Genomic DNA, 230686 nt, shown 5'->3' on the forward strand with positions numbered 1-230686 from the left:
GCTACGACACTAACGTTGGAGATAATGGAAAAATTAAAGTAGCTTTAATTGGAAATTTTAATGATTTAGAAGTTAAGCGTATTAATAATGGTAATTTAAATGAATTTACATTCTTTGGTCCATTTTCGCAAGCGTATTTAAAAGCGGCTGCTCCAGATTATAAATTTGGGTTAAATCTTGGGTATTCATGTAAAAAATTCGATACCACAGTTTCTTTAACCCAATTTAGTGAGGTAACACTCCAAGATTTTCAATGGGTAGATTCTCCAGCTACTACACAAGCAGAAGCAGATGCTCTTTTTCCTGTAGCAACTGATATATATAAATCGGCTCTAGTAGTTGATCTTAGTTTAGGGTATCAACTTTCTGAAAAAGTTAAATTTAGCTTAGGCGCAAATAACTTATTTAACAAATACCCAACACCACAGTTTGACGGATGGACAGACCAAGGTGGATTAGCAGATTCTGTACAAATGGGTTCAGACGGAACGTATGTCTTTGGAAGATTGAATTTTAGTTTATAGAAAAACTAAAGTATTATAAAAAAACCGAGCTAATGCTCGGTTTTTTTACACTATAATTTATTTAGTCAAATGAACTACCCCGAGGCAAAGCCATCGAGGTATCAAAACAATGTTAGTTGATTTGGATGCACTTTTTATATTCTTTTTACATTCCTTGATTTTTAACATATTACCTAATCACTTCTTCGTTTGAGTATTATCCAACTGTATTTACATAAAAACTACTAGTCCAAAACTTACCTCCCCATAGTTTTTCCTTAATCTCTGGAAATCTCTGAAACAATTGTTTTGCAGTAATACTTTTTAACATTCTAATCATTTTTGAAACCGAATAATTTGGAACACTTTGAACTAAAAAATGTACGTGATTAGATTCATAACCTATCTCTATAAAATGTACCTCATAACGTTCTGAAATTTCCAAACAAATACTTTTTAACCCCTCGCCTATTTCTTCTGTTATGACTGATTTTCTATATTTCAATGGAAAAACTAAATGATAAAGTAACAAGCTTTTATTATGCCTTTTTAAAATATGTTCACTCATTTCTCGAAAGTACACTTTTTTAAAGTGTTTTGAAAAACTCTCCGTTTTTCAAACTTTTCAGCTAAACCCCGAGGCAGAGCCTCGAGGAATTCTTTAGATTAAAATAATAAAAATTAACAATATATCAAACTAAAACTAATCTATTCAGCTTAAAATTAATCTTTTTTCTACTATTTTAATACTAAAAACAAAAAACCCCAAGTTTTCACTTAGGATTCATTAAATTTATAATTAAAATCGATTATCGACTACCCCTCAGGATGCATAAAGCGTTGTTTCGCTAACAACTCTTCTTCGGTTTCAACTACATCTTCATCTGGCACACAACAATCTACAGGACAAACCGCAGCACATTGTGGCTCATCATGAAATCCTTTACACTCCGTACATTTATCTGGTACAATGTAATAAATCTCATCACTTACCGGCTCTTGCGCTTCGTCCGCATCAACTTCATTACCATTAGTTAAAACCACGGTTCCATTTAAACTTGTTCCATCTTTATAGCGCCAATCGTCCGCGCCTTCATATATTGCTGTATTTGGGCATTCTGGTTCACAAGCACCACAATTTATACATTCGTCTGTTATTATAATTGCCATAGCGTTTTTTCTCTTGAGTTTGCTTAAATTTGCAGACGCAAAAATAAAGCCAAAACCATTCATAACCAAATATAGTAATGAATTTACAACAAAGAATTAACGCTTTTGTAAAATTAGGAGATTTTATAAGTCAATTTTCTAATGAAGCTATCCAAAAAAAGGATAATGTGAAACATAACGATACATTCTTTGATGGTTTTAAACATCAATTAAGGTTAGCCAAAGAACATAATGGTTGGTTTACAGAAGAGAATATAGCATTTGCATTAAATGGTTGGTCAAACTCCCTAACTCTTGAAAACTTAACGAAGTGGTTACAACCTTATAATTTAGATGCTATTAGCCCTAAAAAAATCGCCATTATTATGGCAGGAAATATTCCGTTAGTTGGCTTTCATGATTTCTTATCGGTTTTAATCTCTGGTCATAATATATTGGTTAAACAATCATCAAACGATAAACACCTGCTACCCTACTTAGCTAAGTATTTAGAATATGTTGAAAATGATTTTAAAGGTAAAATTGAATTTACCGAAGAAAAATTAACAGATTTTGATGCCGTAATAGCTACAGGAAGCAACAATACAGCACGCTATTTCGAATATTATTTTAAAGGCAAACCTTCAATTATTAGAAATAGTAGGAATTCAATTGCAGTTTTAAATGGAAAAGAATCTACTGAAAATTTAAAAAACCTATCTGAAGATATTTTTAGATATTATGGCTTAGGTTGCAGAAATGTATCTAAAATTTTTGTGCCAAAAAATTATAAATTCGACACCTTCTTTCAAGCCATATATCATTGGCACACAATAATTGACAAAGCTAAATACGCCAATAATTACGACTATAATAAAGCCGTATATTTAATGAGCGAATTTGACATGCTAGAAAACGGTTTTTTTATGATTAAAGAAGATGAAAGCTACGCATCACCAATAGCAACTTTATTTTATGAATATTATGATGATACAGAACAATTAAAAGAAAAAATAAAAACTGATTCTAATAAAATTCAATGTGTTGTTTCAAGCGGATTTATAAACAATGAAATTGCTTTTGGTAAAACACAAAAACCTCAGCTTTGGGATTATGCAGATGATGTAGATACTATTGCATTTTTATTAGAAATATAAGCTAAAAATTATTGATTATATAACACAAAATCTCATATTAATTAAGACCTTTGTATCATAAATTTCACTATAAAATGAAAAAACACAACTTTAGCGCAGGACCATGTATTTTACCTCAAGAAGTCTTACTAAAAGCATCTGAGGCAGTCATAGATTTTGATAACAGCGGCTTATCATTAATCGAAATTTCACACAGAAGCAAAGCTTTTGTTGACGTGATGGAAAAAGCCAGAGCTTTAGCTTTAGAATTACTTGGTTTAGAAGGTAAAGGTTACAAAGCATTATTTTTACAAGGTGGAGCAAGCACACAGTTTTTAATGGTTGCTTTAAATCTTTTAGAAAAAAGAGCAGGTTATTTAAACTCTGGAACTTGGGCAGATAAAGCCATAAAAGAAGCCAAAATTTATGATGATATTTATGAAGTTGGCTCCTCAAAAGATGCCAACTATAACTATATCCCTAAAGGCTACGATATTCCTTCAGATTACGACTATTTCCATTGCACATCAAACAACACCATCTTCGGAACGCAAATGAAATCATTTCCAAAGTGTGATATCCCTATGGTTTGCGATATGAGTAGTGATATATTTTCACGTTCGTTAGATTTTACTCAATTCGATTTAATATACGCCGGAGCACAAAAAAATATGGGTCCAGCAGGAACAACTCTTGTAGTTATTAAAGAAGATATTCTTGGTAAAGTATCGCGTAAAATTCCATCAATGATGGATTACAAAACGCATATAAGCAAAGGTAGTATGTTTAACACTCCTCCTGTTTTTGCTGTTTACACATCAATGCTAACTTTAGAATGGCTAAAAAATCTTGGTGGCATTTCTGCTATTGAAAAAGAAAACGAAAAGAAAGCACGCTTAATGTATTCTGAGATTGATTTGAATCCATTATTTAAAGGTTTTGCAACCAAAGAAGACCGTTCAAATATGAATGCAACATTCACTTTAGAAAATGAAAACCTGAAAGAAACCTTTGAAACCATGTTAAAAGAAGGTGGTATTAATGGTTTAAATGGTCACAGAAGTGTTGGCGGCTACAGAGCATCTATGTATAATGCATTACCCCTAGACAGTGTTAAAGCATTAGTAGAAATAATGAGCGAATTAGAAAGTAAAGCGTAATAGATTAGCATTTGTCATTCCCACGAAGAAGGGAGTCTCATGAAGCTAACTAAAATATAATTATTAAGATTCCCACATTCGTGGGAATGACAAAAATAGAAATTCAATGAAAGTATTAGCAAACGATGGCATTTCTCAAAGCGGTATTGATGCCTTAGAAAAAGGTGGTTACCAAGTAATTACTACCACTGTAGCACAAGAGCAATTAGAGAATTACATCAACGAAAAAGAAATAAGTGTTTTATTGGTACGTAGTGCAACTACCGTACGTAAAGATTTAATCGATGCCTGCCCAAGTCTAAAAATTATTGGACGTGGTGGTGTTGGTATGGATAATATTGATGTAGAATACGCTAGAGAAAAAGGGTTAAAAGTAATTAACACTCCTGCAGCCTCATCTCATTCTGTTGCAGAATTAGTATTTGGTCACCTTTACGGATTAGCACGTTACTTACATAACTCAAACAGGGATATGCCATTAGAAGGTGATAGTAACTTTAAAGGTTTAAAGAAAGCGTATGCTAAAGGCACCGAATTAAAAGGAAAAACGTTAGGTGTTTTAGGGTTTGGTCGTATTGGTCAAGCTACTGCTAAAGTCGCTCTTGGAGCTGGTATGAAAGTAGTTGCTTTCGACCCGTTTTTAGATAAAGTAAATTTAGAGTTAGATTTTTTTGACGGACAAACTTTAAGTTTTGAAATTGAAACTATTTCTAAAGAAGACGTTTTAAAACAATCAGATTTTATTACTTTACATGTTCCAGCACAAAAAGATTACGTTATTGATGAAGCTGAATTTAACATGATGAAAGATGGTGTAATTATAGCTAATGCAGCTCGTGGTGGTGTAGTAAACGAAGTAGCACTTGTAAAAGCTATTGAAAATGGGAAAGTAGCTAGAGCAGCTTTAGATGTTTTTGAAAAAGAGCCTAAACCAGAAATTCAATTATTAATGAATCCTGCATTATCACTAACACCGCATACTGGAGCAGCAACTAACGAAGCGCAAGATAGAATTGGCACAGAATTAGCATCCCAAATAATAAGTATTATGGGATAAAAGAATTCTTTTAAAATAAAATGTGACCGAAACGGTACAATTGAGTCCTAACTATATGTTGGGACTTTTTTTGTACCTTGAACTTCCAATTTATTAATTTTTAAAAAACAAAATATAAATCATGTCAGGAATTTTAGACTTATTAAACAGTGATCTAGGAAAAACTATTATAAGTGGTGTTTCTAATCAAACCAATCAACCGCAAAATAAAACACAAGATGTTTTAACTATGGCTTTGCCAGTATTAATGCAAGCCATGAGACGAAACGCAGCAACACCACAAGGAGCAGAAGGATTACTTGGTGCTTTAAGCAGCAAACACGATGGTAGTATCTTAGATAATTTAGGAGGGCTATTTAGCGGTGGCGTTGATAATAATGTTGTAAATGACGGAGAAAAAATTCTTGGACATGTTTTAGGTGGAAAACAAAGACATGTTGAAAACGCTTTAAGTCAAAAATCTGGAATGGATGCTGGCTCAATTGCTCAAATACTTAAAGTTGCTGCTCCTATTTTAATGGGTGTATTAGGTAAACAAAGTAAACAACAACAAGTAAATAGTCCAAGTGGTATTGAAGGTTTATTAGGTGGATTATTAAAAGGAAACTCTCCACAGCAAGAGCAAAGCTTTTTAGAATCTATTCTTGATGCTGATGGCGATGGTAGTGTAATTGATGATGTTGCAGGAATGGTGTTAGGTGGTGATAAAAAGAAAGGCGGACTTGGTGGATTATTAGGTGGCCTTTTTGGAAGTAAGTAAAATGTAATACTTTTTATAAATGCAAAATGCTAAACGATACAGTTTGGCATTTTTTGTTAAAATCATATAAAAATCAAATGATTAAGGAATGATTTTTGTACCTTTAAATTAAAAAAGTTATGAGAACGTATATTTATCTAATCCTAGTATTAGGTTTTCTTATTAGTTGCAACACTTCAAAAAGAATCCCTACAAAAAGTAAAGAAGAAGCTAACAAAATAACAGCAAACGATACTGTAACAATTGCCAATGATGAATTGGAGTACGAAATTATCATTATTGAACCTGGCTTTAATTTTTGGCTAGCTAGCAGAGCAAGACCAGAAGGTTATTATTCTCAACAATTTTTAGAAAACAGAAATTATCAGTATGTAGTGGAATGGAATCAAAGAGTATTACAGCCTAATCGCTATAATCCAGACCTTTACGAAATGCAAATTGACTACCAACGTGGAATAGATTATGGATACGATGTGAATTATAAGTTATATAATTATTTTATTTATTTTCAATTAACTTACAAACAACAATTAGCTGGCTTTACACCTAGAATTTAAAACTCTTTTAACTATTTTTGCATTCAAATTTTTATTGTGAAAAAGTTTAAAGAACATTGGGATATACATCAGAATTGGCAACTTATTCTTCCTTTTTTAGGATTAGTAGCTTTAGGTTATTCATCTTTTAAATTATCAAATGTATTTCTAAAAGATGATAATATCATTTTAACTTTGTTATTAAGTGGCGTTATCTTTTTTTTACTTTTAAAATTAACCCTTTTTATTTTTAATAAATTAGAAAAAAAATGGAATGTAACTTATAAGTGGGAAATGATTAGCATCTTTTTGGTGTTTGCCACTACAGGTTCTTCATCGTTATTTGTTAGTAGACCGCTAATAAAATTAATGGGTATAAACAAAGATAACCTTCCAGGTTTTGCATATTGGATATTGTATATTATTATAGGGTTTATTTTTTACCAAATACTGCTTGTTTTAATAGGATGGTTTTTTGGGCAATACAAGTTTTTTTGGGGGTTTGAAAAAAAGATGCTTCGTAGAATTGGTTTTAAACGCTTTTTAGATTAGTGCAACTCGTTAAAGAACATATCGTTTTTAGAGTAATTACAATATTTATTGCTCTTGTATTTTTAGTGCCATCGGCTGTAAAATTTGCGCATATATTTACACACCACACGCACGAAGTTTGTAACGATTACTCAACAACACATATACACAAAGTAGATATTGATTGTGATTTTTATAAGTTTAAACTCAATAAAAATTTCACTTATGCCTTTTTTAATGTTCATTTATTTTTAGAAAAAAATGAGCCTCAGCAAATTGCATCACAATACTATTTTTTAAGTAAATATCAACGTTTACAAACTTCTCTTCGTGGCCCGCCATCTTTAATTTAATAATACAAAAAGTCTGCTGATTTTTTTCAGCTTAAATAATTATTAAATTAAAAATACAAATATGAAGTTATTTCTTAATATGTTGCTATTGCTAGCAATATCAAATTTATATTCACAAAACAAAATAGAAGGCACTGTAACCGAAGCTAACACAAATTTTAGATTAGCTTATGCAAATGTTTATATTCCTCATTTAGAAAAAGGAACAATTACTAATGAAAATGGCATTTTTACATTAGATAATTTACCAACAGGTAGATACACTATTCTATTCTCAATTATTGGGTACGAAACACAATCGTTAAGTCTTACTATTCCATCAAACAATCCCATTTCAGTAGAATTAACACCATCTGCAATAGAAATGGAAAGTATTATTATTTCAACACCATTTCATAAATTACAGCGTGATAATGTTATGAAGGTTGAACACAAAAATATAACAGATTTAAAAGCAAATGGAGCCACATCTTTAGCTGACGGCATTACCAATATTGCAGGTGTCGAAAGCGTTACAACTGGTTTAGGCATAGGAAAACCTGTTATTAGAGGACTGAGTTCTAACCGCGTATTGGTATACACACAAGGTATTCGTTTAGAAAATCAGCAATTTGGTAGCGAACATGGTTTAGGCGTTAACGACGCTGGTATTGAAAGTGTTGAGATTATAAAAGGTCCTGCATCGCTACTTTATGGTAGTGATGCCTTAGGTGGAGTACTTTACCTAAATCCTGAAAAATTTGCAAATAACAATACAGCTTCGGGTGATTTTGGTGCTAATTATTACAGCAGTACCAATGGCTTTAATACCAATGCTGGTTATAAATCTTCGGCTAATAATTTTAAATTTTTATTTAGAGGAAGCCTTACTGAACATTCTGATTATAAAACAAAAGCGTATCGAGTTACCAATACACGTTATAGAGAACAAGATTTTAAAGCAGGTTTAGGCTATCAAAACCATAAGTTCAAATCTGAGTTTAGATATAATCTTAATAATTCTAAATTAGGAATTCCTGAAGAAATTGGAGAGCAATCAACTAGTAGAACACCTTTACTTCCTTTTCAAAACATTACAAACCATGTGTTTAGCTCAAAATCAACGCTATTTTTAAATGAATCGAAATTAGACATCAATTTAGGATTTATTTATAATGATAGAAAAGAATTTGAAGAACATCATCATGAAAGCGAAGAAGAGGAACATGAAGATGACGAAATATTAGAAGCGGCTCTTCGCATGAAACTAAAAACATTTAATTACGATGTAAAATACCATTTACCAAAATTGGGCAAATTTGAAACTATTGTTGGTGTTCAAGGGATGAATCAAACTAATTCAAATTATGGCGAAGAACAATTAATTCCAGATGCAACAACTAACGATTTTGGACTGTTAGCAACGTCTCATATTCATTTTGAAAAGCTAGACATTCAGCTAGGTGCACGTTTTGATAACCGAAACATAAATGTTGCTTCAGGCGTAAAAAAAGACTTCAACAGTTTTAATGGTGCTTTTGGTATTAAAAAGACTGTTCTTAATAACTTAACTGCAAGACTAAACTTTGCAACGGGTTTTAGAGCACCAAATTTATCTGAACTCACATCTGACGGCACTCACGAAGGCACAAACCGATACGAAATAGGAAACATCAATTTAAAAAGTGAGCAAAATTTTCAAACAGATATTGCTTTAGAGTTTAAAAATGAGCATTTGGAAATTTTTGTTAATGGTTTTTACAACAGTATAAACAATTATATTTTCCTTTCTCCTAATGGAAATCAAATTGACGATACACCAGTTTATCTATATTTACAAAATAACGCTAAGCTTTATGGTGGAGAATTTGGATTACATCTACATCCACACCCTTTAGATTGGTTACATTTTGAGGCGAGTTTTGAAACCGTTACTGGAAAGCTGAAAAATGACACGTATTTACCGCTTATTCCAGCAAATTCTATAAGCAATATTATAAGAATTGAATTTGAAGATAACTGGATTAAAAAGGGCTATACTTTTGTTAAATTAAAATCTACATTTAAACAAAACAATGTAGGTGATTTTGAAACAAATACAAACGGATACAATCTTTTAAGTGCTGGTTTTGGTGGTAGCTTTTCAGTTTTTAAAAATGAATTAAATGTAACGTTATCTGGAAACAATTTAACCAATAAAACGTATATGAATCATTTGTCACGCTTAAAACCTGATGGCATTTTCAACATCGGTAGGACTATTAATTTAGGATTTACTTATAGTTTATAACTAAAAAATGCCTTTCAAATTTGAAAGGCATTTTTTTTGTGTTTATTATGATATTATTTATTGTCAGCTTCAACCTCAACCACAATAGGTTTTTCTTCTTTATTAAAAACATAGGTTAAAAACCACATGATTGTAAATGTTGGAATAATGTCAAATCCTGGTATGGCTTCTTCAATAAACGATACTACACCAGCTATTTTTCCTTTAGTGCCTTTGTACATTTTACTCATTAAATAAGCTGATGCTGGTGCCCAAATTATATCTAAAAGGGTTAGCATACCAACTATATCAAATAATATGCTTAATGCTAATTTTTTATTTTTACTTAAATTTTCTAATTTCATAGGTGTTTGTTTTTAAACTATATAACGCAAGAAACATACCAAAAATTACTTTCCAATAAGTTTTAAAAACTCATTTCTAGTTTCAATTTTCTCAAATTGTCCTCTAAACCCAGAAGTTGTTGTTATTGAGTTTTGCTTTTGTACACCTCGCATCATCATACACATGTGCGAAGCTTCAATAACCACGGCAACCCCTTGTGGCTTTAGGGTGTCATTTATACAATCTAATACTTGTTCTGTTAACCGTTCTTGTACTTGTAATCGTCTTGCAAATACATCAATAATCCTAGGCAATTTGCTCAACCCAACTATATGTCCGTTTGGTATATATGCAATATGCGCTTTTCCAAAAAAAGGTAAAATATGGTGTTCGCAAAGCGAATATAATTCGATGTCTTTTACAATAACCATTTCGTTATAAGATTCTTTAAACATAGCGCTTTTAAGAATTTCAACAGGGTCTTGATGGTAACCTTGAGTTAAAAACTGCATTGCTTTTGCAGCGCGTTCGGGTGTTTTTAACAAACCATCCCTATCGGTATCTTCACCTAAGTCCTCAATAATATTTTTGTATCTATCCTTAACATCATCAGTTACTTGCATATTATACTCTTCAAATTTTTTATATGGCATGTTATGTTTTATTAAGATTCCTTCCTTATTGTCAAAATGGCAACTTAAACTGAAATTTCTTATTTGAATAAAAATAGTCAAAAAATATTAACAATTACTTTAGTTTTTTAACGTTTACTTAAGATTAATGCATTTTTAACAAAACTACATTTGTTAAAAATGTAACATGTATTACTAAAAACCATCTTTTAATCATCAAACAAAAAAACAAACCAACTTTAATGAGGCAACTCATCTCGTTCTGCTTTATTTTATTTTGCTCTTTTTTAGCCAATACACAAGGTAAAAAAACATTAAATATTGTAAGAACAACTACTGCTCCAAAAATTGACGGTGTTTTAAATGACCATGCGTGGAAAAATGCAGATAGCGCCAAAAACTTTACACAGTTTAGACCAGAAATGGGTGTTCCAGAAAAAGCACATCAAAAAACTATTGTTAAAATAACTTATGACGACAATGCTATTTATGTTGCTGCCTATTTAAAAGATAAGCCCAAAGATATTCAAAAACAATTTACTAGTCGCGATAATTTTGGACAATCAGATTTTTTCACATTAGTACTAAATCCTAATAACGATGCTCAAAACGATACTGAATTTTTTGTATTTAGTTCTGGAACACAAGCCGATGCCATCGCTTCCCCAAGTATTGATGATGGCGAAGATTTTGGATGGAATGCCGTTTGGGATAGTGCCGTAAAAATTGTTGATGATGGTTGGATTGTTGAAATGAAAATACCTTATAGAACACTACGTTTTTCAAATGATGATGTTCAAACTTGGGGACTACAATTTCATAGACGTTTTAGAATTGATAACTCGCAATATTCGTGGAATCCTATAGATAGAACCAAAGGTAATATTGGTTTATATCACGGCGAATTATTGGGTATTAAAAACATTAAACCCCCAACACGATTAAGTTTTTATCCGTTTGTATCTGGAATATCAACATCTTTTGATGGTGAACATGAAACCGATTTTAATGTTGGTTTAGATGTAAAATACGGTATCACCGAAAATTTTACTTTAGACGCTACTTTGATACCTGATTTCAGTCAAGCTGCTTTTGACAATGTAAGATTGAATTTAGGCCCTTTTGAACAAACGTTTAACGAACAGCGTCAATTTTTTAAAGAAGGTGTCGATTTATTTAATAAAGGTGATTTATTTTTTTCAAGGCGCATTGGAAATTCGCCAACAGAACGAGGAGCTATCGAAGAAGAGCTAATAAGTAACGACAACATAAATGAAGAAATTATAGATAACCCAAATATAGTTAAAACATTAAATGCTGTTAAAGTCTCTGGGCGTACTAAAAAAGGTTTGGGCATTGGTTTTTTTAATGCTATAACTGAAAAAACAGAAGTCAAAATAAAAACAACTGAATACATTAGAGACCAAAACACACAAGTCATAACAGATAGCGTTATCTCTTATAGAAATAGAGTTACAGAACCTCTTGCAAATTATAACATTTTGGTTCTCGACCAACAGTTTAATGGTAATTCATCTGTAAGTCTTATAAACACAAATGTTACTAGAGATGGCGGTTATCGAGACGGAAACGTTACTGGACTTTTAGCCGATATTTCGAATAAAAGAAACACCTATAATATTCGTGGTCAAGTAAAGATGAGTAATGTAAATTTAGATGACGGTATGAGCACAGGTTTAAGTTCGTTTTTTATGATTAGAAAATCGCATGGTAAGTTTCGTTATAGTTTCGATCACAGTTTTGCAGATGAGGAATACGATATTAACGATCTTGGTTTAAACAATAGAAACAATTTTAGCAATTTTGGTGTTGATGCGTCATATCAAATATTCGAACCCACAAAAAAGTTGAATGATTTTAGAGTTAATACCTGGATAAATTATCGTCGTTTATATAATCCAAATACATACACAGGAACAAATTTTGGTTTACGGTTTAATGCACAAACAAAAAAACTTATGTGGTTTGGAGCTAGAATTAATTTTCAACCAGGAAAGCAATACGACTATTTTGAACCTCGCGATTTTGAAAACAAACGTTTTTTTATTTATAAAAACTTTGGATCAACAGGTGTTTGGTTTGAAACTAATTCCAACAAAATGTTCTCTATAGAAGTCAACCTAGGGTCGTTTACCATGTTTGATAACGAAAGAGATTTTTTTGGGTATGAGTTTGAAATTGAACCTACTTTTAGGTTTAATGATAAGTTTAGAATGTCTTACGAATTAGAATATCAAAATAACAATGGAAGTCGCGGTTTTGTAGATAATATAAATGATGATATTATTTTTGGTGAACGCAATGTAGTTTCTATTGAAAATGGAGTTTCTGGAGCTTATAATTTTAATCCTCTAAATGCTTTAAGCATCACTTTTAGAAACTTTTGGAGTACCGTAAATTATGATTACGACTTATTTGTACTTGAAAACGACGGCACTTTATCTACAACCAATGGTTACAATACAAATAGTTTAGAAGATAATCCAAACATCAATTTTAATACTTGGAATTTAGATTTACGCTACTCGTGGCAATTTGCTCCAGGTAGCCAACTAACCGCTTTATACAGAAACTCACTTTTCAATTCCGATACCGCCTCTAAAGATACTTATTTTAATAGCTTAAATACTCTATTCGATCAACCTATAAAGCATGTGTTTTCATTAAAACTTCAATATTTTATTGATTATTCAAATCTTAAAAATGTTTTTAAAAGGAAAAGTAACAGTTAATCGTTGCTTATAAATCTATAAAGCAGTACTTTCATTCCCTAATTATTTTTTATGATTAAAGCGCATAATGTTCATAAATACTACGGCGATTTACACGTCCTTAAAGGTGTAGATATTCATGTAAAAAAAAGTGAAATTGTATCTATTGTTGGTGCTTCAGGTGCCGGAAAAACAACGTTGTTACAACTTTTAGGGACTTTAGATAAAGCTTCTGCTAAAGAAGATTTTAATATTACCATAAACAATACCAATATTAATACACTAAACGATAAAGCTTTGGCTAAGTTTAGAAACGAGCATATTGGTTTTATCTTTCAGTTTCATCAATTATTACCTGAATTTACAGCTTTAGAAAACGTGTGCTTGCCAGCATTTATAAAAGGCACAAAAAAAGCAGATGCCGAAAAACGCGCCAAAGAACTTTTAGATTTTCTAGGATTATCACATCGTTATAATCATAAACCCAACGAGCTTTCCGGTGGCGAACAACAACGTGTTGCTGTTGCGAGAGCTTTAATAAATAATCCGGATTTAATTTTTGCTGACGAACCTTCTGGAAATCTGGATAGTGAATCTGCCGAAACCTTACACAGTCTGTTTTTTAAACTTCGTGAAGAGTTTGGGCAAACCTTTGTAATTGTTACTCACAACGAAGAACTGGCAAATTTAGCCGATAGAAAATTAACGATGGTTGATGGGAAAATTGTGAATTAATTTATATCACTTTTTTGGTTACGCTTATTTATATGTTGCTAATTTATTGTTCATCTTTCTTCTTAGCTTCCGTATCATTTGATTTTACATGTAAATCCATCTGAGGAAAAGGTATAGCAATATTATTTTTAGCAAATTCTCGACTAATATTTCTACGTATATCGCTTTTCACTTTACTTATCCGAAATATATTTTGACTAAAAAACAAAACTTGAAAATCTAATGACGAACTTCCAAAATTTACTAATCGTGCTTCAGTCGATTCGCGGTCAGATATATCAGGATGTTGAAATGCACTTTCTTCTAAAATTTTTATAACTAAATCAATATCACTCCCATAAGCAACACCAACATCAATTCTAAAGCGCGTCTTCATGGTTTGATGGCTCCAGTTTATAACTTTATTAGTTGTAATTAATGAATTTGGAATTATAATAGAAACGTCATCTGTATTTAAGGCCTTAGACGTTCGCAATCCAATACTTTGAATCTTAACGATATCACCATCAATGTCTAAGACATCATCTATTTTTATAGATTGTTCTGAAAGTAAAATTATTCCAGATATAACATCGTTAAATGTTTGCTGTAATCCTAAGCCTATTCCAACAAGTAAAGCAGCAGAACCAGCTAATAATACAGTAACTTTAACACCAATAGTTTCTAAAATAAGCCCAACTGCAATGACCCAAACTACATATCTAATGATTTGAAGTAATGCATAAACACTCCCTCTGCTAAGTTTTTTAAATCTACGTTTACGAAAAAGGGCTTTCTTAATTAACCATAATATAAATTTGGTTACAAGAAATATCATTAAAACTTTCACTAATGTAAAAACTTGCACACTATTTTCTCCTACACTAATAAGCTCAAATTCCAAAAAATTCCTAATTGTTTCCATGTTGTTTTTTTAATGACACATAACGATTAGTATGTGGTTTAATAATTTATATATGTCGCTAAGCGAAGTTAGTTTTTTAAAATTGTAATTTCAAAACCTCTTAAGAATACTTACTTTTACCATCAAAATTTACTTTTTGAAACAAGCAGAACTCAATGGATTTCTAGACACTAAAGTTGCTCGATACAATAACTCAAAAACGGTCAAAGCTAATAAAAACTATTCTGCTTCGCCAGCTATATATAAAATGTTAGCAATAGAATATATTTATAATTATTCTTAGTAGAAGTGTTTTTTTAGCTTAAGAAACTGTTTTTCAAAAATATGATAAGAAGCTGAACTGATAATAATAGTAATCAATAAAGTTACTACTGCTAATACTGCCCAACTAAGATTAACATTAAAATAATTTGAAAACTGTATAAAGAATAATATTACTATTGAGTGATACAAATATAAACCATAAGTATAAGCACCTAGTTTGCTAACCCAAAAGTCATCCTTAATATGAATAGAGTTTGCGCCTAGGGTAAATAATAGGGTAATAGAAAAAAGTATGCCTAATATTGATGGTGAAAAATAATTTAAAGTAGAAGAACTGAGATTTGGAATTGTAAAAACTACCGCAATGGTTATAAAAAAGGCAGTATATTTTAGATAAAGTGGAAACTTTCCTAGACGGTTTATAAGCCCCTCTTTATACAAAAAGATATACGCTGGAATAGCTCCGAATGCAAAATAATCAATGTTAGAAAACACATCAAGACTTGCAATATCAAAGTAGGAATAAACTAGTCTAGTTATGTTTGCTATAACAATGCTACAGATGATGAGGTAAGGTATTTTTTTAACTGATATTAAGTAAAGAGAAATCCCCCACAGTATATAAAAATGTTCTTCTACACATAAAGACCACATTACCCGTAGTGGAGCACCATCAGGAAAAGTACCAGATAGCATCATTTTATAATTTTCACCAAATAGCATGGACACTAACAAGTTAGGGTCATAGCCTTCATTGTTATGCGGAATATTAAAAGCATCTATGACATACTGACTCGCGAATGCAAAAAATATCATAGCATAAAACAATGGCCATATTCTCAAAATTCGACGAGCAAAGAAGTTTTTAAGAGAAACTCTATTTGTATTTCCTTTTTCGTAAAGAATTATATATGTAATCAAAAAACCACTCAACACGAAAAAGAATGAAACTCCTATACCTCCACTTTTTAAAAAGAAGTCTATATATGGATTGCCAGTTTTTGGTAAATGCAGTAAAAAAACCAATAAAAACGAGAAGAATCTTAATGCATCAAATGTGTGAAAGTGTTTCCTTAGCATATTGTATATTCTTTCTTAATCCCTATAGTTTGCAGCTCAAAACCAACGTTTTGGGCATGAATACGTTTTAATAATTATCCACCGATACTGAAACAAGTTCAGCACAAGCAAGCGAAGTTAGTTTTTTAAAATTATAATAGCTAACTATTTATTTTATTACTAAACTTATTAAGAATACTTACTTTTACCATCAAAATTTACTTTTTGAAACAAGCAGAACTCAAAGGATTTCTAGACACTAAAGTTGCTCAATACAATAGCCTCAAGTTTATTGAAAGCGACCCTATTCAAATACCACATCAATTCCATAAAAAAGAAGACATTGAAATTGCTGGTTTTTTAACCGCGACTATTGCTTGGGGAAACCGTAAAAGCATTATTACTAATGCAAAACGTTTAATGGATTTATTGGATAATGCGCCTTACGATTTTGTTTTGAATCACCACGAAAGCGATTTAGAAAAACTACTTCATTTTGTGCACCGCACCTTTAATGGCAGCGATTGTGCACAGTTCATAAAGTGTCTAAGACACATTTATTTAAATCATTCTGGTTTGGAATCTTTATTCTCTAAACATGCCGAAACCGATTCACTACAAAAATCTATTTCAAATTTTAAGTCCGTTTTTTTTGAAATTGATCACTTACAACGCACTCAAAAACATGTGAGTGACCCATTAAAAAATTCAGCAGCAAAACGAATAAATATGTTTTTACGTTGGATGGTTAGAAACGACAATGCTGGTGTAGATTTTGGGATTTGGAAAAGCCTCTCCCCTAGCCTGTTATCTTGCCCTTTAGATGTGCATTCTGGTAATGTAGCTAGAAAATTAGGACTTTTAAAACGCAAGCAAAATGATGCTAAAGCGCTACTTGAATTAGATACGGCGTTACGTAAACTGGATGCTAAAGACCCTGTGAAATACGATTTTGCCTTGTTTGGTTTGGGTGTTTTTGAAGGGTTCTGATTTGCGTTAGCGATTGAAACGGCATCCTTTTGTTTTTACAAAAGATACAGTGTAAAGCGCAACCCCTTTGGGAAACGCCATTGAAAAAAAAAAAAAAAAACGATTGACAAGCTAATAGCTCATCAATCGTTTTTTTTAAATCATTGTCCCGTCCTGAAATAGCGATACACTAAAACTTTAGTGTAATGAAAACATCAGAAAACACAGGTTACGTTAAGCGTACCCAAAAAGATTACTCCCTTTCTTTTAAACTAGAAGTTGTCCAAGAAATAGAGCAAGGATTTCTAACTAGAAGCCAAGCACGTGACAAATATGGCATTCAAGCTGGTTCGACCATTACCAGATGGTTAAAAAAATATGGTAACTTTGACTGGCAAGAACAAATCTCCACCAGTATGTCTACAACTCCCGAGCAACGTATTTTAGAATTAGAACAGCAAGTAAAACTATTAGAAAAGCAGAAAGCAAGAGCTGAATATCTAGCAGAACGCGCAGATAAAAAAGTGATTCTTTTTGATATGATGGTTGATATGGTCGAAAAGGAATATAATATTGATGTTAGAAAAAATTACAATCCCGAGTTATTGACCGCTTCAAAGAAGCCCACAAAGAAACAGTAGTTTCTACCTGTTATTTACTCGGGATTGATAGACAGGTTTACTATAGGTCGATACAATCCAAAAGACAAAAACAAAGTGTTGCCCAAAAAGTAATAGCACTAGTGCAATCCGTTCGCATATCCATGCCAAATCTTGGAACTCGAAAGCTTTATCATATACTGAAAACACAATTAACAGCTTTAAATATTGGTAGAGATAAACTCTTTAGAATACTAAGAGCAAACCATTTACTTATAAAACCAAAACGAAGTTATCATGTTACAACAGACTCACATCATCGTTTTAGAAAACACAAAAACTTAATAAGTACTTTAGAAATTAAAAAACCAGAACAAGTTTGGGTTAGTGATATCACATACACAGGAAACAGAAAAAATCCATCTTATCTCGCTTTGGTTACAGATGCTTATTCTAAGAAGATTGTAGGGTATAATGTATCTAACAGTTTAAATGCATCTGGTTCTATATTAGCTTTGGAAATGGCTATTAAAAACAGAAAATATAAACAAAAAGGTTTGATTCATCATTCTGATAGAGGTTTACAATACTGTTCTGATGACTATCAAGAAAAACTAAAAGATAACTTTATAAAACCAAGTATGACTGAACAATATGATCCTTATGAAAATGCTATCGCAGAACGTATAAATGGTATTTTAAAACAAGAATTTGGTATAGCGAAACACAATGTGGATTTAAAGCTAAGGATCATTTTAATTAAAAATGCAATAAAAATTTACAATAAAAAAAGACCGCATTGGTCTAACAACATGTTAACTCCAATACAAATGCATCAACAAAACACTTTAAAACCAAAACGATATAAATCAAAAAACCTGAACAATAGTAATATTGTTCAGGTTTAATTTATAAATTTAATCCTTTATTAATCTGTATCGATTATTTAGGACTAGACACATAGTTTTATTAGATTTCGACTGCGCTCAACCTGACAATAAATAGTACTAGCCTTTTAACCAAGCTTCTCGAAGTGATTTTTGAGCATCTGTAGCTTCTTCTTTTGGCAAAATACCTTTTCCTATAGTATAAGTTTTAGTTGTTTTTGTTTTTATAACAACATCTTCTCCTGCTCTGTTTAGCACTACTTCAATATCTTTTCCTGGTTTCCAAGAAAACACGTCTTGTAAAACAGTATTAGCATTTTGCAATGTTAGAGCAGTTTCGTTAATAGACTTTATAACGTCGTTTGGTTTTGCACCGTTGTCTGCCCAAAAACTGTTTTCTAAAACCATATCTGTAAAAAAGATGGTGCCTGTTTGTCCGTCGCCACTAACTATTGGCGCGCCATTCATTAATATATAATTAGTTTCTACTTTGCCTTCTCCAATTTCTAATCCTACTTTTTCTAAAAAAGCATTATAATTAATTGGAATATCGCCTATAACATGATCATTAAAAAATGATTGTAATGAAGGGTAAGTCATCGCTACAATTTCATCAATCAATTTATCATCTTCAAAAGGTTTGTTCTTTCCGTATTTATTCGATAATTCTTTCATTAAAGATAAAATACCTCTGTTACCTTTACTTTCTTCTCTCATTAAAATATCTATACACATACCTATTAAAGCGCCTTTTTGGTACACGTTTAAATATTGATCTTTATATGGGGCTTTTAAAACATTTTCGCTCATTATAGTAAAACTCATAGCATCATTCATTTGAGAAGCCATTTGAATTTTATCCATCATTTTATTGTAAAAAGAAGTCTCATCAATTAAACCTTCACTAATTTGAAACAACGATGCAAAATATTCGGTGACACCTTCGTACATCCATAAATGTTTTGAAAATGTTGGATTGTTATAATCGAAATAATGTATATCTTCAGAATGCACATTTAACGGCGTAACAATATGAAAAAACTCGTGAGACACTAAATCAATCATACTTTCTTCAAGAGCATCTTTAGGCATAGCCTCTGGCATAACAGCCACAGTAGATGTATGATGCTCCAATGCTCCAAAACCTTTTGGAGAGGTTTCTTCACCATCAGATAAATACAAGTAAATATCGTAACGTGGTGTAGTATTAATATCTCCTAAGTAAGCTTTTTGTGCTTTCATCATCTTATATATCGTTTCTTTTAATGACTTAGCCGAATGTACTTTGTTTGGAGAATACACACTCAAAACAATTTTAATATTGCCAACTATAAACTCTTCAACATCCATATTACCATACATCATTGGGTTATCGGTAATATCAAAATATCGTGATGCAAAATAACTTGTAGTTCTGTTTTTGCCATCTTCACTTAATTTAGAACCCATATTTTGTAAAGCTGAAGTTCGAGACAAACCCGTTGAAGCGGTTACATCCAATTTATATTGATTATTTTTCAATGAATCAAAATATCCAATAAAGCCATGTAAATTCAATACATAATTTTCGGGCTCAATATTGGTTCCTGATGGCGAAAAGGGCACTTCTTTTCCAATACCGCCTTCAGCTTCAATATCAAAAGTATCATTAACTAAATAAGTAATTTTATCTAATTGTTTGGCATTATTAATCGTCCAAGAATTGGCATCAGTTTTAGTAACTACCATTTCATTTCCTTTATAATCAAAGGCTTTAAAATCATCAATATAACTTCCAAAATCACTTACCGAATAAGTCCCTTGTACAACTTTTGGTAATCGATATGTTACAGTTTCAGTAGTAAAACGTCCTGGATCAATGGTGACTGGTGCTTTATCGTTTACAACTTTATCTAAATGTATTGAAGTTTCAATTGGTAAACTAGTTGCTAAATCGTTAGCCGTATTTTTTGTGGAGCTACAACTAGCTAGTAAGATTCCTGCAAATAATGCAGTTAGTGTTCTATTTTTCATTTATATAAATATATGTTCAGTTTATTCACGCCGAAAATACTATTATGTTATGATGTCCATTCTTAAGATTCTGTTAAAAAAAGCCGAATTATTCTTATTTTCGCAACATGCATAATCCCCTAATAAGTATACTAACACCTTTTAAGAATACTGAAGCTTTTTTAGAACCCTGCATAAATTCTATTTTAAAACAAACTTACACCCATTGGGAATTATTAATTATTGATGACTCCTCTACTGATTCTAGTTATAACATTGTTGAAACATTTGCTAAAAAAGATAGTAGAATTAAGCTTTTAAAAAATTCGGGGATCGGTATTATTGATGCATTAAAACTCGCTTTTAGTAATAGTAAAGGTAAATTGATTACCAGAATGGATAGCGACGATGTCATGCAACCAAACAAATTAGAAACATTGGTAAACAACCTTTTAACACATGGAGAACAGCATGTTGCCATTGGATTGGTCAATTATTTTTCTGAAGATGGCATAAAAGACGGTTATAAAAATTACGAAACTTGGTTAAACAACTTAACTAAAACTGGTAAAAATTATTCTGAAATTTATAAAGAATGTGTTATTCCGTCACCTTGTTGGATGGTTTACAGAAGTGATTTAATAGCTTGTGATGCCTTTAATCCAAACACCTATCCTGAAGATTACGATTTAGCGTTTAGGTTTTACAAACACCATTACAAATGTATTCCTTGTGATGAAGTAATACATAATTGGCGCGATTACAGTTCACGAACTTCAAGAACGCATGTGCATTATGCCGAAAATCATTTTATCGATTTAAAGCTGAACTATTTTTTAGAGTTGGATTACAATCTAAACAAAAAACTTGTGGTTTGGGGTGCAGGTAACAAAGGGAAAACTATCGCAAAAACATTGATTAAAAAAAATATCCCGTTTGAGTGGATTTGCGATAACCCAAACAAAATTGGTCGTGATATATACGGAAAATTTTTACATCCTTTTAGTTATTTAAAATCAATTGAAAACGCACAAAGCATCATTACTGTTGCTAATAAAAATGCTCAAAAAGAAATAAATGCATATTTAAAATCAATACACATAACTAACAAGAAAGATTACTTCTTTTTTTGCTAACAAATTCTTATATTCACTCGCTTAAAAATCATCATTATGAATCTAAAATCAATTATCGTATTATTTCTTTTTTCTTTGTTTTTTTCAAATCAGACCATTACAGCACAGAAAAAGATCTCACTCTTTAATGGAAAAGACCTTAGTGGTTGGACTATTTACGGCACCGAAAAATGGTACGTTGAAGATGGATTATTAATATCTGAAAGTGGTCCTGATAAAGAATATGGCTATTTAGCTACTGAAGAACATTATAAAAATTTTGAATTAACTATGCAATTCAAACAAGAAACAGATAACGGAAATAGTGGTGTTTTTATTCGCTCAACTATTGAAGGTACTAAAGTTAGTGGTTGGCAAGTAGAGGTTGCTCCTCCAAACTTACACACAGGTGGTATTTATGAGTCTTATGGTCGTGGTTGGCTTATTAAACCAACTCCAGAAAAAGAATCTGTTTTAAAAACGGGAAAATGGAATACATTAAAAATAAGAGCTATTGATGGCAAAATAACCTCGTGGTTAAATGGTGTGCAGATGGTTACTATTGATGACGAAAAAATTGGTGCTGGAGAAGGAAGCATTGCATTACAAATACATAGTGGTGGAGGTATTTTAATTAAATGGCGAAAATTACATCTTAAAAAACTATAAATAAAAAAGAATATTTGTTCTTTTCTATTTTACTTTTACTAAAAAAATTATGTAGGTTTGACAAATCTAAAAAGGAATGCAGTTTAAACACCCCGAACTTCTTTACGCATTATTCTTACTGCTTATTCCAATAATTGTTCATTTATTTCAACTCCGGAAATTTAAAAAAGTAGCTTTTACTAATGTCGCATTTTTAAAAGAAGCGACACTTAAAACACGTAAAAGTTCACAAATAAAAAAATGGTTAATCCTTTGCACCAGATTATTATTATTGGCTGTCATTGTTTTTGCTTTTGCTCAACCATTTACTTCTAAAGTTGATGCTTTAAATACTAAAAAAGAAACTATTATTTATTTAGATAATTCTTTTAGCATGCAAGCTAAAGGTAATAATGGCGAACTTTTAAAACGCGCCGTTCAAGATCTGATAAACAATGTGCCGGAGAACGAAAACATCTCGTTATTTACAAACAACGTAGTTTATAAAAACACAACCATTAAAGCTATAAAAAACGATTTGCTGCAACTCGATTATACTGCAAGTAATTTAACTACCGAAGCTATAATACTAAAAAGTAATACGTTTTTTAACAATAAAACTAACACTTTAAAAAATACAATTTTAATATCTGATTTTCAATACAATACGAACGAAATAAATATAGAAAAAGATTCACTCAACAATTTATATTTTGTTAAATTATTACCTGTAAATTCAAACAATGTTTCTGTTGATAGTGCTTATGTTTCTAACACATCGCCAACCCAAATCGAACTTACTGTACAGTTAAAACAAAGTGGAAATAGCATTGAAAACGTACCCGTATCTTTATTTAATAATGATAATTTAATTGCTAAAACTTCAGTTGAAATTAATGATGAAGCTAGCACAACATTCACACTTCCTGTAAATGAAATTATTAATGGAAAACTAACTATTAACGATACACATTTACAGTTCGACAACAGCTTGTTTTTTAATATAAATAATGCATCAAAAATTAATGTATTATCGATAAATGAAAGTGACGATTCGTTTTTAAAACGCATTTATAATGCTACTGAATTTAATTACACTTCAACTTCAATCAACCAATTAAATTACAATCTTTTAGATAGTCAACATCTTATTATTTTAAACGAATTAAACACCATTCCTAACGCATTAATTTCTGCTATAAAAGCATTTACAGACCAAGGTGGTTCGCTGATTGTAATTCCTTCAAAAGACATCACAAAAACGTCATATAACGCACTTCTTTTAAACCACGCTATTTATTTTAATGATGTAATTACAACTGAAAAACGCATTACAACCATAAACTATTCGCATCCTTTATATAGCAATGGGGTGTTTGAAAAACAGGTACGCAATTTTCAATACCCGAAAGCAAATAGCTTTTACAATGTGACTTCAAATGTGGCTTCAAAAGTTTTGAGTTTTGAGGATAACAAAGCCTTTTTGTATCAAAATCAAAATACATTTATATTTACTTCGGCTTTAAATAGCGCTAATTCAAACTTTAAAAATTCGCCTTTAATTGTTCCCACGCTTTATAATATTGCGAAATTCAGCTTTAAAATTCCACAATTGTATTACACTATTGGCGAAGAAAACAGGTTTGATGTTGATATAAAATTACAACAAGATGACATTTTATCGTTGGTAAATGATGATATAAATATGATTCCGAAACAGCAATACTTCAACAATAAAGTCGCCATTAATACGTCTGAAAACCCATTGATTTCTGGTACATACTCCATAAAAAATAGAGCTAAAACCATTGCAAATGTTAGCTATAATTATAATAGAAATGAAAGTGATTTAGTTTACAGCAATCTTTCAAATTTAGAGGGTGCAACTGTAAGCAATTCTATTACAGAAATTTTCGATACTTTAAAAAGTGACTCAAAAATTAATGCGCTGTGGAAATGGTTTGTTATTTTTGCGCTAGCATTATTGCTTATTGAAATGCTCATCTTAAAATATTTTAAATGAACATACTTATAAAGTCTGCTACAATTATTGATTCCAAAAGCGAGTTTCATAACACAACTCAAGATGTATTAATTGAAAAAGGTGTGATTTCAAAAATTGGAAACCACTTAAAAAACCCAAAAAATTATCAAGAGATTACATTAGACAACTTGCATATATCTCAAGGTTGGTTTGATAGTAGCGTGTGTTTTGGAGAACCTGGTTTTGAAGAACGCGAAACGATTACGAACGGACTTAAAACCGCAGCTGCCTCTGGTTTTACGGCAGTCGCGATGCATGCCAATACAAATCCTGTAATCGACACCAATTCTGATATTACGTTTGTAAACTCAAAATCGGCAAACAATGCTGTTACTTTACTGCCCATTGGCGCGCTTACCGTGAATAGTAAAGGTGAAGGTTTAGCGGAATTGTTTGATATGAAAAGTGCTGGCTCAGTAGCTTTTTACGACTATAAAAAATCAATCTCTAATCCAAACCTTATGAAAATTGCGCTGCAATATGCAAGTAATTTTGATGGTTTAGTGTGCTCGTTTCCGCAAGAAAATAAAATTTCTGGACACGGTGTTATGAACGAAAATATAACAAGCACCACTTTAGGCTTAAAAGGAAACCCAGCTTTAGCTGAAGAATTACAAATAGCACGTGATTTATTTTTATTAGAATACACAGGTGGTAAACTACATATTCCAACCATTTCAACAGCAAAATCGGTAGATTTAATTAGAGCTGCTAAAAAAAAGAAATTAGATGTGAGTTGTAGTGTCGCTATTCATAATCTGTATTTTACTGATGACACTTTAAATGATTTTAACACACACTTTAAAGTATTGCCACCACTAAGAACCCAGCATGATGTTGAGGCACTAATTGAAGGCATTAAAGATGGCACAATTGATATGGTTACAAGCGACCACAACCCTATAGACATTGAACAAAAAAAGATAGAATTCGATCATGCCGATTACGGCACTATCGGGCTTGAATCTGCTTTTGGAGCTTTACAAAACATTTTTACAACTAAAAAAACGATAGATATTTTAACCAAAGGAAAAGCGAGATTTGGATTAGAAAACACTCCAATACATATTGGTAACACACTCAATATTGCACTTTTTAACCCCGATTTAAAATATACATTTACAAGAAAGAATATTATTTCGAAATCTAAAAATGCCATTTTTGAAAACGAAACTTTAAAAGGAAAAGTTTATGGTATTATTTCGAACAACAAAGTTTCTTTAAACTCATAATCATGACACAGCAAGATATTGAAGAAGGCAAAGGTTTAGCCATAATAAGTTATTTAACTATTATAGGAACTATTATTGCGTATTTTATGAATAACGATAAAAAGAATGTGTTTACTAGTTTTCATGTTAGACAATCGTTAGGCTTATGGCTAACCTATTTTGTACTGGCATGGGTTGTTAGTGCTGTAAATAGTTGGTTTGCCACTTTAGGTTTTTGGGCATTTTTTGGAATACTTTTTATTTATGCATTTATAAATGCTGTAGGTGGAAAAGCTTTAGAAATACCACTTGTTGGCGCTTTTTATCAAAAAATATTTTCAAATTTAGGTCGATAGATGATTAACACACAACTTTCCTTACAACATATAATTCGAGAATCTACTTTAACAGAACAAGCACCATTATTAATTATGATGCACGGTTATGGTAGTGATGAAAACGATTTATTTTCGTTCGCTAACGAATTACCAGAAGAACTTTTTATTATCTCTGTAAAAGCTCCTTATCCATTACAACCTTATGGCAATGCGTGGTATGCTATTAACTTTGATGCCGATAAAGGCAAATGGAACGATAACGAACAAGCTAAAGAATCATTGAATTTAATTGCCAATTTTATTGACGAAGCCGTAAATAATTATCCTGTAAACAAAAATAATGTGTCGCTTTTAGGATTTAGTCAAGGTACTATTTTAAGCTATGCTGTTGCGCTAACTTATCCTGAAAAAGTAAAAAACATTATAGCCTTAAGCGGCTATATTAATCAAGATATTTTACCTGAAGCTATTAAACAGAAAAACTACGCTCATTTAGATTTTTACTGTTCACACGGTATTGTCGATCAAGTTATTCCTGTAGATTGGGCGCGACAAACTTCACCTTTTTTAAATGCGCTCAACATTAAGTATGTGTATTCTGAATTCCCTGTAGGACACGGTGTTGCACCGCAGAATTTTTTTGAGCTTAAAGATTGGTTGAGTAAACGCATTTAAGCTTCACGTGTTTATTTTTTTTAATATTTCTGTAAGAAAAATTAATTATCTTTACAGGATAACAGTAACAAAAAACTTACTATATCCTGACTTATTTACGGGATATCGGTAATAAAAGTTACTATATAACGAGTTGGCAAACATTTAAAACAAAAAATATGATAATAAAAATTATTCTTGGAATTGTAATATTAATTGTTCTAATGAATTTATTCCTCAAAGGAAAACGAAAAAAATTCATCAAAACTATAAAAACAGGAATATTAGGTACTAACTTGACAGAAATTAAAAATCAACTCAAAAAATACGAGAATATTTCTGACATTATTAATATAGAAAACAAAAAATACTTAATTGTAAAAACTCTTCAAATGAGAACATTTAAAGTATTTGAATTTGAAAATGATATTTGTACTGGTTTTTACATTAAAAGTACTGATATGGCTTATTCTTTACCAACTGACTTTAAGTACGATTTAGAATTTGATATTATTGAAGACGATAATTTTTTCACTCAAGGAATTGATACTTCCGAGCCGTTTAAAACGACTATTCCTAAATATTTAACTAACGGTTTATTAATTAGAACAAATAATAGATTTGGTAAATTTTTCAAGTCAATTCCTAGAAATGAAACTAAATATAGACCATTATCGATTTTTATATTAAATAAATCGGAATTAGGATTAAATCAATTTATTAAGACTATTGAAAATGATCTTGCAAAAGAATTAATGGATTTTAATACTGATAAAATGGAAACAAGATTTTACTAAAAAACGATTTGCCAACAACGTATATAATCCATTGCTAGTGAAAGCTTACTTACGAAAATCCTCGCGGATTTTCTATTCGGTTTTTATTTGCTAAATTACGTGCTAAACCACGCAACGTATCATATACAAAACCGTTGTAAGTAATGCCGAAAAAACATTGTGCTTGAATGAAAAACATAGTTCTAATTTCTTGTGTCAGTAAAAAACTGGACAGAAAGGCCACAGCGGAAAAGATTTATACAAGTTCTCTTTTCAAAAAGAATTTGACCTATGCAAAGTCATTAAATCCAAACGGAATTTTTATACTTTCTGCAAAACACGGACTTCTAAAATTGACAGACGAAATCGAACCTTATGACAAAACGCTGAATAAAATGAATGTCAGCGAAAGAAAGGAATGGTCAAAAATGGTTGTTAATCAGCTAAATTCTGTAGCGGATTTGAAAAATGACCAGTTCACTTTTTTAGCAGGAGACAAATACCGAAAGTACTTGTTGCCAGAATTAGAACACATAAAAATTCCAATGCAAGGATTAAAAATTGGAGAACAACTTCAATGGCTTACTAAACAAAACAAATAATGAGCAAAATTTGTAACGAAATACACGAAATTTTTAATGAATTAAAAGAACACTCATTTCCTTTCAACAATAAAGAAATACCGAAAAATGGAATTTATATTCTGTTTGAAAAGGGAGAGAAATTTAATGGACTGAAAAGAATTGTAAGAATTGGAACTCATACAGGAGATAACCAACTTCAATCAAGATTAAAACAACATTTTGTTAAAGAAAATAAAGACCGTAGTATTTTTAGGAAAAATATTGGTAGAGCAATACTGAATTTAGAAAATGACAGTTTTTTAGAGCAATGGGAATTAGATTTGACAACAAGGGCTAATAAAGAAAAATATTTGGAGCAAATAGACTTTGAAAGACAACAAAGAATTGAGAAAAAGGTAACTGAATATATTCAAAACAATTTTTCATTTGCAGTTTTTGAGGTTTTGGAAAAAGAACAAAGGTTAAGGATTGAGTCAAGAATAATTTCTACAGTTTCAAATTGCACGAATTGTAAACCGAGTAAAAATTGGTTAGGATTATCCTCACCAAAGCAGAAAATAAAAGATAGTGGATTATGGTTAGTAAATGAATTATGGAAACAATCTTTATCAGAAAATGAACTGACCGAATTAAAAGAAATAGTAAAAAGCACTACTTACAACAATGGCTATAAGTAATTGCTTGTTCTCGCCTACTTCTGAAAATCCTCGCGGATTTTCAGTTTGGTGTGTACTTGCAAAGTTAAGTGCTAACCCGCGCAACTACTCATAGCCGAGACCGTTAGCATACATTACGGAAAACCGCAATATCCATTCAAAATTTTGAAATAGATTTACAGCCATTAGAAACCATCAACAGAATGAAAATAAAACTACTTGCACTTACTTTTGGAATATTAACAATATTAGGTTGTTCAGACGGAGAAACCAAAAAGCAGTTATCTGAATTAAAAACTGAACTTAAACAAACAAAAGCTGAATTGAATAACTGTTCGGCTGAATTGACTGAAATCAAGAATACAGCAGAAAATAGATTTATTCGAGCAAGAAAATTTCTTTCCGAAAATAACTTGAGTGAAGCAAAAATCGAGTTTCAAGGAATTGTAGAAAACTTTAAAGGAACTAATAACGCAAAAACTGCTTCCAAAGAAATTTCTAAAATTGACACTACAGTTAAACAACAAAGAATAGATGCAGAAAGAAAAAAAGCACTTGGTTATAAAATTTTAAAACCTACGACAAGAGTAAAATATGGTGATTTATCATTAAAATTTGACAAAATATGGAAAGGAAAACGTTGGTCTTTTGATGATTATGGTCATAAATATTTTTTGCGAGATGCTGAAAGAGGAAATAGTCACATAATGACAAGAGTTTCTGTAACTTCAGAAAACAATAATCCAACCTTACCACCAATTTTAGTTTACCAAATGAATAACGGTGAATTAAAATATTTGGGGACACAAGGTTATAAATTTAGAAGATGGAAAGATTATGGTTCTTATCTTGGAAACTACGCTGATTATGGAAACGATTTTTCTCACTCAAAAACAATTCCTTTCAATTGTGGAGTTGAATTATCGAATGACGATTTGAAAAGCGGAACAATTTATGTCGTTCTCAAAAAACAAGGATGTTTTAACCGAACTAAATCTGACTATGGGAACCCAGAAATTACTTATAAAGAAAGTTCTTGTAGTCCGAAAAGAATCCTAAAAGTGGCGGATTTTGATAATGATTATATATTACTAAAAAAACTATAAATAACGTATGCTAACAACGTGTATAATTCATTGCTAGTTCTAGCCTACTTGGAAATTCCTTCGGAATTTCCTCTGGTTCGTTTTTGTTTACTAAATTAGTTGCTGAAACACGCAACGAAATCATACACGAACACGTTGGCAGTAATATAAAATATGAACGAAAAAGAAACATTCGAACTTATAACAAACAGAATTTTATCCATTCAAAAAAACAAAGAAAAACCAATTCGAATAGCAATTAACGGAATTGAAGGAACTGGAAAAACTGTTATGGCTGAAAAATTGACTGAATATCTAAATTCAGAAAATATAAAGGCTATACAAGTCTCAATTGATGGATTTCATTTCAACAAAGAAGTACGATATAAACAAGGTCGTGATTCTGCAAAAGGATATTATGAAGATTCATATGACGAAATAGCATTTGTGGAAAAAGTATTAAAATCATCTCAAACTGAATTTCCGAATTATACAATTGCCACACACGATTTAGAAACTGACGAATATTTAAATTTAGAACCAATAGAATTGGAAAAGAACACAGTTTTAGTAACTGATGGAGCATATTTGTTTAAACCAAATTATAGAACCCATTGGGATTTGAAAATTTATCTAAAAACAAGTTTTGAAATTGCAATGAAAAGAGGAATTGAAAGAGATAAAAATTCACTCGGAGGAATTGACTTAACGAAAGAAAAGTACGAAAAGCGTTATCACAAATCTTCGAGAATGTATTTGAACGAAAACGAACCTGAAAAAATTGCTGATATTATAATTGACAACTCTGATTTAATAATTTGAAAATAATTAAAAATACTACTGCCAACACCGTATAAAATTAATTGCTGGTTTTAGCCTATTTACGAAAGTCCTCGCGGACTTTCTATCTGTGATTTATTTGCTAAATTAGGTGCTTAAAACACGCAACTAATCTTATACAACAACGTTGTAAGCAATTATGACCCGTCCTGAATAAAGGCTACATAATTTTAAACATTATGTATAAAAATGACAAAGTAATTAGACGGTATTCAGAACCTTTTAAACTGAAAATTCTTGACGAACTTAGTAAAGGTAAGCACACAAAGAGCGAACTTTGTAAACTCTACTCTATTGCACCTACAACGGTCAATGAGTGGATTAAAAAGTACAATCGTAAAGACTTAATGAACACCAGAGTAAAAGTGGAAACTAAAGACGAAATATCTAGAATTAAAGCACTGCAAAAAGAGATTGAACAGCTTAAAAAACTACTGTATAAAAAGGATCTAGATGCTTTGGTATTAGATTCATATCTGGAAGTTGCTGCTGAAGATCTAGGTTACAAATCTGTTGCTGAGCTAAAAAAAAAGCTAAGCATAAAGCCTTAATCAAAGCTAAACAGAAATCTAAGGGATTTGCTTCTTTAAAAACTATAACTCATTGTTTTGGTCTTAAACGTGATGCGTATTATAAATACAAATCTAGAGCTGATAGGCGTTTAAAACTAGAACAACAGATTATAAACATAGTCAGTAAAAAACGTAAATCCCTTCCTAGAGAAGGCGTGCGTAAACTCAAAAAATCATTAGATAATGAATTTACTAAAGCCAACTTAAAAGTCGGTAGAGACACCCTATTTAACGTTCTTAGAAAACACAATATGCTTACACTTAGAAAGAAAACTAGCGCCAGAACAACAAATTCTTATCATCGTTTTTATAAGTATAATAACATGATAAAGGATATGAAAGTCACTAGATCAAATCAAGTTTGGGTATCTGATATTACATACATCAGAACAGTAAAAGGTTTTTGTTATCTGGCTTTAATTACAGACATGCATTCCAGAAAAATTGTTGGTTATGACCTTAGTGATAGCTTAGAACTTAAAGGATGTGTAAGAGCCCTTAATAAGGCCATTTATCAAGCTAAAAACATTAAACAGCTTGTTCATCATTCGGACAGAGGAATACAGTATTGTAGTAATGTATACACTCAAATACTTAAAAGAAAAAAGATAGGTATTAGTATGACTGAAGAAAATCATTGCTATGAAAACGCAATGGCAGAGCGTGTAAATGGAATCTTAAAAGACGAATTTTATCTCGACCAAACCTTTGATAACGTGACTCACGCTAAAAGAACCGCAAAAAATGCAATTAATTTATACAATGAAATAAGATTACATTTATCTTTAGACTATAAAACACCTAATATGGTATACAAATTATCAGCCTAAATTAAATTTTAACCTGTAGCCATATTTCAGGACAAGACATTTGTCCAAACGAACAAAATTCGAGAAATATTGCAACTTTATGACATTTAATATTAAAGGGATTCTAATTTAAAAAGTGTAACTAATCTTTATGTTTGTGCACTAGTATTATATGAAACTACTAACACAAGAATATAAAGAACAATGGAGCAACTCAAGCAAAGTACTTTTTAGATTAGTGTTCACTTACTTTGTTCTTTACATTATACTAGCTATTATAAGTCCATTATTTGAAACACTTTACAGGTGGATTGGCAAGGTTGTATTTGGAATAAATTACGAATATGAAGTTAGCGGAAATGGAAGCGGAGACCACACATTTGCTTATCTAACTTTATTTGTAAATGCAGTTTTAACCTTTATAATATTTATTTTTTGGAACATTCTAGACAGAAAACGTAAAAGTTACAATAAACTACTTTACTGGTTTTTGGTATTTCTTCGCATTGTCATAGTAGCTGCAATGCTTCTTTACGGATCTGTAAAAGTCTTTAAACTTCAATTTCCATCAGCTTCTTTGACACATTTGCTTGACCCTTTAGGCGATTTTTCGCCAATGGGATTAGCCTGGACATATATGGGATTTTCAAAAGGGTTTAACGTATTCGTAGGTTTATTAGAAGTGCTTGGTGGTGTGCTTTTAATTCCTAGACGTACACAAACACTTGGCTCATTTATAGTAATTGGTGTAATGACTCAGGTAGCAGTAATGAATTTCTGTTATGATATTCCTGTCAAATTATTTTCAGTCCATTTAGTCTTAATGGCTTTAGTAATTTTTATAACTGACAACAGGTTTTTAAATGTATTCATAAAAAATAAAGCTGTAGAAAAATACAATTTTTATCATCCTATTAAAAACGCCAAATATCATAAAGTTATATTTTGGATTAAAACTATTGGCTTAACTATTCTTATTAGTTTTATCTCTTTCAACTTTTATACAACAGAAAGTCATCGAGATAATAACAGAAAAAAACCACTACTTTATGGAATTTGGGAGGCTACGCATTTTATTAAAAATGGAGACACAGTACAACCCTTGATTACTGATGATTTTAGATGGCGTTATCTAATAGTTGATTTAAAAGACGAAGCAACTGTAAAAACAATGGATGATGTAAAATACCAATATAAATTTATAGTAGATTCAACCTCTAAAAAAATTATGTTTCATAAGCAAGGTTTGGAATCTGAAGATTATAATTTTGACTATACAAATCCAAATTCAGAATTTCTTGAACTCGATGGAATTATGGAATCTGATACATTACATATCATATTTTCGAGAAAAGACCACGAAAAATTTAATTTGAACTCTCGTGGTTTTAATTGGATTAATGAACGTCCTTACAACAGATAAAAATATGTATAACGACAATATTCAGAGCGGAATAAATAACTAGCTGAATAAAAACGTGTTACAACAAGCGGGTATAACAAATAAAAAAGAGTAAATCCTTATATAAAAACTCAGAACTTTCAACCACATTGAACAACGCACAAAATCTTTTTTATTAATTTAAAACTTTATGTGTCTGGTTCAAGTAAGCCATTCGAATTTACATGTTAGGAATTTTAGCCCTTCTACTATGCTCAAGATAAACACATTCTTTTTTAAGAGAAAAATTACAACTTTGTTTTTGAACTAAAATTTAACAGATAGCCACGTCCTTCGTCCTCGGCATAATGTTTAAAAAAAAATCCAGTTACATTTCACTACGCTAAATGATTTGCTGGATTTTTTAATATCATAAAAATTAGAATGCTTTAACTATTAACTACTAACCTAAAACCTTCACCATGAATATTAAGGATTTCTACCTTATCGTCTAGTTTTAAATACTTACGCAGTTTAGCAATGTAAACATCCATACTACGCGAGGTAAAGTAATTATCGTCGCGCCAAATTTTTGTTAGTGCTAATTCCCGTGGCATTAAATCATTTTCATGTAAGGCTAACAAACGTAATAATTCGTTTTCTTTTGGCGATAATTTTATAGAATCTCCTCCATTATAACGTAAAAAACGTAGTTTAGAGTTTAAATCGAAACCTCCAATTTTAAATTCAAATTGTTTACTATCAGAAATAGTTTCGGTAGCCTTACGTTGCATTATGGCTTTAATTTTCATTAAAAGCACTTCGCTATCAAAAGGTTTATTTAAATAGTCGTCTGCTCCTACTTTATAACCTTTTAAAACATCTTCTTTCATCGCTTTTGCAGTTAAGAATACAATAGGGACATCGGTATTTTTTTCGCGGATTTCTTTAGCTAATGTAAAGCCATCTTTATAAGGCATCATAACATCAAGAATGCATAAATCGAAATCGTCTTTTTTAAACTTCTCAAATCCTTCCATACCGTTTTTGGCATGAATAACATCATAATCATTCATTATTAAATAATCCTTAAGAACCGTTCCGAAGTTAGGATCGTCTTCAACTAGTAAAATTCTCTTTTTTTGCTCTTCCATGTTTATGTTATTATAGGTAGCTTTATTATAAATGTGCTTCCTTTACCTTTTTCACTTTCAACCGTTACATGACCTTGGTGGTCATCTACTATACGTTTTACATAAGCTAAGCCCAATCCGTGGCCTTTAACGTTATGTATGTTTCCTGTGTGTTCTCTATAAAATTTTTCGAACACTCTTTTTAAGGCAGCTTTACTCATTCCGCTACCATAATCTTTTATTTTTAATAAAATATTGGTTCCAATATTTTCTGTAAAAACTTCAATTTTTAATGCATCTGGAGAATACTTAATGGCATTATCTAATACATTTACTATAACATTGGTTAAGTGCATTTCGCTTGCTAAAACAGATGATTTCTCTGCATTAAAATACGTTTCAATTGTTCCGTTTCTATCTTCAATTAAAAGTTGTACGTGCGTTATAGCATCTTCTACTAAGTCGTGCAACTCTACTCTATCCTTACTAATATTAAGTTCGTTTTTTTCTAGTTTAGATATCCTTAAAACGTTTTCAACTTGTGCATGCATACGTTTATTTTCTTCTTTTATCATATTAAGATAACGTATAACTTTTTCTTTATCATTTATAATTTTAGGGTTCTTTATAGAGTCTAAAGCTAAATTAATAGTCGCTATGGGCGTTTTAAACTCATGCGTCATATTATTAATAAAATCTGTTTTAATTTCAGATATTTTACGCTGTTTTACTAATTGATATAAAGCACTTGAATAAGCTAATATGATAATAGATGTAAATATTATAGACAACAAAATCATACCCATTATAGATGATAAAATAAACTTTTTATCATCTGGAAAATTAACTAATAGTTTATAACTGCTTTGGTTGTTTTCGTCATAAAAAATAGGCACGCTAAACGTTGATGTTTCGTCTCTTTCAAATTCATCACTATGAACTTTTGTTGCTAAACCATTACTGTATATAGCGAATTCGTAACCAATATCAATAGCTTCTGTTTTAAGTTTATCTGATAATAAGCCTTCAATCTCTTCCTTTGATACGCGCTTATGTACAGGTATTGTTTTTCTAGCAGCTTTAAAATTTTTATCAAAATAATTTTTCTCAGCTTCTTTTAAGCGACCACTATTAATGATATTTAAGATTGGGCTTTTGGAAATATCTTTATCTGAAAACTCGGTTTCATTATAAACTTCAATTCTTGAGCTACCAATAATATTCTTAATATTAATACTATCTAAACCAATGTCAAAGAGCGATGAAGACAATTTATAGTTCTCTTCTAAAACTCCACTTCTATAAATAAGTGTTTCTTTTGTATTATTATTTTGTTGATAGATAAATAGTTGAGAAACTGCTGCCGAATCACTTCTTTTCTCTTTATCTAACTTTTGATATTTTTCAAAATATGAGTCTAGCTCATTCTTCTCTATCTTATTAGAAACTGCATATAATGCATCTGTAACACTAGATTTAAAACGCTTTTCTTCGTTATCTACAGAATCCTTTATATAATAAGCTTGTACGAATATAATACCTATTAGAGATAAACTCATTAAAAGTACCAATAGGATGAATATTCTTTTGCTCATCATTCAAAATTAACATTTTAACATTTAGCGAGCTTACCATTTAACCTTACATTAACAAAAATGTTAAAATTTACAGGTTAACTCCATTTTTTAAGATTTGTTTATGTATTTCTGCAACTTGCTTTTTAGTATTTTCTAGTGTAGTATTATTAATAACAAAATCAGATAGTTTTATTTTATCGTCATCACTCCACTGATTCTTCATGATGGCTTTAATTTTTCGTTTTGTTGTTTGGTCGCGTTTAAGTAAACGCTCAAACCGTAATTCTATTGGCGCAGTAACTGTAATTACGTAATCGCAGTATTTATGTCCACCATTTTCAAATAGGATAGCCACCTCTTTTATAACATATAGTGTTGTTTGCTTTAGCATCCATTTTTTAAAATGTTTAGCAACTCTAGGATGAATAATAGCGTTCATTTTCTTTAAATAACTACTATCATTAAAAATAATATCAGCTACAAAAGGCTTGTTCAATGCGCCATCGACATAAGCTTCATCACCAAAAAGCTGAATAAGTTTTCGCTTAATAATTTTAGACTTCAACATCAACTTTTTAGCTTCTTCATCAGCAATATAAACAGGCACTCCTAAAGCCAGAAACTCTTTAGCCACTGTAGTTTTACCACTTCCTATACCTCCTGTAAGTCCAACTATTGTCATTCTACTATAATAAATTCAATGTGTTGCTGATTAATTTTTACATGTTTCACAGTTGCAGGAGATTTTACTAATTCTGGCAACAAAAAAGATTGATTACTAGTGGTTTTACTGAAATCGCATTCTACCCTAAAATCTTTCGCGCTAATTGTTTTAAAATTATTCAAACTCGTATAATAAGTAACATTAACAAATTTTGGAAAATATTTTAATGTCTTGTTATTAGGGATGTTTTTTATACTTACTGGTACTTTTAATCTGCCTTCTGTAAACTTTTCAACGGTTGCAGTTAGATTTACCGTTTTATTAGAAAATTTTAAATCTTTACTGTTTTTTGGCAAGTTTAACTGAATTACTTTTTTTATATCAGATTTAACATCGGTTATTTCAATAAATTCTGTTTCAATACGATTTATTTGAGACGCTAAAACATTTGGACCTATAACTTCTATAGAATCTGGTGTAATATCATAAGGTTCTGCAATATCAAACCCTTGGGTATACTTTATATCAGCATTTAAAATTACAGGTACTTTTTTAACCAAATTAACGTCAAACCTAAACACTAATGTGTCTGGAGAAATATTTAACAACTCTACTTGCTTACCAAATTGGGTGCTAGCTAATAAGTATGCTTTAGATTTACTCCAAACAAATGTTGAATCTATTTTATCGACATCTTTAACAAAATCTATCGAAATTTTTGGCTTATTAAAATAATACGTTAGCCACTTAAACCCGTGGGTTTTAAGCGTTATATTTAAAATAGCATTCGAATCGTTTAGAATTATATTCTCTTGCGGCACATTAATTTTATTAATATTAAAAGTAACAGTATTAGTGTATTCTTTTGATAATTTTGTGAAGATTAAAATGATAAACGCAAAAAACAGAAACAAAAAAAAGACATTTATCTTTTTGTTTTTAATTGAAGTAACAATATCTGATTTTAACTTTTTTATCATTTTGATTTAAAAAATAATTGTGGAAAAAACGTCTCTGGATTCTTTTTTAAAACGCTAATTGCAAAGGTCGATTTTAAAAACCCATACCCATATCCAAAAAACTGAACACAAATAGCAATTAAAGATAATACTGAAACAATAATACTCCTAGTTGCTATTAAAGCTGTTAAAAACGCAATTACAAAATACAACATATAGGCTGTTATTCCCCATTTTATATTAAGAAAAAGTAACGCAGCAGCAATTAAAAATCCAATACAAAAAACCGTTGGAAACCAATACGTGATTTTTTTAGTTGAAGGATGCCATACATTTAAAATAGGACGAACCAATCCGAATTTATGAACTTGCTTATAAAATTTATGCCAAGAAATACGACGTTTATGATACACAAAAGCTTCTGGTATTAATCTGGTTTTAAACCCTAAATGCCATAATCTTATTGATAAATCTGGGTCTTCTCCTGGGTGAATACGTCCAAAACCTTTTGAAGTTATAAATGCCTCTTTTGAAACCCCCATATTGAAGCTACGCGGTTGAAATGTGTCGACGCTGTTTTTATTACCTCGAATACCTCCCGTTGTTATAACCGAAGTCATTGAAAAATTAATAGCTTTTTGAAGGTTTGTAAACGAATCGTGCGCCGCATCTGGACCACCAAAACAATCTACGTAATTTGCTGTTAAGCTTTTTTCGACTGCATTCAAATAATTATTTGGTAAAATACAATCGGAATCTAAAATGATAAAATAATTGCCTTTAGCATGCTGCATTCCAAAATTTCGCGAATCTCCAGGTCCGGAATTTTCTTTAAAGAAATAAGAAATATTAAGTTTCTTTTTGTACGTTTCAACAACAGCTTTTGATGCTATAGTTGAGCCGTCTTCAACAATTACTATTTCATATTCAGTACTAGTATCTAAACCAACAAAACTTTGTAAAAGCTCTTCTATTTCGTCGGGGCGATTATAAACAGGAATGATGAATGAGAACTGTAATTGCATAACACAAATGTAATTAATCCTATTACAATAATTAGTAAACTTACGGCAGCTTTTAGGTTAATCACTACTTTTGGCGGATAAGTGCAGGAGCGATAGAAGCCCTTCGACTGCGCTCAGGATAAATTTATAGCTTTTGTAAAACTTCCATTTAAGGTTTTACAAAACTAGTAACGGATAGCGCGGTCTTTAAATAGTTCTAAACTACCTAACAACCAGTGGCTGTTCTCCTTTTAATTTCAAATTTAAAAACCCGCCCAAAAAACATAAAAAGAAGCCATCTAAAAAGGAAACTCAATGTGACAAAGAGGTATAAAGATTTTTTAGACAGCCTCGAATTATTAGTATAAAATATTATTCTTTAGTAAAAGTTTCCATAACGGCATCGCTAACGCCCATGTTGCTGAAACCGCCATCGTTGTAAAGGTTTTGCAAGGTAACGCGCTTGGTTAAATCGCTGAATAACGATACAGTGTAGTTTGCGCAATCTAAAGCCGTGGCGTTACCAAGTGGCGACATTTTATCGGCGTAGGCTATAAACCCGTCGAACCCTTTTACACCGCTACCAGCCGTTGTTGGCGTTGGCGACTGCGAAATGGTATTAACACGTACTTTTTTATCGCGACCAAAAAAGTAGCCAAAACTACGTGCTACACTTTCTAAATAGGCTTTATTATCTGCCATATCGTTGTAATCTGGGAACACGCGTTGCGCAGCCATATAAGTTAAAGCCACGATACTTCCCCATTCGTTCATAGCATCGGCTTTGTAAAGGGTTTGCATGACTTTATGAAAAGACATTGCCGAAACATCGGTTCCTTTTTGAGTCCATGCATAGTTTTGATCTGTGTAATGTTTTCCTTTTCTAACGTTGATTGACATACCAATAGAGTGTAAAACAAAATCGATTTTACCACCAAGAATTTCCATGGATTGCTCTACTAAATTTTGTAAATCCTCTTCTGAAGTGGCATCGGCTGGAATAATTTGAGAGCCTGTTTTTTCGGCTAACTCGTTAATTTGCCCCATTCGCATCGCCACTGGCGCGTTGGTTAACACAAATTGTCCACCTTCTTCATGAACGCGTTCTGCTGTTTTCCAAGCAATTGAATTTGCATCTAATGCACCGAAAATGATTCCTTTTTTTCCTTTTAATAAATTGTATGACATATTTCTGTTTATATGTTGATTTGTTTATAAAAATACTGAACTTTTAGCTTTTTTAATTAAGTAATTCTTTAGCATGTGCGATTGCTGATGATGACATTTCTACACCACCTAACATTTGAGCAATTTCAACAATACGCTCATCATGATTTAGCCTTACTAAATTGGTTTGCGTAACCTCGTTAACATCTTCTTTAAAAACTTTAAAATGCGAATGTCCTTTGGCTGCAATTTGTGGTAAATGTGTAATAGAAAACACTTGCATGGTTTTGCTCATTTGCAACATAATATCGCCCATTTTGTTTGATATTTCGCCAGAAACCCCTGTGTCAATCTCATCAAACATAATGGTTGGTAATTGAATATAATTTGATAGCACCGATTTTATAGCGAGCATAATTCTTGATAATTCTCCACCTGAAGCAGCCTTTTTTAGTTCGTTAAAGCTCCCCCCTTTATTTGCTAAAAATAGAAACGACAATTCATCTTGTCCGCTTGCAAAGAATTGCTCACAGAATAAAATCTCAATTTTAAATTGCGCATTAGGCATACCTAAATTTACCAAAATCGTTTCTAATTGTTCTTTTAATTGCGGAACAACTTCTGAACGTTTTTTGCTTATTTTTCTTGAAATAATTTTAAGCTGGTTTGTTTTAGTTTCAATTTCAGATTGTTTTTTAGCTATAGTCTTATCTAAACTTTCTGTAACTGCAACTTTATCATCTAATTCGTTTTTAATTTTGATTAATTCTGAAACATCGCTAGCAATATGTTTCTGCATTAAATTATGCAAGATTTTTAATTTTGAATCAACTTCTTCTAGCCTACTCGGATCTGCTTCCAAACCATCTTGTAACACATCAATTTCGTTAAAAACATCGTCTAAATCTATTAAACTACTATTAACCCTATTGAATAAATCTTCATATTTTGAAGAGAATGCTGCAATATTTTTAAGATTGTTTTTTATGGTGGTAAGCGAGGTTAAAATCCCTATTTGTTCGTCACTTAATAATTGGTAGGACACTGAGAGTTTTTCCTTTATGCCTTCAATATTATTTAAGGTTTCATATTCTTCCTCAAGCGCTTGTTGCTCACCTTCTATTAAATTCGCTTCAACCAATTCATTTAATAAAAAGGTGTTATAATCGTGTTCTTTAATAGCTTCATCTTGAAAATTGAGCAACTCTTGCAATTCCTTTTGTAATTTTTTATAAGCTTTTAACTCTAAAGCATAACTCTGTAACAACTCATTATTATTTGCCAAAGCATCAATAACCTGAAACTGAAAATCGTTACTTATTAATTGTAGGGTTTGATGTTGCGAATGAATATCGATTAATCGTTCGCCTAATAGCTGTAAACTATTCAGATTTACAGGAGAATCATTGACAAATGCTCTCGATTTTCCAGAAGGCAAGATTTCTCGTCGGATAATAGTTTGAGCTTCATAATCGAAATCTTCAGCTTCAAAAAGCGTCTTTAAATTATAATTTGACACATCGAAAACCGCTTCAATAACACACTTTTGAGTGGTGTCTTTTAAACTACTTAAATCTGCTCGTTTACCTAAAATCAAAGATAATCCACCTAATAAAATAGATTTACCAGCACCAGTTTCTCCAGTAATAATAGATAATCCGTTATTGAAATCGACTTGAAGATTATCAATTAAAGCGTAATTTTTTATTGAAAGTGAGGTTAGCATGTTTTTAGTATACAGTGTTCAGTCGCAGTATTCAGTAAAGTGTATACTACTAATATAAACTATTAAAACTTAATATTTCGCCATTTACTTGACTGTGTAGGTGCTATTTTTTGAAGCGTTTCTTTAAGATTAGAAATATCTACATTTGGGCCATCTGAGAAAATTTGAGCAATTTCGTCGGCTTTGGCATCAAAAAAAGTACGCAATAAGAAAGAATTTGGTCTGCGACTATTCATAGCTTTAAATTTTATTAAAGCATCGGCAATTTCCTCTTTTCCACCTTTCGCATCATCACTCATAATATCTAAACCTTCAATATGGTAACTATACATAACAGCTCTGTACTCTTTAAAAGTTGGAGACAGCACATTATCTATTAATGCAAACCTGCTTTGTAAACCATCTTCAACCTTCCAACCTTTAAAATTTTCTTGCTGAGAATAATTGGTAATGGTTTGCGCTTGTGCATAATACGAATCGCCTCCTTTTTCTGAAAAAGAATCTGCATCTAAAGCTAAAACCATATAAATATGAAATGCTAATACCGATATTAAATTAGATTCGAATTGATTAGGATTAAACGTTAAGTTCTGAAATTCTAAATATCTGAATGTGAAATCCTTATCGTTAAAACTGTAAATTGGTGTGCTGTAAGAAGACCCAAAAACTGGACGAGATGATTGTACTTGTAAAGTACCTTGAAATGCTTCGCCGCTGAAATCGGTAATACTAATAACCATACTGCAATTAATCCGCTCTTGATTGGCAAAACTTTTGTTAGTCCATTTTGTGTTATTAACAAACTCGTTTAATTGTTTTTCAAGGGTTTTAAAAATTTGTAAATTCTCATTACCTGTTTGCAAAGCGTTAACAACAACGTTGCAATTTAACTCCTGCGAAAAACCTTTAATACCAAGACATACTAATAAAATTATCACAATACTACGCATCAATTTGTTTTATAATTTCGGTTAATAAATCTTTAGCAACATCGGCTTTAGATTTTAATTGATATTTGGTTATCGTTTCGTTTTCGTCAATAAATGTTACTTTATTAGTTTCTGTTTTAAAACCAGCACCTTTATCGTTTAACGAATTTAAAACAATTAAATTTAAATTCTTTCTTTTTAGTTTTCCAATTGCATTTTCAAGCTCATTGTTAGTTTCTAATGCAAAGCCAACCAAATATTGCTGCTTTTTAATTTGCCCTAAAGACTCTAAAATATCATTTGTTTTTTCTAACTCTAAAGTTAACGTTGATGACTTCTTTTTTATTTTCTGAGATGCAATTTCTTTAGGTTTAAAATCGGCAACTGCTGCAGCTAATATAGCTACATCTACATCTGCAAAATATTTGTGGGCTTCGTTATACATATCCTGTGCACTTACAACAGGGAGTATATTTATTAACGAATGATTTATCTTTTGGTGTGTTGGACCTGTAATTAAAATAACTTCGGCACCAAGATTCGCTGATGTTTTAGCAATTTCGAACCCCATTTTACCACTTGAATGATTGCCAATAAAGCGAACAGGATCAATAGCTTCGTAAGTTGGTCCTGCAGTAATTAATACTTTTTTTCCGCGAAGCGGCAATTTATTTAAAATATCGTTTTCTATAAATGTAATAATATCTTCAGGTTCTGCCATGCGCCCTTCTCCAACTAAACCGCTTGCTAATTCACCACTAGTTGCAGGAATCATAATATTTCCAAAGTCTTCTAGTTTTTCAAAAGATTTTAATGTTGATGGATGCTTATACATATCTAAATCCATTGCTGGTGCAAAATACACAGGACATTTTGCTGATAGGTAAGTTGCTAAAAGTAAATTATCGCAAACACCATTAGCCATTTTAGATAAGGTATTCGCCGTAGCTGGAGCAATTATAAATATATCTGCCCAAAGTCCCAAATCGACATGGTTATTCCAAACTGCATTATCATCTTCTTCATTAGTAAAAGAGGAATATACTGGGTGTTTTGAAAGTGTTGATAAGGTTAAAGGTGTAATAAAATCTTTAGCAGATGGCGTCATTACAACCTTTACGTTTGCGCCAGATTTTACAAATAATCTTACTAGTGAAGCTGTTTTATAAGCGGCAATACCACCACTAATTCCTAATAGTATGTTCTTGCCGCTTAGAATACTCATAAAGATTTTATTCCTGAGAATCTTCCTCAGTATTTCTATGGTAAATTTTATCTGTTAACCATTCCTGAACTGCTAAAGCATGTGGTTTTGGTAACTTTTCATAAAATTTAGAAACCTCGATTTGCTCTTTATTTTCAAAAATTTCTTCAAGACTATCATTGTAAGTAGCAAATTCTTCTAACTTATCAATAAGCTCTTTTTTAATTTCTGAATTAATTTGTTCAGCGCGTCTTGCAATTATAGAAATTGATTCGTAAATGTTCTCTGTTGGCTCATCTATTTGATTTCTATCGTAAGTTACAGTATTAACTGGAGCATTGGTTTTCTTTAAGTCCATTGACATAATTATTTAACTTTTAGTGCTGTAATTTTTTAATGATTCATCCATCTCTAAAGCCATACTATCTATAGTTTCAATATGTTGTGAGTTTGGATATTTCTTTTTAAACGCCTCGTAATAGGCTTTAGCTGTTTTTAATCTATCTTGTTTTTTATACTCTACACTATTAATAGCTAATTTATAAGCAGAATCTAATCTGTAATATAAAGCATCTTCTCGTAATGTAGACCCTGGAAAATCGAAGATAAAATTGTCGAACGATTTAATAGCAGCCTCAAGTTCTGTAGACGTGTAGGCTATTTTATTATACTGCTTTGCTATTTCAAAGGCTTTCTTTTCTAATTTATAATCTAACTCTTTAACTAACGTATTAGCTTCAGTACTATACTCAGAATCAGGATATAAGTTAATAAAAGCTTGTAGTTTCTCGATAGCTTCAATTGTTTCCTTTTGATCTTTAGAATATACAGGCGATAACATGTAGTAACTTTTTGCACTTAAAAACGATGCTTCTTCTACTTTTTCGCTTTTAGGATAACTCGACGCAAAACGTTCAAACTGATAACCAGCTACATAATAATCTTTTGTTTTGTAAAACGTGTTAGAGTACAAGTACATAAGCTTTTCAGCTTGTGGCTTCCCTCTATAGTTTGGTACAATTTGCGCAAAAAGCTTATTAGCTTTAGAGTATTTCCCTTCGTTATACAAAGCCTCTCCCATTTTAAATTTAGGAGCTATCTCTTCGTTTTTTAAAACTTTTTGATACTCGCTACAAGCGCTAAAAAGGGTTAGTGTAATTATAATATAAAAAAACTTTTTCATTTGATGTCGTTCATTGCTTTTTAAAAGACAAATGTAATTCGCATATAAAACATCTTGCTTGGTCTCAAGATTTTAATTATGCTCATTTCATAGATTTTAAAACAGGATGCAAAATTAAGTTATTATTATGGATTTTAAAAATATAATTTCTCTGCTAAAATAAATGTTGAATTACAGTAACTGTAAGGTTTAAGTAATATTTAACATTACTTAAATACTTTTAGAAATACAGCAATTTTTTCTTTTAACTGATTTGAAGCTGGAACTAAGGGTAATCTAACAGTATCTTGACATAAATTTAAGGCTTCAAAAACCGCTTTTATTCCTGCTGGATTATTCTCTTCAAAAATATGATTAATAACATCCATTAATTTAAAATGAATAGTATAAGCAGCTTTAGCTTCACCTTTTAATCCTAAACGAATCATCTCAGAAAATGCTTTAGGGAATGCTTGCCCAATAACCGAAATTACTCCCGAACCACCTGCTAAAACAATACTTAGAGCTAAATCGTCATCACCAGAAATCACTAAAAAATCTTCTGGTTTATTTTTTAATAATTGTAAATATTGCGAAACATTATTTCCTGCTTCTTTAACGGCTATAATATTTTTAAAATCTTTAGCTAATCTTAAAGTAGTTTCTGGTTCCATGTTTTTTGAAGTACGCCCAGGAACGTTGTATAAAATAATGTCTATTGGACATGCTTCAGACACAGCTTTAAAATGCTGGTAAACACCTTCTTGCGTTGGTTTACTGTAATACGGAGATACCGATAAAATGGCATCTATATTACGCAAGTCTGTTTCTTTTATTTCTTCAATAACTGATGCCGTATTATTACCACCAATTCCTAAAACCATTGGCAAACGACCATTATTAGCTTTAGAAATGGTTTTAATTACAGCTTGCTTTTCCTCCTTAGTAATAGTTACACTTTCGCCAGTTGTACCACAAATTACAAGGTAGTCTGTACCATTTTCTATATTGAAATTAACAATATTTGCCAAGGCCTCGTGGTCTACACTTAAGTCAGATTTAAATGGTGTAACCAATGCAACTCCTGTACCTAAAAACTTACTGCTCATTTTTTAATTTTATTTAATATGGTTAAGTATTTATGCAGTTCTGCTTTAAACACATCGAATTCTTTTAAACTTGTTTTTATTATTAAATCATTTAATCGGGCATCGGTTTGCAAAATGCCAATTTTAAACTGTGCCTTAGATTTTGCCGTAAGTAACTTTAATTCTAAAACATCATTAGCATAATAACTAATTAAAGCATCAAACTTTGTGCTTAAAAACGACTGCAATTCAATATTTTTAATAGTACCTTTCCAACCAAAGTCCTTGGGGTTAAAACAATCATCCCATGTACTTAGATTCTCTTTTTTGCTAGCTGAATACGCAATAATTTTCAGCCTATTAGGGCGTACATTTATATTATTTGCCAAGACTCTAAATAACTCAAAATCATCAACTTCATCAATATTTAAGATAACGCCTAAACTTTCAATCTTACTATCAGCAACACTTACCTTGTGCTGTGACAACAATTTATTTAGGTGCTTTTTATTAGATTTTTCTTTAAAACCTTTTAAAATCATTTATCTTTATGCTTTCCACAAAGGTAGCAAAAGTACATTCAAAAAATTCGTTTAATATATGAGGTTCACACATTTTATTTTTTTGTTATATATTTTTATTTTTTTTGGATGTAAGCAAGAAAAAATGCATTTAACTAAAGTTGAAGGCAAACAAATACAGATTACAGACAGCCTATCACCTAGCGCTGAAATTGAATCGTATATCAAGCCTTATAGAGATAATATCCAAAAAGATTTAGATAGTGTTTTAGCCTATTCCGTAAATACATATTCTAAAGCTGATGGCGATTTAAACACTGCCATTGGTAATTTTATGGCAGATGCTGTTTACAGTGAATCTAACCCCATTTTTAATAGTAGAACTGGTAAAAATATTGATATGGTTTTACTAAACCATGGAGGTATTCGATCCGTTTTATCAAAAGGGTATGTAACTAAAAGAACTGCTTTTCAATTAATGCCTTTTGAAAACAGTATTGTTGTATTAGCTATGAAAGGTACTCAGATTAATAGTATTGTTGAATATTTAAAAACTAAGAAAAGACCACATCCCATTTCTAAATTAAAACTTGTTCTTGATAAAGATTATAATGTATTTGAAGCTTTGATTAATGGAGAAAAAATAGACAAAAACAAAACGTACTATGTAGCTACTAACGACTACTTATACAATGGCGGGGATAATATGACGTTTTTTAAAACAAACGATAGTTTATATGTTTTAAACTATAAAATAAGGAATGCTTTAATAGATAAATTCAAAAAGTTAGACACAATAAATCCTGTGATTGACGATAGGTTTATACAAATAAAATAATTCAATTAATCCATGAAACGCAGAGATTTTATACAACAAGCCACTGCAGGTACCGCATTAGTATCACTTGGTAGTTTTGGTTTGCAGTCCTTTAGTTTGTCGATAAAAACATCAAAGATTACTATTTTACACACCAACGATGTACATAGCCATATTGATGCTTTTGGACCTGAAGATGGTAGGAATGCGAACAAAGGTGGAGTAGCCAGAAGAGCTAGTTTAATTGAATCTATTAGAAAAGAAAATCCTAATACTTTATTACTAGATGCTGGCGATATTTTTCAAGGCACACCTTACTTTAACTACTATGGAGGTGAGCTTGAATTTAAGTTAATGAGTAAGCTTAAATATGATGCCGCAACGATTGGTAACCATGATTTTGATAATGGTATTGATGGGCTTTATGCACAATTACCACATGCCAAGTTTGAATTTATATCAGCCAATTACGATTTTTCAAATACTATAATGGACACACATGTAAAACCATATAAAACATTCAAAAAAGGACATATTAAAATTGGTGTTTTTGGCTTAGGAATTGAGCTTGATGGATTAGTAGACCCATCTATGTTTAAAGAAACTAAATATTTAGATCCTATTGAAATTTCTCAAGACATGACTAGGATTCTTAAAGAAGAAGAGCAATGCGATTTAATAATTTGTTTGTCGCATTTAGGTTATAATTACAGAAACAGCGAAACAAAAATTGGCGATTTAAACCTTGCGACTGCAACAAAAAACATCGACTTAATTATAGGAGGACATACCCATACCTTTTTAAGAAAACCAACCATTGTAAAAAACTTAGAAAACAAGAATGTGCTAGTAAATCAAGTTGGATGTTACGGTATTAATCTTGGTAAAATTGATTTTTATTTTGATGCTAACCAAAATAAAGCTGCCAATGGCACATCTATAATTGTTTAAGCAAAAATATTATCAGAATTGTAACTATCTTGAGTTTTATTATTGGTAATTGCACTTTTATTTTCCTCTATAACATAATTTAAAAGCAGATAAATACCAATCGCATAAATTACTCTTTCAAGCATTACAAAACTCCAATTATATACATAATATAGGCTAACATAGTTTAGAATTGTAGAAAAAACTAAACACAATGCTACCATTAAAAAAAGGATTGAAGGTTTTGTATCGTTTGCCAAATACTTTCCAAAGGCTAAAAATATTAATAGTATTAAAGAAATATTTTTTACGCCAAATAAAAACACTTCTAAACTATCTGGTACAATGGCTTTTAAAACACCATAAAAAGTGTATAAAAAGTAAGCGTTTATTAAAAAAACCACAATTAAATAAGTACCAACAACTTTATCTATTTCAAAAAACTTAAACTTAGAAATTGCAATACCAATTAAACACATATAACTCAAAAAATAGAAAACACTTGATGCTTTAATGTAAATGAAATTTTCATTAAACGCTAACGAAACATCACCCAAAAATGAAAATAGAAAAAACGAAATAAGAGGAAGACTTAATGCTTTATTCTTTATAAAAAACAAGATTAATAGAGCGGGTATAAATAATGCTTTTGTAGTTTGTAAAAACAATACATCTTCACTGTAAGAGCCTAAAATATTAATAGCAACTAAAAGCAATAATACGCCAAAAAAAACCTTATTAAAGCTAAGTAGGATTGAATCTTTCATGGTATTTTTATAAGTAGGTTGAAAACAAATATAAAAATTAAAATCAATTACAGCGATAAAATCATACTTTTATCGATTATCCTGTTAGTATTTAGTGTTTCAACGATAAAAAAAATGCATTTATAAAAAGTGTTTACATTAAATATATTAATTTTTTATCGTTAAAACCGCAACTATGAAAAAGCATATTCCATTAGTATTAAAGGTTATTGTAGCAATTATTTTGACACAAACCCTTCGTTTTAAATTCACAGCAAATCCTATTAGTGTGTACATTTTTAAAACTGTTGGATTAGAACCTTTGGGGTAGAATTGCCATAGGAATTTTAGAACTTATTGCTGGTGTTTTAATTCTTATTCAAAAAACAGCCTGGATTGGCGCAATTTTAACTACTGGAATTATTGGAGGTGCAATAATGACACATTTAACAAAGCTTGGAATTGAAGTAAATAATGATGGAGGTATTTTGTTTTTTACAGCAATTATTACATTTATACTAGCATCTATAATTCTTTATCTGTACCAAAAAGATATTCCTATAGCTAATAAGAAGATATGATTATTATTTAATTGCTAATTCTTCATCTACTTCATCTTCAAGTTTAGATTGTTGGTACAAGAAGTAAAACGCTAAAAGAAACAAAGAAACTAGCATAAAATTAAGCGCATTTTCGTTAGCAATATATAAATAAGCAACATTAATTACTTCGCTAAAAACTATACATAAAACACCTAGAAACAAGAATAATGATTTTTTATCATCTTTATAAAAATAATTTAAAAGCGAAATTGATAAAACTAAGAGAATCAAAATATTGTATGTAATTTCTAAAAAATATTCCATTGATATTCTTAAAAAAGGAGAAATAATTTTAAATAAAACATAACCCATATACAAACTTAAAAAAGAGAGTACTATTACTTGTGTTTTAAACCTTTTTAAAACCTCTTTAAAATTTATAGATTTATAGATTTCTATCAATAAAAATACATAAGCTAATACAGATAATGTATTACAAAGATAATAGTACGTTTCATAGGCAACTTCATCTTTTATAAATAATATTAATTCGGGAATGGAGTAACATATCAAAAACAGACTAAAAAATAGTGTTTTCTTCTCAACAGAAATAAAATAAAGCAACGCTACAAGGGGTATAATTAATACACTTATTTGTAATGCAACAGAATCGTCTCCAAAAAATTCAAAACCGACAAATAAGATATAAATTAAACTTATAAAACCAATTAAGGCTTTTGAAAAGATCATAAACAATAATTGTAAAAATTACCATACAAACTTAGTGAAAATATCTTATTAAAAGTATCATAATCTAGCAAATAAATGCTCAGTAAATTATTTTAGATTGAAGTTTAAAGTTACCCCTAATTAAGTTACCCCAATTGATAACTAATTAACATTTGTAGATATTTCAATTTCTTCTACTTTTAAATTCTCCAACTTAGACTGTTGGTATAAAAAATAAAATGCTAAAAGAAATAAAGAAACTGAAATAAAATTTAGTGCATTTTGGTGAGCAACATATAAATAAGCAACATTAATTACCTCACTGAAAACAATACATAAAGCTCCGAAAAAGTAGAATAAAGATTTTTTGTTACCTTTATAAAAATAGTTTAAAAGTGATACTGATAATAATAAAAGCATAGTAACATTATATGTAATTTCTATAATGTATTCATTTGTTAATTCCAAATAAGGACTTATGGCTTCTTGTAAAATATATGCTATATAGATGTTTAAACCAGTTAGCACTAAAACATGTATTTTGTAATTTTTTAAGACATGAAAACCACAAACAGACTTACATATTTCAAATAAAAGAAAAGCATAAGACAACATACTTAAAATATTACCTATGTAATAAAAGTATAAATATGGTATAAAATCTATAGCAAAAAATAGCAACTCGGACAAAGCATAAAATATCAAAAACAAACTAAAAAATACAGTTTTTGGTTTTACAGAAACAAAATAAAGCAAACCAATTAAAGGAAATGTTATTGAACTAAAACTTGATGCCATTACCTCATCCCCGCTAAATTGAAAAACAACAAAGAGAATGTAAGCAAATACAATTAAACCAATCAAGACTTTCGACTTGTACATAACAGCAATTTACGATTAAAGTACAAATATATAATTTTTTTACAATTAAGCGATAAAAATTACATTTAATCGATAAAATAATTATTTTAATTTAATTTTTGTAAGAATTCATGTTCGTTTATTATGCTGATATTTAAGTTTTCTGCCTTGTCTTTTTTACTAGGTCCCATATTTGCTCCAGCAATAATATAACTTGTTTTCGAAGAAATAGAACTACTTATCTTACCCCCATTGTCTTCGATTAGTTTTTTTAAATCATTTCTACTTATCGATTCAAAAACACCAGTTACAACAATAGATTGTCCTTTTAAAATATTAGTTTGACCGATAAGTTGATTGGCAGATATTTCTAACTGAACTCCAAATTGTTTTAATCTATTTAAAATTAAAACATTTTTCTCATCTTTAAAAAACGCTGTAACACTTTGTGCAATTTTAATACCTATTTCATCTACATTTACCAAATCTTCTTCTGAAGCAATAGCAATGGCATCAATGCTTTTATAATGCTTTGCTAATTTTTTAGCTACAGTTTCACCAACAAACCGAATACCCAAAGCAAACAACACGCGCTCAAAAGGAATTTGTTTTGAAGCTTCAATACCTGCTACTAAGTTTTCAGCACTTTTTTCTGCCATTCGTTCTAAAGGCATTACTTGTTCTTTTGTTAATTCATATAAATCAGAATAGTTATTAATTAAACCTTCATTAACTAGAAGCGCTACGGTTTCGCCACCTAAACCATCAATATCCATGGCTTTTCTAGAAATATAATGCTGAATACGTCCAATAATTTGCGGGTTACAACCATTGTAATTTGGACAAAAATGTTTAGCTTCGCCTTCTAATCGCTCTAATAATGTGTTACATTCTGGGCAATGCGTAATATATTGTGTTGGTCCAGCATCTGGTTTACGCTTCGTAAAATCTACAGCAATAATTTTCGGGATAATCTCGCCGCCTTTTTCAACAAACACCTCATCACCTACCCTAATATCTAATTTTTCTATTTGATCTGCATTATGTAAAGACGCACGTTTTACTGTTGTGCCAGCCAACTCTACAGGTTCTAAATTAGCAACAGGTGTTATCGCTCCAGTTCTACCAACTTGATAAGTAATACTATTTAATTGAGTTGAAACTTGTTCTGCTTTAAACTTATATGCCATTGCCCATCGCGGTGCTTTTGCCGTATGACCCAATTCTTCTTGCTGTTGTAAATTATTTACTTTAACCACAACACCATCGGTTTCATAAGGCAAATCGTGTCGATGCACATTCCAATAATTTATAAATTCAAAAACTTCATCAATGGAACTTGCAAGTTTTGCTGTATCTGGGACTTTAAATCCCCATTCTCTTGCTTTTACTAAACTTTCAAATTGGGTTTGAATTCCTAAATTAGACCCCGTTAAATTGTATAACAAACATTCTAATGGTCGCTTTGCAACTTCTGCACTATCTTGTAATTTTAAACTCCCCGATGCAGTATTTCGTGGATTTCTGTATGGTTCTTCTCCTAATTCAATACGCTCTTCGTTCATTTTATTAAACCCATCAAAAGGTAAAACGATTTCACCTCGAATATCAAATTTTGGTGGATAATCACCTTTTAGTTGCAGTGGTACCGATTTTATGGTTTTTACATTTGCTGTAACATTATCACCTTGAAATCCGTCACCTCGGGTTACTGCTTTAACTAATAGTCCGTTTTCGTAAGTTAAACTTATGGATGCACCATCATATTTTAGCTCGCAAGTATATTGAATACCACCATCTACTAACTTTTTAATTCGGATTTCCCAATCTTGTAAGTCTTCTTTTGAATACGAATTATCCAACGAATACATACGATGCTCGTGCGCAATAGTTTCAAAATTTTTGGTCACTTCCCCCCCAACGCGTTGGGTTGGTGAATTGGCATCGAAAAATTCCGGATATTTAGCTTCGAGTTCTTGAAGTTCTTTTAGTTTTATATCGAAATCGTAATCTGAAATTGCTGGATTATCAAGCACATAGTAATTGTAGTTGTGTTCGCGTAATTCGTTACGTAGATTTTGTATATGTTGTTTTATATTCATTTTTTTTGCCACTAATTCACTAATATTTTTTTAACTGCTTACTGAAACTGAAAACTGCAAACTAAATTTTACCACCTTTTATCATCCTATCTTTTTTAAAGATGTCTTGTTTTAACTCTATATTTTTAAACTGCTTCTCTTTTAATAATCGAATCATATCGTTGCCAAGGTATTCATTAATTTCAAAAAACAATCTTCCTTTATCATTCAATTTATGAGTTGCAAAATCTGAAATAGCGTTGTAAAATAATAACGGATTTTCATCTTTTACAAACAATGCCAAATGTGGTTCGTTATTTAAAACATTACTTTTTATTTGCCTCTTTTCTTGCTCACGAACATATGGAGGATTAGACACAATAATGTCAAACTTGTGAGATGCTGAAACAAGTTCAGCATCACAGCACGTTAATATATCTGCTTCAATACATTCAATTTTCACATTATTTAATTCAGCATTTTGCTTTGCAATTTGTAATGCTTTTTTACTAACATCCAAAGCATAAACTTTAGCGTTTGGTAAGCTTTTAGCTAACGAAATAGCAATACAACCACTGCCTGTGCCAATGTCTAAAATATTTATTTCTGTACTTCGACTGCGCTCAGTGTGACAAATTTGAACTTCGTTTTTAAACTCATTAATAACCCATTCCACTAACTCTTCAGTTTCTGGTCGTGGTATTAAAACATCTTTATCTACTTTAAAAGGCAATCCGTAAAATTCGGTTTCACCTATAATATATTGTATGGGCTCTTCTTTTTTTAAAACTTTTAAAGCATTCAAAATTGCTTCCTTATTTTCAATTTCAAAATTAGGCTCTATGGCCAATTTTAATCTTGAAATTTTATAAAACGAATCAATCAACATAAAAAAGAAACTATCTACTTCTTCTTTTCCATAAATAGCATCTAATTCTAAATGAAACGTTTTTTGTATATCTTTTAATTTCAAATTAATCTCTTATTTTATTGAATACTGCTACTGCAAACTGAATATTAAAAATCAAATATCTTTAATCATCCATACACCACAAGAATAGTGTCCTGTGTTACCTAAAGCACCTTTTAAATGTTTAAATCCATTGGTTTCGTATATATGTATTGCCGTTTTAAGTTGCGACGCCGATTCTAAATAACACTGCTTATAACCAAACGCTTTAGCCGCTTGCATACACCTTTCAAACATTAATTTACCGTAACCTTTTCCACGTACTTTTGGCGAAAAATACATTTTTTGAATTTCACAAACATCAGCTTCAAAACCCTTTAAAGGTTTAATACCTCCACCACCTAATATAGTGCCATTATCATCAATAACATAGTAAACGTCGTTGGAATTTTGATACGATTCATACATCCTTGGTGTTTCATTATCTGCAAATGCTGTGCCTTCTAACGGGATTTTAAATTCATGGAAACAAGCTCTTATAATAGCTTCAATTTGCGCGTTATCTTCTGGCTTAATTTCTCGAATAACTATAGTATCTTTACTCACTTTAAAACAGTAATTTTATGCATGTGAAGATACTTAAATATAAAAATAACCGAATGAAACCTTTGATTATTTTATCAACAATATTTTCTGTTTTTTTAAGCTGTTCGGTTAAAGAAAAGCCTCTATTTTTAAATGTTGAAAATATAGAGGTTATAGAATCGACTTCTAAATATATCACATTTACTGCTGATGCTTTATTTTTAAACCCGAATGATATTGGAGGTGAATTAAAAACAGATGAAATAAAAGTATTTGTGAATGATAATGAAATGGCAACCGTTTCAACCGAAAGCTTTAAAGTTCCTGCCAAAAAAGAATTCTCTATTCCTTTAAAAGCCAATATTCCTACCGATAGTATTTTTAGCAATAAAAACCTTGGCGGATTAATAGGTAGCTTGTTTAGTAAGAAACTTAAAGTGCAATATAAAGGTGATTTAATATATAAAGTTTTAGGATTTTCATACACTTATAATATTGATAAAACTGAAAATGTAAATATTAAATTATAACATTGACAAACCACGGAATATACATAAAACGCTGTTTAGAAATTGCTAAAAACGGATTAGGAACAACCAGACCAAACCCCATGGTTGGTAGTGTTATTGTACATAATAACAATGTTATTGGCGAAGGTTACACCAGCAAATATGGCGGAAATCATGCCGAAGTTAATGCCATAAACTCTGTTGTTAATAAATCCCTTTTAAAAGAAGCTACACTTTATGTGACTTTAGAACCTTGTTCGCATTTTGGTAAAACACCACCTTGTAGCGATTTAATTATTAAACATCAAATCCCTAATGTGGTTATTGGTTGTGTTGATGACAATGAAAAGGTAGCAGGAAAAGGTATCGAAAAACTTAAAAACGCTGGCTGCAATGTTACGGTTGGTGTTTTAGAAAACGAATGTAAAAATCACCATAAACGCTTTTTTACGTTTCACAACAAAAAACGCCCTTATATTATTTTAAAATGGGCAGAAACCGCCGATGGTTTTATAGCACCAAAAACAAAAAACGAACAAAAACCTGTTTGGATTACTAATGCCTATTCTAGGCAACTAGTACACAAATGGCGCGCCGAAGAACAGGCTATTTTAGTGGGAACAAATACCGTTACTCAAGATAATCCGAGTTTAACTACAAGAGATTGGATTGGGCAAAACCCAATAAGAGTTATTATTGACAAAGATAATAAGCTATCAAAAGATTATGTGGCTTTTAATAATGAAGCTGAAACGATAGTTGTTAACATAAGTACTATTGATTTTTTAAAAAACGTAGCTAAGCAAATTTGCGATGTCTTGTTTCAAAAAAACATAAACTCAATAATTATTGAAGGCGGCTCCAAAACACTGCAAACTTTTATAGATGAAAATATTTGGGATGAAGCACGCGTATTTATTGGAACTGTTCAATTTAAAAATGGGATTAAATCACCTACATTCTCAGGTAAATTAATTTCAGAAGAAGCTATAATTAACGACACACTTAAAACATATAAAAATGGTTAAAACCATCATCTTCGATTTTGGCAACGTATTCATTAATTTAGATATAGAAGATGCTTTACAACACGCCCTTGAAACATTTAATATTGAATCACTTTCAGATGAGATGACAGCTTTTAATAGTTTATATGAACAAGGATTAATTTCAACCGATGAATTTCTTGAATTTTACACTGAAAATTTTCCGAAACTTTCAAAAGAAGATTTAATTGAAGTTTGGAATTTTATGTTAAAAGATTTTCCGAAACATCGTTTAGAATTCCTTCAAAATCTAAAAAAAGAAAACAAATACAAACTCATTCTTTTAAGTAACACAAACGCGCTTCATATAAATTGGATTAAAGAAAACATATCGTTTTACGAAGCTTTTAAAAACTATTTTGATGCTTATTATCTATCACATGAAGTTCATCTTGTAAAACCGAATAATAATATTTTTGAATTTGTTTTAAACGAAAACAACTTAAAAGCCAACGCATGTTTGTTTATTGATGACAATAAAGACAATATAAACACTGCTAAATATTTAGGCTTTAAAACATGGCATATCGATCCAAATACCGAAGATGTAGTAAATCTTTTCAATACTAAAAACCATTTATTTGACTGAAAAAGATACTTACAAAACTATTAAAACGTCCACTAATGCTATTTTATTTAAAGATAAAAATAGTAAGTTTTTTGGTTATGCCTACCCCATTACTACAGAGGATGATGTAAAACTTCATATAAATAAATTAAAAAAAGAACACCATGCTGCAAGACATTGGTGCTACGCTTACCAAATTGGAACAGAAAATATAAGCTATCGGGCAAACGACGATGGCGAACCCAATAATTCGGCAGGTATGCCCATTTACGGGCAAATACAATCCTTTGATGTTACCAATATTTTAATTGTAGTGGTGCGCTATTTTGGTGGTGTTAAATTGGGCGTTGGCGGTTTAATTAATGCTTACAAAACCACCGCACAATTAACCTTGGAGGCTTCTAAAATTTTAGAAAAAACAATTAATATAGATTACCTTATTACATTCGATTATAAAAACATGAATACCGTAATGCGTATTATTAAAGAGAAAAACTTAAATATTACCAATCAAAAATTAGAAATGAATTGCCAAATCACAATATCGGTAAGAAAAAAAGAAGCTAACCAAATTTTTGAAATTTTCGATCGCTTATTCGAAATTGTCGTAAAACAACTTTAAATTACAGCTTAATTGCCTCCAAGATATACTCTGGAGCTCTAATTGGTCTATTCGTTTTCGTATCAATAAACACTAAAGTTGTTTCAGCAGTAGTTAAAATTTCGTCTTTTTCATTAGTAATTTCATACTCAAATTCAATTTTTGCAGTTGGCTTCTTTTTTAGTTGAGTTTTTACATTAATTACATCATCATAACAGGCTGATTTTTTATAGTTTATACTTAAAGAAACTACTGGCAACATAATCCCGTTTTCTTCCATAATCTTATATGAAACTCCTAGTTTACGCAACCACTCAATACGTCCCATTTCAAGATATAACGCATAATTGCCATGATATACCACTCCCATTTGGTCTGTTTCACCATATCTCACTCTTATTTGTATTTTGTCGAATTTCATAGGGATTATTAAATATTTTTTTGTAGTTTCGGCTAGAGCTTAAACATGGGGAAAAATTTCTGAAAATTCAATAGTAATTCATTTTTTTTTTAAGAATTTTGTTCACATATTTGCCAAACCAAGAGGGAAATGAAAATATCAATTTTTCATTTAACAGCTAACTAACAAAAACTACAAAATTTAAAAATGAGTATAACTGCGCAATCGGTATGGAATAATTGTCTTGAATTCATAAAGGATAACATCCAACCGCAAGCTTACAAAACTTGGTTTGAACCAATAAAAGCAGTTAAACTTACTGATAATGCTTTAAGCATTCAAGTGCCTAGTAAATTCTTTTACGAATGGCTTGAAGAACATTATGTGAAAATTCTAAAAGTATCATTAACAAAAGAATTAGGCGAAAAAGCCAAACTTGTTTACATAATTAAAATGGAAAACACGTATGGTAATAAACAGCCTTTTACCGAAAGAATACCAAGTGCTAACAGAAGCTCGGTCAAAGCTCAAGATGTTGATATTCCTTTAAACAATAAGAGTCCAGAATTACGCAACCCGTTTGTAATTCCTGGAATTAGAAATGTAAAAATAGAATCTCAACTTAATCCTAACTATAGTTTTGAAAACTTTTTAGAAGGTGATTCTAATCGTTTAGCAAGAAGCGCAGGATTAGCAGTTGCTGCAAAACCAGGTGGTACTTCTTTTAATCCTTTACTTATTTTTGGTGGTGTTGGGTTAGGTAAAACACATTTAGCACATGCTATTGGTGTTGATATTAAAGACAAATATCCAGAAAAAACAGTTTTATATATTTCTGCTGAAAAGTTTACGCAACAATATATAGACTCTGTAAAGAAAAATAATAGAAATGATTTTATTCATTTTTATCAAATTATAGATGTTTTAATTATTGACGATGTCCAATTCTTGTCTGGGAAGTCTGGAACTCAAGATGTATTCTTCCATATATTTAATCATTTACATCAAAACGGAAAACAAGTTATATTAACAAGTGATAAAGCACCTGTTGATATGCAGGATATTGAACAACGCTTATTATCTCGTTTTAAATGGGGGCTTTCTGCTGAATTACAAAATCCAGATTTTGAAACTAGAGTTTCTATACTAAAAAACAAACTCTATAGAGATGGTGTTGAAATGCCAGATGATATTATTGAGTATGTTGCAAAAAATATTAAAACAAACGTTAGAGAATTAGAAGGTGCCATTATTTCTTTAATTGCACAATCTTCATTCAATAAAAAAGAAATTACTATTGAGCTTGCAAAACAAATTGTCGAGAAATTTGTTAAGAATACAAAACGCGAAGTGTCAATTGATTATATACAGAAAATTGTGTCAGATTATTTCCAAATGGATGTTGACACACTTCAATCGAAAACCAGAAAACGCCATATTGTGCAAGCAAGACAACTCGCTATGTTTTTTGCTAAAAAATTCACAAAAGCTTCTTTAGCTAGCATTGGTTCTCAAATAGGAAAACGCGATCATGCTACAGTATTACATGCTTGTAAAACAGTAGACAACTTATCTTCAACTGATAAACAATTCAGAAAATATGTTGAAGACATTACAAAAAAACTTTCGGTTTAATTTAAAAATTAACGCTTTCGCGGAACATTATATATGACTAAAATCCTCATGGTTTGTCTAGGCAATATTTGTCGTTCTCCTTTGGCTGAAGGCATTATGCGTTCTAAACTTCCTAATGATACATTTTTAGTAGATTCTGCGGGAACTGCAAATTATCATATTGGTAATGCGCCAGATTCACGCTCTATAGCTGTCGCAAAAAAGTATGGCTTAAATATTTCTGGTTTAAAAGGACGCCAATTTAGTGTATTAGATTTTGATGCTTTTGATTTGATTTATGTTATGGATGAATCTAACTTTAAAAATGTAATTGCTCTAGCTAGAGACGATAAAGATATTGCTAAAGTTAAGTTTATTTTAAATGAAGTTTATCCAAATCAAGACTACAATGTTCCAGATCCTTATTACGGTGGTGACGAAGGTTTTGAAAATGTATACAAAATGCTCGATGAAGCCTGTGATAGAATTGCAGAAAAATTAAGTTAACTCCAGCTATAATATTTAGTATTTTTATACACTAATTATTTTCGAAAACAATTTATGAATTCTTCAATTGGCAATTTATACCTTATACCAACAACATTAGGAGACAATGCTCCTTTAGAGGTACTCCCTATATCTGTTAAAAAAGTAGTTGAAGAAGTTAATACCTACATTGTTGAAAACGAGAAAACAGCACGGCGATTTATAAAAAAGATTAGTTCTGGAAAATCACAAGCTACTTTAAAAATGTTTCATTTAAACAAGTTTACAGATTTAAGTGAGCTTCCTGAATTTTTAGAACCTTGTTTTAATGGTGTAAATGTTGGCCTTTTATCTGAAGCTGGTTGCCCAGGTGTTGCTGATCCAGGAGCAGATATTGTAAAATTGGCACATCAAAAAAACATAAAAGTAATTCCTTTAGTTGGACCATCATCTATTTTAATGGCTATGATGAGCTCTGGTATGAATGGCCAAAATTTTACTTTTAACGGTTATTTACCCATTGATAAAGATGAAAGAAAAAAGGAAATAAAACGCTTAGAACGTTTATCTTTTGAGCATAACCAGTCACAAATTTTTATTGAGACACCATATAGAAACAATAAAATGATTGAAGATTTAAGTAGTGTATTAGAAAATAATACCGATGTATGTGTGGCTTGCGATATAACTTTACCTACCGAGTTTATTAAAACACAAACAGCAAATAAATGGAAAAAAAATATGGTTGACTTACATAAAAGACCAACCATATTTATTATTCATAAAAGCTAATAATAACTATATTGCCTTAGCTTTTCTATTTGGTTTCACAAAAGAAGTGTCGTATCCAGAAAAACGTTTCATATAATACTCTATTGTTGTTCCGTAACCATCAGCAAAATTATCTAGACCGTAACTTCTTAAATATTTTTTAACGCTACCTGGTCCAGCCAAATGTGCAGCAGCTAAAATACCAGATTCCGTCACCACAATACCATTAATGTGTTTTCCAACAAAATTTTTTATATCACGGCGCAAAATCCATTTGTTACGCGCTGCATTAGCTACAAACGCTTTTTCTTGAAGTGCTGGATTTTTTAAAAAATTTGTGGGATTATTAATTCCAATCATTTTTAATGTAGAAGCACCAAATTGATATTTACCTAAATACCCAAATGTGTTTACAGAAAAGTAATCGCCTCCAGATTCTTTAAAAGCTAAAGCTTCTTTAAAACCAACAAATGATTTTCCTAAATAAGGAGAAAATGATTTGTTTGCATCAGTTAAAGCTAAAAGATCATCTTTGATATTAGTATCTAAACCTACGGTGTAGTCTAAAACTAAACCTTCAGTTGAATACTTGCCTAAATCAATCGTCTCATCAGATGAAAACGAACTATACAATAGAATACATATTGTAAGTGTTAGGGTTAAGTAACTTGCAATACTTTTTCTCATAATTTTTAAATTTCTTCAGTGTATTTTTATTTAAACTACACTTGAAAATTTGAGCGTGCAAAATTAGGCTTTTTTTTAATTAATTCAAAATTACTCGTTTATGTGTTATTTTTAGTAGTACAATAGATGAAACACACAGCCATTTTTATTGAATTCTATAGCTGGAAATGGCACCTTAATGACATTAAAAATATTAAAAACAGATTTCAAAAAACGTGAGTTTGTCCTAATTTTACTCAAATTTACATCAAAACTTAAATAGAATTGACGCTGTCTGTTTTTATTTGTTAACAAGCTATTGTCAACATCTTTAATGCCTTGCAACATCCCATCAGCACTATAACCTAAGGCTATATTTAGCCATTTAGGGATTTTATTCTCTTTAAAAAAAGCATGTAAATTAGCACTAAGCCAATAGCTTTGTCCGTTATAATCCTTTAAAACTTGCTCTAAAAAATGTTCACCTAACTTATCTGGTGATTGCAAAGCGTATTTTGTTTGATGAAAAGAAAATTTTAAATGGATGCGTTGCTCGTTCCAAAGTAATTCTTGTCCAACATATAAACCTGTACCAACAGCATTTGAGGCAATATCACCCCAAGAAAAACCCCATTCTTGCGAAAATCCATCTAAAATTTCGACAGTTGTTAGAAATCCAAATCCTAAAGTTGCGCCATAAATTAATTGATTTTTTTTACTAACGCCACTCCAATTTAAAACCTGTGCTCCAAACTTACCAACTTGGTACGATGTAAATACATGCCCCATTTTATCCATTTGCAACCACTCATTATTATCATTGATGGTATGAAATTTAGAACGTTTATAATCTGAGTACCATAATTGATTTAATCCAATTAATGTAACACTAGCCAAAGAAGCTTCGATAATAACTGCAGCGTTTCTTCTGGATTTATTTAATGTATCGCTTGGTGCTAAAAAAGAATCGAATTTAGTTTGCGAAAAAGAAAATGATGATATTAGAACAAGAATAGATAGGTATTTGAGTTGTTTAAACACCACTATCTTCTTATACCTTTATTATTTATCCAACGAATATACTCTTGTTTATTTCGGTTATGCTGCGCTAGAGTTTTTGCGAATTTATGATAGCCAAAATTTTCAACATTTACTACAAAATAATAGTAGTTGTGCTTTTCATAGTTTAAAACCGCATCAATTGATGATACATCTGGCATTGCAATTAACCCTGGTGGTAAACCTGCATATTTGTATGTATTGTATGGTGAATCTATTTCTAAATCTTTATATAGCACACGTTTGATAACTTGCTCAAAGTCTCCTGTTTTTTTCTTTAACGCATAAATAACTGTAGGGTCTGCTTGCAAAGGCATCCTCTTTTTTAATCTGTTGACATAAACACCGGCTACACGCGGTCTTTCATCAACTTTTGCAGTTTCTTTTTGCACAATTGATGCTAGAGCAATAACTTCATCTTCAGATAAATTAATAACTTTTGCTTTTGCTTTTCTTGAATCGTTCCAAAAACGGTTATACTCTTTTAACATGCGATTGGTAAACTTTTCAGCCGAAGTATTCCAGAAAAACTCATAACTATTGGGAATGTACATACCTAAAGCAGTTTCTTCTTTAAAATTATTTTCATTTAAAAAATTCTTGTTTTTCATTGCATTTAAAAGCGAGATACTATCCGCTTCAATTTGCGAAGCCACACGACCTGCTAATTTTTCAAGCGTTTCTTGATTATTAAAAGAGACTTTTATAGGTAAGTTATTACTTCGAATAGAATTAATAATATCGTTATTACTCATATCCTTTTCAATAGCATAACGACCTGCTTTAATATTACTGACGTATTTTTTTTGTTCAGCCAAAGCATCAAACTTATCTATATCCTTAAGAAGTGGCATTAGTTGTTCGCGTACATCATTATAAGTATCGGTAGATTTCACATAAACATAAGCCGTATCGTTATTAAATGCTGTATTTGGACTAAACATAGTGCTATACACATAGTAAGCGAAGAAAGCAGCAACAGCTAATCCAATAAGTACAATAGCTAAGAGAATTTTTTTGATATACATTTAATTGTTTATAAGCTGAAATAAATATTCGTTTTTATAAGAACCATTTACGTGGTTCCACTCTTTTTTTAATCCCACTTTTTCAAACCCTTGTGTTTTGAAAAGTTTGATACTAGTTTCGTTTTCTTCAGAAATATTGCAATATAATTGGTGCAATCCTAAATGTGTGAAACTATATTTTATTAATAATTGTAAAGCCTCACTGCCGTAACCTTTTTTTCTATCGGTTTCAGCTTTAATTAGAATACCCACTCCAGCTCTACTGTTTTTAAAATCGAAATCGAAAACATCTATCAAACCTAAAGGTTCTTCTTTATAACTCGAAATAACTAAACGCAATTGTTTGACTTCAAAAATATCTTTCTGAGAATGTTCTAAATATTGCTTTATTAAAAATTTTGAATATGGTGTTTGTGTATTACTAATTTCCCAAACCAATTCGTCGTTTTCTATAGCATGAATAAACTCTAAATCTTCAGGTTCTAAAGCACGTAAGTATGTATTTTTACCTTTTAGAGTTATCATATATTTCCTTGATAAACTAATTTCGCAGGTCCAATTAACCAAACGTTACTATAAATACCGCTTTCAATATTAAAACTTACTTGCAAATCGCCTCCTTGAGTTTGTAAAGTAATCAAGCTTTTTTCTGTTTCTCCTATATAATGCATCGCTAAAGCAACTGCTGTAACACCAGTTCCGCAAGATAAGGTTTCATCTTCTACGCCTCGCTCGTAAGTTCTTACTTTAAAAACTGCATCAGAAAGTTTTTTAACAAAATTTACATTACTTCCAGCTTCATGGTAAGGTGCGTCGTAACGTATTTTAGCGCCTTTAGTTTCAATATCAAAATTTTCTAAATTTTCTTCAAATTGAACATGATGTGGAGATCCTGTATTTAAAAAAACATGGTTCTCATGTTTTTGAACAGTATCCACATTTTGCATTTGTAGTTTTACAATGCCATTGTTAATGCTAGCATAATGCTTACCGTCAATAGCCAGAAAAGTTGTATCACCATCAATAATCCCCAATTGTTTTGCAAAAGCAACTGCGCACCGTCCTCCATTACCACAAAAACTTTGACTTCCATCTGCATTAAAATAAATCATTTCAAAGTCTAAAGCATCATGATTCTCTAACAGAATAAGTCCGTCTGAACCTATGCCAAAACGTCTGTCGCATAAAAAAGTAATGCGTTTGGTATTGTTTTTGTCGAATGTTTGCTGACGATTATCAATCATCACAAAATCGTTTCCTGTTCCTTGATATTTGTAAAAAGCTTGTTGCATAATTTAAGAAACAAATATATAAATATTAAATCGGTTTTTTGATTGTTAAATAGCCGTTAAAACACACGTTAAAAATCGTTAAAATTGATTTAAACATTTAATAAATATTTAATTTTAATCGTTAATAAATAAAACTTAAAACTGAAGAACATGAAAAAGATTTTAACACTAGTATTAGTTTCGGCATTAGGTGGCATTTTAACCCTTAGTGCTTACAAACTATTTTTAGAACCAGAACAAAATGTTGTTGTGGCTTCAAGCAATACCACACCAACATTTTTACCAACCAGTAATGCAAGTAATTTATATAATGCAGAAGAATCTGCTAATTTTGTCACAGCTGCTGAAAATACTGTAAATGCGGTTGTGCACGTAAAAAATGTTTCAATTAGTAGCGGTCAAATGACTATGCAAGATTTGTTTTTTGGAAGAAACCCTCAACATAAACAATTAGGCACAGGTTCTGGTGTTATTATTAATGCTGATGGTTATATTATTACCAACAATCATGTAATTAAAAATGCACATGAATTATCAGTCACTTTAAACAATAATAAAACTTATGAAGCTGAATTGATTGGAACTGACCCAAAAACAGATATTGCTCTTTTAAAGATTGATGCTGATGAAGATTTACCATTTGTAACTTTTGGCGATTCAGACCAAGCAAAAATTGGCGAGTGGGTTTTAGCCGTTGGAAATCCTTTTAATTTAACATCTACAGTTACTGCTGGTATTATTAGTGCAAAATCTAGAGATTTAACAGGTGGACAATCTTTCATTCAAACTGATGCTGCAGTAAATCCAGGTAACTCTGGTGGTGCACTTGTAAATACTAACGGTGAGCTTGTTGGCATTAACACCGCTATTTCTTCTCAAACGGGTTCTTATATTGGGTATTCATTTGCTGTACCAAGTAATATTGCTCGTAAAGTAGTTGAGGATATTATGGAATATGGTAATGTACAAAATGGTATTCTTGGTATAAAAGGCGGAACTTTAAATAGTAAATTCTCTGAAGAACTCGGTATTAATGACACCGAAGGTATATACATTGATAGTGTAGTTGAAGACTCGGGAGCAGATATAGCTGGTCTTAAAAAAGGAGATATTATTAAAGAAATTGATAACATAAAGATTTCTAAATTCTCAGATTTAACTGGTCACATAGGCACTAAACGTCCTGAAGACGTTGTAAACCTTACCATTTATAGAAACGGAACGTTAGAAACAGTTCCTGTAACTTTATTTAAAAATGAAACTTACACATTACCCCTTGTTGGTGAGATTAAAAATGCTAAACCAAAAGATTTAAAAAAGTTTAAAGTTTCTAATGGTGTTAAAATAATTTCATTAGATAATAAATATGCAGATTATTGGAATAATAATGGTGTTGAAGCTGGAAATATTATTACAGCTATTAACGATATTAAAGTAAACTCTGTTGAAGATGTTCAAAATATTCTGAAAACTCAGTCACGTTCTGAATATTTAAGAATAGAACTTATAAACGCGAAAGGCGAAAAAGAACGTTATAATTTTAGATAAACATAGTAAAAACTCTAGTGTAATTTATATACCTCTTTAAGTAAAATTAAAGAGGTATATTTTTTTGCACCAATACGCTACGAAAACGTTTGAAATATAGTACTTTTGCCAAAATTTTAAATAACAAACTAAACATTTTAAGCAATGCCTTTTAGTAAAACTTATGAGAAAGAATTAGCTTTTCAAGCAGATCGCCGAAGAGCAACCGTAGAGTTTATCAAAATTGTTAGCGACCTTTGGTACGACAAGTCTATCGAATTGGTAATTTTTAGAAATCAATTAATTGATAGAAATGTAAGTCAGATTTTAAACCTTCATGAATATGCTGGTAAATTTGTGCAAAAACCGATTTCAATTTTTGATTCGGTAGAAATCGCGCAAGCCATTAAAGCACTTGATATCCCACCTGCAAAGCTTGACCTTGGTAAGTTAACCTATGAGTTTCATTTAGATGATAATAAGCATAGCAATGCCACTGCCTTTGTTGCTAGTAAATTAAAAGATGCTAGCAAGAATGGCGATATTACACCTAAAGATGTAGTTCTTTATGGCTTTGGTCGCATTGGTCGTTTAGTTGCTCGTGAGCTAATGACGCGTACTGGAAAAGGAAGTCAATTACGTCTAAGGGCTATAGTTACTCGTGGTAAAATTGATGAAACTATCTTAGAAAAAAGAGCTTCTTTATTACGCAACGATTCAGTTCACGGTGATTTTCCAGGGACCGTTTCTATTGATGCTAAAAAGAATGCTTTAATAATTAATGGAACTACTGTAAATATTATTTCGGCAAATGCTCCAGAAGACATTGATTATACTAAATATGGCATTAACAATGCTTTAGTAATCGATAATACTGGTGCTTTTAGAGACAAAGAAGCTTTAAGCAGACATTTAAAATCTAAAGGCGCAGATAAAGTATTACTTACCGCACCAGGAAAAGGCGTACCAAATATAGTTTATGGTGTTAATCATTTAGAAAACGACCCCGATAAAGTCAATATTTTTTCAGCAGCGTCCTGTACAACAAATGCCATTACGCCTATTTTAAAAGCTATGGAAGATTCTTTTGGTGTTTTAAGTGGTCATTTAGAAACCATTCATGCCTATACTAACGATCAGAATTTAGTTGATAATTTTCATAGCAAATACCGTCGTGGTCGTGCAGCAGGTTTGAACATGGTTATTACAGAAACTGGTGCCGGAAGTGCCGTAGCAAAAGCATTACCAAGTTTAGAAGGTAAATTAACATCAAACGCTATTCGTGTTCCTGTTCCAAATGGTTCATTAGCTATTTTAAATTTAGAAATAAAAAATGCAACTTCTTTAAACGGTATTAATACTATTTTAAAGAAATATGCTTTAGAAGGTGATTTAGTTGAGCAAATTAAATACGAATTAAGTGATGAACTTGTTTCTAGTGATATTATTGGTAGCTCTGCGCCTTCAATTTATGATAGCAAAGCTACTATTGTACGTACCGATGGTAAAAATGTAGTGCTATATGTGTGGTACGATAACGAGTATGGTTACAGCCATCAAGTTATACGATTAGCAAAATATATTGCCAAAGTTAGACGTTATACATATTATTAATGAAATAGTATTTTGCCTTAGCAAAATGTGTGATTGAATTAATCTCCTTGAAAAGGAGATCTAAAATTTAATTTTTGAATGAAAATCTAAATTAAAATTTCAATCGTATATAAATCAGCCTCACTTTGTGAGGCTTTTTCTTAAATATAACTGTATTAGTAAACAATATTTTATAACTTCGTAAATCCAAATACAACCATTTTAAACCAATTGTAAATGAATTCTATTAAGCAAGCTTCCCTTATCATCTTTTTTTTAATAAGTTCAATAACCAGCTTTTCTCAAACCAATCCAGAAGACAATTTATCTTTAAATGATGGCACTATTGATAATCAGTTTGAGTATGTTCTTAAAAAATCTGGTAATTTTAAAGGTACAAACGGACAAGCATACGAAGCCGTTAAACGCAGTATGATTCTAACTTTAAGAGCACACACTATTGATTCTTTAAACACACTAAAGACAAAATTAGATAACTCAAAAAACACTGTTGAAGCTCAGCAAAAAGAAATTAATGATTTAAAAATTAAATTAGACAGCACAAAATCTACACTAGATTCTACAAATTTAGAAAAGGACAGTATGTCGCTACTAGGTATGCAGATGAGTAAAGCAAGTTATAATGTACTTATGTGGACTATTATTGCTGGTTTATTAGCTTTACTAATTTTGTTCATTTACAAATTTAAAAACAGTAATGCTATAACGCGTGATGCTAAAAAGGGACTTGAAGAAATTGAAGAAGAGTTTGACGAGCACCGAAGAACAGCTTTAGAACGTGAGCAAAAGGTAAGACGACAATTGCAAGATGAAATTAATAAACAAAAAGGAATATAATTGATTCTTTTAAAACTAAAAAATCTGTAATTTCACATTACAGATTTTTTTTTGATATGAATATTACACAAGCCACTTTAAAACACCTTGACGATTTAGTCCCTCTTTTTGATGCATACCGTGTTTTTTATAGACAAAAATCTAATAAAGAAGCTGTGAAAATATTTCTAAAAGATCGCCTTACCAAACAAGATTCTGTAATTTATATAGCATATATTGATGATGTTGCAGTAGGTTTTACACAATTATATGTTTTACTTTCATCTGTATCAATGAAACCCATGTATGTATTAAATGATTTATATATTGATGCAAACTATCGAAGTAAAAGTATTGGCACTGCTTTAATTAATAAAGCCAAAGTACTTTGTAAAGAGAAACAGTATAAAGGTCTAATCATTCAAACCGAAAACACCAATCCTGCACAACATTTGTACCAACGCGAAGGTTTTATAAAGGACATGGATTTGATGTTTTTTTGGACGAATGCTTAAAATATCTGACAATTACTCTCTTTACTTTATCAGAAAAAAATTATAGTTTCGTTTTACCATCTGAAATAACACATTAAAAACGATTTCATATTAAGTCGTTAAACGAACCTCCAAAAAAGCATTTATTCTATTTTAAATACGTCAAAACATTCCTTTCAATACGCTCTTGAATATTCGACACATCTGCTTTTACAAAGGTTTCGTTCGTAATGTTTTCATACAATTCAATATATCGTGCGCTAACGGTTTCAATATACTCATCACTCATTTCAGGTACGGTTTGACCTTCTAAACCTTGAAAATTATTGGCTATTAACCATTGGCGTACAAATTCTTTTGAGAGTTGTTTTTGCGCTTCTCCTCTATCTTGACGTTCTTGATAACCATCAGCATAAAAATAACGTGAGGAATCTGGTGTGTGTATTTCGTCAATTAAAACAATTTGTCCGTCTTTTGTTTTTCCGAATTCGTATTTGGTATCCACTAAAATTAAACCTCTCGACGCCGCAATTTCACTTCCTCTTTTAAATAATTTATGCGTGTAATCTTCTAAAACCAAATAATCTTCTTCTGAAACAATATCACGTTTTAAAATATCCTCGCGAGAGATATCTTCATCATGGTCTCCCATTTCTGCTTTGGTAGCAGGTGTAATTATTGGTTCTGGAAATGCATCGTTTTCTTTTATACCTTCTGGCATAGGCACACCACAAAGCATACGCTTACCAGCTTTATACTCGCGTGCTGCATGACCAGACATATAACCACGAATTACCATCTCCACTTTAAAAGGGTCGCATAAATGCCCCACAGCTACATTAGGGTCAGGTGTGGCGGTTAACCAATTGGGTACTAAATCTTCTGTAGCCACCATCATTTTGGTCGCGATTTGATTTAATATTTGCCCTTTGAATGGAATACCTTTTGGCATCACGACATCAAACGCTGATAGTCTGTCGGTAGCAACCATTACTAATTGTTCGTCGTTTATATTATATACTTCTCTTACTTTTCCTTTGTAAACACTTTTTTGATTTGGAAAGTTGAAATTGGTGTCGGTTATGGTGTTACTCATTATTGCTTATTCGTTTATGAGTTAATTTGTTTTTTGTTATGAGACACTTCGACTGCGCTCAGTGTGACATTTAGTTTCTATTATTGTTATGCATCATTACGAGGAGTTTTTTGCGACGTGGTAATCTCATTTTTTTTAGATTGCCATATCCCACAAAAAATATGATTCGCAATGACCTTCATCTTTATGTTTAGCCCCGATTGATGCGGCATCCTTTTTTGTTATTAAAAGCAAAAAAGATATAGCGGAAAGCGGGAATAGCTTCAAATTATTTTTATTTTTTAATACGTTTAGACTGCGTTCAGTGTGTCATTTAGTTTTGATTTGACTGCAAACTGCAAACTAACTATTCTCTATTCTCAATACTTTTATAGGCTTCTATTACTTTTTTAACTAATTTATGACGAATTACATCTTTATCGTCTAAAAATATCATACCTACGCCCTCTACATTTTTTAAAATTAACAAAGCTTCTTTTAAACCAGAAATGGTTCTGCGTGGTAAATCTATTTGACCAGGATCGCCTGTTAATAAAAATTTAGCGTGCTTTCCCATACGGGTTAAAAACATTTTCATTTGTGCGTGCGTGGTGTTTTGCCCTTCGTCTAAAATTACAAAGGCATGATCTAAAGTACGTCCACGCATAAATGCCAATGGCGCTATTTGAATGGTACCGTTTTCAATATAATGTGCTAGCTTTTCTGGCGCAATCATATCACGCAATGCATCATATAATGGCTGCATATAAGGGTCTAATTTTTCTTTTAAATCGCCTGGTAAAAATCCTAAATTCTCGCCAGCTTCAACCGCAGGTCGTGTTAAAATAATACGCTTAACTTCTTTGTTTTTTAAAGCTTGAACCGCCAATGCCACTCCTGTATACGTTTTACCTGTTCCGGCTGGACCAATAGCGAAAACCATATCGTTTTTTCGCATGCTTTCAACCAGTTTACGTTGGTTAGCAGTTTGTGCTTTTATAAGCTTGCCACCAACACCGTGTACAATAACTTCTCCACTTTGCTTTGAAGTTGTATAATCATCGCTACTTTGGCTTGTTAAAACACGCTCAATAACATTTTCATCTAGCTTATTATATTTAGCAAAATGTTTTAAGAGCATAGTAATTCTACGGTCAAACTCTTCTAACAATTCCTCATCGCCAAAAGCTTTAACCTTATTACCTCGAGCAACAATTTTAAGTTTTGGAAAATATTTTTTTAGGAGTTCAATATTGGCATTTTGTGCTCCAAAAAATTCTTTTGGAGTAATGTCTTCAAGTTCGATTACAATTTCGTTCAAAGGCGTATGTTTAATGTTATAATTTTCATTTAAAATATAAAAACGAAAACGAAAATTTATGTAGGTTTGTAAAACACATTCATAAAGCTCAAAAATACATAAATTTGAGTGATCAAACATTAAAAACATATCAACAATTTTGCCAATGGCGATAATAACTTTAACTACAGATTTTGGAGAAAAAGATCACTTTGCTGGCGCAACAAAAGGTGCTATTTACAGTGAGTTACCTGATGTTAAGATTGTTGATATCTCACACTCTGTATCGCCTTTTAGTATTCCAGAAGCGGCATACATCATTCAAAATGCTTACAATAGTTTTCCTAAAGGCACGATTCATATTATTGGAATTGATTCTGAAATAAATCCTGAAAACAAGCATATTGCTTTAAAATTAGACGATCATTTTTTTATTTGTGCCAACAATGGAATTATGAGTATGATTTGTTCTGAAATTGCACCAGAAAAAATTGTTGAAATTAATATTCATGATAGAATACAAACTAGTTTCCCTGTTTTAGATGTGTTTGTAAAAGTAGCTTGCCATATTGCACGCGGAGGTACACTTGATGTTATTGGAAAAACTATTAGCAACATAAAGCCTATTAAAAATATTGTGCCGTATGTTAACGAAGATAAAACTCAAATTATAGGCAGTGTTATTTACATTGATAATTACGGAAATGTGGTTACCAACATAAAACGTGATTTTTTTGAAGCCATTCAAAAAGGTCGCACTTTTGAGATTTCGGCACGAAATTATAAGTTTAAAACCATTTTATCAAAATATAGCGATATTGTAAACTTTGAGATTCCTGAAGAAAAAAGACATGACGAAGGTAGAGGTTTAGTCGTTTTTAATTCTGGTGGTTTTTTAGAAATTGCGCTTTATAAAAGTAATACCACGACGGTTGGTAGTGCATCATCCTTGATGGGATTAGGTGTTATGGATGCTGTAAGTATTAATTTTTTGAGAATAGAGAAATTTAACTGAGTATATGTTTGTAAGAATTGTAAAGATGAGTTTTAATGAGAATGTTATTGATTTGTTTCTTGAAAACTTTGATGCCAATAAACATAAAATTAGAGGTTTTGAAGGGTGTCAATTTTTAGAATTATATAGAGATAAAAACGATACTAGTATATTTTTTACTTACAGCTATTGGGACTCTGAAACAGATTTAGAAGCATACAGACAATCTGATTTATTTAAAAACGTTTGGAGTAAAACCAAACCCCTTTTTAATGCAAAACCAGAAGCTTGGAGTGTTGATAAAGTCACTTCTCTCAAGTAAGCAGTTGCAGTATTCAGTCAACAGTAAAAAAAATTATATATTCGTGAATTCGTGGCAAAATAACCAACTCATAATCAACAAGAATGTTCGCCATACTTAAAAAAGAAATAAACTCGTTTTTCGCATCGCCAATTGGGTATTTGGTAATTGCCATATTCCTTTTGTTAAATGGATTGTTTTTATGGCTATTTATAGGCGAATTTAATATTTTAGATTATGGGTTTGCCGATTTATCATCGTTCTTTTTATTAGCACCTTGGATTTTAATTTTCTTGATTCCTGCCGTAACCATGCGCAGTTTTTCTGATGAAAAAAAACAAGGCACTTTAGAGCTTTTATTAACAAAACCAATCTCACATACCAACATTGTTTTAGGTAAATATTTTGGTGCTTTTGTTCTAATTTTAATCGCGATTTTACCAACGTTACTTTACGTTTACACCGTTTATCGATTAGGAAATCCTGTTGGGAATTTAGATGTTGGCAGCACATTGGGGTCTTACTTTGGGCTATTATTTTTAATAGCATCGTACACCGCTATTGGCGTATTTTGCTCCACATTATCCGACAACCAAATTGTAGCTTTTATTAGCGCTGTTTTTCTGTGTTTCTTGTTTTATATTGGTTTTGAAGGGGTTTCAGATTTCACTTCAAACTTATTTATTGAGCAATTAGGAATGAGCTATCATTTTAAAAGTATGAGTCGTGGTGTGCTTGATACGCAGAATATTTTATACTTTTTAAGTATCACTATTTTCTTTATCGTACTAACCGCTAGAGGCATAAAAACAAAACCTTTTTCTAAGAAGGAATTATTACCACTTTTAGCTTTGCCAATTGGGTTGTTGCTTTTAAATATATTATCTGCTTCAGCTCATAAACGTTTCGATTTAACTGAAGATAATCGTTACACGTTAAGCGAAGCTTCAAAACAAATTATAGATGCTGTTGAATCACCTATTTTTGTTGATGTGTTTTTAAACGGTGATGATTTTCCATCAGAATTTAAACGCCTTCAAAGAGAAACTAAACAATTACTTGAAGAATTTTCAGCAGAAAACAACAACATCAATTTCAACTTTATAAATCCTTTAGAAGATGAAGCGACTCGTAAGCGTAACATCCAGCAACTGACACAACGCGGATTAACGCCTATGCAATTAAACGTGCAAGAAAGCGGCAAGTCGTCGCAAGCCATAATTTTTCCGTGGGCATTGGCAAGTTATAACGATGTAACGATTACCATTCCTTTAGTAAAAAATAAAATTGGTGCATCGCAACAAGACTTAGTAACCAATTCTGTACAACATTTAGAGTATGCATTTGCAGATGGTTTTAGTAAATTAACAAAACCAAAACAGAAGAAAATTGCGGTTTTAAAAGGTAATAATCAATTAGAAGATAAATACATCGCAGATTTTATTAAAAAAATTAACGAGTATTATTTTATTGCGCCTTTTACTTTAGACAGTGTTTCGAAAAATGCTCAAAAAACACTTAACGATTTGAATAAATTTGATTTAATTATTTCTGCAAAACCTACTGAAGCTTTTACTGAAAACGAAAAATTAGTTTTAGACCAATTTACCATGAATGGCGGAAAAAGTCTTTGGCTTATTGATAATGTTGCTATGGAAAAAGACAGTTTATTCAACGCTTCGGGAACTAATTTAGCAGTTTCAAGAGATTTGAATTTAAACGATTTCTTTTTTAAATATGGGGTTCGTATCAATCCTGTAATGGTAAGCACGCTCTACTCCGCTCCTATTACGCTAGCGATTGGTGAAGGTAGCGATTCGCAGTTTCAAAATTTAAGATGGCCGTATTCGCCTTTAGCATCATCAAATAGTAAACACCCTATTGTTAATAATTTAAATCTGGTAAGATTCGATTTTGCGAATCAAATTGACACCTTAAAAAACAATATCAATAAAACTATTCTTTTAGAAAGTGCGCCACTTACAAAATTAGAAGGCACACCAAAAGAAATAAGTATAGATGTTGTTACCCAAGAGCAAAATCCTAAATTATTCAACAAAGGCAATCAAACATTAGCCGTTTTATTAGAAGGTGAATTTACAAGTGTTTACAATAACCGTATAAAACCTTTTAAGCTTTCAGAAGAAAAAAACAAAAGCATTCCAACAAAAATGATTGTTATTGCCGATGGTGACGTGATAAAAAATGAGGTGATAAAAAATGTACCACAAGAATTAGGATTTGATAGATGGACCGGACAAACCTATGGCAACAAAGAATTTTTACTCAATGCCGTTAATTATTTGTTAGACGATAACGGACTTATAAACATTCGGTCAAAAGAAATTGCTGTGGCATTTTTAGATCAGCAAAAAATAGCAACTCAAAAAACAAAATGGCAACTCATAAATATTGCGTTACCATTGGGGTTATTAGCATTATTTGGTTTTACTTTTAACTACTTTAGAAAGAAAAAATATGCTACCTAAATGTTAATAAGTTTGTTTCTTATATTAATCCGTATGGAATATATTTGTAAGTAGCATTTATTCAAAATTAAATACATTATAAATACATGAAATTTATAGTATCAAGTACCTATTTATTAAAACAATTACAGGTTTTAGGTGGCGTAATTAACAGCTCGAACACCTTACCAATTTTAGATAATTTTTTATTTGAATTGGACCACACAAAACTAACGGTTTCAGCTAGTGATTTAGAAACTACTATGGCTTCTAGCTTAGACGTTGAAAGCGATAGCAAAGGTAGTGTTGCAATTCCTGCGCGTTTGTTACTCGATACTTTAAAAACATTCCCAGAGCAACCCTTAACCTTTGTTGTTGAAGAAAACAATACGGTTGAAATTAGTTCAAATCACGGTAAATACGCTTTGGCTTACGCCGATGGAAACGAATTTCCAAAAGCAGTTGCTTTAGAAGACCCAAGTAAAACTATTGTTACAGGCGATGTATTGGCTACGGCTATTAGTAAAACTATTTTTGCTGCTGGAAACGACGATTTGCGCCCGGTAATGAGTGGCGTGTTTTTTCAGTTTTCAACCGAAGGTTTAACCTTTGTGGCTACTGATGCTCATAAATTAGTAAAATATACACGAGAAGATATAAAAGCAAACCAAGTAGCAGAATTTATTATGCCTAAAAAACCTTTAAATCTTTTAAAAGGTATTTTGGCAGCAAGCGAAGACGATGTAACTATTGAATACAACGAAAGTAACGCCAAATTTACATTTGAAAACTCGGAGTTGATTTGTCGTTTAATTGATGGAAAATACCCGAATTACGAAGCGGTGATTCCTAAAGAAAACCCTAATAAATTAACTATTGACCGCACACAGTTTTTAAATTCTGTTCGTCGTGTTAGTATATTCTCTAACAAAACGACGCACCAAATACGTTTAAAAATTGCTGGAGCAGAACTTAATATTTCTGCCGAAGATATTGATTACAGTAATAAAGCCGAAGAGCGTTTAACTTGCGATTATCAAGGTGATGATATGCAAATTGGTTTTAACTCGCGTTTTTTAACGGAGATGTTGAATAACCTGAATTCGGACGAAGTACAGTTAGAAATGAGTATGCCAAATAGAGCTGGAATTTTAACACCCATTGATGGTTTGGATGAAGGTGAACAGATTACGATGCTTGTGATGCCTGTGATGTTGAATTCTTAAATTCTCATGAACATGGGAATCTCATGATATAAAAGCAGTAATCTATAATTAGGTTGCTGCTTTTTTTCTGTTGACTTTGTCAGAAAAAAAATGACAACTTCGTTTAACGTCGGATATAAAACATTAAAACGATTTCATATCCGTAAAAACATTACCTGCAAGCTGAATAAATATATAGAAATTAAAATAAAACCAACTGACATGAAAAAAATAATACTTTCCACGACTATTATAACACTGTTATTTATTTCTTCAATAAATGCACAGAAAGGTTTTAGAATTGAAGCTGGAATCGGACCGACTTTAGGAGACTCTAGCGAATACTTTTCTTATACCCTTTTAGGTAATTTTTACTATTTATGGAATGTGTCAGAAAATATAAGCATTGGACCAACGACAGGTGTCCTGGTTTTTTTAGGTGAAGGAAAAAACATAAATGGTTCTGAGTGCTTATTTTGTTCAGTTCCTGATGTATATATCCCTATTGCCATCGCTGGTCGAATTGGTATTACAAAATTGTTTTCACTAGGTACAGATATTGGATATGGATTAAGTGCCAACGCATTTGATGACGGAGGTGGATTATATTTTAGGCCAATTCTAACTTATAGTCTGAAAAAAAAAAATTTGCTCTTATTGGTGCTTACTCTAACATTAATGAAAATGGAGGAAGTGCTTCAACTATAAGTTTAGGGGTTAACTTTGGTTTTTGAGATTGAAAAGCCAGCAGGTAACAAGGTGTAAAAATAATTGCTTGGTACTGCCTATTCGGAAAATCCTGCGGATTTTCCTCTGCTTCGTTCCATTTTTGTTAAGTTAGTTGTTTAATCACGCAACTATCCTTACACCAACCGTTAAACGAACCATTGACCCGTCCTAAAATAAAACAACTTTTCCGATTTAATAATATAAGTTTACAAATAAGTGCGTCAAGGATTGCAACCCTTTGACAAGCTCAGGGTAAACTCATCCTTTTTTGAGGTACGAAAAAAAAAGATATAACGGAAAGCCTGACCCTTTAGGGTAACGCCCAACTTCTCGATACATCTCGAAGTAAATTCGGGGCACTGGAAATTGATATTTTATATAAACAAAAAATGCTCATCAATTGATGAGCATTTTAATTTATCTCGTACTAACTAAACTAACTAATAAAATTAAGAGATAAAGGGTATGTTGGTGTTTCGCCGTTGTTTGCTTTTATGGCGTTTATTATTGGGAAAACAACCGATATAATTCCTAAAACTATAAAGCCTAATAAACCTAAGCCAAATAATAATATTAATGGTATACATATTATAGCGTAAACAATTAAACTTAATTGAAAGTTTATAATATTTTTACCGTGTGCATCCATTTGATACACTTTTTCTTTTTGTGTAAGCCAAAGTACCAGTGGTAATAATAAACTACCAAAACCTGTAATAAGTGTAATTAATTGACTTAAATGCGTAATGACTAAAAGTTGGTTGTCTTGTCTCATGATGGTGATTTTATTGATTGATACTTATTTGACGTTCAAATCAAGAAAATGTTACATCTTTTAAAAATAATATTTAGAAGTTAAATTGGTTACAAAATTTATTTACAGCATAAAGAAACAAGCATAAATTACTTAAAAAAGTAAAACAATCACTACAATATGTAGAAGGGCTACTTATTTTGCATAACAAAAAAGGGAACATCGATATTAAAAGCAAATGTTTCAACATCATGTCTTGTAAATAAACGCTCTAAAAAAGAGTGCCTTTTGTTCATCATAGCGAGTATTTTTATATCGTTGTTTATAATATACTTTTGGACAGTGTCAAACATATCGTTACTTGTGGTGTCAATAAACTCATGTTTAGCCTTATTAAAATGAGTACGAAAAAAATCCATATTGTCATAAGCATTATAAGCCAAATGGTGTTGGTCTGCAAGGTGAAGAATATATAATTTAGAGTTTTCTAATACCATTACTTCTTTTAATGGTATAAACTCATCTTCATTAAATTGTTTAGAATTTGAAGTAGCAAAAGCAATTTTATCTGCAGCATTAAATTTACAACCATCTGGAATAGCTAAAACTGGCATATTACAACGTTGGATGACTCTAACCGTATTACTTCCAAAAATTATTTTTTCTAAACCAGAAGCACCTTTGGTACCCATAACAATTAAATCTACTTTATGCTTTTTTGATACTTGATTTATAGAATCAATAAAGTTATCATAATCTACTATAGAAATAAATTGATGCTTTTTATTATGATGCTTTTTTTCAATCTTAGAAATAATATTTGAGATTGACTTTTTTGCAGCATCAATTATAGTTTTATAAATGGTTGCTGATGACGATACAACCATCATATCGTCCGATATAAAAGACGATGCTTTTTGTACATTAAGCAAGTAAAAACAACACTCAACATCTTTAAACAATTCTATAGCATAATTAATAGCATTAATTGAGTTTTTAGAAAAATCTGTAGGCAATAGTATTGTTTTCATAAAAAGTATAAAATGGATTACTATGTAAATATAGTATGAGAATCAAAGTAAAACTATGACAATTGTCAGTTGCAATATATACTTCTCTTTAAACCATAAAAAAATTAGCATAATATTATAAAGCATTGTATTTTTCGGCATAATAAATGTTAATTAATATGTTATAAACATTAAAAATTCCTATATGGTTTACAGATTTTTTGTTGCTCTTGCTCTCCTATCTTTCAGCTTAAATGCACAGAATGATGCTATTATTGCTAACGAAAAGCTTACTTATACAGCAGCTTATAACATGTCTGGTATTTTAACAGATATAGCCGAAGTTACCATGGAAACTAGCAACATAAAAACATCAAAAGCTACCTTGCTAAAATTAAAATGTACTGCAGCAACGTATAGTAAGTGGGATAATTTTTTTAAGATTAGAGATTTATATGAAAGCTATGTAAACCCAAAAACGCTAACACCTTATTTGTATAAGCGTGATATTAATGAAGGTAGCTATTATAAGTACATGAAATATACGTTTAGTCATAAAACAAAAACTGTTAAATCTCAGCTAAAAAAGAAAAACAATTACGAAGAAAATAAAATCATAACCATAAATTCTGGAACAAAAGATATTGTTTCAACAATATATACATTGAGATTATTTGATTACAAAAACATGCCTATTGGAACTAGAAAATCGTTAACCATTATTTTTGATAGAGAAGAATTTAAAGGGCAAATAACCTATTTAGGAAAAGAAACCATAACTACAGCCATTGGTAAAAAGGAATGTTACAAACTAGCAATTGGTTCTAGTCAAACTGATGTTCTTAAAGGTAAAAACAATAATTTTTTATGGCTTACCGCCGATGTAAATAAAATTCCTGTTTACGGAAAATTTAAAATTCCTGTTGGTAATGGAGAATTAAAAATAAAATCTGCTACGGGTTTAAAATATTAACGTATAAAAAAAATGAAACCGACATGATTAAAACAATCTTTAACACACAATATAATGATTGTTTAAACCATCAAAGGTTGCGTGTGAACATTAAAAACTATAAAACAAACACATGAAAAAACTATTTACAATTTTTGCCATTATAGCTTCGGTTTTAGCAATTATATTATCTGTTTTACCACTTTCAAATTTAGCAATAATACCATCTATTATTGCACTTATTTGTGGATTAATTGCTTTTTATCTTTCAAAAAAAAGTGGAGAAGTAAAAAAGATTATTCAATTTACATTTTTATTAACCATAATTGCGCTAGCTATAACTACCTATAAATCATTATTTAATACCGTTGAAGTTGCAAATACAGAAGCTTTAGAAAAAAAAGAAGCAAAATCTGAGAAAGAAGCCATTGAAGAATTAAACGAGTTAGAAATTGAAGATATTAGTATTGATGAATAAGTGTTTTCTTCTTTTATTATATATTTGCACCCAATTTAAAAAAATGAAACGAACATACTAATAATTTTCTCGCCCCAAGAGAATGATTTAATTGTAAGTTACATGTGATACTTAAAACAGCTATTAACACACATGAAAACTTTTTATATACTTTTTACATTTACTCTTATTGGTACGTGTGCAACAACCAAATACACCACCAAAATTAAAAACCTTAAAGATAGCATTGAGTTGGCAGATAGTACTCTTACTGTTAATTATGCCAACACTATATCTGTAAAAGAGTTGAGTACTCATTTATATGAATTTTCGTCTGATGATTTTCTAGGCCGGAAAACTGGTGAGGCTGGCCAAAAAAAAGCCGCTCAATTTCTTAAATCTTATTATCAAAAGGAAAACATAAAATCTCCTTTAGGACATTCTAATTATTACCAAACCATTCCAGAAACTTTCTTTTCAGGAAAAGCTAAAACTTCAGAAAATGTTTTGGCTTTCATTAAAGGTTCAGAAAAACCAGAAGAAATCATAATTATATCGGCGCATCTTGACCATTTGGGAGTTTCAGAAAACGGAGAAATACATAATGGTGCCGATGATGATGGTTCTGGCACCGTAGCAATAATGGAAATTGCTCAAGCATTCAATCAAGCCAAAAAAAATGGTAACGGTCCAAAAAGGAGTATTTTATTTCTTCATTTTACAGCAGAAGAAATTGGTAAACAAGGCTCAGAATATTACACGCAAAACCCAATATTCCCTTTAGAAAATACTGTTGCAAACCTCAATATTGATATGATTGGAAGAGTTGATGATGCTCATTTAAATAATAAAAATTATATTTATTTAATTGGCTCAGATAGATTAAGTAAAGAGCTACATTACACTTCAGAAAAAGTTAATAACTCCTACTTTAATATCAATATAGATTACAGATATAATGTTGAAGGTGAAAAAAATCATTATTACACACGTTCTGATCATTATAACTTTGCAAAACACGATATTCCTGTTATTTTTTACTTTAATGGAGAACACAATGATTATCATGAAGTTACAGACACTCCAGACAAAATAGACTACGAATTGTTAGAAATTAGAACTAAACTTATTTTTGCAACTGCGTGGCAACTAGCCAATCAAGTACATCGTATTGCTAAAGATGAAGACAATGAGTTCTTAAAATAAATATAAATACCAATTATAATTCTTCCCTTTTTTGTAATATCGTAACATAAAAAAACTAACTCTTATAAATAATATAATGAAAAAATTAGGTATCCTTTTTTGTACAGCTTTAATAATAGCATCATGCAGTACATCTCATAATAAAAATGCGAAAAAACATGTAACAGATTATGCAAAAACCATTACTGAGAATGAGTTAAAAGAAATGCTGTACACTTATGCATCAGATGATTTTGAAGGTAGAAGAACTGGCGAATCTGGGCAAAAAAAAGCTATTGAATTTATAAAAAAACACTATGTTGATAATAGAATTCCTTCACCAATTGCAGACGGTGACTATTTTCAGGAAATTCCAGAAGATTTTTTTAATGGTAAAGCTAAAGCCTCTGAAAATGTTGTTGCTTTTATAAAAGGCTCTGAAAAGCCAGATGAGATTGTAGTAATATCTGCACATTTAGACCATATTGGAGTTTCACAAAACGGAGATATAAATAATGGAGCTGATGATGACGGCTCTGGAACTGTAGCTATTTTAGAGATTGCCGAGGCTTTTAAAGCCGCAGAAAAAGATGGTAACGGGCCAAAACGTTCTGTCCTTTTTTTACATGTAACAGGTGAAGAAATTGGTTTATTCGGCTCGCGTTATTACACCGATATCGATCCTATTTTTCCGTTAGCAAATACAGTAGCTAATTTGAATATAGATATGATTGGGCGTGTAGACCCAAAACACGAAAACGGTAAAAATTATTTGTATCTAATTGGTTCAGATAAATTGAGTAAAGAGTTACACGATGTTTCTGAAGCAGTTAATAAAAAATATGTTAATCTAGAATTAGATTATACCTACAATGATGAAAACGACCCCAATCGTTTTTATTACCGTTCAGACCATTACAACTTTGCAAAAAACAATATACCTGTTATCTTTTATTTTAACGGTACACATGCTGATTACCACAGACCATCTGACACGCCAGATAAAATAAACTACAAGTTTTTAGAAACACGAACGCAATTAGTTTTTCATACGGCTTGGGAGTTGGCTAATCGGGATGAGCGGGTTAAGGTGGATTTAAAAGCATCATAATTACTTTGTTTTAAAATGTTTAAAAAATTCCATAAATAAACTATAAGAAATTTATGAATTTAATAGACAATTGGAAAGATTATTATGAATATGGCTCAGGATAGTAGAGAGAGTCACAATATATGTTAATCTACAAGGTAACAGTAATAACTTCATTGGAACCGTTAATGAAGAAAACTCTGAGCATTCTGTTCCTCTTCAAGCAACAATCAAAGGTTTTTCTGAAAATGATTTTATCTCTTTTGTTAAAAAATATCCAAAAGTACCTAGACTGAAGAATATTAATAGCTCAGAAATAACTATGGAAAATGGTCAATTAGAAATTGAACATTATGGCTACATTGATTCAGAATTTGATTCAATATATGGGTCTTGGTCTATAACAGAAAATGAAGATACTGAAAATACTGTTTATGGCACTTGGTTGTTAAAAAGAGCGGTCTAGTCCATATTTAATAAGAACTGGGGCAAGATAAACCATCTCAATCTACAAAAAAAGCCTTTCAATTTCTTGAAAAGCTTTTGCTTTTTGGGTGGAAGACCGGATTCGAACCGGCGACCCTTGGTACCACAAACCAATGCTCTAACCAACTGAGCTACAACCACCATGTTGTTTTTTTATAAAAAACTTTAAAAAAGTTTCATAAAGGGAATGCTCTAACCTAAATATGAACACACCATCTTTTTTATTTTAAAACTTTAAAAGTTTTGCAAAAGGAGCGCTCTAACCAATTAGTAAAAGCTACCCTGTAACTTGCATTTTGTAATGCGTGTGCAAATGTAAATTATTTAGTATTTACCGCAAAGTATTTCTTTATTTTTTTAAGAATAATTTTTATTTTAAATCAAACAAACTATCAACTGCAACATAACGCTCAACAGTAAAGCCTTCTGCATATTCTACACCAACTAAACGCCCTAAATCTTTAGCTCTGTACTTTATACTATCAGTAAAATTTTTACTAGATATTGGCGTTTCTGGTTCTTTACTTGTAGCATCATAAAACTGTGTTTTATAGGCTAAAACAGCTTTCATTTTTACATCCATAAAATCAGAAACATCAACTACCAAATCGGGTTCTAAATTTTTCCATTGTATATAATGGTATACTTGCTTTGGTCGCCAGGGCTTTTGCTCATCATCATTAACAGTAGTTTCAATTTTAATTAATCCGCTTAAAAAACAAGCATCACTTACTAACTTACTTCCTTTTCCGTGGTCAATATGTCTGTCGTCAATAGCATTGCAAATTATAAGTTCTGGTTTATATTTACGAATCATTTTAATAACCTCTAATTGATGCTGTCTATCATTTACAAAAAAACCATCTGCAAAACCTAGGTTTTCTCTAACAGAAACACCTAAAATCCCAGCAGCATTACTAGACTCAGTCGCTCTAGTTACAGCAGTGCCACGTGTTCCTAGTTCGCCTTTAGTTAAATCTATAATGCCAACTTTTTTACCATTGGCTATTTCTTTTGCTATGGTAGCGCCACAACCTAATTCAACATCATCTGGATGCGCGCCAAAAGCAAGAATATCTAATTTCATATAATTATATATTATTCATAAAAAACCAAAAATAGCCTTTTAAACCTATTATTTTTTAGTTTTTTATTCAATTTCTTTAAAGATTTACATCTAATTGTGCAATAAAAATCAGTAAATCCATAAAACTCATTATTACGAAAACGTATTCGTTAACACTATTTACTGGTTTTGTTTGATAAATATAACAATAATTGAAAAATAACTATTATTGTAAAAGCATGACATTAGTCATAATTCTAGCAGAGCTTCTACTGTAATTTTACCTTATAATTATTAAGCACCATAATTAAAGAATTATAAAGTATGATCTATTTAATGCTACTCATATTAACAATTACAATTGCACTTTTTGTTTGGGGCAAATTTACACCAGATATTGTAGCACTAATATCTATGATAAGTTTGTTTTTAACAGGGATTTTAGATGCTACCGAAACTTTAAGTGGATTTAGTAACCCAACTGTTATTATGATTGCAGCACTCTTTATAATTGGAGAAGGTATTGCGCAAACAGGTTGGACAGCTATGGCTGGTAAAAAGTTTGTGGAATGGGCAGGAAAAAGCGTTCCTAAATTATTAGTAATTGTAACGCTTGGCGCAGGTGTATTATCTGGCTTTGTAAGCAACACTGGTACTGTAGCTACATTAATGCCTTTAACTATTTCATCGGCTTGGAGTATTGGTACGCTACCATCTAAAATGCTAATGCCTGTAGCTTTTGGGTCTAACACTGGAGGCTTATTAACCTTAACAGGAACACCTCCAAATATTATAGCTAGTAATTCACTTATAGACGCTGGTTTTGAAGGGTTTTCATTCTTTGAATTTGCCTTAATTGGTTTACCATTACTTATTATAGCAATCGTATATTTTAGATATATAGGCTATAAACTATTACCTAAAAACAAAACAAATAATAAACCTGTAAATATTGAATCTACTTTACACAATTGGATAGAAGCTTATAAAATTGATAGCGGTTATTATCGATTACGTATTCGAAATTTATCACCATTGATTAACACAAAAATTGAAGATTGGCATTTAGAAAGAGATTATAATGTTTCTATTATTCGATTGAAAAGAAGACATCCTAATGTATTAAAAGGCATTCATCAATTCGAAGAATTTCCGAGTACAAATACAGAATTGCGCTACCATGATATTATTACACTAAAAGGAGATACAGAGGCCATCAATAAAATGATGATTACTTTCAGGTTAGGGCTTTTACCACTTGAAACTATTACCGATGAATTGAAACACAACTTAATAAATCAAGAAGTTGGTATGACTGAAGTCATAGTAAATCCTAATTCTATTTTAGTAGGAAGACGCTATAAGTTAGGCGATTATTTTAAACGATATGGAATACAATTATTGGCTGCTTCAAGACATGGAAAACCACTATTAGAAAAAGAAATCACTGTAAAAACAGGAGATGCTTTTTTAATAAGAGGAACATGGGAGCATATTGATGACCTTAAAAAACAACATGAAAACTTAGTAATTATTGGTAGTCCTGAAGGTATGGCAAAAAACGTTGAAGCTCTCAATACAAAATCTTTTATAGCTCTAGGTGCTCTAATTCTAATGATAATATTTATGGTATTTAAAATTGTACCTGGTTCAATAGCTGCTCTAATTTCTGCTGGTATAGTTTTATTAACTGGTTGCGTACCAATATCAAAAGCTTATAAAGGTATTAGCTGGACAAGTGTAGTTATGATTGCTGCTATGATACCCATGGGCATTGCATTACAAAAAACTGGAACCGCACAGATAATTGCGAACGGATTAGTAGAGTATTTAGGTGCTATACACCCCATAGCATTACTAGGGGGTGTATTTTTACTAACTACCACCTTTAGTCAAGTAATAAATAACTCTGCAACAGCAGTATTAATGGCACCAATAGCCATTTTAGCTGCAAGCTCTTTAAATCTATCGCCAGAACCATTTATGATTGCAGTAGCTATAAGTGCTTCAACAGCATTTTTAACTCCAATAGGAACAACAACAAACGCTATGGTAATGACAGCTGGAGGATATAAATTTATGAACTACTTAAAAGTAGGCGCACCATTACTTTTAATATTCTTTGTAATATCTATGATACTCGTGCCAATAATATGGCCATTTTAAATAAAAAAAATATTAATAAGAACTTTAAAATTGAATAAAATGAAAACAACAGCAACAGTTCAAAAAGACAAAAGCCTAGAAAGGTATGGATTAAAAGATGTATCAGTAAACTGGAATTTATCACCTGAAGAACTTCAGAAAATTACAGTTGAAAAAGGCATGGGAAAAGAAACAGCAAACGGAACACTTGCTATAAACACTGGTAAATTTACTGGCCGTTCTCCCCAAGATCGTTTTCTTGTAAAGGACGACTATACTGCTGATAAAGTTTGGTGGGGAAAAACTAACAAACCTATATCTCCTGAAAATTTTGACAAGCTTAAAAACGAAATCACTAAATACCTCTCTGGAAAAGAAATTTATGCAAGAGATGGATATGTTTGTGCAGAACCAGAATATAGAACAAATATTAGAACAGTAACCGAATTACCATGGTCAAATATGTTTGTTTACAACATGTTTTTAAGACCTAGCCAAAAAGAACTAGAAAACTTTAAAGAAGATTGGTTAATTCTTTGCGCTCCAGGATATGTTTGTCCAGACCCAAAAGGATTTGGTATTCGTCAAGGGAATTTTTCAATACTAAACTTTACTCAAAAAATAGCTTTAGTTGGAGGATCTGCTTATACTGGTGAAATGAAAAAAGGTATTTTCTCTGCATTAAACATGATTTTACCAACAGAAAGAAACGTGCTACCAATGCACTGTTCTGCAAATGTTGGCAAGAAAGGTGATACAGCTATATTCTTCGGATTATCAGGTACTGGTAAAACAACATTATCTGCAGATCCAGACAGAAAACTTATTGGTGATGATGAACACGGTTGGACAGCAGATAATACAATTTTTAACTTTGAAGGTGGATGCTATGCTAAAGTAATTGAATTAACTGAAGAAAAAGAACCAGACATTTTTAGAGCGATAAAGCCAGGTGCTATACTTGAAAACATTGTATTTAAAGAAAATGGTGAACCTGATTATATGGATAGTAGTATTACACAAAACACACGTGTAAGTTATCCTATTCATCATATAGATAATATTCAAGAAACGCTTTATGCAAACAATCCTAAAAATATCTTCTTTTTAACTTGTGATGCATTTGGAGTTTTACCTCCAGTATCTAAATTAACTCCAGGTCAAGCTGCATATCACTTTATCTCAGGATATACTGCTAAAGTTGCTGGAACAGAAGCTGGAATTACAGAGCCAGTACCATCATTCTCTGCTTGTTTTGGAGAACCATTTATGCCATTACACCCAACAGTTTATGGTGAAATGCTAAGCAAAAAAATGACAGAAGCTGGCGTAAACGTTTGGTTAATTAATACCGGATGGAGTGCAGGACCTTACGGTGTTGGATCTCGTATAAAATTAAAATATACTAGAGCTATGATTACTGCAATTCTTAATGGAGATTTAGATAATGTAGATTACGAGCAAAACTTTATTTTTGGGTTGTTTATGCCTAAGTATTGCCCTGGTGTACCATCAGAGATTTTAGATCCAATGAACACTTGGTTACAAAAAGGAGCTTACGTTGGTAAAGCTATTCACTTAGCACACTCATTCCATTTGAATTTTGAGAAATTTGCTCAACAAGCATCTGATCAAATCATTGAAGGTGGACCATTAATTGATGAGCATCATCACTTACACGAACACTTTTAATAGGTTCTTATTTCAACGTTAAAAGGGGCTCGAAAGAGCTCCTTTTATCTTACATAAACAACTTAAAATTATAGAATAAATAAATTAAAATTTTATATTTGAAAATGAAAAAACTATTACTTACAATTAACCTTTTAATGGTTTTCTTCTCTAGTTATGCTCAAATAAATCCAGAAGATAAATTAGGTGCTTGGTACGAAATAGGGAGCAATCACAGAGTTTCAGAAAAAACAAGTATCGATGTTTACACTCAATTATGGTTATATGAGGTTAGTGATAACTTTAATTTCTTTTTAATAAAAACAGGTTATAATTACCACTTTAATCGAAAATTAACAGCTAGTATTTATTTGGGATATTCAGATTTTGACGGTAATATAAACATTAGTTCCCCACATACTTACGAAAGCCGTATAACCGAACAAATTACATTTAAACATAAATTAAGCAAAATATCTTTAGACCATAGATTTAGAATGGAACATCGTTTCTTTAGAAAACATGATTCTAAACCAAAAGTAGCCAGGTTACGCTATCGTATTGGCACCAAATTCAATTTAAACAAAACATTATTTGCTCGATTAACTAATGAACTTTTATTAACCCCAAAATTAAGCAATACGCCAGAAAATAGGCTATATACTGGTTTAGGTATTAATATTTCTAAATCTAGCAACATACAACTAGGATATATGAATAGAAACACGTCTAACAAAGAAAACTTACACAGAGTACAAGTTGGATTGTTTTTTAAAACAGATTTAAGAAAAAAGAAAAAAAACAGCTAAATCAAATTATTTCTGATGTTATTTTACTTTTATTTAGCTAAAAACGTCCAAGCTACCATACGTGATATTTTATTACCTTGTCCCATGTTAATTGTTTTAACATGGGTTGATCCAAGCTTTTTTAAAGATATATGAATGCCTTTTACTAAATCTTTTTTTGATACTAATGTGGTAAACCAAACACATTGATTTTTAAATAAAGAACTTTCATATAAATAATTATGAATAAACGCTTTTTCGCCGCCTTCGTACCAAAGTTCGTTATGTGTACCAGCAAAATTTCTAACTCCCTTCGCCCCTGTTTTGTTTAAGCCTTTTAGCTTTCTTGTTGTCGCTTCTAAAGCTTCGGTTTCTGATTTATAAAATGGTGGATTGCATATTGATGCTGAAAACCTATCATCTTCATTTAAAATACCTTCAAAAATTTTCGAACTATCCTTTTGATGTCTTAAAGATATGGAATCGTTTAATTTATTTTTATTAATTATTTTTTGAGCAGTTGCTATTGAAGTTTTATCAATATCAGTTGCCACAAAATTCCAGTTATGCTCGGCAACTCCTAAAATGGGATAAATACATGTTGCTCCAGTTCCGATATCTAAAACACTAATATTTTTATTTAAGTTTGAAGCTTTAAGTAAATCTGCTAAATAATAAATATAGTCTAAGCGACCAGGAATTGGCGGACATAAATTAGCATCTGGAAATTCCCAAAAATTAATATTATAGTGATGTTTCAACAAAGCCATATTTAGAGCTTTAACAGCTTTAGGATTTGCAAAATCAATGGTTTTAGTTTCGTATTTATTTATAAATACAAATGTCTTTAATATTGAATGTGATTCGCACAAAGCATCAAAATCGTAACCTGATTTATGCTTGTTTTTTGGATGGAAATTTATGTTCTTTTTGATAACTATAAAATTAAATCGTCTAATTCGTCATTTATTATTTTTGAAATATTTTTTCTTTGTTTTTTTACTCTTTTTGATTTGTTTGTAGCTCCAAAGCTATCTTTATCAGAATTAAAATGCATAGAACCCTCTGCTAGAGCTGACCCTTGCCTAATCATTAGTCCTTTATAGCGACAATCATCATAACCACAATTATGTTTTGAATAGTCTCCAAAATTTCTATGTTTAATTTTCTTATCAGTTAATATTTTTTCTTGATTTTTTTTAATATCATCCCAAACTTTACTTTCATCAGCAACAGTCATTTCTTCACCTAAACTAATTAAATTAAAATAGGTTAATGGATCTTTTAATTGATAAAAATTAAACGTTTTCTCAAACACTTTATTTGCATAATCTCTAATTTGAATCTTATCAGCTAGATTTAATTTATCATTTTCACAAATCGATCTATATAAACCCAACGTATTAAAATCTGTGTATTTTTTATAATTATCTATATAATGAATATATTCAGATGTATTAAGTGTATTAAATTGTTTTCCTATTTTCATTTTTACTATATGTATTAGACCTCAACCGCTTTCCAATGTCCTTTTTTAAACCAAATAACAGCAATAATTGCTATTAGAACTTCAGCTAAAGTAATTGCCCAAAACACACCTGCTGGTCCAAAATCTAAAGTAATTGCCATAACATAAGCAAATGGTAATTGCAATAACCAAAAACAAACAAAATTAATATAAGTAGGCGTTTTGGTATCGCCTGCTCCATTAAACGCATTAATAACCACCATACCGTAACCGTAAAAAATGTAACCTGCAGCAATGACCCGCAAACACAGACTACCATATTTTACAACATCTGGAGTATCGTTAAACAATACAATAATTTCTGGCGCAAACACTAAATAAACCACAGATACAATGCCCATAAAAATAGCAGAATATTTTCCTGTTTTCCAAACCGATTCTTCGGCACGTTCTGGTTTTTTAGCGCCTAGATTTTGCCCAACCAATGTAGCTGCTGCATTACTCATGCCCCAAGCTGGCATCAATGTAAACATCATAACACGAATGGCAATGGTATAACCTGCCAACACTTCACTACCAAATTCGCTCATTATACGCATTAAAAACACCCACGATGATGTACCTATTAAAAACTGACCAATCCCTCCTATTGATACTTTAATTAAATTTAGCATCACGCCAACACGAAGCACTAAATCTTTAACACCAATTTTAATTTTACTGTATCCGTAAAATAAAATAGCAAGCTGAAACACCACCGCAGTACCACGACCAATGGTTGTCGCAATAGCAGCACCTTCAACACCGTAAGCTGGAATAGGACCGAAACCAAAAATAAACATCGGGTCCAAAATAATATTAAGTCCATTAGATAAAATAAGTGCCCACATCGCTACCGATGCATCACCTGCACCTCTAAAAATAGCATTAATTAAAAACAGTAACATAATAGTTACATTTCCGCCTAAAAGCACTTGTGTATAACCATAGCCTTCAGCAATAAGGTCTGGTTCTGCTCCCATAAGACTTAATATTTCTTTAGGATAAATGATGCCTATTACACTAATAATTGCTGCTACAAATACACCTAAAAATATAACTTGAACCGCGGCATTCGATGCACCTTTTACATCTGTTTCTCCAATACGTCTTGCCACTACAGCTGTTGCAGCCATACTTAAACCAATAGCTACAGCATACACTAGAGTTATTACAGACTCGGTTAAACCTATGGTTGCCACGGCATTTACACTAACTTGTGATACATACATAATATCGACTATCGCAAAAATAGATTCCATGAGCATTTCTAAAATCATGGGAATAGACAGCATAAAAACTGCTTTACGTATACTTCCAGAAGTAAATTCTTGAGTTTTGCCTGTAACAGCTATTTTAAAATATTGAATGAATTGTTTTAGTGAAATTTTATTTGATTGCATTTTGAAAAATATAAAATATAGACATATCCAAACACAAAAAGTGTTTAGTTTTTTTTAGTTCGAGGGAATCTCGATACAGAACGGAAGTCGAATTATACAATCATAAGACCGCAAATATGACAAATTAATTTAAAACTACAAAATGCGCTTAGGGAATTTGTACTGTATGGCATATCTTCGCCAAAAATTTTTAATATGCTAAAAGCTGTTATTTTTGATATGGATGGTGTTATTGTTGATAGCGAACCGTTGCACCATAAAGCCTATCAAAACATGTTTAGAGATGTAAATATTGATGTGTCTGATGCGCTTTACGAGTCGTTTACTGGTCAAGCTACCTTACCTATTTGCCAAACTTTACACGATGCTTTTAACCTTAATCAATCTCCAGAAGAATTAGTAGCCATAAAACGTAAACATTTTAAATATTTATTTGATAACGATGGCAGTTTTAAACTTATTGATGGTGTTTTAGAATTGATTAAAGATTACCATAGCAACGGTTTAAAATTAGTATTAGCATCTTCGGCTTCAATGCCTAATATTAATAGAATTTTTATGCGTTTTAACCTCGATCAATACTTTGTGGATAAACTTAGTGGTGCCGATTTAAAAGCCTCGAAACCTCACCCAGAAATTTTTATAAACGCAGCCAAAGCTTCAGGTTTTAAAAGAAAAGAATGTATAGTTATTGAAGATTCCACCAATGGTATAAAGGCGGCAAATGCTGCTGGTATTTATTGTATTGGTTTTGATAGTGAGCATTCTAAGAATCAAGATTATTCGACAGCCAATAAAGTAATTACTAATTTTAGTGATATTAGGTTTAGCGAGATAAAAAATATATTGAGATAAAAATCTACATTAATGAGAAACTAAAACAAGTTCAGTTTAACGAAAAATTAGTTTTCTTTAGCTTTTTTAATAATGGCTTTCAGTCTCTCTTTACGCAAAGCTTCCTCAACTTTCTTTTTATTCTTTTTCTGAGCCATTAATTTAGAATGTTTCGCTTTATTCTTTGTGTTTTTATCACGTCCTGTTTTTGCCATAATTCCTCCTTAAATCCCTCCAAAGGAAGGACTTTTATAAAATTAAATTGTTTTATTTTGCTTTATTAGCGCATTTTGCTCTTCCATTAAATCTGCCAATTTAGAAAGCAACTCAATATCTTTTGGTGTAGCAACCGTAGTATCTTTTGTGTCTTGTGCTTTTTTACGCAATCTATTCATAAACTTAACCACAATAAATACTGTAAACCCTATAATTATAAAATCTAAAAAGGCTTCGCACAAAGCACCGTAACCTATAGCAACTTCGTTTGTAAGAATCGTTCCGTCAGTATTTTCAACTGCATCTTTAAGTATAATGCGTTTATTCTCAAAATTTACACCATCCGTTAATAACGATAATGGTGGTAAAAACACTTTTTTCACCAACACATCAATTACTTTATTAAAAGCGGCTCCAATAATAATACCTATGGCCATATCCATCATATTACCTTTTACGGCAAACTCTTTAAATTCTTTAAATAATTTCATTTTATTCTTTTTAAAAATTATTGCGCAAAGGTATTTGTTTTAAACTGAGTTCGAAAAAAGCAAAACAAATATTTGCATGTTATGGAATACTTTAAATCATTAGCTAAAAAATTGATATTTCTTATTATTAGTTTAAGAACTAATATTTTTTTTATAAATCTACTTAATCATAGTTAGTAGTATTATTTATTATCAAATAAAAATATCTACTTAAAAACAGATATTTTTAATTATCTTATTTTTAGCAGATATTTTTGATTATCTGTAAAAAAAATGATATTTTTGAATAAATTATATAGTGAATGACAAGTATTATAACAGGAGATATTATCAATTCTAAAGAAACTAATCCGGAAAAATGGCTAAAACCCTTAAAATCCGTATTAAATAATTATGGTAATGAGCCTGCAAATTGGGAAATATATAGAGGCGATAGCTTTCAATTAGAACTCACCCCAGAAATAGCATTAGAAGCTTGTATTATAATTAAAGCCACTATAAAGCAATTTAAAAACTTGGATGTAAGACTAGCCATTGGCATTGGAGAAAAAACATATCAATCTGATAAAATTACAGAATCTAACGGCAGTGCTTTTGTTAATTCTGGAGAATGCTTTGAGCAATTGAAAAAGAGCACATTGGCAATAAAATCGCCATTCAAAGCTTTCGATATACAAATTAATATCATGTTAGATTTGGCAACTCTTACAATCAATAGTTGGAAATCAACCTCTTCAAAAACAATTAAAACAACAATAGAAAACCCTAAATTAAATCAAATACAACTAGCAAAACTTTTAGGAAAAACGCAGAGCAACATTAGCGAAAGTCTTAAACGCGCCGGTTTTGATGAAATTTCTAAACTATTACACTACTATAAAACCCAAATACAAACCTTATGTTAGCCTTATCCATTAAATTAATATTAGCACATTTCATAGGTGATTTTTTATTACAACCAGAAAAATGGGTCATTCATAAAGAAACATATAAACATAAATCCAAATTTTTATACTGGCACATTGTAGTGCATTTGGGTGCTTTAATTTTAGTATTACAAGCCGATTTTAAGTATTGGCTAGGTATTTTAATCCTTATTATTTCGCATTATATTATCGATTTAATAAAGCTTCACTTAAAATCTGTACTTAAAAACAGGCTACTTTTTGGCTTAGACCAACTCGCGCATTTTATAATAATAGCTTTAGTGGTAAGCATTTACCAGCCATATCAATTTAGCATCAATTCGCTTTATAATCCAGCATTTTTATTGCTAATCACAAGTTTATTGGGCGTAACAGTAGTCTCGTCAATAATTATGAGAACCATCATATCCAAATGGTATTTAAAAGAAGATAGCAACGAGGAATCCTTAGAAAACGCCGGTGCATACATTGGCATGCTGGAACGCCTATTTGTGTTCGCTTTTATAATCACACAACATTGGGAAGGCATCGGGTTTTTATTAGCTGCCAAATCGGTGTTTCGTTTTGGCGATTTATCAAAAGCTAAAGACCGAAAACTAACCGAATACATTCTTATAGGGAGTTTATTAAGTTTCGGTTTAGCTATTTTATTCGGAATTGGTTACGGTTTTGTTTTAGGGTTGATTAATAATTAGGGCGTTACCCCTAAAAAGGGGTCGGGCTTTCGGCAGTCGCTTCCTCCTGCGTCGGCGAGCTCCAACAAATGCCTCAATCCCTAACGCGGACAAGTCAGCTATATGCTGTAATTTATCTGTCATAACCTTTCAAATCCGCTAAATTTACAGTTTACAAATAAGTCTTAAAATCACGCATTAAAACATTTAAGAGATAAGCAAAAAATTTAAAATAAACAGATTCCTGCCTCCGCAGGAATTTATTTCTTATAATACTTAGCATATCCGCGATAAGCGAAAAATCCTAAAACAGCAACAATAGCACAAGCAATACCAATAAACTTAACACTCACTATTTGGTCGCCACTGGCGTAACTATGCAAACCTGCTAAATAGAAATTAACTCCAAAATATGTCATTAAAATACTAGCAAACGCTACTATAGACATTAGGTTAAAAAACCAACGTCCACGCAACCCAGGAATCAATCGCATGTGTATTACAAAGGCATAAACCATAATACTAATAAGTGCCCAAGTTTCTTTAGGATCCCAACCCCAATAACGTCCCCAACTTTCGTTTGCCCACATACCGCCTAAAAAGTTACCAATAGTTAACATCACTAAACCTACAGTTAAAGCCATTTCGGTAATTACGGTAAGCTCTTTAATGTTTAAATCCATTTTTACTTTATTTTCTTTTGTGGTGAAAATCATCAATAATAATGATACAACACCCAAAATCATACCCAAAGCAAACGGACCATAACTTGCTACAATTACCGCTACGTGAATCATGAGCCAGTAACTATTAAGTACAGGTTGTAAATTGGCAATGGCGGGATCCATCCAATTCCAATGCGCAATCATTAAAATCATTGACGTTACAAAAGCTCCTGCTGCAATGGTTAAATCAGAAGTATTTCTTTTTCCTAAAATAGCCAATAGAATTCCTGAAACATTATCTTTATCGCCCTTCTCTTTTTTCTTACTTATTCCTGTAATTAAACCAAATAACATCGTAGACCAAGCTACGTAAATCATAGATTCGTAAGCATCGCTCCATGGCGCATGACCAGAAATATACCAACGCACAATTAAACCTGTGGTATGCAAAATAAAGAGACCAAGTATTATAACTTTTAAGACATTTACAGCAATATTTATAGCCTTACTTTTCTCTTTAAATATTTGAACAATTAATATTATAAACAGTAATGTACCTGCATACATATACCAGCTAAAAAGCTTTTTAAAAATATCGTATTTATTGTATAAAACTTCTGTTTTAACTTTATCATCACTCAACATAACCGAAGCTCCGTATTGATGCTGTGTTTTTTTGAAGGCTGACAAAAGCTTAGATGCTTCAGAGAAATCACCAGATTTTTTAGAGTTATTTAGCGTAAACAAATAAGCTCTAAATCCGTTTTTTATAAAGTTTCCGTAAAGTGAATCTTCAATTCTATTATTTACTGCTTTATCAATTCTATAATCGTAAGCCGAAATCCATTTGTTATTATCATCATTAGGAATAGGGAATATTTTTAACGACATGCCTTCTACAGCATTGTACAATAAACTAACACGTTGGTCGGTTTCTTTAAATTCCTTTTGAAATCCAGTAGGTACTTGTGCTTTATACGCTTCTTCTAAATAAGGTGCTAATTTATACTCACCTCTTTCTGTGAAAAAATCGGCTAATGTAGCATGTTTTTCTTCTTTTTTAATGCCAATTAAATTTCTGATTGAATCTCCCTTTTTAGGCTTCAAATATATAATAGGTACATTATACCATAACATTGGGCTTTCTTGTATAGATAAAAGTACTTGGTTAGCATCAAAACCCTCATAAGTATCACTTTTACTTAGTTTACGAAGCATCTCAGACGCATAGGTATTAACAGGCATCATTCGACCACTAAGATCTTGTATTACTAAATGTCCGAATTCATCGGCATGTACTTTAGGTGTTATGTTTGCTTTTAATATAGAATCTATTTGAGTTTTTGATGGTTTGGAGTGGTCGTGTCCATCGTTTTCAGAATGCTGCTGCGAAAAGGCATTCAAACCAAAACATAACAATACTATTGCAAGTAATTTTGCTTTTTTAGCTTTTACTTTATCAAGCTGTTTTTTTAAATCGCCAAAGCGAGACCCTTTAACAAACAAAATGGCCATCATACCAAAGTAAAGCATAAAATAACCAATATAGGTAAGCAAAGTTCCCCAATAATCATGATTTACAGATAATATGGTCCCTTTTTCATCAGCATCAAAACTAGATTGAAAAAATCGATATCCACGATGGTCTAAAATATTATTCATAAATATTTTATAATCAAAATCGCCTTCTTGTTCGTCTAGAACAGTAACTTGACTTGAATAGGCAGAGTAACCTCTTTCAGTTCCTGGGTAACGTTCGGCTTCAAAATCATTCAATTTTATTTGAAATGGCAACTCTAATACTTTCGATCCGTATTTAAAAGCAAAATCTAAACCGCCAACTTTAATTTGTTTAAAAGCGCTATTTGTTCCCTTTCCTCCTAATAATCCTACTGTTTTTGTTTCGTTATTTGCGGTTACTTTCAACACTACACCATCACTATCATTTTTAAGTATTTCTGATTTCTGAACCACATCAAAAACACCTTTTACTATAGGTTTAGGAAACACCATTTGCATATTACCAATTTTATATAACGAGCGCAATACTAAAGGCTGTATACTATCTTTTACCAACTCACCTTCAGCTCTTGTTGCCATAGTCATATAACTACCTTCAAAAGGCGATTGTATGGTTAGCTCATCATTAGAATATGTAATATTTATTGCGCCATCGGTAGGTTTATTAAGTGCTATTAATACATTATGAACATTAGCAATTTCTCCAACTTTTAAAAAATGATTGTGCGCACCATTTCCTCCTGCTTCAACTAATTTTAAATATTGTTCTCCGTTATCATCTGGAATAATATCTTCTTCAGCTCCAACAATAAACTTTTCCAATTCAATAGTTACGGGTTGTTTATTGTAATCGGTATTTATTTTAAATTTGTTTTTTAGGCGTTTAGAAAAATCAACTTCAGATTCTAAAACACGTCTTTGACTTTGCCCATCAATCTCATAATCTCCATCAATATAAGTTGTTACATACGTTTTTTGAGATAAAAAGGTGTTTTCAGTAGCACCTTCTCGAATAGCCATCATGCCCTCAAAACTCACATAACGGGTAATAAATGCCCCTAATAATATAAAAATGAATGATAAATGTAATATTAAAGTTGCCCATTTTTCTTTTTTATACAGTCTGAAACGAAAAATATTTCCTGTAAAATTAATTACAAAAAACACCATAATAGCTTCGAACCACCACGCATTATATATTAAATTTCGTGTGTATGGTGTAGGCGATGTGTCTTGTCCTGCATCTAAAAATGTGCCTACTGCCATTGCCGCAGCAAAAGTTAAAAATAAAACAGCAGTAAGTCGTGTAGAGAAAAGAATTTTGGCGAGTTTATCTTGCATAATAACTACCTTTTTTTAGGTCGAGCAAATTTAAGGATTTATGTTTATTAAAAGATGTTAAATTTTAAAAGAGTTACCACGAATGCACCAATATTTTTTTGCTATAAAACTGATTACTAAGACTACAAACTAAATACTGAACACTATCTACTCTTTCATTCTCGCTTCAAATATTTTTAAATATAAAAACGTGCCCATTTTTCTGGCGCGTCGTTTAGCGTTTTCGGCATAATCACCTTCAAAAAGTTCATCAATAGTTTGAAACCAAAGGTTTAGCCAAAGCCCGAAGTGTAACTCAGAAATGGCGTTATTATTTTCTTTATCAACTTTCACATGAGCTTCTAAAGGATTGCCTTTATATTTCTTTTCCAACTTTCTGGTCATAAATAAACTCGATTCCCAAAATGTGGTTAACTTTTCTAAATGCTCGTCCCAATCTTTAATTACATCGTTAAAAAAAGGACCTAAAACAATATCTTTTCTAACTTTTATATAAAATGATGAGACCAATAAAAACACATCGTCTCTGGTTTCAATATCTTTTTTATCCATAGTAAACAAAGATAAGACATAAGTCTTTTATATGATACAATACTTACTTATTTTAGCAGTATGATTTCAGTAGTTATTCTTGGAGCTGGCAATGTAGCCACTCACCTATTTAAAGCTTTTAGTAAAGCTAAAAATGTTGTTATAAATCAATGGTATAACAGAAACTTAAATACTATTAGTTCCTATAAAAGTGAGGTTGAAATTATTGATGATGTATCACTTTTAAAAGATGCCGATATTTATATAATAGCAGTTAGTGATGATGCTATTGCAGAACTATCAAAACAACTTCCGTTTGAAAATAAACTGGTAGTCCATACTTCTGGTAGTGTGAGTGTTTATGATATTTATAAAAAGCAAAAACGAGGTGTTTTTTATCCGTTACAAACCTTTAGTAAAGCCGCCGAAATGGATTTTGAAAACGTGCCAATTTGTATAGAAGCTATTAATAAAAAGGATTATCCTATTTTAAAAGAATTAGCAATTTCTATAGGAAGCCCTACTAAAAAAGTTAATAGCGACCAACGTCGTGCACTACATTTAGCTGCTGTTTTTGTCAATAATTTTACGAATCAATTATACAGAATTGGGCATGAAATTACTGAAAGTGAAGGTGCTGAATTCGATTTATTAAAACCATTAATTCTTGAAACCGCAAAGAAAGTTCAAAAGTTATCGCCTTATATGGCACAAACAGGTCCTGCAAAACGACACGATAAAAAAACCATTAAAAAGCAGTTAAAACAATTAGAAAACAAACACCATAAAGACATTTACGAACTGCTAACTAGCTCAATTCAGCAAACTCATGGCACTTCGACTAACTCAGTGACCAAATCTTATAAAAACAAATAGATGGAAGAAAAAAGTTATAAAGAATATTTAGAGCATATTACCACATTTATTTTTGATGTTGATGGCGTTTTAACTGATGGTTCTGTAACTATAACAACTACGGGAGACATGCTACGCAAAATGAATATTAAAGATGGTTATGCGCTTAAAACGGCTATAGATGCTGGATACAATGTTTGTATAATATCTGGTGGCTCAAACGAGGGGGTTCGTAAACGTTTAGAAGGATTAGGAATAAAAGACATTTATTTAGGTGCACACAACAAAATTGAACAGCTTAATGACTACTTTAACAAAAAAGGTATTAAATCTGAAAATGTACTATACATGGGCGATGATATTCCAGATTTTCCCGTTATGAAATTAATTGGTTTACCATGTTGTCCGCAAGATGCGGTACCTGAAATAAAAAATATCTCGAAATATATTTCGCATAAAAAGGGTGGCAAAGGAGCTGTTCGCGATGTTATTGAACAGGTTTTAAAAGTACAAGGCAAATGGAATGCAAATTTTAGCGCGAAATACGATTAAATATTGGCAAGAAATAAAAGAAGACATAGCGTAGGATTTGGTTACATTGGTTTTGGAAACGTTCGTAGCGTATTTAATCAAAGCTCAAATAAAGCTTTTTCTACTTTAAAAGAAAAACTCAACGAAGAAACTCATTTTCATTTTAAGCTTAATTTTTCTCATAAAAAGTTAACAAAAGAAGAAAGAGAAATCATTAAAAATAAAATTAGGAAAGAAGAAAAACGAAAATCGATTCAAGCTATAGTTTTAACTATTTTAGTTCTTTTTATCATTATCGTTAGCTTTCGAGAGTATATTTTATATTCTATTAACAACAGAACTAATCCTTATTTATAATATAAATAATTGAATGTTTTAAACCTCATCCGTTGGAAAAATTTATTAATGATTGCTCTTGTTCAATTATTAATAAAATATGCTTTTTTAGAACCATTTGGGGTTAATTTTGGATTAACCACATTACAAATTTTAATTTTAATTTTAGCCACCATTTGTATTGCAGCTGCTGGTAATGTTATTAACGATATTTATGATGTTGAAACCGATTTTGTAAACAAACCAGATAACAAAATTATTGGTAAATCCATTTCAGAAAAAACAGCTTATAATTTTTTTATAGCTTTAAATGTAATTGGTGTTTGTTTAGGCTATTACTTATCGCAATCTGTTGGTAGAAGTGCTTTTTTCTCAATATTTGTTATTATTTCGGCATTGCTATATGTGTATGCTTCCTATTTAAAACAAACGTTTTTAATTGGTAATATTATCGTTTCCGCACTAGTAGCATTAAGTATTATTGTTGTTGGTATATTTGAATTATTGCCAGTAATAACTACCGAAAATCGGCAAACGCTTTTTACCTTTTTCAAAATCATTTTAGACTATGCATTATTTGCTTTTATAATAAATCTCATCCGAGAAATTGCAAAAGATATTGAAGATATTGATGGCGATTATAAAGCTGGTATGCGAACACTGCCTATTGTTATTGGGCGAGAACGCGCTGGCAATATCCTTTTTGTTTTAACGCTTATTCCTCTTTTTGCGGTGTCGTATTACATCATCAATTCATTATACAAAAATCAAATAGCTGTGATTTACTTTTTGGTTTTTATTATTGCACCTTTACTTTATATAAGTATCAAATCATTTAGCGCAAAGACAAAAAAAGAATATCATCATATTAGCAACGTTTTAAAATTGGTAATGCTTTTTGGGATGTTTTCGTTACTTTTATATAAGTATAATTAACCATAAAATGTTAATCCAAAAACTAAAAAATCATCATATTATTTTAGCATCGGGTTCGCCTAGGCGTCAAGAATTCTTTAAAAATTTAGGATTGGATTTCGAAATTCGATTAAAACCCATAAAAGAAGAATATCCTCCACGATTAACACATTTCGAAATCAGTAACTATTTAGCGCAGCTAAAAGCATTGCCTTTTAAAGCTGAATTAAAACCAAACGATATACTGATTACAAGTGATACCATTGTTTGGCACAACAATACCGCTTTAGGCAAACCTAGAGATGCAAATGAAGCTTTTTCTATTTTAAGAACCTTAAGTAATGCAACACACGAGGTTATTACATCGGTTTGTTTTACAACTACAACTTCAGAAAAAACAATACATAATATTACCAAAGTCACATTTAAAGACTTAACAGATAACGAGATTTTATACTACATAAAAACCTGTAAACCATTTGATAAAGCTGGCGCCTATGGTATTCAAGATTGGATTGGACAAATTGGTGTTACAAGAATTGAAGGCTCTTATTTTAATGTTATGGGCTTACCTATTCACGCGGTCTATAAAACGTTAAATGATATCGTAAACGCTTATTAAATTCGTAATTTTATGTTTTAAAAAAGTTGAATTATGAAAACGTTTATAAAATTCCTTTTAATTATTTTACCAATATTTATTGTTTCGTGTAAAAATGAATCAAAAAAACAAAAAGACATAGCTGTCAATTTCGCTACTGAAGTAGAACCAAAAAAAAACCTTAATATTAAAGAGCCTTCTCAAGAATTTAAAGAGTATTGGTACGCAGGTAAAGCAGAAATTACATCGTACAAATTAGAGCAAGCACGCTACGGTGAAATACGAAAAGGGCAGGCCGTTTTAATTTATGTTACGGAAGATTTTCTACCAAACAAACAAGCAAAAGCCGATAATAAAAATCCTAATAATATTTCTGTTTTAAAACTAAACGCAACTAAAACATTCAACACAGGTTTGTATCCATATTCTATAATGCAAAGTACGTTTTATCCGGTTTCAAACGATAAACATGCGATAAAAGTATCGGGTTCTATACAAGAATGGTGCGGACATGTTTATGCACAACTAAATAATAAAGAGCAGTTTGAAATTAAATCATATTCATATTTTGAAAGCGAAGGCGATCAAAACTTTAAATTAGATAAAGCTATTTTAGAAAATGAACTTTGGACGCAATTACGCATCAATCCTAAATCGTTACCAACTGGAAATTTACAAATTATCCCATCACTCGAATATAGCCGATTAAAACATGTTGAATTAAAAGCTTACATTGCCACAGCTACTTTATCAAGAAATTCATATTCAATAGATTACCCAGAATTAAATAGAACATTATTTATTGAATTTAATCCAAAATTCCCTCACCATATACTAGGTTGGGAAGAAACTTTTAAAAGCGGATTTGGTAAAAATGCTAAAACCTTAACTACAAAAGCCACTAAATTAGAAACTATAAAATCTGCTTATTGGGGAAAAAACAGCAATAAAGATGAAATACATAGAGAATCCTTAAAATTAAATTAAAGTTGTGCTAATTTGTAGTGTATCTTTGTAAATCATTCAATCTAATATAAAAAATAATGTTTTCTGAAACGCTTCGTGACCAATTAATAATTACAGGTATTGTTCTTTTATCTCTTCTATTAATTAGAGCAACAACCCACTTTACGATAACCAAAGTTGCAAGAAAAAATGGCATAAACGATGCACGAATAAGGCTAATTCGCAGATATGTTACAGTTACTTTATTTTCAATAGCCATACTTATTGAAGCCTTTATTTTTGGTGCTCGCTTTGAAGATTTGGCAGTTGTGTTCTCTTCAGTATTTGCAGTAATTGGTATTGGTTTGTTTGCTATTTGGTCTATTTTAAGCAATGTAACTTCTGGAATTATTATGTTTTTTAACTTTCCGTATAAAGTTGGGGACAAAATAGAAATCCATGATAAAGATTTTCCTATAAAAGCCATTATTGAAGATATTAGAGCCTTTCAATTACATTTACGGTTAGATAACGGCGATTTGGTAACCTACCCCAATAATTTAATGCTTCAAAAAGCAGTAACACTTTTAAAGAAAGATGCTATTGAAGATGATGGTGATGCTGTATAAATATTTTATATATTTATAATATTAATTTTTCAAATGGCAAAAAGCATAAGAAGTCTAGTTTCCAGAAAAAAAATAGGACAAACCCCAGGAAGTGTAATTTATACTGGTGAAAAATCTGATCAAAAGTTATTTATTGAAGCTTTTGATTATAACAAAGAACAATGTATTGTAAAAGAACTTACAAATGTTGAAGAGTGTTTTAATTTTGAAGCCGGAACCATAACTTGGATTAATATAAATGGGTTAAACCATGTAATAGCCATTGAGAAAATTGGAGAACATTACGAATTACACCCCCTTGTACTTGAAGACATTGTTAATATTTCGCAACGTCCAAAGATTGATGAACATGATGAGTATCTTTTTGTAGTATTAAAAATGTTGTATTATAATGACGATGAAAAAATTGTTTCAGAACAAGTAAGCTTTATTCTTGGTGAAGATTATGTACTATCATTTCAAGAAGCCGAGGGTGATGTTTTTGATTCTGTGCGTGATAGAATCAAGCAAGCTAAAGGACGTGTTAGAACAATGCCTGCCGATTATCTACTCTATACTTTATTTGATGCGGTTGTAGACCATTATTTTAGTGTTATTGAAATTTTGGGCGATAAAATTGAGGGTTTTGAAACAGCTATTTTTTCTGGAAATGTAGATGATGATATCAGTCAAAAAATACAAAACCTAAAACGGGAAATTTTACGAGTTCGTCGTGCTATTTTTCCGCTTCGAGAAGTCATTAATAGAATTGAAAAGAATGAAGGCAGACTTATAAATAAAAAAACAATTACCTATTACCGAGACATTTATGACCACTTAATTCAAGTATCAGAAAACATAGATATTTACCGAGAAATGATTTGGAGTTTAATGGATATGTACATGACAACCATTAGTAATAAAATGAATGAAGTAATGAAAGTATTAACTATAATGGCATCAATTTTTATTCCATTAACTTTTATTGCGGGTATTTATGGGATGAATTTTGAATACATTCCAGAGTTGGGTTATAAATATTCATACTTCATCCTTTGGGGTGTTATGATTATACTTTTCATAGGTATGCTTATTTATTTTAAGAGAAAAAAGTGGCTTTAGTTAAATTAAGTTAAAGAAACACTAAAAGCTACGTTTCCACTATTATACTTTGCTATATTTGATTTTTAGCTAACTAAATAATCATGCAAAAGCAATTCATTTATTTCTTTATATTATTATTTTCTTGTTCAATTTTACAAGCACAAAAACCCAAAACACCTTCATCTTCACAGATATACGAATCTATACAAAAACTCAATTTCTTGGGATCTGTTTTATATGTAGCTGCCCATCCAGACGATGAAAACACACGTTTAATTTCATACATGTCTAACCATGTAAAAGCACGAACAGGATATTTATCGTTGACTAGAGGCGATGGTGGACAAAACCTTATTGGCCCAGAAATAAGAGAGTTATTGGGTGTTATACGTACGCAAGAATTACTAGCAGCAAGACGTATTGATGGTGGTGAACAATTTTTTACAAGAGCTAACGATTTTGGCTATTCTAAACATCCAGACGAAACTTTAGCTATTTGGGATAAAAACGAGGTTTTAAGCGATGTAGTTTTAGCCATTCGTCAATTTAAACCAGACATTATTATTAACAGATTTGACCACAGGAGAGCAGGTCGTACTCACGGTCATCATACAGCTTCTGCCATGTTAAGCATAGAGGCTTTCGATCTCGCTAACGACAAATTTGCATACCCTAATTTACTAGAAGACGCTAGCGTCTGGCAACCAAAACGTTTGTTTTATAACACAAGCTGGTGGCGCTATGGTAGTAGAGAAGCATTCGATAAAGTTGACAAAAGCAATATGCTTAGTTTCGATATTGGCACCTATTATCCACTTAAAGGCTTATCAAATAACGAAGTAGCCTCTTTGGCAAGTAGCCAACACTTATGTCAAGGTTTCGGACGTTTATCGCAACGCGGTTCGCAAGAAGAATATATTGAACTTTTAAAAGGTGATGCGTTAACCGATAGCGAAAATATTTTTGCTGGTATTGATACGTCGTGGAATCGCATAAAAGGAGGTAAAGTCATTGGTGATATTTTATATGAAGTAGAAAACAACTTCAACTTTAAAAATCCATCGCAACATATACCGCAACTACTTGAAGCTTATAAATTACTACAGAATATTGATGACCAGCATTGGAAAACTCAAAAATCAAAAGAGTTAAAATCTATTATTGAAATGTGTGCAAGTTTGTATTTAGAAGTTTCAGCAGATACAAATTGGGTAACTCCAAACGAAAAAATTAATATAAATATTGAAGTTTTAAACCGCAGCAATCTCACAATAAACTTAGTAAGTTTAAACAATGCAAGTGATTTGAATATTTCAAAAAACATAGCACTAAAAAACAATGTGAAATATGATTTTAAAGAAACTGTAAAAATTAGTAATGACCAAAATCCTACTACGCCATATTGGTTAAGTGAAAAGGGAACTTTAGGCATGTATAAAGTTAACAATACTAAATTAATCGGTTTACCTGAAACACCTCGACTTTATAATATTGATTTTAATCTTATGATTAACAATGTTCCTTTAACTATCACAAAACCAATAATTCATCGTTATTCAAAACCAGAAAAAGGCGAATTGTATAAACCTTTTGAAGTGATTCCTGAAGCATCGGCTAAAATTACCGAGAAAGTCATCATTTTAGATAACGACAAACAACGCGATATTACTGTTATCGTAAAAGCAGGACGAGATAATCTTGAAGGTTTTGCTGAAGTTTGTCATCCAAACGATTGGAGTGTTTATCCGAAAAATCAAAAAGTCAACATAAAACACAAAGGCGAAGAACAAACTCTTGTTTTTACAGTTATTCCACCTAAAAACGAAAGCGAAGGCTACATCGGTCCAATCGTTACGATTAATGAAAATTTATACACCAAAGAACTTATTGAAATTGACTATGATCACATTCCGTTTCAAACCGTTTTATTACCAAGCGAAAGTAAAATTGTACGCCTAAACATTAAAAAGAAAGGCGAAAACATTGGTTATATTCAAGGTGCTGGCGATGTGGTTCCAGAGAGTTTGCAGCAAATTGGTTATAACGTGTTAACCATAAAACCAGAAGATATTAATGCTGAAATGCTTAGTAGATTTGATGCGATAGTAGTAGGTATTAGAGCTTATAATATACTTGACGAATTACAGTTTAAACAGCAACAATTGTTTGATTTTGTTAAAAACGGGGGTAATATGATTGTACAATACAACACCAGTCGCGGAATTAAAGTTGACAATTTAGCACCTTACGATTTAAAATTATCAAGAGACAGGGTGACGAACGAACATGCCAAAGTTCGGTTTTTAAGCCCTGAACATCCTATTCTTAATTACCCAAATAAAATTACCCAAAAAGATTTTGAAGGTTGGACACAAGAAAGAGGGTTATATTTTCCTAATGAATGGTCTAATGAATTCACTTCTATTTTATCAATGAATGATAAAGGCGAAACTCCAAAAGACGGCAGCTTGTTAGTTGCCAAATACGGAAAAGGACATTATATATATACAGGGCTTAGTTTTTTTAGAGAATTCCCAGAAGGTGTTTCAGGTGCGTACCGATTATTCGCTAATATGCTTTCCATTGGAAAAGAAGATTTAAAATTAGAAGCTAAACTAAACGATTAAATATGACCGAAGACAAACCAGAAAAACAACCTTGGCTTAAACTCTACTCTATTGTTTTAATTGCTAATGCTATTTATATTTTAGCGTTTTACTTAATCATGAAAGCGTTTTAATATGCAAACATTAAATTGGATTGATTGGGTTGTCTTAATAGTTACTCTTCTTACTATAGTGGGCTATGGCACATGGAAAACTAGAGGAAGGAAAAGTGCAGAAGACTATATAAAAGGCGGTAACACCACAAAATGGTGGACCATCGGCTTGTCTGTTATGGCAACACAAGCTAGTGCTATTACGTTTTTATCCACTACCGGACAAGCATTTTCAGATGGCATGGGGTTTGTGCAATTTTACTTTGGCTTACCTATAGCCATGGTCATTATATGTTTGGTTTTTATTCCTTTGTACCATCGATTAAAAGTTTACACCGCTTACGAATTTTTAGAAAACAGATTCGATTTAAAAACCAGAAGTCTCACCGCTATTTTATTTTTAATCCAACGGGGATTAGCAGCTGGGATTACCATTTTTGCTCCTGCTATAATTCTATCAGTTGTATTAGGTTGGAACATCACTTACCTTAATATAGCTATTGGAGTTTTAGTTATTATTTACACGGTTTCTGGTGGTACAAAAGCAGTAACAGTTACCCAAAAACAACAAATGTTTGTCATTTTTGCTGGAATGCTTGCTGCACTATTCATCATTTTAAATCTAATTCCAGACGATGTTTCGTTTACCAAAGCATTAGATATTGCTGGAGCTAGTGGAAGAATGGAAGTTTTAGATTTTTCGTTTGATTTAGAAAACAGATACACGGTTTGGTCTGGATTAATTGGCGGATCTTTTCTCGCTCTGGCCTATTTTGGAACTGATCAAAGTCAAGTACAACGGTATCTTTCTGGGAAATCGATGAAAGAAATGCAAATGGGAATGATTTTTAATGGTTTACTAAAAGTACCTATGCAATTCTTTATTCTATTAGTTGGTGTTATGGTATTTGTGTTTTATCAATTTAATCCTGCACCATTAAATTTTATAGATTCATCTACCGAAAAAGTTTTAGATTCAGAATATTCGCAACAGTATCAAAATCTTCAAGACAAACAAAATATGCTTTTCAACAAAAAGAAAGCATTAAGTATTCAGCTTTCTAAAAATGATGATGACCAATTACGACAAGATATATTCGTTTTAGATAGTGTTGAAAAAACACATCGTTTAGAATCAAAATATCTAATAAAGCGAGCTATTGACACTGCTTATGCTAATAAATATGATAGATTAAATAATGAATTATTAGCCTTAGAAAATAATAGCCATACTTATAAAGAGAAAAAAGAAGAATTAAATAATTGGTATAAAGAATCTGCAAAAGACACCAAAACGAACGACAGAGATTATATGTTTATTACCTTTATTCTTAAATATCTTCCAAAAGGTTTAATAGGTTTATTGTTGGCCGTTATTCTTTCCGCAGCTATGTCATCAACAGCATCAGAAATAAATGCTTTGGCCACCATTACTTCAATTGATTTATACGGTAGAAATCTTAAAGAAGAAAAAGAGGAAAAGCACATGGTTAAAGTCACTAAAATGTTTACATTACTTTGGGGTATTGTCGCCATTATAATTGCTTGTTTTGCTAATCTTGCCGAAAATTTAATACAGTTGGTTAACATTATTGGATCTATATTTTATGGTAATGTTTTGGGTATTTTCCTGTTGGCATTTTTCTTTAAATTCATCAAAGCCAATGCTGTTTTTATAGCGGCACTAATCACGCAAGTTATAGTTTTAATAGGTTGGTGGTTTGATTGGATGCCTTATCTATGGCTTAATTTATTTGGCTGTATACTAGTTATCTTTATAGCATTCATTATTCAATCACTAACTAAAAATGACAAAAAATTTACACCGTAAAACTATTAATTGGGGGATTATTGGTTTGGGTAAGATTGCCCATAAATTTGCAAAAGATTTATTAACTGTTGAAAACGCTAACCTTTATGCGGTAGCTTCGCGCTCTTCAGCAAAAGCAAACGAATTTGCTCAACAATACAATGCTAGTAAAGCTTATGGGTGTTATGAAGATTTAGCAGAAGACCCTAATATTGATGCTGTTTACATAGCAACGCCACATGTATTTCATAAAGAAAACACGCTATTATACTTAGAAAACGGAATCGCCGTTTTATGCGAAAAACCGTTTGCTATGAATGTCGAAGAAGTGGAGCAAATGATAGCAAAAGCTAAAGAAAAAAATGTGCTCCTAATGGAAGCGCTTTGGACTTACTTTTTACCACATTATCAATTTGTTTTAAAAACACTGGAAGACAAAACTTACGGAAATATTCTAAAATTAAAAGCTGATTTTGGTTTTAAATCTAACCATAGTAAAACCTCTCGAGTATGGGAGAAATCGCTAGGTGGTGGTAGTTTGTTAGACATAGGAATCTATCCTATTTTTACGGCATTATCTACTCTAGGAAATCCAAATACAATGGAAGCCAAAGCAACAATTACAGAGACTGGTGTGGATTCTACTTGTAAAGTTGAGTTTAATTACAACCAAAATATTAAGGCCTTTTTAGAAAGCTCTTTTATAGAAGACACGCCAACTGAAGCCATTTTTTATTGCGAAAAAGGCACTATTAAAATCAACACCAGGTTCCATAGCCCAACCACGGTTAGCATAACCGAATTAAACGATAAAGAAAAAACTATCGATTTTAATTACAAAACCATTGGCTACAATTACGAAATTGAACATTTTAACAATCTACTGCGTCAAGGAAAAACAGAAAGTGATATTATGACGTTTGTCTTTAGTAAACAGCTTATAAAAACTTTAGATGACATTAGAAATATTATAAACCTTCAATATTAGGGCATAAAAAAGCGCAACTTTTTCAAGTTGCGCTTTTTACTTTTATAATATGTAAAAATCTAGAATTCCAAGAAATCTAAAATTACATTGCTCCCCACTCTTTTAAAACCTCCTCATTTTTTCTAATATAAGCATCATATTTAGCTTCTTTTGCTAATGCTAATGACGATTTTGCCGCAGCAATAGCACCTTTTTTGTCGCCAGCTTTTGCATGAATTAATGCTTGTTGATGGATGTACCAAAACTTAGGTTTATCTTTTGTCATATCAATAGCTTTATCAATCCATTTTACAGCTTTGTCAATATCTTTACCAGACTCTAGATGATAAACTGCAGATTCGTAATAATCTGCTGCAGATGGTCCATTCATAATACTATTTATACTTTTAGCAACCTTAGCGTCTGTAGGCACAGTAAACGGAATAGCCGCGTAAGACTTCTCCCAAATCAGCTCTAAAGCAGCACCATTATTGGTAATGTTGTTAATATCTATGGCAAACGTCTCTACATTAAACGGAATTTCCATAACATCAACTTTAGCAGTAGCCACTACTTTGCTATCGTCCCAATTTTGCGGTGTTCCCCAATTATTCGTGTCATTATAAAACATTACATCCCAAGACGTAGCTGTATTTAATTTTGTAAAAATAGCGTAAGACCCTGCTTTTACATCTTGCCCAGCAATTTTTACATCATCACTAAAAGTAATCACAGTATTCTTATTTGCACCAGTTCGCCAAATCGTTCCAAAAGGCTCTAAACCTCCAAATATTTTTCTTCCTTTAACACCTGGCCTAGAGTATTCAATAGTTATATCGGTTAAGCCCACTTTTTGTTCTAACTTAGCTAACGGGCTAGGTTGTGGTGTTGTAACTTGAGCATTTACCGAGTAAGCCATTGTAAATGCCATTAAAATTAATAGTAGTTTTTTCATTTTAAGTTTTTATTAGTTAATCAAATAATTATTTGTAATTCTATAAAATTAAGCAATACAATATCTTTTAATGTTAACAAAAGCTTAAAATAAGGGGTTGTATATTTGCATTATATTAATTTGGGTATAACCCAAAAGGGTTAGGCTTTAAGCTATATTTTTTTGTATAAAACAAAAAGGATGAAGTTTATCTTTAGCGTAATCGTAGAACACAATCTTTAACGCAAATAAATTATTACTAATGAAAAAGTATTATGCTGAAACAATAGGTACATTTGCCATGGTATTCTGTGGTTGTGGAGCCATGACAATAAATGAAATTACAAACGGAAGCATATCGCACGTAGGAGTAGCCATAACATGGGGGCTTATTGTTATGGCAATGATTTATGCTTTTGGCGAAATTTCTGGAGCTCATTTTAATCCTGCTGTAACTATTGGCTTTGCAGTTGCTAAAAAGTTTGCATGGAATTTAGTGCCTAAATATATTCTTGCACAAGCTATTGGAGCAATTATCGCATGCTTTATTTTATGGTTTTTATTTCCTGAAAGTCAGTTTTTAGGCGAAACGACTCCAGCCAACGGATTTCCTCCCTACAAAGCTGCTGTTTTAGAGTTTTTATTAACATTCTTTTTAATGGTAGTTATTATTAATGTTTCTACTGGAAGCAAAGAAATTGGTACTATGGCTGGTATAGCTATTGGTGGTGTTATACTTTTAGAAGCTATGTTTGCAGGCCCTATGACTAAAGCTTCTATGAATCCCATTCGTTCTATTGCTCCTGCTCTATTCACCGGTAATTTTCAATATTTGTGGCTTTATATTACAGCTCCTATTTTAGGTGCAATTGCTGCAGTTTCTAGCTGTAAATTAGTTAAAACGGATAATTGTTGTTAATAATATTTAAAATTTTGTTTAATTTTTATTTAAAATAATTAAACATTTATTATCTTTACATAAACCTTATTAATAAACAGCAAATTAAAATATAAGTCTATAAGTCTTCGAGTTAACTATAATTCGTCTAATCCTCATAAAAAGCTATTACATGAAAATTCTAGTAACAGGAGCAACAGGTTACATTGGTAAACGACTCATTCCTTTTTTAATACATGAAGGACATCAAGTGGTTTGTTGTGTTCGAGATAAACTTCGTGCAGACAAGAGTTATATAGAAGAAGAATTAATAGATATAGTTGAAGTAGATTTTTTAAAAACAGAAACTCTTAAAAACATTCCAAAAGACATTGATGTGGCGTATTATTTAATACACTCTATGTCTAATTCTTCAAAAAGTTTTGAATCTCTTGAAGAACGTTGTGCTATAAATTTTAAAAGCCAATTAGAAAAAACCCAAGTAAAACAGGTTATTTATTTAAGTGGTATAACAAATGAAGATGAGCTGTCGAAACATTTGCGTTCAAGATTAAATGTTGAGCATACTTTGGCATCAAATCAGTATGCGACAACTATTTTCAAAGCTGGAATAATAGTAGGCTCTGGAAGTTCATCTTTTGAAATTATACGAGATTTAGTCGAAAAATTACCATTTATGATTGCCCCTAAGTGGTTAGACACTAAAACACAACCACTTGCAGTAAGGGATGTTTTAACTTTTTTATCTGGCGCTGCAGGAAATAAAACACTTTACAACAAAACTTATGATGTTTTTGGTCCAGAAATTTTAACCTACAAACAACTCTTATTGCAATTTGCAGAAGTACGAGATTTAAAACGTTACATTTTAACTGTACCCGTAATGACACCAAAATTATCGTCTTACTGGTTGTATTTTGTAACCTCTACATCTTACAAGCTAGCATCAACTTTAGTAGATAGCATGGGGGTTCAAATTATTGGAAAACCCAGTAATATCAATAAAATATTAGATGTCAAGCCGCTTACTTACAAACAAGCCGTTGCATTAGCTTTTGAAAAAATAGAACAAAATAGTATAATTTCTAGCTGGAAAGATTCTATGGTTAGCAGTGGTAGATTACGCAATAGTTTACACAAATACATTAATGTGCCTAAATATGGCTGCTTTAAAGATTATAAAGAAAGACCTATAAATAATCCTAAAAAAACAATCGATAAAATTTGGGCTATCGGCGGTAAAACGGGTTGGTATTATGGTACATTTTTATGGCGTATTAGGGGCTATATTGATAAACTTTTCGGTGGTATTGGTTTACGAAGAGGTCGTACAAATCCAACAGAATTACATGCTGGAGATGCGCTAGATTTTTGGAGAGTTATTTTTGCTGATAAAGCTCAACAAAAACTTTTACTTTATGCCGAAATGAGACTACCAGGTGAGGCTTGGTTAGAATTTAAAATTGAAAATGGTATACTCAAACAAACCGCTACATTTAGACCATTAGGGCTTTTGGGGCGTATATATTGGTTTAGCGTACTTCCATTTCACGGTATTATATTTAAAGGAATGATTGATAAACTTTCTAAAGACTCATAAATTATTCTTATAGCTCTATAAACTATTTTGTTTAACTTATTTAAAATCACATTAAACATTTTGTATATTTGCACTAATTGTTAATTTATGAGTAAACAAGTAGTTAAATAATTCTAAAAAAATAAAGTATTAAATTTTACTTAATAAACCTTATTAAAAAACATAAATCTCATATAATTTATTATATTGGCAAATTATGAAAATAAGTGTTTTATATATACTTATTAAATTAGATTAAAGATTAAAAATTATGGAGATTATTGATAAAGCTTTAGAGTTTGAACAACGTAAACACACCTTTAAAACAACAAGTGAGCGTATTGAATCGTCTAGGGAAGTAAAAGAGTTAATATTAAGTTTAAATACCATTTATAAAGAGAAAAAAGACCCTGAAATTATGGATCTTATGAAACGCTTAACGGTTATTAAACAAAAAATTGAAAAAAGGCTAAAGGGCAGGCCATAAAACAAAAAATGCCCTGAAACCATATGAAAACAATTATTGTAGTAGGTGGAAGTAAGGGCATTGGTAATGCCATTATAAGCAAATTAGTTAATTCCAGTAAAGTCGTAAATATTAGCAGAACCGTTCCTAACTTAGAGCATGCTAACTTAACTCATTATTCTTGCGACGTTATTCAAGAAAATTTACCTGAAATTGAAACTGCCGACGGGCTTATTTATTGTCCGGGTAGCATCAACCTGAAGCCTATTTCTCGATTAAGTATAGACGATTTCAAAAACGATTTTGAAATCAATGTTTTGGGTGCTGTAAAAGTTATTCAAAAATATCTTCCCATACTTAAAACCAGAAACAAACCATCCATTTTACTTTTTAGCACTGTAGCTGCGAAACTAGGCATGCCATTTCATGCTAGTATTTCAACATCAAAATCTGGTGTAGAAGGTTTAGTGAAATCGTTAGGCGCAGAATTAGCACCAACCATTCGCATCAATGCTATTGCACCAACAGTCACAGATACGCAACTAGCTTCTAAACTGTTACGCAATGATAAAATGATAGAAAACATTACAGAAAGACATCCACTAAAAAAATTTTTAAATCCTGAAGAAGTTGCAGATATGGCAACATTTTTAATGTCTGATAAAGCAGCTTCTATGTCTGGACAAGTATTCGAAATGGATTGCGGTATTGTAACTTTTAAAATATAAATATGAACCCCTTAAAAACGTTTATAGCTACTTTATTTTCAAGAGGAGAAAGCCATAAAGTAGTGAATGCTGATTCTATTTATGATATTGAGATAAATACACTTGATGGCAAAGCTTTAAACCTTTCAGAATTTAAAGGTAAATACATCCTTGTTGTAAATGTAGCTTCAAAATGCGGTTTCACCCCTCAATATAAAGACTTACAAAACCTTCATGAAACTTATAAAGACAAACTTCAAATTATTGGCGTGCCATGTAATCAATTTGGAAAACAAGAACCTGATAACGAAGATGCCATAAAATCGTTTTGCGAAATAAATTATGGCGTTACATTTTTAATAACTGAAAAAGTAGATGTAAAAGGAAGAAACCAACATCCTTTGTATATGTGGTTAACTCAAAAAAATAAAAACGGTCGTATAAATTCGTCTGTAAAATGGAACTTTCAGAAATATTTGATTGATACTAATGGAAATCTAATAGACTATTATTTCTCTGCAACGAGTCCGTTAAATTCAAAAATTACAAAACACCTAAAATAAAAAGCTATGTTCGGATTGTTTAAAAAGAAAACTGAGGTTGAAAAACTACAAGAGAAATATGAAAAACTAATGAAAGAATGGCATACATTATCAAGTATTAACCGTTCTGAAAGTGACAAAAAGTATGAAGAAGCAGAAGTTATAGCTAAACAAATTGAAAATTTCAAGAAATGAAACTATTTAAATATACTATCGTATTCTTAATTCTAAATTTTGGAGCTTTAGCCATTGGAAGTTGGCTTATGGATAATGGACCACAGACCGATTGGTACACGAATTTAAATAAAGCACCTTGGACGCCCCCAGGTTGGGTTTTTGGAGCAGCTTGGACTACCATAATGGTTTGTTTTTCAATCTATATGGCACTTTTATATAAGATCATACCAAATACAAAGTTGAAAATTTTATTCTTAATTCAGTTTGTACTTAATATTATTTGGAATTACATTTTCTTTAATCAACATTTAATTACTCTTGGACTTATATGCATCACCCTATTAACTGGTATTATTGCCAAATTTTTATTCGATTATAAAAACGAGCTTAAAGCAAAAAGCTTGCTAATACTCCCCTATTTTATATGGTTATGTATAGCTACATCATTAAATGCCTACATACTTATCTACAACTAATTTTATGAAAATTTACAGACTCCATAAAAAACAAAATTTACCTATAACTCTAGATGAGGCATGGGATTTTTTATCATCACCAGAAAACCTAAAAACCATTACACCAGATTATATGGGTTTCCATATTTTGTCTGGAGCAGACAGACCTATGTTTGCTGGTCAGATTATTCAATACATAGTAACACCTGTTTTAGGCATAAAAACCAAATGGGTTACAGAAATTACACATGTTGTCGACAAACATTATTTTGTTGACGAACAACGCTTTGGTCCCTATGCGCTTTGGCACCACAAACACTTTATTAAAGAAATTGATGGCGGTGTAGAAATGGAAGATATTATTGATTATAAAATTCCCTTTGGAATACTTGGTCAGTTAGCTCATCCCATTTTAGTTAAACCAAAACTGGAAGAAATTTTTAATTACAGAACAAAAAAATTAGAAGTATTATTCGGTAAATATTAATTTAAAATGTCAGTTCGATTAATTCCGTTTTTTATCGGGATTGCATCGAGAAAAGCATCTTGACACAATTTTTATAAAAATTAATCGATGTGACAATAGTTATATAAATGAAGAAAACAGTAAACATATTTTGGTTTCGTCGCGATTTAAGATTAGAAGACAATCATGGACTATTTGAAGCTTTAAAAGGAAAACATAAGGTGCTTCCTATATTTATTTTCGATTCAGAAATACTGGATGCCTTACCAAAAAATGATACGAGAGTTACCTTTATTTACGAAACGCTTCAAAATATAAATACAAAGCTTAGCAATGAATACAAAAGTGGTATTGCTATGTTTTATGGCAAACCTTTGGCTATCTATAAGCAATTAATTGAACAATACAACATAGAAAGCGTTTACACTAATCATGATTACGAACCTTATGCCAAAACACGCGACAAAGAAATTGAGACGCTCTTAAACAACAACAATATTGACTTTAAAACCTATAAAGATCAAGTTGTTTTTGAAAAAAAGGAGGTTGTTAAAAGTGATGGTACACCATATTTAGTTTACACACCATACATGAAGCGTTGGAAAGACACGTTTAAACCTTCTGATGTTAAATCTTTCCATTCGGAAGAATTATTAGATCATTTAATTACAAACAAATCACTTCCAAATTTAAGTTTAAAAGATATTGGTTTTGAGCCTTCCCAACAAAGCATAAAACCCTATCAAGTCACTCCAAAATTAATACAAACCTACGAAGCCACACGAAATTTCCCTGCTCAAGATAGTACATCACGATTAGGTCCGCATTTGCGTTTTGGTACCGTAAGCATTCGCAATATGGTAAAAAAAGCCATGGCAGAAACCAACGAGGTATTTTGGCAAGAATTGATTTGGCGTGAGTTTTTTATGCAAACTCTTTGGCATTTTCCGCAGACACAAACCAAAAGTTTTAAACCCAAATACGACCGCATTATTTGGCGTAATAACGAAGTAGAATTTAAAGCATGGTGCGAAGGTAAAACTGGTTATCCTTTAGTTGATGCTGGTATGCGTCAATTAAATCAAACCGGGTTTATGCATAACCGTGTACGCATGTTAGTGGGTAGTTTTTTGTGTAAGCATTTACTAATCGATTGGCGTTGGGGCGAAGCCTATTTTGCCGAAAAACTCCACGATTACGATATGGCAAGTAATATTGGTAACTGGCAATGGGTAGCTGGTTGCGGTGTGGATGCCTCCCCATATTTTCGGATTTTCAATCCCACAACTCAAATTAAAAAGTTTGATAAAAATTTGGAATACATCAATACCTGGCTACCAGATTTTCAAGAGCTTACCTACCCGTCACCAATTGTAGATCATAAAATGGCACGCGAACGTTGCCTAAAAGTATATAAAGAAGCACTTAACTAAACGCCATATTTTTTGATTCATTTTATAAATTATCAAATCGATAAAGTTAGTCCTATTTATATGACAAAAATCACTAAATATGGCATCGAAATATAATATATTTACAACTATGTTAAAATTTCGATAATCAAAATTTATGCTTTATGACTGACTTACAAATTGCAAAAACCATTACACTTAAACCTATTTCAACCATTGCTAAAAAATTTGGTGTAGACCCAGAATATATTGAAATGTATGGGAAGTATAAAGCAAAATTACCACTGCAAGCCATAAACAAACAAAACGCCGATAAAAGTAATTTAATCCTCGTTTCTGCTATTTCTCCAACACCAGCAGGCGAAGGAAAAACAACAATTTCTATTGGTTTATCAGAAGGTTTAAATCGGTTAAACAAAAAAACAACCGTGGTTTTAAGAGAGCCCTCTTTAGGGCCTATTTTTGGTATAAAAGGTGGCGCAACTGGTGGCGGATACTCACAGGTGTTACCTATGGAAGATATCAATCTTCATTTTACAGGAGATTTTTCGGCTATTGAAAAAGCACATAATTTACTGTCTGCTATTATCGATAATAATATTCAAAGTAAAACAAACTCTTTATTTATAGACCCTAGAACAGTTGGCTGGAAACGTGTTATAGACATGAACGATCGTGCGTTAAGACACATAATTGTTGGCTTAGGCGGCACAACATCTGGTATCCCTAGAGAAACAGGGTTTGATATTACTGCAGCATCAGAAATTATGGCTATTCTGTGTTTAGCCAAAAACTTAACCGACCTTAAAAATCGTTTGGGTAAAATTTTTATTGGCTACACCTTTAACAAAGCACCTATTTATGCTAAAGATTTAAAAGCCGAAGGTGCTATGGCAGCCTTACTAAAAGATGCTATAAAACCTAATTTAGTACAGACTATAGAAGGCAATCCTGCCATTATTCACGGTGGCCCCTTTGCAAATATTGCACAAGGTACCAATTCTGTGATTGCAACATTAATGGGGATGTCGCATTCAGATTATACCGTAACCGAAGCTGGTTTTGGTTTCGATTTAGGTGCCGAAAAATTCTTTGATATTAAATGCCAAAGTGCTGGACTTAAACCTAAAACCGTTGTGCTTACCACAACCATTCGCGCCTTAAAATATCATGGTGGTGCCGATTTAAAATCGTTGACTACACCTAATCTTGATGCGCTTAAAAACGGACTTCCAAACTTAGAAAAACATTTGGAAAATATTACAAAATTTAACGTCGCTCCAGTAATTGCTATCAATAGATTTGTATCTGACAGTGATGAAGAAATACAATTGATTAAAGATTTTGCAGCATCAAAAGGTCTTAAAGTGGCTTTGGCTGAAGTTTGGGCAAAAGGAGGCGAAGGCGCTTTAGAATTAGCACAATGTGTTATTGATGTTGTAGAATCGAAAACCTCAAACTTTAAGCCTTTGTATAAATGGGAATCGAGCGTTACCGATAAAATAGAAACCATTGCTACAGAAATTTACGGCGCAGAACATGTGGACTATACGGCGAAAGCCAAAACACAATTAAAAAAAATTGCCGATTTAGGTTTAGAACAGCTACCTATTTGTATCGCTAAAACTCAAAAATCGTTATCTGATAACCCAAAATTATTAGGGCGACCAAAAGATTTCATCATTACCGTTAGAGAAATTGAAATCGCTGCTGGTGCAGGTTTTTTAATCCCAATTACAGGCGATATTATGCGTATGCCAGGGTTACCAGCACATCCGGCTTCTGAAAATATTGATATTAATGATGATGGAGAAATTACGGGGTTGTTTTAGTTCTCGATACAATTCTCCTGCGTCGAATTACTCGAACTGACTGGCTGACTAAAGGTTAAAAATACGTAGAAGTACGTATTGGTTTTATGGTAAGAAAATTCTAACTTCGTGAACTTGTGTTGGACTTGAACAAACCAAAAAATTGAATGGAAAAAGAAGCTATATATAAACAACTTCAAGCTTGGACAAATAATATTCCACTCATAATTCTTGGAAGTGGAGCTTCTGTTCCTTTTAGGCTTCCTTCAATGTGGGTTTTAGGGGAACATATAAAAAACTCAATTAATTTTACTGATTCTCACGACCAATTTCAATTCAAAGAATTTATCGCTGAATTTGACAAAACTGGAGATTTAGAATCAACTCTTACAAAACTTCAACTAAGACCAAACGTACTTAGTGAAATCGTAAATAAAACTTGGGAATTAGTAAGCAAATCTGATTTAGAAGCTTACGAACATTTTATTAAAAAAGATTTCGATTTTCCTTTAGCAAATCTTTTAGAATATTTTTTAAACACAGCCGGTAAAAAGGTTTCAATAATTACAACAAACTATGATAGGCTAGCCGAATATGCTTCGAGTATTGCTAAAGCAATTATTTGCAATGGGTATTCTCAAAATCTTATAGGTCATTTTTCAAATAACATACAATCAAACAATTTAGCTTCTTTAAAAGGCTATAAGGGACAAGTAAATATTTGGAAAGTTCATGGTTCTCTAGATTGGTTTAAATCAAAAGAAGATGAAAACGTCCAATTACCAAATAGACAAAACATTCCAGAAAATTATAGCCCATTGATAGTTACTCCTGGATTAAGCAAGTATTCTGAAACACATAACGAGCCATACAGAACAATTTTTACCCAAGCTGATACTGAAATTGAACAAGCTAATGGTTTCTTGTGTATAGGTTATGGATTTAATGATATTCATGTTCAACCAAAACTTATTACACAAATAAAGAATCAAAAACCAATTATAGTAATAACTAAAGAGCTTACTCCAAAAACAAAACAATCAATTATTGATAATAATTGTCAGAATTATATGCTGATCGAAGAAGCCAATTCAAAAGACACAAGAATTTTTTCTTCCAAATTTGGAGAGGTAATAATTGAAGATACTAGCTATTGGGAATTGGGTGAATACTTAAAACTAATAATTTCTTAAAACAACACTATGGCAATATTTACATTTGAAGAATCTGCAACAATTGGTACTGTTTTTAGTGTTGATACTGCAACAATTATTGTGAAAGTTGATGAATTAGACAAACTTCGTAAACTTCAAGTAAATCATTTAATTGCTGTAAAAAGTTCAAAGGCAGGTCAACACTTAATTGGTATAATAAATCGAATTACAAGAAAGGTTTCAGATGACGAAAATTCAGCAACAGAAGATTTAGGAATGTCAAACTTCCTGCTCACAGAAAATATTCTAAAAGTAAATCTAATTGGAACTTTAATTGACAAACACGGAGAAAAAGAAAATGTGTTTAAGCGTACTTTAGATACAGTACCAGAGATTGAAGCAAATTGTTTTCCTATAGATGGCGAAAACATTACCAAATTTATGCGTACAATATCTTCACAAGAAAATTATGATGTGCCACTTTCTTTAGGTAAATACTCAATTGATGAAAATGCAGAGGCATTTTTAGATGGAGATAAACTTTTTCAAAGACACGCAGTAATTGTTGGTAGTACTGGTTCAGGTAAATCTTGGTGTGTCGCAAAGTTAGTTGAACAGATAGCAAAACTACCAATGGCTAATTCACTTCTATTTGATATACACGGAGAATATAGCGGAGAAGATTTTAAAGCTGACGGAATTCAACATTTGAAAATTGCAAATCCATCAGATTTAGGTAAAAAAGGAAATCTTGAAAACAATGTTCTAATGCTTCCTTACTGGCTTCTGACTTATGAAGAGATGCTAGCAATGCTATTAGATAGAAGTGACAGCAATGCTCCTAATCAAGCAATGATTTTTTCAAAAACAGTTTTTAACGAAAAAGTTAAATTTTTAGAAAGTATAGGAGATACTACATTTAAAGATAGTATCACAATTGATAGTCCAATACCTTATAAAATGGAAAATGTCTTAACTGAAATTATTCGTCTAGATACTGAAATGGTTGCAGGTTCTAGAGGAGATAAGCAAGGTCCCTTTTTCGGAAAACTGACAAGATTTATACAAAGACTAGAAGCTAAGAGTCAAGACAAGCGACTTGGTTTTATGTTTCAAGTAACAGATGATGAACTTGAAATTGATTGGCTGAATAAATTATGTAATTCGTTAATGCAAGGTTCCAGTAATAATGACAAAAAAGCTGGTGTAAAGGTTATTGACTTTTCTGAGGTCCCATCAGATGTTCTGCCATTAGTTATTGGATTAGTTGCAAGAATCGTTTTTACAGTTCAACAATGGACTGCAAACGATAAAAGACATCCAATTTGTTTATTATGTGATGAAGCTCATTTATACATTCCTGAAAGAACAAGTCAAGATTCTGCTTCTGAGTTAGGACTAAAGAATTTTGAAAGAATTGCCAAAGAAGGCAGAAAATATGGAGTTAGTTTAACTGTTATAAGCCAACGACCAGCAGAAGTAAACAGAACAGTTCTTAGTCAATGTAATAATTTTATTTCATTGAGATTGTCTAATGCAGAAGACCAAGCTGTAATAAAAAGGCTTCTTCCAGATAATCTTTCTGGTCTAACTGATGTTCTACCAATTCTAGATATTGGAGAAGCTTTAATTGTTGGAGATTCTTCACTTTTACCAACAAGAGTAATAATAGATGAACCTACAATTAAACCACAAAGTGCGACTATTAAGTTTTGGGAAGAATGGAGTAACAAAAAGGCTGAACAAGATATATCAAGTGCAGTAATTGGCTTAAGAAAACAGTCTAGATAAAGCAAGAAAAATCCACTACCTTTAAGTTTCCCAGCTACCGCTAAGTTTCACTTAGTGGTTTTTCAAATAACAAATTAAAATAAAGTGCTTTTCTTTTTTTAAGAATAAAAGTTATCAGTACTAAGCAAAGCTTAGCGGTAGCTTCGTTTTAAAAACCTTACTGCTACAAATTTAAATCGTGCTAATCAATTTAATAACATTCTTTTTTAATGTTAAAAACACCTCTGAAGACTTGTTCTTACTATTTGCATTTTCAAAATAAGTCTCCAAAAGCATTCTGCTGTAATTGTTCTGTTCGGCAGTCCCAGAAAAATCATAAAATGCCATAGACCAATCGTCCCAAAGCATTTCTTTTGAAGGTTCTTCTATGAGTGTTGTAACATCAAAATGCCTATCATCGGCTTTTATTTTAGTATACAAGTCTAATATGACATCTTTGTTGCCTTCAATAATTTGAATAAACTGATTATTACTGTAAATAATGCAACCGGTAATCCCCTGCATTTTATTATGCTGTTTTGCTTTTAAAAGCATATAATTTATTTCCTTTTGAGAAAAATTTGGTTCAGCACTTGACCGATAAATTACGGAATAATACATATTTTATTTAACTAGCAATTACTTTATTAATTAACTGTGGATTGGTAACACATTGAGAGGGCAACACACCAAAATATCTTTTAAATATCTTGGAAAAATAACTTCTACTACTAAAGCCTACACTATACACCAATTCTGAAACATTAAAATCGGTTTCATAAATAAGTTGTGCCGCTTTGTCTAATCGCTTTTCAGTAATATAAACATTCACACTCTTATTAAACAAATATTTAAAGCCTTTTTGTAACTTATCTGGGGCAAGCCCAGAAATTTTCTGTAACCGCGAAACGCTTAGGTTTTCGCTTAAATTATTGGAGATAAAATTAACTGTGGCTAGAATTTAGTCTATTTCAAACTGATGAATGGGAGCGTCTCTATATTTACTATTAATATTTTTATCGTGCCTATCAATTTGAGATGCTAGCGTATTAATAATGGCTGCTTCCTTAAACAAAATTTCCGATGACGAATTAAATGAATACTTTATAACATCACTAACAAAATTAGAGGTTCTAAAACAAATTCTTCCTGAATAACGATAATCATCCTCTTTTAAATATGTATCAGACAAAATTCTGAAGGCAATTTTTCGTAATCCAAGATCGTCTTTATCACCTATTTTTTTAAAATCGGGCTTATAAGAAATAAGGGTCATTTTTATAGGTGTATGAGCAGAAAATTTTATAGTACTCGAAGATTTTTTATTGCGGCTCACAATAAAGTTTTGCCTAAAGTTAATTTGTTCGTAACTAAATTTATTGAATTTATGATATGCTGAACCTTCTAAACAAAAGATAAAATCTATACTTCTTAACAGTGCTTTTTCGAAATGCCATTCTAAATCCTGTTGAAGTACAAAGTCGAATATAAATACCGAAATTTCGTTGGAGAGTTTAGTAGCTGTTATTAAGCCTTCACCATAAGATGGATCTAAATGTGTACTACAAAAACCCTCTTCCCTATTTATTTTCTTACCTAAGCTCTGTGATAGATGGTTTAAATCTTCAAAACAATCAACTCCGGATGATTTTATTGTTGTCATAATGGTTAATTAATGCACTAGTAATTCATCAACATTATGAGAGACTTTAAAAGTAAATAAATATAGACAAAAAATAATGACTACTATAATTATTTTACAGTAATGGAAAACTTGTTAAATTTATATTGTTGTATAGCCCCACTACCGTTAAATTTTACCTAGTGGTTTTTCAAATAACAAATTAATTTTTTAAGAATAAAAGTTATCGCCACTAAATTCAAAACAGAATAAGACTACTCTATCCTCTCAATATGAGCACCAATAGCACGCAAACGCTCATCAATGTTTTCGTAACCACGATCTATTTGCTCAATATTCATAATCGTAGATGTGCCTTTTGCAGATAAAGCAGCAATTAATAAGGATACTCCAGCACGAATATCTGGCGAGGTCATGGTAGTGGCTTTTAAAGTCGATTTAAAATCATGCCCAATAACGGTAGCACGATGCGGATCGCAAAGTATAATTTTTGCGCCCATATCAATCAATTTATCAACGAAGAACAAACGGCTTTCAAACATTTTTTGATGGACTAAAACACTTCCTCTAGCTTGTGTAGCCACAACCAATATAATACTTAATAAATCTGGAGTAAACCCTGGCCAAGGTGCATCAGAAATGGTTAAAATAGAACCATCAATAAAATTTTGTATTTCGTAACCCTCTGTATGTGCAGGAATATGAATGTTATCGCCTTGTCTTTCTACAGTAATACCTAATTTTCTAAACACATTTGGTATCACACCTAAATCGTCCCAAGACACATTAGTAATGGTTAATTCACTTTTTGTCATTGCCGCTAAACCAATCCAACTTCCAATTTCAATCATATCTGGAAGCATGGTATGGTCGGTTCCGCCTAAGCTTTCAACGCCATCAATAATTAGCATATTAGAACCTACGCCACTAATTTTAGCGCCCATTCTATTCAGCATTTTACAAAGTTGCTGTAAATAAGGTTCGCAAGCTGCGTTGTAAATAGTGGTTTGTCCTTCGGCTAAAACAGCAGCCATAACAATATTTGCTGTTCCGGTAACTGAAGCTTCTTCAAGCAACATGTATGTACCTTTTAGCTTATCGGCTTCAACACCGTAAAAATGGTCTTCTTTACTGTATCTAAATTTAGCACCTAGTTTTATAAAGCCCAGAAAGTGAGTGTCTAAACGACGACGACCAATTTTATCGCCTCCAGGTTTTGGAATATACCCTTTACCGAAGCGCGCTAACAAAGGACCAACAATCATTATAGATCCTCGAAGTCCTTTACCATCTTCTTTAAATTCTGGAGATTCCAGATATTTTAAATTAACATCATCTGCTTGAAAAGTGTACGTCCCTTGTGATTGTTTTTCTATTTTAACACCTAGTTTTTTTAATAAACTAATAAGTTTATTAACATCTACAATGTCTGGAATGTTGTGTATTGTAACAACTTCTGGAGTCAATAAAACAGCGCATAAAATTTGTAACGCTTCGTTTTTAGCACCTTGTGGTCTAATACTTCCTTTTAATTGGTGACCACCTTCAATTTTAAATGTTCCCATAAATACCCTTAATAGCGTTTTCTTTGACGGTTACTTTGATTCTTTTTTTGGTGTCCGCCTTTCTTATTATTACTACTGTATTTAGTTTTGGTACGCATCAAGCTTGTTGAATCTGATAATTCTTCTTCAGAATTTCGTAAATCTATGTCACCGTTTGATAATTCAAATAAATGATTATAAATAACTGCATCTTCAACCGTGTCTTTATTCCAATTTAAAAAACACTTTTTCATATGATTTGCAATCGTATACGTTAAAGCTTCTTTAAGTTCGCCTGCTTCCCAAGTATTAGCAACGTCAATCATCGTCTTAATATTGTTTCCGTAAAAACGATACTTCGGGAAATTTTGGGGGTATTTTAAAGGTTCAGGACGCTCTTCTAGGAGTTCCTTAGTAGGTTTTTCGTAAGGAGAATCAACATCTAATTCAAAATTAGCCATAATAAAAAGCTGATCCCAAAGTTTATGTTGAAAATCTGGAACATCTCTTAAATGTGGCTGCATATTACCCATTACCGAAATAATGGCTTTAGCTAATTTATTACGTTCTTCTTTTGTTTCTCTTGTTTTTGCATGATTAATCATTTTCTGCATGTGGCGTCCGTATTCTGGAATGATTAAATGCTCACGCTCTGTGTTGTATTCTAAATCGTCTATCAAAATAAATGTGTAGATTATATATTTGTGCACGTAGTTGTTATGCTTGCGCAAAATACAAAAAAAAACTAAAGGCTTATCACACCTTCTACTTTTTCTGCGACTTCTTTATACTTTTCAATTACAGCATCAGGATTTCGCATAAGCAAGTTAACCGATACACTTGTGTATTTTCCGTTTTTAGATTCTTTTGTATTTATAACAGCGCCCATATTATCAAAAATAGCCTCAAGTTTAGCTATTTTTTCTAAATCTGATTTTACAATAAATTTATATAAGTATTCTGTAGGCCAAAGCGCCGTATCGTGCAATTGGGTTTTTAGTTTTTCGTAGAATTCTTCCGAATTTGGAGGTGTGCTCATAAATTATTTAATAAGTTGCAAAGATACTGTTTATTTGGATTTTTTTTATAGAAGTTAAATTCCGATTTTTACAGCATAAATCTCAACTATTTGGATATTAAAAGAATTGTTATAACTGGTGGCCCAGGAACAGGAAAGTCTAGCATTATTAACGAATTAATTAGTCGTGGTTATACGTGCTTAGAAGAAATTTCGCGTCAAGTAACTCTTGATGCTAAAAAAAACGGAATAGATCAACTGTTTTTAACAAACCCTTTACTGTTTAGTGAATTGCTTTTAAGAGGTCGCGAACAACAATATAATGACACTAAAAACTTAAATACTGGTGTTGTTTTTTTAGATCGTGGCGTTCCTGATGTTTTAGCTTATATGGACTTTATTGGCGATACCTATCCGCACTATTTTATTGATGTTTGTAAGGATAGTGTTTACGATTGCGTATTTATTTTAAAACCTTGGCATGATATTTATGTGAGTGATAACGAACGTTATGAAAGTTTTGAAGACGCTTTGAAAATTCACGAACATTTACTTAACACCTATCAAACTTTTAATTATAAATTGATTGATGTGCCTTTTGATACGGTTGAAAAACGAGTTGATTACATACTTAATACTTTAAATATGTAAGATGGAACATCCCATAAACATATTAGAACGCTATTGGAAATTTACAGCCTTTAAACCCAACCAAGAAGCTATTATAAATGCCGTACTTGAAGGAGAAGACACCTTTGCTTTGTTACCGACTGGTGGCGGAAAATCATTATGTTTTCAAATTCCAGCTTTAGTAAAAGAAGGCATTTGTATAGTTATTTCGCCCTTAATCGCACTTATGAAAGACCAAGTGCAGCAACTTAACAATAAAGGCATAAAAGCCATGGCGTTAACGAGTGGGATTTCGTATAGTGAATTAGACACCCTTTTAGATAATTGTATTTACGGAAATTACAAATTTCTATACCTTTCGCCCGAACGCTTACAACAAGAATTAGTACAGGACCGAATCAGGTTAATGAACGTGAATTTAATTGCTGTTGATGAAGCGCATTGCATATCGCAATGGGGAAGCGATTTTAGACCAGCATATAAAAACATTACATTATTGCGACAACTGCAACCTAGTACAAACGTAATTGCTTTAACGGCGTCTGCTAAACCTGAAGTTATTGAGGATATTACAAAAGAACTCGATTTTATTCAACCAAAAATATTTAAACAGTCGTTTTATAGGCCCAATTTAGGCTACATGGTTTATCATGAAAACGATAAATATTACCGTATTGAAAGCATTTTAAAAAAATATAGCGCCTCATCCATCATTTACGTTAGAAACAGAAAACTAACGTTGGAGTTGTCATCTTTTTTAAAGTCAAAAAATATTACAGCAACACATTATCACGGTGGGCTTTCAAATGACGAAAAGGATGCAAACATGAATGCTTGGTTAAACAACCAAAAACAAGTTATGGTGGCTACAAATGCTTTTGGAATGGGCATTGATAAACCCGATGTAAAAACAGTTATTCACTTAAACTTACCAGAAAGCATAGAAAGTTATTTTCAAGAAGCTGGTCGTGTTGGAAGAAATGGCGACAAAGCTTTTGCTGTTATTTTAAAGAATAATAGTGATGCCGTTTTGGTTAAAAATCAGTTTTTAAAGGTGTTACCAACGGTAAATTTTGTAAAACAAGTGTACAGAAAACTGTGTAGTTATTTTCAAATATCGTATGGTGAAGGTGAGTATATAACAAACGATTTCGATTTTAATACGTTTTGTAAAACGTACAGTTTTAGTTCGATTTTATGTTATAATACCTTATTGCTTTTAGACAGAAATAGTGTCATCACATTATCAAAACAGTTTAAAAATAAGGTCACGGTTCAGTTTATTATTTCAAGTTCGGCTTTATTTAATTACTTAGAAACGCATCAAGAATTAAATCTTATAGTAAAATCGATGCTTAGAATGTATGGTGGTATTTTCGACCATATTACTAAAATAGATTTAAAGCGTATTGCAGAAAAAGCTTCGGTTACAGAATCTGAATTAATTAATGCCTTACATGAATTGGAGAACAATCAAATCATCTCTCTGGATTTAGCTAAAACTGATGCGCAAATCACTTTTATTCAACCGCGTGAAGACGATAAAACCATAAATAGAATCGCTACTATTATTGAGCAACAAAACAAACTAAAACAACAGCAAGTTAAAAGCATGCTGGATTATATTAAAAATGATACGGTTTGTAAAAGCATGCAACTCCTCGCCTATTTTGGTGAAAAAGATGTTAAGCCTTGCGGTATTTGTTCGGTTTGTGCTTCAACTAAAAAAGAGAGTAAACCACAAGATATTAATACCATAAAAAAACGTATAATAGAATTACTGGAAAACGGCGATCTTTCATCTCGACTAATTAGTACTACTTTAAATTGTTCTGAGAAAGATGTAAAAACCGTTTTAAAGTTACTTTTAGAACATAACATTATTGCCATTACACAAACTAACACTTATAAATTAAAGCACTTATGAAGCCTTTAATGAGCATATGGCAAATAAAAACAATTATATATACTAAATAATAGCTATACACAAATTTTAAACAGATGAAAGATTTAAGAATTGTTTTTATGGGTACGCCAGATTTTGCTGTGGCGACTTTAAAAACTTTAGTAGAAAACAACTATAATGTTGTTGGTGTTATTACAGCGCCAGATAAACCTGCGGGTCGCGGACGTAAACTAAACGAAAGCGCAGTAAAGCAATATGCAAAATCTGTTGACTTAAACATTTTACAACCTACCAATTTAAAAAACGAAGATTTTATAAATGAATTAAAAGCATTAAAAGCCAATCTTCAAATAGTCGTAGCTTTTAGAATGTTACCAAAAGTGGTTTGGCAAATGCCAGAATATGGTACGTTTAACTTACATGCTTCCTTATTACCAAATTACCGTGGTGCAGCGCCAATTAATTGGGCTATTATTAATGGTGAAACAGAAACTGGGGTTTCAACATTTTTTATTGATGAAAAGATTGATACTGGCGAAATGATTCTTCAAGAAGAAATTGATATTGATGAAGATGAAAATGCTGGGAGTTTACATGATAAATTAATGAGTATTGGTAGCGGTCTAGTTTTAAACACTGTTGCTTTAATTGAAAAAGGTAATGTAAAAACGGTACCTCAAATTGATTCCGACCATATTAAAACAGCGCATAAGTTAAATAAAGACAATTGTAAAATTAATTGGAACGACTCCATAAATAATATATATAATAAGATTCGTGGCTTAAGTCCGTACCCTGCGGCGTGGTGTACCTTAATTAATGGCGAGGATGAATTCGATATAAAAATTTATGCTGCAGAAAAAGAAATAATGACTCATACTTTAAAAACAGGAACTATTATTTCTGATAAAAATGAATTAAAAGTTGCCGTTACAAATGGTTGCATTATTATACAAGAAATTAAGCTTCCGGGTAAGCGAACTATGGATGTAAAATCGCTTTTAAATGGGTATGCTTTTCACACCAATGCCAAAATGCTCTAAACCCTTATTCTCACTCATATTTTAAAAACATCGACAAAACGCATGGTCTTTATTAACAAAAGCATTAAGTTATCAACAATAGAAGGTATTTCCCTTGCTATTACTTGCGTGGTTGGATAATCCGTATAAATTTGTAAAGGATTTAACAAAAATGTTTAACCAATTTATTAATAATTAAATTTTATATTATGAACAAAACAGATTTAATCGACGCAATGGCAGAACACGCAGGAATTACTAAAGCAGCTGCAAAAAAAGCTTTAGAATGCGCAATTATTGAAATTGAAGGAGCTTTACAAAAAGGTAACAGAGTTTCTTTAGTAGGATTCGGATCTTGGTCAGTTTCTAAAAGAGCTGCAAGAGAAGGAAGAAATCCTCAAACAGGAGCAACTATCAAAATCAAAGCTAAAAACGTAGTAAAGTTTAAAGCTGGATCAGATTTATCAAGTGCAGTAAACTAATATTTACTCCTATTATATTCTTTAAATGCCTTCATAAATGAAGGCATTTTTTGTTGATTATACCCAAACAGTTGCATTTTTAATAAATAAATATTAGATTTAGTTACTAATTCCTCAAAAAAATGATTTCAACTAAACCGAAAAAAGGTAACTTGTTAATCGCAGAACCTGCCATAATAGGAGATGTTTCTTTTAACCGTTCTATAGTTTTATTGGCAGATCATTCGCATGAAGGTTCGATAGGTTTTATACTAAATAAACCTCTAGAATATACCATTAGTGATTTAGTACCCGAAGTTGAGGCAGAATTTAAAGTTTACAATGGTGGTCCTGTTGAGCAAGATAACCTGTATTTTATTCATAAAGTACCAGATTTAATACCTGAAAGCATTGAAATTTCTTTAGGTATTTATTGGGGAGGCGATTTTAGTAAAGTAACAGAACTTATAGCAAATGGCTCAATAAAAGAAAGCGATATTCGTTTTTTCCTTGGATATTCTGGTTGGGAAATAGATCAATTAGATGAAGAGTTAAAAGCAAACTCGTGGGTTGTTACTAATAATATTTACAAAGAGTATATTATTGAAAAAAATTACAAATCGTTTTGGAAAGAAAAAATGCTAGAGTTTGGTGGCGAATATAGCATTTGGTCTAACGCACCAGAAAATCCAAATTACAACTAGCTTAACCTTATTTTTACATTTAGCTTTTGCAATAATATTTTTGATACTTCTTTACTAAAAGTCTTTTTTCGATATTTTATTACTGGTTGAATACCCACAATAACATTTGTTATAAAAATTTCATCTGCTTTTTGAAGCTCAAATGGTGATACAGATGCCTCAACCAATTCATATTCAGGAATCATATTTATAATATCAATAAGTTGCTTTCTCATGATGCCCTTTAAACAACCATCAATAATTGGTGGTGTTTTTATTACATTTCCTTTTACAACAAAAACATTTCCGTTTAATGCTTCAATAACATGTTTATTCGTGTTTAAAAGCAAACAATTATGCAAACTGTTCTCTTTGGCATAAATACTTCCAACAACATTAATGGCTTTGTTATTTGTTTTTAAAGTAGATAATAATGTAGGTGAAACATAATAATCTTTAAACAAATCGACTTCGTAAAAGTCTTCTTTAAGCAAATAAAAGTCTTCTTGAATAGATTGAGTAATTATAATAAAATCAACTGTATTAGTATCTGGTAAATACAAGCCCCCTTCGTTTCTTTGCACCATCAATTTAACACGAGCTGATGCTTGTTGTAATTTATTTGCCTCTAATGTTTTTTGAATTTGTTCTTCAAGGAATTCCATGGTAAAATTCATTGGGATTTCCATGCGCATAATACGCATTGATGCCATTAACCTAAAATAATGGTCTTCCCAAAAAAGTAATTTTCCGTAAGATGTTTTAATGGTTTCAAAAAGGGCGTCGCCATAATTAAAACCTCTACTATATATAGATAATTTAGAATCTGATTCTAAAATTTTTTCGTTAAAATTTATCATAAAAAACCCCACTTTCATTTGAATTAAAAGTGGGACAAATATAATTGATTTATGTTTTATTTAATTAAGCAGAACCTAATACTTGCTTTAAACTAGAAATTTGATTTTCCCAAAGCATTTTAGACTCGTCAACTTCGTCGTCTTCAGCAAAATCGGTTATCATTAAAGATACGTCTTTAGTGATTTCATCTACTTGAATTCTAATTTCAAAATACGAAGTCGTATCATCTTCATCATTAAGCCATCTAAATTTAATGCGTTCTCCGCTTTTTTTACTTAACAATTTTGCTTGCTCTTCACTGTCATCCCAAATAAAAGTAAATAACTCGCCTCGAGAGTTTACATTATCTGAAAACCACTCTGATAAACCTGATGGTGTAGAGATATATTGATACAATAATTGCGGTGATGCGTGTATTGGAAATTCAATTTCAAATTTAATTTTATCGTCCATAAGTGCTGTAAAATTTATGATGCTCAATATATACATTAATTGATAAGTTTTACAGTAATTTTTAATAATATTTTACACGATTAAAAGTTTGTTGACAACAATATTGTTTTTATATTTGCAGCCTTAAATTATGGCGAGGTAGCTCAGTTGGTTAGAGCGTCGGATTCATAACCCGGAGGTCGGGGGATCGTGCCCCCCTCTCGCTACAAGTAATAATAAGGGTTTCAAGAAAATGAAGCCCTTTTTTTATTCCAAAAAATAGCGTGGGTACAACATAGGTACAACATTTTGATTTTTTCTGAAAGGTTCATATTAAATGATATCAATTGATTGTATTTGAGATTTAAAGTGTATTAATTTGATTGATAACATATTATGATCGTTGATTTTTTGTTACCATATATCTACATGCTCATACCAAAACCAATTTTCTAAATCAGCGTTTTAAATTCTTTTTTTTCTTGAGCATCTTCTTTTTCTTTTGTTAATAACTCTAAAATTCAATAAAATACCAGCTTTGACCTCAATTATGAATGATGCCATTTGTTATGATAATAAACCAAAGATAATTTAGGTCTGTTTGGCTCATAAATTTTGATTATATTTGTTATAAAATGCTGTTTATCAAGTATTTGTTGATAACTTATTAAGCTTCTCTCCTCTTTCAATAGCCTCATTTTATACTTTTATTACCATACTCCCAGAAGGGAAAACAAAAGCGCTTTTGTTCATTTTATAAATCTAAAACAATAAAAATGGACACTTTATTAATACTTGAACGATTAGATCGTTTAGAAAAACTACTGATAGGCAGCAAAGAAGTCTTAACCTTCGACGAAGCCTGTGACTATACTGGTATATCCAGAAGCTATCTTTATAAACTAACAGCTTCCGGAAAGATTCCACACTCAAAGCCCAACGGAAAAATGCTCTTTTTCGAAAAGAAGAAACTTGTTGATTGGTTGCTTCAAAATAAGCGTAAATCACATCAAGATATCGAAACCGAAGCTTTGGCATATACCATGCGCCATAAAAGCCATAGGTAACATTTTCATATAACTACAAATAATGACACCTTAATATTATTGGGGTGCTAAAACAATTCTTATGAAACAGATACCATATATACGCGTGGGCACCTCCTATTATAAACGTGTCAAAGCCCCGACCATAGCAGGCCATTTTAATGAGATCTTGGTGCACTGGAACATGGAGACCATTAAGCAAGACCATGGTAAAGACCATTTAAGTAAAGTTCTAAAATATGATGGCTTCACCTGTATTCCAAGCCATATAGACTTTAAACAGGAATACCTGTGGTTCTATAACATTTATTCTCCTTTGGGAAAATCACCAAAGAAAGGTGATATTAACTTATCACTAAAATTCATAAATCACATCTTTGGAAAACACTACGAACTAGGTTTGGACTATTTACAATTACTTTATCTAAAACCTATCCAAGTACTACCCATTCTATGTTTGGTCTCCAAAGAGCGTTCAACAGGAAAAAGCACCTTTTTAAAATGGCTCAAGGAGATCTTTGATAATAATCTGACATATTTAACTAATGACAGCTTTAGTAGTCAGTTCAATGCAGACTGGGCAAACAAGCTACTCATCTGTATTGACGAAGCACTGTTCAATAAGGAAGAACTCACGGAGCGCATCAAATATCTGAGTACAACCAATATCAATAAACTGGAAGCCAAGGGCAAGGACAAACGTGAGGTTGAGTTCTTTGGAAAGTTTATTCTGTGCAGCAATAATGAAGAGAGTTTTATAAAGATAGATTCCAATGAAACCAGATTCTGGGTGATTAAAGTACCCGTAATAGAAAATGAAAATACTCATTTTCTGAAGAACTTGATTAAAGAAATCCCTGCATTTATTCATTTTTTAACAAACAGAAAATTAAGTTCAAAACATTTGACCCGAATGTGGTTTACCCCACAACAAATAAAAACCAAGGCATTATTAAAACTGGTTCAAAATAATCGTAATCGCGTGGAAAAGGAACTAGCCAGCATTTTATTAAGCGTCATTGAAAAATTTGATTTTGAAGAGGTACATCTATGTCCAATGGATGCCTTATTAGCACTTAACAAGACCCGAGTAAAAACAGATTTAACACAACTCAGGCGGTTGCTAAAAAGGGATTGGAAATTAATCAACCAGGACAACTCAAATAGCTACCAGAAATTTGTGATCTGGACGGACGGCGATATAAACTTATTGGATGCCAAAGGCAGATATTTTACCGTACAAAAATCATTTTTAACTAAAAATTTTGATGATACGATGATAGATTGAAGATACTGCTGTATTTACTGGGGCTAAAGCCGTCATCATTTATTCATCATTTTGTCATCAAAAAATATAATGATGACAGGATAAGGCTATTAAAAATCAAGAATGATGAAACGATGAAAAATTGATGACTAAGAAAACCTAATGTTTATAGAGGTTTACAGATGAAATCATCAAAATATCAAAAAAACACCCAAAAACACATTGGCTAATGAAAAGAAAAATAAATTGTGAAACAGCCCGTAATTTTTCAGTGGAAAAAGCACTGGAAAAATTAGGACACTTTCCCAAAAAGACAACGGAAAAAGAAGCTTGGTTTCTAAGTCCTTTCAGGTCAGAAACCCAAGCCTCTTTTAAAGTCTCTAAAACCAAGAATCGATGGTATGATCACGGCGAAGGTATAGGCGGAAATGTGATCGATCTAGTATGCAAGATTTTGAAATGTTCCATAAAAGACACCTTGATGTTTTTAAGTGAATCCATTCCAATTAACATAAATGAACAACAGCATCAGTGTGATACAACGGTTATTAACATAATTACAGATGCTAATATTGAAATCATTAAAATTCAAGAAATCATGCACCCTGCTTTAGTTCAATATTTAAATTCTAGAGGTATATCTAGGGCCATTGCAAATATCTATTGTAAAGAAGTTTGGTACCAGTATAAAGCATCTGAATTTTTCGCCATTGGATTAAAGAATAATAAAGGGGGTTGGGAATTGCGCAATAAGATTTTTAAAAATAGCAGCAGCCCTAAATCTTATACCTACATCCAAAATAACAACAAGCAGGTAATCATTTTGGAAGGGATGTTTGATTTGTTATCGCTTGCAACATTAGATGGTAATCTATTAAAAACTTCAGATATCCTCGTTTTAAATTCCATCAGTTTTAGAAATGATATTGAAATATATATATCTAAATACACCTTTGTTTCTCTGTATTTGGATAATGATATCCCTGGTCAAAAGGCAGCTCAATATTTAATTAATAAGTACAAACATGTAATTGACAAGAGTTCAAGCTTTGTGAATTATAAAGATTTAAACGATTTACTGAACCATGAAAAAAGAGCAGCTATTTAATTTTAAGTCAAAAGATGAAAAGGAGCAGTATGTAGAGATTCCTACCGATGTACTAATTAATTCAGATAGTGTAGAATTGGATTTTAACGACACTTCATCTAAAACGAAAATGCTCTTGGGTAGGAATTCGAGATGTGTGTCTGTGGACACATTCTCGTTTGCTCCCCTTGGTCGCAAAGAAAAAAGAGTGTTTAAGGGGAAGGGTGACCTCGTTAAGTTTCGATGTTCTGTTTATGAAAAGAAGCTTCTAAAGGTTAAAGCAAAAAGGAGCGGATTAACCTTGAGTGAATATATACGGCGTAGTCTATTTGAAAAAGAAATTACAGAACGTTTTACAGATGAACATATAGAACTTTATAAAATGCTTATTAAATACCATAACAATTTTAAGTCTATTGGTAACATGTACAAAATGCGGAATCCGAAGCTTACTGAAACAGTCTATGACTTAGCAAATGAAATCAAAGCACATCTTAAAAAATTTCAACAATGATTGGCAAGGGAAAAAGTATATCACATACTAGAGCATCGATGGCATATGGATGGAACCAGGAAAAAGATGCAGAAATTGTATTGAAGGAATTTTTGCATGGGGATTCACCAGCTGAAATCACTCAAGAATTCAAAATGCTCCAAGATCAAAATTACCATTGCTCAAAAAACACCTTGTCATTTGTTATTAGCCCAACAATTGAAGACGGCAAACGATTAGAAACAAGGGAGTTACAGGCCATCACAAAACGTTTTATCCATGAGATGAAGCTTGGAGAACGACAAGCCATAGCCTTTGTGCATCAAGACAAAGACCATAAGCATATTCATTTATATGTCAATCGGATTGATTTTAATGGCGTAGCCTATAATGACAGCTTTATTGGAAAACGCAGTCAATTAGCAGCAGAAAAAGTAGCTGAAACCATGGGGCTCACAACCGTAAAGCAAGTACAATTTGAAAAGGAATTTAACCTTAGAGAAATACGAACAGAAATCAAACGCAGGCATGATCTAACCATGAAACAATTTAAGCCAAAATCTTTTGATGCCTATTTAAAAGCGATGGAAACTAATGGTGTTAAAGTGATTCCAACGATAAATAACCAAAACAAGTTACAGGGCTTTCGGTTTGAGTTTGATGGTCATAACCTAAAAGGCAGTGAAGTCCATCGCAATATGTCTCTTGGAAATATTGGAAAACAAATGTTAGGAAAATACGGAGCAAGCATAATAAAGGACAGCAATGTAAGTGTGAAACTAGCAGATAAAGTTGTTAACCTTACACCTAACCTAGCCTTAAAGATCACCAAGTTCATTATTAAGAGAGCCATCGATAAAGGAATCGACATCGGATATTAAATTAAACATAACAATCATGACAAAACTTGAAGAGTTAACAGCATTACTAGTAAATGAAATCAACGATTTTAAAAATGGTGTAGATAAACTGGAAAAAATCAATGAGCATTTAGAGAACACCAAAATCAAGATAGATTTAACCAAGTATAAGTTTATTATTGAAAAACATGAACAAAAAATGGATTCACACATAAAAGCCATTGAACTCTTTGAAAGTCGTTTTGATAATAAGATTAACCAAGCAAAAATTTATCCTACTTGGGCGGTTGTGGTTTTTATAGTTTGCGTGTTGCTTGCACTCACGTCTATTTCTGTATTACTTTAACATAATCAATCTCCATAACAACTGGCAAATTAGATTCTTTGAGAACCCAATTGCTGGAATTTGCCTCAGCATCTACCCAACTACCTCCAATTTGCTGGCTCAGGATGATATGGAAATCTTTATCAAAAGGCCACCGAAGATACCCACTCACAGTATCGTTGTTACCTCTATTAAATGTATGGTAAACCAATCCATTTAAGATAAAATCAATTTTGTTTTCGGTCCATTCAACTTTATATATATTCCAGTTTGTTAAGTTTACAGCTTTTGTAGTGTATCGCTCAGGATCATTACTATACTGTCTGTTATTTGCCCAATGATATTCTGTATGGATTGTAGAATAAAAGAATGAATCATAGTTAAGACTTTCCACCATGTCAATTTCTCCACTATTTGGATTAGATCCATAAACATTGTCAGTAGGATGCAACCATATGGCTGGCCAAGCGCGAGGAACTTGTTGGATTCTTGCACGAATTTCAACTTCACCGTATGTGAAATCGAACTTGTGAGAAGAATCTATGGCACCTGTCCAAACAGAAGAACGGTCAATGCTTTCAACATCTTGTAGCTTACCTGTGAAATTGGGGTTTTTGATTCCTTTCAACTTTAATGTGCCGTTTGAAACTTCAACAACTAGGGGGTCATTTATTGCTGTATTGTTCCATGCCGAACTACCACTATTTACTATGTTCCAATTTGATGTATTTAGCGAGTTTCCATCAAAGTTATCTTCAAAGACAATTACCTCACTAGCTTGACCTTTATGATCGGTCAATAAAACGGTATAAATTACGCTATTTCCATTTGATGAGGTTATGGTAAATTTTTCTTCTTTTCCCCATGCTTCAATTCTTGTTTTTGGGTCAGGAGAAATCGTTGCTCCTTCTGAAAGTTTGTATTTAACCCCAATGATATCGGAAGTATATTCTATTCCTCCAATAGAAACCTTTTTGTCATTAGTGTCTATGACAGCTGTATAAGATTTGTCATTTGCTTGTATGGAGAATGAAATTAATTTATTTTCGGGTGTTTCTTCGTTTAGGTTGTCCGAACAATTCACATTAACTAACCCTATAATTAATAATAAAAGAAACATAATCGTTTTGTATTTTTTCATAAGACACATTATTTATTTAAGATTTTTTTTACAGCCAGATTCAACCAATAATGTTTGCCAAATCATTATTGCTACCAATCACTTTTGTTAAAGCTTTCGTAGATCATCTTAATCGTAAAAAAATAAAGGAATGCTTAATCTTTATTAAAAGAAAACATTCCTTCTTTTTAGCTTATTGATAAAGGATTATTCTCCCCAATCAATAGGTACAGTATATTCATACCAGTCATAAACACAAGAACCGGCAGAGCCTCCAAGATATGTAAATGATTCAGCTCCGTAAGGAACTACAAATCCTGAATTTGCCACATAGGTAGAAAGTACGGTGCCATCAAGAATCCATTCTACTTGCATGTCTCCATTATTATCTGTCAGATTCAACGACAAAGTATGTGGTTGTGAGATATCGATTGCTACGTTCTTAGATTCTTGCGGTGTCCAAGGGCTCGTACTAAAGTCGGTAACCCCACTAGAGGCGCTAACATGCCATCTTATTTCCATACTTCCATAAGTAAAGTAAATAGTTGAATAAGCATCTGCAGACATTTGCTTTAATCTGAACGAGTACAGCCCAGGCCCCATATTGCCTTGAGTTACACGGGCGGAAGCAAAAGTGGCATCTCCATTAAACACAGGTGTTCCTTGATTGGTTTGCCATCTCGTACCTAAATCGCTATCAGCAAATTCATAACGAACCGGTAATGGATTATTGCCTTGTTTTAAAACTACGGTTCTTACAACGGGTTCGGTGCCAGGGAATGGCACAGTCGAAAGAATCAACTCAGTACTACGAACACCTGTCCCAGCGTTATCATCCAATACAATTTCTATATTACCGTTCCCCGTAAAGCTATTTGTGGTAATGGAATACCATTCAATATCTTCATTTCCTTTTACAACGGTCCAATCTGCATTGGATTCAACAGATAAATTTACAGTTTTAACATCATACAAACTCTTTATTAACAATGTTTCGGGTCTTAATAACACCCCATCTTGTACAAAAGTTATAGAATCCATTTTAACGTGATGACGATCATAGACAAAAACTTTGCCACTTCGCTGTTCTCCTTTGTTAACTACTGTTTGAACGGTAACATCACCATTAAGTGTTCCACTAGAACCTGATACTATTGATAACCAATCTATCTCAGAGTCAATCTCTGTAGACCAATCTTGATTTGAATTAACCGTAAAAGATTTAGTATCAATATCTTTCGTTAGGATTGTATCATTATTATTGCTCAAATTAAGATATGCTATCCCTTTTTGAATAATGGCAAATTGTTTACCAATCCAATAATCACTTTTTACGGTAATAGTATCTGTACGGTCATCTAAACCCGTATTATCGCTGCAAGCAACTGAGACATCATAAATTTCCCCTGGACCACCTTGAGCTGGTGTAACGGTAATCCAATCTTTAGTACCATAAACTTCCCATGGATCCGAAGATTTTACTTGAAACACAACGGGATCAGCTCCACTAGCAGGTAAATAATAACTGTCTTGCGGGTTATATCGCAAATCGACTGACTTCAATGGTTCACTATCTTCATCACAAGAAGATAGATTCATAAGAAGTCCGAAAGCAGACATAAAAAACATAAAGCTATATGTCTTTCTATTTAATATTCTTTTCATCTGTTTATATTTTATTTAAAAGTATCCATAAAACGCGCCAAAGCATATATGCTCTTGTTTTTGAGATATTTACAATGGCGTGTTTCATCTCAATCTATAATGTTATTCAATTGGAATTGCCTCAAAAGAATCAATTGTACAAGAAGCTGCGCCTCCACCAGCAAATCCAAAATAGAATATTGTTCCTTCTTCAGCTGGATCTGTATAAGGGTTATTTCGATTATTTAAAAATCCAATTTCAGTTCCATTAAGTGACACTGTAAATTTTACTTTACCAGCATTATCAGGATCATGATCAATAACCATCTTTATTTCCGTTAGGTTGTCTATGTCATTTTGCGTAATATCATAATTTGCCATAGCCCAACTAAATCCACCTGCGGCTGTTGTATTATGTTCTGTTGAACCAATATATGTATGGTGGTTTGCAGTTGTAGGACTCACATTTGGCCAGCCATTTATATCAAACCATGCATCTGAAGGAATATTTACTGAAGATAGTTTCCAAATATATGTACCCAATTTCATTGGCGTGTTGGTTACCATACGTGCTTTACCTGCACTTGTTAATATAACGCCACCTGCCTCATTGAACGTAGCTGAAGAACCAGCATCAACATCTGCCCAAAATTGTGTTCCTTGAGTTATGGTTATAATAATATCATCAATGCCTTGAGCAGCCACTGTTGGTGTTATTAGAATTTGAGCTTCACGAGCAGTAAACACGGTGTTTCCTGTTGCTGTAACTGTTAATGTTTCGTTGGTAGTATCCAATGTTACCCAACTATCATTTTCATCAACCAATTCTGCTTTCCATTCAATATTTGAGCTAATATCAAATACTTTAGAGTCTCCTGAACTTGCAAAAGCCATTTGTTCTGGGGTAAGTGGCTCCATTTCTAAGAACGCCCCTTTTTGAGTGATTTCAAATGCATATTCTTCTACACCACTTTTAATGGTTACGGTTGCTGTACGCACGGCACCAGTATTGGCTTCAGCGCTAGCCATAATTGTCGCCAACTGATTATTACCTGTTCCTGATGATACATCAAAGCTTAACCAAATACTAGACGATGTTACCCTCCAATCATTATTGGCAACGATGGTAAAAGGTTTTTGATCTCCATCTGCTGCAAATTCATCTTCAATAGGTTGAATTTCTAATTTTACTTTAGCGGCTTGAACAATCGTGATTTTTTTCACTTCCCCAAGCTCATCAGCATTGATAGTCAATGTAGCTGTACGTTCAGTTTCTAAATCATTCAATTCAATATCTAAATTAACTTCTGTAACGAGTGCACTAGCAGAACTTAATCCGGGTCTTGGTATACACCATTGTGCATCGGTTTCTATTCTCCATGGCATATTAGAACTTACCGCAAATTTAATGTTGCTTGGTGTACTAGCCAGCACAGTATATTCTGAAAGCGCATCTGTTTCTATTAGTGGGGTAGATTCTGCTTGAGAGTCAATAGTTAACTCTTGACAAGAAAATAGATTCAGCACAAATAACAATGCTACTACGTACTTAAATCCAGTGATCAATAATTGGTTAGATTTTCTATTCATTTTTTTTTTATTTTAAATTAACACTTATTTATTAAAATCGATTTTTGTTTACCAACCTTGGTTTTGAGGCGCCAAGTTTGGATTTTTAAATATCTCATCCTGAGGTATGGGGTATAAATACATTTTGTTGCTCCAAGAACGCGTTTCATACAATGTCTTTTGGTAGGTTTTGGTTCCGTCATCCTTTTTATTGATACTTACTCCATAGAGTTTTTCCTGAGTGTTATTACCAATTTTCCAACGTCTGATATCCCAAAAGCGGTGGTCTTCAAAAGCAAACTCAACACGCCATTCATTTCTTACTTTGTCTCTAAAGTCTTGGGTTGAAGAAGGAGTAACTAAAGGCATTCCAGCATTTAATCTAACTTCATTAATGGCCCATAATGCAGACCTTGTGTAAGTCGCATCCGTATAATTTGCATCTCCAAAAGCTTCAATCATTGACTCTGCATAGGTTAGTAATGTTTCAGCATAACGGTAAATAACCCATAAGTGTCTTTTCGTTACTAAATTACCAGGTGTAAAATCAGCCTCTGGCTGAATATATTTTTTCAAGAAATAACCAGTTGGAGAACCGCCCTCTGCTACTGGAGCATAATCAGTACCGCCAAAATAGGTTTCAATTTCACTTCCTTTAAACATGGCCCCATCTGTTAAAACGGCTCTTGCCAAACGAGGGTCACGATTTGCGTATGGATTCTTAGGGTCGAAAGCAGGGTCGTCCGATTTCCATCCATCTACTTGAAGGATTACAGGATATCCGTTTATGGTTTCAAAGGCATCAACTAAGTTCTGGGAAGGGAACGTAGCAGTTGCTGGGGTATGACGCCCACCTTTTGTATACCTTAAAGGGAAATTGATTAATTCAAAATATGAATTTTCGTTATTTAATCGAAAAAGAACAGCTTCTTTAGAATCTAGTCTGTTTGCAGTTTCTGCATTTTCCAAGTTATAGTAATTCAAATCGATTAAATCTAACGCAGCTTTAGCCGATGCTTTCCATGCATTTATATCATTTGATGGATTATGTAACGGACTAGCGGCATAAAGCAAAGCTTTTGATTTTAAAGCATATGCAAATCCTTTTGTAACCCTACCTGTTTGTTCTGTAACGCCTTTATAAGTATCAGGTAGATTAAGTGCTGCTTCATTACATTCTGCAACAATAAAATTTATCACATCATTGAATTTTGTTTTTTGGATATTATTTGCTTCATCTGTAGTCAATACCGTTATAGGCATTGCAATATCTCCATATCTGCGAGCAAGCTCAAAGAAATAAAAAGCTCTTAGCAAACGCGCTTCATAAGGAAAGAAAGAGAGCTTTTTTACAATCAAATTATAATCGATATTATGCTCAAACCTTGTGAAATCTGCGTCTTCTATATTTACCAAAAATTTATTGGCTGCACGAATTCCTTTGTACAGATCCCACTGGTTATCCAAAGAATTTAAAGGCGACCAAGAACCATTGTTAAAACTCTGAACAGCACCTCCTGTAGCAGCAAACTCTGCATCATCAGTGGCACAATCTCTCATAGCTCCAGATATAGTACCTAAGTCTTGAGGAAGAAAAGAATATACATTCGTAAGGACTTGCTCAGTCGAGTTGAAATATTTATAAACATCTTCTTCTGATTTCAACCCATCGGTTTCATCAAAATCGAGATGGCTACATGAACTCAGCAGAACAATAACCAATAGTGTTCGTATAATATTTATTGTTTTCATATGCGTTAAATTATTAGTTTAGAAATTAAGTTTGATGCCTGCCCAATAAGAACTTAGCGAAGGATAAGTAGCGCCCAATTGTTCAGGGTCGGCAAACTTAATATTGTCTACAGAAAATAAATTTGTTCCTGCTAAATAGATTTTCATTTCAGCATTAAATATTGATTTAGGTATTGTATAGGCAATATTTATATTACGTAATTTCAGAAAAGTCCCATTACGATACCATAAAGAATTATTTCTGTAATTGTTTGCATTGCTTTGAGTTGTTAAACGTGGTACAGTGGCATTCATACTGTTTTGTGGAGTCCAAGGCGTTTCTCTTTCCAAGAATGTGTTTGATATATTTCCATTATTTACTAAGGGTGCATATAAAGGACTATCTAATAAATTAACCGTTAAGCCCGCTGCACCTTGAAAGTTGGTAGAAAACTCAAATCTTTTATAAGAAAGATTCAGATTAATTCCGTAATAAACCTCTGGTGAAGTAGTACCGTACATTTTTACTATGTCTTTGTCGTCAATCCTATTATCCCCATTCTGATCTTTATAGCGAATATCACCAGGAAGTGTATTTGAGAACGTTTGTATAGGGCTGTTATTGATCTCTACTTGATTATTGAAAAAACCAAGAACTTCCAACCCATAAGATTGCCCTACTTGATTTCCTTTGTGATACAAATAATCATACTCCTGATAAGCTTGATTGCTATTTACAGATGTTGTTTTGATATAGGACATGTTACTTGAAATACCAAAATCTAAATCTCCAATTTTATCTTTCCAACCTAAGGCAAGATTTATGCCTTTATATACATTTATACCAGCATTGAGTTCGCTCACATCGAGTCCGAAAACCCCTGATATAGAAGTAGACGACGGTACAAGAATATCACTTCGTTTCTCGTAGAAGCCGTCAACTGACAACGATAATTTGTGTTTGAACATTATAAGATCAAAACCTGTTACCATTTTTGCTGATTTCTCGATAGTTAAATTTTCAACAGGAAGGGTTCCTTCAGTTAGTCCTCCAGCATAATTTATATTATCTCCAAAGTAATAGGCGCCTCCACCAACATAATTTTGCAAATACAGTTCATGCCTAGAATTTCCATCCCAACCAGATGTTCCGTAGGATGCTCTTAATTTCAACAAATCAACTGTATTTGAATATTTATTCATGAATTGCTCGTTTGAAATTACCCATGCAGCAGATGCAGCAGGGTAGGTGTGAAAACGGCTGCCTTTTTCAAGGTAACTTGTTCCAGAATAGTTTACAACAGCATTGAATATGTAGCGATCCTTATAACTGTAGCCTGCCGTTGCCAATATTGACTGTCTCTTTTTGGAGTTATTTCTAATATTTCTGATAGAGGATTGCTGATCGTATATTACAGTCCCACTCAAGGTATGTTCGTCAAACGTTCGGTCATAGCCTAACTTTGCCTGAAAGTTGGTTTTTAGATATACGTTAGAGAATCCTTGGCTATGAGATAAGGTTGATGAATCTACACCATACACTATCGGATTTGTTGTTAAGGTGCCATCTGCTAATAAATTTGCTTGCGCATCCGAATAGCGATATTCTTTTGATGATGCTTCATACATTTCTCCCTGATAATCGAACGCGATAGACGCATCTGCATAAAGACCAGGAGTAACGATATCTAGGTCTTGCCTTATATGTAAATCTGAAAATAAGCTTGCAAAAATATTTTTATTATGGCCACTACTGCTATTTAAAGCTACTGGGTTATTTGCACCATATATTGTATTTCCTCCAAAAATGCCATTCTCTGTTTTAATAGGAAATGCTGCAGAAGGCGTTCTATATACTGATGAGATTAAATCATAAGTTTTATTTGATCCGTTTATTTCACGTAAACGGCCCATTATTCCAAATTTAATCAGTGTGCTCTTTGTAAGATTTATATCTAAATTTGTACGTAAATTTAGTTTTACATCGGTGGGAGTCGTGTTGTAACGCGAGTCTGATGCTTCATCGTTAAACATTGCCTTATCGTTTGAATAATTAACAGCCGTGAAAAATTTGAATTTCTCTTTACCACCACTAAATGTAAGTGCCAGTTGGTGGTTATATCCTGTGTCATTATAAACTTCGTCTTTCCAATTTACATTAGGATACGCATAAGGATAGTTATTAGATTTGAAGGCTTCCAATTCGTTGGCGTTATAACGAGGACCTAACCCATCTAATCCTAAAGCTGTATTTAAATTATTAGCATAAGTATATGAATCAGCAAAAACAGGAGTGCGATATTGTCTATTTATTCCAAACTGATAATTTGCAGTTACTTTCATTTCGGAATTTATACCTCTTTTAGTTGTAACTAAAACCACTCCATTGGCACCTCGAACACCATACAAGGCAGCAGCAACAGCGTCTTTAAGAACTGTAACCGATTCAATTTCCGGCATAGTTACAGAACTAATATCACGAGGATAGCCATCAACTAATACAAGAGGTGCGTGTCCATTAATTGAAAAAGATGCCTGATTGTGTGCTGGAATTCCACTTCCTTGATAAACATTCAATCCTGCTACTCTTCCATAAAGTGCTTTCATTACATCTAATTCAGGTGATTTCTCAAGAATTTCTTTACTAATCTTTGTAGCAGCAGAGCTACCCTTTTCTAAAGATGTTGTACGGTGGTAGCCTAAACTTATCAGTGATTCTGTGTTCTCAATAACGGTTACGCTATCCTTTTTATTTAGCTGTTCTTGCTCGATATTTTGTGCGCTTACTATAAAAGATAAAAAACACAACCATGTTATAATAAAATATTTTTTCATATTATCAATAAATAAAAAATTACTAACGTTTACCAACCGGGATTTTGAGTCATCCCATAATCTTTATTAATCTCCACTTGAGGAATTGGTGACAAATACCATTTTGTATCCCAATTATCTACCCAAAAACGTTTGTTTAGCTCTATTGTTTTGAACGTAAAACTAGTAGGGGCGTTTTGATCATTCCCTTTACTATCTAAACCATACAGCCTCTTGCGAAAATCCTGTTCTCTGCCCCAACGGATTAAGTCGTACCATCTAACTTCTTCAAAACCTAGTTCCAAAGCGCGTTCTTTCAAAAGGGCTTCACGGAATTGTTCTTTAGACAATCCTTCGGCTATAGGAGTAAGCCCTACACGGGCACGTATATCATTAATTAAACTATATGCCGTAGCACTGGGTGCTCCATCGGCTTCATTGATTGCTTCTGCATAACTTAACAAGGCTTCTGGCAAACGTAAGTAAGGCCATTGCGTTGGTCTTCCAGAGCGATCTTCACTTGTTTGCAAAATCCATTTCATCTGTAAAAACCCACTACCATTTTTAAAATTAGGGTGGTTAACATACACTGGAGCAGGTGTATTATTAAAATACATATCTCCTGGTACAGCAACAGTTTCATACAATCTTGGATCGCGTGTTGGTGTGTTTCCCTCATAAAATGGTTGTTTGGAAGGAGTAACCCAATTAAAATCTTCAGGAAAATCGGTGCCATCTGCCCATGAGAACATATTTACATAATTTAATGTAGGGCCAACATAGTAACGATTCGGGAAATACAAGTCATAAAGAACGCCCTCATCATATCCTCTACGGGTTGATATTAGCGTTTCTGATCCTCCTCGATCATAGTAAGCACTTCTATAGGCTTCTCTACGTGCTTGATGTGTGTTTTCTAGGGGTTGCGTTAAAGCGTATTGACCATTAGAAGTCAATGCATCCATAAATTCTTTACCCGCAGCCTTAGCTCTAACCCATCTTTGCATATCGTAGTTACCATAACTCGTATAAGTATCTGCACTAGGATGCCAAGGCGTGCCAGAGTTAAAGGTTGGACTTGCAGCAAATAACAGTACTCTTAATTTTAAAGCTAATGCGCCAGCTTTATCCATTCGCCCATCGTTACTAGCATCATGTTTCCATTTCAAATTAGGGATTGCCTGATCTAATAAATCAACAATATTATTTACGGTTTCTTCAAAGGTAATTCTAGGAAAAACCAACTCTTCATTAGGACTGATTGCGTGATCTAGCCAAGGCACCCCTCCAATATTTCTTAGCATATCAGTATAAGATATTGCAAGAATAACCTGAGCTTCGGCAATTCGTTCTAACTTTTCGTTAGCAGTCATGTCCTTAACTTTATCTATATTTTCTATGTACAACCAACTGTATCGAATAGCAGACCAATCTACTTCACCGCCATAGCGATACGCTTCACTACCTATTAATACACCATTTATAGAAGAGCTTAACGCGCCGTTATAATATAGATTTGCAGGGCCATCGCCAATATTACCTCTAAAACTGTGGTTGATATCTGTAATATTTTCAAGAACAACACCACCCAGTTTGTTATGGTTGCCCCCTCCTGTAGGAAGCCCATATGGAAGGTAGGTATAGGCCTTGGTTAAAACCTTGTCTGAGTTTTCTTTTGAACTGAACAATGTATCAATTGTAGCTCCTGAAATTTCTGGTTGCGTTCCAAGGAATTCATCTCCAAAAGTTAAATCACTACAAGAAACTATCAGAAGACCAATACATGTTAATAACCATGTTTGTATAATGCTTTTCATATTTGTTATCTTTAAAAGTTTAAGTTAAGTCCGAAATTATATTGTTTCGTAAGTGGATAACTTCCAAGGTTATTCGTAATACCTTCTGGATCCATGGTTTTTAATGAACTAAAAGTCAATAGGTTATAACCGCTTAATGAAAAAGAAGCGGTTTTGATTCCAAAATTTCTAAGAAATTTATTATCACGAAGCGTATATCCAATGGTCAGCGTTTTTAAACGAATGTAAGACGCATCTCTTAGCCATAAAGTAGAGGCCTGTGAGTTCCATGATTCTGACGTTTCTGCGGCTCTAGGCAATGTTGCTCCTAATTGATTTTCAGGCGTCCAACTTTCATCAACGAAATAGTCTAGCAATCCACGTACTCCAGCATTTGTAAAAGGTATACGATATTCAATTTCATACATTTTGTTAACATGGGTTGCACCTATCCATTGCGTTGAGACACTAAAATTCTTCCATTCGAAGCCGATATTTGACCCGAAAAAGTATTCTGGTCTAGTGGAATATCCATAGGCCATTTTATCATCTCCATTCACAATATTATCACCATTTAAATCAGCATACATGGCATCTCCTGGATATACATTCACAAAAGGCTGAGCAAACTCACTCTTTAAAGTTAGGTTTCCATCAGCATCTTGATCAAAGTCACTGTATTGGTATAATCGTTCGTATTTGTAAACATCTGAATAACGATCAGTGGAATGCCCTGTTGCGTTCATATAATCATATGTATTAGGAACTTCATCCATATAAATAATCTTATTTTTTGCATAAGACACGTTTGCGTTGATGTGATAACTGAAATTATTTGAAATCTCATCCTTCCAGCCTATTGCCAGTTCATATCCTTTATTATCTACAATTCCAATATTTAAATCGGATAATGAGGTTGCGATAACTGAAGGGATTCTTCTTGGAGGAATCAAAATTCCTTCACGATGTTCTGTAAAGTAATCTGCATTTATAGTTAAGTTTCCGTTAAACAACTCCAAATCGATACCATAGTTTTGCTTCTCAGCTGTTTCCCAGGTTACTAGATCATTACCTGCAAGCCCAAGACCAAACCCTTGTTGGTTAATCGGGTTGTTTACCCCAAAACTATATGACCCACTTGGGTTCCAGATACCTGGCATATAAAGGAAACGGCTATTAATTCCTCCGTCACTACCAACACGGCCCCATGAGGCTCTTAGTTTTAAGTAATGAATTGCTTTTTGATTTCTCATAAAGTTTTCATTTGTAGCTACCCAAGCTCCAGATATAGCAGGAAATAAGCCATAACGTGTTTTGCCCGGAGCAAAATTTTCCGATCCATTATATCCTACATTCAAATCTAAAATGTATTTCTTTTTGTAGTCGTATGTTGCGCGTCCTACCAGACCTACATAATTGGCTGGTAAATATTGATAACTATTTGGATAATAGTTACGGTTTTGGTTGTATAAAGCCAAGCCGCTAACAGTATGATCTCCAAACGAACGTTTATAATTTATTCGTGCTTCTAGATACCAATTACGGTCGCGTCCATAATCCTCTGCATACGTAAGAGGTGTATCTGGCACATATGGATCTGGTCTATAAACAATCGTTTTATCATAATCTGGATCTGTCATTGGTTTTGTATTATCATCCAAAAACGATTTGTAACTTGCAATTTGAGCTTCTACACTTCCCCCTGCACGGTACTTATTAAGAGTGAAGTTATTATCATATGCCCCTTTAACAGAAGCACTTAAACCTTTAGTTAAGACATCTAATTTCTGAGTGATATCTAAATCAAAATTAAGTTGGGTATTAGATGTTTCATTATATCCCAATCCATAAAATGTGAACAGTCCGTCTCGAACTCTTTCTCCTTCTAGCGGAAACATTTCACCTGGTAGCAGTGTTCGTTTACCATCAATAATTCCAGGCCCTCCAAAAGGTAATGCCCAAACCGTTGCGATGACCCATGGATTATCTGTTGACTCTATGGTTCGCGGTTCATTAGTCTTTCCCGTATAACCACCAATATTTAATTTCATAGTGGTGGTTGGAGTAAGCGCTACATCAATATTTGCACGATAATTATAACGATTATACTTATAATTGTTATCATAGGGTAGTGATTCAAATTGTTTTAGCAATCCATTTTGAAATAAATGCCCAAATGATACAAAGTACTTTACCTTTTCGGTACCTCCAGATACGTTAACATTGTTTTTTTGTTGCATCGATAAATCATGAAACATATAATCCTTCCAACTTATATTTGGGCGAATTATAGGATCAGAACCTGTTCTATATGCTTCAATCGCCTCTCTCGTAAAATATAATCTTTGATCGGCAACATTATCGGCCTCCTTTTTAATATTCCAAAACTTAGCATACTCATAACTACTCGCTTGCGAAACTAAAGAGATTGGCTGTTGGAATCCAACAGAGGAACTAAAAGATATAGTTGGCTCTCCAACTCTACCTCTACGCGTAGTTACTAGAACAACACCATTGGCACCTCGTACCCCAAAAACCGCTGTAGAAGATGCATCTTTAAGAACAGAAATAGATTCAATTTCATTAGGATCAATTAGGGAGAAATCACGCTCAACACCATCTACTAAAATTAATGGCTTAGACCTTCCATTACTTAATGATCCTGCTCCACGAACATAAATTGTTGCAGCATCTTTACCTGGTTGCCCACTACTTTGAACTGAAGCCACACCAGGAAGACTACCTCCTAAAATATTGGTTACACTAGATACTGGCAACCTTGTCAATTCTTTGTTTGATATTGTTGATAGCGCACCTGTAACAGTAGCCTTGGTTTTTGCACCATATGCGATTACAACAATATCATCAAGCATTTCCGTGTCTTCACTTAAAACAACATTAATAATTTTTTTATCTCCAACAACAATTTCTTGTGTAACAAAACCAACATAGGAGATAACTAGTATTGCTTCTTTACTTTCAACATTGATTGAATAATTACCATCAAAGTCGGTAGAAGTCCCCTGAGACGTGCCTTTTATTAGTATAGTAGCGCCAGCAGCTCCTTCATTTGATAAATCAACAATCCTTCCTTTCACCTGTATAGTTTCCTTTGTTCCTGTTTGGGCATACAAAGAAGAAGTAAGTAGCGAAACAATTAAAAGAAAGCAAATCTTAAAATCTTTTAAACTTTCCATAAATAAATAATTATAGATATTTGGTTAATAATTAATAGTTCCGAATTGAGGGTAAGCATAAACATAAACCCTATTTCGAATGACAATGTTCGGTTTCTTTTTCAGTTTCAATGTCTAGTATCTGCTAATAAAAGTCTAAAATCTGCTAATTCATGCCAAAACAGGTCTTGTTGAGCACTTGATAAATATGATAAGTAGGAAGATTCTAGATTTGCTAGACTATGAAAATATTACAATGCGGATAGGATAAATTCAAAAATTATCGATACACATCTTGGTAGATTTGGATAAAATTTGGTATGTCAATATGTAAGTAGAAGTTAGAAATATGAAAAAATTAAAAAAGAGATTAAACTTTTGTGTTCTGTTAGAAAGTGTCAATATATTTAGATGTTTGTTATAATCTTTTGATATATTTTATACTTTTACATAAAGGGTATAACTAAATAAAAGGTTTATTTTTGAAGAATCATCGACAAATACACCATTATGTTTAAAGGTTTAATTTTTATAAGAATATCGTCATTGGTAATCTTATTAATCTTTATTAATTTAAAGTGTTTTGGAAAGCCTAACTATAGTATTAAGCAAATCTCTATTAAAGAAGGCTTATTACAATCCAAGGTAAAGTGTATTTTAAATGATCATCGAGGTAATTTGTGGATAGGAACACAAGGTGGACTAAACCGTTTTGATGGTTATGAATTAAAAGGGTTTTCTTATGATAAAGAAGATGTCAATTCACTCCCCAGCAATGATATTGTTTTCATTGCAGAAGATGCCTCACTTAATTTATGGGTCGCTACAAGTAGGGGTTTAGCGCTTTACGATAGGAAGAACAAAAAATTTAAACGCATCTATTTTCAAGACGAGCCTTTCCAGGCATTTTCCTGTTTACTGATGGATGACGGGGTTCTATTCGCTGGAAAGGGAGGGATACTTTATAAATTCTTCTATAAAGTCAACATACTAAAGCCGCTCCAAATAAAAATGCCTGGCAATGCAAATATCCAATTTGAGCAACTCGTTTACTTAAATGAAAACACAATACTTGCGAATAGTCGATGGCGTGGAATGTACCTCTACGATATCAAAAATAAAGAAATTCGGAAAATAGATTCTTTAAACGATCCGGATTATGTAAATATATTTGTTGATTCCCAACAACGCATTTGGCTAACAGCCTACGGCAAAGGGGTATTTTGCTATTCTTCCAATTGGAAACTTTTACACCACTTCTCTACAAAAAATTCACCTTTAACAAATGATATTGTACTAGACTTTGAAGAAAAAAATGGGGAGCTGTGGGTTGCCACTGATGGTGGAGGCATCAATATTCTTTCCCTTAAGGATTTTACATTTAGCGCCATAAAAAATGTACCTGATGATATCAATTCAATTCCTACAAACTCAATATTCTGTTTATATAACGACTTACAAAACAATATGTGGATTGGAACGGTTATGGATGGGTTATTAAGAATTAAAAACACCTTTACCTATAGGTTTCAGAACGCACCCTTTGGAAACCCATATGGACTAAGCAACAAAGCTGTATTAAGTCTACTTGAAGATGAGAATGGGAAAATATGGATAGGCACAGATGGAGGTGGGATTAACCTTTTTGACCCTGCTACAAATACATTTAAACATTATCCATTGACTAAAGGGGATAAAGTGTCATCCATGGTTAATTATAGCGATCACGAATTACTATTATCCCTCTTTTCTGAAGGTCTTGTTATCTTTAATAAACAAACTGGAAGCTATCGCCCCTTTATTATTGTTAATCCAGAGGAAAACAGAAAGAACAGTGCTTCAGGATTTTTAATTAATATTAGTAAATATGCTGAAGACGAAATTCTAATAAATGGAAACCATATTTATGTTTATAACATACGAAAAAAGACGTTCACTAAGCTAGCCTCCAAAGGTATAGAATATAATTCCAGTTCTCCAGTAGAAATAGCATCAGATAGTACCAAAACTTATTTTATTACACATGAAGAACTATTTGAACTTGATAGACAAACAAATCAATTTAAAACCCTTTACACCCCAGATGTTCTCGTCTATATTAAAGATGCCTGTCGAGACAAACAGGGGCGATTCTGGATAGGAACCACCTCAGGAATAGTTTGCATAGATCCAACAAATAATACGACAAATAAAATTGAGACGACACTTTTTGACGGGGTCAACTCCTTGGTTTTTGATGAACATGAAAGGCTGTGGATAGGTGCCAATAATATGCTTTATACCTATAAATCAGATCAGAATTACTTTACAATTCTTAATGGGTCTGATGGTATTGCACACAATGAATATATTGGTCAAGCACACCTGCTCTCCCGCGAAGGAGACATTTATATGGGAGGAACAACAGGATTGTGTAAAATTGATAAGGATATCCCATTCAATACCACTTTATCAGCAAATGTAACGCTAATGGATGTCATGTTGAATGGTGTGTCGGTTGCAGATAACATAACCGAAGCAATCCATAAAATAAAGATACCTTGGAACTTTACTTCTTTATCTTTAAAGGTCATTGTAAGGGGGAAAGATATGTTTCAGAAAAATATATTCCGATATAATATCCGTGGATTGAACGGCAATAATATAGAGACTTATGATCATACTTTGTCCATTTATTCATTGCCCGTGGGAGAATATATTATTTTTGTCTCCAGTGATTCAAATAATGGTGGCTGGACAGAACCCACAGAATTACTAGGCATTACGGTTACTCCCGCTTGGTGGCAAAGCGCTTGGTTTATCCTTTCCACTTTGTTTGTACTTCTTGCTGTTATCTTCTTTATTTCTTCATCTATCATAAAGAATAAAAGGAAAAAGCAGTTATGGGAAATAGCAAAAATTAAGCAAAAAACATATGAGGACAAGGTTCAGTTCTTTACAAATATCAGCCACGAACTTCGCACACCTCTTACTCTTATTTATGCACCACTTGAGCGGTTATTGAAATTTGAAAAAACGAGTGAGTCACTAAATTTAAAACTTGAAAGCATCTTCAGACAGGTAAAACAGATGAAGAATATTGTCAATACGCTTCTTGATATTCGTAAAATAGAAGTGGGCAAAGAGACTCTTAATGTGAAACCTCATCAACTAAACAATTGGATTCATTCTGTTGCAAATGACTTTAAACACGAATTTCGTGTACATAGAACCCAGATTGTATATGACTTTGATCAATCAATAGATGAGGTGCCTTTTGATAAAACTAAGTGTAAAACCGTCCTTTCTAATCTGTTAACTAATGCACTAAAATTCTCCATTGAAGACACTGAAGTAGTTCTGTCTACAAGAAAATTTGAAAATAAAGTTATAGTTTCCATAAAGGATCAGGGTATCGGATTGGACGGTGTGGATCTCAATAATCTATTTACGGATTTTTATCAAGGGTCCCATAATATTTACGGTAGCGGAATAGGCCTTTCTTACTCTAAATCCCTAATAGAGCTGCATGGAGGTGTTATTGGTGCAAAGAAAAATGAAATAGGACAAGGCGCTACATTTTATTTCGAACTCCCTACCCAAATAACTAATGTTATTGCAAGTCATTCAGAGGCAATGGCACTTAACACTTCAGATATAAATTATCAGAAAACAGAATATTTTGACACAAAACCCTATTCAATCATAATTGTAGAAGATCAACCAGAGTTGAGAAGTTTTATAAAAGATAGCTTAAAAGAGAATTTTAAGCATACATACATTGCTAAAGATGGGGTTGAGGCTTTGACTATAATAAAACAATATCATCCAGATATTATTATCAGTGATGTTATGATGAACAAAATGAACGGTTTTGATCTCTGTCTAAATGTTAAAAAAGATATTGATATTAGTCATATTCCCATCATTTTACTTACTGCATTCAATGATGCGGATAACACCTTACGTGGGTATAAATTAGGAGCGAACGCATATCTATCAAAACCTTTCGATATTGAATTTCTGTTAACGATTATTCGAAATCAACTGAGAGACAGAGCAAATGTAAGGTCTAGGTACGAAAATAATATGCTATCAATGATTGCCCCAGAAGAAACAACAATCAGTAATGTGGATGAGCAATTTTTATTAAAGCTAAATAATATAATAGCAGAAAATATAAGCAATAATAAATTAAATCTAAAATTCCTTACAGATAAAATGTTTATTAGTAGGGCTTCATTATCGCTTAAGGTCAAGGCTCTTACTGGAATTAGCACAATGGATTATGTTACTCAAATGCGTATAGAGAAAGCGACTAACCTTTTACTATATTCTGAGGAAAATATAACCGAAATTGCAATCGATTTAGGTTTTTCTTCTCCACGCTATTTCAGCAAAGTTTTCAAAGAAAAAAAAGATATGACCCCCACAGAGTTTAGGCAAAATAAGGATAATAAGCAATTGGATAAGTAATTTATTGTTATTCCTTCACTGTACTTATTTCAAAAAGGGCTATTTTCAAAGTTCACAGCATTACGTGGTTTTCAATTTGTGAATAAGGAACACTCAGATAAAAAACAGTAGCCATGATCAATATAAATATATTTGATTCTGTGTCTTTTATTTAGGATTAGACAGTTGCGAATTCATATTTCAAAAAATCAATATGTTCAAGCGATGGGTATATTAGTGCACTTAAATCGTTAAAAGCAGCTTGGTCTTCAATTCCTTCAGATGCTTTCTCTTTCCACTTTTGTATAAGTATTCTATATTTTGATTTATCAACATCAGGTGAATCTATTAATTTTAAATTAGCATTTACAGCTGTTGCATAGCTTATCGCTAAAGGCAATGTAGAATTATCAACTCTATCTACTACTATGACTCCCCTTTTATTAGAATCATCAAATACTATATCTCCTGCGCTTTCATCGATTTGAAGCATTAAGTTATTCTCTATTGACACATATAGAGCATCATAAGCATTGCTTCTATTACAAGGAAGATAACCTGATTTTTCAACCAAATGGCTTAGGGTAAAGTCTACTTCCTCAATCGTATCCACATATATTGTATTGTAATCATTTAAAAAATCTAAATAACTTATTTGATTTTTGGATAGACCGATAATAATTAAATATTTGCATCCCCTTAATCGTTTTAGTGAGTTGTGTACTTTAATGTTGAATTCTTGAGACCTAACCCTACTTATATAATGTTCATCAATTTCTCCATCACCTAGTTTTGTTTCATCAAAATCCTTTGCATTTGAAGTAACTTCAGCAAACTCAAAAGTTGGAACATAATATCCAACATTGTTTTTGTAACTTGAAACGACAGCAGTTAATAAGGGCTTTTCGTAATTTACAATAAGAAAGTAATCAGAATTTATTTGGGGAGGTTTAAACATCTTAATTCAGTTTTAAAACAATTAATAATGTACATTTTTTTCTGTAACAAAAACCTCTTTCCATAAAATGGTTTTGACTATCAGTATTCTGTTGTAAAATAAATAATGTCATATTCGAATATGGTTTAAATTTAATATAAAAACTAAACTTTTAATTTATAAATAGCTATAATTATAAACTAATTTTTATATTTGGTTTATATTTTTACTTAAAACTATACTTTGAGTTTAGAAAAAGAACATAAAATAAACTATCTTTTACGAGGTTGGCCACAAAATGCTGTTTACCTTACTTCATGGTTGGTAGCAAATGGGTATTCACATCAGTTATTGAGCAGATATAAAAAGAGTAATTGGATAACCCCTTTAAATAATGGAGCTTTTGTAAAAAGCGGTGACACTGCAACCATTGAAGGAGCAGTATTTGCTTTGCAATCACAAGGTAAGCTCGGTGTGCATCCAGGTGGTAAATCGGCTTTAAATCTTTTAGGAAAGGCTCATTATCTAGAATTTTCAAGACAGCAGTTTACACTTTTTGGAAATGAACATGAGCGCATCCCTTCTTGGTTGAAAAATTATAATTGGGGTATGGAGATAAATTATTATTCTACGTCATTTTTGCCTGCTGATTTTGGTTTGACAGAAATAGAAGTTAATGGATTTTCTATAAAAGTATCAGGCGCAGCAAGAGCCATAATGGAGTGCTTGTATTTGGCTCCTAAAAAGCAAGATTTAAAAGAATGTTATGAACTCATGGAAGGTTTGAATAATTTACGTCCTAATCAAGTGCAACAACTGCTAGAAGCTTGTACATCCATAAAAGTAAAACGATTGTTCTTATATCTAGCTAATAAATGTCGCCATCCGTGGCTGGAATTTGTAAAGGTTGAGAATATTGACATGGGAAAAGGGAAGCGACAAATCGTTGTTGATGGTGTGTATGATCCAGAGTATAAAATAACGATTCCTAAAAATTTGGTGGATGAATAATTATAAGAATCAAGTGCGTTTACTTTTAAGTGTGATTCCTGAAGTAGCAAAAGAAAAGTCTTTTGCTCTTCATGGTGGAACGGCTATCAATTTATTTATAAGGGATATGTCTAGGCTGTCAGTTGATATTGACTTAACCTATATACCTATTGAAGATAGAACAACTTCTTTTACTCATATTAATAGTGCCTTAGGAGAAATAAAGAAACGCCTGAATATAATTTTTCCAAATTTATTGGTAGTACATGAAAAAGACAAACTAAAATTACAAATAAGTAATAAAGATGCTTTAATTAAAATTGAAGTAAATCAAGGTGTCAGAGGTTTGATTGGTGACACTAGTAGTTTGGTTTTATGCGATAAAGCGCAAGAAGATTTCGATGCCTTTTGTTCAATTCAAGGAGTCTCTTTTGGACAGTTGTATGGTGGAAAAATAGTTGCTGCGTTGGATAGACAACATCCAAGAGATTTATTTGATGTAAAGGATTTGCTAGAAAATGAAGGATTTACACAAGAAATAAAAGAAGGTTTTATCTTCACATTGCTGAGCAGTAAAAGGCCTATTAAAGAAGTATTATTTCCTAATTTGATAAATCAAGAACAAGCTTTTGCAAACCAATTTATGGGTATGACAGAAAAACCTTTTTCGTATACGGATTTTGAGCAAACTCGTGAAAAACTAATTAAAGTTGTACGAGAAGGGCTAACCGAAAGTGATAAAAATTTTATTATAAATTTTGAAAAGGCTTCTCCTGATTGGAGTGTTTATGATTTTGAAAAGTTTCCAGCCATACAATGGAAGTTTCAAAACTTGCTAGCACTTAAGGAAAGTAACCCGGAAAAGCATAATTCCAATATGAAGGAACTGGAAAGTTTGCTTATGGGTTAGTCTGATTATCAACAAAAATTTTAATTTTTTAAAAGTTAATCACCTTGTCAAGAGCATCATCTGTATCTTTTTTCATAAAACTAGATTGATAAGCAATTGTAGTTGTAATAGAAGAATGGCGATATAGCTTTTGTAGCATTTGAATAGGAATCTTATCTCCAGATATATTTCCGAAACTATGTCGTGCTATATGCATGCTTAGCTTCTTATCTATTTTCAATTGCTTAGCTACCAATTCCAACCTTCTATTTAGCGTTCTAGTTGATGTTTTTATTCTGGTTAACAACTCTTTTGCATCACTAAAGTTCGTCCCTCTTAAATAAGTAAAAATTAAGTCATTATTGCCAAGAGTAGGTTCTTTATACAATTCCAATATAGTCTTGGCCTTTTCTGGCACTTTTAGAGAGACTACTTTTTGGTTTTTATTCATTCTATATAATAACCTGCCATCCTTAAAATCAGACTTTCTTAATTGTAAAACGTCACTTACCCTTATCCCTGCAAAATAAAAACTAGTTAACCACACATTAATAGCATTCTGTTGCGCAACTGTTAAATCACTGGCATTTTCAAGCATTTTTACTTCTTCAATGGACAAACCTACTTTATCTGATTCTGGGATCCGAATTTGAATTTTTCCCTTACCAAATGGATAATTACTATGCTCTGCCAAACCTTCAGAAATGGCAAGGTTATAGATTTTTCTAATCAATATCATGTAGTTTATGGCTGTCCTCGGTTTTCTTTTCTCCTGATTGAGAATATAACTTTCAAAATTTTTCAGCAAAAAAATTGTTATTTCCTTAAAAGGTAGGACATCCTTACCAACAAACTTTTTAAACTTTCTAACTCTCCCCTTTTGTGTCAAGTACTGCGAGTGTTTTTCCGCACTCTTTAAATTTTCAAGATCTAAATCTGCTAAACTAAAAAAATCTATTTTATCCTTTCCTTTAACGCTTTCACTTACCTGAGATGCAGAAATATAATCTTCAGTAATTTCTGAGTCTAATAGTTTATCATTAGCTTGAGCAAGCTTTTTCAATATCAAAAGATTTAGGCGAGAAGCATTAGGGTGAGATTTTTTAACTCTCCTATTTTGAACATCCCAAAACTTTATATCTATATATTGACCAGTAGAAATAAAGGATGTTTTTCTATCCTTTGTTATTCGAATGGTTACTGGATATAAATTTTGGGCATTCTTTTTTTTTCGTAAAACTACCTGAACTGTTGCCATATTTTTATCTTGATTATAAAGATACAAAATTTGGGTACAACATAGGTACAACATTTTTTGGTTTTAAACGATATTAAAAAACACTTAATTCATTCATTTTCAATTGTTTTAGCTTATTTTGATATTCGATTGTGAATTTTCATAACCCGGAGGTCGGGGGATCGTGCCCCCCTCTCGCTACAAAGTAAAAACCCAAGATAAAATCTTGGGTTTTTTATTTATTTTTTTTCTAGCATGTAAAATTTTTAAAAGTTTGTTGTATAATTTACAACACATTATCCATTATTTCCTGTACTACTTCTGGATTAAGTAATGTTGAGGTATCTCCTAAATTACTAGTTTCGTTACATGCTATTTTACGCAAAATACGACGCATAATTTTTCCCGAACGTGTTTTTGGCAAACCACTAGTAAACTGTATTTTATCAAGCTTTGCTATAGGACCTATATGTTCTGTTATAATTTGATTTATTTCATTTCGCAAATTGTCTTGATCTCGACTTTCTCCTACATCTTTTAAAATTACATAACCATACAGGGCGTTTCCTTTTACATCATGTGGAAAACCTACAATAGCAGATTCTGCTACTGCTGGATGTTCGTTTATAGCATCTTCAATTGGTGCTGTACCTAAGTTATGTCCAGAAACTATAATAACATCGTCTACTCTACCTGTAATTCTGTAATAACCAACTTCGTCTCTTAACGCTCCATCACCAGTAAAGTATTTATTTTCGTAAGCTGAAAAATAGGTGTCTTTATAGCGTTGGTGGTTACCCCAAATAGTACGAGCCATAGCTGGCCATGGAAATTTAATACACAATCGTCCATCCACTTGATTTCCTTTTAATTCTTCTCCATCTTCATCCATTAAAGCAGGTTGAATGCCAATAAATGGTAACGTTGCATAAGTAGGTTTCGTTGGCGTTACAAATGGTATTGGTGTAATCATGATGCCACCAGTTTCAGTTTGCCACCAAGTATCTACTATCGGGCTTTTCTTTTTTCCAATATTATCATTGTACCAATGCCACGCTTCTTCGTTTATAGGTTCTCCAACAGACCCTAAAACTTTTATAGACGATAAATCGTATTTATCAACCAATTCCATACCTTGTTTTGCTAAAGCACGAATGGCGGTTGGTGCTGTGTAAAATTGATTTACTTTGTGTTTTTCAACAATCTCCCAAAAACGACCAAAATCTGGATAGCTTGGTACGCCTTCAAACATAACAGTTGTTGCTCCATTAGCTAAAGGACCGTAAACTATATAGCTATGTCCAGTAATCCAACCTATATCTGCTGTACACCAATACACATCATTTTCTCTATATTGAAATACGTTTTTAAATGTATACGCCGTATAAACCATATAACCTCCTGTAGTGTGTACCATCCCTTTAGGTTGTCCTGTTGACCCCGAAGTATATAAAATAAATAAAGGGTCTTCAGCTTTCATCACTTCGATTTCACATATGCTTGATGCTTCATTTAATAATGGTTGTAACCATTGATCACGACCAGGTTTCATTTGTATATCTGAGTGAATTCGCTTTGCGACTAAAACATTATTTACACCTGGACAACTTTCTAATGCCTCATCTACAATACCTTTTAAATCAATCGTTTTTGCACCTCGATAAGAACCATCACTAGTTATTATCATTTTACAATCGCTATCATTAATTCTTGTTGATAATGCTGTCGCAGAAAATCCTGCAAATACCACTGAATGTATCGCCCCTATTCTAGCACAAGCCAAAAGTGAAATTGCCAATTCTGGAATCATTGGTAAATAAATACACACTCTATCTCCTTTTTTTACTCCTTGGCTTTTTAAAACATTTGCTAATTTATTAACCCTTTCGTGCAACTTATTATAGGTAATATGTTCTGCGGGTTCTTTTGGATCGTTAGGCTCAAATAAAATAGCAGTTTTATCGCCTCGTGTTGCTAGATGCCTGTCTATACAGTTTTCTGTAATATTAAGCTCTGCACCTTCAAACCACTTTACTTCCGGTTTATTAAAATCCCAGCTTAAAACATTATCCCACTTTTTTTGCCACATAAAATGCTCTTCAGCGACTTCTTCCCAGAAATTTTCGGGCTCGCGAACAGATTTTCTATAAACTTGATAGTATTCCTCTAAATGTTTTATGTGATAATTACTCATGGCTTATTTTGTTATTTTTAATTCATATACAAACTTAAATACGTATTAAAACTCCCATCTCACAAAAGCTTCCATAGCTGCATAATGAGACAACCCTAATTCATCGTATAAACCTGCTGTTTCTTTGTTTCTATCTTCTGCGCGTTGCCAGAACTCTCTACTGTCTGCACCTTGAAACACAACACCATCTTTTTGTGATTGATGTTTGAAAATCCCTTTTCTTTTCTCTAATACTTGATCTGGCCCCATTGGAACTGCCATTTCTATCTCATCAATTCCCCATTCTTGCCATGCACCTCTATATAACCAAACCCAACAATCTTTCATGAATTTCTTAGGTTTTAAATTTCTAACTGCTGCAAAAATAGCATCTAAACACACTTTATGCGTACCGTGTGGATCGGCTAAATCGCCTGCTGCATATATTTGGTGAGGCTTCACTTTTTCAATAAGATCCATTGTTATTTTAATATCTTCTTCACCTATTGGACTTTTCTCAATAGTTCCTGTTTCGTAAAAAGGTAATTCCATAAAATGAATTTGTTCATCTGGGATACCAACAAAATGACAAGTAGCTCTTGCTTCACCTTTTCTAATTAATCCTTTAATATACCTAACTTCTGGAGTATCTATTTCGCTAGATTTTTTGTTTTTCAGAAAAGTTGCTGCTCTTTTATAAATATCTTCTGCTTCTGTACTTTCAATTCCAAATTTATCATTGTAATCACAAACAAAACTAGCAAAACGGAGAGCCTCATCATCTGCAACAGCAATGTTACCAGATGTTTGATAACCTACATGCACTTCATGTCCTTGCTCATGTAACCTTTTAAATGTGCCTCCCATACTAATAATATCATCATCTGGATGCGGGCTAAAAATAATCACACGTTTTTTTGCTGGTTCTGCACGCTCTGGTCGTTTACTATCATCTGCATTTGGTTTACCTCCAGGCCATCCAGTAATGGTATTTTGTAATTTATTAAATATTTTAATATTAATATCGTAAGCTGGTCCAGAATCTGCTAATAAATCACTCATACCGTTTTCGATATAATCAGCATCTGTTAACATTAAAATAGGCTTCTTTAAATGAAGAGCTAAACTTAATACCGCTTTTCTAATGTGTTTATCTGTCCAAACAATTTTTTCAACTAACCATGGTGTATTAATCCTTGTTAATTTTGATGCCGCTGCTTGATCTAAAACAAAAGTGGCATTATTATGCTCTTGCAAATAAGATGCTGGTACACGACTAGTAACCTCCTCTTCAACTGAAGCTTTAATGATATTAGATTTTCTTTCCCCCCAAGCCAAAAGGATTACTCTTTTAGCTTCCATTATCTTTTTAACACCTAAGGTTATTGCTGTTCTAGGTGTGTTATCTAAACCTGAAAAATCACCACTAGCAGCAACTCTTGTTATATGATCTAGAGCAACTAAACGTGTTTTAGAGTTTTGGAGTGAACCAGACTCGTTAAAACCTATATGTCCATTACCTCCAATACCTAATATCTGTAAATCTAAACCTCCTAATGCTTTAATTTTAGCTTCGTAGTCGTCACAGTAACTTCTAATATCTTCTTTAGCTAAAGTTCCATCTGGGATATGATAGTTTTCTGGTAATATATCTACATGGTTAAATAATTGTTCTTTCATAAAACGAACATAACTGTTTACAGAGTCAGGTTCCATTGGATAATATTCATCTAAATTGAATGATATTACATTTTTAAAGCTTAAACCTTCTTCTTTATGTAAACGTACTAATTCAGCATATAACCCCTTTGGAGAAGAACCTGTTGCTAAACCTAATATACAAGGTTGTTTTTGAGAGTGCTTTACTTTAATAAGGTCTGCTATTTCTTTAGCAACTGCCTTTGATGCTGTAGTTGAATTTTCGTAAACTACGGTACCAATATTTTCAAATCGTTTTTCGAAACCCGTTGCTTTGTCTATACTACTTTTTAACATTATTATTGTTTTAAACTTTAATTATTGTTTTGTAAAATATTTTCTAATACCCATGTGGTATGTATTGCTGTTTTCCCTGTTGATGGGTGCTCTATGTTTTCTGATAAATGATTTTTCATATTTTGAACATGAAAAAATTGAATATTTTCTGGGTTTTTGATATTCAAACTTTCAATATGTGTTCCGCGTTCTAATACTATTGGAATTTCACCAAAAACAGAAAAACTTATTTTCCCTTCTTCACCATAAATCTGAACATAATCTTCTCTTTTTTCTGTTCCAAAATTCCAACTGCCAGAACCAGTCACTCCAGATTCATGAATCCAACTCCCTGTAATAGCATCCATAGCTGTGTATAAACCTTGCTGGTTAATAGCTATTCCATTGGCTTTTTTTATGTTACCTAATAAGTGAATAAATAAATCTATACCATGAGATGCTAAATCATCAAAATAACCTCCATGAGCAATTTTAATATCTGTACGCCAATTATATATTTTAGATAAATCGATATCGTTTGCTGGTTTACTTAAATGCCAATTTATATGCCTTACTTTCCCAATTTTATTGTCTTCAAGCCACGATTTAATTTGTTTAAACCTAGGAAGTGATCGCCTATAATAAGCAACAAACAATGGTATTTTCTTTTCTTTGAATGCACTATTAATTAATAAGCATTCTTTATAAGTTGGTGCCATAGGTTTTTCTATACAACATACTTTTCCTGCTTCAGCAACTTTTAATGCATAATAAGTATGAGAATCTGGTGGTGTTGCAATATATATGGCATCAATTTCTGAGTCGTTAATCAATTCATTTGCATCGTTATAAAACTTAGGTACATTGTGTCTAGCGGCGTAATCTTTAGCTTTTTCAATATTACGACGCATGACAGCATGCAACTCAAATCCTTCTATCTTTTGATAAGCTGGACCACTTTTAAGCTCAGTAACATTGCCACAACCAATAATTCCCCATTTATAAACCTTACTCATTATACTAACAAATCTCTACTTTAATTAATGTTTTATGAATTGATTAACTACATTCTTTTACTAACTAATTTTTTTTCCAACTTTTAATTTTATGTCCCCACAAAGCAAAGAATAATATAATTGCATAACATGGAATTAAAATCCAATAACTGCCAGTTGCAGCAGTTGCTGCTGCATCAGCTTCAGCAATACCACTAGTTATTAATTCGTGTTTGTTAGCATCTACTAATCTTCCATATAATGGTGGTATAATAGCCCCACCTGCAATTGCCATTATTAATAATGCTGATGCTGTTTTAGTAAACTTACCTAAGCCATCTAATGTTAAAGGCCATATTGCTGGCCACACTAGTGCATTTGCTATACCTAATGCAGCAACAAATAGCACAGAGGTAAATCCTGAGGTGTACAATATGCAAATACTAAAAATAATTCCTAAAACGGCACTGATTTTTAATGCAGTACCCTGTTTTAAGTATTTTGGTATTAAAAAGGCTCCTAAAGCATAAGTCGCTACCATTGCTAACAGTGTAAATGTTGTGAAGAATTTTGCGTCTGCAGCAGAAAACCCTAAGGATATTCCGTAAGCTATAATTGTATCTCCGGCTATAACCTCTGCTCCAACATAAACAAATAACGTAAAAACACCTAACCATAAATGGGGAAATTGAAAAATGCTTGTTTTAGTCGTTTCTCCATTATTTATTTCTTCAGTTTCTTCAGCTTCAACATGAGGTAAAGGTGCTTTTCTAATTAAAATTCCAAAAACAAATAATACAATAGCCATTACTATATAGGGTGTAAATACACTATCTGCCATAGAATCTAATAATTGCCCCTTTTCTGCATCTGAAACCGATCCTATTTTTGCTTTAACGTCATCAATTCCAGACAGTAATAAGGCTCCAAAAATCAAAGACCCTATTGCACCTGCTGTTTTATTAGCTATACCCATTATAGACATACGTTTAGCGCCACTCTCTATTGGGCCTAAAATTGTTATATATGGATTTGCAGCAGTTTGGCATATAGTCATTCCAGCTCCTTGTATAAAAATAGCTGTTAAAAACACCCAATAAGTTCTTGCTTCAGCTGCAGGGATAAACACCAAAGCTCCTATAGCCATAACCATTAAACCTAAAGACATTCCCTTTTTATATCCTATTTTATTAATTATATATGATGCTGGTAACGCCATAACAACAAAAGAGATGTATGAAGCAGATGCAACTAAATAAGATTGAGCCTCTGTTAATTCATTTAAGGTTTTCATAAAAGGAATTAAAGCACCGTTTATCCAAGTTACAAATCCGAATATGGCAAACATACCAGCTATAACAGCAATTGCTATTTTATTAGTACTATTGGTTGATTGTGTCATAATTATTAGTTTTTGTTAGTGTTTATTTTTTTAAAATTAATTATTAATCTTAAGCTTTTCATTTTAATGTGCTACTTCCATTTGAGCAACCATACTATCTATAAGTTTAAATTGGTTTTTTGCTCTATCCAAATTATGTTCTGGATACTTTATTTTATAATACACATCACCATTTAAAAAATCGGTTAAAAAACGTATTGCCATAATAAAAATCATTGTTTTTGCAGCTAAAGGCAATGTTTCAATCTCTAACGGAGACAATGCCGATTCTACTTTTTCTAAAAAACCCTTCTTATAAGCTTTGTAATACTCTACATTAAAGTTAACCAAATCTAAATTAGTTTCATCTTCGGCTGCCGAATTGCAAATGGTTCTTATAGCATCACCAAAATCGTAATGTACCACTCCCGGCATAACGGTATCGGTATCAATCATACATAACCCTTTATTGTTTTTATCAAATAAGGCGTTAGATATTTTGGTATCATTATGAGTAACTCTTAATTTTATTTTTCCAGATTCTTTTAAATTTTGGATAATGTGCATTTCTTCTTTGAGCGTATTAACCCTATCTATATATTCTTTTGCTTCTTCTAACCGCTCTTTAGATGCCACTTTTAAAGCCTCTTCAAATTGCCAAAAACGAAATGACATATCATGAAATTTTGGAATTACTTCAGTTAAAACCGAAGCATCAAAATCGCTAGTTAAATTTAAAAAATCTCCTGCTAATTTACCGCCTTCGTAAGCTACTTCTTTATTTGTTACAATGTCGTAAGTCACACTATCATTAATATAAACCATAACATTCCAATAACTACCATCTTCATCTTTATAATAATAATCCCCTTTTTTAGTCTCAACAAACATTAATACACTTTGGTTAAGTTTGTCTTGTGCCAAATGCGATAGTTTTTTATGAATGTGCTTGCTTACACCTACTTTATTTGAAATTAAACCTGGTACATCTTTAAAAACTAGATGATTAATGCGTTGAAGAATATAATATGGTTCTTCTTCTGTTTCTATTAAATACGTATCGTTTATATGTCCTGAAATCAATTCTTTATGCGACTTATATACTGAAGCATGCTTAAATTGATTAAACTTATATTTTAATTGCTCTTGTGTCATTACTCCCAAAGTTTTGTTGGATAAACACCTTGTATTTTTAGCTCCTTAATGGCTTTCTCAACAATTTCCTTATCTTCTTTATAAGTTACTCCAAACCATTTAGCATCAGATTTTAATACTTCTACTGTTGCTTTTCCTGATTTTAATATTTCGTTTACAACAGAAGGAATATAAAATTCTGCTTTTAAATTTGTTTTGTTAGCTTCTAAAAACTCTTCAAACAAACGATTTCCGAAGTTAAAACATTTAGGTGTAAATCCCCAAAAATTCATTGAAACAATCGTGTTTTCATCAATAGGAATAAAGTTCCCATCATCGTCTTTCCGGGTTAATTTACCATCAATTTTTTCAATATGGGTACGCTCGGTTACATCAGCTAAAAACCCATTTTCATCAACTTTACACTCCCCTCTTGATACATAACCATGTTCTGAAACCGTATTCTTTAATAAGTATGCCATGGTATTAAAATCATAAGATGTTTTATCTTTTGTCATTAAAGATTTTGCCATAACCTCGAAGGCTTCTTTTCCATAAAAGTCATCCCCGTTTATAATGGCGAAGTTTTCTTTAACAACATCTTTTGCCATTAAAAGCGCATGACCAGTCCCCCATGGCTTTACACGTTCTGGGTTTATATACTTTTTTGGAACATTTTCAAGCTCTTGATAAACATAAGCTACTTCTGCTTTTCCTTGCAATTTATATTCAATATTTTTTTTGAATTCCTTTTCAAAACTCTTTCGAATTATAAAAACAAATTTTCCAAACCCAGCTTGAAGTGCATCATAAATTGAGAAATCAATAATGGTATCTCCTTCTGGAGTAAACGTATCCATTTGTTTTAAACCTCCATAGCGGCTTCCCATGCCAGCTGCTAAAATTACAAGTGTGGGTTTCTCCATTTTATTTTTTTATAATTATTTAAGACTCGCTTTCTAATAGAATCAACACAAATCAATCTTTTTACATTCTGTATTTCACTTATTTATTTGTTACAATATACTAACAAAAAACGAACAAACTTACAGATTAATTTGTCAATAAAAAAGGAATTACACAAAAAATGTGTTCGAACACATTGATGTTTTAATTTATATTTTATATATATTTGTGTTACATGAAAAAGTACACCATAAAAGATATTGCAGAATTAGCTGGAGTATCTAAAGGAACGGTAGATAGAGTTATTCATAAACGGGGTAAAGTTTCTCAAGCAGCTTTGGAGAAGGTAACTAAGTTGTTAGAAGAAATTGATTATCAACCAAATCTTATTGCTAGAAGCTTAAAAAATACCAAGAATTACCATATTTGTGTTATTCAGCCTAATCCAGAAATAGATCCTTACTGGCAACCTTGTATAGATGGTGTTAACGATGCTATTAATGAATATAAGTCTTTTGGAATTACAATTGATTCTTATTTTTTTAATCATGCAGATACTGATTCTTTTTTAGAGGTCAACGAAGATGTCCTGAAGCAATTACCAGATGCTGTTTTAATAACGCCTGTATTTCATAAAGAATCTATTGAGGTTATAAAAAAATACAATGCTAACGATGTTATTGTTAGTACGATTAACGACCCCTTAGAACTAAATGGCATTACTAACTACGTAGGGCAAGATTTAATACAAAGCGGACGTATTGCTGCTAGACTTATGGAAATGATTGTGCCAAAAAATAGAGATATTTTAATTATTCACCTTGATGAAGTTTTTAATAATTCTATTCATATGCAACTAAAAGAAAAGGGGTTTAAAAATTACTTAGAACATGTACCTAATAGTAACTACAAATTAAAAACTTATAGTTTACAGCAAGCAGATTTAGATGAAAAACTATATGATTTATTAAATAACCCTAACGCTATTTCGGGTATTTTTGTAACCACATCTAAAGTATACAGTGTTGCAAAAACTGTTAAAAATTTTCCTGACTTAAATATTAAAATTATTGGATACGATTTGTTAGATGAGAATATAAAGTATTTAAAAAAAGGTGCTATTGATTTTTTAATTAATCAAAATCCAAAACACCAAGCCTATCTTTGTATAACTCAACTTGCAGAGTATTTTCTTTTCGATAAAAAAATTCCGAAACAAAAATTATTACCAATAGATATTGTTAATTCTGAAAACTTTGATGGCTATACAAACAATTAAATTATACCAGTTTTAAAACCCCAAAAGATGAAGGGGTGTGAAAATTTGGCTGTTTGGTTTGAGGATCTACCCAAGTTATCCAAGTAGGCTCATAACTGCCATTTGTTTGTTTATTATATTTAGCACGATAAATTCCAGTTTCAATTTTTCCTTCTTTTAGTAAATTAAATCCCTTTAATGATGCTAAACTTATTGAACCTTCAACAGTAAAACTATTATCTTCTTTAAAAGATTTTACGCTAATATCTTGTGGTGGCCAATTCCAATTAAAATCAAAATTCTTATTGGGTTTCGCTATAAAATCCATAATTCTAGGCTTCGAGTCAATCTCTAAACAATAATATGGATTTAAGTTTTTGTCTGATCTAAAAAAAAGCTCAACACGATCAGAATTATTAATACTTGCTTTCGTATTATCAGTGGTATCAATAAATACTGAACTATCAAAAACCTTAAAGCAAAAGAATAAATATTCAGTATTATAAAGTGCTTTAAATTCAATTTCATCAATTTCTTTTTTGTCCCAAGGCGAGGCGAAATTATTTAAAACGCTGGCACGCTCCCATGCTTTGTCATCTCCTTTACCTGTAATAATTATTGTACTATTATTAATTGAGTTAACCTTATATGTTTTCAATAGTATTTAATTTTAGATTAATAAATGTAGGGATTGTGATGCTTTTGGCTAAGAAAAAATGATGGTTTTATTATTATAAACCATAACTTTTCTTTTGGCATGAAGCTTAACTGCTCTTGATAACACAATTTTTTCTAAATCACGGCCTTTTGCAATTAAATCTGACACACTATGATCGTGTGAAACATGTGCAACATCTTGTTCTATTATTGGTCCCGCATCTAATTCCTCAGTAACATAATGACTGGTAGCTCCAATAATCTTAACCCCTCGCTTATATGCCGAATGATAAGGCTTTGCACCAACAAAAGCAGGAAGGAACGAGTGATGAATATTAATAATTTTGCTTGGGTATTTATCTATTAATTTATCTGAAACTATTTGCATATATCTTGCCAACACAATAAAATCAATATTATACTTATCGAGTAATTGTAATTGTTTTTCTTCGGCTTCAGATTTGTTATCTTTATTAACATGAATATGATAAAACGGAATTTTAAAATTATCTGCAATAGGTTTTAAATCAGTGTGGTTACTAACAATAAAAGGGATTTCTAAACCAAGTTCTCCAGAATTATAGCGTCCTAATAAATCGTAAAGACAGTGATCATATTTAGATACAAATACAGCCATTTTTAATTTTGCATCTGAAGCGTATATTCTCCATTTCATATTAAATTTATCTGCTAATGCAGCTTTAAATAGAGTTTTGAAATTTTCAATTGAAAAACTGGTGCTTTCAAATTCGCCTTCTAAACGCATAAAAAAAGTATCCTGAACCCTATCTACATGCTGATCTATATAAACAATATTACCTCCATTATTTGCAACAAAAGAAGTAACGGTTGCAATAATATTTGGTTGATCTTTACAGTTAATTAAAATAATAACTTTGGCCGCATCCATAAATTTTAAGCTTAGATTTTAGAGGTATAAATAGTTGAACTTATTATAAGTTGCCTCTAAAAAATGAATACAATAATAATAAATAGAATAGATTTAATTACTAAAAAATGAAGAGTAAAAATACATTTTGTTGAAATATCATTAAGTACGAGAATCCTTAAAGATAAAATTTGATAAAAAGGCTCATTTTAAGAAAACAAAAATATGTGAAGCTTAACTTCCGCTTAAATGTGTTTTGATATACTCGGTTGGAGAATAGTTTGTTGTTTTTTTAAATTGCCTATTGAAGTTTGAAATATTATTAAAACCAGATTCAAAGCATATTTCAGAAATATTATACTTTTCTTCCATCAATAATTTACAGGCATAACCAATACGAACTTCGTTTAAATATTCGCTAAATGTCTTTCGGTTTACACGTTTAAAAACTCTACTAAATGCTGTGGGATTCATACAGGCAATGTTAGCAACATCTTCTAAAGTTATGCGGTCTTTAAAATTTTTAATTATGTACTCATAAACTTCAGCTAAATTAGTTCTTCCTGTCTTTTTAAATGAATTTACAAACCCTATGCTAGATAATAACTTATATTCTTGATGATTTGCTAATAGATTTAAAACTTTTAAAAAAGAAATAGTTTTATCAAAACCGTTTAAATCATCCAATTTTTTAATTCTTTTAATAGCTAAAGTTAAGTCTCCAGAAAATCTAATTCCGTATTGAGCATTTTCAAATAATTTTTTAATAGCATTCATCTCTGGCATAGTAAAGAATGTTTCACCAGCAAAATCTTCTTTAAAATGAATGGCTATGGCTTGTGCTTCAAGTTTAGAATTTTTTTCAAAATATTCTCTATCATTTAACCACATATGTGGTAAATTTTTACCTATTAAAACTATTTCGTTAACATTAAACTGCTCAATATTATCGCCAATAAATCTAGTTCCAGAACTTTTTAAAATAGTAACAAGTTCAAATTCTGGATGATAATGCCATATCTTTAAAAAATTAGGGTAGCTATTATTTCTAATAGTAAAAGAGGCATTGCTTAACTTAGTACTTCTATCTAATAAATGTAATTTCATTAACCCCTGTTTTACTTAAATAGCACATAAAATTTGATGTGAAAGTATTAAAACTGTTAGATTAAAGCAAAAAAAGTATCAATAAAAATGTTAGTTGATGATTAATTATAAAAAGACACTTATAATTAATGTAAAAATTGAACTGAAAAACTATATTAAATGGTCTTTAAAATCTTCAACCTTTTCACAACATATTTGTTCCATAACTTGCTGTAGCTGAGTTTTTAAAAGTGAAATAGTATGATTACCTCCTTTATTTCCTAAAGCAGCTACACCATACATAAACGATCTCCCCATAAAAGTAAATTTAGCTCCAGAAGCCAAACTTCGTGCTATATCTGGACCAGATCGAATACCACTATCCATCATCACTTCTATTTGATCTCCATATTTTTTAGCAATTCTTCCTAATGGTTTTATAGTAGATTCTCCAGCATCTAATTGCCTACCTCCATGATTAGAAACGATAATACCATCTAAACCTAACTTTATCGCTTTTTCAGCATCTAACTCATTAGCAACACCTTTTAATACTATTTTCCCCTTCCACATATCTCTAATAGGCTTTATTTTTTCTTCGTTTAATCTACCAGAAAACGTGATATCCATGAATTTCCCTAACTGCTTTAAGTCAAGATTCTTGGGCATATAAGGTTTTAAAGTTTCAAAGTTTGGTTGCCCATGTTTTAAAGTTTGTAAAGCCCAATTTGGTTTTCCTAAAACCTGTAAAATATTTTTTATAGACATGTTTGGAGGCATAGCTAAACCGTTTCTTATATCTCTGGGTCTAAATCCAAACGTTGGTACATCGCATAAAATGACTAAGGTTTCATATCCTGAATTTTCACATCTATTTAAAATATCATCTCTAAGTTCATTTTTGGCTGGATGATACAACTGAAACCATGCTTTACCTTCTGTTAATTCAGATATACGTTCTATACTACTTGTAGTTACAGTGCTTAAAATAAAAGGTATGTTATGCTTAAAAGCAGCTTTAGCTAATATTTCTGGAGCATTTGGCCACATTAATCCCTGCAAACCTACTGGTGCAATACCAAACGGTGCATCATATTGATGACCAAACAAAGTTGTTTTCATACTTGATGCCGTATGCTTACTAAGATATTGAGGCATTAATTCTACTTCTCTAATTTCAGTAGTATTCTTATATAAGTTCACATCCTCATTACATCCCCCGTCTAAGTACTCGAAAGCAAACTTCGGAATTCTTTTTTTTGCACGATTTCTTAAATCTTCTATAGATGGGTATTTTGTATTATAATTCAAAGTAAAAAACTATTAAAATTATTTATTTTTCAAACGTATGCTTTGCATAGTTTAAGCCTAAAGCATCAAATCTGTCTTTAAAAGTGTTTAATCTACTACTAAAATCTTCCCAATCTCTATGTTCTTTTGATGACCAAACGACTTCTGAAAGCGCAGACATTCTTGGTAAAATCATATATTCAACATAATCAGTCGTCTTCATATATTCTGTCCACACATTGCCTTGGGCACCTAAAATATATTGTTGTTCTTCTTCGGTTAATTCACTAGGCATAGGCTCATAAGCATACACATCTTGTACTGTTGTTTTTCCTCCAATGGCTAAGGGCTCATTATCTTTATCTTCAGTTTGATAATGATCAAAATAAACAGAATGTCCAGGTGTCATTACTACATCATGTTTTTGTTTTGCTGCTTCAATACCACCTTCAGTACCTCGCCATGACATTACTGCTGCATTTGGAGCTAATCCGCCTTCTAATATTTCATCCCAACCAATAATATTTCTCCCTTTAGAGTTTAAGAATTTTTCTATTCTTTTAATAAAATAACTCTGTAATTCGTGTTCATCTTTTAATCCTTCTCGCTTAATGACTTCTTGTGCCAATTTACTGGTTTTCCATTGCGTTTTAGTAGCTTCATCTCCTCCAATATGAATTAATTCACTAGGAAACAATTCCAAAACCTCTGTTAAAACATCTTCTAAAAATTGAAATGTTTTTTCACTTGGTGCATAAATTTCATCGTAAACTCCCCATCTTGTTCCAACTTCATACTGTTCTCCTGTGTTTCCTAATTCTGGATAAGCAGCAATTGCTGCTAGTGAATGCCCAGGTAGCTCTATTTCTGGAATAACTGTAACATGCTTTGTTGCTGCATAAGCTACAATGTCTTTAACTTCTTCTTGAGTATAAAAACCGCCATATTTCTTGCCATCATACTTTCTATCTAATTTTTTAGTGGCTCCATGACCCACTAAAGTTTCTTTCCTCCAAGCTCCTATTTCTGTTAATTTTGGGTATTTTTTTATTTCTATACGCCAACCTTGGTCTTCGGTTAAATGCCAATGAAATGTATTCATTTTATGCATTGCAATTAAATCAATGTATTTCTTTATAAATTCTGCAGGGAAAAGATGGCGACCAACATCTAAATGCATCCCTCTATATTTGAATCTTGGATTGTCTGTTATATTAACAGCAGGAATTGTCAATTCTTTTATACTACCATCTGCAGATTCGATACCTGCTGGCATTAATTGTCTTAAGGTTTGAATACCATAAAACAAGCCTTTTGTGTTCTTACCAGATATTTCAATGTTATCGAATGCTACATTTAAAGTATAACCTTCTTCACTTTTAATAGTATCATCTAATTTAAGTGATATATTTCCTTTTCCTTCAGATGAAAAACTAATAGATTCTCCTATGGCACTACTTAACATATCTGCTAATAACTCACCTTCGTTTTTTAAAACTTCACTACCTACAATTTTAGTCTTCCCATTTACTAAAAATTTACCAGTTAGCATATCTAATTTTGATGGTTTTGGTATAACTTGATAATCCTCTGCTGTGTTTTTAGCTTCCTTATATTTGTTATTACAAGAAAAGCTTAATAGACAAATAAGTACGATAATTGAAATCCTCATTATATTTAATTTAATTGTTATTTTATAGTTGATATATTTTTTCCATTAAAAGCCATTTTTCACCCACTTTTGCAGTTGGCAAGGCTTTTTGGTAGTTCCACATTAAAGTTTCCCATTCTTGTACTTTTGGGTTGTTGGCATCCATTTTAGATTTCTTCTCAAATGAAAATGAATCATTTACTTCCATAATCATAAACAACCGATTACCGACACAATAAATCTCTAAAGTTTCGATGCCAGAGTTTACAATACTTGCCGTTATTTCGGGCCAAATATTTTTGTGATATTTTTTATATTCTGCAATTAATTTAGAATCATCAATTAAATCTAATGCAAAATAATGACGTTTTAGATTCTTCATTTTAATTAGGCATTATGCAAAACATCATCAGTTGCTTCATGTCTTTTAAATACTCTTAATCCGTACCAAGCGATGTAAACAAAACAAACTAAAGGTAATATGAATGAAAAGTTAACCTCGGTTACTCCCATAATTTTGGTATCAGCAACGCCATTTCCTCCAGCATCTATAATCATGCCTTGTAACTTAGGCATTAACGCTCCACCTACAATTGCCATAATTAATCCTGCCGACCCTACTTTTGATTGTTCCTCGGTTAAATCGCCTAAAGCAATCCCGTATATAGTTGGAAACATTAATGACATACAGAATGATACTCCAACTAAGCTATATAAACCAGCCATACCTGTTATAAATATAGTCCCTAGAACAAATGCGATGGCAAGTATTGCAAAATACATTAATAATTTCCCAGAACTCATAAATCGTAACATGTAGGTACCAACTGCTCGACCTATTGTGAATATTACAAATGCTGCCATTTGGTAATACCCAGCAGTAACGCTATCCATACCTATGGCTTCTGCATATTGGTAAATGTATGTCCAACACATTATTTGTGCACCTACGTATAAAATTTGTGCAAGTACCCCAAGTACGTATTTTTTATTTTTTGCTAAAGTTGCAAAGGTATCACCTATACTAGGCATCCCTCCTTCATCTCTAGATTGTGGCATTTTACTAACCACAAATAATATAAAAACACCTATAAGAACTAAACCTAAAATGACGTAGGGATCGCGAATAACTAATAAATCTGATGTTTTAATTAAAATTTTTGAAGCTTCATCTAAAGCACTAAAATCTGTAATATCATCAGACTGTAAATTCTTTAAAACAAATTGTTGAGCTACAAATAAACCAGCTATTAACCCTACTGGATTAAAAGCTTGTGCTAAATTTAAACGCTGTGTTGCTGTTTCTTTAGCACCCATTGCCAATATATAAGGATTTGCAGCAGTTTCTAAAAAAGCTAATCCAAAAGTTAAAACATACAGTCCAATACAGAAAAACATAAAACTTTCTGATTGAGCAGCTGGATAAAATAATAATGCTCCAGTAGCATATAAAGCTAAACCTATTAAAATACCTACTTTGTAAGAATATTTTCGCATAAATATAGCTGCTGGTAATGCCATACAAAAATAGCCACCATAAAATGCCATTTGTACCCAAGCCGCTTGAGAGTTTGAAAGCTCTAACACCTTTTTAAATGCTTGCACCATAGGGTCGGTTACTGCATTTGCAAATCCCCAAAGAGCAAATAACGAGGTTACTAAAATAAAAGGTATTAACACCTTTTTTGATACTACTGGTGGTTTTGAATTACTCATTTTTAATTGGTTTAATAATGAACTTTAAGCCAGTTCAATGGGCAAAAATTACTGAACTATTTTAATCTTTTATACTTTTTTCGCCGAACAACTTATAATGCTCTGTCTAAGTGTGTATATCCACCATCAACAAAAATTAATTGTCCTGTAGTATGACTTGATTTGTCTGAAAGTAAAAATACTACTGTATTTGCTATTTCTTCAGCAGTTGTCATTCTATTTTCCAAAGGAATATGATTAGTTATACTTTCTAGTTTTTCCTCTGGATTATCAAAAGTTTTAATCCATTTATCGTATAATGGTGTATAACATTCGGCGACAATAAGTGCGTTAACTCTAATGCTGTAAGGTAACAATTCTACTGCCCACTCTCTGGTTAAAGCATTTCTCCCACCATTAGCTGCAGCATAGCCCGAGGTTCCGCCTTGTCCTGTTAACGAAGTTTTAGAACCAATATTTACAATGCTTCCTTTACTTTTTTTAAGCTCTGGTAAAGCGTGATGAACAATAAGATAGTAGTGTACTAAATTGCGTTTTAAAGATTCTACAAAATCTTCATAATTACCATTTTCTAGACTTACACCATCGTTTACACCAGCATTATTTACAACACCATCAATCCGTCCATATTTATCAATTGCCGCTTCAACAGCTTTTTTACATTGTATAGGATCAGTTAATTCTGCAATAGCATAATGTGCCTCTTTTCCTTCTGCATGCATTTTATTAATTAATGCTTCAACGCTGGCCTTACTTCTACTAACTATTACAGGAATAGCACCTTCATTAAGTAATGCTTCTGTAATTCCCAAACCAATGCCTTTAGAGCCACCAGTAACAATAATAACTTTATTTTTTAGGTTTAAATTCATTTTAGAATTTATATTAATTGTAAGTTCATGGAAAAATTATAATGCGTAATGCAAGTTAACAAATCTAATTTTTGATTCTCCAAAAATCTACTGTTTAAATAACCTTATACGATACTTTTTTTGCTTAAGAATTAGAATAGAGCTTTAGTTTATTATCATTAAAGTTACTTATTATGTTCATTAAAAACTTTAGTTATTGGTTTTCCTCTCCAAAAATCAGGTGTTTCTAAACCTAAAAGATGAGCAATAGTTGCTGCTGTATCGTAGGTTACAATGCTAGAATTAAGCTTACCTTTTGCTGATAAATTTTTACCATAAATAATCCAGGGAATTTCTACTTCTAAAAGTGTTTTTCCACCATGCCCTTTTCCAATACCTCCGTGATCTGAAGTGAATATAATGGCTGTATCGTTTAATAAATTATTCTCATCTAAAGTCTTAATAATGTCACCTATTAAAGCGTCTACCTTTTCTACTGCTTCATAATATTCTGGAGTATCATGACCAATTTCATGACCTTCATTATCTGGATGTGTAAAATGAATAAAAGTCAATGCCGGTTTTTCGTTTACAATAAACTCTAAAGCTTTATCTTTTGTTTCTTCATCAGATTTTCCATTAAAATCCAAATCAACCATATCCTTTTCGAAGAGATAACCTATACCTCCCCAAGTATAAGACACTCCTTTTTTACTCTCTGGTAATTGCTCATCAATTAAACTAAAAACAGTAGGATATATGTTTCCTTTACCTATAATTCTTGATGGTAATTCAGGTGTTTTACTGCCCCATTCTGTGTAACCATGTAATTCTGGTCCGGAACCCATAATCATGGATGCCCAATTTACTGCACTTGATGATGGCAATACTGATCTTGCTTTTAATGAGTAAGATCCTTCTTCCATAAGTCTTCTTAAGTTAGGCACTTTAGCCTTTTTAAAAGCATAGGCTCCAAAACCATCTGAACCTATCAAAACAACATGTTTTACAAGTTGCTTAGGCCTTTCTTCTAATTTAGGCTTACAGGAAAAAAAAGTGCCTATTAGCAACAATAATACCATACTTGTTTTCAAAACTGTTTTCATATTTCTTTCCATTTTTAGTTTATTATTACTTTTCATTCAAGTCAACTTTAATATTCTTTTTTGCTTATAACATTTAATTTTCACTATTATTCAATCACAATCCATTGATATGAATTTGCTGGTATTGTAACATTAATTTTTACACTATAATCTCGTTTCAATTTATACTTTAAAGCTTTTCCTTCTTTTTCCCTTATCAAAGCATATTCGGTAAGCCCAGTATAGTAAAGAGGTAGTTTTATTTCTCTCTCCATATCTTTGTCTGTTGGATTAAAAAATAAGGCTAGCCCCTTTTCTTTTAAGTTAGGGTTTACATGTAAAAACCCGTCCCAATCTTTACCAGATGGACGTTTTAAATGTATGATATCACTATTTAGTACCTCTCTATATTTTTTATACCAATTAACCACATTGATCACTACTTGTTTTGTTTTTGGTGTATCAAATAACCGTGGCCCTCTATAACAAGCTTGAACTCCTGACCCATAATTTTGAATCATCTGATTTTCATAATCAAGCAAGTGATCATTTAAAGGTTCTAATGTAGCTGCAGCACCTCCTCCATGGTACTCTGTTAAAGGCACAAAAGTCCAATTCATACTAGGTATTCTATCCCATAAACCGTCGTAAATATTCATTCGGCCAAGAACTAGTTGTCTATTTCTTGGTAATGACCAGTTAACCTCTCGATATCCAATTCCTGTTTTATTAGATCCTGAATTGATATAAAAATCTGGCACATTCATGTAAATACCTTCTGATCGCATCCATTTATATAACCCTTGAATTTGAGCGTATTGTTTCCATTGTGAATCTTCTAACCCATTATGATGAGTATGTTTTGTTGAAGCACAAACATTCCCAGGATAGGAGCCATCGTTTTCAAAAACCTGCATTCCTGTTTTAGTAAAGAATTTTTTAATTTTCTTAAAATAATCATAGCCCCATTCACTACTTAAACATGGTGAAGAACCAAAAATCATTCCTCCTCGTTTTCCTGTTTTCGGGTTAATAACATCAACTTCATCACTAATCCATCTACTAGATAATAAGGAATAGCCTCCTAATTCAATGCCTTTGGAGTTGGCATATTCTCGTAATTCTTTGAATTTTTGGTAGTATGCTTCGTCTTCTTTTTCCATATCTAAACCACTACCAAAGCTTAGAATAATCATTTCATAACCCGTTTCTGCACATTGATCTACTGCTCTTTTTATAATTTCAGGGTCGGTAGATGTTAAATGCAGAAACATTGGGTTTTCAGTAACCCAAGGTGAAATGGTTCGATACAATTTTCTTTTAAACAAGCCAACCCGTTCTTGGTCTTTACTGTCTAGTGGTGTTTCCCAAACCCTAAAGGTTGTTAACGATTTTCCTACTGGAATTCCTATATCAGGGCCTAATGGTGGCTTTATCTCTAATAAGCATGGTAAATTTAAAGGGTAATTTGTTTGCGAAGTATAACGTTTATCTTTTTCCCAATATGTAGTTTTGTCAGAAGTCTTTTGTTGCATAGCTCCAAACGCATAGTCACTTTCAATATGAATGTTTGGCTTTACCCAATGCTTTGGTGTATCTACTAAATTTTCACCTTCAACCATAGCTAGTTGTTCTAACTTAAATTTATTCAACTGAATCATAAATTTTGATTCATTAATAACTTCTATCCATTTACTAAGTGTAGGAATGCCATCGTATAGAACATAATGTACTTTAACTTTTACTCCATCTTTTGAAAGCGTAAACACCAATTCTTTTCCTGTCGGCATTTTTGTGTTTGAAGCCCAACGCACTCGTTTCCACAATAGTCTATCTGTTAATTCTTTAATTTCAATGTTTTCAATTGCAAAAGAATTTTGAACTGCAGAAAGCGCATCTACCCATTTCATTAAAGTGTACCCATACTCTGGTTGCTTACTCAAGCCTCCAATTTGGTAGTCTTTACCATCTATAGTTAAAACGCCTTCATTTGAAACACCTCTTAGTATACTTTCTCCTGTCATTTGGTTAACATAGTCTATAGTTGCCAAATTAGGAGTCACCCTAAAAACCCTAGCTATTAAACCATTTGAAAGCACAATGTCTTTTCCACTTTCTGTTTTATATACATTTGCTTTTACTTTATCATTATTTACTAACCAATCATAATCTGGTTCTTTAAGTGGGAAACTTATTTCTGGTAAGCTTTGAATTATACTTTTCAATTTAGTTTTCAATTCGTCTGGTTGCTCTGTTACTTTTCCTTGAAATTCTTCAGAAACTACTACTGGTGGAATTTCAAAATAATCAAACATAGCGTCAGCCCAAATAGCGTGATCTCCACTTGGGTCACCTTCAGCATTTTCAACAATTAATTCTAAAAGACCTCTGTCTATTTTTAGTTTTATTTCTTTAGCAGAATCACCTTGTTTCATAATCCCGCTATTAAAAATCTCTTTTCCATTATGACGTATTATAAATACAACGGTGCCTTTGTTTACCTTACCATCTATTCCTTCTACACCTAAAAATTGTTTCTTTGTTTGGGTTACATTATAAAAAATTCGCTTTCCATTAGTTAAAGGAATGGTTTTAATAGTTTTTAACCCATAATCTATCTTGGAATCGTTAACACCAACTTTTGCTGTAAAAGAGCGAGAATCATTAGTTTTAATTTTAATAATAGATTTGGAATGCACTCCAACACCATTTTTATAAGGGATTCCTGCTATGGATAATGACTCTCCTGTAACAGATTTATTAATTGTAGGTGCGCTATAGGTTTGTTGCGCCAGTGAAATTTGCAAGTCTTTTAAATGTACTTGAGATTGTGCTTTTGCTAAATTATTAAAACCTAAGAATAAAAAAAGTAAAATTATAATCTGCTCTTTTTTAAAACACTTCATTTGCTTTATAATTAAATTCTTTTGGGTGACTATATGTAACATTCCACTCTATAATGCTTTTACTTTACTATACTAAGGCTATTATTTAACCAGATTTTTTCGTTTTTAGGTAACTTTACTTCACTCATTAATGACCCGTACTGAATTTTATAAATTCCTTCATTTTTTGCCAATACCCCAACTTTTACCAACTTTCCTTCTTTCCATTCAAGATCTACTTCTACATTTCCTCTTGCCTTTAAACCTTTAACATTACCTGTTTGCCAGTTTTTTGGTAAAGCTGGTAGTATTCTTATAAAAGGCTCATGAGATTGCATTAACAACTCAGCTACACCAGCAGTATATCCAAAATTTCCATCGATTTGGAAAGGAGGGTGCTCGTCAAACAAGTTATCAGCAATAGATATTTGAAAAAATTTTCTAATGTTTTCTTCGGCAGAATCTGTGTTTAACAATCGTGCATTAACATTAATCATCCACGCTCTACTCCACCCAGTTCCTGCACCTCCATGCTCTAACCTATAATCAATTGTTTTTTGTGCTGCTTTAAAGGCAACAGTATCTGCAACGGTAATTTGATTACTTGGGTGCAATGCATATAAATGCGACATATGTCTGTGTCCTTTTTCGGGTTCACCATAAGCTTCATTCCATTCTAAAATACGTCCTTCATTACTTACTACTACTCCAGGAAATAGCTTTTCTCTTTTTGATCTTACATCTTTTGTAAAATCGTCTTCAATATTCAAAATTTTAGCAGTTTTTAATACATTATCAAAAACTTCTGCAATTATTTGATGCCCCATAGCAGCACCATATGAAATTGCCGCTGGTTTACCATCTTTAGCAAAATAAGAGTTTTCTGGAGAAGTCTCTGGTGTAGAAACCCATTTTTGGGTATTCTCATCCCAAACGAGCCATTCGGTATAAAACTCTGCTATTGATTTAAGATACGGATATACTTGTTTTTTTAAAAACTCATCATCTTTTGTATAATTATAATGCTCCCAATAATGTTGTCCTAACCAACCACCACCATGAATCCAAGATCCCCAATATGGTCTTGCGGCTCGCATCCAAGCTGGAGCCCACAAATCGGTTGCATGATGCATTACAGCTCCTTTTCCTATGCCGTATTGCTCTTTCGCAGTTATTTTACCTCTTTCTAATAAACGATTAGAAAAATCAAATAGAGGCAAATGCATTTCACTTAAATTAGTAACCTCTGCTGGCCAATAATTCATTTGTAAATTAATGTTTAAATGATAATCTGCGTTCCAAGGGGCTTCAATATGCTCATTCCATATACCTTGCAAATTAGCAGGATTTGTTCCTGGTCTTGAGGATGATATAAGTAAATATCTTCCAAATTGAAATAATTTAGCCGCTAAGTCAGGGTCATCTTCTCCATCTTTAATACGCTGTAACCTTTTATCAGTTGGAATGGTATCTAACTCTTTTCCACCTAAACTTAGCTCAACTCTATCAAAATATTTTTGATAATCTTTTATATGATTTTTTAGAAGTTCATTAAACGATTTATTTGACACCTTACTTAAAATATCATTATTACTAGCTTTATAATCTTCATGATAAAAAGAAGTTTTACAAGACAAAATTATAGTAACCTTTTTAGCTCCTGTTAAAACCAATTTTCCTTGGTCAGCTTTTATACTTCCTGATGAACTCTTAGTTTTTACTCGTGTTTCAAACTTAACGCCATAATCAATTGGGAATGGCTCATTCATCTTTTTTCCTCCATATTGAGTTACCATACCTTCCATAGTAATCTCATCATTTGATGGGTTTGAAATAGTTACTGTCTTATTACCTTTATCTTCTGGACGGCTTAAGGAAACACTAAAATTCATTCCTTCTTTTGCATCAGTCTCCAACTCAACAATTAATACATCATCAGCTCCTGAAGCAAAAACCTTTTGAGAATAATTATTACCTCTTGACGTATAACTTACAGTTGATACTGCATTATTTAAATTTAATGTTCTTGTATAGTTTTCTACTTCTCTATCTTTTAAAAAATCTATAAACAAATCTCCCATGGTTTGATGTGACCGCAAAACCGATTTATACGAAAATCGTTCTACAATAAGTTCATCAACCTTATGAGCGTCTCCTTTTTTTAAAAGTCGTCTTAATTCTTCTAAATCTTTTTTATTTCCTTTTGAATCTCCCCAATCTGGACCACCAGGCCACATAGAATCCTCATTTAATTGAATTCTTTCATGGTTTGGATTTCCAAAAACCATAGCGCCTAAGCGTCCATTCCCAACAGGTAATGCTTGCATCCATGTCGCAGCTGGTTGTTTATACCAAAGGGTTAAATTGTGGTCACTTATTACTTCATTTTGAGTTTTATTACAAGAACAAAACGTTGTAACAAAAATAAGAATCGATAAAGTTTGTTTTAAATACATATATTAAAAAAGTTAGTCATTATTTATATCAATTTCCCAATCATCAGTTCTAAAAGCTGAGGCTGGTAACCCTGACATGTTATACAAATTAGGTAATGCTGTGTCTGAAAATGCAAAACGGACAGCTACTGGTTTTTTTACTTTTTTTGAACTAACAACAACGGTGTTATTTTTTATTTTTGCTATAGCTGGATAAAATTTTTGATCTTCACCTGCAATAAAAAACTCTCTTAACTCCTTTTCTTTTTTTATTAAACCGTTTTCTGCATAATCAAAATAAAGCACTATCTTATTCTTTTTTATCTCCATTGATTTATAAATAGGTCCGCTAAACATAAGGTCCTTCACTCCGTAAGTTTTTACCAATGCCCAAAGAGATAATCGCTTGCTTACCTCCTGTTTATTTATGGGGTGAATATTCTTTAAATTCCCAATATCGTTTGTTACCACCATTCCAGTTTTTGGAAGGGCTAGCATAGTATATAATTGCGCATCCCTTACCACTGCAGCTTCAATGTTAGTTTTACTTTTATAGTTAAAAGGGGCTATTTGCGTAAAATAAAAAGGCAATTCTTTTCCCCATTCTTTTCTCCAAAACTCGATAAGTAAAGGGAATGATTTGTAATATGAAAATGCATTATCTCTATTAGATTCACCTTGATACCAAATAACGCCAGCAATATTAAATTTTGTGATAGGGTGAATCATGCCATTATATGCATTTCCAGGCAGCCCTGGCCACCATTCATAGCTTTTTAGTTTTTTAGCTGCTTTTTTAAGTTCTTCATCATTTTCTATCAATTCTTTTTTTATCCATGGTTCAACAGGTGTGCCTCCCCAACTAGAATTTATCAAACCAATGGGTACATTTAATGTTTGATATAATTCTTTTCCATAAAAATATGCTACAGAGCTAAACTTTCGCATAGTTTCTGGTTTACATTCTGTCCAATCTCCAACTAAATCATCTTGCGGTGTAATAGATTTTGTTTGAGGTACCTGAAAAAATCTAATATTTGGGTAATTAGCCTTTTTAATTTCTTCTTCGGCATTTAAAAGTCCATTCTCTGGAGTCCATTGCATATTAGATTGCCCAGAACATAACCAGACCTCTCCTAATAATACATTACTTAAAACTATTTCTTCATGTCCTCTAATAATAACTGTATATGGTCCTCCTGCCCTTGTAGTTGGTAAAGTCACAGACCAAACGCCTTGGTAGGTTTTTACTTTAACGACCTCACCATTCCAAGAACCAATAACTTCTATAGTTTCAGCAGTTGATGTTGTCCAACCCCAAATAGTAGCGTTTGAATTTTGTTGCAGTACCATATTGTCTGATAGTATTGACGGTAACCAAATTTTTGCGAAGCTGATATTTGCAGTTAACAGTAGCAGTATAAGTAAATGTATTTTTTTCATGATTTATAAATTATAAAATTTAATAGCATTGCTTCCAAGTATTTTTGTCTTATCATTTTCTGAAAAATCTTCAATATATTCTTGAACAAGTTGCAACTGTTGTTCATATTTTGCAGCCAGTAAACAGACCGGCCAATCGGAACCATATAAAATTCTATCTATTCCAAAGGCATTAAAAACAACATCTAAATAGGGTGTGAAATCTGAAGTTTTCCAATGCTTTAAATTGGCTTCAGTAACCATTCCGGATACTTTGCACAATACATTTTGTGTCTTTGCTAATTCAATCATATTTGCTTTCCACTCATCAATTCTTCCTGACTTAATATATGGCTTTGCTATATGATCAATTACAAATTTTTGATTTGGAAATTTATTCACCAAAGCAATAGCGGATTCTATTTGCGGTGGAAATATTAAAATATCATAGGTTAAATTAAACTGCTCTAATTTACTAATGCCATTTTGAAAATCTTTACCTAACATAAAATCGTTTGCTTCGGCTTGAACAATATGGCGAACTCCTTTGAATAGAGAATTGTTTGAGTAGTGCGCTAATCGGTCTTCAACATTTTTAGCTTTTAAATCTATCCACCCAACAACTCCTTTAATAAATGGATTTTGTTTGGCATTTTCTAATAAAAACTCGGTTTCGATTTCGCTTTGATCTGCTTGTACAGCAACACATCCATCAACATTATTATCGTTTAGAATAGGTTTTAAATCTTGAGGCAGAAAGTCTTTTCGAATGATTTGCATCGAATCATCAATCCAAGCATCCCGTACAGGGTTGAATTTCCAAAAATGTTGATGTGCGTCTATTTTCATAGCCTTCTATTGATACACTTTTACCCAATCTATAATCATTTGTACCGGTAAATCGTCGGGGTTTGCTTTACCTACCCATGACCCTTCCAATTGCTGATCGATTAACAAATAAAACGGCTGATCGTAAGGCCATTGCGATTTATCGACGCCTGTTATTCTTGGGTAAGTAAATGTTTCTTTGCCGTTTAACGTAAAAACCAATTTATCGGGAAACCATTCCAAACCAAAAGTATTAAACGCTTCTTTGTCGAATTTTGAGGTTTTTGAATGAGGCGGATTGCTGCTCTGCTTCAACTCTAAAGTGTAATACGAGTGCGTTGTTTGATAAATTTGATTCTCATAATTTAGATGTTCCATAATATCAATTTCTCCATTTCTTGGATATTTCCCATATTTATTTTCTTCGGATAACATCCAAATTGCAGGCCACGCGCCTTGTGCGCTTTCTAACTTAGCACGAATTTCAATTTTGCCATACTGAAAAGCAAACTTGCCTTTGGTATAAATTCCACCTGTTAAATAAGGTCTAGAATCTGAAACAGTATCTGGATTTACAATGCCTTTTAAATATAGTTTTCCATCAGAAATATTATAACATTTAGAGTCGCTAGTCATATAATTTCCCCAATCGGCATTATTTTTAGGAATTTTTGTCCGCTTTGTAGTGTCTATTTTTGGCGCATCAAAATCGTCTTTCCAAACTAATTTCCAGTCTTTTACTTTAACAGTATCTTTTTGAATATACTTATAGCCATCAACTATTTTAGATGAAGTACTTTTACAACTCACTAAAACAATTACAAATAAAATGAAAATATATTTTGACATTATTTTACTTCAATATTAGTTAATTAACCTTGATAAGCTTTTGCAACCTGTTTTGAAGTACCCAAACCTTCAATACCCAATTCCATAACATCACCTGGTTTTAAATATTTAGGGGGATTAAACCCTAAGCCTACACCAAAAGGTGTTCCAGTAGAAATAATATCCCCAGGAAGCAAAGTCATATACTGACTTATGTATGAAACCACTTCTTGTACGTTAAAAATAAAATCTGATGTTGACGAATGTTGTAATCTTTCTTCATTAACATCTAACCATAATTCTAAATTGTTAGGGTTATTTATTTCGTCTTTTGTTGCAATAAATGGTCCTACAGGAGCAAAAGTATCGCAGCCTTTTCCTTTACACCATTGTCCTTCTTTTTCTATCTGGAAAGCGCGTTCTGAAACATCATTATGCAGCACATAACCAGCAATATGATTAAATGCATCAGCTTCTTCAACATAAGATGCTTTTTTGCCTATTACTATAGCTAATTCTACTTCCCAATCTGTCTTTTCTGAGTTTTTAGGAATAATCACATCATCATTCGGCCCACATAGTGCGGTTGTAGATTTAAAAAATAATACAGGTTCTTTAGGTACTGCCATACCTGCTTCTTCAGCATGTTTTGCGTAATTTAATCCAACGCAAACTATTTTTGATGGTCTGGTTAAAGGTACACCTAAGCGCGTATCATTTAAAATTATTGGACAACTATCTTGATTCGTTTTTAACCAATTTTCCAATTGCTGTATTCCATTGCTTCCAAAAAATTCTTCATTATAATCTTGTCCAAATGCAGATACGTCAATTCGTGTACCATCTGGTAATTGTAATCCTGGTTTTTCGTTTCCTTCTGCTCCAAATCGTATTAATTTCATTTTTATTTTTTTATTAGTTCGTTATATTTCTCTTTTATAAATTCTCCCCAAACTTGATAGCCTTCTGGTTTTAAATGAATACCATCTCCGCTATAAAGATTGTCTTTCAAGTTACCATTTTCATCTGAAAACAAGTCGATAAGGTTATAATAGTTCATTTGAGGCTTCTCATCTAAATAAGCTATAGTTTTATGAATTTCATTATATTTTTGCCTGCGCTCAGAATGGGCATCCAAACCTGTTGGCAGTGGACCTAGAAGCAATATTTGAGAATTAGGAAATTCATCTTCCATCAATTTTACAATTTTCTCTATGCCCTTACTAATTTCTTCGGCTGTGTTAAATCTAAAATTATTAACCCCAATTGCTAACGTTATCAATTTAGGAGAATTTGTATTATAATTTCCATTTTTTATTCTCCAAAGGATATGTTCTGTTCTATCACCTGAAATACCTGCGCTTACATAATTTAACCCTTTAAAATGAATATTTGCTGCTGCTTGACCAGGTTTATAAGTTGTAAAATTTCGATTACCACCCCAACCTTGGGTTATGGAATTTCCTATTAGTAGAATATCTAAATCTTTTGTTGACTGGCATAAGTTATTTATATCTTCCATTTGATGCCACCATCCTTTACCTTCTATCCAACCCGCACCTGAGCGATACTCTGAACCTGGAGTAAGAATTGTTGCAAAATTTATTTTTTTATTAGTTGCCCTTAAAATAAAATCGATTATTGGTGTTGGGTTTTCTAAACTATGCGGATGATGCCCTATACCTGCCTTATAAATAGTTTTTATGTTTCCCCCTTTTTCTTTAATCTTTTGTTCAAAAATTCGTGTATTCTCATCAACAGGTACTACCTCATCAGCTTCACCACAAACATGAAACATGGGGAAGCCTCCTTTTGCAATAGCCTCAGTTTTATGTATTGGATTCCCTTTAAAATTGGCAACCTGCTCTTCTGTAGTAATATCATATGCCTTTTTAAAAGCTTCCCAATCGTTCTCACTACCTTTTCCTTTTCCTTTACCAGCAGGCCAACTCGTTCCGTCTAAAACTGGAGCATCAGCATAAATGCATGCTACTTTTTCAGGGTTTTCTGCAGCCCAATTATAAACTATAAGACCGCCTCTACTCATGCCTTCTAAAACTACTTTATTTGAAAATCCGTTTTTAACCATAAAATCGTAAAAAACATTCCATCGGTTTACTGCCTCTTTGTTACCATAAAAACGGGCAACATCGCAATACGCGATGTGGTAGCCTCTTTCCAACAAAGCAATATCTGTTTGCGGTTCGTGTCCAAAAAAACGAGCTCGCATTACCCATGGTTTTCCTTTTGCTGCTCTTTTAGGCGTAACTATTTTACAAGGGATATTTTCATATTTAAAATCGGTTAGGGTAAATCCGTAGAAATTACTGGATTTATTAGCTTCTAATTTTGAAGTGCTAAATTCCTGCTTAGCGTCATCAGCCTTAAAAATAACATCTTCATAAACACGTCTTGCTATTCTTGTTGCACCTAATGAAGACGGATGAATTTTATCAGGAAACATATTTTGTTCGCCTGCAAACAGTTGATATAAATCGATAATTTCACTTTTAGTATCAAAAGCTATCTCTTGAGTTAAAGGAATGATTTTATTTTTAATTATAGGATTCCAAATACTTGTAGAATCATTTAAAAAAGAAGGCACTGGTAATAATAAAACTATACGAACCTGATTATTTTTTTCTTTGAAAGACTGAATGAGTGCTTTATAATCGTTTTCAAAATCAGAATCTAAATGAATACGGTTTTGTTGTTTACTATCGTTAGTTCCTAATTTTATATAAACCACATCTGGAGCAAAACTTAAGGCTTCTTTATATTTGTCTGATTCCCAATAAGGGTAATCGCCTTTTTTTAATAACGTATTTCCGTTTACTCCAAAGTTTTTTACTTGATAATCTTCACCAAGCATTGCTTGTAATTGTTTAGGATAGGCATTGTTTTCTCTATTAGAAACACCCGCACCATAGGTTATACTGTCTCCAATACAAGCTATTTTTAATGGTTGTGTTTCTGGTTTACAACCTAATAAAATTAGAAATACTAATAATTTTAAATAAACCTTCATGTTAGCTTATTGTTTTAAACTAGATTAGTTTTAAATCTCTTTTGAAAGAAATTTAGATATAATTTCACCTATTGCTTTATAGCCATTTTTATTATAATGAACATCATCTTCTCCCTTTCCATTTATTTTATGAATTGCTTTAGATTTTTTATAAATATCATTTACTTTAACATCATATTTTCGCATAATTCGCTTTGCAACCTTATTATATTTTTGGGCATCTTTATGAAATCTTCCAGCCTCATTTTTTGGAATATAGCTAGTGGTGACAAAAATTATTTCAGCATCTGAAACCTGCTTAATAGTTTGAATAATTTGCTCAAGATTTCTTCCGTACTCTTCAAGTGAATATGTTATTTTTCCATTTACTTTATCTCTATTGCCATATACTTTAGCATCTTTATGTCGGTAGCATAAATCCCATAAACCCCAATTAATTTGAATAATATCCCAATTTTCATTGCCAATCCATTCCTTAATTTTTTTTAGTCCTGTACCTGTATGCTGCGCATTTCCTGGATTATGCTTTACTATAGCTTTATTTTTTAAATTTTCCTTTACAAATGGCGTATACCCAATAGAAATTGAATCTCCTACAATTAAAATTTTAGATTGTTTTTTAGAAAAACCACAAAAAACTAATACTGCAACTAATAACAGCATAAAAACATATAATGTATTGGTTTTTCTCATGGTTTAGGTTTTACGTAATAAGCACTCATTTTTTTTATTTGAGGTTCTCTTTCAGATTTTGAAATTTTAAGTCTAATTCTACTAACATTTACCGTTTCAAATTGTTCAATTCTTTTATTACCAATACTTTCTCCGCTACATAATACTTTCCATTTTCCACGAATTAAACCTTCAATTTGATAACGCCTAACACGTTCGCCATTTTGAATGTTTTCTTGAATAATAACATGATTTATGCTAGTTGGTTTATCAAATTTTAAAGTTAATCTATCTCCATTACCAGATGTTGATGCAATAGACTTGCTAAATCTTCTTTTAATTTCATCTCCCCATTCTTTTAATCGTTTTACATCAGGTTCTGGCATCAAACCGTCTGGATCTGGAGTTAAACCCATAATCAAGGTTGAATTTCTGCCAATAGATTTATAATACATTTCCATTAAATTTTCCAATGGAAAAATATGCGCTTCGTCTCCTGGTTCCCAAAACCATTCATGTCTTCCATTATATCCTCGCAATGGCGCATCAGACATAGCTGGAACCCAAAATTTACCATTGGGATCACCCTGTTTTAACAACTTATAATTATCCTTATAAATATTTTTTTGAGCCGTTTCTCCTGCACCAGTTGAATTATAAGGAAAAGTTGCCCAACTTGGATAACTTACTGTTCCAGACTCTGAACCGCCCCAACGAGCTTCGGCTAATTGCCCATTATGATAAAACAAACAATTAGGTTGGTATTTACGAACTATTGGTAAAACGTCTGGTGCCCCATTATCTGGATGGTCTGCACCACCATCAAACCAAATCTCAAAAAGTTCTCCGTAGTTGGTACAAATTTCTCTAACCATACCTTCTACCATTTTGTTGTACCATTTTTGGCGATTCTCTTTAAAAGCGCCTTCACCATTTACTTTAAAATCGTGTACACCCATAAATGAGTTCCATCTAATTCCTAAATAAATACCTGGTTTTATTCCGTACTTTCTGCAAGACGCCACAAAATCTCCAACAATATCACCTTTGCCTTCTCTCCATTTAACAGCTTTTAAACTATACGGATTTACATTTGATTGATATAGTGCAAAGCCGGTTTCGTGAGTTGCTGTTAAAATAGCAAATTTTGCCCCTGCATCTTTAGCTGCTTTTACCCATTGATCGGTATCTAGCTTTGTAGGGTTGAATATTTGGTAGTCATCAACTGGGTCAATTCTATTACCTCCTTGTCCATATTTTTTTCCATCAAATACATGTAAATCATAATGATAAACCACACCTAATTCTGCTTCTTGCCATGCTAATTGTCTTTGGTTTGGAACAGGGTATTTATGCTCCTTAATAGGAATAAAAATACTATACGATTCGTCTCCTTTTTTAACAGCAAGACTTAATACTTTTGGTTTACCATTTTCATGATAAATAAATGGTCGTTCTAATCTATCTGGAATAAGTTTAGTACCATCTTTAAGTGTAACCTCTTTACGCATTAAAACATATTCGTTAGATTTTTTCCAGTTTACACCATCATCAGATGTTACCATTCCTATAAAACCATGTGTATGAAAGACACCGTAAAAACGATTTCTGGTTTCATCAAACCATACAGACATGTCTTCCGTATCTATATAATCTATTACGGGCTTGTCTTGGATTTTAAAAGGACCTATTGGACTTTCAGATATAGCAACTGCTTGATTTCTAATAAATCGTTTCTCATTGGGCTTATCGCCTTTTACAACTAAATAATACTTGTTGTCTTTTCCTTTATCAATTGCTGGATTAACCGTAAGTGTTGTTATTGGTCCCGATGGTTCTATTAACGGTTGTTCAATACGTTTCCATGGCCCATTAATAGAATTTGAAACGGCTACTCCTGTGCGTTGATTTGGACGTAATATTTTCCAATTAGTATGGCTATAACCTATTTTTGCTGTTTCAATTAAATCCGCTTCAGAATAGTCTTTATCTCCTAAATTGGTAGATATATAGTATAAATAATATTTTCCTTCAAAATATTTAATCTTTGGGTTATGCGCTGTAATAACATCCCATTTACCACCTTGATTTGATAATGCTGTTTCTTTAAACTTCCAAGGTCCTGACGAGGATTTGGAGGTTGCATGGGCAACTTCAGAATGTGTTAACCAACCATAAAACCCGTATTCTTTTTTCCACCTAGAATAAAACAAATGATATTTCCCGTCTTTTCCTTTTATTATAGATGTTCCCCAGTTATAATAGCCTTCCGTTTTAAAAATATTATCAGAAGACAATGGCTTAAAGTTATCATACAAGCGCAAATTATCTGTATTTTCTTGAGCATTAGAGTTTAATGCTATTAGAAAAATCAGAATTAAAAAAAAATTAGTATTTATTAAATAATTACTGAAACTATATTTCATTTAGTTGTAGTTCATTATTCAAAAAAATCCAATTCAGCTATAGCTGCTTGTTTTTCACCACCTGCAATAGTTTTAGATTCCACTCGTACAAAACGAGTACTTACAGCTTCTTTAAAGTAATGCGTGCGTGGTGATGGGTCGTTAATTAGATTACCAAATTCAAAACTTTCAAGTGGTTTCCATTTAATAGCATTAACACTTACCAAAATACGGCCTTGTTCTATCATACCGCTTGCATCATTTTTTGGTGGCGTGTACATAAAGGCTTTTATAGTTTTTACTGCACCTAAATCTATATTTAAATGGTGTTTGGAATCTGTTGCTTTAGATTTCCAATAGGTGTCTGGATTTTCATCAAACGCCTTGTTATCAAAATGTTCTGGTGTAAAACTGTCGCTAGCTAAACTTTTCCAATTCGTTTTTAAAATTCCAAACTTTTTAGAAACTTCACTTCCTTTTTGGTCTTGTGAAAATGCAACAGCTTTTACTTGACCAGATGCCACTGCAAATGGTTGCTTGTAAACCTGTGATTCTTTTGTTGGCTCACTACCATTGGTTGTATAGCGAATTTCAAGTCCAGAATTTATATTGCCCGAAATATCTTCTCCATGAGGCTTCCATCCAAAGTCATGTTTTTTAGGCTGAATACTTACCAATCCTTCTAAGTTTCTTGTAATGGATAGTTGTGGTGGTCTTGTTTTATAATAATGCGCTGTGAGATATGAAATAGCAGGACTTAAACGTGATTCTAAAATACGAACTCGAAATTTGTTAGAAGTCACTTCTGGAAAACGCAAAATACGCTTGTAACCAATATTGGTGGCGGAAACAATTTCTTTCCAAGCACCATTTATCCAAGCGTCTACTGCGTGTTTTTCTACACGTTCACTATGGGTTGAAATGGCTTCTTGTAACACTATTCTATTTATTGTAACAAATTGAGATGTTTCAATTTCGATAGATTTATCAGCTTCATCTAAAAGTTCAAAACTCAATACATCATCATCAATAGTTTTTCCTCCTGATGCGTTTTCAAATAAATTAGTTCCATAAGTTTCTTTGATTCTTTTACCAACTTCCACTAAAACCTTGGCATCTTCATCTGAAAACTTACCTTCTCTATTGGGCGGAATATTCAATAAAAACGTTGAATTACCTCCAACAGAGCGCTCATACATATCAAACACATCGTCGGCACTTCTCACTTTTTGTTTGTCTTCATCTCTATAAAACCAACCCTCTCTAATTGAAGTATTGGTTTCTGCTTGCTGATAATGTAAAAATTTAGCATCGTACAGCTTTTCCCTACTACCAATATCTTTACCGGTAATATCTGCAAAACTGTTCATTTCGTGTGGATTCATTTGATACGGAATCACATTCCATTCAGTATCTCGTGTTGCCCCAGCTTCGTTTCCGCACCAACGTATATCTTGTTTTCCAAAGATAACTGCTTCTGGAGCTAAGGTTGAAATCAACTCTTTCCATGCTAAATAATTGTACTTCTGACCGCCTTTTCGTTTTGGGTGTGCTCCATCAAACCACACTTCGTGAATGGGTCCGTATTCTGTTAATAATTCGAATAGCTGATTTAAAAAATACTCATTATAATCATCAACATTAAAGGTAAAGGTGGTTTTATTTTTAAACGGACGTCCTTCAACTGCTCTAGGAATGACTCTATCGGAGTATTTGCTTAAATTTCCGTAAAGTCCTTCGGGGTTTTCAATTTGATATAAATCGGCAGGCGATAAATACACACCAAGTTTCAATCCGTATTTCTGGCAAGATTCAGACAATTCTTTTAATATATTGCCTTTTCCATCTTTAAATGGGGTTGACATCACACCGTGTTTGGTATAACGACTTTGCCATAATACAAAACCATCGTGATGCTTAACGGTGATAATCACCATTTTCATTTGGGCATCTGCCATTGCTTTACACCATTGGTCGGTATCCAAATTTTGTAAGTTGAAGATTTTTGGGTCTTCCATACCGTTACCCCATTCCATTCTTGTAAAGGTATTTGGCCCAAAATGAATAAACGCAATGTATTCGTTTTTTAAAGCTTCGTACTGGTTTTTAGTAGGCACTACATGTGCTGCTTTTTCTATAATAGAATCTTTTGTGTCATCAGAATCTATTTCTATAGTTGAACTGGTTGGCATCAATAACCCGTTATTTTTAGAGCATGATACAATCAAAAGAAGTAATATGAGGGAATAAAAAATGTTTTTCATATGAATAATAGAATTCTATTTAGTTAATTTTATAGCATAAGCGTAATTATCTGTTGCTTTCATCTTATTAGGCTGGTACACTGGCATTGTGATTACAAAATCTTTACCTACCTGTTTTCCAGATAAAGTTTCTCCTGTTGCCAATAAGGTAATTTCAGTATTTGCTGAAGGTTTAAAATCCCTAATCGCAATTTCATTTTTCCATTGTGGTGTAATGGCAAAATGGGCGTTTTCATTTTGAGTAAAAAACAATTCTTTAACCGCATAACCAGGTTCTGGGTCTACAGTTTGCTTTAAAATAACATCGCCACCTAAATAGTGTTGCTTTGGTTTATAGTTTTTTTCTCCTTTTAATGACCATTGAAAAGAGTTATTCCAAGGCATTGTACCATAAATAGCTTCTCCGTTTGTACCTAACCATTCACCAATTTGTAATAAGCGTTCTTGCATAATTACTGGAATGCTACCTCGACCATCTGGTCCTATATCAAGCAATAAATTACCGCCTGTACTTACAATATTTATTAAGTTAAGCACTAAAGCTTTTGGTGAATTATAGTCTTGAATATCTTCATTTTGATTATAACCAAACGAGAAGCCCATACCACGACATTCTTCCCAAGGTTTATCAAATTCTGGTGTTGCTGCTTCATATTCAGTTGTAAAGTAGCCGCCATGTTTTTTTCGTATACCTTTTCCCCATCTATCATTAACAACTATAGAGTTTTTTACATTAGATTCGTTAAATAACCATGCTAAAAACTCTTTAGATTTCCATTTTTCTGCTTCCATATCCCATTCACCATCTGCCCACAAAATATCTGGTTTATAATTTTGTACTAAATCTTTTATTTGTGGCAAATAATGCTCATTTACAAAACGTGACTTATCATTTTGCCACCATGGGTGATACCATTCGTAAAGCGAATAATATAAGCCCATTTTAACATCTGTCTTTTTTACAGCTGCTGATAGCTCTCCGACTAAATCGCGTTTAGCCCCTACCTCCATACTATTCCATGGGAATCCTCTATCATTTGCTTCTTTGTTTGGCCACAATGTATACCCGTCATGATGTTTTGATGTTAATACAATATATTTTGCTCCAGATTTTTCAAATAACTTAGCCCATTCATCTGGGTTAAATAAATCGGCTTTAAACATGTCGCCAAAATTGTAATATGAAAAGTGATCTCCATAAGTTTTTTTATGAAAATTAGTGACTTCATCACCTTTAAATTTTCCATTTCCGAAAAGCGATTTGCTTTGTAACCAATATTGGTACCACTCCGAATAAGTACCCTTTGGTGACCACGCAGGAACAGAATAGGGTCCCCAATGAATAAAAACCCCAAACTTAGCATCTTTAAACCATTCCGGAATTGGTCTGGAATCTAAAGATTCCCAAGTAGGTTTGTAAGTTTCTTGAGAATTTGAAATATTACAAACTAAAATTGTTAGTAAACCAATTAAAATATGGCACTTTTTTATACTTTTTTTCATTTTAAATTTATTTTTAGTTTTTGGACTTTTTGATTTCTATAAATTTCTAGATTTAATACGCCTTTCCAATTATTATTTTGATAAATATTCATCAAATCTGCAATAATTTTCGTTTTTTCATTTTCAGCACTTATAATTACATCACCTTTTTCTAGAGTTGACTTAGCAACAATGGAATCATCATCAATACCTAGTATTAAAACTCCCGAAGTCTCATTAAGTCCAGCAGCTGAACGTTCTGCCATGGTTTCAATATTTTTAAGTGTAGCGCCCAACCAATTTACTATTAAATCCTTTTTAGAAGCAGATGCGCTCCAAATGGTTGGAATATCGGGTTGTTTTGCAAGCGCTTTTAGCGTTTTGTTTTTAACACCAAAACCACTCATATTAAAGTTTTTAAAACCTAATTTTAAGGCTGGCGAATCTTCTAAAATTGTATAATCTGCTTCTTTGGGGTTTTTAAAATTTGGATTTCCAAAACGGCTATTAGCATCAACACCATTCTTTTGAGCTTTAAGCAATGCTGTTTCGTCTGGAAATAAGTTGAAATCAACTTCTTTTCCCCAAGCTTGAAGTCTAATATCTTTATGTGCTGTTAGTACGATGTTTTTTCGGAATACATCTTCACTATTTTTAAACCAAACGTGTGGGTGAAAACCGTTGTTAATTAATATATTATTTTCGGCAGTTCGATAAAAACCTTCTCTAAATTTTATTCCGCCGTTTAAACAGACATTATTATAAATTTTATAGTTTGAAGAACCATCGTCTAAATCAATATCCCAACCATGGTCACATCTAAATCTGTTATTTCTAATAATGGTTGTATGAATGGCATCCCATTTTGGTATATCTGGATGATTTGCTACAATGCTGTCTAAAACACTACGATTTGGATGCCAAAAACGATCTCTTCCCCAGGAATTAAAAGCACCGTGATCGCTGGTTTCTAAAACGGTATTAAATACATCATTTTGTTCAATAATATGGCCGCCCCAAGTACCATCGCAAATATTTATTCCAGCTCTTGGTACATCATATATAGTATTATTACTAACCGTTATGTCCATAGCCATAGAAATATTTACACCCGCCGTTTGTTTTTCTATTCGTCCAATTCGATAAATAAGATTATTGTCAACTTTAGATGCACTTGGATACTTATTGTTTTTGGGACCCTTAATTGTATCCATATCTGCAAGTTTTACAAACTTGTAATACTGGAAAGCAGGTGAGCGAACAGCTGTTGGGCTTCCTACAAAATTAATAGCTGTTGCTCCACAATTGTAAATATGATTGTTTGTAATAGAGACGTCTCTATTATAAGAACTCACAAAAATAGCGTTACCCCCTAAGTTAGTAAGTTCGCAATCTTTTATTTTAATGCTCTCTGTACCTTCAATAAATAAAGCACCCCCTCTATAAATGGTCCAATCGCTACGTAATAAAGGCTCGTAATCTTCAAACAAAGTACGTTGTGTATGTTCAAACTTAATATTACTGATACTCACATTCTTTACTGGATTTTCTTCAGTTCCAATAATATCAATCAAATGTTTTAGCTGAACAACTTCTACGGTTGCATGCTCTAAATCTATATCAGCTTCTGGCCAATAAAACAATTGATTATTTGCGCTTAAATACCATTCTTTTGGGCTGTCTAATTCTTCAAAAATATTTTCAACCATACGGTAAGTATCGTGCATTTTTGATGGCCTATTATTTTGATGACCTTTAGATAAAATTAATGCTCCACTATCATCTACACCTTCTACGAGATAATGAAATCCGCCCCATTCACCACTATGCATTACATTAACAATACCGCCTTTTGGGTTTTTCCAAGAGTTAACACGTTCTGGTGAAATAGCATCGGCTGCATGCCCTTGCCAATGCCCTCCGTTTTCGTTATAATTTGGATAACGTGCTAAAATTTGTGGTACTCCATTAATATAAATTTGGTCGAAGGTTTTGTCTTTAGGAACTTGAGCTATCCAAATGGCATCATTGTATTTTTTCCATTGCAATGGAAGCACTTTAGAGCCTTTAATAATGGTCTTATCTATACCGGCGCCTTCCAATTTTAATGCACCGTATTTTGGACTTATTTTGAGTGTGGAATTTAATCGGTAAGTTCCTTCAGGCAAATAAATTGTTATGGGAGCATTATTTCCTACTTTTCGAATGTCTTCAACTTTATTTAACGTTTTTTCAATGGTCATAAAAGTTGAATCCGAATCTACTTTAGCGTCAGAAATTACTTTAAATTTTAATTCTTGAGGCTTAGAACATGTACCTATTAAAATAAAGATTATAAAAAGTTTAAAAAAAGTGTTTAATTTCACTGTCTATTATTTTTTATCAATCTCAAAAGTCCAAGCATCATGTGATGGCATTTCAGAATATTTTATCTTACTGGTATCAATATGCATTTTCCCGTTTGTATACTGCCACGGTAAAATTTTATCTAGCCCTACCATTTTAACCTTGGCTTCTTTTCCTGGGTTTGGAATACTTAATACCAGTTTTTCCTCTGGCCATTCAAAACTTGTGGCGTAAATTTTGCCATTATTTTGCGTATAACACAGATAGGTTTTTAAAGATGAATAACTTCCCGTAATGCCGCTTCCAGATTTTTTTTGATCTAAAAACAATACCGAAGCAGGCACTAATTGCTTCTCTTCATTTTTTGTATTCCAGAATAAAGCGATAGACGCATTTTGTTTTTTTTCTCTATATTTTATTTGAATAGAATATAATTCACCAGCTTTCAATTTTATTTTTCCAGTTGATGAAGCACTCGTATTTGCTCCCATAACTTCAGATTGAGATCCTTTAGCCGTGAAATTTTGATTGATGACTAATTTGCTATTTATAAAAACTGCAGCTTCATCATCGGCTTTAACTTCAAAATAGTAAGTATCGGTTTTTGGTGCTTCGATATAACCATTCCATTCCACCGTAAAATCATCTTCTTTGATGCCTTTCATTGGCGAATTTCTCACCCAATTAAAATTGATTATGTCATCAATACGATTAATCGTGATTTCTTTTTCTTCTTCTTTTATTGAAAAAGGTTCAGCACCATAAATAGCATCACCATTAATTTTAAGCCAATTACCTAGTTGAATTAAACGTTCTTGCTGAATTAACGGGATTTGTCCATCTGCTTTAGGACCGACATTTAATATCATGCCACCACCATTAGCAACGGTTTGCACAAAACGGTGAATTAAATCTTTAGAATTTCCGTAGGCTTCTAAATCTTCATTTCTATTCAACCCAAAAGAACGCCCTAAGCCTCTAACTTCTGCCCAAGGCCTATCAGTTACTTTTATGCCTGCACTGTATTCCGGCGTTAAATAGCCAACATCTAAGCCGTGTCCCCATCGGTTATTAACTATGGCGTCATCACCAACTAAATTGTAATACCAATCTATTAATTCTGCCGAATGCCATTGTTTCGCTGTATTATACCACTCACCATCTGCAAAAATAATTGAAGGCTTATAAGTTGAAACTAATTCTTTAAACTGAGGAATCATATACTCTTCAACATATTTACCAATACTATCATGCGGATCGGTGTACCAGCGATGTAATGGATGATTCCATTCGGCAAGCGAATAGTATAATCCCATTTTAAGTCCAGATTTTTTAATCGAGTTTGTTAATTCGCCAACCAAATCGCGTTTCGGCCCTACATCAACACTATTCCAATTTCTATTATACTTACTAGGCCACAGTGCATAGCCATCGTGGTGTTTTGAAACAAACATAACATATTTTGCACCTGCATTTTTAAACAAAGTTGCCCATTCATCTGGATTAAATAGTTCAGCTTTGAATAATGGCGCAAAATCTTTATAAGTGAAATGTTCGCCGTACGTATTTTTTACAAAACTTGTACGTAACGAATCTTTTAACTGCATACCACGTAAAAACCATTCTGCATAAGATTCTTTACTTCCATAAGATGGCACAGAGTAAAGTCCCCAATGAATAAAAATACCCAATTTAGCATCTTTAAACCATTCAGGATATGGACGTTCTGTAATATTTTTAATATATTCTGCTTCTGTTTTTTGTTGTGCAAATACTGATGCTATCAGTAAAAAACAAATACAAACCAATAATATTTTATTTTTAATCATTATCCATTTAATTTTATAAAACCTCCATCTATAGGAAAATCTGTTCCTGTAATAAAAGACGCTTCATCTGAACATAAATATAAAGCTAAATTTGCTATTTCTTCTGGTTTACCCATTCTTCCTATGGGTTGAGTTTTAGATAAAGCATCAAACATTTCGGCTTCTTTTCTAGGATAGTTTTTTTTAATAAAACCGTCAACAAAAGGCGTATGTACTCGTGCTGGCGAAATACAATTACAGCGAATATTACTATCTACATAATCTTTAGCAACAGAATACGTCATGGTTAAAGCAGCACCTTTAGACATGGAATACGCAAAGCGGTCTGAAATACCAACCGATGATGCAATAGATGCCATATTAATAATAACACCACCACCTTGTGCTTTCATTTTTGGGATTGTTGCATATATACAGTTGTAAACGCCTTTTACATTAACGTTATAAACACGATCTAAATCTGATTCTTCAGTGTTTTCAACATTACCAACGTGAGCAATACCTGCATTATTTACTAAAATATCTATGTTATGATTTTTAGCGATTGTGCTAATAATTTCTTTTACTTGTTTGTGATTGGAAACATCGCACTGATAAAAATTTGCTTGTCCGCCAGTATTCTTAATTTCTTCAACCGCTTGCTTACCACTTTCTGTATTAAATTCTAAAATATGAACGTGTGCTCCTTGTTGCGCAAATATTGTAGAAATCGCTTTTCCAATACCGCTTGCTCCCCCCGTTATAATAGCCGATTTTTCTTCTAAACTAAATTTTGACATTATTTATTTCCTTTTATTTTAATGTAATTTCTATAATGGTATCAACAACGTCTTTATCCTTTTTAGGAAGATTAATTGTTAATTGCCCTTTTTTTAATGTGTGTTTTATTTTGCTTTTATCTTTAAATAACGCTACTTTTTTAATGCGTGCTTTAAAAGCTTCAATTTGTAGCGTTTCAATGTCATTATTTAAAACATGTAAATAAAGCGTTTTATCTTTTTGAGTAGATGCGTAATCTTTTGTAGCTGCTATTATTCCGCCACGCGTGCCATAAATAGTTTCGCCATTTTCTTTTAGCCAAGCACCAACAGCTTGTAAACGTTTTATGTGGTCTTCTTGAATTTTCCCATTTGGCATAGGCCCAACATTCAGTAAAAAATTGGCGTTATTTCCTGCGGCTTTAACAATATACTTAATTAAGTCTTTAACAGATTTGTGCTTACCATCTTGTAAATTAAAACCCCAAGAATGATTAATAGTTTCGCAAGTTTCTAATGGTAATCTTCCTATTTCTGCACCGCCAAAACCTGTGGTATTTTTTCCTGGTAAATCTTTTTCAAACATCTGAAAATCTTCTCCAGCAAATGGTAATTCATGATGATTATTACCAATTAGTAATGCAGAATTCACATCATGAATCATTTTATAAGTTTGCTCTAGTTTCCAATCAATTCCATCAATTCTATATTTTACAGCCTTATGCCAATCTTTTTTATTCGGTGCTTGGTCCCACCAACCATCAAACCAAAAGCCTGCTATATCATAGTTTTCAGCTAGCTCTTTTATTTGCGCATCTTGGTACTTTAAATAGTTTTCCCAATTTCCAGATTCTGGTCGGTCAAGTTTTCTACCTGTCCACCCTCTTGGATAATAATCTGGATGATGCCAATCTAGTTGCGAATAATACGCATATAATTTTATGTCCTGTTTTTTGCACTCTTGCTCCAAGGTTCTAAAAATATCTTTACCGTAAGGCGTTGCCTTTACAACATTATAATCAGATATTTTAGAATCGTACATTGCAAAACCATCATGATGTTTTGTGGTAATAGTTATGTATTTCATCCCAGCATCTTTAACGAGTTGCACAAAATCTTTAGCACTAAAATCTTGTGGATTAAAGAAAGAAGGCAATAATTCGTATCGATTTACAGGTATATTTTGGTTGTGCATTACCCATTCTGCATCACTTAAAATACTGTAAACGCCCCAATGAATAAACATGCCAAATTTATCATTTTGAAATGCTTCTCTAGCTTCTAAATTTTCTTTTGAAGGTACATAAACGTCTTGAGAAAAATTTAGTTGAACACAAAATAATGGTAGTAAGCAAAAAAATAATTTTAATGTGTTTTTCATTTGAAAAAATTTATGATGAATTATAATGACACACCTCTTTTCCAAGGAATAAAATCGTCTTGACCTAACGTTGTTGCACATGTTTGGTGTCTTCCGCTTGCTACTTCAATAATTAAATCAATAAGTTCTTCTGAAAGTTCCTCTTGACTCACTTGTTCAGAAATTAATCGTCCTGCATCAAAATCTATAATATCTTTCATTTTTGCTGGCAACATCGAGTTTGAAGAAATTTTAATAACTGGACAAACTACATTGCCTGTTGGTGTTCCTAAACCTGTTGAAAACAATATAATATTTGCGCCAAAACCTGCTAAACCTGTTGTAGATTCTACATCGTTTCCAGGTGTGCACAATAAATTCAAGCCTTGTTTTGTAACATATTCGCCATAATCAATAACATCTGCAATGGGGCTTCTGCCTCCTTTTGTTGCTGCTCCTGCAGATTTTATGGCATCGGTAATTAAACCATCTCTAACATTACCTGGTGACGGATTCATATCGAAACCCGAGCCTACTTTTTCGGCTTGACCGTTATATCGCTCCATAATATCAATAAACTTATTGGCGACTTCTTCAGTGGGGCATCTATCAATTAAATCTTGCTCTACACCGCATAATTCTGGAAACTCTGATAAGATACTTCTTCCGCCAACCGCGTTGATTTTATCAGATACAACGCCTATGAGTGGGTTTGCAGTAATGCCTGAAAATCCATCCGATCCTCCGCATTCTAAACCAATACTCAATTTACTTAATGGCGCTGGTTCTCTTTCTATTTCGTTAACTTTTTCTAATGCGTTATACGTATCTTTTAATGCTTCCGAAAGCATTTTATTTTCGGTTGGATATTGTTGTTGCTCAAAATACAGCACGGGTTTATCTGTTTTAAATCGCGCTTTTAACGCCTCTTCCAGCATACTTATTTGTGCGTGTTGGCAGCCTAAACTCATTACCGTTGCTCCTGCTACATTAGGATTTTTAATATAACCTGCTAATAAATTTACTAAAGCTTGTGCATCATCTTTTGTGCCTCCGCAACCGCCTTCGTGAGTTAAAAACCTAATCCCATCAATATTTTTAAAGACTTTTTGAGATAGCTTTTCTTCTTCATAAGAGGCATCGTCACCACCATGAACCAAACTTCTAAGTTTTAGTCGGTACGGGTTTTCCTTTTTAAAGCCTAACTCTGCCTCAAAAGCTTCTTTTAACACTTTTAAATTTCGATTTTGGCAGAACACCATGGGTACAAAAATCCAATAATTTGCTGTACCAACTTGTCCGTCTTTTCTATGATAGCCTAAAAAGTTTTTTTTAGATAACCCATTTACAAAAGGCTTTTCATATCGATAATTATAGTTTCTAAATTTATAAGGCGCAGCAGTATGCTTTAAATTTTTGGTAGTAATTAAAGCCCCTTTTTTTATGGATGTAGTGGCTTTTCCAACTGGCACGCCATACATATTTACCACATCACCTTCCTTTAAAGCCTGTAAAGTAAATTTGTGCTTTACAGGTATATTTTCATTAATACAAACCTGTTTTCCTTTTATTGATAATACATCGCCTTTATTGATATTTGACAAGGCTACAGCAACATTATCTGTGGGAGATATGAGTAAATTATTCTTCAAAGCTTTTAAATTAAAGTGTTTGTTTTTTGTCTTTTTGCTAACAGTAAAATCTATTACAACTAGTATATTAACAAAAATAAACATCTTGTATACATCGCACTAGCATTTAAAACACCTTAACCAATACTTTTTTTGCAAGGAAATAGTCTTTAAAACTTCTAAATGATATTATTCTTCATAAGTTAAATAAGCAGAGACTAACCAATGGTTTAATTTATCGCCATCTACAGGTGTTGCTGGAATTTTTATTTTAAGTTGATGTTCGCCTTTCTTTAAATCGCCTAATTTAATAACCATAGGTTTTACTGATGAACCTGGACACCAATTTGAACGCGATAAATCGGATGATGCAATACGTTCTTCAATAACTTTTACGGCACGTTTCTGAGTTTTATACTCGTAATATGCAGCCGAATCTTTTTTAATCCAAACACCAGCGGTTGGATTGAATCGTCTAAACGATGCACAATCATCACGCCACGGAATGGTATCTAAAACCAATGCGTTATCAAAATACACGCTGTTTTTAATTTTGATAAACTCATCGCCACCACTATGTCCACCATGTCCTGTCGTGATGTAATACAGTTTAACATTTTTTGCATTTTTATTCAAATTGAAATTATGGACTAAAGGTTCTTTAGCAAAAATATCAGGAATAGGCTGTCCATTAACATAAGGTATCGAATTTACCAATGGCAACACTTTAAGTGTTTTTCGTGCTCGGTTGGTATACGATAATTGCAAGTCGAAATTATAGCCTTCAGCAGTCCAAGAATCTATCCAAACACCAATATAAAACGTATTAGAAACCAAATCTTTAAGCTGAGAAATATCGTGCTCCCAAACCACTTGTTTTTCCCAACTTGGGATATACACCGGTCGGCGGTATTTTACTCTATTATCACTATAAAATCCAACTCCAAAAGGTGTCATAAAACGCATTAACTCTACTACTGGTTGATACGTTTCTCCTACAACTATTCCTGCGTGGTTTTCGGCTTTAAATGAATCTTTAGGGAATTTTTTATTGCCTTTTGAAACATCTAAAATTGAAATGAGTTTAGGGTCGGCAACCACAAAACAAGAACCCGATTTATCCCAACGATCGCCATTAGAGCGTACCGTTAGCTTTATACTCACATCAGTCCCATTAGGAAAATTTGGTACAGTTACTTTTTTATAAACTATACGTCCGCTTTGCAAAGTATGTGCTTCTGTATCGCTACCTTTTTCACCATTAAAATTTAGTGGTTGTTTGTTGAACACATCTACTACTGTATTATTTTCTTGACCAAATAAGCTAACACAAAACACTAATAAACAAATTGTTATGATATTTTTAAATTTCATTTTATTTTGATTTTTTTTAAGGATTGATAAACTTTAAATCTATGACAACAGGTAAATGGTCAGACGGATATTTGCAATCTTTAGAATCACTTAGTATCTCATATTTTAATACTTTAATTTGTTTTTTACTTGTAAAAATATAATCAATTCTAGCAGAAACGGGTTTATTAAACTTAAAACCATTAAAGGTTCCTGTTGGTCCAAAAGGTTTTAATATACTTACTTTTTTAGCATCATTTAAAGCTTTAGAGAGTAATTGAATAGGCTCTGCTTGTGGTTTTAAATTGAAATCTCCCATGACGATTACAGGTAAATTATTGGTATTAAATTCAGTGATTTTTTCAAGAATCAATGCTGCACTTTTTACTCTTGCTACCTTTCCTATATGATCAAAATGCGTGTTGAAAACAAAAAACTGTTGCTTTGTAACTTTGTCTTTAAACAATCCGTACGTACAAATACGCTCCATGGATGCATCCCAACCTACAGAGATTTTATTTGGTGTTTCAGACAACCAAAATGTGCCTTCGTTTATGATATTGAATTTTTCTTTATTATAAAAAACGGCACTGTATTCTCCTTTCGTTTTACCATCATCACGACCAATTCCTATATAATTATAATCAACAAAAACACTATCTAAATACTGTACTTGATGATATAATCCTTCTTGAATTCCGAAAACATCTGGGTTATTATAAGTGATTTGATTGCTTAAAAAATCATTTCTTTTAGACCATTGATTTTCACCATCGTTCGGATTATCGTACCTAATATTATAGGTCATTATTTTGTAGTCTTGCGAATGCGCTAACACACTTACAATAAGCATTAATAATATGAAACTAATTCTTATTTTCATCTGTTATTTTATTGTTTTAAGGGTTAAGTCTGTATGTTTAATTAACTATGACTTCATCTGCAAAAATCCATGATGGCAAACCAGATCCATGGTGCCAGTACGGTGCTTTCTTAAGGCTTTCTGCTTTAATTTTTATATACCGTAATTGAGATGATTTTATATCTAAATTAAAATATTGAATATCATTTACTTTACTTTTTTTAGTTAAAGGATATTCATTTAAAACCTTTCCTAATTTTGAATAGTTTCTTCCATCAACCGAACCGTAATACGTAACTTCTTTAGGAAAGAAAACAATATGATTAGTAACTTGTAAAAAAGCTGTAGAAATAGATTTCACTTCTTTTTTGTTTTCTAAATCAATAACAGCTTCTAAATGATTGCCTTCAAAACCCAACCAATTTGAATAAAAATTACTACCGCCCAAAGCGCCATCGGTTAAAGCTTGCGGATTTTCATTAGCATATTTTTTAGGCTGCGTTAACAGTGTTACTTTTTTGCCCGAAGCTATGTTAGGCTGCAAAGCCACTTCAATAGATTTTAAATAGGCATTTCCGTAATCTGTAACCGTGTAACCCATCTCATTCATTAACGTAATATTGGCTTCGTTACAAACCGACATAAATTTTTTGACTAAATTTTTAGTGCTTTCTGTTATAGTAAACTCTTCAGAAACACTTTTTCTACAAGCCTCTAAAACAGCATAATCTATACTTAGCCGCGCGACTTTTACATGCTTTAAAATTTCGGGTTTATCGGCTACTGCTTTTTCAGCGTCGTCAAAAAAGACTGCATATTGTTTTAACAAATCTGGGTTTAAATAGACATTAAAAGCTTGTGACGGATCGCCATATAAAAACAGAAAAAAATCTGGATGTTTTTTTATTTCTTTATGAATTAAATCGACATAAGATTTTACAAAGGGACCCGCTTCATGGTAATAGCCATTGGTAAATTCTGTGATGATGTAATCAACATTTGTATCAGGATTCCAAAGCAACTTCGCCATAAGATATGAACGCAATTCAAACAACTCGCTTGGGTTACTACTGTGCTGCTCGAAAACCCATTTGGTGTTATAATCTCTAAAAAATTGGATATTGGGCTGCAACGTATTAAAGTTTGGGAATGGCGCTAAAAAATTTGTGAACTGCGTGGTATAATCCCAAATTCTAATGTTTTCTGTTAAGGCACTCCATCCTTTTATATCGTCTGCAAAATCTGTACATTTTTGTGTAATAGGTGCGCTTCTATCACATTCAATAGAACATAATGTAATCAGTACATTCTTTAAAGGCTTCGTTTTACAAGGTTTTCTTGTGTATTGATAAGCTAAAGTTGAAATGGTTTTTTCTGGAAAAGATTTTGCCACATCGTTTACAAAACGAATCATTGTACCTGCGTGACTCCCTTCTTCCTCATCAATTTTTTTACAATTTTCGCATTCACAATATTGTGTATTATCATTACTACTTACTGAAATAACTGATGATTCAGGGTGTTTTTTAAATAAACTTTCAACTGAATCTTTTACAATTTCTAAAACTTTTTCATTAGTTAAACACAACTGTGTTGGTAAGCGTTTGTTTCCGCGAAGCGCAAAATATTCTGGGTTAGATTTATAAAATTTTTCTTCGGGAATAAACTTATTAAAGGTGTGTACTCTTGCTGACGGCACATAATACGGAAAAGCTTTGGTGGTTACTTTTTGTTGTGCTGCAAAGCTTTCATTTTCATAAAACAATCTGGAATGTACGGTTCGAGTTGATATTTCTGGCGTGTAGGAATAATTGATTTCTTTATCCAAATTAATAGTAGACAGCTTTGGAGTGTCTTCAACATTTGGCGTATACCATTTGCAACCTAAATATAGTTCTAAGAATTCGTAAACAGCATTTCTAATGGCTTCATCTGAACCACCAGAAATAAGTACATTCTTTTTATCTGTTTTTATTTGAATTTGATGTTGAGACAAAGCCTCACCCAAAACATTCCCTACATATATTTTGTGTTTATTAGTATTTTGAGAACTTTCATCAACAATGTCTAAGGAAACACCAGAAATTTTTTGGAGATAATTTTGAAGAATTTCAGCTGATTTGTATTCACTTTTAGTTGCTTCTCCAAGAAAAACAATTTCATAATCAGAAACGCTGTTTTTAATTAAAGTGATGTTTTTATCTTCACAAGACGAAATTAAAAATACAATTAATAGGCATTTTAAAACTTTAGAAATATAGGCATTAAATGTTTTAAACATTTGATTATTCTTTTAAATTAAACTGAATTTTAGGTGTATTAGTAAGTGCTTTGTGACTGATAAAAAAAGAATTATTAGTTTTTCCATTAATTGAAAACGACTCTAATTTCCCAGAGCCCTTTTTCTCAATAACCAATTTTTTATTCTTATAATATCGATTATCTAAATGAATGATTATTTTATCAAATCGTGGTGTGGTTAACGTGTATAAAGGATCGGCAGGAGACACTGGATAAATACCCATCATGCTATAAATTAACCATGCAGACATGGTGCCTGTATCATCATTCCCTGGTAAACCAGCAGGTTTGTTGATAAAATATTCGTTAATTAAATTGGTAACACGTTCTTGTGTTTTCCATTCGTAACCTTTTGCATAATTGTATAAATACGGATATGCAATATCGGGTTCGTTAGCCATATCAAATTGGTTTTTATCAAAAACCTCATCTAGTTTAGCAACATACTTTTTTGATCCTCCCATCAATTTCATTAAGGCTTTAGCATCGTGAGAAACCATAAAGGTATATTGCCACGAATTGCCTTCAATAAAGCCTAAATTCTTTTCAAAATTGGCACCTTTATTTGGATTAAAAGGCGAATACCATGAACCATCGTCATTTTTTGGGCGCAATAAATTGAATTCTCTATCGAATAAATTTCTATACGTAACTGAACGTTTTGAAAACAATTTATAATCATCTTTTTTACCCAATTTCTTTGCGAGTTGAGCAATTGCAAAATCGGTAATATTATATTCTTGCGTGGTTGAAACCGATCCGCTGTTAGTTGTTTTTGTTGTTAAATAGCCTTTTTTAATATAGTCTTTAATTCCCGGTCTAAGTGGATTATTATCTAATTGTGTGGCACTTTTCCGCATAGCCTCATAGGCCTTTTTAATATCAAAATCTTGAATACCTCTTAAATACGTGTCCGCTAAAACAATACCTGCTGGGTCGCCAACCATGGTTGTGGTTTCGGTGGCGTTAAGTTCCCATTTAGGTAGCCACCCACTTTCATCGTAAATGTTGAGCATGCTTTTTACCATGTCTGATTGTTGCTTCGGATAAACCAACGACATCAGCGAATGTAAATTTCTATAGGTATCCCAAAATGAAAATACAGTAAAACGTGTACCATCAGTTTTGGCAGTTTCTCGTTTTCCCATTGCAGGATATTCGCCATTAACATCATTCAAAGTGTTTGGATGGATTAAAGTGTGATACAATGCCGTGTAAAAAATGGTTTTATCGTCTCTTGTGCCGCCTTCAACTTCTATTTTCGAGAGTAAATCACTCCATTGCGAAGCTGTATTTTTATAAATATCTTCAAATGATAGACTTTGAGTTTCTTTTTCTAAATTTTTCCTAGCATTTTCAATGCTTACATAGGACACGCCTATTTTTACCTCAACTTCTGTTGGTTTATCAAAATGATAGGTAAAATAACTTCCAATACTATCGCCAATAACTTCTTTTCTGTAGTTTTTATACAAACGTGTTTTTCCGTTGTAAGGCATCCATTGCCCTTCTAATCCATCATATTTTCTGGTTTTTTTCCATACTCCAAAATCATCAGCAGGTTTACTAAATTTAGCTACAAAATAAACCGGATAAGATTCCTCTGGTTTATAGTAACAAAATGAACCCACGTTACGCATCCCTTCAATTTCAGTGGGTGACACAATTTTAACTGTTGCGCCTTCTTCATTTGTTAAACCTAATCCTAAATTGATTAATATATTGGATTGTCCTTTTGGGAATGAATACTTACTTACCCCAACTCTTGTGGTAGCAGTTACCTCAGTTTTCACTTTATACTTTGAAAGATTCACGCTGTAATAGCCTGGTTTTGCAAGTTCAAAATCGTAAGTACTGCCATATTCTAAATGATTTGTATTCAACTCGCCCGTTGTGGGCATCGTTAAAATAACACCTAAATCTGGGCAACCCACGCCACTTAAATTAACATGAGAAAATCCTGTTAAAAAAGTGTTTTCATTGACATACGGATTTGATAACCATCTGCTATCTTTTTCCAATGGTAAGTTTTGTGATCCTGCAACATTAAATGGCGATACACTAGCCATTCCTCTTGGTGCAATGGCTCCAGGATTTGTAGCACCAAAATTTGAAGTCCCTATGAATGGGTTAACATAATCAATTGGTTTTTGAGAATATCCAACAAAAACTAGGAGCATTGGTATTACAATTATGTTCTTTTTTAACTGTTTTAAAATGAAATAGCTCATCAATTATATTTTATATTAATTTACTGCTGATATTTTAAAAACCCAAGCGTATTTGCTTATAGGGTTATTTCGAATCTTTTCTGGAATTACTATCTTAAACCCTCCATCTAACGCTTTCCATTTCAAATTCGATTTAGACCCTAACATCTTTATTTTGGCACTTCTTTCGGGAACTAAAGATTTAACAATAATTTCAGATGGCATTTTGCTTTCGCCTTCTTCAGCCAAATAAAATAAAAACACATTGCCATCTTTGTTCTGGGTCATACATATGTTATCCTCTTTATATGGTGCTATCGGTTTTGTTCCATAGATAGCAGCACTGTTAACGTTCATCCAACTCCCATATTCTTTTAATAAATCGTATGCACCTTGTTGCCAATTTCCTTCTGGACTAGGCGCTATATTAAGCAACAAATTCCCTCCTTTTGCAACAACATCTATTAACATATGGATTCCTTCTCTTCCACTCATATACTTAGCATCGGGTGTATACGACCATCCTCCACCAGAAATAATGCAAGACTCCCATGGATAGGGCAATGTTTTTTCTGGCACTCTATTTTCTGGTGTTAAATAGTTTTGATTTTTACCATGAACAGCTCTATCAACAACAATTAAACCAGGTTGCTTTTTTCTAGCTTTTACTACCAACTCATCCATTTTGATATCTTGGTTAATAATACGGTGTTTCAGGTAACCCTCTTTTGCATTGTCAATCGTATGTTTATACCATTCTGTTATCTCTGCTTTTGGAGTTTTAGCAACCCAACCACCATCTAACCATAGGATATCAATTTTCCCATAATCTGTCATTAACTCCATAATTTGATTATGAGTAAACTCAACATATTCGTTCCACTTTTCTGGGTTTTCAACAGGAGAATAATTTACGTTTCTATCTTTTGGTGGGTACTTAGGATCCCAGTAATTTTTTACATTCCAATCGGGTTTAGAAAAATAAGCTCCTGCCCATAAACCTTCATTTCTAAATGAATTAAAAATTTCTTTCGCAATATTTGCTTTGGGATTTGTTGAAAAAGGCGTATTTGGTGATGTAATTTTATAATCTGTATATTTTGAATCGAACATGCTAAACCCATCGTGGTGTTTAGTTGTAAACACTACATACTTCATTCCAGCATCCTTTGCTGCACTAGCCCATTTATCAGGATCAAAATCAACAGGATTAAACGTTTTTTGAAGCCCTTCATATTCTTTTTTATATGCAAAATAATTATCTGGATTACTTCCTTTTTTTCGTTCACACCAACCATATTCTTCTGGTGATAACGACCATGATTCAACAATTCCCCATTGGCTATATGTTCCCCAGTGCATAAGTAATCCAAACTTAAGACCTTGCCATTGATTTAACTTTTCTAAAACTAATGGATCAGTTTCTGGCACATAGCGTTCGTCTTCGTATATGGCTTGAGAAAAAGAATAAGTAGAAATTAATAATGCTAATAATAAATTTTTCATCTGTTTGTTTTTGCTTTACTCAAAAATATTTTTTCTATTGGTAAATAACTACACATAAAATGGCTTTAACCGATACTTTTTTTTCTTTAACAAACAAATAAGATAGCAAACTCTTAATTCATAATAAACAACGGATCATATTAACTTTATTTTATAAAATTTCAACAACCTCTTTTTAGTTTTCTATAATAATTTGGCTAAAAGATTATAAGAGGGATAGCTTCTAAACATAGAATTTACGAATTCTGTTTTTATTTGCTTAATGAATACGGTGTATTTTCAGGTTTGCTCGCCCATTCCTTATTTGGTGTGGCATTCATATCGAATTCTAAATGCCCACCATTTTGAATATCTTCAAACTTGACAAAACTATTTTCCCAAGGTTTTCCATTTAACAAAACACCTTCAATAAAAACATTTTCTTTTGAATTATTTGATGCAGAAACCTCAAAAGTTTTTCCATTTTCTAAAGTAAGTATCGCATTCTTAAACAAAGGACTTCCAATAACGTATTCATCTACAGAAGGTGTTACCGGATAAAAACCTAGTGAGCTAAAAACATACCATGCCGATGTTTGTCCATTATCTTCATCGCCGCAATACCCATCTGGAGTTGCACTATACAATTTAGCTAACACATCTCGCACTTTTTCTTGAGCTTTATATGATGCATTGGCATAATTATATAAGTAAATCATGTGTTGAATAGGTTGATTCCCATGTGCATAATTACCCATATTGGCAATTTGCATTTCTCGAATTTCGTGAATGGTAAATCCGTAATACGAGGCATCAAAATCTGGTGGCATATCGAAAACCTGATCTAATTTAGATGCAAATTTTTCTTTCCCTCCCATTAAATCAATCAAACCTTGCGTATCGTGAAAAACCGACCATGTATAATGTAAACTATTCCCTTCTGTAAACGCGTCTCCCCATTTTAAAGGGTTAAATGGTGTTTGAAAACTACCATCTTCATTTTTTCCACGCATTAAATTAGTTGATGGGTCAAACAAATTTTTGTAGTTATTTGATTTTTTATAAAAATCCTTAGCTGCGTTTTTCTTATCTAGTTTTTCCGCCATTCTTGCAATGGTAAAATCTGCAAAAGCATATTCTAAAGTTCGTGCTGCATTTTCATGAATATTAACATCATAAGGCACATAACCCAGTTCATTATAATAACTTAAACCTGCACGTCCTACTGAGTTTGCTGGACGACCATTACCCACACTTGCATTTTTCAATATCGCGTCATACAATACATCAACGTCTTTTTCATTCATATTTCCTTTTAAAAAAGCATCGGCAATAATGGTTGCGGAATTTGAGCCAATCATACAATCGCGATGTCCTGGGCTTGCCCATTCTGGCAACCAACCAGACTCTTTGTACGTGTTTGCCAATCCTTCCATAATTTGAGTATTTAACTCAGGATACATCATATTAAAAAATGGAAATACAGCTCTAAACGTATCCCAAAACCCATTATCGGTAAACATATAACCTGGTAAAACCTCGCCATTATATGGACTATAATGTATTACATTACCTTTAGCATCATATTCATAAAATTTTCTTGGGAATAACAAAACGCGGTATAGACAAGAGTAAAAGGTTCTAATATTATCGATATTATCATCTTTTATAACAATTCTTTGCAACTCTTTTTCCCATGCATTTCTGGCTTTTTCTTTGGTTTTTTCAAATGAATCACTACCAATTTCTGTTTTTAAATTTAATGCTGCTTGCTCGTGACTGATAAACGACGATGCCACTTTTACGTGAACTTGCTCTCCTTTTTTAGTTTTAAAACCGATGATTGCTCCAACGTGTTCGCCTTTGTTTTCTGTTGAATTTTCAATGAGTTTCCAGTCATCTCCCCAAGTGTGATTTAGTTCAAAATCTTTATCAAATTCAGCTATAAAATAATTATGAAAATTATCTGGTACTCCACCACTATTGTTTCGACAATAGCCAATAATTTTTCTTTCCTTCGGTAGAATTTTCACCATAGAACCTTTAAAAAAAGCATCTAACATAATATATGCCGAATCGGTTTCTGGGAATGTAAACCTAAAATGTGCTGCGCGTTCTGTTGGCGAAACCTCTGCTGTGACATCGTAATCGGCAAGATATACGCTGTAATGATGTGGTTTTACAATTTCTGCTTTATGTGAAAAGTAAGAAACTCTTTCTTCTTCTTTATATTTTAAATTGCCTGTCACTGTCATTAAAGAAAAAGCGGCATAATCATTTATCCACGGACTTGGTTGATGAGTTTGTTTAATGCCTCTTATAGTCTTATCATCATATTTATACATCCAACCATCGCCCATTTTTGCAGTTTGTGGCGACCAGAAATTCATTGCCCAAGGCGTTGCAATAGCTGGGTATGTGTTTCCATTGGACAAGCTAAAATCGGAGTCTGTTCCCATAAGTGGGTTTACATACTCTAATAAACTCGTTTCTAATTTGAGTTTATCCGTATTTGTTTGATTTTCTACTTGATTACATGATACAGACCATAACAAAGTAATAGCTATTAAATATTTAACAATTTTCATAATACGTACCACATTTAGTTACTCTCTATTTTTTGACCTTCTTCTCGATACAAATCAACTTCTCCATCCAATAATATGGCAATTACAGTAACATCTTTATCTTGAACTTCTTTTGGAACATCTATATACAACAGACCTGGAACAGAGCTCCAATACTGTTTACCAACAATATTATAAGATAATTTAGTACCATTGCCAACAACCCACATTCTATTCACTTTATTTTTAAGTCCTTTTATTAACAAAGGCCCATTTGGTTCATTATCAACATATAAATACAAAATATTTTTGCCTTTAGATAGTGCTGTGTAGCCATTAAAATGTCCGTGAGGAATTCCTGCTCTAGTGCCATATATAGCTTCTTTATGCTTGCTAGTCCAATCACCAATACCCTTTAAAATATCTATTTGTTCCTGTGGGATAGTACCATCTGGTTTGGGACCTATATCAAGCAATAAATTTCCACCCATACTAATACAGTCAACTAAAATACGGATGAGTTGATTTACCGATTTATATTCTTTATCATTTGGTTGGTAGCCCCAAGAATTATTCATGGTCATACACAATTCCCAATAGTTATTTTTAGGTTTTGTAATGGGTACACCTTGCTCTGGAGTTGCATAGTCGCCATAACCTTGTAGTCTGGAATTTATAATAGTTGTGGGCGTTTTATCCAATAATAATTCACGAATTCCCTTAGCTTTCCATTGTTCTGCAGATTGCTCCCAATCACCATCAAACCAATATAAATCTGGGTTATAATTAGTCAATTCTTCAATCTGCCCAAAATTGAATTTAGTAAATTTTTTCCACCTTTTTGCATCATCTGTGTATCGCTTTTTATCCCTTAAAAAATTCGGGTAATCTGGGTATGACCAATCTAATAGTGAATAATACAAGCCCACTTTAAGTTTTTCTTTACGAGCAGCATTTACAAACGGCGTTAGTACATCTTTTTTTGCCTTTGCTTGTTTTACGGTATTCAAGTCACCTTGTTTAGAATTCCAAAGCGCTACACCATCATGATGTTTTGCAGTTATCACAGTGTATTTAGCTCCACTTTCTTTAATAAGTTTTGCCCAATACTCAGGATCATATTTTTTTGCAGTAAAACCATCCAACTGATTCATGTAATCTTGATGAGAAATGTATTTATTAAAAAACGACCAAGATTCGTCTATGCCATTTACTGAATATATACCCCAATGAATGAAAATACCTAATTTAGCATCTTTAAACCATTCAAGACGTTCTTCTTTTGAAAGTTCTTCATTCTGACTTTTAGCAACTGTGCTACAAAAAAGTAAAGACAATACAATTGCTACTTTTAAAACGCATGTTTTTTTTCTTACCATAATATAATTTCATCAATAAAAATCCATGGTGGGTTGCCTGCACCTTCATGCCATTTTGGTAATACTTTAGGATTTTCGGCAATAACTTTAAAGTATTGTGCTTTGGTGCTTTCTGGCATTTTGATATTAAACTTTTTAATTACTGTCGATTCAGTTGTTTCATCTTCTACAATAGGTAACGAACCAACTAACTTAAATCCTGAGGTTTTATTTGAAGACGCATAAACTTGGATGTTTTTTGGGAACATTATCCAATCTCTAGATCGTCCTAAACAATTAACTGTAACTGTGTTAACTGTTTTAACTTCTCCTAAATTTAAAGTAGTATTTAAGTCGTTACCAAGATAACCATTCCATTTTTCATCCTTAAAATTTTCGGAACCTAATTTAAAATCAAATAGTTTTTTAGGTCCAAAATATTGTTTTTCAGGTTTGTGCACAATAGTATAATCTACAACTTGATGGGTTACTTTTATAAAGTCTTCTTTCATGGTTTCGCTAGGTAACCAGCCTTTCTTATAAGCTTTTACAGCTATACTAGTTGCAGTGTTAATTAAAATTGGCTCTTTATAAACCGAAGAAGTAGAGTCTGGTTCGGCACCATCAAGTGTATAGAAAACTTTAGTCCCTTTTATTTTTGAATCTAATTTAATAGATAGCGTATCGGTAAAAAGAGTGTTTTTAGTTAATAATATTGGAGATTTTATTTGTGTTGTTTTTACAAAATCTTCAGCGACACCGTTATTCAAATTAACATTAAATTTATTTTGAATTTGCTCTGCTGCGTTTTTAGTAATACTAGTTTCCCAAGCAAATACTCGTTCTAATTTAATTGATGACAAAAGATTTTCTAAGCCTTTATCACTAACTCCAGTTTTTACTAAGTTTAATGTATTAAGTGTTTTTGATTCTTTTAAATACAATAAAGTTTTATCTGTTATTTGTGTGTTACTTACATCTAACTTTTTTAAGTTTTTAAGATTCTCAATCTCAGAAGTCATGGCATCTGTTAACATCGAGTTGCTTAAATCTAATTCTATAATTTGTTCTTTTAAGTTAGCTAATTCTTTAACTGCTTTTTTAGTGATACTGTCTTTATTAAATTTCACCCACAATTCTGGTTGATTAGGCACTACTTTTCTAACTAAAAAACCAGCAGCTTCAGCTGTTTGAATATCGCTAAAAGAAGCTTCCTTAATTTTCTTTTTATTGAAAACTAAATAGGTATTTAATAGACTATTTAAAGTATCACTTTTTGGCATAGCAACAACTTTAGTATTAAAATCAGCACTCTTATTTATCCAATATTGAATTAACCAAATTTCATCTTTTGTAAGTTGAGGCTTTCCTTCTGGCGGCATGTGTTTTTCATCCGAAATTGGTAACAAAATATGCTCATACAACATACTTTTGTTTGCATTTCCTAAGATTATAACATCGCCAGATTCTCCTCCTTTTAATATACTTTCTTTAGAGTGTAATGCTAATTCACCTTTTCTTTTTGAAGTATTATGACATTGAATACACTTGTTATCAAATATTTTTAAAACCACATCATCATACATTTTTAAACTATCAATGTGTGTTATGGTTTTTGCTTTTGGTAATGGTTTTAAATGTTCTGTAATAAAATTATCACCGTGCGTTAAAACACTTCCAAAATGTCCAGCAACGGTTATTCCAATTAAGGTTACTACAAAAAGCGGAAAGAATAATTGTTTTATGAATTTTCCTTTTTTATCAGCTAATAGAAATAAAAGAGTGATTAATATCGCTGAAGCAATTCCTGTCCAGAAATGAATATCCAATACATCTTCTGAATAACCACCTTCTAAAGATAAAAAGTATCCTAAAACACAGGCTAAAATTGAAAAAAATGATGAAAACCCTAAGGCGTATTTTATGGTGGTTTTGGGATAATTTTTTCTTAATCTGCCTATAATATCTAAGAAAAAAGTAAGTATTAATGCACCAATGGGAAGATGAAGAATTAATGGATGAAATCGCCCTAATGCTTGTACAAACCTTGGAATATCTTCAGCATTTTCGGCATAAGTTGCATTAAAAGCTAACAGACATATAATAAAAATAATTTGTGTTTTTGTGTTTTTAATCATCCTCAAATATATATGCTAGTTAAAAATAAATTCGTCCATAAACAACCATGCTTTTTGTCCTTTTCCTTCGTGCCACTCAGGAATAGATTGCAAATTATTTATTTTAATTTTTAATGACGTAATTTCGGCATCAATAGGAATATTTATAGTTCCATTTTTCTTATCAACAAGTTGACTTAAAGGCTTTATAATTTTTTCCTTTTTTGAATCATTATCCATAAATATAATAATACTTTCTGGAGGAAATATCCATGATGCAGCATCATTCAAATAACTAATTGTAACAGATTTTACATGATTTTTTTTGTTGAATTTTACAGTTGATATAGCAGTGGTATCAAATCCAACCCATTCTTTATCAGTAAAATTTAATGATGCTTTAGTTTGGTTAATTACTGTTTTATCTCCTTGTCCACTATACTTTTCAGAAGCTTTAGTGTACCACAAAATATTATCGGCAGATATGCCTTTTTTAAACAATTCTATTTCGGTAACTTCACTTGGTTTCCAATTATTATGAAATGCTTTAAATTTATAAATCCCAGGATTTGAAACTTGAATGGGTTGTGTGTATTTTTCCGAATTTAAACTAGGTTCGTTGCCATTTGATGTGTAATGGATGGCTACATTTTCAACTTTTAAATGAGCTCGAATGGCAACAAAAGAATCTATAAACGTTTTGTTGACTATTACGCGAGGTTGCGCTAAACTAATACTGTTTTGTTGTAAAAAATTAGTTTGCTCTTCCTGTTTACAACTAAGCATTAAAAAAAACATAAAGCACAGACTCATTAATAACCTCATACTCTTGTTAATTTTATAGGATAGGTTTGACCTGAATTCCATTGTGCTACATATATATTTTCATCGTCATCTATACACACATCGTGTGGATGCTGAAACAATCTTACGGTTTGATACAATTCTTCTAAAGCATTATTTTTGTATTCTGGTAAAGTAGCTCCTGGACACGAAACGACCTCATTTTTTTCATTCATAATTAATAAAAACCCAGAATCGCTATTTGGCGCATTTTTAGATTTTAACACCGCAAAATAAATATCGTTTTTATGAATTACTGGTCGGCAAATTAAAGCTCCGGGAACAGGAATTGATTCTAAATAATTACCTTTTAAATCAAACCGTTTTAACACATTCATTTCTCTAGCCGAAATTAAAAGTGATGAATTCTTTTTATCTCTATTATCATAACAAATACCATGGGCGTTTAAAAACTGACCGTTTTCTTTTCCTCGTCCTCCAAAAATATTGAGTAATTCGCCTTTATGATTATAGTGTGTTATGTATTGATTTCCATAACCATCGGCTACATAAAAATCACCATTCTCTAAAATGGTAGTTTCGGTTGGTTTAAACTCCTCTCTGCTATTATATTTCCCTGTATCCGCGGGATAATCAATTTCAAAAACCACCTTTCCGTCTATAGTTGTTTTTATTACTTGATGTCTTTCATAGTCTGTAATCAACAAAAAATCTTCACCGTTTTCTTTAACCAAAGTAAGACCATGACCGCCTGGAAATTTGGTACCCCAAGTTTTAATTAATTTTCCAGATTTATCATAAATAATGATATTGTTTTTAGTATGATTGGTTAGCAAAACGATTCTTCCTTTAGAATCTTGAACCATTTCATGGCAATCTTTTACAGGTGTTTTTAATACATCTAGATTTCCCCAATTCATATCTACTTTATAGCGATGCGAATTGTGCCCAATAATAACATCGTTTTTAGAACTGAATTGTAATGCGTTGCCACACATAGGATAGGCTAGTATGCCTATAGAAAACAATGACGACTGTTTTAAAAATTGTCTGCGACTCATAGTAAAATCTTAGGATAAAATATCGTTAACGACATGACCAGAAACATCGGTAAGCCTAAAGCGTCTGCCTTGATGTTTATGGGTAAACTTAGTATGATCTACACCCATAAGGTGCATAATAGTAGCTTGTAAATCATGAACATGCATGGGGTCTTTAGCAATGTTATACCCAAAATCGTCTGTTTCTCCATAAGTAAACCCTGGTTTTACACCACCGCCAGCCATAAACATAGTAAAGCATTTTGGGTGGTGATCTCTACCATAATTCATATCCGTTAAAGTACCTTGACTATAATTTGTTCTTCCAAACTCGCCGCCCCAAACCACTAAAGTATCTTCAAGTAACCCACGTTGTTTTAAATCCATAATAAGCGCTGCTGTAGCTTGATCAATATCTTTGGCTTGTTTTTCTATTTGAGAAGGTAAATCAAAATGCTGATCCCAACCCATGTGATACAATTGAATAAATCTCACATCGCGCTCAGCCATGCGTCTTGCTAACAAACAATTTGCCGCATAAGTTCCTGGAACCATTGCATCTGCACCATACATTTGAATAATGTGATCTGGCTCTTCTTCAATATTCATAGTTTCTGGAACTGAAGTTTGCATACGGTACGCCATTTCATATTGTGCAATACGACTATTTATTTCTGGGTCGCCAAATTGAGCTTCTTGTTTTTGATTTAACTCACTAATATGATCGAGCATGGCGCGTCTTTGTGACCTCGACATACCATCTGGATCTTTTAAATACAGAACAGGATCTTTGCCGGATCTAAATTGTACACCTTGGTGTAATGAGCTCAAAAACCCGTTACCCCAAAGTCTAGAATATAAAGGTTGTGAAAAAGGGCGACCAGTTCCTCTGGATAATAATACAGAAAATGTAGGCAAGTTTTCGTTAAGACTTCCTAATCCGTAACTCATCCACGAGCCTATACTTGGTCGACCAGGTTGTTGAGAACCTGTTTGAAAAAAGGTAATGGCTGGATCGTGGTTTATAGCTTCTGTATGCATGGATTTAATAAAGCATAATTCATCAACAACTTTGGCTGTATAAGGCATTAAACTACTTACCCATGCTCTAGATTCACCATACTGGTTAAACTTAAAGTTGCTACCAACCAACGGAAAACTTTCTTGTCCAGAAGTCATTCCCGTTAATCGTTGTCCTTGTCGTACAGAATCTGGAAGATCTTGCCCTCTCATTTTATTTAAAAGCGGTTTGTAATCAAAAAGTTCTAATTGCGAAGGACCACCACTTTGGAATAAATAAATGACACGTTTTGCTTTAGGCGCAAAATGAGGCAAGTTTAGTCCTGTTGGGTTTAAATTACTGTTACCTGATAAAGAAGAAAACGGATCTAATAATGATGCAGCAGCTAAACCACCAATACCTAATCCCACTTTTTTTAAAAAATGCCTTCTATTATTATTTATAAAATGTTTTGATAATTCTTCCATAATTTTATCCTTTAATAATAGCCTCGTCTAGATTGAAAATTAAACTCGAAAGCAAAGTATATGCATATTCAGTTTTTGAAGTATTTTCTGTTTTAACCAAATTTTTTGTATTGGTTTCAAAATCGTTTTCAACAGTTTCAACATATTGTACTAATTTATCCAGTTCTTCTTCCGTAGGAAAACGAGATGTTATTTTTCTAAATATAAGGTTAATCCGATCGTTATCAGACATTGTTTTATCTTTCAATATGTCTTTTGCTAAATGTTCTGCAGCTTCAATAAGTTGCGGATCGTTAAGCATTACTAAAGCCTGTAATGGCGTACTTGTTTTTTGACGTTTTACTTCGCAAAAATCTCTAGTCGGCGCATCAAAAGTCATCATAGAAGGAGGCGGAACGGTACGCTTCCAAAACGTATATAAGCTTCTTCTGTGCAAATTCTCGCCTGTATCTGGTATATATTTTGTGAGTCCTTGTCCAGATGTTGTTTCTGCCCAAAGCCCTGGGGGTTGATAAGGTTTTACGCTTGGACCTCCTATTTTATTAACCAACAAACCACTTACTGCCAAAGCATTATCACGAACCATTTCTGCTGTTAACTTACTTCTTGGATATCTTGCTAATAATACATTGTCTGGATCTAACTCTAATAAATTAGGTGCTATTTTAGACGTCTGTTTATACGTGCTAGACATAACTAAACGCTTATACATTTTCTTCATATCCCAGCCTTCTTCTCTAAAAGTAACTGCTAACCAATCTAATAATTCTGGATGTGATGGTAACGCACCTTGATTACCAAAATCATCTGAAGTTGAAACAATTCCAACACCAAAAATGTGTTGCCACATGCGGTTTACTGCAACTCTTGCGGTTAAGGAATTATCCTTATCAAATAACCAATTGGCAAGCCCTAATCTGTTTTTTGGAAGTGAATCCGAATACTTCAAAATGAAGTTTGGTGTACCCAATTCTACCTCTTCATCTGGCGCATCATATTGCCCACGTTTTAATATGTGTGTTTTTCTATTTGGTGCATTGTCTTTCATCACCATAAGTTTAACCTCTTTTATAGAGTCTGGTAAATTTATAAATACTAAGGTTTCATCAATTTCTTTTTGAGTAATTTTAATATTAGGTTCAGGAATTTCGCCATAATCAATTTGCCCTTTTTCACCTACTTTATTAAAAAATCCATAAAAACCATAAAACTCTCTTTGTGAAATTGGATCGTATTTATGGTCGTGGCATCTAGCACATTCCATGGTTAAACCCATTATGGCTTTTGATGTAGTATTAGCTCTATCCATAACGTATTCCACACGATATTCTTCATCAATTACCCCACCCTCTTGAGTTATTTTATGGTTTCTGTTAAATGCCGTAGCAACTATTTGTTCGGGCGTAGCATTCGGTATTAAATCGCCTGCCAGTTGCCATTTAACAAACTCATCATAAGGAATATTTCTATTAAAAGCACTAATTACCCAATCTCTCCATGGCCACATAATACGCTCTAAATCATCTTGATATCCATGCGTATCAGCATACCTAGATATGTCTAACCAAGTGGCTGCCATTCGCTCTCCGTAAGCGGTTGATGCTAATAATTTATCAACTACCTTTTCGTAAGCATTGGTATTTTTATCATTTAAAAAGGCATCAATATCTTCTATTTTTGGAGGAAGCCCTGTGAGGTCAAAATATACTCTTCTAATTAACTGCTCTTTTGAAGCTGCTTCAGATGGTGCTAAGCCTTCTTGCTCTAATTGCTTTGCTATAAAATAGTCAATCTTATTAGTAGCCCAATCCTGGTTTGCTATTTTTGGAACCTCTTTTTTTTGTGGTGGCACGAAAGACCAATGTGCCTTCCATTCTGCACCTTGTTCTATCCATTTAATTAAAACTTGCTTTTCATATTCAGACAAACTTAAATTAGAATTTGGTGGTGGCATCACTTGTTGCGGGTCGGTATTTGTAATTTTATAAACCAACCGACTTTTCTCTGGTTTTCCTGGAACAATAGCGTGATTATCTAAATTACTTGCTAAAGCTTTATAGGCGCCTTCTTTGGTATCTAATCTTAATCCCGCTTCACGAGTACCTTCATCAGGACCGTGACACAAATAACAGCGGTCTGATAGAATGGGTTTTACATCAAATATATAATCAATAGCACCGGGTAAATTGCTTGTTTTTTCGTTTGAATGTGAATTAGATTTCTCAGTAGAATTGGTTTCACCAATAGATTGATACGAGTTATCTGAAACAGTCAATCCATACTTTACTAATAAAACAATAACAAATGGCACTAAAAAATATAGTGCTAAAACAAAACGATTACTAGAATATTTACCTTTTGCCATTTTTATGAATTTTATTTAAACACTCATGTTAATTATAATATAAAGTTAATCAAAAAAAAATCGACAGATAACGTGTTACTATAGCTTGATAAAAGATTTTAGCGGACAATAATTTCGTCAACGAAAATCCAAGTGTCATTTCCTCTTTCAGATTTCTTTAAATTTTTAGCTTTTACTTTAACAAATCGCACTTTTTGAGTATCAAAATCGATGCTAAAATCTTTAAGTGTTATTCCTGCATTATTTTGATACGGTCTGTCGATTTTTCCAACACTAGAGAATATTTTTCCATCGTTAGACACTAATACTTCAACTTGCGTTGGAAAATAAATGCTCGGTCCTTGGCTTTCCATTGTTCCAACAGATACATTAGAGATCTCGGTTTCATCTTCTAAATCTATAGTCAATTCCATATCTTTTACTAACCACGCTTGCCATTGCCCATCATGGAAATTTTTAGTTCCACGAACAATATTTACCATGTTTGCAGATTCTTTTCCTTTGTAGCTATCGCTGTATTTAGTATTGTAAACCACTTTTTTACCAACCGCTTTATGATAATTAAATGTTTTTTTAAATACTTTTCCAACAGGTTTATTATCCTCGTAAAGCGATGCTTTTATGGTTGTAGTTGAATTGATTTCAATGGGTTTAGTATAAGCAATTGCAGTTTCATCAAGTGGCGTATCATTTAAAGCATAACGAATATCTGCCACAGGAAACTCATTTTTTAATGATATAGTAATGGTATTTGTGGTGTCATCAACATCAGTCTCAGATCTTAAAGTATACGCACTTTTTGCATAATTTATGCCTTGATGCTTATAACTTATAAAAATATTTTCCATACGTGATGAAAAATTCGTCCAATCTCTACTTCCTTTGGAACTCCAAAGTGCTTCGGATAAAGCTGCTAACCTTGGATAAATCATATATTCTGAATGCGATTCGGTAGTAATATGTTCTGCCCATAAATTGGCTTGTCCACCTAAAACATGTTTTGCTTGTTCATCACTCATCGTTTCAACAATAGGATCAAATTGATACACTTTACTTACTGGCGAATTTCCGCCCCAAGCTAAAGGTTCTGTATCTATTGGTCCTTGATAATGATCAAAATAACAATGTGTGCCTGGTGTCATTACCACATCGTGTCCTTGTTCTGAGGCTTCTAATCCGCCTTTAACACCGCGCCAACTCATAACGGTTGCTCCCGGTGCTAATCCGCCTTCTAAAATTTCGTCCCAACCAATAAGCACGCGTTCTTTAGAGCTTATAAAACGTTCCATACGTTTTATAAAATAGCTTTGTAACTCTTCTGGAGATTTAAGATTCTCATCCTTCATGCGTTTTTTACAATGTATACATGCTTTCCAATTGGTTTTTGTGGCCTCATCTCCACCAACATGAATATATTTTGATGGAAACAATTCCATAACTTCAGTTAATACATCTTCTAAAAATTCAAAGGTAGAATCTTTTCCTGCGCAATAAATATCGGTTATTGGCCATAAGCCACCCGATGGCACTGGAACAGGTTTTTCTAAACAAGATAATTCTGGATACGAAGCTATAGCACTTGTAACATGCGCTGGCATTTCAATTTCTGGCACTACGGTTACACCACGACTTTCTGCATAAACTACAATTTCTTTAATATCTTCTTGAGTATAAAAACCACCATAAGTTGCTTTTTCATCTAATTCTGGAGTGTAACGACCATCCCATGGCTTATCTTCTTGATCAACTCTAAATGCACCAACTTCGGTTAGTTTAGGATATTTTTTAATTTCTATACGCCAGCCTTGGTCATCTACCAAATGAAAATGAAACGTATTCATTTTATGATACGCTAAACGATCGATTGTTTTTTTAATATATTCTTTTTTAAAGAAATGACGAGACACATCTAACATTAAACCTCGCCATTGAAAACGTGGTGCATCCACTATTTCAAGATTAGGAATTACCCAATTAACATCTGTAATTTTAGATTGTGACTCAATAGCAGTTGGCAATAATTGTCTAAGTGTTTGAACACCATATAAAAGCCCATTAAAATCGTTAAATTCAATAGTTATTATATTATTTTCGACTACTAATTTATAGCCTTCTTCTTCTATATTTTCTGAAGTTTTAAATTGAATAAAATTTGATTTAGGCTGAGCTTTAACCATTTTTAAATCCCACCCTTGAGCCATTTTAAATCTATCAATTAAAATTTGAGAAACTGTAGATTGCGCCTCATCTGTAACATAAAAGACCGTGTTTTCGTTAAACTCGAAATTTCCTTCGTTTAGTTTTAAGGTTTCAGGTTTTGGAATAACTTGAATATCATTTTCAGTAAACACCTTAGTTTCTTTAGTATCACAACTAAAAACAATCAGGCTTAATGTAAACACTATTAATACTTTTAATTTCATCAGTCTTTTTTTTATTTTATTATTACTTTTTAGGAACATCGCTCATTGTAAAAACTAGTGTTCCCCCGTTTATTATTTCTTTATGTGAAATGTAATTTCTGCTAATTGTTTGTCCGTTTAACATAATAGATTCAATATATTTATTAGTTTTTGAATTGTTAATCGTCTCAATTTTAAACCGCTTGCCGTTTTCTAAATTGATGGTGGCTTTATCAAAAATTGGTGAACCAAAACTATACAATCCTTCTGCTGGATTTACTGGATAAAATCCTAAACTGCCAAAAATATACCACGACGACATTTGCCCACAATCCTCATTTCCGCAGTGTCCGTTTGGTTCATTTTTATACTGCGTTTCAAGAATTTCTCTAACTATCTTTTGCGTTTTCCAAGGTTTATCAATGTTATTATACAAATATGCTACATGATGACTGGGCTCGTTACCGTGTGCGTATTGCCCAATCATTCCTGTGCTGAAAATTGGTAATTCATCAGTTGGTAACGGATTTAGCGTAAACATAGAATCTAGTTTTTGCTCAAATCGCTCTTTACCACCAACGGTTTCAATAAGTCCGTTAACATCATGCTGAACCGACCAAAAGTATTGCCATGCGTTACTTTCACAGAAATAAGCAGAGTAATCTTTAGGAATAAAGTCTTTTACAAATGTGCCATCTTCTAATTTTGGGCGCATAAAACTACTTTTAGCATCGTACACGTTTTTCCAATTTTCTGAGCGTTTTAAGAAATATTCATAATCATCGGTTTTATTTAAAACTTTTGCAAATTGCGCCACACACCAATCGCCATAAGCATATTCTAATGTTTTTGAAACCGACCAGTTTTCGTGCGTTTCATCAACAGGAATAAACCCAAGTTTTTTATAAATATCAATTTGTCTGCTATCGTCCATCGCGCTTGCTTTACAAGCTTCAAAAGCTAATTGCGCATCAAAATCGATGCCTTTAAAATAGGCATCAACAATTACAGGAATGGCGTGATAGCCAATCATCATATTAGTTTCATTACCCTGCATGGACCAAACTGGTAACAATCCTGTTTCTTGGTAGTGTGCCAGTAACGATTGTACCATATCACTAACACGTTCTGGATGCATAATCGTATATAACGGATGTGCTGCTCTGTAGGTATCCCACAACGAAAACGTGTCATACCTTTCGTAGCCTTCAGCTTTCATTATAGTATCATTTGCTCCTTTATAATTACTGTTATAATCGCTTAAAAGTGTTGGTGCTAACATGCTCTGGTAAAGCATAGTATAAAAAATATGCTTTTGGGTTTCGTTTTTAGTTTCTATGTTAATTTTTTGCAATTGATTTTCCCAAATGCTATCCGCTTGTTTTTTATAAGTTTCAAAATTAAAATGTGGTGCTTCATTTTTTAAAGATAATGTAGCACCTTCATCATTTGCTGTTGAAAGCCCTGTTTTTAAAACAATTACCTCATTTTCTCTTGTATTATAATTTAAGATGATTTTTGTGTTTTTTGCTTTTGCAAAATGTTTAACTAGAGTATCATTTTGATATAATTGATACGACTCAAAAGGCTTTGAAAATTCAATTTGAAAATACACGCGTTGATCTTTTGCCCAACCTGTAGATTTTCGGTAACCTTCAATAGTGGTATTATTTATAACCTTGATATATGTGTCGGTTGGCACATCCCAATTGAGCGCATAACCTAAATCAATATGAATTTGCGATAAACTATCATGTGGAAATGTGTATTTATGAATGCCTGTGCGTTTGGTTGCAGTAACTTCGGCTTTAATGCCATAATCTAACAAATCGACTGAATAATAACCGGGTGATGCTGCTTCTTTATTATGCGAAAAACTAGAAAACGGTTTGAAATTATTGTCTTTAATACGTTTATTGAATCTGCTATTGGTTGGCATGACCAAAATATCGTATAAATCGCCTGCCCCGGTGCCGGTTAAATGCATGTGCGAAAACCCGGAAATAATGGAATCTTGATAAAAATATCCCGCAATGCGATCCCAACCCGGAATACCAATATCTGGACTTAATTGTACCATCCCGAAAGGTACTGTTGCTCCCGGATACGTATTTCCCGGACCATCAGTACCTATAAACGGATTAACATAATATGTTAATTTTTTAGTGGATTCATTTTTATCTTTAGTACAATTAAAAAATAGTAAACCAATTAAGATTAAAATGACACTTTTCTTTAACATGATTATTTATTAATTAATGCTTTTGTTTCTTTTATAGCTTTTAAATATTCATCAGTTAGCGCTGGCGCATCAAAAAAGGTAACACCTTTTGCGCCATTATCTTTGGCATGCATAATGGCTTGTTTTAATTCTTCAACCGATTTAAAATCTGGCATATAAACACCTGTATTTATGGCAATGTTTTCAGATTCAACATCGGTAACACCTTGTTTAGTTGCGTATCCAATCCAATCTACTTCTTCATTATAAAATCCGTGATAAATCATTGGGTAAACTTCATCAATATCCCATTTATCCCAACGTTGACGCACCATGTGGTCTGCCATTTCTGGATAAGGAAATACTGCTGCTGTTAATATTTTATTGTTTGCATGTGCAATTTTATAAGCATCATCAACTACGGATTTTATAGCATTCAATCTGAAATTTTTCCACTCCATGTCAATAGACGTGTTTTTGCTGTCTCTTGGGTTTTTATGATGTATTTTTTCGAACGCACCAACACATTCATCACAATAACAGAAATCAAATTCTGCCATTTCGGTATCTTGTACTAAATTGTATTTTGGCAATAAGCCAATTGGTAAAAAAATATCTGAAAAACGAATGTAATCTAAATGTA

General features: G+C 32.2%; 205 protein-coding genes and 2 tRNA genes (2 of these 207 cut by a window edge). 98 read left to right on the forward strand and 109 right to left on the reverse strand.

What is annotated here, in order from left to right; translation table 11 throughout:
- Positions 1-524: the 3' portion of a TonB-dependent receptor gene (locus RG22_RS01345; RefSeq protein ID WP_034040190.1), read on the forward strand. 2167 nt of this gene lie to the left of the window's left edge; 524 of the gene's 2691 nt are visible here — the last part of the coding sequence; its start codon lies beyond the left edge, outside the window; its stop codon occupies positions 522-524.
- 196 nt (positions 525-720) lie between these two features.
- Here the strand turns inward: RG22_RS01345 and tnpA are convergent, their stop codons facing one another.
- Together tnpA and RG22_RS01355 are read right to left on the reverse strand one after the other, a co-directional pair.
- Positions 721-1071 carry an IS200/IS605 family transposase gene (tnpA, locus tag RG22_RS01350; protein WP_204244169.1) on the reverse strand — a complete coding sequence of 117 codons (351 nt, stop codon included), beginning with the start codon at positions 1069-1071 and terminating at the stop codon, positions 721-723.
- A 248-nt stretch (positions 1072-1319) separates the two neighbouring features.
- Positions 1320-1673: a 4Fe-4S dicluster domain-containing protein gene (locus RG22_RS01355; RefSeq protein ID WP_034045582.1), complete on the reverse strand. Its 354-nt coding sequence runs from the start codon at positions 1671-1673 to the stop codon at positions 1320-1322.
- A gap of 77 nt (positions 1674-1750) precedes the next feature.
- Here RG22_RS01355 and RG22_RS01360 point away from each other — a divergent pair, with 77 nt between their 5' ends.
- From RG22_RS01360 to RG22_RS01395, 8 genes are all read left to right on the forward strand, one after another.
- Positions 1751-2809 (forward strand): acyl-CoA reductase, encoded by a 1059-nt coding sequence (locus RG22_RS01360; protein ID WP_034040192.1) that lies wholly within the window; start codon positions 1751-1753, stop codon positions 2807-2809.
- A gap of 74 nt (positions 2810-2883) precedes the next feature.
- Positions 2884-3948, forward strand: coding sequence for a 3-phosphoserine/phosphohydroxythreonine transaminase (gene serC, locus RG22_RS01365; RefSeq protein ID WP_034040193.1), 1065 nt, complete (start codon positions 2884-2886; stop codon positions 3946-3948).
- 106 nt (positions 3949-4054) lie between these two features.
- A complete protein-coding gene (locus RG22_RS01370) occupies positions 4055-5005 on the forward strand; it encodes a D-2-hydroxyacid dehydrogenase (protein ID WP_034040195.1) in 951 nt (316 codons plus the stop codon).
- Between the two features lie 121 nt (positions 5006-5126).
- Positions 5127-5765 (forward strand): DUF937 domain-containing protein, encoded by a 639-nt coding sequence (locus RG22_RS01375; RefSeq protein WP_034040196.1) that lies wholly within the window; start codon positions 5127-5129, stop codon positions 5763-5765.
- A 119-nt stretch (positions 5766-5884) separates the two neighbouring features.
- Positions 5885-6322, forward strand: coding sequence for a DUF6146 family protein (locus RG22_RS01380; RefSeq protein ID WP_034040197.1), 438 nt, complete (start codon positions 5885-5887; stop codon positions 6320-6322).
- Between the two features lie 36 nt (positions 6323-6358).
- The gene (locus tag RG22_RS01385; protein WP_034040198.1) at positions 6359-6853 is read left to right on the forward strand and encodes a DUF6787 family protein; all 495 of its coding nucleotides are present in this window, start codon (positions 6359-6361) and stop codon (positions 6851-6853) included.
- Positions 6853-7185, forward strand: coding sequence for a hypothetical protein (locus RG22_RS01390; protein WP_052143584.1), 333 nt, complete (start codon positions 6853-6855; stop codon positions 7183-7185). Before RG22_RS01385 ends, RG22_RS01390 begins: the two co-directional genes overlap by 1 nt.
- Before the next feature lie 61 nt (positions 7186-7246).
- Positions 7247-9454: a TonB-dependent receptor gene (locus tag RG22_RS01395; protein WP_034040199.1), complete on the forward strand. Its 2208-nt coding sequence runs from the start codon at positions 7247-7249 to the stop codon at positions 9452-9454.
- 53 nt (positions 9455-9507) lie between these two features.
- On the opposite strand, the gene RG22_RS01400 is transcribed toward RG22_RS01395, so the two are convergent.
- Together RG22_RS01400 and folE are read right to left on the reverse strand one after the other, a co-directional pair.
- Positions 9508-9798: a hypothetical protein gene (locus tag RG22_RS01400; protein ID WP_034040200.1), complete on the reverse strand. Its 291-nt coding sequence runs from the start codon at positions 9796-9798 to the stop codon at positions 9508-9510.
- 45 nt (positions 9799-9843) lie between these two features.
- A complete protein-coding gene (folE, locus tag RG22_RS01405; RefSeq protein ID WP_034040202.1) occupies positions 9844-10431 on the reverse strand; it encodes a GTP cyclohydrolase I FolE in 588 nt (195 codons plus the stop codon).
- 221 nt (positions 10432-10652) lie between these two features.
- On the opposite strand from folE, the gene RG22_RS01410 reads away from it, so the two are divergent.
- Positions 10653-13163, forward strand: coding sequence for a DUF5916 domain-containing protein (locus RG22_RS01410; RefSeq protein ID WP_034040204.1), 2511 nt, complete (start codon positions 10653-10655; stop codon positions 13161-13163).
- Between the two features lie 51 nt (positions 13164-13214).
- Positions 13215-13877 (forward strand): ABC transporter ATP-binding protein, encoded by a 663-nt coding sequence (locus RG22_RS01415; RefSeq protein ID WP_034040206.1) that lies wholly within the window; start codon positions 13215-13217, stop codon positions 13875-13877.
- A gap of 43 nt (positions 13878-13920) precedes the next feature.
- Here RG22_RS01415 and RG22_RS01420 read toward each other — a convergent pair whose 3' ends face one another.
- A complete protein-coding gene (locus RG22_RS01420) occupies positions 13921-14781 on the reverse strand; it encodes a mechanosensitive ion channel family protein (protein WP_034040209.1) in 861 nt (286 codons plus the stop codon).
- A 279-nt stretch (positions 14782-15060) separates the two neighbouring features.
- Complete coding sequence (locus RG22_RS01425) at positions 15061-16125, reverse strand: acyltransferase family protein (RefSeq protein ID WP_034040211.1); 1065 nt, start codon at positions 16123-16125, stop codon at positions 15061-15063.
- A 204-nt stretch (positions 16126-16329) separates the two neighbouring features.
- Here RG22_RS01425 and RG22_RS01430 point away from each other — a divergent pair, with 204 nt between their 5' ends.
- The 3 genes from RG22_RS01430 (at position 16330) to RG22_RS17535 (ending at position 18580) form a co-directional block, all read left to right on the forward strand.
- Entirely contained in the window at positions 16330-17094 is a 765-nt protein-coding gene (locus tag RG22_RS01430; RefSeq protein WP_034040214.1) for a TIGR02757 family protein, read from the forward strand.
- A gap of 185 nt (positions 17095-17279) precedes the next feature.
- Positions 17280-17714, forward strand: a complete 435-nt coding sequence (locus RG22_RS17945; protein ID WP_034040217.1) for a transposase — start codon at positions 17280-17282, stop codon at positions 17712-17714.
- Positions 17715-17737: 23 nt separating this feature from the next.
- Positions 17738-18580: an IS3 family transposase gene (locus RG22_RS17535; protein WP_034040219.1), complete on the forward strand. Its 843-nt coding sequence runs from the start codon at positions 17738-17740 to the stop codon at positions 18578-18580.
- A gap of 99 nt (positions 18581-18679) precedes the next feature.
- On the opposite strand, the gene RG22_RS01445 is transcribed toward RG22_RS17535, so the two are convergent.
- Entirely contained in the window at positions 18680-20572 is a 1893-nt protein-coding gene (locus tag RG22_RS01445; protein ID WP_034040222.1) for a M61 family metallopeptidase, read from the reverse strand.
- 107 nt (positions 20573-20679) lie between these two features.
- On the opposite strand from RG22_RS01445, the gene RG22_RS01450 reads away from it, so the two are divergent.
- From RG22_RS01450 to RG22_RS01515, 14 genes are all read left to right on the forward strand, one after another.
- Complete coding sequence (locus RG22_RS01450) at positions 20680-21687, forward strand: glycosyltransferase family 2 protein (protein ID WP_034040225.1); 1008 nt, start codon at positions 20680-20682, stop codon at positions 21685-21687.
- Positions 21688-21723: 36 nt separating this feature from the next.
- Entirely contained in the window at positions 21724-22335 is a 612-nt protein-coding gene (locus RG22_RS01455; protein WP_034040228.1) for a 3-keto-disaccharide hydrolase, read from the forward strand.
- A gap of 76 nt (positions 22336-22411) precedes the next feature.
- Positions 22412-24337, forward strand: coding sequence for a BatA domain-containing protein (locus tag RG22_RS01460; RefSeq protein ID WP_034040230.1), 1926 nt, complete (start codon positions 22412-22414; stop codon positions 24335-24337).
- Complete coding sequence (locus RG22_RS01465) at positions 24334-25590, forward strand: dihydroorotase (protein WP_034040232.1); 1257 nt, start codon at positions 24334-24336, stop codon at positions 25588-25590. Before RG22_RS01460 ends, RG22_RS01465 begins: the two co-directional genes overlap by 4 nt.
- A 2-nt stretch (positions 25591-25592) precedes the next feature.
- A complete protein-coding gene (locus tag RG22_RS01470; protein ID WP_034040234.1) occupies positions 25593-25925 on the forward strand; it encodes a membrane protein in 333 nt (110 codons plus the stop codon).
- Complete coding sequence (locus tag RG22_RS01475) at positions 25926-26582, forward strand: alpha/beta hydrolase (protein ID WP_034040237.1); 657 nt, start codon at positions 25926-25928, stop codon at positions 26580-26582. It begins immediately after the preceding gene.
- A 158-nt stretch (positions 26583-26740) separates the two neighbouring features.
- A complete protein-coding gene (locus RG22_RS01480; protein WP_034040238.1) occupies positions 26741-27358 on the forward strand; it encodes a hypothetical protein in 618 nt (205 codons plus the stop codon).
- Positions 27359-27525: 167 nt separating this feature from the next.
- Positions 27526-27939 carry a DUF6884 domain-containing protein gene (locus RG22_RS01485; RefSeq protein ID WP_034040240.1) on the forward strand — a complete coding sequence of 138 codons (414 nt, stop codon included), beginning with the start codon at positions 27526-27528 and terminating at the stop codon, positions 27937-27939.
- Positions 27939-28598, forward strand: coding sequence for a GIY-YIG domain-containing protein (locus RG22_RS01490; RefSeq protein WP_034040242.1), 660 nt, complete (start codon positions 27939-27941; stop codon positions 28596-28598). Before RG22_RS01485 ends, RG22_RS01490 begins: the two co-directional genes overlap by 1 nt.
- Before the next feature lie 182 nt (positions 28599-28780).
- Positions 28781-29683: a hypothetical protein gene (locus RG22_RS01495; protein WP_034040244.1), complete on the forward strand. Its 903-nt coding sequence runs from the start codon at positions 28781-28783 to the stop codon at positions 29681-29683.
- A gap of 153 nt (positions 29684-29836) precedes the next feature.
- On the forward strand, positions 29837-30484 hold the full coding sequence (locus RG22_RS01500) for a nucleoside/nucleotide kinase family protein (RefSeq protein ID WP_034040245.1): 648 nt from the start codon (positions 29837-29839) through the stop codon (positions 30482-30484).
- Between the two features lie 197 nt (positions 30485-30681).
- Positions 30682-31053, forward strand: coding sequence for a transposase (locus tag RG22_RS01505; RefSeq protein WP_034040247.1), 372 nt, complete (start codon positions 30682-30684; stop codon positions 31051-31053).
- Positions 31053-31904 carry an IS3 family transposase gene (locus tag RG22_RS01510; protein WP_052143586.1) on the forward strand — a complete coding sequence of 284 codons (852 nt, stop codon included), beginning with the start codon at positions 31053-31055 and terminating at the stop codon, positions 31902-31904. Before RG22_RS01505 ends, RG22_RS01510 begins: the two co-directional genes overlap by 1 nt.
- 151 nt (positions 31905-32055) lie before the next feature.
- Positions 32056-33306, forward strand: coding sequence for a hypothetical protein (locus RG22_RS01515; protein WP_034040251.1), 1251 nt, complete (start codon positions 32056-32058; stop codon positions 33304-33306).
- 407 nt (positions 33307-33713) lie between these two features.
- Here the strand turns inward: RG22_RS01515 and RG22_RS01520 are convergent, their stop codons facing one another.
- The 13 genes from RG22_RS01520 to RG22_RS01580 all read right to left on the reverse strand — a co-directional run bounded on the left by RG22_RS01520 (position 33714) and on the right by RG22_RS01580 (position 46419).
- Positions 33714-34418 (reverse strand): response regulator transcription factor, encoded by a 705-nt coding sequence (locus RG22_RS01520; protein WP_034040255.1) that lies wholly within the window; start codon positions 34416-34418, stop codon positions 33714-33716.
- Positions 34419-34420: 2 nt separating this feature from the next.
- The gene (locus RG22_RS01525; RefSeq protein WP_034040258.1) at positions 34421-35992 is read right to left on the reverse strand and encodes a sensor histidine kinase; all 1572 of its coding nucleotides are present in this window, start codon (positions 35990-35992) and stop codon (positions 34421-34423) included.
- Positions 35993-36062: 70 nt separating this feature from the next.
- Positions 36063-36656, reverse strand: coding sequence for a dephospho-CoA kinase (gene coaE, locus RG22_RS01530; protein ID WP_034040261.1), 594 nt, complete (start codon positions 36654-36656; stop codon positions 36063-36065).
- Entirely contained in the window at positions 36653-37618 is a 966-nt protein-coding gene (locus RG22_RS01535) for a YbbR-like domain-containing protein (protein ID WP_244462100.1), read from the reverse strand. The genes coaE and RG22_RS01535 overlap by 4 nt, the downstream gene beginning before the upstream one ends.
- Complete coding sequence (locus tag RG22_RS01540) at positions 37615-38622, reverse strand: glycosyltransferase family 2 protein (protein WP_034040263.1); 1008 nt, start codon at positions 38620-38622, stop codon at positions 37615-37617. Before RG22_RS01540 ends, RG22_RS01535 begins: the two co-directional genes overlap by 4 nt.
- Positions 38623-38973: 351 nt before the next feature.
- Complete coding sequence (locus RG22_RS01545; RefSeq protein ID WP_034040264.1) at positions 38974-39789, reverse strand: enoyl-ACP reductase FabI; 816 nt, start codon at positions 39787-39789, stop codon at positions 38974-38976.
- Positions 39790-39841: 52 nt separating this feature from the next.
- A complete protein-coding gene (recN, locus tag RG22_RS01550) occupies positions 39842-41494 on the reverse strand; it encodes a DNA repair protein RecN (RefSeq protein WP_034040266.1) in 1653 nt (550 codons plus the stop codon).
- A 62-nt stretch (positions 41495-41556) separates the two neighbouring features.
- Complete coding sequence (gene porD / locus RG22_RS01555; protein WP_034040269.1) at positions 41557-42444, reverse strand: type IX secretion system protein PorD; 888 nt, start codon at positions 42442-42444, stop codon at positions 41557-41559.
- Positions 42437-43648 carry a bifunctional phosphopantothenoylcysteine decarboxylase/phosphopantothenate--cysteine ligase CoaBC gene (gene coaBC, locus RG22_RS01560; RefSeq protein WP_034040271.1) on the reverse strand — a complete coding sequence of 404 codons (1212 nt, stop codon included), beginning with the start codon at positions 43646-43648 and terminating at the stop codon, positions 42437-42439. The genes porD and coaBC overlap by 8 nt, the downstream gene beginning before the upstream one ends.
- A 7-nt stretch (positions 43649-43655) precedes the next feature.
- A complete protein-coding gene (locus RG22_RS01565; protein WP_034040273.1) occupies positions 43656-43985 on the reverse strand; it encodes a DNA-directed RNA polymerase subunit omega in 330 nt (109 codons plus the stop codon).
- A 12-nt stretch (positions 43986-43997) separates the two neighbouring features.
- Positions 43998-44810: an outer membrane protein assembly factor BamD gene (locus RG22_RS01570; RefSeq protein WP_034040275.1), complete on the reverse strand. Its 813-nt coding sequence runs from the start codon at positions 44808-44810 to the stop codon at positions 43998-44000.
- Positions 44811-45016: 206 nt separating this feature from the next.
- Positions 45017-45898, reverse strand: coding sequence for a 4-hydroxy-tetrahydrodipicolinate synthase (gene dapA, locus RG22_RS01575; protein ID WP_034040277.1), 882 nt, complete (start codon positions 45896-45898; stop codon positions 45017-45019).
- Positions 45895-46419, reverse strand: coding sequence for a DUF6913 domain-containing protein (locus RG22_RS01580; RefSeq protein WP_034040279.1), 525 nt, complete (start codon positions 46417-46419; stop codon positions 45895-45897). Before RG22_RS01580 ends, dapA begins: the two co-directional genes overlap by 4 nt.
- A gap of 124 nt (positions 46420-46543) precedes the next feature.
- Between RG22_RS01580 and RG22_RS01585 the strand changes: the two genes are divergently transcribed.
- On the forward strand, positions 46544-47236 hold the full coding sequence (locus RG22_RS01585; RefSeq protein WP_244462101.1) for a 5'-nucleotidase C-terminal domain-containing protein: 693 nt from the start codon (positions 46544-46546) through the stop codon (positions 47234-47236).
- 12 nt (positions 47237-47248) lie between these two features.
- A complete protein-coding gene (locus RG22_RS01590; RefSeq protein ID WP_034040283.1) occupies positions 47249-48166 on the forward strand; it encodes a bifunctional metallophosphatase/5'-nucleotidase in 918 nt (305 codons plus the stop codon).
- Here the strand turns inward: RG22_RS01590 and RG22_RS01595 are convergent.
- A complete protein-coding gene (locus RG22_RS01595) occupies positions 48163-48912 on the reverse strand; it encodes a hypothetical protein (protein WP_034040285.1) in 750 nt (249 codons plus the stop codon). The genes RG22_RS01590 and RG22_RS01595 overlap by 4 nt on opposite strands.
- Positions 48913-49087: 175 nt before the next feature.
- On the opposite strand from RG22_RS01595, the gene RG22_RS18185 reads away from it, so the two are divergent.
- Positions 49088-49222 (forward strand): hypothetical protein, encoded by a 135-nt coding sequence (locus RG22_RS18185; RefSeq protein ID WP_262507874.1) that lies wholly within the window; start codon positions 49088-49090, stop codon positions 49220-49222.
- 106 nt (positions 49223-49328) lie between these two features.
- Positions 49329-49472: a hypothetical protein gene (locus tag RG22_RS18060; protein WP_244462102.1), complete on the forward strand. Its 144-nt coding sequence runs from the start codon at positions 49329-49331 to the stop codon at positions 49470-49472.
- 3 nt (positions 49473-49475) lie between these two features.
- Here RG22_RS18060 and RG22_RS01605 read toward each other — a convergent pair whose 3' ends face one another.
- From RG22_RS01605 to RG22_RS01625, 5 genes are all read right to left on the reverse strand, one after another.
- Positions 49476-50183 (reverse strand): hypothetical protein, encoded by a 708-nt coding sequence (locus tag RG22_RS01605; protein ID WP_034040287.1) that lies wholly within the window; start codon positions 50181-50183, stop codon positions 49476-49478.
- A gap of 141 nt (positions 50184-50324) precedes the next feature.
- Positions 50325-51044, reverse strand: a complete 720-nt coding sequence (locus tag RG22_RS01610; RefSeq protein ID WP_034040289.1) for a hypothetical protein — start codon at positions 51042-51044, stop codon at positions 50325-50327.
- A gap of 86 nt (positions 51045-51130) precedes the next feature.
- A complete protein-coding gene (gene ligA / locus RG22_RS01615) occupies positions 51131-53125 on the reverse strand; it encodes an NAD-dependent DNA ligase LigA (protein ID WP_034040292.1) in 1995 nt (664 codons plus the stop codon).
- Between the two features lie 61 nt (positions 53126-53186).
- A complete protein-coding gene (gene prmC, locus RG22_RS01620; RefSeq protein WP_034040294.1) occupies positions 53187-54077 on the reverse strand; it encodes a peptide chain release factor N(5)-glutamine methyltransferase in 891 nt (296 codons plus the stop codon).
- Between the two features lie 51 nt (positions 54078-54128).
- On the reverse strand, positions 54129-54620 hold the full coding sequence (locus tag RG22_RS01625) for a GNAT family N-acetyltransferase (RefSeq protein WP_034040297.1): 492 nt from the start codon (positions 54618-54620) through the stop codon (positions 54129-54131).
- Between the two features lie 53 nt (positions 54621-54673).
- On the opposite strand from RG22_RS01625, the gene RG22_RS01630 reads away from it, so the two are divergent.
- From RG22_RS01630 to RG22_RS01645, 4 genes are read left to right on the forward strand one after another with little or no spacing between them, the layout of a single operon-like run.
- Complete coding sequence (locus RG22_RS01630; RefSeq protein ID WP_052143587.1) at positions 54674-55129, forward strand: LEA type 2 family protein; 456 nt, start codon at positions 54674-54676, stop codon at positions 55127-55129.
- A 2-nt stretch (positions 55130-55131) separates the two neighbouring features.
- Positions 55132-56136 (forward strand): bifunctional diaminohydroxyphosphoribosylaminopyrimidine deaminase/5-amino-6-(5-phosphoribosylamino)uracil reductase RibD, encoded by a 1005-nt coding sequence (gene ribD / locus RG22_RS01635; protein ID WP_034040299.1) that lies wholly within the window; start codon positions 55132-55134, stop codon positions 56134-56136.
- Positions 56129-56743: an HAD family hydrolase gene (locus RG22_RS01640; protein WP_034040301.1), complete on the forward strand. Its 615-nt coding sequence runs from the start codon at positions 56129-56131 to the stop codon at positions 56741-56743. The genes ribD and RG22_RS01640 overlap by 8 nt, the downstream gene beginning before the upstream one ends.
- On the forward strand, positions 56736-57344 hold the full coding sequence (locus RG22_RS01645; RefSeq protein ID WP_034040303.1) for an IMPACT family protein: 609 nt from the start codon (positions 56736-56738) through the stop codon (positions 57342-57344). The genes RG22_RS01640 and RG22_RS01645 overlap by 8 nt, the downstream gene beginning before the upstream one ends.
- Position 57345: 1 nt before the next feature.
- Here RG22_RS01645 and RG22_RS01650 read toward each other — a convergent pair whose 3' ends face one another.
- Entirely contained in the window at positions 57346-57744 is a 399-nt protein-coding gene (locus RG22_RS01650; RefSeq protein WP_034040305.1) for an acyl-CoA thioesterase, read from the reverse strand.
- A 186-nt stretch (positions 57745-57930) separates the two neighbouring features.
- Between RG22_RS01650 and dnaA the strand changes: the two genes are divergently transcribed.
- From dnaA to RG22_RS01665, 3 genes are read left to right on the forward strand one after another with little or no spacing between them, the layout of a single operon-like run.
- A complete protein-coding gene (gene dnaA, locus RG22_RS01655; protein ID WP_034040307.1) occupies positions 57931-59358 on the forward strand; it encodes a chromosomal replication initiator protein DnaA in 1428 nt (475 codons plus the stop codon).
- Positions 59359-59391: 33 nt separating this feature from the next.
- Positions 59392-59844, forward strand: a complete 453-nt coding sequence (locus tag RG22_RS01660) for a low molecular weight protein-tyrosine-phosphatase (RefSeq protein WP_034040308.1) — start codon at positions 59392-59394, stop codon at positions 59842-59844.
- A 54-nt stretch (positions 59845-59898) separates the two neighbouring features.
- Positions 59899-60615 (forward strand): SAM-dependent methyltransferase, encoded by a 717-nt coding sequence (locus RG22_RS01665; RefSeq protein ID WP_034040309.1) that lies wholly within the window; start codon positions 59899-59901, stop codon positions 60613-60615.
- 6 nt (positions 60616-60621) lie between these two features.
- Here the strand turns inward: RG22_RS01665 and RG22_RS01670 are convergent, their stop codons facing one another.
- The 5 genes from RG22_RS01670 to dapF form a co-directional block, all read right to left on the reverse strand.
- Positions 60622-61281 carry a hypothetical protein gene (locus tag RG22_RS01670; protein WP_034040310.1) on the reverse strand — a complete coding sequence of 220 codons (660 nt, stop codon included), beginning with the start codon at positions 61279-61281 and terminating at the stop codon, positions 60622-60624.
- A gap of 111 nt (positions 61282-61392) precedes the next feature.
- Positions 61393-62304: a DUF2279 domain-containing protein gene (locus RG22_RS01675; RefSeq protein WP_034040311.1), complete on the reverse strand. Its 912-nt coding sequence runs from the start codon at positions 62302-62304 to the stop codon at positions 61393-61395.
- Positions 62304-63347 (reverse strand): endolytic transglycosylase MltG, encoded by a 1044-nt coding sequence (gene mltG / locus RG22_RS01680; RefSeq protein ID WP_034040313.1) that lies wholly within the window; start codon positions 63345-63347, stop codon positions 62304-62306. Before mltG ends, RG22_RS01675 begins: the two co-directional genes overlap by 1 nt.
- A complete protein-coding gene (locus RG22_RS01685) occupies positions 63348-63872 on the reverse strand; it encodes a GNAT family N-acetyltransferase (protein WP_034040315.1) in 525 nt (174 codons plus the stop codon).
- Positions 63869-64639 (reverse strand): diaminopimelate epimerase, encoded by a 771-nt coding sequence (dapF, locus tag RG22_RS01690; protein WP_034040317.1) that lies wholly within the window; start codon positions 64637-64639, stop codon positions 63869-63871. The genes RG22_RS01685 and dapF overlap by 4 nt, the downstream gene beginning before the upstream one ends.
- Positions 64640-64789: 150 nt before the next feature.
- Here dapF and RG22_RS01695 point away from each other — a divergent pair, with 150 nt between their 5' ends.
- The 4 genes from RG22_RS01695 (at position 64790) to RG22_RS01710 (ending at position 69111) form a co-directional block, all read left to right on the forward strand.
- Entirely contained in the window at positions 64790-66187 is a 1398-nt protein-coding gene (locus RG22_RS01695; protein WP_034040319.1) for a trypsin-like peptidase domain-containing protein, read from the forward strand.
- 144 nt (positions 66188-66331) lie between these two features.
- The gene (locus RG22_RS01700) at positions 66332-67780 is read left to right on the forward strand and encodes a glyceraldehyde-3-phosphate dehydrogenase (protein WP_034040321.1); all 1449 of its coding nucleotides are present in this window, start codon (positions 66332-66334) and stop codon (positions 67778-67780) included.
- Positions 67781-67996: 216 nt separating this feature from the next.
- The gene (locus tag RG22_RS01705) at positions 67997-68617 is read left to right on the forward strand and encodes a hypothetical protein (protein WP_034040323.1); all 621 of its coding nucleotides are present in this window, start codon (positions 67997-67999) and stop codon (positions 68615-68617) included.
- Positions 68618-68673: 56 nt separating this feature from the next.
- Positions 68674-69111, forward strand: a complete 438-nt coding sequence (locus RG22_RS01710; RefSeq protein WP_034040325.1) for a GNAT family N-acetyltransferase — start codon at positions 68674-68676, stop codon at positions 69109-69111.
- Between the two features lie 127 nt (positions 69112-69238).
- Here the strand turns inward: RG22_RS01710 and RG22_RS01715 are convergent, their stop codons facing one another.
- Both RG22_RS01715 and RG22_RS01720 read right to left on the reverse strand, forming a co-directional pair.
- The gene (locus tag RG22_RS01715; protein WP_034040327.1) at positions 69239-70186 is read right to left on the reverse strand and encodes a phosphoribosylaminoimidazolesuccinocarboxamide synthase; all 948 of its coding nucleotides are present in this window, start codon (positions 70184-70186) and stop codon (positions 69239-69241) included.
- A 346-nt stretch (positions 70187-70532) separates the two neighbouring features.
- Positions 70533-71486, reverse strand: a complete 954-nt coding sequence (locus RG22_RS01720) for a PhoH family protein (RefSeq protein WP_034045586.1) — start codon at positions 71484-71486, stop codon at positions 70533-70535.
- Between the two features lie 145 nt (positions 71487-71631).
- Here RG22_RS01720 and RG22_RS01725 point away from each other — a divergent pair, with 145 nt between their 5' ends.
- The 5 genes from RG22_RS01725 to RG22_RS01745 all read left to right on the forward strand — a co-directional run bounded on the left by RG22_RS01725 (position 71632) and on the right by RG22_RS01745 (position 77141).
- A complete protein-coding gene (locus RG22_RS01725; protein WP_034040329.1) occupies positions 71632-72480 on the forward strand; it encodes an SAM hydrolase/SAM-dependent halogenase family protein in 849 nt (282 codons plus the stop codon).
- A gap of 4 nt (positions 72481-72484) precedes the next feature.
- Positions 72485-72781, forward strand: a complete 297-nt coding sequence (locus RG22_RS01730) for a putative quinol monooxygenase (protein ID WP_034040332.1) — start codon at positions 72485-72487, stop codon at positions 72779-72781.
- A gap of 83 nt (positions 72782-72864) precedes the next feature.
- Complete coding sequence (gene gldG / locus RG22_RS01735) at positions 72865-75249, forward strand: gliding motility-associated ABC transporter substrate-binding protein GldG (protein ID WP_034040334.1); 2385 nt, start codon at positions 72865-72867, stop codon at positions 75247-75249.
- Positions 75250-75335: 86 nt separating this feature from the next.
- Positions 75336-76454 (forward strand): DNA polymerase III subunit beta, encoded by a 1119-nt coding sequence (dnaN, locus tag RG22_RS01740; RefSeq protein WP_034040337.1) that lies wholly within the window; start codon positions 75336-75338, stop codon positions 76452-76454.
- A gap of 201 nt (positions 76455-76655) precedes the next feature.
- Complete coding sequence (locus RG22_RS01745; protein ID WP_156113336.1) at positions 76656-77141, forward strand: hypothetical protein; 486 nt, start codon at positions 76656-76658, stop codon at positions 77139-77141.
- Positions 77142-77598: 457 nt separating this feature from the next.
- Here the strand turns inward: RG22_RS01745 and RG22_RS01750 are convergent, their stop codons facing one another.
- Together RG22_RS01750 and RG22_RS01755 are read right to left on the reverse strand one after the other, a co-directional pair.
- Complete coding sequence (locus RG22_RS01750) at positions 77599-77937, reverse strand: DUF4870 domain-containing protein (protein ID WP_034040341.1); 339 nt, start codon at positions 77935-77937, stop codon at positions 77599-77601.
- A gap of 170 nt (positions 77938-78107) precedes the next feature.
- On the reverse strand, positions 78108-78947 hold the full coding sequence (locus RG22_RS01755) for a universal stress protein (RefSeq protein WP_034040343.1): 840 nt from the start codon (positions 78945-78947) through the stop codon (positions 78108-78110).
- A 184-nt stretch (positions 78948-79131) separates the two neighbouring features.
- Between RG22_RS01755 and RG22_RS01760 the strand changes: the two genes are divergently transcribed.
- The 5 genes from RG22_RS01760 (at position 79132) to RG22_RS17805 (ending at position 83076) form a co-directional block, all read left to right on the forward strand.
- The gene (locus RG22_RS01760; protein WP_034040345.1) at positions 79132-79899 is read left to right on the forward strand and encodes a DUF3108 domain-containing protein; all 768 of its coding nucleotides are present in this window, start codon (positions 79132-79134) and stop codon (positions 79897-79899) included.
- A gap of 112 nt (positions 79900-80011) precedes the next feature.
- Entirely contained in the window at positions 80012-80356 is a 345-nt protein-coding gene (locus RG22_RS01765; RefSeq protein ID WP_034040346.1) for a hypothetical protein, read from the forward strand.
- 132 nt (positions 80357-80488) lie between these two features.
- Positions 80489-81541: a M28 family peptidase gene (locus RG22_RS01770; protein ID WP_034040348.1), complete on the forward strand. Its 1053-nt coding sequence runs from the start codon at positions 80489-80491 to the stop codon at positions 81539-81541.
- A gap of 76 nt (positions 81542-81617) precedes the next feature.
- Positions 81618-82631 (forward strand): M28 family metallopeptidase, encoded by a 1014-nt coding sequence (locus tag RG22_RS01775; RefSeq protein ID WP_034040350.1) that lies wholly within the window; start codon positions 81618-81620, stop codon positions 82629-82631.
- Between the two features lie 301 nt (positions 82632-82932).
- A complete protein-coding gene (locus RG22_RS17805; protein WP_156113337.1) occupies positions 82933-83076 on the forward strand; it encodes a hypothetical protein in 144 nt (47 codons plus the stop codon).
- 86 nt (positions 83077-83162) lie between these two features.
- On the opposite strand, the gene RG22_RS01780 is transcribed toward RG22_RS17805, so the two are convergent.
- Together RG22_RS01780 and bshB1 are read right to left on the reverse strand one after the other, a co-directional pair.
- Positions 83163-83238, reverse strand: a tRNA-His gene (locus RG22_RS01780).
- Between the two features lie 228 nt (positions 83239-83466).
- Complete coding sequence (gene bshB1 / locus RG22_RS01785; RefSeq protein ID WP_034040352.1) at positions 83467-84183, reverse strand: bacillithiol biosynthesis deacetylase BshB1; 717 nt, start codon at positions 84181-84183, stop codon at positions 83467-83469.
- A 315-nt stretch (positions 84184-84498) separates the two neighbouring features.
- Here bshB1 and RG22_RS01790 point away from each other — a divergent pair, with 315 nt between their 5' ends.
- The 3 genes from RG22_RS01790 to RG22_RS17170 all read left to right on the forward strand — a co-directional run bounded on the left by RG22_RS01790 (position 84499) and on the right by RG22_RS17170 (position 88787).
- Complete coding sequence (locus RG22_RS01790; protein ID WP_034045587.1) at positions 84499-86328, forward strand: SLC13 family permease; 1830 nt, start codon at positions 84499-84501, stop codon at positions 86326-86328.
- A 39-nt stretch (positions 86329-86367) separates the two neighbouring features.
- On the forward strand, positions 86368-87999 hold the full coding sequence (gene pckA / locus RG22_RS01795; RefSeq protein WP_034040355.1) for a phosphoenolpyruvate carboxykinase (ATP): 1632 nt from the start codon (positions 86368-86370) through the stop codon (positions 87997-87999).
- A gap of 104 nt (positions 88000-88103) precedes the next feature.
- A complete protein-coding gene (locus RG22_RS17170; RefSeq protein WP_052143588.1) occupies positions 88104-88787 on the forward strand; it encodes a DUF2490 domain-containing protein in 684 nt (227 codons plus the stop codon).
- A gap of 29 nt (positions 88788-88816) precedes the next feature.
- Here the strand turns inward: RG22_RS17170 and rlmF are convergent, their stop codons facing one another.
- The 3 genes from rlmF to RG22_RS01815 are packed head-to-tail and all read right to left on the reverse strand — an operon-like array spanning position 88817 to position 91676.
- Positions 88817-89725 (reverse strand): 23S rRNA (adenine(1618)-N(6))-methyltransferase RlmF, encoded by a 909-nt coding sequence (rlmF, locus tag RG22_RS01805; protein WP_338062112.1) that lies wholly within the window; start codon positions 89723-89725, stop codon positions 88817-88819.
- Positions 89704-90255: a hypothetical protein gene (locus RG22_RS01810; protein ID WP_034040359.1), complete on the reverse strand. Its 552-nt coding sequence runs from the start codon at positions 90253-90255 to the stop codon at positions 89704-89706. Before RG22_RS01810 ends, rlmF begins: the two co-directional genes overlap by 22 nt.
- A gap of 14 nt (positions 90256-90269) precedes the next feature.
- The gene (locus tag RG22_RS01815; protein ID WP_034040361.1) at positions 90270-91676 is read right to left on the reverse strand and encodes an MATE family efflux transporter; all 1407 of its coding nucleotides are present in this window, start codon (positions 91674-91676) and stop codon (positions 90270-90272) included.
- 195 nt (positions 91677-91871) lie between these two features.
- On the opposite strand from RG22_RS01815, the gene RG22_RS01820 reads away from it, so the two are divergent.
- The gene (locus tag RG22_RS01820; protein ID WP_034040363.1) at positions 91872-92531 is read left to right on the forward strand and encodes an HAD family hydrolase; all 660 of its coding nucleotides are present in this window, start codon (positions 91872-91874) and stop codon (positions 92529-92531) included.
- A gap of 47 nt (positions 92532-92578) precedes the next feature.
- On the opposite strand, the gene RG22_RS17950 is transcribed toward RG22_RS01820, so the two are convergent.
- Complete coding sequence (locus tag RG22_RS17950) at positions 92579-92725, reverse strand: hypothetical protein (protein WP_204244170.1); 147 nt, start codon at positions 92723-92725, stop codon at positions 92579-92581.
- A gap of 42 nt (positions 92726-92767) precedes the next feature.
- Positions 92768-93217: a large conductance mechanosensitive channel protein MscL gene (mscL, locus tag RG22_RS01825; RefSeq protein WP_034040364.1), complete on the reverse strand. Its 450-nt coding sequence runs from the start codon at positions 93215-93217 to the stop codon at positions 92768-92770.
- A 302-nt stretch (positions 93218-93519) separates the two neighbouring features.
- On the opposite strand from mscL, the gene RG22_RS01830 reads away from it, so the two are divergent.
- Entirely contained in the window at positions 93520-94122 is a 603-nt protein-coding gene (locus tag RG22_RS01830) for a SatD family protein (protein WP_034040365.1), read from the forward strand.
- Positions 94116-94838 (forward strand): DUF3307 domain-containing protein, encoded by a 723-nt coding sequence (locus tag RG22_RS01835; RefSeq protein ID WP_034040366.1) that lies wholly within the window; start codon positions 94116-94118, stop codon positions 94836-94838. The genes RG22_RS01830 and RG22_RS01835 overlap by 7 nt, the downstream gene beginning before the upstream one ends.
- Before the next feature lie 239 nt (positions 94839-95077).
- Here RG22_RS01835 and RG22_RS01840 read toward each other — a convergent pair whose 3' ends face one another.
- On the reverse strand, positions 95078-98344 hold the full coding sequence (locus RG22_RS01840; RefSeq protein WP_034040367.1) for a cytochrome c biogenesis protein CcsA: 3267 nt from the start codon (positions 98342-98344) through the stop codon (positions 95078-95080).
- 147 nt (positions 98345-98491) lie between these two features.
- Positions 98492-98896, reverse strand: a complete 405-nt coding sequence (locus RG22_RS01845) for a group III truncated hemoglobin (protein ID WP_034040368.1) — start codon at positions 98894-98896, stop codon at positions 98492-98494.
- A 60-nt stretch (positions 98897-98956) separates the two neighbouring features.
- Here RG22_RS01845 and RG22_RS01850 point away from each other — a divergent pair, with 60 nt between their 5' ends.
- The 11 genes from RG22_RS01850 (at position 98957) to RG22_RS01900 (ending at position 110287) form a co-directional block, all read left to right on the forward strand.
- Positions 98957-99751 (forward strand): Rossmann-like and DUF2520 domain-containing protein, encoded by a 795-nt coding sequence (locus RG22_RS01850; protein WP_052143589.1) that lies wholly within the window; start codon positions 98957-98959, stop codon positions 99749-99751.
- On the forward strand, positions 99752-100282 hold the full coding sequence (locus tag RG22_RS01855) for a KdsC family phosphatase (RefSeq protein ID WP_034040370.1): 531 nt from the start codon (positions 99752-99754) through the stop codon (positions 100280-100282). It abuts the gene before it with no gap.
- A gap of 3 nt (positions 100283-100285) precedes the next feature.
- On the forward strand, positions 100286-100618 hold the full coding sequence (locus tag RG22_RS01860; protein ID WP_034040372.1) for a hypothetical protein: 333 nt from the start codon (positions 100286-100288) through the stop codon (positions 100616-100618).
- A gap of 9 nt (positions 100619-100627) precedes the next feature.
- Positions 100628-101533, forward strand: coding sequence for a geranylgeranylglycerol-phosphate geranylgeranyltransferase (locus RG22_RS01865; protein ID WP_081997638.1), 906 nt, complete (start codon positions 100628-100630; stop codon positions 101531-101533).
- 7 nt (positions 101534-101540) lie between these two features.
- Positions 101541-102134 carry a Maf-like protein gene (locus RG22_RS01870; protein WP_034040377.1) on the forward strand — a complete coding sequence of 198 codons (594 nt, stop codon included), beginning with the start codon at positions 101541-101543 and terminating at the stop codon, positions 102132-102134.
- Positions 102135-102167: 33 nt separating this feature from the next.
- Entirely contained in the window at positions 102168-103100 is a 933-nt protein-coding gene (locus RG22_RS01875) for a hypothetical protein (protein ID WP_034040379.1), read from the forward strand.
- Between the two features lie 56 nt (positions 103101-103156).
- On the forward strand, positions 103157-103687 hold the full coding sequence (locus tag RG22_RS01880) for a mechanosensitive ion channel domain-containing protein (protein WP_034040380.1): 531 nt from the start codon (positions 103157-103159) through the stop codon (positions 103685-103687).
- Between the two features lie 33 nt (positions 103688-103720).
- Positions 103721-104788: a magnesium/cobalt transporter CorA gene (corA, locus tag RG22_RS01885; RefSeq protein WP_034040382.1), complete on the forward strand. Its 1068-nt coding sequence runs from the start codon at positions 103721-103723 to the stop codon at positions 104786-104788.
- Positions 104789-104871: 83 nt separating this feature from the next.
- Positions 104872-107397, forward strand: a complete 2526-nt coding sequence (locus RG22_RS01890; protein ID WP_034040384.1) for a PIG-L family deacetylase — start codon at positions 104872-104874, stop codon at positions 107395-107397.
- A gap of 114 nt (positions 107398-107511) precedes the next feature.
- Entirely contained in the window at positions 107512-109320 is a 1809-nt protein-coding gene (locus tag RG22_RS01895) for a sodium:solute symporter family protein (RefSeq protein ID WP_034040385.1), read from the forward strand.
- Positions 109298-110287, forward strand: a complete 990-nt coding sequence (locus tag RG22_RS01900) for a Gfo/Idh/MocA family protein (RefSeq protein ID WP_034040387.1) — start codon at positions 109298-109300, stop codon at positions 110285-110287. Before RG22_RS01895 ends, RG22_RS01900 begins: the two co-directional genes overlap by 23 nt.
- Positions 110288-110369: 82 nt before the next feature.
- Here RG22_RS01900 and RG22_RS01905 read toward each other — a convergent pair whose 3' ends face one another.
- Positions 110370-111221, reverse strand: a complete 852-nt coding sequence (locus RG22_RS01905) for a DUF2911 domain-containing protein (protein ID WP_034040390.1) — start codon at positions 111219-111221, stop codon at positions 110370-110372.
- Positions 111222-111462: 241 nt separating this feature from the next.
- On the opposite strand from RG22_RS01905, the gene RG22_RS01910 reads away from it, so the two are divergent.
- The 12 genes from RG22_RS01910 (at position 111463) to RG22_RS01965 (ending at position 122658) form a co-directional block, all read left to right on the forward strand.
- The gene (locus RG22_RS01910) at positions 111463-112119 is read left to right on the forward strand and encodes an MIP/aquaporin family protein (protein WP_034040392.1); all 657 of its coding nucleotides are present in this window, start codon (positions 111463-111465) and stop codon (positions 112117-112119) included.
- A gap of 151 nt (positions 112120-112270) precedes the next feature.
- Positions 112271-113698, forward strand: a complete 1428-nt coding sequence (locus tag RG22_RS01915; protein WP_034040395.1) for an SDR family oxidoreductase — start codon at positions 112271-112273, stop codon at positions 113696-113698.
- A 250-nt stretch (positions 113699-113948) separates the two neighbouring features.
- Positions 113949-114164, forward strand: a complete 216-nt coding sequence (locus RG22_RS01920; RefSeq protein WP_034040397.1) for a hypothetical protein — start codon at positions 113949-113951, stop codon at positions 114162-114164.
- A gap of 23 nt (positions 114165-114187) precedes the next feature.
- Entirely contained in the window at positions 114188-114871 is a 684-nt protein-coding gene (locus RG22_RS01925) for an SDR family NAD(P)-dependent oxidoreductase (RefSeq protein WP_034040399.1), read from the forward strand.
- A 2-nt stretch (positions 114872-114873) separates the two neighbouring features.
- Positions 114874-115413, forward strand: a complete 540-nt coding sequence (locus tag RG22_RS01930; protein WP_034040401.1) for a glutathione peroxidase — start codon at positions 114874-114876, stop codon at positions 115411-115413.
- Between the two features lie 6 nt (positions 115414-115419).
- Positions 115420-115587 carry a Lacal_2735 family protein gene (locus RG22_RS17810; RefSeq protein WP_034040403.1) on the forward strand — a complete coding sequence of 56 codons (168 nt, stop codon included), beginning with the start codon at positions 115420-115422 and terminating at the stop codon, positions 115585-115587.
- On the forward strand, positions 115584-116045 hold the full coding sequence (locus RG22_RS01940) for a TspO/MBR family protein (RefSeq protein WP_034040404.1): 462 nt from the start codon (positions 115584-115586) through the stop codon (positions 116043-116045). Before RG22_RS17810 ends, RG22_RS01940 begins: the two co-directional genes overlap by 4 nt.
- Before the next feature lie 4 nt (positions 116046-116049).
- Positions 116050-116511: an SRPBCC family protein gene (locus RG22_RS01945; RefSeq protein WP_034045593.1), complete on the forward strand. Its 462-nt coding sequence runs from the start codon at positions 116050-116052 to the stop codon at positions 116509-116511.
- Between the two features lie 107 nt (positions 116512-116618).
- Positions 116619-117923 carry a cryptochrome/photolyase family protein gene (locus RG22_RS01950; RefSeq protein ID WP_034040406.1) on the forward strand — a complete coding sequence of 435 codons (1305 nt, stop codon included), beginning with the start codon at positions 116619-116621 and terminating at the stop codon, positions 117921-117923.
- A gap of 143 nt (positions 117924-118066) precedes the next feature.
- A complete protein-coding gene (locus RG22_RS01955) occupies positions 118067-119734 on the forward strand; it encodes a formate--tetrahydrofolate ligase (RefSeq protein ID WP_034040408.1) in 1668 nt (555 codons plus the stop codon).
- 146 nt (positions 119735-119880) lie between these two features.
- Positions 119881-120906, forward strand: coding sequence for an SIR2 family protein (locus RG22_RS01960; protein ID WP_034040411.1), 1026 nt, complete (start codon positions 119881-119883; stop codon positions 120904-120906).
- Positions 120907-120915: 9 nt separating this feature from the next.
- Complete coding sequence (locus RG22_RS01965; protein ID WP_034040413.1) at positions 120916-122658, forward strand: ATP-binding protein; 1743 nt, start codon at positions 120916-120918, stop codon at positions 122656-122658.
- A gap of 171 nt (positions 122659-122829) precedes the next feature.
- On the opposite strand, the gene RG22_RS01970 is transcribed toward RG22_RS01965, so the two are convergent.
- From RG22_RS01970 to RG22_RS01995, 6 genes are all read right to left on the reverse strand, one after another.
- Complete coding sequence (locus RG22_RS01970; RefSeq protein WP_081997639.1) at positions 122830-123258, reverse strand: BLUF domain-containing protein; 429 nt, start codon at positions 123256-123258, stop codon at positions 122830-122832.
- 7 nt (positions 123259-123265) lie between these two features.
- Positions 123266-123598 (reverse strand): helix-turn-helix domain-containing protein, encoded by a 333-nt coding sequence (locus RG22_RS18065; protein WP_081997640.1) that lies wholly within the window; start codon positions 123596-123598, stop codon positions 123266-123268.
- Positions 123599-124300, reverse strand: coding sequence for a hypothetical protein (locus RG22_RS01980; RefSeq protein ID WP_034040419.1), 702 nt, complete (start codon positions 124298-124300; stop codon positions 123599-123601).
- 233 nt (positions 124301-124533) lie between these two features.
- Complete coding sequence (murA, locus tag RG22_RS01985) at positions 124534-125844, reverse strand: UDP-N-acetylglucosamine 1-carboxyvinyltransferase (RefSeq protein WP_034040421.1); 1311 nt, start codon at positions 125842-125844, stop codon at positions 124534-124536.
- A gap of 8 nt (positions 125845-125852) precedes the next feature.
- Entirely contained in the window at positions 125853-126503 is a 651-nt protein-coding gene (locus RG22_RS01990; protein ID WP_034045595.1) for a DUF4290 domain-containing protein, read from the reverse strand.
- 65 nt (positions 126504-126568) lie between these two features.
- On the reverse strand, positions 126569-126862 hold the full coding sequence (locus RG22_RS01995) for a DUF493 family protein (RefSeq protein ID WP_034040423.1): 294 nt from the start codon (positions 126860-126862) through the stop codon (positions 126569-126571).
- Positions 126863-126952: 90 nt separating this feature from the next.
- On the opposite strand from RG22_RS01995, the gene RG22_RS02000 reads away from it, so the two are divergent.
- The 5 genes from RG22_RS02000 to RG22_RS02020 all read left to right on the forward strand — a co-directional run bounded on the left by RG22_RS02000 (position 126953) and on the right by RG22_RS02020 (position 131564).
- Positions 126953-127492 (forward strand): AAA family ATPase, encoded by a 540-nt coding sequence (locus tag RG22_RS02000; protein ID WP_034040425.1) that lies wholly within the window; start codon positions 126953-126955, stop codon positions 127490-127492.
- 1 nt (position 127493) lies between these two features.
- Positions 127494-129398 (forward strand): RecQ family ATP-dependent DNA helicase, encoded by a 1905-nt coding sequence (locus RG22_RS02005; RefSeq protein ID WP_034040428.1) that lies wholly within the window; start codon positions 127494-127496, stop codon positions 129396-129398.
- A gap of 74 nt (positions 129399-129472) precedes the next feature.
- A complete protein-coding gene (gene fmt, locus RG22_RS02010; protein WP_204244171.1) occupies positions 129473-130420 on the forward strand; it encodes a methionyl-tRNA formyltransferase in 948 nt (315 codons plus the stop codon).
- A gap of 188 nt (positions 130421-130608) precedes the next feature.
- Entirely contained in the window at positions 130609-130881 is a 273-nt protein-coding gene (locus tag RG22_RS02015) for an HU family DNA-binding protein (RefSeq protein ID WP_034040429.1), read from the forward strand.
- Positions 130882-131003: 122 nt separating this feature from the next.
- A complete protein-coding gene (locus tag RG22_RS02020) occupies positions 131004-131564 on the forward strand; it encodes a YqgE/AlgH family protein (protein WP_034040432.1) in 561 nt (186 codons plus the stop codon).
- On the opposite strand, the gene RG22_RS02025 is transcribed toward RG22_RS02020, so the two are convergent.
- Both RG22_RS02025 and RG22_RS02030 read right to left on the reverse strand, forming a co-directional pair.
- Complete coding sequence (locus tag RG22_RS02025; RefSeq protein ID WP_034045598.1) at positions 131561-132403, reverse strand: aminotransferase class IV; 843 nt, start codon at positions 132401-132403, stop codon at positions 131561-131563. The two genes, RG22_RS02020 and RG22_RS02025, sit on opposite strands and share 4 nt — an antisense overlap.
- Before the next feature lie 64 nt (positions 132404-132467).
- Positions 132468-132857, reverse strand: coding sequence for an START-like domain-containing protein (locus RG22_RS02030; RefSeq protein WP_034040434.1), 390 nt, complete (start codon positions 132855-132857; stop codon positions 132468-132470).
- A gap of 132 nt (positions 132858-132989) precedes the next feature.
- Here RG22_RS02030 and RG22_RS02035 point away from each other — a divergent pair.
- The 7 genes from RG22_RS02035 to RG22_RS02065 all read left to right on the forward strand — a co-directional run bounded on the left by RG22_RS02035 (position 132990) and on the right by RG22_RS02065 (position 137935).
- A tRNA-Met gene (locus RG22_RS02035) sits at positions 132990-133063 on the forward strand.
- A 549-nt stretch (positions 133064-133612) separates the two neighbouring features.
- The gene (locus RG22_RS02040) at positions 133613-133903 is read left to right on the forward strand and encodes a helix-turn-helix domain-containing protein (protein ID WP_034040436.1); all 291 of its coding nucleotides are present in this window, start codon (positions 133613-133615) and stop codon (positions 133901-133903) included.
- A 61-nt stretch (positions 133904-133964) separates the two neighbouring features.
- Positions 133965-135170, forward strand: a complete 1206-nt coding sequence (locus RG22_RS02045) for a primase-helicase family protein (protein WP_034040438.1) — start codon at positions 133965-133967, stop codon at positions 135168-135170.
- A gap of 208 nt (positions 135171-135378) precedes the next feature.
- Entirely contained in the window at positions 135379-136257 is an 879-nt protein-coding gene (locus RG22_RS02050; protein WP_052143590.1) for a toprim domain-containing protein, read from the forward strand.
- Entirely contained in the window at positions 136235-136750 is a 516-nt protein-coding gene (gene mbpA / locus RG22_RS18070) for a mobilization protein MbpA (protein ID WP_244462103.1), read from the forward strand. The genes RG22_RS02050 and mbpA overlap by 23 nt, the downstream gene beginning before the upstream one ends.
- A complete protein-coding gene (locus RG22_RS02060; RefSeq protein WP_034040440.1) occupies positions 136747-137610 on the forward strand; it encodes a relaxase/mobilization nuclease domain-containing protein in 864 nt (287 codons plus the stop codon). The genes mbpA and RG22_RS02060 overlap by 4 nt, the downstream gene beginning before the upstream one ends.
- A gap of 16 nt (positions 137611-137626) precedes the next feature.
- The gene (locus RG22_RS02065) at positions 137627-137935 is read left to right on the forward strand and encodes a DUF6730 family protein (protein ID WP_034040442.1); all 309 of its coding nucleotides are present in this window, start codon (positions 137627-137629) and stop codon (positions 137933-137935) included.
- On the opposite strand, the gene RG22_RS17175 is transcribed toward RG22_RS02065, so the two are convergent.
- The 7 genes from RG22_RS17175 to RG22_RS02100 all read right to left on the reverse strand — a co-directional run bounded on the left by RG22_RS17175 (position 137916) and on the right by RG22_RS02100 (position 151785).
- Positions 137916-139055: a DUF4971 domain-containing protein gene (locus RG22_RS17175; protein WP_052143591.1), complete on the reverse strand. Its 1140-nt coding sequence runs from the start codon at positions 139053-139055 to the stop codon at positions 137916-137918. The two genes, RG22_RS02065 and RG22_RS17175, sit on opposite strands and share 20 nt — an antisense overlap.
- A gap of 186 nt (positions 139056-139241) precedes the next feature.
- Complete coding sequence (locus RG22_RS02075; protein WP_081997642.1) at positions 139242-140699, reverse strand: BACON domain-containing protein; 1458 nt, start codon at positions 140697-140699, stop codon at positions 139242-139244.
- Between the two features lie 102 nt (positions 140700-140801).
- Complete coding sequence (locus tag RG22_RS17180) at positions 140802-142268, reverse strand: BACON domain-containing protein (protein ID WP_052143592.1); 1467 nt, start codon at positions 142266-142268, stop codon at positions 140802-140804.
- A gap of 48 nt (positions 142269-142316) precedes the next feature.
- The gene (locus RG22_RS02085; RefSeq protein WP_034040444.1) at positions 142317-143999 is read right to left on the reverse strand and encodes a RagB/SusD family nutrient uptake outer membrane protein; all 1683 of its coding nucleotides are present in this window, start codon (positions 143997-143999) and stop codon (positions 142317-142319) included.
- Between the two features lie 18 nt (positions 144000-144017).
- Positions 144018-146813, reverse strand: a complete 2796-nt coding sequence (locus RG22_RS02090) for a SusC/RagA family TonB-linked outer membrane protein (protein ID WP_052143813.1) — start codon at positions 146811-146813, stop codon at positions 144018-144020.
- Positions 146814-146842: 29 nt separating this feature from the next.
- Positions 146843-148609: a RagB/SusD family nutrient uptake outer membrane protein gene (locus RG22_RS02095; RefSeq protein ID WP_034040446.1), complete on the reverse strand. Its 1767-nt coding sequence runs from the start codon at positions 148607-148609 to the stop codon at positions 146843-146845.
- An 11-nt stretch (positions 148610-148620) separates the two neighbouring features.
- Positions 148621-151785, reverse strand: coding sequence for a SusC/RagA family TonB-linked outer membrane protein (locus RG22_RS02100; RefSeq protein ID WP_034040447.1), 3165 nt, complete (start codon positions 151783-151785; stop codon positions 148621-148623).
- 489 nt (positions 151786-152274) lie between these two features.
- Here RG22_RS02100 and RG22_RS02105 point away from each other — a divergent pair, with 489 nt between their 5' ends.
- On the forward strand, positions 152275-156219 hold the full coding sequence (locus RG22_RS02105) for a two-component regulator propeller domain-containing protein (RefSeq protein ID WP_034040448.1): 3945 nt from the start codon (positions 152275-152277) through the stop codon (positions 156217-156219).
- A gap of 157 nt (positions 156220-156376) precedes the next feature.
- Here the strand turns inward: RG22_RS02105 and RG22_RS02110 are convergent, their stop codons facing one another.
- Positions 156377-157156, reverse strand: coding sequence for a hypothetical protein (locus RG22_RS02110; protein ID WP_034040450.1), 780 nt, complete (start codon positions 157154-157156; stop codon positions 156377-156379).
- 222 nt (positions 157157-157378) lie between these two features.
- On the opposite strand from RG22_RS02110, the gene RG22_RS02115 reads away from it, so the two are divergent.
- Together RG22_RS02115 and RG22_RS02120 are read left to right on the forward strand one after the other, a co-directional pair.
- Positions 157379-158146 (forward strand): type IV toxin-antitoxin system AbiEi family antitoxin, encoded by a 768-nt coding sequence (locus RG22_RS02115; RefSeq protein WP_034040453.1) that lies wholly within the window; start codon positions 157379-157381, stop codon positions 158144-158146.
- Complete coding sequence (locus RG22_RS02120) at positions 158139-159035, forward strand: nucleotidyl transferase AbiEii/AbiGii toxin family protein (protein WP_034040455.1); 897 nt, start codon at positions 158139-158141, stop codon at positions 159033-159035. Before RG22_RS02115 ends, RG22_RS02120 begins: the two co-directional genes overlap by 8 nt.
- Before the next feature lie 28 nt (positions 159036-159063).
- On the opposite strand, the gene RG22_RS02125 is transcribed toward RG22_RS02120, so the two are convergent.
- From RG22_RS02125 to RG22_RS02155, 7 genes are all read right to left on the reverse strand, one after another.
- Positions 159064-160272: a site-specific integrase gene (locus tag RG22_RS02125; RefSeq protein WP_034040457.1), complete on the reverse strand. Its 1209-nt coding sequence runs from the start codon at positions 160270-160272 to the stop codon at positions 159064-159066.
- Positions 160273-160537: 265 nt separating this feature from the next.
- Positions 160538-162445: an acetate--CoA ligase gene (acs, locus tag RG22_RS02130; protein WP_034040459.1), complete on the reverse strand. Its 1908-nt coding sequence runs from the start codon at positions 162443-162445 to the stop codon at positions 160538-160540.
- 45 nt (positions 162446-162490) lie between these two features.
- Positions 162491-164419, reverse strand: coding sequence for a glucosamine-6-phosphate deaminase (gene nagB / locus RG22_RS02135; protein ID WP_034040462.1), 1929 nt, complete (start codon positions 164417-164419; stop codon positions 162491-162493).
- A gap of 17 nt (positions 164420-164436) precedes the next feature.
- On the reverse strand, positions 164437-165414 hold the full coding sequence (locus RG22_RS02140; RefSeq protein WP_034040465.1) for a Gfo/Idh/MocA family protein: 978 nt from the start codon (positions 165412-165414) through the stop codon (positions 164437-164439).
- A gap of 64 nt (positions 165415-165478) precedes the next feature.
- Positions 165479-166795: a sugar MFS transporter gene (locus RG22_RS02145; protein WP_034040466.1), complete on the reverse strand. Its 1317-nt coding sequence runs from the start codon at positions 166793-166795 to the stop codon at positions 165479-165481.
- 63 nt (positions 166796-166858) lie between these two features.
- Positions 166859-167929 (reverse strand): phosphotransferase enzyme family protein, encoded by a 1071-nt coding sequence (locus RG22_RS02150; RefSeq protein ID WP_034040468.1) that lies wholly within the window; start codon positions 167927-167929, stop codon positions 166859-166861.
- Positions 167929-168834 carry a nucleotidyltransferase family protein gene (locus tag RG22_RS02155; RefSeq protein WP_034040470.1) on the reverse strand — a complete coding sequence of 302 codons (906 nt, stop codon included), beginning with the start codon at positions 168832-168834 and terminating at the stop codon, positions 167929-167931. Before RG22_RS02155 ends, RG22_RS02150 begins: the two co-directional genes overlap by 1 nt.
- 215 nt (positions 168835-169049) lie before the next feature.
- Here RG22_RS02155 and RG22_RS02160 point away from each other — a divergent pair, with 215 nt between their 5' ends.
- A complete protein-coding gene (locus RG22_RS02160) occupies positions 169050-170093 on the forward strand; it encodes a LacI family DNA-binding transcriptional regulator (protein ID WP_034040471.1) in 1044 nt (347 codons plus the stop codon).
- Between the two features lies 1 nt (position 170094).
- Here the strand turns inward: RG22_RS02160 and RG22_RS02165 are convergent, their stop codons facing one another.
- The 40 genes from RG22_RS02165 to RG22_RS02360 all read right to left on the reverse strand — a co-directional run.
- A complete protein-coding gene (locus tag RG22_RS02165; protein WP_034040473.1) occupies positions 170095-170730 on the reverse strand; it encodes a sugar-binding protein in 636 nt (211 codons plus the stop codon).
- A gap of 48 nt (positions 170731-170778) precedes the next feature.
- The gene (purU, locus tag RG22_RS02170) at positions 170779-171639 is read right to left on the reverse strand and encodes a formyltetrahydrofolate deformylase (RefSeq protein ID WP_034040474.1); all 861 of its coding nucleotides are present in this window, start codon (positions 171637-171639) and stop codon (positions 170779-170781) included.
- 213 nt (positions 171640-171852) lie between these two features.
- Entirely contained in the window at positions 171853-172725 is an 873-nt protein-coding gene (locus RG22_RS02175; protein ID WP_034040476.1) for an AraC family transcriptional regulator, read from the reverse strand.
- A 150-nt stretch (positions 172726-172875) separates the two neighbouring features.
- Complete coding sequence (locus RG22_RS02180; protein WP_034040477.1) at positions 172876-174015, reverse strand: alpha-hydroxy acid oxidase; 1140 nt, start codon at positions 174013-174015, stop codon at positions 172876-172878.
- 22 nt (positions 174016-174037) lie between these two features.
- The gene (locus RG22_RS02185; RefSeq protein ID WP_034040478.1) at positions 174038-175666 is read right to left on the reverse strand and encodes a beta-N-acetylhexosaminidase; all 1629 of its coding nucleotides are present in this window, start codon (positions 175664-175666) and stop codon (positions 174038-174040) included.
- Positions 175667-175688: 22 nt separating this feature from the next.
- The gene (locus RG22_RS02190; RefSeq protein WP_034040479.1) at positions 175689-176027 is read right to left on the reverse strand and encodes an L-rhamnose mutarotase; all 339 of its coding nucleotides are present in this window, start codon (positions 176025-176027) and stop codon (positions 175689-175691) included.
- 5 nt (positions 176028-176032) lie between these two features.
- Positions 176033-177361 carry an L-fucose:H+ symporter permease gene (fucP, locus tag RG22_RS02195; protein WP_034040480.1) on the reverse strand — a complete coding sequence of 443 codons (1329 nt, stop codon included), beginning with the start codon at positions 177359-177361 and terminating at the stop codon, positions 176033-176035.
- A 92-nt stretch (positions 177362-177453) separates the two neighbouring features.
- Positions 177454-178233, reverse strand: coding sequence for an L-fucose dehydrogenase (locus RG22_RS02200; RefSeq protein ID WP_034040481.1), 780 nt, complete (start codon positions 178231-178233; stop codon positions 177454-177456).
- 164 nt (positions 178234-178397) lie between these two features.
- A complete protein-coding gene (locus RG22_RS02205; protein ID WP_244462104.1) occupies positions 178398-179354 on the reverse strand; it encodes an alkaline phosphatase family protein in 957 nt (318 codons plus the stop codon).
- Positions 179355-179404: 50 nt separating this feature from the next.
- Positions 179405-182203: an NPCBM/NEW2 domain-containing protein gene (locus RG22_RS02210; protein WP_052143814.1), complete on the reverse strand. Its 2799-nt coding sequence runs from the start codon at positions 182201-182203 to the stop codon at positions 179405-179407.
- Between the two features lie 59 nt (positions 182204-182262).
- Entirely contained in the window at positions 182263-184638 is a 2376-nt protein-coding gene (locus RG22_RS02215) for a glycoside hydrolase family 95 protein (RefSeq protein WP_034040484.1), read from the reverse strand.
- A 12-nt stretch (positions 184639-184650) separates the two neighbouring features.
- Positions 184651-186060, reverse strand: a complete 1410-nt coding sequence (locus RG22_RS02220) for a sialate O-acetylesterase (RefSeq protein ID WP_034040486.1) — start codon at positions 186058-186060, stop codon at positions 184651-184653.
- A gap of 3 nt (positions 186061-186063) precedes the next feature.
- Positions 186064-186888: an amidohydrolase family protein gene (locus tag RG22_RS02225; RefSeq protein WP_034040488.1), complete on the reverse strand. Its 825-nt coding sequence runs from the start codon at positions 186886-186888 to the stop codon at positions 186064-186066.
- 6 nt (positions 186889-186894) lie between these two features.
- Positions 186895-187716: a glycoside hydrolase family 16 protein gene (locus RG22_RS02230; RefSeq protein ID WP_034040490.1), complete on the reverse strand. Its 822-nt coding sequence runs from the start codon at positions 187714-187716 to the stop codon at positions 186895-186897.
- A 23-nt stretch (positions 187717-187739) separates the two neighbouring features.
- Positions 187740-188597 (reverse strand): fumarylacetoacetate hydrolase family protein, encoded by an 858-nt coding sequence (locus RG22_RS02235; RefSeq protein WP_034040493.1) that lies wholly within the window; start codon positions 188595-188597, stop codon positions 187740-187742.
- A gap of 2 nt (positions 188598-188599) precedes the next feature.
- Positions 188600-190723, reverse strand: coding sequence for a GDSL-type esterase/lipase family protein (locus RG22_RS02240; protein WP_034040496.1), 2124 nt, complete (start codon positions 190721-190723; stop codon positions 188600-188602).
- Between the two features lie 30 nt (positions 190724-190753).
- Complete coding sequence (locus tag RG22_RS02245) at positions 190754-191416, reverse strand: SGNH/GDSL hydrolase family protein (protein ID WP_244462105.1); 663 nt, start codon at positions 191414-191416, stop codon at positions 190754-190756.
- Entirely contained in the window at positions 191413-193821 is a 2409-nt protein-coding gene (locus RG22_RS18075; RefSeq protein WP_081997643.1) for an alpha-L-fucosidase, read from the reverse strand. Before RG22_RS18075 ends, RG22_RS02245 begins: the two co-directional genes overlap by 4 nt.
- A 14-nt stretch (positions 193822-193835) precedes the next feature.
- The gene (locus tag RG22_RS02255; RefSeq protein WP_244462106.1) at positions 193836-195992 is read right to left on the reverse strand and encodes an alpha-L-fucosidase; all 2157 of its coding nucleotides are present in this window, start codon (positions 195990-195992) and stop codon (positions 193836-193838) included.
- A gap of 87 nt (positions 195993-196079) precedes the next feature.
- On the reverse strand, positions 196080-197567 hold the full coding sequence (locus RG22_RS02260) for an alpha-L-fucosidase (RefSeq protein ID WP_081997644.1): 1488 nt from the start codon (positions 197565-197567) through the stop codon (positions 196080-196082).
- On the reverse strand, positions 197564-199912 hold the full coding sequence (locus RG22_RS02265) for a right-handed parallel beta-helix repeat-containing protein (protein ID WP_034040502.1): 2349 nt from the start codon (positions 199910-199912) through the stop codon (positions 197564-197566). Before RG22_RS02265 ends, RG22_RS02260 begins: the two co-directional genes overlap by 4 nt.
- Before the next feature lie 6 nt (positions 199913-199918).
- The gene (locus RG22_RS17185) at positions 199919-201721 is read right to left on the reverse strand and encodes an alpha-L-fucosidase (RefSeq protein WP_052143593.1); all 1803 of its coding nucleotides are present in this window, start codon (positions 201719-201721) and stop codon (positions 199919-199921) included.
- Positions 201721-202500: an SDR family NAD(P)-dependent oxidoreductase gene (locus RG22_RS02275; protein WP_034040505.1), complete on the reverse strand. Its 780-nt coding sequence runs from the start codon at positions 202498-202500 to the stop codon at positions 201721-201723. Before RG22_RS02275 ends, RG22_RS17185 begins: the two co-directional genes overlap by 1 nt.
- A gap of 13 nt (positions 202501-202513) precedes the next feature.
- On the reverse strand, positions 202514-203860 hold the full coding sequence (locus RG22_RS02280; RefSeq protein ID WP_034040508.1) for an alpha-L-fucosidase: 1347 nt from the start codon (positions 203858-203860) through the stop codon (positions 202514-202516).
- A gap of 20 nt (positions 203861-203880) precedes the next feature.
- Entirely contained in the window at positions 203881-205491 is a 1611-nt protein-coding gene (locus RG22_RS02285; RefSeq protein WP_244462107.1) for a UxaA family hydrolase, read from the reverse strand.
- 168 nt (positions 205492-205659) lie between these two features.
- The gene (locus RG22_RS02290) at positions 205660-206844 is read right to left on the reverse strand and encodes a PNGase F N-terminal domain-containing protein (protein ID WP_034040514.1); all 1185 of its coding nucleotides are present in this window, start codon (positions 206842-206844) and stop codon (positions 205660-205662) included.
- A 16-nt stretch (positions 206845-206860) separates the two neighbouring features.
- A complete protein-coding gene (locus RG22_RS02295) occupies positions 206861-207706 on the reverse strand; it encodes an endonuclease/exonuclease/phosphatase family protein (RefSeq protein WP_034040517.1) in 846 nt (281 codons plus the stop codon).
- Between the two features lie 37 nt (positions 207707-207743).
- Complete coding sequence (locus tag RG22_RS02300; RefSeq protein ID WP_034040520.1) at positions 207744-209966, reverse strand: DUF4838 domain-containing protein; 2223 nt, start codon at positions 209964-209966, stop codon at positions 207744-207746.
- A gap of 4 nt (positions 209967-209970) precedes the next feature.
- The gene (locus RG22_RS02305) at positions 209971-212217 is read right to left on the reverse strand and encodes a GH92 family glycosyl hydrolase (protein ID WP_081997645.1); all 2247 of its coding nucleotides are present in this window, start codon (positions 212215-212217) and stop codon (positions 209971-209973) included.
- A 15-nt stretch (positions 212218-212232) separates the two neighbouring features.
- A complete protein-coding gene (locus RG22_RS02310) occupies positions 212233-213702 on the reverse strand; it encodes an alpha-L-fucosidase (RefSeq protein WP_034040523.1) in 1470 nt (489 codons plus the stop codon).
- A gap of 251 nt (positions 213703-213953) precedes the next feature.
- On the reverse strand, positions 213954-216269 hold the full coding sequence (locus RG22_RS02315; RefSeq protein WP_034045622.1) for a GH92 family glycosyl hydrolase: 2316 nt from the start codon (positions 216267-216269) through the stop codon (positions 213954-213956).
- 14 nt (positions 216270-216283) lie between these two features.
- The gene (locus RG22_RS02320; protein WP_034040525.1) at positions 216284-217627 is read right to left on the reverse strand and encodes an alpha-L-fucosidase; all 1344 of its coding nucleotides are present in this window, start codon (positions 217625-217627) and stop codon (positions 216284-216286) included.
- A complete protein-coding gene (locus RG22_RS02325) occupies positions 217621-219744 on the reverse strand; it encodes a c-type cytochrome domain-containing protein (protein WP_034040528.1) in 2124 nt (707 codons plus the stop codon). The genes RG22_RS02320 and RG22_RS02325 overlap by 7 nt, the downstream gene beginning before the upstream one ends.
- Before the next feature lie 15 nt (positions 219745-219759).
- Entirely contained in the window at positions 219760-220548 is a 789-nt protein-coding gene (locus RG22_RS02330) for a chitobiase/beta-hexosaminidase C-terminal domain-containing protein (RefSeq protein WP_162183628.1), read from the reverse strand.
- The gene (locus RG22_RS02335; protein WP_034040534.1) at positions 220545-221588 is read right to left on the reverse strand and encodes an NHL repeat-containing protein; all 1044 of its coding nucleotides are present in this window, start codon (positions 221586-221588) and stop codon (positions 220545-220547) included. The genes RG22_RS02330 and RG22_RS02335 overlap by 4 nt, the downstream gene beginning before the upstream one ends.
- Before the next feature lie 9 nt (positions 221589-221597).
- A complete protein-coding gene (locus tag RG22_RS02340; RefSeq protein ID WP_034040536.1) occupies positions 221598-223055 on the reverse strand; it encodes a DUF1501 domain-containing protein in 1458 nt (485 codons plus the stop codon).
- Between the two features lie 4 nt (positions 223056-223059).
- Positions 223060-225420, reverse strand: a complete 2361-nt coding sequence (locus RG22_RS02345; protein WP_081997647.1) for a PSD1 and planctomycete cytochrome C domain-containing protein — start codon at positions 225418-225420, stop codon at positions 223060-223062.
- A gap of 98 nt (positions 225421-225518) precedes the next feature.
- Positions 225519-227843 (reverse strand): glycoside hydrolase family 20 protein, encoded by a 2325-nt coding sequence (locus RG22_RS02350; protein ID WP_034045626.1) that lies wholly within the window; start codon positions 227841-227843, stop codon positions 225519-225521.
- 22 nt (positions 227844-227865) lie between these two features.
- A complete protein-coding gene (locus RG22_RS02355; RefSeq protein WP_052143594.1) occupies positions 227866-230064 on the reverse strand; it encodes a GH92 family glycosyl hydrolase in 2199 nt (732 codons plus the stop codon).
- A gap of 2 nt (positions 230065-230066) precedes the next feature.
- Positions 230067-230686, reverse strand: the 3' portion of a protein-coding gene (locus tag RG22_RS02360; protein ID WP_034040539.1) for a putative glycoside hydrolase. The gene runs 505 nt beyond the window's last position; the window shows 620 of its 1125 coding nt (coding positions 506-1125); the start codon falls outside the window, past its right edge; the stop codon is at positions 230067-230069.

It is taken from the genome of Wocania ichthyoenteri Th78 (assembly GCF_000789235.1).
Taxonomy (GTDB): Bacteria; Bacteroidota; Bacteroidia; order Flavobacteriales; family Flavobacteriaceae; genus Wocania_A; species Wocania_A ichthyoenteri.

Excerpts from the sequence above, each read along its gene's own strand:
- RG22_RS02030 (WP_034040434.1), bottom strand. The coding sequence starts at position 132,857 with ATGGACGATAAAATTAAATTTGAAATTGAATTTCCAATACACGCATCA.
- RG22_RS02310 (WP_034040523.1), bottom strand. The coding sequence starts at position 213,702 with ATGAAAAATTTATTATTAGCATTATTAATTTCTACTTATTCTTTTTCT.
- RG22_RS01565 (WP_034040273.1), bottom strand. The coding sequence starts at position 43,985 with ATGGACTTAAAGAAAACCAATGCTCCAGTTAATACTGTAACTTACGAT.
- RG22_RS01945 (WP_034045593.1), top strand. The coding sequence starts at position 116,050 with ATGAAAATTTACAGACTCCATAAAAAACAAAATTTACCTATAACTCTA.
- RG22_RS02045 (WP_034040438.1), top strand. The coding sequence starts at position 133,965 with ATGAAACAGATACCATATATACGCGTGGGCACCTCCTATTATAAACGT.
- RG22_RS02335 (WP_034040534.1), bottom strand. The coding sequence starts at position 221,588 with ATGAGTCGCAGACAATTTTTAAAACAGTCGTCATTGTTTTCTATAGGC.
- RG22_RS01400 (WP_034040200.1), bottom strand. The coding sequence starts at position 9,798 with ATGAAATTAGAAAATTTAAGTAAAAATAAAAAATTAGCATTAAGCATA.
- RG22_RS02280 (WP_034040508.1), bottom strand. The coding sequence starts at position 203,860 with ATGAAAAACACATTAAAATTATTTTTTTGCTTACTACCATTATTTTGT.
- RG22_RS01535 (WP_244462100.1), bottom strand. The coding sequence starts at position 37,618 with ATGATAAAAAAGTTAAAATCAGATATTGTTACTTCAATTAAAAACAAA.
- RG22_RS01790 (WP_034045587.1), top strand. The coding sequence starts at position 84,499 with ATGCTACTCATATTAACAATTACAATTGCACTTTTTGTTTGGGGCAAA.
- RG22_RS01905 (WP_034040390.1), bottom strand. The coding sequence starts at position 111,221 with ATGAAAAAACTACTATTAATTTTAATGGCATTTACAATGGCTTACTCG.
- RG22_RS01450 (WP_034040225.1), top strand. The coding sequence starts at position 20,680 with ATGCATAATCCCCTAATAAGTATACTAACACCTTTTAAGAATACTGAA.
- mltG (WP_034040313.1), bottom strand. The coding sequence starts at position 63,347 with ATGTATATCAAAAAAATTCTCTTAGCTATTGTACTTATTGGATTAGCT.
- RG22_RS01540 (WP_034040263.1), bottom strand. The coding sequence starts at position 38,622 with ATGCAATTACAGTTCTCATTCATCATTCCTGTTTATAATCGCCCCGAC.
- RG22_RS01950 (WP_034040406.1), top strand. The coding sequence starts at position 116,619 with ATGAAGAAAACAGTAAACATATTTTGGTTTCGTCGCGATTTAAGATTA.
- RG22_RS01380 (WP_034040197.1), top strand. The coding sequence starts at position 5,885 with ATGAGAACGTATATTTATCTAATCCTAGTATTAGGTTTTCTTATTAGT.
- serC (WP_034040193.1), top strand. The coding sequence starts at position 2,884 with ATGAAAAAACACAACTTTAGCGCAGGACCATGTATTTTACCTCAAGAA.
- RG22_RS01660 (WP_034040308.1), top strand. The coding sequence starts at position 59,392 with ATGACTAAAATCCTCATGGTTTGTCTAGGCAATATTTGTCGTTCTCCT.
- RG22_RS01475 (WP_034040237.1), top strand. The coding sequence starts at position 25,926 with ATGATTAACACACAACTTTCCTTACAACATATAATTCGAGAATCTACT.
- RG22_RS02050 (WP_052143590.1), top strand. The coding sequence starts at position 135,379 with ATGAAAAGAAAAATAAATTGTGAAACAGCCCGTAATTTTTCAGTGGAA.
- RG22_RS01730 (WP_034040332.1), top strand. The coding sequence starts at position 72,485 with ATGTTTGTAAGAATTGTAAAGATGAGTTTTAATGAGAATGTTATTGAT.
- RG22_RS01955 (WP_034040408.1), top strand. The coding sequence starts at position 118,067 with ATGACTGACTTACAAATTGCAAAAACCATTACACTTAAACCTATTTCA.
- RG22_RS17185 (WP_052143593.1), bottom strand. The coding sequence starts at position 201,721 with ATGATTAAAAATAAAATATTATTGGTTTGTATTTGTTTTTTACTGATA.
- RG22_RS02105 (WP_034040448.1), top strand. The coding sequence starts at position 152,275 with ATGTTTAAAGGTTTAATTTTTATAAGAATATCGTCATTGGTAATCTTA.
- porD (WP_034040269.1), bottom strand. The coding sequence starts at position 42,444 with ATGCGTAGTATTGTGATAATTTTATTAGTATGTCTTGGTATTAAAGGT.
- RG22_RS02205 (WP_244462104.1), bottom strand. The coding sequence starts at position 179,354 with ATGAAAAGTAATAATAAACTAAAAATGGAAAGAAATATGAAAACAGTT.
- RG22_RS01850 (WP_052143589.1), top strand. The coding sequence starts at position 98,957 with ATGATTTCAGTAGTTATTCTTGGAGCTGGCAATGTAGCCACTCACCTA.
- bshB1 (WP_034040352.1), bottom strand. The coding sequence starts at position 84,183 with ATGAAATTAGATATTCTTGCTTTTGGCGCGCATCCAGATGATGTTGAA.
- RG22_RS01650 (WP_034040305.1), bottom strand. The coding sequence starts at position 57,744 with ATGAAATTCGACAAAATACAAATAAGAGTGAGATATGGTGAAACAGAC.
- RG22_RS02015 (WP_034040429.1), top strand. The coding sequence starts at position 130,609 with ATGAACAAAACAGATTTAATCGACGCAATGGCAGAACACGCAGGAATT.
- RG22_RS02085 (WP_034040444.1), bottom strand. The coding sequence starts at position 143,999 with ATGAAAACAATAAATATTATACGAACACTATTGGTTATTGTTCTGCTG.
- RG22_RS02160 (WP_034040471.1), top strand. The coding sequence starts at position 169,050 with ATGAAAAAGTACACCATAAAAGATATTGCAGAATTAGCTGGAGTATCT.
- RG22_RS01840 (WP_034040367.1), bottom strand. The coding sequence starts at position 98,344 with ATGCAAGATAAACTCGCCAAAATTCTTTTCTCTACACGACTTACTGCT.
- RG22_RS01820 (WP_034040363.1), top strand. The coding sequence starts at position 91,872 with ATGCTAAAAGCTGTTATTTTTGATATGGATGGTGTTATTGTTGATAGC.
- fmt (WP_204244171.1), top strand. The coding sequence starts at position 129,473 with ATGAAAGATTTAAGAATTGTTTTTATGGGTACGCCAGATTTTGCTGTG.
- RG22_RS01670 (WP_034040310.1), bottom strand. The coding sequence starts at position 61,281 with ATGAGAAAAAGTATTGCAAGTTACTTAACCCTAACACTTACAATATGT.
- RG22_RS01965 (WP_034040413.1), top strand. The coding sequence starts at position 120,916 with ATGGCAATATTTACATTTGAAGAATCTGCAACAATTGGTACTGTTTTT.
- RG22_RS01580 (WP_034040279.1), bottom strand. The coding sequence starts at position 46,419 with ATGATTTTAAAAGGTTTTAAAGAAAAATCTAATAAAAAGCACCTAAAT.
- mscL (WP_034040364.1), bottom strand. The coding sequence starts at position 93,217 with ATGAAATTATTTAAAGAATTTAAAGAGTTTGCCGTAAAAGGTAATATG.
- RG22_RS02020 (WP_034040432.1), top strand. The coding sequence starts at position 131,004 with ATGATTTCAACTAAACCGAAAAAAGGTAACTTGTTAATCGCAGAACCT.
- murA (WP_034040421.1), bottom strand. The coding sequence starts at position 125,844 with ATGGGAACATTTAAAATTGAAGGTGGTCACCAATTAAAAGGAAGTATT.
- ligA (WP_034040292.1), bottom strand. The coding sequence starts at position 53,125 with ATGAATATAAAACAACATATACAAAATCTACGTAACGAATTACGCGAA.
- RG22_RS02255 (WP_244462106.1), bottom strand. The coding sequence starts at position 195,992 with ATGCCAACCAGTTCAACTATAGAAATAGATTCTGATGACACAAAAGAT.
- RG22_RS02140 (WP_034040465.1), bottom strand. The coding sequence starts at position 165,414 with ATGAGTAAGGTTTATAAATGGGGAATTATTGGTTGTGGCAATGTTACT.
- RG22_RS01995 (WP_034040423.1), bottom strand. The coding sequence starts at position 126,862 with ATGAGCACACCTCCAAATTCGGAAGAATTCTACGAAAAACTAAAAACC.
- RG22_RS01355 (WP_034045582.1), bottom strand. The coding sequence starts at position 1,673 with ATGGCAATTATAATAACAGACGAATGTATAAATTGTGGTGCTTGTGAA.
- RG22_RS02175 (WP_034040476.1), bottom strand. The coding sequence starts at position 172,725 with ATGAAATTACATTTATTAGATAGAAGTACTAAGTTAAGCAATGCCTCT.
- RG22_RS02025 (WP_034045598.1), bottom strand. The coding sequence starts at position 132,403 with ATGATAAATTTTAACGAAAAAATTTTAGAATCAGATTCTAAATTATCT.
- RG22_RS01370 (WP_034040195.1), top strand. The coding sequence starts at position 4,055 with ATGAAAGTATTAGCAAACGATGGCATTTCTCAAAGCGGTATTGATGCC.
- RG22_RS02090 (WP_052143813.1), bottom strand. The coding sequence starts at position 146,813 with ATGAAAAAATATTTTATTATAACATGGTTGTGTTTTTTATCTTTTATA.
- RG22_RS02185 (WP_034040478.1), bottom strand. The coding sequence starts at position 175,666 with ATGAGGATTTCAATTATCGTACTTATTTGTCTATTAAGCTTTTCTTGT.
- RG22_RS01835 (WP_034040366.1), top strand. The coding sequence starts at position 94,116 with ATGTTAGCCTTATCCATTAAATTAATATTAGCACATTTCATAGGTGAT.
- recN (WP_034040266.1), bottom strand. The coding sequence starts at position 41,494 with ATGCTAACCTCACTTTCAATAAAAAATTACGCTTTAATTGATAATCTT.
- RG22_RS01595 (WP_034040285.1), bottom strand. The coding sequence starts at position 48,912 with ATGAAAGATTCAATCCTACTTAGCTTTAATAAGGTTTTTTTTGGCGTA.
- RG22_RS02040 (WP_034040436.1), top strand. The coding sequence starts at position 133,613 with ATGGACACTTTATTAATACTTGAACGATTAGATCGTTTAGAAAAACTA.
- RG22_RS01705 (WP_034040323.1), top strand. The coding sequence starts at position 67,997 with ATGAATTCTATTAAGCAAGCTTCCCTTATCATCTTTTTTTTAATAAGT.
- RG22_RS18060 (WP_244462102.1), top strand. The coding sequence starts at position 49,329 with ATGACACATTTAACAAAGCTTGGAATTGAAGTAAATAATGATGGAGGT.
- RG22_RS02305 (WP_081997645.1), bottom strand. The coding sequence starts at position 212,217 with ATGAGCTATTTCATTTTAAAACAGTTAAAAAAGAACATAATTGTAATA.
- folE (WP_034040202.1), bottom strand. The coding sequence starts at position 10,431 with ATGCCATATAAAAAATTTGAAGAGTATAATATGCAAGTAACTGATGAT.
- RG22_RS02005 (WP_034040428.1), top strand. The coding sequence starts at position 127,494 with ATGGAACATCCCATAAACATATTAGAACGCTATTGGAAATTTACAGCC.
- RG22_RS02200 (WP_034040481.1), bottom strand. The coding sequence starts at position 178,233 with ATGAATTTAAACCTAAAAAATAAAGTTATTATTGTTACTGGTGGCTCT.
- RG22_RS01665 (WP_034040309.1), top strand. The coding sequence starts at position 59,899 with ATGAATTCTTCAATTGGCAATTTATACCTTATACCAACAACATTAGGA.
- RG22_RS01485 (WP_034040240.1), top strand. The coding sequence starts at position 27,526 with ATGAAAAACATAGTTCTAATTTCTTGTGTCAGTAAAAAACTGGACAGA.
- RG22_RS01515 (WP_034040251.1), top strand. The coding sequence starts at position 32,056 with ATGAAACTACTAACACAAGAATATAAAGAACAATGGAGCAACTCAAGC.
- RG22_RS01570 (WP_034040275.1), bottom strand. The coding sequence starts at position 44,810 with ATGAAAAAGTTTTTTTATATTATAATTACACTAACCCTTTTTAGCGCT.
- RG22_RS01920 (WP_034040397.1), top strand. The coding sequence starts at position 113,949 with ATGGAGATTATTGATAAAGCTTTAGAGTTTGAACAACGTAAACACACC.
- RG22_RS17180 (WP_052143592.1), bottom strand. The coding sequence starts at position 142,268 with ATGAATAGAAAATCTAACCAATTATTGATCACTGGATTTAAGTACGTA.
- RG22_RS02075 (WP_081997642.1), bottom strand. The coding sequence starts at position 140,699 with ATGAAAAGAATATTAAATAGAAAGACATATAGCTTTATGTTTTTTATG.
- RG22_RS02110 (WP_034040450.1), bottom strand. The coding sequence starts at position 157,156 with ATGTTTAAACCTCCCCAAATAAATTCTGATTACTTTCTTATTGTAAAT.
- RG22_RS01750 (WP_034040341.1), bottom strand. The coding sequence starts at position 77,937 with ATGAGACAAGACAACCAACTTTTAGTCATTACGCATTTAAGTCAATTA.
- nagB (WP_034040462.1), bottom strand. The coding sequence starts at position 164,419 with ATGTTAAAAAGTAGTATAGACAAAGCAACGGGTTTCGAAAAACGATTT.
- RG22_RS02215 (WP_034040484.1), bottom strand. The coding sequence starts at position 184,638 with ATGTATTTAAAACAAACTTTATCGATTCTTATTTTTGTTACAACGTTT.
- RG22_RS01590 (WP_034040283.1), top strand. The coding sequence starts at position 47,249 with ATGAAACGCAGAGATTTTATACAACAAGCCACTGCAGGTACCGCATTA.
- RG22_RS02225 (WP_034040488.1), bottom strand. The coding sequence starts at position 186,888 with ATGAAAATAGACGCACATCAACATTTTTGGAAATTCAACCCTGTACGG.
- RG22_RS17810 (WP_034040403.1), top strand. The coding sequence starts at position 115,420 with ATGTTCGGATTGTTTAAAAAGAAAACTGAGGTTGAAAAACTACAAGAG.
- RG22_RS01915 (WP_034040395.1), top strand. The coding sequence starts at position 112,271 with ATGAAAATTCTAGTAACAGGAGCAACAGGTTACATTGGTAAACGACTC.
- pckA (WP_034040355.1), top strand. The coding sequence starts at position 86,368 with ATGAAAACAACAGCAACAGTTCAAAAAGACAAAAGCCTAGAAAGGTAT.
- dnaN (WP_034040337.1), top strand. The coding sequence starts at position 75,336 with ATGAAATTTATAGTATCAAGTACCTATTTATTAAAACAATTACAGGTT.
- RG22_RS01685 (WP_034040315.1), bottom strand. The coding sequence starts at position 63,872 with ATGATAACTCTAAAAGGTAAAAATACATACTTACGTGCTTTAGAACCT.
- RG22_RS02095 (WP_034040446.1), bottom strand. The coding sequence starts at position 148,609 with ATGAAAAGCATTATACAAACATGGTTATTAACATGTATTGGTCTTCTG.
- RG22_RS02290 (WP_034040514.1), bottom strand. The coding sequence starts at position 206,844 with ATGAAATTTAAAAATATCATAACAATTTGTTTATTAGTGTTTTGTGTT.
- RG22_RS02120 (WP_034040455.1), top strand. The coding sequence starts at position 158,139 with ATGAATAATTATAAGAATCAAGTGCGTTTACTTTTAAGTGTGATTCCT.
- RG22_RS02355 (WP_052143594.1), bottom strand. The coding sequence starts at position 230,064 with ATGTTAAAGAAAAGTGTCATTTTAATCTTAATTGGTTTACTATTTTTT.
- RG22_RS02230 (WP_034040490.1), bottom strand. The coding sequence starts at position 187,716 with ATGTCAAAATATATTTTCATTTTATTTGTAATTGTTTTAGTGAGTTGT.
- gldG (WP_034040334.1), top strand. The coding sequence starts at position 72,865 with ATGTTCGCCATACTTAAAAAAGAAATAAACTCGTTTTTCGCATCGCCA.
- RG22_RS01700 (WP_034040321.1), top strand. The coding sequence starts at position 66,332 with ATGCCTTTTAGTAAAACTTATGAGAAAGAATTAGCTTTTCAAGCAGAT.
- RG22_RS01695 (WP_034040319.1), top strand. The coding sequence starts at position 64,790 with ATGAAAAAGATTTTAACACTAGTATTAGTTTCGGCATTAGGTGGCATT.
- RG22_RS01415 (WP_034040206.1), top strand. The coding sequence starts at position 13,215 with ATGATTAAAGCGCATAATGTTCATAAATACTACGGCGATTTACACGTC.
- mbpA (WP_244462103.1), top strand. The coding sequence starts at position 136,235 with ATGAAAAAAGAGCAGCTATTTAATTTTAAGTCAAAAGATGAAAAGGAG.
- RG22_RS01425 (WP_034040211.1), bottom strand. The coding sequence starts at position 16,125 with ATGCTAAGGAAACACTTTCACACATTTGATGCATTAAGATTCTTCTCG.
- RG22_RS01520 (WP_034040255.1), bottom strand. The coding sequence starts at position 34,418 with ATGGAAGAGCAAAAAAAGAGAATTTTACTAGTTGAAGACGATCCTAAC.
- RG22_RS18185 (WP_262507874.1), top strand. The coding sequence starts at position 49,088 with ATGAAAAAGCATATTCCATTAGTATTAAAGGTTATTGTAGCAATTATT.
- RG22_RS01460 (WP_034040230.1), top strand. The coding sequence starts at position 22,412 with ATGCAGTTTAAACACCCCGAACTTCTTTACGCATTATTCTTACTGCTT.
- RG22_RS01855 (WP_034040370.1), top strand. The coding sequence starts at position 99,752 with ATGGAAGAAAAAAGTTATAAAGAATATTTAGAGCATATTACCACATTT.
- RG22_RS01940 (WP_034040404.1), top strand. The coding sequence starts at position 115,584 with ATGAAACTATTTAAATATACTATCGTATTCTTAATTCTAAATTTTGGA.
- RG22_RS02210 (WP_052143814.1), bottom strand. The coding sequence starts at position 182,203 with ATGAAGTGTTTTAAAAAAGAGCAGATTATAATTTTACTTTTTTTATTC.
- RG22_RS01755 (WP_034040343.1), bottom strand. The coding sequence starts at position 78,947 with ATGAAAACAATACTATTGCCTACAGATTTTTCTAAAAACTCAATTAAT.
- RG22_RS02330 (WP_162183628.1), bottom strand. The coding sequence starts at position 220,548 with ATGAGGTTATTAATGAGTCTGTGCTTTATGTTTTTTTTAATGCTTAGT.
- RG22_RS01845 (WP_034040368.1), bottom strand. The coding sequence starts at position 98,896 with ATGGATAAAAAAGATATTGAAACCAGAGACGATGTGTTTTTATTGGTC.
- RG22_RS02240 (WP_034040496.1), bottom strand. The coding sequence starts at position 190,723 with ATGAAGGTTTATTTAAAATTATTAGTATTTCTAATTTTATTAGGTTGT.
- RG22_RS17175 (WP_052143591.1), bottom strand. The coding sequence starts at position 139,055 with ATGAAAAAATACAAAACGATTATGTTTCTTTTATTATTAATTATAGGG.
- RG22_RS01870 (WP_034040377.1), top strand. The coding sequence starts at position 101,541 with ATGTTAATCCAAAAACTAAAAAATCATCATATTATTTTAGCATCGGGT.
- RG22_RS17945 (WP_034040217.1), top strand. The coding sequence starts at position 17,280 with ATGAAAACATCAGAAAACACAGGTTACGTTAAGCGTACCCAAAAAGAT.
- RG22_RS02275 (WP_034040505.1), bottom strand. The coding sequence starts at position 202,500 with ATGTCAAAATTTAGTTTAGAAGAAAAATCGGCTATTATAACGGGGGGA.
- RG22_RS01890 (WP_034040384.1), top strand. The coding sequence starts at position 104,872 with ATGCAAAAGCAATTCATTTATTTCTTTATATTATTATTTTCTTGTTCA.
- RG22_RS01830 (WP_034040365.1), top strand. The coding sequence starts at position 93,520 with ATGACAAGTATTATAACAGGAGATATTATCAATTCTAAAGAAACTAAT.
- tnpA (WP_204244169.1), bottom strand. The coding sequence starts at position 1,071 with ATGAGTGAACATATTTTAAAAAGGCATAATAAAAGCTTGTTACTTTAT.
- RG22_RS01810 (WP_034040359.1), bottom strand. The coding sequence starts at position 90,255 with ATGAAAATAGGAAAACAATTTAATACACTTAATACATCTGAATATATT.
- RG22_RS01815 (WP_034040361.1), bottom strand. The coding sequence starts at position 91,676 with ATGCAATCAAATAAAATTTCACTAAAACAATTCATTCAATATTTTAAA.
- RG22_RS02060 (WP_034040440.1), top strand. The coding sequence starts at position 136,747 with ATGATTGGCAAGGGAAAAAGTATATCACATACTAGAGCATCGATGGCA.
- RG22_RS01760 (WP_034040345.1), top strand. The coding sequence starts at position 79,132 with ATGGTTTACAGATTTTTTGTTGCTCTTGCTCTCCTATCTTTCAGCTTA.
- RG22_RS01455 (WP_034040228.1), top strand. The coding sequence starts at position 21,724 with ATGAATCTAAAATCAATTATCGTATTATTTCTTTTTTCTTTGTTTTTT.
- RG22_RS01875 (WP_034040379.1), top strand. The coding sequence starts at position 102,168 with ATGAAAACGTTTATAAAATTCCTTTTAATTATTTTACCAATATTTATT.
- RG22_RS02220 (WP_034040486.1), bottom strand. The coding sequence starts at position 186,060 with ATGAAAAAAATACATTTACTTATACTGCTACTGTTAACTGCAAATATC.
- RG22_RS01775 (WP_034040350.1), top strand. The coding sequence starts at position 81,618 with ATGAAAAAATTAGGTATCCTTTTTTGTACAGCTTTAATAATAGCATCA.
- RG22_RS02065 (WP_034040442.1), top strand. The coding sequence starts at position 137,627 with ATGACAAAACTTGAAGAGTTAACAGCATTACTAGTAAATGAAATCAAC.
- RG22_RS01880 (WP_034040380.1), top strand. The coding sequence starts at position 103,157 with ATGTTTTCTGAAACGCTTCGTGACCAATTAATAATTACAGGTATTGTT.
- RG22_RS01505 (WP_034040247.1), top strand. The coding sequence starts at position 30,682 with ATGTATAAAAATGACAAAGTAATTAGACGGTATTCAGAACCTTTTAAA.
- corA (WP_034040382.1), top strand. The coding sequence starts at position 103,721 with ATGGCAAAAAGCATAAGAAGTCTAGTTTCCAGAAAAAAAATAGGACAA.
- RG22_RS02295 (WP_034040517.1), bottom strand. The coding sequence starts at position 207,706 with ATGAAAATAAGAATTAGTTTCATATTATTAATGCTTATTGTAAGTGTG.
- RG22_RS01420 (WP_034040209.1), bottom strand. The coding sequence starts at position 14,781 with ATGGAAACAATTAGGAATTTTTTGGAATTTGAGCTTATTAGTGTAGGA.
- RG22_RS02260 (WP_081997644.1), bottom strand. The coding sequence starts at position 197,567 with ATGAAAAAAAGTATAAAAAAGTGCCATATTTTAATTGGTTTACTAACA.
- coaBC (WP_034040271.1), bottom strand. The coding sequence starts at position 43,648 with ATGAGTATTCTAAGCGGCAAGAACATACTATTAGGAATTAGTGGTGGT.
- dapA (WP_034040277.1), bottom strand. The coding sequence starts at position 45,898 with ATGAGCAGTAAGTTTTTAGGTACAGGAGTTGCATTGGTTACACCATTT.
- RG22_RS01710 (WP_034040325.1), top strand. The coding sequence starts at position 68,674 with ATGAATATTACACAAGCCACTTTAAAACACCTTGACGATTTAGTCCCT.
- RG22_RS01395 (WP_034040199.1), top strand. The coding sequence starts at position 7,247 with ATGAAGTTATTTCTTAATATGTTGCTATTGCTAGCAATATCAAATTTA.
- RG22_RS01525 (WP_034040258.1), bottom strand. The coding sequence starts at position 35,992 with ATGAGCAAAAGAATATTCATCCTATTGGTACTTTTAATGAGTTTATCT.
- RG22_RS01610 (WP_034040289.1), bottom strand. The coding sequence starts at position 51,044 with ATGTACAAGTCGAAAGTCTTGATTGGTTTAATTGTATTTGCTTACATT.
- dapF (WP_034040317.1), bottom strand. The coding sequence starts at position 64,639 with ATGCAACAAGCTTTTTACAAATATCAAGGAACAGGAAACGATTTTGTG.
- RG22_RS01360 (WP_034040192.1), top strand. The coding sequence starts at position 1,751 with ATGAATTTACAACAAAGAATTAACGCTTTTGTAAAATTAGGAGATTTT.
- RG22_RS02350 (WP_034045626.1), bottom strand. The coding sequence starts at position 227,843 with ATGAAATTAAAAGTATTAATAGTGTTTACATTAAGCCTGATTGTTTTT.
- RG22_RS02300 (WP_034040520.1), bottom strand. The coding sequence starts at position 209,966 with ATGTTTAAAACATTTAATGCCTATATTTCTAAAGTTTTAAAATGCCTA.
- RG22_RS01925 (WP_034040399.1), top strand. The coding sequence starts at position 114,188 with ATGAAAACAATTATTGTAGTAGGTGGAAGTAAGGGCATTGGTAATGCC.
- RG22_RS18075 (WP_081997643.1), bottom strand. The coding sequence starts at position 193,821 with ATGAAATATAGTTTCAGTAATTATTTAATAAATACTAATTTTTTTTTA.
- RG22_RS01715 (WP_034040327.1), bottom strand. The coding sequence starts at position 70,186 with ATGAGTAACACCATAACCGACACCAATTTCAACTTTCCAAATCAAAAA.
- RG22_RS01465 (WP_034040232.1), top strand. The coding sequence starts at position 24,334 with ATGAACATACTTATAAAGTCTGCTACAATTATTGATTCCAAAAGCGAG.
- RG22_RS02100 (WP_034040447.1), bottom strand. The coding sequence starts at position 151,785 with ATGGAAAGTTTAAAAGATTTTAAGATTTGCTTTCTTTTAATTGTTTCG.
- RG22_RS01770 (WP_034040348.1), top strand. The coding sequence starts at position 80,489 with ATGAAAACTTTTTATATACTTTTTACATTTACTCTTATTGGTACGTGT.
- RG22_RS01410 (WP_034040204.1), top strand. The coding sequence starts at position 10,653 with ATGAGGCAACTCATCTCGTTCTGCTTTATTTTATTTTGCTCTTTTTTA.
- RG22_RS01630 (WP_052143587.1), top strand. The coding sequence starts at position 54,674 with ATGAAACCTTTGATTATTTTATCAACAATATTTTCTGTTTTTTTAAGC.
- RG22_RS01895 (WP_034040385.1), top strand. The coding sequence starts at position 107,512 with ATGCAAACATTAAATTGGATTGATTGGGTTGTCTTAATAGTTACTCTT.
- RG22_RS01980 (WP_034040419.1), bottom strand. The coding sequence starts at position 124,300 with ATGACAACAATAAAATCATCCGGAGTTGATTGTTTTGAAGATTTAAAC.
- RG22_RS01930 (WP_034040401.1), top strand. The coding sequence starts at position 114,874 with ATGAACCCCTTAAAAACGTTTATAGCTACTTTATTTTCAAGAGGAGAA.
- RG22_RS01960 (WP_034040411.1), top strand. The coding sequence starts at position 119,881 with ATGGAAAAAGAAGCTATATATAAACAACTTCAAGCTTGGACAAATAAT.
- dnaA (WP_034040307.1), top strand. The coding sequence starts at position 57,931 with ATGAGTATAACTGCGCAATCGGTATGGAATAATTGTCTTGAATTCATA.
- RG22_RS01900 (WP_034040387.1), top strand. The coding sequence starts at position 109,298 with ATGACAAAAAATTTACACCGTAAAACTATTAATTGGGGGATTATTGGT.
- RG22_RS02320 (WP_034040525.1), bottom strand. The coding sequence starts at position 217,627 with ATGGTAAGAAAAAAAACATGCGTTTTAAAAGTAGCAATTGTATTGTCT.
- RG22_RS02235 (WP_034040493.1), bottom strand. The coding sequence starts at position 188,597 with ATGAAATTAATACGATTTGGAGCAGAAGGAAACGAAAAACCAGGATTA.
- RG22_RS17950 (WP_204244170.1), bottom strand. The coding sequence starts at position 92,725 with ATGGCAAAAACAGGACGTGATAAAAACACAAAGAATAAAGCGAAACAT.
- RG22_RS02340 (WP_034040536.1), bottom strand. The coding sequence starts at position 223,055 with ATGGAAGAATTATCAAAACATTTTATAAATAATAATAGAAGGCATTTT.
- RG22_RS02125 (WP_034040457.1), bottom strand. The coding sequence starts at position 160,272 with ATGGCAACAGTTCAGGTAGTTTTACGAAAAAAAAAGAATGCCCAAAAT.
- RG22_RS01910 (WP_034040392.1), top strand. The coding sequence starts at position 111,463 with ATGAAAAAGTATTATGCTGAAACAATAGGTACATTTGCCATGGTATTC.
- RG22_RS01490 (WP_034040242.1), top strand. The coding sequence starts at position 27,939 with ATGAGCAAAATTTGTAACGAAATACACGAAATTTTTAATGAATTAAAA.
- purU (WP_034040474.1), bottom strand. The coding sequence starts at position 171,639 with ATGGATGCGGCCAAAGTTATTATTTTAATTAACTGTAAAGATCAACCA.
- RG22_RS02245 (WP_244462105.1), bottom strand. The coding sequence starts at position 191,416 with ATGAGAAAAACCAATACATTATATGTTTTTATGCTGTTATTAGTTGCA.
- RG22_RS17170 (WP_052143588.1), top strand. The coding sequence starts at position 88,104 with ATGAAAAAACTATTACTTACAATTAACCTTTTAATGGTTTTCTTCTCT.
- RG22_RS02325 (WP_034040528.1), bottom strand. The coding sequence starts at position 219,744 with ATGATTAAAAACACAAAAACACAAATTATTTTTATTATATGTCTGTTA.
- RG22_RS01765 (WP_034040346.1), top strand. The coding sequence starts at position 80,012 with ATGAAAAAACTATTTACAATTTTTGCCATTATAGCTTCGGTTTTAGCA.
- RG22_RS02190 (WP_034040479.1), bottom strand. The coding sequence starts at position 176,027 with ATGAAGAATCTAAAACGTCATTATTTTGCATTAGATTTAATTGATGAT.
- RG22_RS02145 (WP_034040466.1), bottom strand. The coding sequence starts at position 166,795 with ATGACACAATCAACCAATAGTACTAATAAAATAGCAATTGCTGTTATA.
- coaE (WP_034040261.1), bottom strand. The coding sequence starts at position 36,656 with ATGACAATAGTTGGACTTACAGGAGGTATAGGAAGTGGTAAAACTACA.
- RG22_RS01375 (WP_034040196.1), top strand. The coding sequence starts at position 5,127 with ATGTCAGGAATTTTAGACTTATTAAACAGTGATCTAGGAAAAACTATT.
- RG22_RS01470 (WP_034040234.1), top strand. The coding sequence starts at position 25,593 with ATGACACAGCAAGATATTGAAGAAGGCAAAGGTTTAGCCATAATAAGT.
- RG22_RS01500 (WP_034040245.1), top strand. The coding sequence starts at position 29,837 with ATGAACGAAAAAGAAACATTCGAACTTATAACAAACAGAATTTTATCC.
- RG22_RS01745 (WP_156113336.1), top strand. The coding sequence starts at position 76,656 with ATGAAAAAAATAATACTTTCCACGACTATTATAACACTGTTATTTATT.
- RG22_RS17805 (WP_156113337.1), top strand. The coding sequence starts at position 82,933 with ATGGAAAATGGTCAATTAGAAATTGAACATTATGGCTACATTGATTCA.
- RG22_RS02315 (WP_034045622.1), bottom strand. The coding sequence starts at position 216,269 with ATGAAAATTGTTAAATATTTAATAGCTATTACTTTGTTATGGTCTGTA.
- RG22_RS01495 (WP_034040244.1), top strand. The coding sequence starts at position 28,781 with ATGAAAATAAAACTACTTGCACTTACTTTTGGAATATTAACAATATTA.
- acs (WP_034040459.1), bottom strand. The coding sequence starts at position 162,445 with ATGAGTAATTATCACATAAAACATTTAGAGGAATACTATCAAGTTTAT.
- RG22_RS01545 (WP_034040264.1), bottom strand. The coding sequence starts at position 39,789 with ATGTCATACAATTTATTAAAAGGAAAAAAAGGAATCATTTTCGGTGCA.
- RG22_RS01640 (WP_034040301.1), top strand. The coding sequence starts at position 56,129 with ATGGTTAAAACCATCATCTTCGATTTTGGCAACGTATTCATTAATTTA.
- RG22_RS01970 (WP_081997639.1), bottom strand. The coding sequence starts at position 123,258 with ATGTATTATTCCGTAATTTATCGGTCAAGTGCTGAACCAAATTTTTCT.
- RG22_RS02155 (WP_034040470.1), bottom strand. The coding sequence starts at position 168,834 with ATGGAGAAACCCACACTTGTAATTTTAGCAGCTGGCATGGGAAGCCGC.
- RG22_RS01480 (WP_034040238.1), top strand. The coding sequence starts at position 26,741 with ATGATAATAAAAATTATTCTTGGAATTGTAATATTAATTGTTCTAATG.
- RG22_RS01605 (WP_034040287.1), bottom strand. The coding sequence starts at position 50,183 with ATGATCTTTTCAAAAGCCTTAATTGGTTTTATAAGTTTAATTTATATC.
- RG22_RS01585 (WP_244462101.1), top strand. The coding sequence starts at position 46,544 with ATGCATTTAACTAAAGTTGAAGGCAAACAAATACAGATTACAGACAGC.
- RG22_RS01725 (WP_034040329.1), top strand. The coding sequence starts at position 71,632 with ATGGCGATAATAACTTTAACTACAGATTTTGGAGAAAAAGATCACTTT.
- RG22_RS02150 (WP_034040468.1), bottom strand. The coding sequence starts at position 167,929 with ATGACACAAGAGCAATTAAAATATAAGTTTAATCAATTTAAGCATGCT.
- RG22_RS02345 (WP_081997647.1), bottom strand. The coding sequence starts at position 225,420 with ATGGCAAAAGGTAAATATTCTAGTAATCGTTTTGTTTTAGCACTATAT.
- RG22_RS01445 (WP_034040222.1), bottom strand. The coding sequence starts at position 20,572 with ATGAAAAATAGAACACTAACTGCATTATTTGCAGGAATCTTACTAGCT.
- fucP (WP_034040480.1), bottom strand. The coding sequence starts at position 177,361 with ATGAGTAATTCAAAACCACCAGTAGTATCAAAAAAGGTGTTAATACCT.